This is a genomic window from Streptomyces sp. NBC_00425, from assembly GCF_036030735.1.
Taxonomy (GTDB): Bacteria; Actinomycetota; Actinomycetes; order Streptomycetales; family Streptomycetaceae; genus Streptomyces.
This window is the reverse complement of record NZ_CP107928.1, coordinates 3,732,622-3,961,002: the sequence shown is the minus strand read 5'-3', so window position 1 is coordinate 3,961,002 and position 228,381 is coordinate 3,732,622. Positions and strand designations below refer to the sequence as shown.

The 228,381-nt window shown below is 71.1% G+C and carries 209 protein-coding genes and 4 pseudogenes (2 of these 213 cut by a window edge); 130 read left to right on the top strand and 83 right to left on the bottom strand.

Annotated elements, in window-relative coordinates; translation table 11 throughout:
• From OHS82_RS16750 to OHS82_RS16735, 4 genes are all read left to right on the top strand, one after another.
• Positions 1-832, top strand: partial view of a L,D-transpeptidase gene (locus tag OHS82_RS16750; RefSeq protein WP_242433440.1) — the 3' portion only. 416 nt of this gene lie to the left of the window's left edge; only the last 832 of its 1,248 coding nucleotides appear in the window; its start codon lies off the left edge, out of view; its stop codon occupies positions 830-832.
• A gap of 146 nt (positions 833-978) precedes the next feature.
• Positions 979-2,430: an ABC transporter permease gene (locus tag OHS82_RS16745; RefSeq protein ID WP_328434093.1), complete on the top strand. Its 1,452-nt coding sequence runs from the start codon at positions 979-981 to the stop codon at positions 2,428-2,430.
• A 36-nt stretch (positions 2,431-2,466) separates the two neighbouring features.
• Complete coding sequence (locus OHS82_RS16740) at positions 2,467-3,153, top strand: ABC transporter ATP-binding protein (protein WP_057584501.1); 687 nt, start codon at positions 2,467-2,469, stop codon at positions 3,151-3,153.
• A 90-nt stretch (positions 3,154-3,243) separates the two neighbouring features.
• On the top strand, positions 3,244-4,044 hold the full coding sequence (locus OHS82_RS16735) for a group II truncated hemoglobin (protein WP_057584500.1): 801 nt from the start codon (positions 3,244-3,246) through the stop codon (positions 4,042-4,044).
• Positions 4,045-4,135: 91 nt separating this feature from the next.
• Here the strand turns inward: OHS82_RS16735 and OHS82_RS16730 are convergent, their stop codons facing one another.
• Positions 4,136-5,041, bottom strand: coding sequence for a helix-turn-helix domain-containing protein (locus OHS82_RS16730; RefSeq protein ID WP_057584499.1), 906 nt, complete (start codon positions 5,039-5,041; stop codon positions 4,136-4,138).
• 172 nt (positions 5,042-5,213) lie between these two features.
• Here OHS82_RS16730 and OHS82_RS16725 point away from each other — a divergent pair, with 172 nt between their 5' ends.
• Entirely contained in the window at positions 5,214-6,254 is a 1,041-nt protein-coding gene (locus tag OHS82_RS16725; RefSeq protein WP_057584498.1) for an NAD(P)-dependent alcohol dehydrogenase, read from the top strand.
• A gap of 134 nt (positions 6,255-6,388) precedes the next feature.
• Here the strand turns inward: OHS82_RS16725 and OHS82_RS16720 are convergent, their stop codons facing one another.
• The 3 genes from OHS82_RS16720 to OHS82_RS16710 all read right to left on the bottom strand — a co-directional run bounded on the left by OHS82_RS16720 (position 6,389) and on the right by OHS82_RS16710 (position 9,696).
• Positions 6,389-7,543, bottom strand: a complete 1,155-nt coding sequence (locus OHS82_RS16720; RefSeq protein ID WP_057584497.1) for a serine hydrolase domain-containing protein — start codon at positions 7,541-7,543, stop codon at positions 6,389-6,391.
• A gap of 87 nt (positions 7,544-7,630) precedes the next feature.
• Positions 7,631-8,356: a DUF4389 domain-containing protein gene (locus OHS82_RS16715; protein WP_328434092.1), complete on the bottom strand. Its 726-nt coding sequence runs from the start codon at positions 8,354-8,356 to the stop codon at positions 7,631-7,633.
• 221 nt (positions 8,357-8,577) lie between these two features.
• Positions 8,578-9,696 carry a hypothetical protein gene (locus OHS82_RS16710; RefSeq protein ID WP_057584495.1) on the bottom strand — a complete coding sequence of 373 codons (1,119 nt, stop codon included), beginning with the start codon at positions 9,694-9,696 and terminating at the stop codon, positions 8,578-8,580.
• A 231-nt stretch (positions 9,697-9,927) separates the two neighbouring features.
• Between OHS82_RS16710 and OHS82_RS16705 the strand changes: the two genes are divergently transcribed.
• Positions 9,928-11,082, top strand: a complete 1,155-nt coding sequence (locus OHS82_RS16705) for a cystathionine gamma-synthase (protein WP_057584494.1) — start codon at positions 9,928-9,930, stop codon at positions 11,080-11,082.
• Positions 11,083-11,127: 45 nt separating this feature from the next.
• Here OHS82_RS16705 and OHS82_RS16700 read toward each other — a convergent pair whose 3' ends face one another.
• The 3 genes from OHS82_RS16700 to OHS82_RS16690 all read right to left on the bottom strand — a co-directional run bounded on the left by OHS82_RS16700 (position 11,128) and on the right by OHS82_RS16690 (position 12,527).
• Positions 11,128-11,376, bottom strand: coding sequence for a hypothetical protein (locus tag OHS82_RS16700; protein ID WP_057584493.1), 249 nt, complete (start codon positions 11,374-11,376; stop codon positions 11,128-11,130).
• The gene (locus tag OHS82_RS16695) at positions 11,373-11,885 is read right to left on the bottom strand and encodes a sigma factor-like helix-turn-helix DNA-binding protein (RefSeq protein WP_328434091.1); all 513 of its coding nucleotides are present in this window, start codon (positions 11,883-11,885) and stop codon (positions 11,373-11,375) included. Before OHS82_RS16695 ends, OHS82_RS16700 begins: the two co-directional genes overlap by 4 nt.
• Positions 11,886-12,017: 132 nt before the next feature.
• A complete protein-coding gene (locus OHS82_RS16690; protein ID WP_199863990.1) occupies positions 12,018-12,527 on the bottom strand; it encodes a MarR family winged helix-turn-helix transcriptional regulator in 510 nt (169 codons plus the stop codon).
• Between the two features lie 163 nt (positions 12,528-12,690).
• Here OHS82_RS16690 and ilvA point away from each other — a divergent pair, with 163 nt between their 5' ends.
• The 3 genes from ilvA to OHS82_RS16675 all read left to right on the top strand — a co-directional run bounded on the left by ilvA (position 12,691) and on the right by OHS82_RS16675 (position 16,102).
• Positions 12,691-13,920 carry a threonine ammonia-lyase gene (gene ilvA, locus OHS82_RS16685; RefSeq protein ID WP_057584491.1) on the top strand — a complete coding sequence of 410 codons (1,230 nt, stop codon included), beginning with the start codon at positions 12,691-12,693 and terminating at the stop codon, positions 13,918-13,920.
• A gap of 326 nt (positions 13,921-14,246) precedes the next feature.
• A complete protein-coding gene (locus OHS82_RS16680) occupies positions 14,247-15,242 on the top strand; it encodes an ATP-binding cassette domain-containing protein (RefSeq protein ID WP_057584490.1) in 996 nt (331 codons plus the stop codon).
• A complete protein-coding gene (locus OHS82_RS16675) occupies positions 15,239-16,102 on the top strand; it encodes an ABC transporter permease (RefSeq protein WP_328434090.1) in 864 nt (287 codons plus the stop codon). The genes OHS82_RS16680 and OHS82_RS16675 overlap by 4 nt, the downstream gene beginning before the upstream one ends.
• 190 nt (positions 16,103-16,292) lie before the next feature.
• Here OHS82_RS16675 and greA read toward each other — a convergent pair whose 3' ends face one another.
• Entirely contained in the window at positions 16,293-16,793 is a 501-nt protein-coding gene (gene greA / locus OHS82_RS16670; RefSeq protein WP_266724089.1) for a transcription elongation factor GreA, read from the bottom strand.
• A 190-nt stretch (positions 16,794-16,983) separates the two neighbouring features.
• The gene (locus tag OHS82_RS16665) at positions 16,984-17,385 is read right to left on the bottom strand and encodes a DUF4307 domain-containing protein (RefSeq protein ID WP_057584487.1); all 402 of its coding nucleotides are present in this window, start codon (positions 17,383-17,385) and stop codon (positions 16,984-16,986) included.
• A gap of 125 nt (positions 17,386-17,510) precedes the next feature.
• Here OHS82_RS16665 and mca point away from each other — a divergent pair, with 125 nt between their 5' ends.
• A complete protein-coding gene (gene mca / locus OHS82_RS16660; RefSeq protein WP_057584486.1) occupies positions 17,511-18,371 on the top strand; it encodes a mycothiol conjugate amidase Mca in 861 nt (286 codons plus the stop codon).
• Positions 18,364-18,618: a hypothetical protein gene (locus OHS82_RS16655; RefSeq protein ID WP_079041633.1), complete on the top strand. Its 255-nt coding sequence runs from the start codon at positions 18,364-18,366 to the stop codon at positions 18,616-18,618. The genes mca and OHS82_RS16655 overlap by 8 nt, the downstream gene beginning before the upstream one ends.
• Before the next feature lie 49 nt (positions 18,619-18,667).
• On the opposite strand, the gene OHS82_RS16650 is transcribed toward OHS82_RS16655, so the two are convergent.
• The 4 genes from OHS82_RS16650 to OHS82_RS16635 all read right to left on the bottom strand — a co-directional run bounded on the left by OHS82_RS16650 (position 18,668) and on the right by OHS82_RS16635 (position 25,579).
• The gene (locus OHS82_RS16650) at positions 18,668-19,636 is read right to left on the bottom strand and encodes an alpha/beta hydrolase (protein ID WP_057584484.1); all 969 of its coding nucleotides are present in this window, start codon (positions 19,634-19,636) and stop codon (positions 18,668-18,670) included.
• Positions 19,636-20,928, bottom strand: coding sequence for a CHAT domain-containing protein (locus OHS82_RS16645; RefSeq protein ID WP_057584483.1), 1,293 nt, complete (start codon positions 20,926-20,928; stop codon positions 19,636-19,638). Before OHS82_RS16645 ends, OHS82_RS16650 begins: the two co-directional genes overlap by 1 nt.
• 4 nt (positions 20,929-20,932) lie before the next feature.
• On the bottom strand, positions 20,933-22,282 hold the full coding sequence (locus OHS82_RS16640) for a hypothetical protein (RefSeq protein ID WP_063894348.1): 1,350 nt from the start codon (positions 22,280-22,282) through the stop codon (positions 20,933-20,935).
• A gap of 90 nt (positions 22,283-22,372) precedes the next feature.
• Positions 22,373-25,579 (bottom strand): tetratricopeptide repeat protein, encoded by a 3,207-nt coding sequence (locus tag OHS82_RS16635; RefSeq protein ID WP_057584482.1) that lies wholly within the window; start codon positions 25,577-25,579, stop codon positions 22,373-22,375.
• A gap of 291 nt (positions 25,580-25,870) precedes the next feature.
• On the opposite strand from OHS82_RS16635, the gene OHS82_RS16630 reads away from it, so the two are divergent.
• Positions 25,871-26,431: a hypothetical protein gene (locus OHS82_RS16630; protein ID WP_057584481.1), complete on the top strand. Its 561-nt coding sequence runs from the start codon at positions 25,871-25,873 to the stop codon at positions 26,429-26,431.
• Positions 26,432-26,461: 30 nt separating this feature from the next.
• Positions 26,462-28,513 carry a thioredoxin domain-containing protein gene (locus tag OHS82_RS16625; RefSeq protein WP_057584480.1) on the top strand — a complete coding sequence of 684 codons (2,052 nt, stop codon included), beginning with the start codon at positions 26,462-26,464 and terminating at the stop codon, positions 28,511-28,513.
• 85 nt (positions 28,514-28,598) lie between these two features.
• Here the strand turns inward: OHS82_RS16625 and OHS82_RS16620 are convergent, their stop codons facing one another.
• Positions 28,599-29,324 carry a Mut7-C RNAse domain-containing protein gene (locus OHS82_RS16620; RefSeq protein WP_328434088.1) on the bottom strand — a complete coding sequence of 242 codons (726 nt, stop codon included), beginning with the start codon at positions 29,322-29,324 and terminating at the stop codon, positions 28,599-28,601.
• Between the two features lie 186 nt (positions 29,325-29,510).
• Positions 29,511-30,224: a PAQR family membrane homeostasis protein TrhA gene (gene trhA, locus OHS82_RS16615; RefSeq protein ID WP_057584478.1), complete on the bottom strand. Its 714-nt coding sequence runs from the start codon at positions 30,222-30,224 to the stop codon at positions 29,511-29,513.
• A 315-nt stretch (positions 30,225-30,539) separates the two neighbouring features.
• Between trhA and OHS82_RS16610 the strand changes: the two genes are divergently transcribed.
• The 6 genes from OHS82_RS16610 to rfbD all read left to right on the top strand — a co-directional run bounded on the left by OHS82_RS16610 (position 30,540) and on the right by rfbD (position 37,442).
• Positions 30,540-32,363 (top strand): phosphoenolpyruvate carboxykinase (GTP), encoded by a 1,824-nt coding sequence (locus OHS82_RS16610; protein WP_057584477.1) that lies wholly within the window; start codon positions 30,540-30,542, stop codon positions 32,361-32,363.
• A 174-nt stretch (positions 32,364-32,537) separates the two neighbouring features.
• Positions 32,538-33,485 carry a glucose-1-phosphate thymidylyltransferase RfbA gene (rfbA, locus tag OHS82_RS16605; RefSeq protein ID WP_079041632.1) on the top strand — a complete coding sequence of 316 codons (948 nt, stop codon included), beginning with the start codon at positions 32,538-32,540 and terminating at the stop codon, positions 33,483-33,485.
• Positions 33,482-34,081 carry a dTDP-4-dehydrorhamnose 3,5-epimerase family protein gene (locus tag OHS82_RS16600; RefSeq protein WP_057584476.1) on the top strand — a complete coding sequence of 200 codons (600 nt, stop codon included), beginning with the start codon at positions 33,482-33,484 and terminating at the stop codon, positions 34,079-34,081. The genes rfbA and OHS82_RS16600 overlap by 4 nt, the downstream gene beginning before the upstream one ends.
• 251 nt (positions 34,082-34,332) lie before the next feature.
• A complete protein-coding gene (locus OHS82_RS16595) occupies positions 34,333-35,397 on the top strand; it encodes a hypothetical protein (protein WP_328434087.1) in 1,065 nt (354 codons plus the stop codon).
• A 165-nt stretch (positions 35,398-35,562) separates the two neighbouring features.
• On the top strand, positions 35,563-36,537 hold the full coding sequence (gene rfbB / locus OHS82_RS16590) for a dTDP-glucose 4,6-dehydratase (protein WP_057584475.1): 975 nt from the start codon (positions 35,563-35,565) through the stop codon (positions 36,535-36,537).
• On the top strand, positions 36,534-37,442 hold the full coding sequence (gene rfbD / locus OHS82_RS16585; protein ID WP_057584474.1) for a dTDP-4-dehydrorhamnose reductase: 909 nt from the start codon (positions 36,534-36,536) through the stop codon (positions 37,440-37,442). The genes rfbB and rfbD overlap by 4 nt, the downstream gene beginning before the upstream one ends.
• A 77-nt stretch (positions 37,443-37,519) precedes the next feature.
• Here the strand turns inward: rfbD and OHS82_RS16580 are convergent, their stop codons facing one another.
• The 6 genes from OHS82_RS16580 to OHS82_RS16555 form a co-directional block, all read right to left on the bottom strand.
• A complete protein-coding gene (locus tag OHS82_RS16580; RefSeq protein ID WP_057584473.1) occupies positions 37,520-38,794 on the bottom strand; it encodes a glycosyltransferase in 1,275 nt (424 codons plus the stop codon).
• Positions 38,795-39,140: 346 nt separating this feature from the next.
• The gene (locus OHS82_RS16575; protein ID WP_057584472.1) at positions 39,141-39,584 is read right to left on the bottom strand and encodes an SCO4983 family protein; all 444 of its coding nucleotides are present in this window, start codon (positions 39,582-39,584) and stop codon (positions 39,141-39,143) included.
• A 90-nt stretch (positions 39,585-39,674) separates the two neighbouring features.
• On the bottom strand, positions 39,675-40,886 hold the full coding sequence (locus tag OHS82_RS16570; RefSeq protein ID WP_306949564.1) for a pyridoxal phosphate-dependent aminotransferase: 1,212 nt from the start codon (positions 40,884-40,886) through the stop codon (positions 39,675-39,677).
• A gap of 87 nt (positions 40,887-40,973) precedes the next feature.
• Positions 40,974-41,945: an antibiotic biosynthesis monooxygenase gene (locus OHS82_RS16565; protein WP_057584470.1), complete on the bottom strand. Its 972-nt coding sequence runs from the start codon at positions 41,943-41,945 to the stop codon at positions 40,974-40,976.
• Complete coding sequence (locus OHS82_RS16560; protein ID WP_328434086.1) at positions 41,942-44,668, bottom strand: molybdopterin-dependent oxidoreductase; 2,727 nt, start codon at positions 44,666-44,668, stop codon at positions 41,942-41,944. The genes OHS82_RS16565 and OHS82_RS16560 overlap by 4 nt, the downstream gene beginning before the upstream one ends.
• A gap of 1 nt (position 44,669) precedes the next feature.
• Complete coding sequence (locus OHS82_RS16555; RefSeq protein ID WP_266724641.1) at positions 44,670-45,491, bottom strand: FAD binding domain-containing protein; 822 nt, start codon at positions 45,489-45,491, stop codon at positions 44,670-44,672.
• 357 nt (positions 45,492-45,848) lie between these two features.
• On the opposite strand from OHS82_RS16555, the gene OHS82_RS16550 reads away from it, so the two are divergent.
• Positions 45,849-46,718: a S1 family peptidase gene (locus OHS82_RS16550; RefSeq protein ID WP_266724127.1), complete on the top strand. Its 870-nt coding sequence runs from the start codon at positions 45,849-45,851 to the stop codon at positions 46,716-46,718.
• Between the two features lie 22 nt (positions 46,719-46,740).
• On the opposite strand, the gene OHS82_RS16545 is transcribed toward OHS82_RS16550, so the two are convergent.
• Positions 46,741-48,366, bottom strand: coding sequence for an N-acyl-D-amino-acid deacylase family protein (locus tag OHS82_RS16545; RefSeq protein WP_328434085.1), 1,626 nt, complete (start codon positions 48,364-48,366; stop codon positions 46,741-46,743).
• 27 nt (positions 48,367-48,393) lie between these two features.
• Positions 48,394-49,668, bottom strand: coding sequence for an amino acid deaminase (locus tag OHS82_RS16540; protein WP_328434084.1), 1,275 nt, complete (start codon positions 49,666-49,668; stop codon positions 48,394-48,396).
• Positions 49,669-49,839: 171 nt separating this feature from the next.
• On the opposite strand from OHS82_RS16540, the gene OHS82_RS16535 reads away from it, so the two are divergent.
• The 4 genes from OHS82_RS16535 (at position 49,840) to OHS82_RS16520 (ending at position 53,015) form a co-directional block, all read left to right on the top strand.
• Positions 49,840-51,003, top strand: a complete 1,164-nt coding sequence (locus tag OHS82_RS16535) for a sugar kinase (RefSeq protein ID WP_443061783.1) — start codon at positions 49,840-49,842, stop codon at positions 51,001-51,003.
• On the top strand, positions 51,000-51,773 hold the full coding sequence (locus OHS82_RS16530) for an IclR family transcriptional regulator (RefSeq protein ID WP_057584464.1): 774 nt from the start codon (positions 51,000-51,002) through the stop codon (positions 51,771-51,773). Before OHS82_RS16535 ends, OHS82_RS16530 begins: the two co-directional genes overlap by 4 nt.
• Positions 51,770-52,180, top strand: coding sequence for a RidA family protein (locus OHS82_RS16525; protein WP_057584463.1), 411 nt, complete (start codon positions 51,770-51,772; stop codon positions 52,178-52,180). The genes OHS82_RS16530 and OHS82_RS16525 overlap by 4 nt, the downstream gene beginning before the upstream one ends.
• 136 nt (positions 52,181-52,316) lie before the next feature.
• Positions 52,317-53,015, top strand: coding sequence for a hypothetical protein (locus OHS82_RS16520; RefSeq protein ID WP_328434083.1), 699 nt, complete (start codon positions 52,317-52,319; stop codon positions 53,013-53,015).
• 18 nt (positions 53,016-53,033) lie between these two features.
• On the opposite strand, the gene OHS82_RS16515 is transcribed toward OHS82_RS16520, so the two are convergent.
• The gene (locus tag OHS82_RS16515) at positions 53,034-54,374 is read right to left on the bottom strand and encodes a M14 family metallopeptidase (RefSeq protein WP_328434082.1); all 1,341 of its coding nucleotides are present in this window, start codon (positions 54,372-54,374) and stop codon (positions 53,034-53,036) included.
• Positions 54,375-54,654: 280 nt separating this feature from the next.
• On the opposite strand from OHS82_RS16515, the gene OHS82_RS16510 reads away from it, so the two are divergent.
• Positions 54,655-55,989, top strand: a complete 1,335-nt coding sequence (locus OHS82_RS16510) for an Nramp family divalent metal transporter (protein ID WP_057584756.1) — start codon at positions 54,655-54,657, stop codon at positions 55,987-55,989.
• 118 nt (positions 55,990-56,107) lie between these two features.
• Here OHS82_RS16510 and OHS82_RS16505 read toward each other — a convergent pair whose 3' ends face one another.
• Positions 56,108-57,370 (bottom strand): hypothetical protein, encoded by a 1,263-nt coding sequence (locus tag OHS82_RS16505; RefSeq protein WP_328434081.1) that lies wholly within the window; start codon positions 57,368-57,370, stop codon positions 56,108-56,110.
• Positions 57,371-57,472: 102 nt separating this feature from the next.
• Complete coding sequence (locus tag OHS82_RS16500) at positions 57,473-57,982, bottom strand: SigE family RNA polymerase sigma factor (RefSeq protein ID WP_328434080.1); 510 nt, start codon at positions 57,980-57,982, stop codon at positions 57,473-57,475.
• A gap of 119 nt (positions 57,983-58,101) precedes the next feature.
• On the opposite strand from OHS82_RS16500, the gene OHS82_RS16495 reads away from it, so the two are divergent.
• Positions 58,102-58,467, top strand: a complete 366-nt coding sequence (locus OHS82_RS16495) for a hypothetical protein (RefSeq protein WP_328434079.1) — start codon at positions 58,102-58,104, stop codon at positions 58,465-58,467.
• 198 nt (positions 58,468-58,665) lie between these two features.
• Here OHS82_RS16495 and OHS82_RS16485 read toward each other — a convergent pair whose 3' ends face one another.
• Positions 58,666-59,163, bottom strand: a complete 498-nt coding sequence (locus OHS82_RS16485) for a hypothetical protein (protein WP_328434078.1) — start codon at positions 59,161-59,163, stop codon at positions 58,666-58,668.
• A gap of 180 nt (positions 59,164-59,343) precedes the next feature.
• Positions 59,344-59,559: an SCO4402 family protein gene (locus OHS82_RS16480; RefSeq protein ID WP_328434077.1), complete on the bottom strand. Its 216-nt coding sequence runs from the start codon at positions 59,557-59,559 to the stop codon at positions 59,344-59,346.
• Between the two features lie 557 nt (positions 59,560-60,116).
• On the opposite strand from OHS82_RS16480, the gene OHS82_RS16475 reads away from it, so the two are divergent.
• Positions 60,117-60,329 carry a hypothetical protein gene (locus OHS82_RS16475; protein WP_328434076.1) on the top strand — a complete coding sequence of 71 codons (213 nt, stop codon included), beginning with the start codon at positions 60,117-60,119 and terminating at the stop codon, positions 60,327-60,329.
• Between the two features lie 163 nt (positions 60,330-60,492).
• Here OHS82_RS16475 and OHS82_RS16470 read toward each other — a convergent pair whose 3' ends face one another.
• From OHS82_RS16470 to OHS82_RS16455, 4 genes are all read right to left on the bottom strand, one after another.
• A complete protein-coding gene (locus tag OHS82_RS16470; protein WP_328434075.1) occupies positions 60,493-60,924 on the bottom strand; it encodes a hypothetical protein in 432 nt (143 codons plus the stop codon).
• Between the two features lie 41 nt (positions 60,925-60,965).
• Positions 60,966-67,502: an RHS repeat-associated core domain-containing protein gene (locus tag OHS82_RS16465; protein WP_328436070.1), complete on the bottom strand. Its 6,537-nt coding sequence runs from the start codon at positions 67,500-67,502 to the stop codon at positions 60,966-60,968.
• Between the two features lie 174 nt (positions 67,503-67,676).
• Entirely contained in the window at positions 67,677-71,429 is a 3,753-nt protein-coding gene (locus OHS82_RS16460) for a LamG-like jellyroll fold domain-containing protein (RefSeq protein WP_266724152.1), read from the bottom strand.
• Between the two features lie 472 nt (positions 71,430-71,901).
• A complete protein-coding gene (locus OHS82_RS16455) occupies positions 71,902-73,593 on the bottom strand; it encodes a chitinase (RefSeq protein ID WP_107105388.1) in 1,692 nt (563 codons plus the stop codon).
• 250 nt (positions 73,594-73,843) lie between these two features.
• Here OHS82_RS16455 and OHS82_RS16450 point away from each other — a divergent pair, with 250 nt between their 5' ends.
• From OHS82_RS16450 to OHS82_RS16415, 8 genes are all read left to right on the top strand, one after another.
• The gene (locus tag OHS82_RS16450) at positions 73,844-74,713 is read left to right on the top strand and encodes a hypothetical protein (RefSeq protein ID WP_328434074.1); all 870 of its coding nucleotides are present in this window, start codon (positions 73,844-73,846) and stop codon (positions 74,711-74,713) included.
• A 158-nt stretch (positions 74,714-74,871) separates the two neighbouring features.
• Complete coding sequence (cpaB, locus tag OHS82_RS16445; protein ID WP_057584455.1) at positions 74,872-75,579, top strand: Flp pilus assembly protein CpaB; 708 nt, start codon at positions 74,872-74,874, stop codon at positions 75,577-75,579.
• A gap of 13 nt (positions 75,580-75,592) precedes the next feature.
• On the top strand, positions 75,593-76,849 hold the full coding sequence (locus OHS82_RS16440) for an AAA family ATPase (RefSeq protein WP_057584454.1): 1,257 nt from the start codon (positions 75,593-75,595) through the stop codon (positions 76,847-76,849).
• Position 76,850: 1 nt separating this feature from the next.
• Complete coding sequence (locus tag OHS82_RS16435) at positions 76,851-77,249, top strand: TadE/TadG family type IV pilus assembly protein (RefSeq protein WP_057584453.1); 399 nt, start codon at positions 76,851-76,853, stop codon at positions 77,247-77,249.
• A 124-nt stretch (positions 77,250-77,373) separates the two neighbouring features.
• Positions 77,374-77,730: a TadE/TadG family type IV pilus assembly protein gene (locus tag OHS82_RS16430; protein ID WP_057584754.1), complete on the top strand. Its 357-nt coding sequence runs from the start codon at positions 77,374-77,376 to the stop codon at positions 77,728-77,730.
• Between the two features lie 91 nt (positions 77,731-77,821).
• The gene (locus tag OHS82_RS16425) at positions 77,822-79,159 is read left to right on the top strand and encodes a CpaF family protein (RefSeq protein ID WP_057584452.1); all 1,338 of its coding nucleotides are present in this window, start codon (positions 77,822-77,824) and stop codon (positions 79,157-79,159) included.
• Between the two features lie 5 nt (positions 79,160-79,164).
• On the top strand, positions 79,165-80,106 hold the full coding sequence (locus tag OHS82_RS16420) for a type II secretion system F family protein (protein ID WP_057584451.1): 942 nt from the start codon (positions 79,165-79,167) through the stop codon (positions 80,104-80,106).
• 23 nt (positions 80,107-80,129) lie between these two features.
• On the top strand, positions 80,130-81,017 hold the full coding sequence (locus tag OHS82_RS16415) for a DUF5936 domain-containing protein (protein ID WP_057584450.1): 888 nt from the start codon (positions 80,130-80,132) through the stop codon (positions 81,015-81,017).
• On the opposite strand, the gene OHS82_RS16410 is transcribed toward OHS82_RS16415, so the two are convergent.
• Entirely contained in the window at positions 81,004-81,213 is a 210-nt protein-coding gene (locus tag OHS82_RS16410; RefSeq protein WP_328434073.1) for a hypothetical protein, read from the bottom strand. The two genes, OHS82_RS16415 and OHS82_RS16410, sit on opposite strands and share 14 nt — an antisense overlap.
• 100 nt (positions 81,214-81,313) lie before the next feature.
• Here OHS82_RS16410 and OHS82_RS16405 point away from each other — a divergent pair, with 100 nt between their 5' ends.
• The 6 genes from OHS82_RS16405 (at position 81,314) to OHS82_RS16380 (ending at position 85,566) form a co-directional block, all read left to right on the top strand.
• Positions 81,314-82,510 carry a sensor histidine kinase gene (locus OHS82_RS16405; protein ID WP_057584448.1) on the top strand — a complete coding sequence of 399 codons (1,197 nt, stop codon included), beginning with the start codon at positions 81,314-81,316 and terminating at the stop codon, positions 82,508-82,510.
• Positions 82,511-82,542: 32 nt separating this feature from the next.
• Complete coding sequence (locus OHS82_RS16400; protein WP_328436069.1) at positions 82,543-83,361, top strand: response regulator transcription factor; 819 nt, start codon at positions 82,543-82,545, stop codon at positions 83,359-83,361.
• A gap of 163 nt (positions 83,362-83,524) precedes the next feature.
• On the top strand, positions 83,525-83,722 hold the full coding sequence (locus OHS82_RS16395; protein ID WP_057584447.1) for a Flp family type IVb pilin: 198 nt from the start codon (positions 83,525-83,527) through the stop codon (positions 83,720-83,722).
• Positions 83,719-84,315 carry a pilus assembly protein TadG-related protein gene (locus tag OHS82_RS16390; protein ID WP_057584446.1) on the top strand — a complete coding sequence of 199 codons (597 nt, stop codon included), beginning with the start codon at positions 83,719-83,721 and terminating at the stop codon, positions 84,313-84,315. Before OHS82_RS16395 ends, OHS82_RS16390 begins: the two co-directional genes overlap by 4 nt.
• Before the next feature lie 34 nt (positions 84,316-84,349).
• Entirely contained in the window at positions 84,350-84,931 is a 582-nt protein-coding gene (locus OHS82_RS16385; RefSeq protein ID WP_057584445.1) for a hypothetical protein, read from the top strand.
• Positions 84,932-84,939: 8 nt separating this feature from the next.
• Positions 84,940-85,566, top strand: coding sequence for an OmpA family protein (locus tag OHS82_RS16380; protein ID WP_328434072.1), 627 nt, complete (start codon positions 84,940-84,942; stop codon positions 85,564-85,566).
• 174 nt (positions 85,567-85,740) lie between these two features.
• Here the strand turns inward: OHS82_RS16380 and OHS82_RS16375 are convergent, their stop codons facing one another.
• Positions 85,741-86,184 carry a hypothetical protein gene (locus tag OHS82_RS16375; RefSeq protein WP_057584444.1) on the bottom strand — a complete coding sequence of 148 codons (444 nt, stop codon included), beginning with the start codon at positions 86,182-86,184 and terminating at the stop codon, positions 85,741-85,743.
• Between the two features lie 380 nt (positions 86,185-86,564).
• Positions 86,565-87,173 (bottom strand): dihydrofolate reductase family protein, encoded by a 609-nt coding sequence (locus OHS82_RS16370; protein WP_057584443.1) that lies wholly within the window; start codon positions 87,171-87,173, stop codon positions 86,565-86,567.
• A gap of 77 nt (positions 87,174-87,250) precedes the next feature.
• Here OHS82_RS16370 and OHS82_RS16365 point away from each other — a divergent pair, with 77 nt between their 5' ends.
• From OHS82_RS16365 to OHS82_RS16335, 7 genes are all read left to right on the top strand, one after another.
• Positions 87,251-87,625, top strand: a complete 375-nt coding sequence (locus OHS82_RS16365) for a DUF192 domain-containing protein (protein WP_057584442.1) — start codon at positions 87,251-87,253, stop codon at positions 87,623-87,625.
• 89 nt (positions 87,626-87,714) lie between these two features.
• Positions 87,715-88,509: a methyltransferase domain-containing protein gene (locus tag OHS82_RS16360; protein WP_057584441.1), complete on the top strand. Its 795-nt coding sequence runs from the start codon at positions 87,715-87,717 to the stop codon at positions 88,507-88,509.
• 538 nt (positions 88,510-89,047) lie between these two features.
• Entirely contained in the window at positions 89,048-89,821 is a 774-nt protein-coding gene (locus OHS82_RS16355; RefSeq protein ID WP_057584440.1) for an isoprenyl transferase, read from the top strand.
• A 363-nt stretch (positions 89,822-90,184) separates the two neighbouring features.
• A complete protein-coding gene (locus OHS82_RS16350; protein ID WP_057584439.1) occupies positions 90,185-91,510 on the top strand; it encodes a PhoH family protein in 1,326 nt (441 codons plus the stop codon).
• A gap of 421 nt (positions 91,511-91,931) precedes the next feature.
• Complete coding sequence (locus OHS82_RS16345) at positions 91,932-92,606, top strand: transglycosylase SLT domain-containing protein (protein WP_057584438.1); 675 nt, start codon at positions 91,932-91,934, stop codon at positions 92,604-92,606.
• A 139-nt stretch (positions 92,607-92,745) separates the two neighbouring features.
• Positions 92,746-93,474 (top strand): transglycosylase SLT domain-containing protein, encoded by a 729-nt coding sequence (locus OHS82_RS16340; RefSeq protein ID WP_057584437.1) that lies wholly within the window; start codon positions 92,746-92,748, stop codon positions 93,472-93,474.
• Positions 93,475-93,675: 201 nt separating this feature from the next.
• A complete protein-coding gene (locus tag OHS82_RS16335) occupies positions 93,676-95,034 on the top strand; it encodes an AI-2E family transporter (protein ID WP_328434071.1) in 1,359 nt (452 codons plus the stop codon).
• Positions 95,035-95,136: 102 nt separating this feature from the next.
• On the opposite strand, the gene OHS82_RS16330 is transcribed toward OHS82_RS16335, so the two are convergent.
• Together OHS82_RS16330 and OHS82_RS16325 are read right to left on the bottom strand one after the other, a co-directional pair.
• Positions 95,137-95,673 (bottom strand): alkyl hydroperoxide reductase, encoded by a 537-nt coding sequence (locus tag OHS82_RS16330; protein WP_057584436.1) that lies wholly within the window; start codon positions 95,671-95,673, stop codon positions 95,137-95,139.
• A gap of 6 nt (positions 95,674-95,679) precedes the next feature.
• The gene (locus OHS82_RS16325; protein WP_057584435.1) at positions 95,680-96,234 is read right to left on the bottom strand and encodes a peroxiredoxin; all 555 of its coding nucleotides are present in this window, start codon (positions 96,232-96,234) and stop codon (positions 95,680-95,682) included.
• A 253-nt stretch (positions 96,235-96,487) separates the two neighbouring features.
• On the opposite strand from OHS82_RS16325, the gene OHS82_RS16320 reads away from it, so the two are divergent.
• The 4 genes from OHS82_RS16320 to OHS82_RS16305 all read left to right on the top strand — a co-directional run bounded on the left by OHS82_RS16320 (position 96,488) and on the right by OHS82_RS16305 (position 99,468).
• On the top strand, positions 96,488-97,432 hold the full coding sequence (locus tag OHS82_RS16320) for a LysR substrate-binding domain-containing protein (RefSeq protein ID WP_057584434.1): 945 nt from the start codon (positions 96,488-96,490) through the stop codon (positions 97,430-97,432).
• A 188-nt stretch (positions 97,433-97,620) separates the two neighbouring features.
• Complete coding sequence (locus OHS82_RS16315) at positions 97,621-98,505, top strand: MarR family transcriptional regulator (protein ID WP_328434070.1); 885 nt, start codon at positions 97,621-97,623, stop codon at positions 98,503-98,505.
• A 104-nt stretch (positions 98,506-98,609) separates the two neighbouring features.
• Positions 98,610-99,035, top strand: a complete 426-nt coding sequence (locus OHS82_RS16310; RefSeq protein ID WP_057584432.1) for a roadblock/LC7 domain-containing protein — start codon at positions 98,610-98,612, stop codon at positions 99,033-99,035.
• 4 nt (positions 99,036-99,039) lie between these two features.
• Complete coding sequence (locus OHS82_RS16305) at positions 99,040-99,468, top strand: hypothetical protein (RefSeq protein ID WP_054242616.1); 429 nt, start codon at positions 99,040-99,042, stop codon at positions 99,466-99,468.
• 83 nt (positions 99,469-99,551) lie between these two features.
• On the opposite strand, the gene OHS82_RS16300 is transcribed toward OHS82_RS16305, so the two are convergent.
• From OHS82_RS16300 to OHS82_RS16280, 5 genes are all read right to left on the bottom strand, one after another.
• Entirely contained in the window at positions 99,552-101,897 is a 2,346-nt protein-coding gene (locus OHS82_RS16300) for an ABC transporter permease (RefSeq protein ID WP_328434069.1), read from the bottom strand.
• A complete protein-coding gene (locus OHS82_RS16295) occupies positions 101,894-102,583 on the bottom strand; it encodes an ABC transporter ATP-binding protein (protein WP_057584430.1) in 690 nt (229 codons plus the stop codon). The genes OHS82_RS16300 and OHS82_RS16295 overlap by 4 nt, the downstream gene beginning before the upstream one ends.
• Entirely contained in the window at positions 102,580-103,104 is a 525-nt protein-coding gene (locus OHS82_RS16290) for a PadR family transcriptional regulator (protein ID WP_057584429.1), read from the bottom strand. Before OHS82_RS16290 ends, OHS82_RS16295 begins: the two co-directional genes overlap by 4 nt.
• A 145-nt stretch (positions 103,105-103,249) precedes the next feature.
• Complete coding sequence (locus tag OHS82_RS16285) at positions 103,250-103,564, bottom strand: hypothetical protein (RefSeq protein WP_328434068.1); 315 nt, start codon at positions 103,562-103,564, stop codon at positions 103,250-103,252.
• Entirely contained in the window at positions 103,561-104,523 is a 963-nt protein-coding gene (locus OHS82_RS16280; protein WP_057584427.1) for an SPFH domain-containing protein, read from the bottom strand. Before OHS82_RS16280 ends, OHS82_RS16285 begins: the two co-directional genes overlap by 4 nt.
• A 278-nt stretch (positions 104,524-104,801) precedes the next feature.
• Here OHS82_RS16280 and OHS82_RS16275 point away from each other — a divergent pair, with 278 nt between their 5' ends.
• Positions 104,802-107,222 (top strand): transglycosylase domain-containing protein, encoded by a 2,421-nt coding sequence (locus OHS82_RS16275; protein ID WP_057584426.1) that lies wholly within the window; start codon positions 104,802-104,804, stop codon positions 107,220-107,222.
• 108 nt (positions 107,223-107,330) lie between these two features.
• Here the strand turns inward: OHS82_RS16275 and OHS82_RS16270 are convergent, their stop codons facing one another.
• The 4 genes from OHS82_RS16270 to OHS82_RS16255 all read right to left on the bottom strand — a co-directional run bounded on the left by OHS82_RS16270 (position 107,331) and on the right by OHS82_RS16255 (position 113,706).
• Positions 107,331-109,442 carry an ATP-binding SpoIIE family protein phosphatase gene (locus OHS82_RS16270; protein WP_079041628.1) on the bottom strand — a complete coding sequence of 704 codons (2,112 nt, stop codon included), beginning with the start codon at positions 109,440-109,442 and terminating at the stop codon, positions 107,331-107,333.
• Between the two features lie 316 nt (positions 109,443-109,758).
• Positions 109,759-110,451 carry a cytidylyl-2-hydroxypropylphosphonate hydrolase gene (gene fomD / locus OHS82_RS16265; protein WP_079041627.1) on the bottom strand — a complete coding sequence of 231 codons (693 nt, stop codon included), beginning with the start codon at positions 110,449-110,451 and terminating at the stop codon, positions 109,759-109,761.
• Between the two features lie 73 nt (positions 110,452-110,524).
• The gene (locus OHS82_RS16260; RefSeq protein WP_328434067.1) at positions 110,525-111,910 is read right to left on the bottom strand and encodes a class II fumarate hydratase; all 1,386 of its coding nucleotides are present in this window, start codon (positions 111,908-111,910) and stop codon (positions 110,525-110,527) included.
• A 128-nt stretch (positions 111,911-112,038) separates the two neighbouring features.
• The gene (locus OHS82_RS16255) at positions 112,039-113,706 is read right to left on the bottom strand and encodes a fumarate hydratase (protein ID WP_328434066.1); all 1,668 of its coding nucleotides are present in this window, start codon (positions 113,704-113,706) and stop codon (positions 112,039-112,041) included.
• A gap of 164 nt (positions 113,707-113,870) precedes the next feature.
• Here OHS82_RS16255 and OHS82_RS16250 point away from each other — a divergent pair, with 164 nt between their 5' ends.
• Positions 113,871-114,569 (top strand): DUF1707 SHOCT-like domain-containing protein, encoded by a 699-nt coding sequence (locus OHS82_RS16250; RefSeq protein ID WP_057584421.1) that lies wholly within the window; start codon positions 113,871-113,873, stop codon positions 114,567-114,569.
• 125 nt (positions 114,570-114,694) lie between these two features.
• Positions 114,695-115,072, top strand: a complete 378-nt coding sequence (locus OHS82_RS16245; protein ID WP_057584420.1) for a WhiB family transcriptional regulator — start codon at positions 114,695-114,697, stop codon at positions 115,070-115,072.
• A gap of 73 nt (positions 115,073-115,145) precedes the next feature.
• Here OHS82_RS16245 and glpX read toward each other — a convergent pair whose 3' ends face one another.
• On the bottom strand, positions 115,146-116,180 hold the full coding sequence (gene glpX / locus OHS82_RS16240; RefSeq protein WP_057584419.1) for a class II fructose-bisphosphatase: 1,035 nt from the start codon (positions 116,178-116,180) through the stop codon (positions 115,146-115,148).
• Positions 116,181-116,310: 130 nt separating this feature from the next.
• Between glpX and OHS82_RS16235 the strand changes: the two genes are divergently transcribed.
• Positions 116,311-116,835, top strand: a complete 525-nt coding sequence (locus tag OHS82_RS16235; RefSeq protein ID WP_057584418.1) for a DUF4245 domain-containing protein — start codon at positions 116,311-116,313, stop codon at positions 116,833-116,835.
• Positions 116,836-116,896: 61 nt separating this feature from the next.
• Here OHS82_RS16235 and OHS82_RS16230 read toward each other — a convergent pair whose 3' ends face one another.
• The 3 genes from OHS82_RS16230 to xseA all read right to left on the bottom strand — a co-directional run bounded on the left by OHS82_RS16230 (position 116,897) and on the right by xseA (position 119,262).
• Positions 116,897-117,487: a malonic semialdehyde reductase gene (locus tag OHS82_RS16230; protein ID WP_057584417.1), complete on the bottom strand. Its 591-nt coding sequence runs from the start codon at positions 117,485-117,487 to the stop codon at positions 116,897-116,899.
• A gap of 326 nt (positions 117,488-117,813) precedes the next feature.
• On the bottom strand, positions 117,814-118,041 hold the full coding sequence (locus OHS82_RS16225) for an exodeoxyribonuclease VII small subunit (RefSeq protein ID WP_328434065.1): 228 nt from the start codon (positions 118,039-118,041) through the stop codon (positions 117,814-117,816).
• A 12-nt stretch (positions 118,042-118,053) separates the two neighbouring features.
• A complete protein-coding gene (gene xseA, locus OHS82_RS16220) occupies positions 118,054-119,262 on the bottom strand; it encodes an exodeoxyribonuclease VII large subunit (RefSeq protein ID WP_057584751.1) in 1,209 nt (402 codons plus the stop codon).
• Between the two features lie 105 nt (positions 119,263-119,367).
• Here xseA and OHS82_RS16215 point away from each other — a divergent pair, with 105 nt between their 5' ends.
• Positions 119,368-120,420: a 4-hydroxy-3-methylbut-2-enyl diphosphate reductase gene (locus OHS82_RS16215; protein WP_328434064.1), complete on the top strand. Its 1,053-nt coding sequence runs from the start codon at positions 119,368-119,370 to the stop codon at positions 120,418-120,420.
• A 29-nt stretch (positions 120,421-120,449) separates the two neighbouring features.
• A complete protein-coding gene (gene ppgK, locus OHS82_RS16210) occupies positions 120,450-121,196 on the top strand; it encodes a polyphosphate--glucose phosphotransferase (protein WP_057584415.1) in 747 nt (248 codons plus the stop codon).
• A 141-nt stretch (positions 121,197-121,337) separates the two neighbouring features.
• Here ppgK and OHS82_RS16205 read toward each other — a convergent pair whose 3' ends face one another.
• Positions 121,338-121,751, bottom strand: coding sequence for a DUF6542 domain-containing protein (locus OHS82_RS16205; protein ID WP_057584414.1), 414 nt, complete (start codon positions 121,749-121,751; stop codon positions 121,338-121,340).
• A gap of 389 nt (positions 121,752-122,140) precedes the next feature.
• Here OHS82_RS16205 and ychF point away from each other — a divergent pair, with 389 nt between their 5' ends.
• A complete protein-coding gene (gene ychF, locus OHS82_RS16200) occupies positions 122,141-123,229 on the top strand; it encodes a redox-regulated ATPase YchF (protein WP_057584413.1) in 1,089 nt (362 codons plus the stop codon).
• Between the two features lie 173 nt (positions 123,230-123,402).
• On the opposite strand, the gene OHS82_RS16195 is transcribed toward ychF, so the two are convergent.
• The gene (locus OHS82_RS16195; RefSeq protein WP_157876477.1) at positions 123,403-124,173 is read right to left on the bottom strand and encodes an AfsR/SARP family transcriptional regulator; all 771 of its coding nucleotides are present in this window, start codon (positions 124,171-124,173) and stop codon (positions 123,403-123,405) included.
• Between the two features lie 136 nt (positions 124,174-124,309).
• Between OHS82_RS16195 and OHS82_RS16190 the strand changes: the two genes are divergently transcribed.
• From OHS82_RS16190 to OHS82_RS16165, 6 genes are all read left to right on the top strand, one after another.
• Positions 124,310-124,843: a redoxin domain-containing protein gene (locus OHS82_RS16190; RefSeq protein ID WP_157876476.1), complete on the top strand. Its 534-nt coding sequence runs from the start codon at positions 124,310-124,312 to the stop codon at positions 124,841-124,843.
• A gap of 73 nt (positions 124,844-124,916) precedes the next feature.
• On the top strand, positions 124,917-125,096 hold the full coding sequence (locus OHS82_RS16185; protein WP_057584405.1) for a hypothetical protein: 180 nt from the start codon (positions 124,917-124,919) through the stop codon (positions 125,094-125,096).
• A 119-nt stretch (positions 125,097-125,215) separates the two neighbouring features.
• Positions 125,216-125,752, top strand: coding sequence for a MauE/DoxX family redox-associated membrane protein (locus tag OHS82_RS16180; protein ID WP_057584404.1), 537 nt, complete (start codon positions 125,216-125,218; stop codon positions 125,750-125,752).
• Positions 125,753-125,767: 15 nt separating this feature from the next.
• Positions 125,768-126,319: a TlpA family protein disulfide reductase gene (locus OHS82_RS16175; RefSeq protein WP_057584403.1), complete on the top strand. Its 552-nt coding sequence runs from the start codon at positions 125,768-125,770 to the stop codon at positions 126,317-126,319.
• Entirely contained in the window at positions 126,316-128,148 is a 1,833-nt protein-coding gene (locus tag OHS82_RS16170; protein ID WP_328434063.1) for an ABC transporter ATP-binding protein, read from the top strand. The genes OHS82_RS16175 and OHS82_RS16170 overlap by 4 nt, the downstream gene beginning before the upstream one ends.
• Positions 128,145-128,618, top strand: a complete 474-nt coding sequence (locus tag OHS82_RS16165) for a S26 family signal peptidase (RefSeq protein WP_057584401.1) — start codon at positions 128,145-128,147, stop codon at positions 128,616-128,618. Before OHS82_RS16170 ends, OHS82_RS16165 begins: the two co-directional genes overlap by 4 nt.
• Positions 128,619-128,631: 13 nt before the next feature.
• On the opposite strand, the gene OHS82_RS16160 is transcribed toward OHS82_RS16165, so the two are convergent.
• Complete coding sequence (locus tag OHS82_RS16160; RefSeq protein WP_328434062.1) at positions 128,632-129,213, bottom strand: Uma2 family endonuclease; 582 nt, start codon at positions 129,211-129,213, stop codon at positions 128,632-128,634.
• 231 nt (positions 129,214-129,444) lie between these two features.
• On the opposite strand from OHS82_RS16160, the gene OHS82_RS16155 reads away from it, so the two are divergent.
• The 7 genes and pseudogenes from OHS82_RS16155 (at position 129,445) to OHS82_RS16125 (ending at position 138,580) form a co-directional block, all read left to right on the top strand.
• Positions 129,445-131,565 carry a DEAD/DEAH box helicase gene (locus OHS82_RS16155; protein WP_328436068.1) on the top strand — a complete coding sequence of 707 codons (2,121 nt, stop codon included), beginning with the start codon at positions 129,445-129,447 and terminating at the stop codon, positions 131,563-131,565.
• Positions 131,566-131,749: 184 nt separating this feature from the next.
• Entirely contained in the window at positions 131,750-133,078 is a 1,329-nt protein-coding gene (locus OHS82_RS16150) for a DUF4190 domain-containing protein (RefSeq protein ID WP_328434061.1), read from the top strand.
• A 147-nt stretch (positions 133,079-133,225) separates the two neighbouring features.
• Entirely contained in the window at positions 133,226-133,978 is a 753-nt protein-coding gene (locus OHS82_RS16145) for a GntR family transcriptional regulator (protein WP_057584397.1), read from the top strand.
• 382 nt (positions 133,979-134,360) lie between these two features.
• A pseudogene (locus OHS82_RS16140) lies at positions 134,361-134,528 on the top strand (SPOR domain-containing protein); the annotation flags it as partial.
• Positions 134,529-134,743: 215 nt separating this feature from the next.
• On the top strand, positions 134,744-135,151 hold the full coding sequence (locus OHS82_RS16135; protein ID WP_328434060.1) for a (deoxy)nucleoside triphosphate pyrophosphohydrolase: 408 nt from the start codon (positions 134,744-134,746) through the stop codon (positions 135,149-135,151).
• Between the two features lie 112 nt (positions 135,152-135,263).
• The gene (locus OHS82_RS16130) at positions 135,264-135,692 is read left to right on the top strand and encodes an ATP-binding protein (protein WP_057584395.1); all 429 of its coding nucleotides are present in this window, start codon (positions 135,264-135,266) and stop codon (positions 135,690-135,692) included.
• A gap of 269 nt (positions 135,693-135,961) precedes the next feature.
• On the top strand, positions 135,962-138,580 hold the full coding sequence (locus tag OHS82_RS16125; protein ID WP_057584394.1) for a SpoIIE family protein phosphatase: 2,619 nt from the start codon (positions 135,962-135,964) through the stop codon (positions 138,578-138,580).
• A gap of 284 nt (positions 138,581-138,864) precedes the next feature.
• Here OHS82_RS16125 and OHS82_RS16120 read toward each other — a convergent pair whose 3' ends face one another.
• Positions 138,865-140,445: a hypothetical protein gene (locus OHS82_RS16120; protein WP_328434059.1), complete on the bottom strand. Its 1,581-nt coding sequence runs from the start codon at positions 140,443-140,445 to the stop codon at positions 138,865-138,867.
• Positions 140,446-140,662: 217 nt separating this feature from the next.
• On the opposite strand from OHS82_RS16120, the gene OHS82_RS16115 reads away from it, so the two are divergent.
• Positions 140,663-142,018 (top strand): hypothetical protein, encoded by a 1,356-nt coding sequence (locus OHS82_RS16115; protein ID WP_242433457.1) that lies wholly within the window; start codon positions 140,663-140,665, stop codon positions 142,016-142,018.
• 91 nt (positions 142,019-142,109) lie between these two features.
• Entirely contained in the window at positions 142,110-142,451 is a 342-nt protein-coding gene (locus OHS82_RS16110) for a hypothetical protein (RefSeq protein ID WP_057584392.1), read from the top strand.
• Here the strand turns inward: OHS82_RS16110 and OHS82_RS16105 are convergent.
• From OHS82_RS16105 to OHS82_RS16090, 4 genes are read right to left on the bottom strand one after another with little or no spacing between them, the layout of a single operon-like run.
• Positions 142,432-143,202, bottom strand: coding sequence for a succinate dehydrogenase/fumarate reductase iron-sulfur subunit (locus OHS82_RS16105; protein ID WP_057584391.1), 771 nt, complete (start codon positions 143,200-143,202; stop codon positions 142,432-142,434). The genes OHS82_RS16110 and OHS82_RS16105 overlap by 20 nt on opposite strands.
• Positions 143,199-145,151 carry a fumarate reductase/succinate dehydrogenase flavoprotein subunit gene (locus OHS82_RS16100; RefSeq protein ID WP_057584390.1) on the bottom strand — a complete coding sequence of 651 codons (1,953 nt, stop codon included), beginning with the start codon at positions 145,149-145,151 and terminating at the stop codon, positions 143,199-143,201. Before OHS82_RS16100 ends, OHS82_RS16105 begins: the two co-directional genes overlap by 4 nt.
• 41 nt (positions 145,152-145,192) lie before the next feature.
• On the bottom strand, positions 145,193-146,026 hold the full coding sequence (locus OHS82_RS16095) for a hypothetical protein (RefSeq protein WP_057584389.1): 834 nt from the start codon (positions 146,024-146,026) through the stop codon (positions 145,193-145,195).
• A gap of 47 nt (positions 146,027-146,073) precedes the next feature.
• Complete coding sequence (locus tag OHS82_RS16090; protein ID WP_057584388.1) at positions 146,074-146,364, bottom strand: hypothetical protein; 291 nt, start codon at positions 146,362-146,364, stop codon at positions 146,074-146,076.
• A 298-nt stretch (positions 146,365-146,662) separates the two neighbouring features.
• On the opposite strand from OHS82_RS16090, the gene OHS82_RS16085 reads away from it, so the two are divergent.
• The gene (locus OHS82_RS16085) at positions 146,663-149,125 is read left to right on the top strand and encodes an ABC transporter family substrate-binding protein (protein WP_328434057.1); all 2,463 of its coding nucleotides are present in this window, start codon (positions 146,663-146,665) and stop codon (positions 149,123-149,125) included.
• 160 nt (positions 149,126-149,285) lie between these two features.
• Entirely contained in the window at positions 149,286-151,193 is a 1,908-nt protein-coding gene (typA, locus tag OHS82_RS16080) for a translational GTPase TypA (protein ID WP_057584386.1), read from the top strand.
• A gap of 226 nt (positions 151,194-151,419) precedes the next feature.
• Here the strand turns inward: typA and OHS82_RS16075 are convergent, their stop codons facing one another.
• Positions 151,420-152,220, bottom strand: a complete 801-nt coding sequence (locus tag OHS82_RS16075) for a HEAT repeat domain-containing protein (protein ID WP_199863986.1) — start codon at positions 152,218-152,220, stop codon at positions 151,420-151,422.
• Between the two features lie 628 nt (positions 152,221-152,848).
• Here OHS82_RS16075 and OHS82_RS16070 point away from each other — a divergent pair.
• From OHS82_RS16070 to OHS82_RS16020, 11 genes are all read left to right on the top strand, one after another.
• A complete protein-coding gene (locus tag OHS82_RS16070; RefSeq protein ID WP_057584384.1) occupies positions 152,849-154,498 on the top strand; it encodes a peptide ABC transporter substrate-binding protein in 1,650 nt (549 codons plus the stop codon).
• A gap of 187 nt (positions 154,499-154,685) precedes the next feature.
• On the top strand, positions 154,686-155,612 hold the full coding sequence (locus OHS82_RS16065) for an ABC transporter permease (protein WP_063894346.1): 927 nt from the start codon (positions 154,686-154,688) through the stop codon (positions 155,610-155,612).
• A gap of 33 nt (positions 155,613-155,645) precedes the next feature.
• Entirely contained in the window at positions 155,646-156,569 is a 924-nt protein-coding gene (locus OHS82_RS16060; protein WP_057584382.1) for an ABC transporter permease, read from the top strand.
• Between the two features lie 51 nt (positions 156,570-156,620).
• Positions 156,621-157,667, top strand: a complete 1,047-nt coding sequence (locus OHS82_RS16055; protein ID WP_057584381.1) for an ABC transporter ATP-binding protein — start codon at positions 156,621-156,623, stop codon at positions 157,665-157,667.
• Positions 157,660-158,808 (top strand): ABC transporter ATP-binding protein, encoded by a 1,149-nt coding sequence (locus OHS82_RS16050; RefSeq protein WP_328434056.1) that lies wholly within the window; start codon positions 157,660-157,662, stop codon positions 158,806-158,808. The genes OHS82_RS16055 and OHS82_RS16050 overlap by 8 nt, the downstream gene beginning before the upstream one ends.
• 127 nt (positions 158,809-158,935) lie before the next feature.
• Positions 158,936-159,361, top strand: coding sequence for a VOC family protein (locus OHS82_RS16045; RefSeq protein ID WP_057584380.1), 426 nt, complete (start codon positions 158,936-158,938; stop codon positions 159,359-159,361).
• A gap of 184 nt (positions 159,362-159,545) precedes the next feature.
• Entirely contained in the window at positions 159,546-161,186 is a 1,641-nt protein-coding gene (locus OHS82_RS16040; protein WP_057584379.1) for a peptide ABC transporter substrate-binding protein, read from the top strand.
• Between the two features lie 6 nt (positions 161,187-161,192).
• Complete coding sequence (locus OHS82_RS16035) at positions 161,193-162,116, top strand: ABC transporter permease (RefSeq protein WP_057584378.1); 924 nt, start codon at positions 161,193-161,195, stop codon at positions 162,114-162,116.
• Entirely contained in the window at positions 162,109-163,122 is a 1,014-nt protein-coding gene (locus OHS82_RS16030; protein ID WP_328434055.1) for an ABC transporter permease, read from the top strand. Before OHS82_RS16035 ends, OHS82_RS16030 begins: the two co-directional genes overlap by 8 nt.
• A 7-nt stretch (positions 163,123-163,129) precedes the next feature.
• On the top strand, positions 163,130-164,113 hold the full coding sequence (locus OHS82_RS16025) for an ABC transporter ATP-binding protein (protein ID WP_057584376.1): 984 nt from the start codon (positions 163,130-163,132) through the stop codon (positions 164,111-164,113).
• Positions 164,106-165,146: an ABC transporter ATP-binding protein gene (locus OHS82_RS16020; RefSeq protein WP_328434054.1), complete on the top strand. Its 1,041-nt coding sequence runs from the start codon at positions 164,106-164,108 to the stop codon at positions 165,144-165,146. Before OHS82_RS16025 ends, OHS82_RS16020 begins: the two co-directional genes overlap by 8 nt.
• Before the next feature lie 272 nt (positions 165,147-165,418).
• Here the strand turns inward: OHS82_RS16020 and OHS82_RS16015 are convergent, their stop codons facing one another.
• Positions 165,419-167,536: a prolyl oligopeptidase family serine peptidase gene (locus OHS82_RS16015; RefSeq protein ID WP_328434053.1), complete on the bottom strand. Its 2,118-nt coding sequence runs from the start codon at positions 167,534-167,536 to the stop codon at positions 165,419-165,421.
• A 179-nt stretch (positions 167,537-167,715) separates the two neighbouring features.
• Here OHS82_RS16015 and OHS82_RS16010 point away from each other — a divergent pair, with 179 nt between their 5' ends.
• Positions 167,716-167,910 carry a hypothetical protein gene (locus OHS82_RS16010; RefSeq protein WP_057584374.1) on the top strand — a complete coding sequence of 65 codons (195 nt, stop codon included), beginning with the start codon at positions 167,716-167,718 and terminating at the stop codon, positions 167,908-167,910.
• A 5-nt stretch (positions 167,911-167,915) separates the two neighbouring features.
• Here the strand turns inward: OHS82_RS16010 and OHS82_RS16005 are convergent, their stop codons facing one another.
• Positions 167,916-168,125, bottom strand: a complete 210-nt coding sequence (locus OHS82_RS16005; protein WP_057584373.1) for a DUF397 domain-containing protein — start codon at positions 168,123-168,125, stop codon at positions 167,916-167,918.
• Positions 168,122-169,000, bottom strand: coding sequence for a helix-turn-helix domain-containing protein (locus OHS82_RS16000; protein ID WP_057584372.1), 879 nt, complete (start codon positions 168,998-169,000; stop codon positions 168,122-168,124). The genes OHS82_RS16005 and OHS82_RS16000 overlap by 4 nt, the downstream gene beginning before the upstream one ends.
• A 111-nt stretch (positions 169,001-169,111) precedes the next feature.
• On the opposite strand from OHS82_RS16000, the gene OHS82_RS15995 reads away from it, so the two are divergent.
• The 10 genes and pseudogenes from OHS82_RS15995 (at position 169,112) to OHS82_RS15950 (ending at position 179,213) form a co-directional block, all read left to right on the top strand.
• Entirely contained in the window at positions 169,112-169,603 is a 492-nt protein-coding gene (locus OHS82_RS15995; protein ID WP_079041622.1) for an ATP-binding protein, read from the top strand.
• Between the two features lie 326 nt (positions 169,604-169,929).
• Positions 169,930-170,793 carry a hypothetical protein gene (locus tag OHS82_RS15990; RefSeq protein ID WP_057584371.1) on the top strand — a complete coding sequence of 288 codons (864 nt, stop codon included), beginning with the start codon at positions 169,930-169,932 and terminating at the stop codon, positions 170,791-170,793.
• A 24-nt stretch (positions 170,794-170,817) separates the two neighbouring features.
• Positions 170,818-171,690: a hypothetical protein gene (locus OHS82_RS15985; protein WP_057584370.1), complete on the top strand. Its 873-nt coding sequence runs from the start codon at positions 170,818-170,820 to the stop codon at positions 171,688-171,690.
• 54 nt (positions 171,691-171,744) lie between these two features.
• A complete protein-coding gene (gene mshB, locus OHS82_RS15980) occupies positions 171,745-172,629 on the top strand; it encodes an N-acetyl-1-D-myo-inositol-2-amino-2-deoxy-alpha-D-glucopyranoside deacetylase (RefSeq protein WP_057584369.1) in 885 nt (294 codons plus the stop codon).
• Positions 172,629-173,039 carry a DUF6113 family protein gene (locus tag OHS82_RS15975; protein WP_057584368.1) on the top strand — a complete coding sequence of 137 codons (411 nt, stop codon included), beginning with the start codon at positions 172,629-172,631 and terminating at the stop codon, positions 173,037-173,039. Before mshB ends, OHS82_RS15975 begins: the two co-directional genes overlap by 1 nt.
• A 153-nt stretch (positions 173,040-173,192) precedes the next feature.
• Positions 173,193-175,640 carry a hypothetical protein gene (locus OHS82_RS15970; protein WP_328434052.1) on the top strand — a complete coding sequence of 816 codons (2,448 nt, stop codon included), beginning with the start codon at positions 173,193-173,195 and terminating at the stop codon, positions 175,638-175,640.
• A 156-nt stretch (positions 175,641-175,796) separates the two neighbouring features.
• A pseudogene (locus OHS82_RS15965) lies at positions 175,797-176,669 on the top strand (ABC transporter ATP-binding protein); the annotation flags it as partial.
• A complete protein-coding gene (locus tag OHS82_RS15960; RefSeq protein ID WP_057584365.1) occupies positions 176,666-177,406 on the top strand; it encodes an ABC transporter permease in 741 nt (246 codons plus the stop codon). The pseudogene OHS82_RS15965 and the gene OHS82_RS15960, both read left to right, overlap by 4 nt.
• A 5-nt stretch (positions 177,407-177,411) precedes the next feature.
• Positions 177,412-178,602 carry a sensor histidine kinase gene (locus OHS82_RS15955; protein WP_328436067.1) on the top strand — a complete coding sequence of 397 codons (1,191 nt, stop codon included), beginning with the start codon at positions 177,412-177,414 and terminating at the stop codon, positions 178,600-178,602.
• Positions 178,599-179,213, top strand: a complete 615-nt coding sequence (locus tag OHS82_RS15950; protein WP_057584364.1) for a response regulator transcription factor — start codon at positions 178,599-178,601, stop codon at positions 179,211-179,213. Before OHS82_RS15955 ends, OHS82_RS15950 begins: the two co-directional genes overlap by 4 nt.
• Before the next feature lie 388 nt (positions 179,214-179,601).
• On the opposite strand, the gene OHS82_RS15945 is transcribed toward OHS82_RS15950, so the two are convergent.
• Complete coding sequence (locus tag OHS82_RS15945) at positions 179,602-180,456, bottom strand: transglutaminase-like domain-containing protein (RefSeq protein WP_057584363.1); 855 nt, start codon at positions 180,454-180,456, stop codon at positions 179,602-179,604.
• On the bottom strand, positions 180,441-181,508 hold the full coding sequence (locus OHS82_RS15940) for a GNAT family N-acetyltransferase (protein ID WP_057584362.1): 1,068 nt from the start codon (positions 181,506-181,508) through the stop codon (positions 180,441-180,443). Before OHS82_RS15940 ends, OHS82_RS15945 begins: the two co-directional genes overlap by 16 nt.
• Before the next feature lie 141 nt (positions 181,509-181,649).
• Between OHS82_RS15940 and fdxA the strand changes: the two genes are divergently transcribed.
• Together fdxA and OHS82_RS15930 are read left to right on the top strand one after the other, a co-directional pair.
• A complete protein-coding gene (gene fdxA, locus OHS82_RS15935) occupies positions 181,650-181,970 on the top strand; it encodes a ferredoxin (RefSeq protein WP_007495984.1) in 321 nt (106 codons plus the stop codon).
• Between the two features lie 109 nt (positions 181,971-182,079).
• On the top strand, positions 182,080-183,174 hold the full coding sequence (locus tag OHS82_RS15930) for a bifunctional succinyldiaminopimelate transaminase/glutamate-prephenate aminotransferase (RefSeq protein WP_057584361.1): 1,095 nt from the start codon (positions 182,080-182,082) through the stop codon (positions 183,172-183,174).
• An 83-nt stretch (positions 183,175-183,257) separates the two neighbouring features.
• Here OHS82_RS15930 and OHS82_RS15925 read toward each other — a convergent pair whose 3' ends face one another.
• Together OHS82_RS15925 and OHS82_RS15920 are read right to left on the bottom strand one after the other, a co-directional pair.
• Complete coding sequence (locus OHS82_RS15925; RefSeq protein ID WP_057584360.1) at positions 183,258-183,662, bottom strand: hypothetical protein; 405 nt, start codon at positions 183,660-183,662, stop codon at positions 183,258-183,260.
• A 284-nt stretch (positions 183,663-183,946) separates the two neighbouring features.
• The gene (locus OHS82_RS15920; protein ID WP_057584359.1) at positions 183,947-184,975 is read right to left on the bottom strand and encodes a hypothetical protein; all 1,029 of its coding nucleotides are present in this window, start codon (positions 184,973-184,975) and stop codon (positions 183,947-183,949) included.
• Between the two features lie 95 nt (positions 184,976-185,070).
• Here OHS82_RS15920 and dapE point away from each other — a divergent pair, with 95 nt between their 5' ends.
• Entirely contained in the window at positions 185,071-186,150 is a 1,080-nt protein-coding gene (gene dapE / locus OHS82_RS15915; RefSeq protein ID WP_057584358.1) for a succinyl-diaminopimelate desuccinylase, read from the top strand.
• Positions 186,151-186,260: 110 nt separating this feature from the next.
• Positions 186,261-187,019 (top strand): TIGR00730 family Rossman fold protein, encoded by a 759-nt coding sequence (locus OHS82_RS15910; RefSeq protein WP_057584357.1) that lies wholly within the window; start codon positions 186,261-186,263, stop codon positions 187,017-187,019.
• An 88-nt stretch (positions 187,020-187,107) separates the two neighbouring features.
• On the opposite strand, the gene folP is transcribed toward OHS82_RS15910, so the two are convergent.
• A complete protein-coding gene (gene folP / locus OHS82_RS15905) occupies positions 187,108-187,968 on the bottom strand; it encodes a dihydropteroate synthase (RefSeq protein ID WP_057584356.1) in 861 nt (286 codons plus the stop codon).
• A gap of 123 nt (positions 187,969-188,091) precedes the next feature.
• Between folP and OHS82_RS15900 the strand changes: the two genes are divergently transcribed.
• Together OHS82_RS15900 and OHS82_RS15895 are read left to right on the top strand one after the other, a co-directional pair.
• Positions 188,092-188,454, top strand: a complete 363-nt coding sequence (locus tag OHS82_RS15900; protein WP_079041620.1) for a DivIVA domain-containing protein — start codon at positions 188,092-188,094, stop codon at positions 188,452-188,454.
• On the top strand, positions 188,451-189,035 hold the full coding sequence (locus tag OHS82_RS15895; protein WP_057584354.1) for a DNA-3-methyladenine glycosylase I: 585 nt from the start codon (positions 188,451-188,453) through the stop codon (positions 189,033-189,035). The genes OHS82_RS15900 and OHS82_RS15895 overlap by 4 nt, the downstream gene beginning before the upstream one ends.
• Before the next feature lie 24 nt (positions 189,036-189,059).
• On the opposite strand, the gene OHS82_RS15890 is transcribed toward OHS82_RS15895, so the two are convergent.
• Positions 189,060-189,851, bottom strand: a complete 792-nt coding sequence (locus tag OHS82_RS15890) for an enoyl-CoA hydratase/isomerase family protein (RefSeq protein WP_057584353.1) — start codon at positions 189,849-189,851, stop codon at positions 189,060-189,062.
• Here OHS82_RS15890 and OHS82_RS15885 point away from each other — a divergent pair.
• On the top strand, positions 189,850-190,083 hold the full coding sequence (locus tag OHS82_RS15885; RefSeq protein ID WP_157876475.1) for a hypothetical protein: 234 nt from the start codon (positions 189,850-189,852) through the stop codon (positions 190,081-190,083). The two genes, OHS82_RS15890 and OHS82_RS15885, sit on opposite strands and share 2 nt — an antisense overlap.
• 146 nt (positions 190,084-190,229) lie before the next feature.
• On the top strand, positions 190,230-190,397 hold the full coding sequence (locus OHS82_RS15880) for a DUF3117 domain-containing protein (protein ID WP_003966491.1): 168 nt from the start codon (positions 190,230-190,232) through the stop codon (positions 190,395-190,397).
• Positions 190,398-190,601: 204 nt separating this feature from the next.
• On the opposite strand, the gene OHS82_RS15875 is transcribed toward OHS82_RS15880, so the two are convergent.
• A complete protein-coding gene (locus OHS82_RS15875) occupies positions 190,602-191,300 on the bottom strand; it encodes an O-methyltransferase (protein ID WP_079041619.1) in 699 nt (232 codons plus the stop codon).
• A 235-nt stretch (positions 191,301-191,535) separates the two neighbouring features.
• Here OHS82_RS15875 and sigE point away from each other — a divergent pair, with 235 nt between their 5' ends.
• The 5 genes from sigE (at position 191,536) to OHS82_RS15850 (ending at position 197,011) form a co-directional block, all read left to right on the top strand.
• Positions 191,536-192,246: an RNA polymerase sigma factor SigE gene (gene sigE, locus OHS82_RS15870; RefSeq protein ID WP_079041618.1), complete on the top strand. Its 711-nt coding sequence runs from the start codon at positions 191,536-191,538 to the stop codon at positions 192,244-192,246.
• On the top strand, positions 192,243-193,223 hold the full coding sequence (locus OHS82_RS15865) for an anti-sigma factor family protein (RefSeq protein WP_328434050.1): 981 nt from the start codon (positions 192,243-192,245) through the stop codon (positions 193,221-193,223). The genes sigE and OHS82_RS15865 overlap by 4 nt, the downstream gene beginning before the upstream one ends.
• Before the next feature lie 102 nt (positions 193,224-193,325).
• Complete coding sequence (locus tag OHS82_RS15860) at positions 193,326-195,455, top strand: trypsin-like peptidase domain-containing protein (protein WP_057584349.1); 2,130 nt, start codon at positions 193,326-193,328, stop codon at positions 195,453-195,455.
• 255 nt (positions 195,456-195,710) lie between these two features.
• Positions 195,711-196,181 (top strand): sec-independent translocase, encoded by a 471-nt coding sequence (locus tag OHS82_RS15855; protein ID WP_057584348.1) that lies wholly within the window; start codon positions 195,711-195,713, stop codon positions 196,179-196,181.
• 170 nt (positions 196,182-196,351) lie between these two features.
• Positions 196,352-197,011 (top strand): hypothetical protein, encoded by a 660-nt coding sequence (locus OHS82_RS15850; RefSeq protein WP_057584347.1) that lies wholly within the window; start codon positions 196,352-196,354, stop codon positions 197,009-197,011.
• A 129-nt stretch (positions 197,012-197,140) separates the two neighbouring features.
• Here OHS82_RS15850 and OHS82_RS15845 read toward each other — a convergent pair whose 3' ends face one another.
• The 3 genes from OHS82_RS15845 to OHS82_RS15835 are packed head-to-tail and all read right to left on the bottom strand — an operon-like array spanning position 197,141 to position 200,202.
• Positions 197,141-198,274 carry an Mrp/NBP35 family ATP-binding protein gene (locus tag OHS82_RS15845; protein WP_057584346.1) on the bottom strand — a complete coding sequence of 378 codons (1,134 nt, stop codon included), beginning with the start codon at positions 198,272-198,274 and terminating at the stop codon, positions 197,141-197,143.
• Positions 198,275-198,317: 43 nt separating this feature from the next.
• Entirely contained in the window at positions 198,318-198,917 is a 600-nt protein-coding gene (locus OHS82_RS15840) for a DUF1003 domain-containing protein (protein ID WP_057584345.1), read from the bottom strand.
• Complete coding sequence (locus OHS82_RS15835; RefSeq protein ID WP_057584344.1) at positions 198,907-200,202, bottom strand: magnesium transporter MgtE N-terminal domain-containing protein; 1,296 nt, start codon at positions 200,200-200,202, stop codon at positions 198,907-198,909. The genes OHS82_RS15840 and OHS82_RS15835 overlap by 11 nt, the downstream gene beginning before the upstream one ends.
• 261 nt (positions 200,203-200,463) lie before the next feature.
• Here OHS82_RS15835 and OHS82_RS15830 point away from each other — a divergent pair, with 261 nt between their 5' ends.
• The gene (locus OHS82_RS15830; RefSeq protein WP_328434049.1) at positions 200,464-201,213 is read left to right on the top strand and encodes a hypothetical protein; all 750 of its coding nucleotides are present in this window, start codon (positions 200,464-200,466) and stop codon (positions 201,211-201,213) included.
• Positions 201,214-201,229: 16 nt separating this feature from the next.
• On the opposite strand, the gene OHS82_RS15825 is transcribed toward OHS82_RS15830, so the two are convergent.
• Positions 201,230-201,790 carry a hypothetical protein gene (locus OHS82_RS15825; RefSeq protein ID WP_079041617.1) on the bottom strand — a complete coding sequence of 187 codons (561 nt, stop codon included), beginning with the start codon at positions 201,788-201,790 and terminating at the stop codon, positions 201,230-201,232.
• A gap of 23 nt (positions 201,791-201,813) precedes the next feature.
• Positions 201,814-202,944 (bottom strand): magnesium and cobalt transport protein CorA, encoded by a 1,131-nt coding sequence (locus OHS82_RS15820; RefSeq protein WP_057584342.1) that lies wholly within the window; start codon positions 202,942-202,944, stop codon positions 201,814-201,816.
• A 490-nt stretch (positions 202,945-203,434) separates the two neighbouring features.
• On the opposite strand from OHS82_RS15820, the gene OHS82_RS15815 reads away from it, so the two are divergent.
• Positions 203,435-204,019 carry a suppressor of fused domain protein gene (locus OHS82_RS15815; RefSeq protein ID WP_057584341.1) on the top strand — a complete coding sequence of 195 codons (585 nt, stop codon included), beginning with the start codon at positions 203,435-203,437 and terminating at the stop codon, positions 204,017-204,019.
• A gap of 97 nt (positions 204,020-204,116) precedes the next feature.
• Here OHS82_RS15815 and OHS82_RS15810 read toward each other — a convergent pair whose 3' ends face one another.
• Complete coding sequence (locus OHS82_RS15810; RefSeq protein ID WP_328434048.1) at positions 204,117-205,340, bottom strand: MFS transporter; 1,224 nt, start codon at positions 205,338-205,340, stop codon at positions 204,117-204,119.
• Positions 205,341-205,499: 159 nt separating this feature from the next.
• Here OHS82_RS15810 and OHS82_RS15805 point away from each other — a divergent pair, with 159 nt between their 5' ends.
• The 3 genes from OHS82_RS15805 (at position 205,500) to OHS82_RS15795 (ending at position 207,798) form a co-directional block, all read left to right on the top strand.
• Complete coding sequence (locus OHS82_RS15805) at positions 205,500-206,141, top strand: DUF6758 family protein (RefSeq protein WP_057584339.1); 642 nt, start codon at positions 205,500-205,502, stop codon at positions 206,139-206,141.
• A gap of 112 nt (positions 206,142-206,253) precedes the next feature.
• Positions 206,254-207,111: a PHP domain-containing protein gene (locus OHS82_RS15800; protein WP_057584338.1), complete on the top strand. Its 858-nt coding sequence runs from the start codon at positions 206,254-206,256 to the stop codon at positions 207,109-207,111.
• A gap of 81 nt (positions 207,112-207,192) precedes the next feature.
• Positions 207,193-207,798 carry a MarC family protein gene (locus OHS82_RS15795; RefSeq protein WP_057584337.1) on the top strand — a complete coding sequence of 202 codons (606 nt, stop codon included), beginning with the start codon at positions 207,193-207,195 and terminating at the stop codon, positions 207,796-207,798.
• Positions 207,799-207,904: 106 nt separating this feature from the next.
• Here the strand turns inward: OHS82_RS15795 and OHS82_RS15790 are convergent, their stop codons facing one another.
• The gene (locus OHS82_RS15790) at positions 207,905-208,057 is read right to left on the bottom strand and encodes a hypothetical protein (protein WP_107105381.1); all 153 of its coding nucleotides are present in this window, start codon (positions 208,055-208,057) and stop codon (positions 207,905-207,907) included.
• 195 nt (positions 208,058-208,252) lie between these two features.
• Between OHS82_RS15790 and OHS82_RS15785 the strand changes: the two genes are divergently transcribed.
• The 3 genes and pseudogenes from OHS82_RS15785 to OHS82_RS15775 all read left to right on the top strand — a co-directional run bounded on the left by OHS82_RS15785 (position 208,253) and on the right by OHS82_RS15775 (position 210,113).
• Positions 208,253-209,149, top strand: a complete 897-nt coding sequence (locus OHS82_RS15785; protein ID WP_057584336.1) for an NYN domain-containing protein — start codon at positions 208,253-208,255, stop codon at positions 209,147-209,149.
• Positions 209,150-209,515 (top strand): annotated as a pseudogene (locus OHS82_RS15780) (transposase); the annotation flags it as partial.
• A 46-nt stretch (positions 209,516-209,561) separates the two neighbouring features.
• Entirely contained in the window at positions 209,562-210,113 is a 552-nt protein-coding gene (locus OHS82_RS15775) for a S1 RNA-binding domain-containing protein (RefSeq protein WP_060897217.1), read from the top strand.
• Between the two features lie 305 nt (positions 210,114-210,418).
• Here the strand turns inward: OHS82_RS15775 and OHS82_RS15770 are convergent, their stop codons facing one another.
• The gene (locus tag OHS82_RS15770; protein ID WP_057584333.1) at positions 210,419-211,147 is read right to left on the bottom strand and encodes a TetR/AcrR family transcriptional regulator; all 729 of its coding nucleotides are present in this window, start codon (positions 211,145-211,147) and stop codon (positions 210,419-210,421) included.
• 89 nt (positions 211,148-211,236) lie between these two features.
• Here OHS82_RS15770 and OHS82_RS15765 point away from each other — a divergent pair, with 89 nt between their 5' ends.
• From OHS82_RS15765 to OHS82_RS15760, 3 genes and pseudogenes are all read left to right on the top strand, one after another.
• The gene (locus OHS82_RS15765; RefSeq protein ID WP_057584332.1) at positions 211,237-212,097 is read left to right on the top strand and encodes an SDR family oxidoreductase; all 861 of its coding nucleotides are present in this window, start codon (positions 211,237-211,239) and stop codon (positions 212,095-212,097) included.
• 148 nt (positions 212,098-212,245) lie between these two features.
• Positions 212,246-212,341, top strand: a pseudogene (locus OHS82_RS43530) (IS481 family transposase); the annotation flags it as partial.
• A gap of 41 nt (positions 212,342-212,382) precedes the next feature.
• Entirely contained in the window at positions 212,383-212,808 is a 426-nt protein-coding gene (locus OHS82_RS15760) for a hypothetical protein (protein WP_328434047.1), read from the top strand.
• 267 nt (positions 212,809-213,075) lie between these two features.
• On the opposite strand, the gene OHS82_RS15755 is transcribed toward OHS82_RS15760, so the two are convergent.
• On the bottom strand, positions 213,076-213,942 hold the full coding sequence (locus tag OHS82_RS15755; RefSeq protein WP_328436066.1) for an alpha/beta fold hydrolase: 867 nt from the start codon (positions 213,940-213,942) through the stop codon (positions 213,076-213,078).
• Between the two features lie 198 nt (positions 213,943-214,140).
• Positions 214,141-216,792, bottom strand: coding sequence for a DEAD/DEAH box helicase (locus tag OHS82_RS15750; RefSeq protein WP_328434046.1), 2,652 nt, complete (start codon positions 216,790-216,792; stop codon positions 214,141-214,143).
• 507 nt (positions 216,793-217,299) lie between these two features.
• Here OHS82_RS15750 and OHS82_RS15745 point away from each other — a divergent pair.
• The gene (locus OHS82_RS15745; RefSeq protein ID WP_057584329.1) at positions 217,300-218,037 is read left to right on the top strand and encodes a ferritin-like fold-containing protein; all 738 of its coding nucleotides are present in this window, start codon (positions 217,300-217,302) and stop codon (positions 218,035-218,037) included.
• 129 nt (positions 218,038-218,166) lie between these two features.
• On the opposite strand, the gene OHS82_RS15740 is transcribed toward OHS82_RS15745, so the two are convergent.
• The 4 genes from OHS82_RS15740 to OHS82_RS15725 form a co-directional block, all read right to left on the bottom strand.
• On the bottom strand, positions 218,167-218,436 hold the full coding sequence (locus tag OHS82_RS15740; RefSeq protein ID WP_057584328.1) for a hypothetical protein: 270 nt from the start codon (positions 218,434-218,436) through the stop codon (positions 218,167-218,169).
• Positions 218,437-218,687: 251 nt separating this feature from the next.
• On the bottom strand, positions 218,688-218,915 hold the full coding sequence (locus OHS82_RS15735) for a DUF3107 domain-containing protein (protein ID WP_020130831.1): 228 nt from the start codon (positions 218,913-218,915) through the stop codon (positions 218,688-218,690).
• A gap of 143 nt (positions 218,916-219,058) precedes the next feature.
• Positions 219,059-219,700 (bottom strand): TetR/AcrR family transcriptional regulator, encoded by a 642-nt coding sequence (locus OHS82_RS15730; protein WP_057584327.1) that lies wholly within the window; start codon positions 219,698-219,700, stop codon positions 219,059-219,061.
• A gap of 181 nt (positions 219,701-219,881) precedes the next feature.
• Positions 219,882-220,100 (bottom strand): hypothetical protein, encoded by a 219-nt coding sequence (locus tag OHS82_RS15725; protein ID WP_057584326.1) that lies wholly within the window; start codon positions 220,098-220,100, stop codon positions 219,882-219,884.
• Positions 220,101-220,386: 286 nt separating this feature from the next.
• Here OHS82_RS15725 and OHS82_RS15720 point away from each other — a divergent pair, with 286 nt between their 5' ends.
• From OHS82_RS15720 to OHS82_RS15690, 7 genes are all read left to right on the top strand, one after another.
• Positions 220,387-221,364: an alpha/beta fold hydrolase gene (locus OHS82_RS15720; RefSeq protein WP_328434045.1), complete on the top strand. Its 978-nt coding sequence runs from the start codon at positions 220,387-220,389 to the stop codon at positions 221,362-221,364.
• A gap of 505 nt (positions 221,365-221,869) precedes the next feature.
• Positions 221,870-222,781, top strand: coding sequence for a DUF3152 domain-containing protein (locus OHS82_RS43525; protein WP_443061782.1), 912 nt, complete (start codon positions 221,870-221,872; stop codon positions 222,779-222,781).
• A 57-nt stretch (positions 222,782-222,838) separates the two neighbouring features.
• On the top strand, positions 222,839-222,931 hold the full coding sequence (locus tag OHS82_RS15710; protein WP_328434043.1) for an Ms4533A family Cys-rich leader peptide: 93 nt from the start codon (positions 222,839-222,841) through the stop codon (positions 222,929-222,931).
• 170 nt (positions 222,932-223,101) lie between these two features.
• Entirely contained in the window at positions 223,102-224,820 is a 1,719-nt protein-coding gene (locus tag OHS82_RS15705) for an ABC transporter substrate-binding protein (protein WP_057584324.1), read from the top strand.
• Between the two features lie 4 nt (positions 224,821-224,824).
• Entirely contained in the window at positions 224,825-225,868 is a 1,044-nt protein-coding gene (locus OHS82_RS15700) for an ABC transporter permease (protein WP_057584323.1), read from the top strand.
• Positions 225,869-225,966: 98 nt separating this feature from the next.
• The gene (locus OHS82_RS15695; protein WP_057584741.1) at positions 225,967-226,971 is read left to right on the top strand and encodes an ABC transporter permease; all 1,005 of its coding nucleotides are present in this window, start codon (positions 225,967-225,969) and stop codon (positions 226,969-226,971) included.
• Positions 226,968-228,381, top strand: partial view of a dipeptide ABC transporter ATP-binding protein gene (locus OHS82_RS15690; RefSeq protein WP_057584322.1) — the 5' portion only. 284 nt of this gene lie beyond the right edge of the window; 1,414 of the gene's 1,698 nt are visible here — the first part of the coding sequence; its start codon is at positions 226,968-226,970; its stop codon lies beyond the right edge, outside the window. Before OHS82_RS15695 ends, OHS82_RS15690 begins: the two co-directional genes overlap by 4 nt.

Below are 228,381 nucleotides of genomic sequence, written 5' to 3'. Positions count from 1 at the left end.
CTTCACCACGGTCTCCCCGGCCAACAGCTTCATAGGCAACTTCACGCCGGAGGACGGTTCGACCGTCGGCGTGGGCATGCCCGTGTCGATCACCTTCAACAAGCAGATCACCGACAAGGCGGCCGTCCAGAAGGGCGTCACGGTCACCTCCACCAGCGGTCAGGAGGTCGCCTGTCACTGGTTCTCCACCCAGCGGATGGACTGCCGTCCCGAGGACTACTGGAAGGAGAACTCCACCGTCACGCTGAAGCTCGCGCTCGACGGTGTGGAGGGCGCCAAGGGCGTCTTCGGCGTCCAGCAGAAGACGATCACCTTCAAGGTCGGCCGCAACCAGGTCTCCTACGTCGACGCCAAGACCAAGCAGATGAAGATCACGCACAACGGCACGGTCATCAAGACCATCCCGATCTCCGCCGGCTCGCCCGACAACAAGACGTACGAGGGCCAGATGGTGATGTCGGAGAAGTTCAAGGAGACGCGCATGAACGGCGCGACCGTGGGCTTCACCGACGACGACGGCAAGGGCGAGTACGACATCAAGGACGTGCCGCACGCCATCCGCCTCACCAACTCCGGCACGTTCGTGCACGGCAACTACTGGGGCGCGAAGTCCATCTTCGGCTCGGTGAACACCAGCCACGGCTGTGTGGGTCTGTCCGACACCAAGGGCGCCAACGACACCGGCACGGCCGGCTACTGGTTCTTCACCAACTCGATCGTCGGCGACGTCGTGGTGGTCAAGAACACCGGCGACAAGACCGTGGCGCCGGACAACGGCCTCAACGGCTGGAACATGGACTGGGCGCAGTGGAAGGCCGGTTCGGCTGCCTGACCCGACCCCCGCTCCCAGCCGGTCCACAGGCTCCCGATGCCGCCCCCAGGGGCGGCATCGGTGTTTCCGGGGTCCGCCACAGCCTTCTCATCGTTCTCTTATATCGGCCTTATGGCATCATCACGCGCCGTGCCTAGCTTGCGGCCATGTTCTTCACCTACCTGAGGCGCGAACTGCGCCGCCGCAGAAAAGCGGCACTCGTCGTCGCCTCCGGCCTCGCGCTCGGCATCGCGCTGGTCATCGTGGTCACCTCCGTGTCCGCCGGTATGGGGAAGGCCCAGGACAAGGTCCTGCAGTCCCTGTACGGCCTGGGTACGGACATGACGGTCACCAAGGCCGCCGCTCCCGCCGCGAGCTCCTCGGACCGCCCCCGCTTCCGGTTCGACGCGCAGGACAACGACTCCGACGCGGAGCAGAGCACCGACCGCGTCCTGGTCCAGGGCTTCCAGACCCTGTCGGCGGCGACCGTCGCCACGGTCGGCAAACAGAGCGGGGTCGCCGACGCGGTCGGCGGGCTGAGCCTCCAGGTCATCAAGATCGACGGACAGTTCACCCGCGGCCAGTTCCGGCAGAACGAGAGCTCCGGCGGCGGCCGGCAGGGCGGGGAGGCCGGAGGCAGCGCCCGGCCGCAGGGCGAAGTGCAGGGCGGCGGCGCGGACTTCGACGTCAACAACTACTCCGTCTACGGCGCCGACGTCACCGAACCCGAACTCGGCCCGCTGACCTCCTCCACCATCAGCAGCGGCCGCACCTTCAAGACCTCGGAGACCGACGCCGAGGTCGCCGTCGTGGACTCGGCGTACGCCAAGGAGAAGTCGCTCAAGGTCGGCTCCACGCTCACCATCAGCGGCGTCAAGTTCTCCGTGATCGGCATCGCCACGGCCGACAGCGGCGACGCCGCCGCCAACGTCTACATCCCGCTGACCCAGGCCCAGACCCTCGGCGACGCGAAGAGCAAGGTCACCACGATCTACGTCAAGGCGACCGACTCGCAGAAGATCGACAGCGTCAAGTCGACCATCCAGAAGAACGTCTCGGGCACGACGGTGACGACCTCCGCCGACCTCGCGGACACCGTCTCCGGCTCCCTCTCCACGGCCTCCTCGCTCGCCGCCAACGTCGGCAAGTGGCTGTCGATCGCGGTCCTGATCGCCGCCTTCCTGGTCGCCGGACTGCTCACCTCCTCGGCCGTCTCCCGGCGCGTGCGCGAGTTCGGCACCCTGAAGGCGCTGGGCTGGAAGTCCGGCCGGGTCACCCGGCAGGTCGTCGGCGAGGCCGTGGTCAACGGACTGCTGGGCGGCGCCCTCGGCATCGCGCTCGGCCTCGCCGGCGCCTACGCCGTGACCGCGATCAGCCCCACCCTCCAGGCCCAGTTGGGCGGCGGCGCAGGCGGCCAGGGCGGCCCCGGCGGTGGCGGCGGCTTCGGCCGCCGGACGGCCGCCAGGACCCTCGACGTCGCGCTGACGGCTCCGGTGAGCGTCGCGACGGTGGCCGTCGCGGTGGCGCTCGCCGTGGCCGGCGGCCTGATCGCGGGCGCGTTCGGCGGCTGGCGCGCCTCACGGCTGCGCCCGGCGGACGCGCTGCGCCGCGTCGAATAGCCAACCCACCCACCAGCTTGAGGAGTTGTTGTCCCCATGTACGAACTCAGAGGCGTCACCAAGCGCTACACCCGGGGCAAGGAGACCGTCCACGCTCTCGACGGCGTCGACCTGACCGTCCCCGACGGCGACCGGCTCGTCATCCAGGGGCCCACCGGCGGCGGCAAGTCCACCCTGCTGCAGATGATCGGCGCGCTCGACCGGCCCAGCGAGGGCGAGATCGTCCTCGACGGCGTCGACCTGGCCAAGCTCTCCGAGGCCCGGCTGACGAAGGTGCGCAGCGAGAACATCGGCTTCGTCTTCCAGTCCTTCAACCTGATCCCGACGCTCAACGCGCGGGAGAACGTCGAGACGGCCCTCGTCCCGCTCGGCGTGAAGGGCGGGGAGCGCCGTGAGCGGGCCGCCGAGGCGCTGAAGTCGGTGGGCCTCGGCGAACGCCTCGGGCATCTGCCGTCCGAGATGTCGGGCGGCCAGCAGCAGCGCGTCGCGATCGCCCGCGCGCTGGTCAAGCAGCCGAAGGTGCTCCTCGCCGACGAACCGACCGGCAACCTCGACGAGGGCATGCGGGACGAGATCATGGACGTGCTGCACACCCTGTGGAAGGAGCACGGACTGACCTTCATCATGGTCACCCACGACTCCGCCATAGCGAGGAAGGCCCCGCGCGTCGCGACGATCCGCAAGGGCCGGATCACGGTGAAGGAGAACGCGACGTCCGTCTGACACGCGTCACCCCCCGGCGAACGCTGAGCGCTGAGCGAACGCCCGCCGGAACAGCAGCCTCCGGCGGGCGGTTCGTGCTTGCGTGTCCCCATGACCGCAGCCGAGACAGCCACCACACCCACCGGCCCCACCACGGTCGAGTACATCCGCTACCGCATCCCGCAGGAGCGGTCGGCGGAGTTCCTCGCCGCCTACACCCGGGGCGCGCGTCAGCTCGCGGCCTCCCCGCACTGCGTCGACTACGAACTCGCCCGCTGCGAGGAGGACTTCGAGCACTTCGTCCTGCGCATCACCTGGACGTCGACCGAGGATCACCTGGAGGGCTTCAGGACCTCGGACCTGTTCCCCGCCTTCCTCGCCGAGATCCGCCCCTATGTCGGGCACATCGACGAGATGCGCCACTACAAGGCCACCTCGGTGCGCGGCTCCGGCTCCGCCGTGCCCACGCTGTACGAGTGGGCCGGCGGCGCGGAGGCCTTCACCCGGCTCACCGAGGTCTTCTACGCCAAGGTGCTCCAGGACGACCTCCTCGCCCCCGTCTTCGCCGGCCTCGCCCCCGAGCACGCCGAACACGTCGCGCTCTGGCTCGCGGAGGTCTTCGGCGGGCCCGAGACCTACTCGGCGACCCAGGGCGGCCACAGCCACATGGTCGCCAAGCATTTCGGCCGCGACATCACCGAGCCCCAGCGCCGCCGCTGGGTGAACCTGATCCAGGACGCCGCCGACGAGGCCGGTCTGCCGACCGACGCCGAGTTCCGGTCCGCGTTCCTCGCCTATGTGGAGTGGGGCACGCGGCTCGCCGTCCACTTCTCCGGTCCGGACGCCAAGCCGCCGGGCGAGCAGCCGGCGCCGAAGTGGGGATGGGGGGCGGCTCCGCCGTACCGGGGCTGAGCCCGTCCGGCGGGCGGCCGGGGGCTCGGAGCCCGGGGACGGTCGGCCGGGCGGGGTGGTCGGTCGGGCGGGGCGGCCGGCGCGGAGACGGTCAGGCGGACGGCGCCTGCGACTCGGCCCCCGCCCGCCGCGCGTCGGCGCCCCAGCTCGCCAGCAGCCGCAGCGCCTCCGCCGACGCCGACCCGGGCTCCGCGTGGTACGTCACCATCGTCTGCTCGCCGTCGCCGGTGAGCCGGAACCCCTCGAAGTTCAGGGAGAGTTCGCCGACCAGCGGATGCCTCAGCCGCTTCACGCCGTGGCTCTTCTCCTTGACGTCGTGGGTCGCCCACAGCCGCCTGAAGTCCTCGCTCTTCACCGACAGTTCCCCCACCAGGGCGGAGAGCCGCGGGTCGTCCGGATAGCAGCCCGCGTCCATCCGCAGCGCACAGACGATGTCGATCGCCTTCTGCTCCCAGTCCACGAACAGGTCCTGGTAGTCGGGGCGCAGGAAGACGAGCCGTGCCCAGTTGCGCTCCGCCGCCGGCAGCTCCGCCCAGTCGCCGAAGACCGCCGCGGCCATCCGGTTCCATCCCAGGATCTCGGTGCGCCGCCCGATGAGGTACGCCGGCACCGAGTCCATCGTGTCCAGCAGTTGCCGCAGCGACGACCGGACCTGCTGGGGCGGCCCGCTCTGCTTCTTCTTGTGCTTCGGCTTCGCGAGGTGGGTGAGGTGCGAGTGCTCGGCGTCCGTCAGCCGCAGGGCGCGGGCGATCGCGTCCAGCACCTCCGCCGACACGTTGCGGCCGTTGCCCTGTTCCAGACGCGTGTAGTACGCCACCGAGACCCCGGCCAGCTGCGCCAGCTCCTCGCGCCGCAGCCCGGGCACCCTGCGGTGCCGTCCGAAGTCCGGCAGCCCCACGTCCTGCGGCTTCAGCCGGGCCCGACGGGTGCGCAGGAACTCACTGAGCTCGGCACGCCGGTCCAGGGAGGCGCCGGGGGGTTCGGGGCGATCGTCCATGGCGTCCAGTATTCCCGGTCGTACGTCCACCAGCCTGACCCCGCCAGTGGTAGGCACGGCAGTCGTACGCAGAAGCGTGACCTGGGTGAACGCGGGGGAATGGGGGAACCTGTACGGCGTGCCCGGTCCGAAGGCAGGCCGGGACGAACCCCCTCGCTAGGAGAACCCCGGCATGACCACCGTTGCCGCGTACGCCGCATCCGCCGCCAAGGCTCCGCTGGAGCGCACGACGATCGAACGCCGCCCGGTGCGCGAGTTCGACGTCCTGATCGACATCGAGTTCGCCGGCATCTGTCACTCCGACATCCACCAGGCCAGGGAGGGCTGGGGCGAGGCCATCTTCCCGATGGTGCCCGGCCACGAGATCGCGGGCGTCGTCTCCGAGGTGGGCCCCGGCGTCACGAAGTTCGCCGTAGGCGACCGCGTGGGCGTCGGCTGCCTCGTCGACTCCTGCCGTGAGTGCGACAACTGCAAGGCAGGCCTCGAGCAGTACTGCACCGGCGGCGGCGTCGGCACGTACAACGCCGTCGGCAAGGACGGCGAGCCCACCTACGGCGGCTACTCGCAGAAGATCGTCGTCGACGAGAACTACGTCCTGCGCATCCCCGACGGACTGGGGCTCGACGAGGCCGCGCCGCTGCTCTGCGCGGGCATCACCACGTACTCCCCGCTCAGGCACTGGAACGCCGGCCCGGGCAAGAAGGTCGCGATCCTCGGCATGGGCGGTCTCGGCCACATGGGCGTCAAGATCGCGCACGCGCTCGGCGCCGAGGTGACCGTGCTGTCGCAGTCGCTGCGCAAGAAGGACGACGGCCTGAAGCTGGGCGCCGACCACTACTACGCCACCAGCGACGAGAAGACCTTCGAGGACCTGCGCGGCACCTTCGACCTCATCCTCTCCACGGTCTCCGCCCCGCTGAACCTGGACGCCTACCTGTCCCTGCTGCGGACGGACGGCGCCTTCGTGAACGTCGGCGCGCCCGAGGAGCCGGTCGAGCTCAACCTGTTCTCGGTGATCGGCGGCCGCAAGACCCTCGCCGGCTCCGGCATCGGCGGCATCCAGGAGACCCAGGAGATGCTGGACTTCTGCGCGGAGCACGGCTTCGGCGCGGAGATCGAGCTGATCAGCGCCGCCGAGATCAACGAGGCGTACGAGCGGGTGCTCGCCAGCGACGTCCGCTACCGCTTCGTCATCGACGCCTCGACGATCTGACGGTCCTCGGAACGGACAGCGCGGTCGCCGCGCCGGACGTCCGCCGCTCCCGGCCTAGGGAAGGGCCCCCGGCGCAGTCCGCCGGGGGCCCTTCCCGTTCCCGTTCCCGCTCCCGGGCGGCCGGGGTGTATCCCTCAGCCGCCGGTCCGGAGGCCCTGGAGGCCGTCGTAGGCGGCCATCACCAGGTCGAGTCCCCGGGTGTCCTGCGCCGGTTCGCGCATCTGATGGGTCACGTAGGCGACGACCATGCGGGCCTCCGGTTCGATCATGACGGTCGAGCCGCCCCAGCCGCCCCAGCCGTACGTGCCACCGAACCGCCCGTAACCCAGGCCCCAGCTGATCGGCATGCCGAGCCTGCGGTCCTCGCCGCTGAACTGCTCCTCCCACGCACGGTCACGGCCCGCCCGCGACAGCAGCCGCACCCCACGCACCGTGCCCCCGCAGGCCATCGCCGACTGGACCTGGGCGACCGAACGGGCGTTCCCGAAACCGCCGGCCGCCGGGATCTGCGCCCGGCGCCAGGCCACGCTGTTGCCGTCGCGCACCCGGAACGCGGTCGGCGTCGGGGCCGGCGCCGCGTTCGGGTCGGCGGCGGACTCCGGAGCGTCCGTCGCCGGGTCGCCGGCGGCCGCGCCCGCCGTGTAGTCCTCGTCCCGGGACGGCGGCGGGATCGTCGGCGCCACCCGGTGGTCGTGCTCGGCCGACAGCCCCATGTGGAAGTCCGCGTCCAGCGGTCCGGCGATCTCGTCGGCGAAGAACTCACCCGGCATCCGGCCGGTGATCCGGCGGACGACCTCGCCCACCAGGAACCCCTGGGTGAGCGAGTGGTACCCGGCCGCGCTGCCCGGCTCCCACAGCGGAGCCTGCGCCGCCAGTCGGGCCGTCGCGGCCGGCCAGTCGTACAACTCGGCGACGGGACCGACCCAGTCGGGCAGCCCCGCCGTATGCGAGAGCAGGTGCCGTACGAGCACCGCCTCCTTGCCCTCCGCGGCGAACTCCGGCCAGTAGCGGGCGACCGGCGCGTCCAGGTCGAGCTCGCCGCGGTCGGCCAGCACCAGCGCGCACAGCGCCGTCATGGTCTTCGTGACGGAGTAGACGTTGACGAGGGTGTCCCGCTGCCACGGCACCTCGCGAGCCGCGTCGGCGAACCCGCCCCAGACGTCCACCACCGGCTCACCGTCCACGAAGACGGCCACCGAGCCGCCCGCGTCGCCGCCGTCCAGGAGTGCGGCCAGAGCGGTGGGCACCGCGGTGAACAGATCGTCGTACGAGCCCTGAATATCAGCCATGACCGCCATTCAGCCCCCACCGAAGCGCGACGGGCAACCGAAATACCGCCCGCCCGCGCCGCCCGACCCGTCCGCGCCGGCCGGCTGTCACGGTCTGGAGCCGCCGGAGCCGGAGCCGGAGCCGTCGGAGCCGCTCGCCCAGGACTTCGTCAGCGGCGGAGAGGTCTCCTGCGGGCCCATGTCGAGCCGGAACGGCGGATACACGTCGGTCATCAGCGCCGCGTAGACCGCCACCCGCGCGACCCAGCGGGCCAGGCCGAGCAGGAGGTCGAAGAGGTGGACCGGATAGCGGCCGGTGAACGCCAGGATGACCACGGCGACGAACGAGAGGAAGTAGAGCAGGCCGCCGCCGTGCCACCGGTCCATCTCGCCCCAGCTCCACCCCCAGTCGCCGACGAACATCGCCACGACGATGTACTGCGGGATCACCAGCAGCCACCACTTCACCAGGACCAGGCCCCGGGACAGGCGCTCGGGGTAGGCGACGTCGAGATGCGCCGGGTAGTCGCTCACCTCGGCCAGGGTGAACGGCGGATACCGGTCGGTGCCGAGCGCGGCGTGGGCGTAGTAGCCGACACGCCAGTTCCAGCGCAGCACGCCGACATTGAAGTCGAAGAGCGACCGGGGATACCGGCCCGTGAACAGGATGGCGAAGAACGCCACGACGGTCACGAAGAAGAACGCGATCCACAGGAAGAACAGCACGATGTAGTGCGGGATGGCGAGAAGCCACTTCACCAGCCACAGCCATCTGGACAACCGAGGGTCGAGGAACGCCTCGATCCGCACAGGTGACCCGGCGACCGGATTCATGTCGATCAGCTCCTCTCGAGCGCCCCCGCCCCAGCGGCCACCGCCCCCGTCCCGGCCCGGACGGGCCGGCGGACAGGCGGTTCCTGATCATCAATTCAGGCTCGCACAGGAACACACGGGCTGCGACCGGGCCGATCCGACGACCGTCCAGGGGCAGCCGGGAAGGACCGCCCTTCGGGCGCCCCGAGCGGCGGCGCTCAGTGCGGCGGTCAGTGCGGCGCTCAGTGCGGCATGGTCGCCGGGCTGCCGCCGTTCGCCTCGTAGCCCGCGACGGCCAGCGCGCGGTACACCGCGAACTCCGCCGCCGGGTCCGGGGAGAGCGTCCAGGGGAGGGCGCCGACGTGACCGTCCACGTGGACCAGCTGGCTCATCGCCTCCGACCAGCGCTCGGAGCGGACCAGGAAGAAGACCAGCAGATGGCGGACGTGCGCCAGCATCGGGTCGTCGGGCCGGGCCGCGTGCACCGCGAACAGCGCACCGTGCACCGCCTTCGTCACGACCTCGCTCTGGTAGAAGCTCCTGACCAGGTTGACCTCGGGAAGGTGCTCGAAGACCGCGAAGAGGGGCATCGCCGCGAGCAGGGAGCCCCGCGGGGCTCTGGCCGCCGCCGCCTCAGCGAAGTCGTACGCCAGCTCGCGCGAACCGTGCCACTTCTCGCACCAGTAGTGCAGGGCCGCGAGATGCGCCCCCATGTGCGCCGGGGCGCGGTCAAGGATCTTCAGCCAGAGCTGCTCGAACTCGGCCTGCGAGTACCCCATGCCGCGGGCCACCGACAGCTCGACGATGTACGGGACCGGGTCACCGGGGGCCAGCAGGGCCGCCTGCCCGCAGGTGTCCTTCGCCTCCTCCATGATGATCCGGAAGTCGTCCGTGCCCGGCGTCGACGTGCGCCAGGCCTGCTGGACCAGGAACTCGGCGTGCACCGCCGCACCGCCCGCGTCCTTCGGCGCCTCCGTGCGCCACACCCGCAGCCACTGCCCGCCCGGCGCCTCGGCGACCCCGCCCGGCCGCTGCTGCAGCTCGAGAGCCGCCGCGCCCGCGAAGGCCTGGACGCGCTGCCAGCGCAGCTCGCCCTCCGTCTCGGTGCCGGCCAGCAGCTGCTGCGCGGCCCGGTAGTCCTGCGTGCGCTGCACCACGTCCAGCACGTTCAGCAGGTCCTGGTCGGGGCCGGGCATACGGATGTCCAGCTCCTCCGTGGTCAGGAAACCGTAGTTCGCCGGGTCCGCGGCGTCCGGATGATCCGCCGGGACCAGCCCGACCAGGCCGCGCCTGCGCCGCAGCAGCGCCAGCAGCACGAAGCCGATCATGATCACGGCCGTCAGGACCCAGAGAATCTCCATGCCACAAGCGAACCAGACCGCGCCGACAATTGGCCAACCCGCCCCCACGCCTGTGGAAAAACGTCCCGCCGACCGGCGCCCGGACCGGCGCCCGCCGTGCCTCGCTGCGCCCCGGCGCCCGTCCGCCCCGGCGACCGGGGTGACGGGCGACAGGCCCGTGACGGCGGAGCCGGACCGCCGGTGCGGCGGCCGGGCCGCACAGCGCCCGCGAGCGGACTACGCTCGGGGCCCATGAGCGACAGGCACATCAGTCAGCACTTCGAGACTCTCGCGATCCATGCGGGCAACACCGCGGACCCCCTCACCGGCGCGGTCGTCCCGCCGATCTACCAGGTCTCGACCTACAAGCAGGACGGCGTCGGCGGTCTGCGCGGCGGCTACGAGTACAGCCGCAGCGCCAACCCGACCAGGACCGCCCTCGAGGAGAACCTCGCCGCCCTAGAAGGCGGCCGCCGAGGTCTCGCGTTCGCTTCCGGACTGGCGGCCGAGGACTGCCTGTTGCGTACGCTGCTCAGCCCCGGCGACCACGTGGTCATCCCCAACGACGCCTACGGCGGCACGTTCCGGCTCTTCGCCAAGGTCGTGGCCCGCTGGGGCGTGGAATGGTCGGTCGCCGACACCGGCGACGCCGCCGCCGTCCGGGCCGCGATCACGCCGAAGACCAAGGCCGTGTGGGTGGAGACCCCCTCCAACCCGCTCCTCGGCATCACCGACATCGCCGCAGTGGCCCAGGTCGCCCGTGAGGCCGGCGCCCGGCTCGTCGTCGACAACACCTTCGCCACGCCGTACCTGCAGCAGCCGCTGTCCCTCGGCGCGGACGTCGTCGTGCACTCCCTGACCAAGTACATGGGCGGCCACTCGGACGTCGTCGGCGGCGCGCTGATCACCGGCGACGCGGAGCTCGGTGAGGAACTGGCGTACCACCAGAACGCGATGGGCGCGGTGGCCGGGCCCTTCGACTCCTGGCTGGTGCTGCGCGGCACGAAGACGCTGTCGGTGCGCATGGACCGGCACAGCGAGAACGCCACCAGGATCGCCGACATGCTGACCCGCCACGCGCGCGTGACGAGCGTGCTGTACCCGGGCCTGCCGGAGCACCCCGGTCACGAGGTCGCGGCCAAGCAGATGCGGGCCTTCGGCGGCATGATCTCCTTCCGCGTCGCAGGCGGCGAGGAGGCGGCCGTCGAGGTGTGCAACCGCGCCAAGGTGTTCACGCTCGGCGAGTCGCTGGGCGGCGTCGAGTCCCTCATCGAGCACCCGGGCCGGATGACGCACGCGTCCGTGGTCGGTTCCGCCCTCGAGGTGCCCGGCGACCTCGTCCGTCTCTCCGTCGGCATCGAGAACGTCGACGACCTCCTCGAGGACCTCCAGCAGGCCCTCGGCTAGGGCCGACGGCAGGCCTGGGCGTCGGAGGGCCGCCGGCGCGGGTCGTCACCAGCCGGTCAGCGGTGGAGTCGTCTGCGACGGCGGCTCCACCCACGGCTCGACGACCGCGGCCCACACGACGAACGCCACGGCCGCCGCGAGCAGCAGCAGCCACATCAGCCGCAGGGCGAGCGTCCGCCGGCGCAGCAACCGGCTGCCCCGGCGGACGACGTCCGGGTAGAGCTCCGCCGGCAGGGGCGGGGCCGTCCGCTCCATCATCTGCCGGACGGCGGCCTCCCGGGCGGCCCGGTTCACGACGCCGCCGCCTTCGCCCGGCGCACCACGGGGGCGGGTTCGCTCGGTGGATGCAGCAAGGTGGCCGTCGCCCTTTCACAGACCGCGCGGACCCGGTCCTCGGGCAGTCCCAGCAGCGCCCCCACCTGCTCCTCGGCGACGCCCTCGTACAGCCTGAGGACGAGGACGAGACGCTGCCGGGGGGTGAGGCCGGCCAGCGCGCCGACGGCCGAACGCTGGCGGGCACGGCCGAAGGGCAGTGTGCCGTACCGGTGCCAGGCGCCGTGCGCGAAGCGGACCGCGAGGCACTCACGGGCGTGGTCGTAGGGGTCCTCACCGCGCAGCCGGTCCCAGCACGCGTACGTGTGCGCGAGAGCCAGGGTCAGCAGACGACGTGCGCGCGGGTTGTCGTCCGGGGCCTCCGCGGTGAGAAGCGTGGCGGTGTGCAGCAGCCGCCCGCCCGCTCCGGCGACGAACGCCTCGAAGTCCCGGTTCCTGCGGTGTTCCTGGGTTGCACGCCTCTCCTGCACGCCGAGCCTCCCGCCTGACGGCGTCCTTCGGACGGCCATCTGCCCCGGTCTCATCTGAGGCCAGGGGCGGGCTGCCGGTCAAGAGCCGCGCACACACGCCGGAAAGTCGGGCACGCGCGCGTGCCCGGGGGGTCAGGAGGCGGCCGGCGACTGCTCCGCGCCCGGGACGCCCGAGGAGGCCATCCGGGAGGACAGCGCGGTGTTGAAGCGCGTGAGGAGCGCGCAGAACGCCTCGCGCTCCTCCGGTGCCCAGTCGTCCGTCAGTTCGGCCATCAACTGCCGTCGGGAGGACCGCACTTCCTCGAGGCGCGACGCCCCGCGCGGGGACAGCTGGAGCACCACGGCCCGTCCGTCCTCCGGGTGCGAGGTCCGCTTGACCAGGCCGGTGTCGACGAGCGGCGCCACCTGCCGGGTGACCGTCGAGGAGTCGATGCCCATGCTCGCGGCGAGCGCCTTGACGCCCATCGGACCTTCGTTGTCGAGACGGTTGAGCAGCAGGTACGCGGCGCGGTCCATGGAGTTGCGCACCTGTCCGACGCCGCCGAGCCGGGTCTGCTCGGCCCGGCGCGCGAACACCGCGACCTCGTGCTGCAGCGTGTCGAGAAGACCGGTGTCACCGACGGTCGTCATGTCCATCGACATTTCAGGTGTTGTGGGCATGGCCGGGGGCTCACTTCATGAAGGGGCTGCTGGAATGGGGGACAGAGTACGCGGCTGGAAGGCGGGTCGTACCGGCGCTGCGGAAACCGGTCTCGGAGATTGGTCACAGCGGTCGTTCCCGCCTGTGAACTGCGATGCTGGTGTCATGAGCTACAGCCCGGCTGACTCCTTGCGCGCCGTCACCCTCGACGATGTGCGCGGCGCCCAGAAGATGCTGTCGGGCGTGTCCCGGGCGACCGCGATGGAGGGCAGCAGGCACCTGTCCCAGCTGGTCGGTGCGCCGGTGCACCTCAAGTGCGAGAACCTCCAGCGGACGGGTTCGTTCAAGCTGCGCGGCGCCTACGTCCGGATCGCCGGGCTGCTGCCGGAGGAGCGGGCCGCCGGGGTCGTGGCGGCGAGCGCGGGCAACCACGCGCAGGGCGTGGCGCTGGCGTCGGCGCTGCTGGGTGTGCGCTCCACGGTGTTCATGCCCCGGGGCGCGCCACTGCCGAAGATCAGCGCGACCCGGGAGTACGGCGCGGAGGTGCGGCTGCACGGCCAGGTGGTCGACGAGACGCTGGCGGCGGCGCAGGAGTACGCGGCCGGGACGGGCGCGGTCTTCATCCACCCCTTCGACCACCCCGACGTCATCGCCGGGCAGGGCACGGTGGGCCTGGAGATCCTGGAGCAGTGCCCGCAGGTGCGCACGATCGTCGTCGGGATCGGCGGCGGGGGCCTGGCGGCGGGCATCGCGGTCGCCGTGAAGGCGCTGCGGCCGGACGTGCGGATCGTCGGCGTGCAGGCGGCGGGCGCGGCGGCCTACCCGGCCTCGCTCGCGGCCGGGCGCCCGGTGTCGATCGCCAACCCCACGACGATGGCGGACGGCATCAAGGTCGGCCGGCCCGGCGACGTGCCGTTCGGCATCGTGGGCGATCTGGTGGACGAGGTGCGCACGGTGTCGGAGGGCGAGCTGTCCACCGCGCTGCTGCTGTGCCTGGAGCGGGCCAAGCTGGTCGTCGAGCCGGCCGGGGCGAGTCCGGTGGCCGCGCTGCTGAGTGATCCGGGCGCCTTCGAGGGGCCGGTCGTCGCGGTGCTGTCGGGCGGCAACGTCGATCCGGTGCTGATGGAGCGGGTGCTGCGGCACGGGATGGCGGCGCAGGGCCGCTACCTGGCCGTTCGTCTGCGGCTGACGGACCGGCCGGGCGCCCTCGCGACGATGCTCGGGGCGTTGTCGGCGGTCGACGCCAATGTGCTGGACGTGGGTCATGTGCGGACAGATCCCCGGCTCGGGCTGACCGAGGCGGAGGTCGAACTGCATCTGGAGACGAAGGGGCCGGCGCACTGCGCCGAGGTCGGCCGAGCGCTGCGCGAGGCCGGCTACACCGTCATCGACTGAGGCCGCCGGAAAGGACCGCCCGGGGCGCCCCGGGCGCCGTCGGTGGTCGCCTTCCCGGCCCCCGCCGCGAGCGTCCAAAGACGGGCGCGGCGAGGTGTCGGCACAGGTCACAGCGGTCTTCATCACCCATACGTGAAAAGTCCGTTGTGAGACGCGATACATCGCGTTATGGTCGGTGTCACGCCGCCCGTCTCCGCTCCCCGCGGCAGGACGAAAGGCAAGGCGCAGTTCCGGGGTCCTCGAAGAATCCCGCACGAAGGATTCCGCTCGAAGAAGCCCACCTGAAGAATCCCGCACGAAGTATCCCCAACGACGTGGAGACTCATATGCCAGGCGCCATCTACGCCGAAGGCCTGGTGAAGACCTTCGGCGACGTAAAGGCTCTGGACGGCGTCGACCTCGACGTCCCGGAAGGCACCGTACTCGGCCTGCTCGGGCCGAACGGCGCGGGCAAGACCACCACGGTCCGCTGTCTGACCACCCTTCTGCGCCCCGACAGCGGCCGGGCCGTGGTCGCCGGCCTCGACGTGCTCAGACAGCCCAACGAGGTCCGCCGCTCGATCGGCCTGTCCGGCCAGTTCGCCGCGGTCGACGAGTACCTCACCGGCCGCGAGAACCTGCAGATGGTCGGGCAGCTGTACCAGATGAGGGCCGGTGCGGCGAAGGCCCGGGCCGCCGAGCTCCTCGAACAGTTCGACCTCGTGGACGCCGCCGACCGCACGGCCAAGACCTACTCCGGAGGCATGCGCCGCCGCCTCGACCTGGCCGCGGCACTGGTGGTCTCGCCGCCCGTGATGTTCATGGACGAGCCGACGACCGGCCTCGATCCCCGCAACCGGCAGCTGCTGTGGGAGGTCATCAAGCGTCTCGTCTCCGGCGGCACGACCCTGCTGCTGACCACTCAGTACCTGGAAGAGGCCGACCACCTCGCGCACGACATCGCGGTCGTCGACCACGGTCGTGTCATCGCCCGCGGCACCTCCGACGAACTCAAGGCCCGCACCGGCGGGGAGCGCGTGGAGGTCGTCGTGCACGACCGCGCACACATCGCCGTGGCGCAGGAGGTGCTGACCGGCTTCGGCAAGGGCGACACCACCGTCGAACAGCACACCCGCAAACTCACCGTGCCCGTGACCGGCGGCGCCAAGCTCCTCGCCGAGGTGATCCGCGAGCTCGACACCCGCGGCATCGAGATCGACGACATCGGCCTGCGCCGCCCCACCCTCGACGACGTCTTCCTGTCCCTGACCGGGCACGTGGCCGAGGAGCGGGCGGCGACCGACGACGACAACGGACCGAGCAAGAGGGAGACCGTCAAATGAGTGCCGTCACCGACGCCGTGCGCGGCGCGGCGCCCAAGCCCGCCCATCCGCTGGGCCAGTCCGTCCGCGACTCACTGGTCGTTGCGAAGCGCAACTTGATCCGGATGTCCCGCATCCCGGAAATGATCATTTTCGGGCTCATCCAGCCCATCATGTTCGTGGTGCTGTTCACCTACGTGTTCGGCGGCTCCATGCGGATCGGCGACAGCATCAGCGCCACCGCCTACAAGAACTTCCTCATGGCGGGCATCTTCGCGCAGACCGTCACCTTCGCCACCGCGGGCGCCGGCGCCGGCATCGCCGACGACATGCACAAGGGCCTCATCGACCGCTTCCGGTCCCTGCCCATGGCGCGCGGCGCGGTCCTCACCGGCCGCACCCTCGCCGACCTCGTGCAGACCGCGCTCACCCTGCTGGTGCTGGCGTTGGTCGCCCTCCTGGTGGGCTGGCGGGTCGGTTCCGACGGGGACACCAACGCCGCCCGGGTCCTGGCGGCCTTCGGGCTGCTGCTTCTGCTCGGCTACGCGTTCACCTGGATCGGCGCCCTGATCGGCCTGAGCGTGCGCACCCCCGAGGCGGCCACGTCCGGCGGGCTGATCTGGCTCTTCCCGGTGACCTTCATCTCCAACGCGTTCGTGGACACCAGCAACATGACGCCCTGGCTGCGTCATGTCGCCGAGTGGAACCCGTTCAGCGCCACCGTCCAGGCGTGCCGGGTGCTGTTCGCCAACCCGGGCCAGTCGCAGTCCGACGCCTGGCCGATGGAGCACCCGGTCTGGGCCTCGCTGATCTACTCGGTCCTGATCATCGTGCTGTTCAGAACGCTGGCCGTGCGCAAGTACCGCTCGGCCACCGCATGACGGCCACCGCCTGACGGTCACCGCGTGGCGGCCGGCGGTGACGGCCGACGGCCGTGAGTGCCGGCCGCGGCGGACGGACGCGGGGACGACGAAGCCCCCGGCGGCACGGGGCGCCGGGGGCTCGTCCGGAAAGATCCGGGACGCAGGGTCCGGGACGATACGTCCGGGAGGGGAAGGTCCGCGAAAGGGGTCAGCCGCTGTAGGGCTCGGCCTTGAGGATGCGCACGGAGGCCTTCTTGCCGTTGGGCAGCTCGTACTCCGCCTCCTCGCCGACCTTGTGACCGATCACGCCGGTGCCCAGCGGGGACTGCGGCGAGTAGGTCTCGATGTCGGAGCTCGCGTACTCGCGCGAGGCGAGCAGGAAGGTCATGGTGTCGTCCTCGTCGCCGTCGAAGGCGATGGTCACGACCATGCCGGGCGCCACCGTGCCGTCGGTGGAGGTGGGGGTCTCGCCCACCTTGGCGTTCTCCAGGAGCTGGGTCAGCTGGCGCACACGGAGCTCCTGCTTGCCCTGCTCCTCCTTGGCCGCGTGGTACCCACCGTTCTCGCGGAGGTCCCCCTCCTCGCGCGCGGCCGCGATCTTGGCGGCGATCTCCGTGCGCGCAGGACCAGTAAGGTACTCAAGCTCGACCTTGAGCTTGTTGTACGCCTCCTGGGTCAGCCAGGTGACGGACTCGCTGGTCTGGGTCACAGGTGCTCCTCGTCGGTACTGGGAAGTCAAAGCATCGCCCACCCAGAAGCATGTTCCTCAGGTGATGGGCGAAACCACGAGCCTAACAATTCAGTGGCCGAAGGGGGAGGACATAAGCCACCAGAATTGCGTCGGCGCAGGTCAACGAATGTGTATTGCCGTGGGTGCCACTCGCGTGGGGGCTTCCGGGTCAGTCGGCGTGACAGCCGAGCAGCTCCGCCGTCGTGCCCGTCGCGGTCGTACGCAGGGTGACCACCTTGTCGATGCGCGTGTCCGAGCCGGAGAACCGGAAGTCCGCCCGGCCCACCTCGGCGCCGTCGGCGGCCTGCGAGCGCACCGTGCAGTAGCCGCTCGTCCCCGAGTCCTTGCGGACCTCCAGGTGCACCCGCACCGCGGAGTCCGAGGTCGCCTCGAAGGCGATCACCTCGGCGCTGATCTTGTTCTGGCCGACGTAGTGATAGGCGAAGTAGCCCATCAGGGCCAGCAGCAGGGCGCCCAGCACCGCACCGGCGATCTTGAGCTTGCGGTCGGCGCGCTCGTCCGAGGAACGGCCGTACCGGCCCTCCGGAAGCCGCGTGCCGGCAGTGCTCATGATCGTCCTCTCGGCGCGGAATTATTCGCCCCCCGATTCGGTCACTATAGAAGCCTGCGATCGCGCCGGTGCACACCGGGCGCCGACTTACCGAGGATTGAGTCTTGACTGACCAGCTGCGACTGATGGCCGTGCACGCCCACCCCGACGACGAGTCGAGCAAGGGCGCGGCCACCATGGCGAAGTACGTGTCCGAGGGGGTGGACGTGCTGGTCGTGACCTGCACGGGCGGGGAGCGCGGCTCCATCCTCAACCCCAAGCTGCAGGGCGACACGTACATCGAGGAGCACATCCACGAGGTGCGCAAGAAGGAGATGGACGAGGCCCGCGAGATCCTCGGCGTCCGGCAGGAGTGGCTGGGCTTCGTCGACTCCGGCCTGCCCGAGGGCGACCCGCTGCCGCCGCTCCCCGAGGGCTGCTTCGCCCTGGAGGACGTCGACAAGGCGGCCGGCGAGCTGGTGAAGCAGATCCGCACCTTCCGTCCCCAGGTGATCACCACCTACGACGAGAACGGCGGCTACCCGCACCCCGACCACATCATGACCCACAAGATCTCCATGGTGGCGTTCGAGGGCGCGGACGACACCGAGAAGTACCCCGAGAGCGAGTTCGGCGCGGCCTACCGGCCGCTGAAGCTCTACTACAACCAGGGCTTCAACCGTCCGCGCACCATGGCGCTGCACCAGGCGATGCTCGACCGCGGCCTGGAGTCCCCCTACGGGGAGTGGCTCAAGCGCTGGGAGGAGTTCGGGCAGCGGGAGCGCACGCTCACCACGCACATCCCCTGCGACGACTTCTACGAGATCCGCGACAAGGCGCTGATCGCCCACGCCACCCAGATCGACCCCGACGGCGGCTGGTTCCGCGTGCCCATGGAGATCCAGCGGGAGGTGTGGCCCACGGAGGAGTACGAGCTCGCGAAGTCGCGCGTCGACACCGCCATCCCCGAGGACGACCTCTTCGCGGGCATCCGCGACAATGCCTGACATGAGCGCAAGCGTGAGCCTGGCAATGACGCATCTCGTCCCCCTCGCCAAGGAGGTCGACGAGAACAAGGTCACCCCCGGCGTCCTCGGCTTCATCGTCTTCGCGGCGATGGCGGTCGCGGTGTGGGGCCTGATGCGGTCCATGAGCAAGCACATGGGCAAGGTCGACTTCAAGGAGAGCGCGGGCGGCGCCGAGCAGACCTCCGGCGAAAATGCCGGCGGGGAGGCCTCGGCCGCGAAGAGCTGAGCTCGGCTCTCTCTTCGCGAGGCAAGAGGGGCGATCCGATGCCTGGCGACTACCGGGAGTGCTCGGCCAGCGACAGCAGGAGGTGCGCCGACTCCGGCCGCAAATGATCGGAGTGGGCGCCCGCCGGGCCGTTTCCCTGCGTGAACACGCTGCTTGCATCCACGCTGACGAAACGGTGGTCGAGGGTCTCGAGGGGGTACGGCTCGTCCGCCGTCCGCATGACGATCGTCGACACCGGCGCCGGTGCCGTGCCGATGCCGGCGTATCCGATGCCCACGCGCCGTTCGGCTCGCAGGTGCCAGAAGCCCGTGGCCCGGTCATGCTGCGAGTAGGTCGCGACGACCGGCCCGCGCAGGGGTGCCTTCCCGAGCGCGGTGAAGGTGACGGAGAACGCGTCGCGTGGCGCCGCCATCTGAAGCAGCAGCATCGAATCCACGGTGAACGGCCGGCCGCGCGGCCACGGTGTGCTCCAGCCCAGCGTGAGCGGCTGTTCGCCCGCGGCCCACTGCACCGCTTCGCACAGGAACCGGCAGCCGAAAGAATGACCGATCAGGTGCAGGTACTGGCCGCGCGGGCCGGCGAGTACGGGCGGGGCGGCGGGGTCCGCCCGGTGTGCGTGCAGATAGCCGAGGAGCCGGCCGATGATGCGGGCTGCCTGTCCCCTCGTGCCCATGTCGTGGGCCCGATCGCGGATCCGGCGGTATCCGCCGAGAGACGGCAGTGAACGCGACGGCCAGCGGATCAGGACCGTCCAGGGATGCCAGGGCCTCAACTTCCCGTACCGGCCGGACTCGTGCTGGTCAGCTGTCAGGGCGAGCAGGCGCTGGACGGAGGTGAGCGCGGACTCCGGCTTGGTCTGCCAGCCGTGGACGTAGACCAGTAGGTCCGTCGCCCAGGCGGGAGGGGTCAGCAGGGCGGCGAAGTGATCGTCCAGACGGTGCGGCGGGACCGGTCGCAGGCCGGTGGGCGTCTCCTGGACCACGCGACCGGAGACGTCGAGATCGATCACCACGGGCATCACGGAACACGCTCCAGACGACTGTCCATCCCACCGTGCAGGGTGTAGGCGAGGGCCAGCGGGTTTCGGTGGACGCCTGCGAAATGCCGGGCCAGGTCGTGGGCGATCGCGCCAGCGGTCTGATGCCCACCCAGATACCGTTCCACGTAGGTGAGCGCGTACTCGGCCGCGAAGATCTGGGGCATCTCGATCTGAGGTCCAAGGACCCCGGCGGCGCCGACCCGGATGAGTGCCCCGCCCAGATGCGCCAGATCGGCGCTGCCGGGCATGCCTGCGTAGCAGGCATTGAGCAGCACGAGGGGATGGCGGCGCAGCACGGTGCCCGAATCTGCCCCGCAACGCGCCAGCACGGTCTGCGCGTCGATGTCCCGGCCGTCGCTCAACCGCACCACGAGGAACGGCGAGTCGGCCCCATCTGTACGGAAAAGACCATGGCACCAGAAGTACATGAATTGCTCGTTCAGCCGTCCTGCGGCGATGTCGTCCACCAGGGCCTGACGGCTGCGGCGTTCGCGGAACGATGTGTCCTTGGCCAGCAGGGCCGCGACTTGCGCGGCTTTGGTCAGGCCCAGGACGTCGACCTCGGTGTCGTGGTTCAGACTCACGCTCGGAGAGGTCAGGGGCGGCGCGGGAGTCCGGGCGTCGGGCAGATCCGGGTAGTAGCCGCCCGTCTGCTCGATCTGATGGCGGTGCCCCAGAAAACGTCCGAAATGAGTGTCGAGTCCGTCACCCCCTGACGCGCCTTCGGGCAGGCAGAGCAGGGACCAGGGGAGGAAGAGCACATCGGAGTCGAAGCGTATGCGCAGGTTCTCGCGGCTCAAGACGTCGATCAACACCTGCCGCACCCGTGTGACAGGTGGTTCGCCGCCCTCGAGGAGCGCACCGAAGAGCAGGTAGGCGCCGTGCACGGCGAGCTCGTCGAGCACTGGGCCCAGCTCCTCCTCCGGTTCACCCGAGAGGTCGACCTGCGTGGCGTATGGGAACTCGTGACGGTCCGCGGTGAGTGTCATGTCCTCGGCTGACGACCGGGCGTCGACGAACTCGGCTTTCCAGCGCTGACGCAGACGTGAGGCCAACGCCCGCACCGCCGCAGGCCTCGTGTTCAGCACTGCGCAGGGATCGCCGTGCCGGGAAGGTGGTACGGCGGTGCCGTACAGACGGATGAAGATCCGGTCGCCGTCGTACCGGTTGAGAGCCACGACCAGGTCGGGGTGCAGCGCGGTCGGCATGGGCGAGCGCGTGAAGTCGTGGCTGGGGTTCTGCACGATGTGTACGTCGAGATCGCGGCCCATGCGGTCAATCCCCTTGCGCGCGCGGGTTGAGGGGGGCGAGAGCCGGTGCAAGCCCACCCGGTGCGGAGGCGACGTGCACCGTCGTCTCGACCTGCTGGAGGACGGTGCCGCTCGCCTGGTCGTGGACGGTGACGCGGAGCCGGTGTGCACCTGCCAGCTCCGGAGTGAAGAGGAACTCGGCCGTGTTGTCGTCACCCGCTCGAGAAGGCCGCGTCGAGACAGCAGCCGGCTGGATGCGTGCCGCGGAGAGAGGCGTCGCGGTGACGACGAGCAGGGGCAGGTGGGCGTCCGGCGCCGACCACGGGTGCCCGGGGCCTGCTTGGACCCGCAGGCGGATCCTCGCCGGAGCGCGCGGGACAGGGTGTTCGTCGAGCAAGGTCAGACGGAGCCGGCAGACATCCGAGGCCACCCCGCCGGGCAGCGCAGGAGGGATGCGCGGAAGAGCCGGTCGCCGTTTCATGGCCGATTCCCACAGCACGGTGAAGCCGGCGATCCGTGCCTGGACGTCCTCGCGTCCTGCCCTCAAGGTGGTCCTGGCGTGAGCCGACGGGCCCGGATGAATCTCGTAGCACAACTCCTCGTCGAAGACGACGAAGTCGTGACCAGGAGCCAACCGGGCCCGCGGCGGCAGCTCCGAAAGAGCGGCGATGCGGACGTCGACGCCCAACTCCCCCACGTCGTCGCACAGTCGCGTCAGGTCATCGGTGATCTCGTCGCTTCTCCCCACGAGGAACAGATGCTGGATCCGCACCCCCCGGCTCTCCAGTGCCTCTTTCTGGGCCCTGAGGTAGCGGTTCGCCCCCTCGCCGAGCCAGAAGTCCCGGTCGATGGACGTGCTGACGGCATGGATGGTTCGCGAGGCGCACTCCGTGAGGGAGACCAGCCACTCACGGTTCTCGCCGGCCAGGTCCGCGGACCCGTGACTCAGGTCTTCCATCAAAGAGGCGAGGCGGGCCAACTCCTCTTCGGCGAACACGTTGACGAGCCCCGATCCTCGCTCGCCGACCCGCGCGTACGTGCGGGCCAGCCGGGTCACCCCGTCGGACCGCAACACCGAGCGGTCCACCTGGCTGAACAGTTCGGTCGCGTCGCTGATCCTGGCGAAGCCCTCGTCGACCGCCGCACGCATCTCCGACCGGTGCGACGACAGACTGTCCCTCACCTCGCGGATGCGTCTCTCGTGGAGCAGGTCGGCGGCCCTCAGACGCCTTTCGAAGTCCACGAGGTACTGCAGGATCAGCACCCCACCGCTGAGGAAGCCGGACAAGGCCAACGGCCACGCCTGGCCCGAGCCCTGATGGAGGTGGCTTGTCACGAGGAACGCGCCCGTCCCCACCCACAGCGTCACCATCATCCTGAGTAGCAGTGCGCGTCCTTCGTGAGGCCGTCGCGCACTTCCTGCTTCCTCTGTCGTGGGTCCGTTCACATCGCTCACCGAGTCCTCTCACCGAGGCGAAGCCGCGATCACCACTCCCATGACCTCCCGCGCATGCCGGTCCGGCACCAGGCCCAACCGCCAAGCCTGCCACCCCGCTTCCAGCCGCACCCCCCTTTCCAGCAACAGGCCGTACGCCTCCACGCACTCGACCAGCTTGGTGTCGCGCAAGGCGTGTTCCGCCCGCCGCAGCTCCGCCAGGTCCTCCTGGGCCACCGCGGCGCCCACCTCCACGCCGCCCGGCGCCGCGTACGGCAGGAGCGTGCAGCGCAGGAAGCGGGCCCAGTCCTCGCCGCGCAGGTCGCCGTAGGACGTGAACAGGGCCGCCGCCTCCTCGCACAGCGCGAGGGCCGCCTGGGTTCGGGCGTTGCCCGCGTCCACGATCGCCAGCTCGAGGCACGTCCAGGCCTCGCCGTGGGCGACGCCGATGCGCTGGAAGTCGGCGCGGGCGTCGACCAGGAGCTGCCGGGCGAAGCCCGAGTTGCGCAGCGAGCCGGTCTGGGCGGCACGCTGGTCCCGGGTCACCCGGGCCGAGTGGTGCCGGGCGCAGGCCAGCCCGTAGACGTCCCGCATGCGGGAGAAGAGGGTGCGGGAGCGTTCCAGTTCGCGCACCGCGTGGTGCAGATCGCCCGTCTCCTCCAGGGCCAGGCCCAGGTAGTACACCGTCCACGCCTCGCCGCGCGCGTCCTCGTTGTCCCGGTGCCGGGCCGACGCCCGGCGCAGGTCCTCCGCCGCCGGACCCGGATCGCCGTCGATGAGACGGGCCCGCGCCAGCTGGGTCATGGCCCACGCCTCGCCGCGGGCGTCGCGGGTGCGGCCGTACAGGTCAAGAGCCTGCCGCAGCTCGGACTCGGCCTGCGGCACATCGCCCCGCCGCAGATGCAGCTGCCCCAGCTGGAAGTGCGCCCACGCCTCACCGTGCACGGAGCCGCCCTCGCGGTGCAGCAGCAGCGAACGGGTCAGCAGGTCCAGCGCCTCGGCGAGATGCGCCCGGTCCCGCTCCACCGCCGCCAGCGCGTGCATCGTCCAGGCGCGGTCGGTGGCCAGCTCGGGCGCCGCCTGCAGGGCCATCGCCTCCCGCAGTTTCGCCGACGCCTGCGTGAGCTGGCCCTGGTGGTGCAGGGTGATGCCCAGTGAGCACAGCGCCCGTGCGGCGCCCGCGTCGTGGTGGGCCTGCAGATAGAGGTCGACGACCGAGCTGAGCGTGGTGCGCGCCTTGTCGAGCTCGCCCAGCTGACGGGCGGCGATGCCGGTGCGCCACTGCACGGACCTGACCAGCAGATCCTGGCCGACCGACTGTGCCAGCTCGCTGATCTCGCCGAGCCGGTAGAGGTCGCCGCGCAGCAGGCAGTAGTCGCACAGCGCGCCCAGCAGACTCATCACCGCGTTCTGGTCGACGCCCTCGGTGTGCCGCAGCGTCGCCGTGATGAAGCTCGACTCGTCGTCCAGCCAGCGCAGCGCCTCGTCCAGCGAGGTGAAGCCGTGCGGGGTGAAACGGTCGGAGCGGGTCGACATGTTGCCGTCGACCAGCCGCAGCACGGAGTCGGCCAGCTCCGCGTAGCTGACCAGCAGCCGCTCCTGCGCCGCCGAACGCTCGCCGGGGTCCTCCTCGTCCAGCAGCCGGGCCTGCGCGAAACCGCGGACCAGGTCGTGCAGACGGTAGCGGTCGCCCCGGACCCGGTCGACGAGACCCGCGTCGGCGAGGGCCGCGAGGAGACGGGACGCCTCCGGGCGGTCCGTCGCGAGCAGCGCGGCGGCCGCGGCCGTACCCAGCGAGGCCCGTCCGGCGAGCGCCAGCCGGCGCAGCAGCCGGCGGGTCGTCTCCGGCTGGTCGGTGTAGCGCAGCCACAGCGCGCGCTCCACCGGCTCCACCGGGCCGTACGCCGCGAGATCCGCCGCGAGGGCGCGCGGCGAGCGCGGGCCCAGTGAGGAGCCCGCGACCCGCAGGGCGAGCGGCAGCCCGCCGCACAATTCGGTGATCCGGTCCGCGGCCTCGGCGTCGTACGGACCCGAGGCGTCCTGTGCCGTCGCGCCCAGCAGCTCCTCCGCGCCCGCGGCCGTCAGCGGACGGACCGCCAGCTCGTGCACCCACGCCGACAGTTCGGCCGGCAGGGCGAGCGCCGTCCGGGCCGTCACGAGGACCAGACTGTCGGAGCGTTCCGGGACGAGTGCGCGGACCTGCCCGGCATCCGAGGCGTCGTCCAGGATCACCGTCACCGGCAGGCCCGTCAGGTGCTGGTGGTACAGCTCGCCCAGCCGCTTCAGCTGCTGTTCCGCCGAGGAACGCTCACGGAAGAGAAGCTGCTCGCGGGGCGCGCCCAGCCGGTTCAGCAGATGCAGCAGGGCGTCCCGGGTGGGCAGCGGGGCCTCGCCCGTGCTGTCGCCGCGCAGATCCACCACGCAGGCGCCGCGGAACTGGTCCCGCAGATCGTGCGCGGCGCGCACCGCGAGCGCGGTACGGCCGCTGCCGGGGGCGCCGTGCAGCACGACCACGGTGGGACGGGTCTGCGTGCTGGCCCGAGCCGCCTGCACCCACTGCCGGATCTGCGCGAGTTCCGTGCGTCGGCCGGCGAACGGACCGACCGGCTGGGGAAGTTGAGCGAACGACTGCTGCAGCACCGTCCGCCCGCGTGCCGCCGCGCTCTTGTCCGCGCCGCGCAGCTGCGGTCCCGTCGCCTTCTTCGGACCGGTCGTCGCGCTCAGCACGCGCTGCTGGTCCAGGAACGGCCGGATGCCGCGCACCTCCAGCGCCGTGAGCCACTGCAACCTCAACTGCTCGGCTCCGCCCGGCTGTCCGGCCGCGCCGGCCCGGTGGTGCGCGGCCGGCAGATGCGACCCCGCCACCTTCACGACCGTCGCCGCCGCCCCGACGACCCCGACGGTCACCCCGGCGCCGAGCGCCGTGCCCGGGCCCGTGCCCAGCGCGAGGTCGGCGACCGCCGTCGTGAGGGCGGCGACGCCCGCCACCAGCAGCGGAGTCCGGCCGCCCTCACGCGCGTAGCGCTGTCCGAAACTGATCCGGGCGGACTCCGACTCCTCCAGGGCGCGGGCGTACGCCTCGTACTCCTCGGCGGCGGTCTGCGCCATCGCGTCCAGCGCGCCCCGCGCCCGCGTCAGCAGCGCCTGCCGGTCGGTACGCCCGCCGGACCGCCGTACCTCTTCCTCCACGGCCCGCGCCAACAACCGCTCGGCTTCCGCCCTATGGCCGTCCCGCATGTCCCGTCCCCCTCCGGCGGCACCAGTTGTGCTCGGTCAAGTGTGCGGCGGGCGGCTCCGCGGCGCGAGGGGGCAGAAGGCGTTGCGGCACGGGGCGTCCCCGCCACTATCGTGATCGCAGAGACCGATGAGGACGACGGGGGAAGTTGCATGAGCGCGTACAACGGGGGGCCGGCGGGCCCGCCGCAGGGACCCCACCAGCCCTATCCGCCCCAGCCGCCGCATCCCCAGCCGCCTCAGACGCCCCAACAGCCGCGGTGGGCCTGGTGGGTCGTCGGGATCGTCATTCCCGTGGTGGGCATTCTCATCACGGTGCTGGTGAGCCGGCCGGGCTCCTCGGACGGCGACGGCAAGGCGGCGCCTGCCACCGACGGGCGGCCGCCCGCCTCGACGTCGTCCTCCGCTCCGGCGCAGCCACCGGCGTCCGCCACGCCGGGCGCAGGGACGGGCGCCGGGGCGGCGCAGGTGCGGTACGGCCCCGCTGACCTGGCGGCCGACGTGACCGACTCCGGGTCCTACATCGAGCTGGACACGTCCCGTCCGGTCGTGTCGGGCAGCTCCGTCAAGGGCGCGGACGTGATCTTCGGGGCGTCCATCGGCGACCCGACGCTGTTCGTGCCGGAGTCCGCCTCCAGCCTGGCCCCGCTGCCCGCCACCGGTCCCGCCCCGAGCGCCGGGGAGTGCGCCGAGAGCGTGGACCGCAACGGCACGTACACGGCCGACGTGAAGCGGGGCGACCGCTTCTGCCTGCTGACCGACCAGGGGCACGTCGCCTACCTGCGCGTCGTCACCGCGCCGAGCACCGGCCAGGGCAGGCTCAACGTCACCGTCTGGGACATGCCTGCCGCCTGACCGGCCGGGACCTGCGGCAGGATGGGCGTCATGGCGAACCGACTGGCCCATGAGACGTCCCCGTACCTGCTCCAGCACGCCGACAACCCCGTCGACTGGTGGCCCTGGTCGGCGGAGGCCTTCGAAGAGGCGCGCAGGCGCGGCGTGCCGGTGCTGCTGAGCGTGGGATACAGCAGCTGCCACTGGTGCCATGTGATGGCGCACGAGTCCTTCGAGGACCAGGAGACCGCCGACCGCCTCAACGACCACTTCGTCAACATCAAGGTCGACCGGGAGGAGCGTCCGGACGTCGACGCCGTCTACATGGAAGCCGTGCAGGCGGCCACCGGGCAGGGCGGGTGGCCGATGACCGTGTTCCTGACGCCCGACGCCGAGCCGTTCTACTTCGGCACGTACTTCCCGCCCGCGCCCCGGCACGGCATGCCCTCCTTCCGGCAGGTGCTGGAGGGGGTGCACCAGGCGTGGACGGAGCGGCGCGACGAGGTGGCCGAGGTCGCCGGGAAGATCGTGCGGGACCTGGCCGGACGGGAGATCTCCTACGGGGACAGCCGCGCCCCCGGGGAGCAGGAGCTGTCGCAGGCGCTGCTCGGGCTGACCCGGGAGTACGACGCGCAGCGCGGCGGTTTCGGCGGCGCGCCGAAGTTCCCGCCGTCGATGGTGCTCGAGTTCCTGCTGCGGCACGCCGCGCGGACCGGCGCCGAGGGCGCCCTCCAGATGGCGCAGGACACCTGCGAGCGGATGGCGCGCGGCGGGATCTACGACCAGCTCGGCGGCGGGTTCGCCCGGTACTCCGTCGACCGTGACTGGGTGGTGCCCCACTTCGAGAAGATGCTGTACGACAACGCCCTGCTGTGCCGCGTCTACGCCCACCTCTGGCGGGCCACCGGGAGCGAACTGGCCCGCCGGGTCGCGCTGGAGACCGCCGACTTCATGGTGCGCGAACTGCGCACCGCCGAGGGCGGGTTCGCCTCGGCGCTCGACGCCGACAGCGACGACGGCGAAGGCAACCACGTCGAGGGCGCGTACTACGTGTGGACGCCCGCTCAGCTCGAGGCGGCGCTCGGCCCCGAGGACGCCGAACTCGCGGCACGCTGTTTCGGCGTGACCGAGGAGGGCACCTTCGAGCAGGGCGCCTCCGTCCTGCAACTGCCGCAACAGGAGGGCGTGTTCGACGCCGTCAGGATCGCGGGCGTCAAGGAGCGGCTGCTGCGTGCGCGCGCGCTGCGCCCGGCGCCCGGCCGGGACGACAAGGTCGTCGCCGCGTGGAACGGGCTCGCGATCGCCGCGCTCGCCGAGACCGGCGCCTACTTCGACCGTCCGGACCTGGTGGACGCGGCCGTCGCCGCCGCCGACCTCCTCGTCCGGCTGCACCTGGACGACCAGGCGCGACTGTCGCGGACCAGCAAGGACGGTCAGGTCGGGGCCAACGCGGGCGTCCTGGAGGACTATGCAGACGTGGCCGAGGGGTTCCTCGCGCTGGCCTCGGTCACCGGGGAGGGCGTCTGGCTGGAGTTCGCCGGGTTCCTGCTCGACCATGTCCTCGCCCGGTTCGCCGACCCGGAGTCCGGCGCGCTGTTCGACACCGCCGCCGACGCCGAGCGGCTCATCCGGCGTCCGCAGGACCCGACCGACAACGCCGTGCCCTCGGGCTGGACGGCGGCGGCCGGTGCGCTGCTGGGGTACGCGGCCCACACCGGTTCCGAGCCGCACCGCACGGCCGCGGAGCGGGCTTCGGGCGTGGTGAAGGCGCTCGGGCCGCGGGTTCCCCGGTTCATCGGGTGGGGGCTGGCCGTCGCCGAGGCGCTGCTCGACGGCCCGCGCGAGGTCGCCGTCGTCGGCCCCGCCACGGACGACTCGGCGTCGAAGGCCCTGCACCGCACGGCGCTGCTGGGCAACGCCCCGGGCGCGGTCGTCGCCTTCGGCGTCCCCGGCGGCGACGAGTTCCCGCTGCTGGCCGACCGGCCGCTGCGCGGCGGCGCACCGACCGCGTACGTCTGCCGCGACTTCACCTGCGACGCGCCCACCACCGACCCGGAGCAGCTGCGCATCGCGCTGGGCGGCCGGGAGCAGCCGGCGGGTTAGAGGGCGTCGGGTCGGCTGCCCGGGAGGGCGGCGGACCGGCAGGGCGGCGGGCCCGGAGGCTCGACGCGCCGGGAGGCTCGGCGGGTCAGCCGGGGAATTCGGCGAGGGCGCGTTCCACGATGGCCTCCAGCTGGTCGTGGTGCGCGCCCTTCCAGTACGCGCGTCCACAGGAGCGGCACTGGGCGAAGACGTCGTAGTTCTGCTGGGTGCCGTGTTCGAGCTGGTCGGCGACCTCGTCCTTGGTGGCCTGGCGCAGTTCGCCGTTGCAGGCGGTGCACCTGGTCCAGGGACGCAGTGCGGGCGCGAACCGGTCGAGGACGTCGCGCAGTTGCTCGGCGGGGTCGGTGCTGTACACGTAGCCGCCCGCCCACAGTTCGCGCCGGCGCAGCAGGCCCCGGTCGCGGCTGAGCATGACGCGCCGTTCGGCGGCCGAGCGGGCGGCGAGCGCCGGGTCGCCGATGTCGGTCGACTCGTACGCCGTGTCCACGCCGAGCAGACGCATCCGGCGGGCCAGGGTGCCGAGGTGGACGTCCAGGAGGAACCGCAGCGGGGCGCCGGGGACGCGCTGGGGGCGGCTGACCGGGCGGACGGTCACGGACTCGCCGTCGGCGGGGATGTGCGAGACCGGCGCCTCACGGCCGTCGACGACGAGGGCGCCGACCTCGGTGAGGGGCACCCCGAGGGACTCGACGACATGGCCGAGCGTCGACACGCCGTCGACGGCGAGTGCGGTGGCGCCGGCACGCCGGGCGTGCGGGACGAACAGGGCCAGCTCGGGGGCGACTTCGACGCGGATCTCGGGTGCGTTCACCGGGTCAGGATGGCATGGGGGAAGGGCGGTGGCTCAGGGGATTTCCCTGCCCGGAGCCTGCTCCCGGCGGGGAGATCCGCCCGGAGCCTGCTCCCGGCTGTGTTCCGGACCGTGTCGACGTGTTAAGGGGCAGGAAAAACGGCCATGGCGGGGACGCCATGGCCGGAAGAGGGTGCGCGGGAGCGGTCAGCCGTGCTGGTACGCCACCAGGGAGATGCCGACGTAGTGCACGACGAAGGCGGCGAGGGTGAGGGAGTGGAACACCTCGTGGAAGCCGAACCAGCGCGGTGACGGGTTGGGGCGCTTGATGCCGTAGATCACGCCGCCCGCGCTGTAGAGGAGTCCGCCGACGACGACCAGGACCAGGACCGCGATGCCGCCCGTGCGCATGAAGTCGGGCAGGAAGAACACGGCCGCCCAGCCCATCGCGATGTAGCAGGGGGTGTAGAGCCAGCGGGGAGCGCCGACCCAGAAGACCCGGAAGGCGATCCCGGCGAGCGCCGCGGCCCAGATGCTCCACAGCAGCCACCGCCCCTTGCTCCCGGGCAGGAGCAGCAGCGTGAGCGGCGTGTAGGTGCCCGCGATGATCAGGAAGATGTTCGCGTGGTCGAGTCTGCGCAGGACGCCGTCCATCCGCGGGCTCCAGTCGCCGCGGTGGTAGAGGGCGCTGACCCCGAACAGCAGGCAGGCCGTCAGGGCGAAGATTCCGCAGGCGACGCGGCCGCGGGTGGAGTCCGCGAGGGCGGTGAGGATCAGTCCGGAGACGAGGGCTGCCGGGAACATGCCGAGGTGCAGCCAGCCGCGGAGCTTGGGCTTGATCTCTTCCGACAGGGAGTGCGCGACGGGTGTGGTGCCGGCGGCCGGCGAGTCCGTGGGCGCGTCGGGGACGGGCGCAGTCATGGGGGGATCGTACCTACGCAACCGTAAGTTACGCGTCAGTACGACATGCCCGGCGGCGAAGAGTGGTCATCGTCTCACGGGGTCCGGGTCAACGGCCGACCGCGTGAACGTCATGGGAACGCAAAGTGACGTCGGTACACGTGGCCATCCTCACTCCGCTCACCTGTGAGGCCCTCTGGACATATGGGCATCACAGTCGGATGATCAAATGAGTGCGGTCGACACCGGATGAGCGCCAGGGTTCATCACCGTGAAGCATCCGGGTCGCAGCCCCCACGGGGCCTCCAACAAAAAATCCCTCTTTTAGGAGCAATCGTGGCGCGCGACATCGCGGCTTCCCCCGTCATTCCCACCCAGCACCAGGAACTCGTCTCCTGGGTGAACGAGATCGCCGAACTGACGCAGCCGGACAACGTGGTCTGGTGTGACGGATCCGAGGCCGAGTACGAGCGACTGTGCGAGGAGCTCGTCGAGCGGGGCACGTTCCGCAAACTCGACCCGGTCAAGCGCCCCAACTCCTACTACGCGGCCTCCGACCCGACCGACGTCGCCCGGGTCGAGGACCGCACCTTCATCTGCTCCGAGAAGGAGGAGGACGCGGGGCCCACGAACCACTGGAAGGCCCCCGCGGAGATGCGGGAGATCTTCTCCGGTGAGAAGGGCCTGTTCCGCGGCTCGATGCGCGGCCGCACGATGTACGTCGTCCCCTTCTGCATGGGCCCGCTCGGCTCGCCGCTGTCCGCGATCGGCGTGGAGATCACCGACTCCGCCTACGTCGCCGTGTCCATGCGCACCATGACCCGCATGGGGCAGCCGGTCCTGGACGAGCTCGGCTCCGACGGCTTCTTCGTGCGTGCCGTGCACACGCTCGGAGCGCCGCTGGCCGAGGGCGAGGCCGACGTGCCGTGGCCCTGCAACTCGACCAAGTACATCTCGCACTTCCCCGAGAGTCGCGAGATCTGGTCCTACGGCTCCGGCTACGGCGGCAACGCGCTGCTCGGCAAGAAGTGCTACGCCCTGCGCATCGCCTCCGTCATGGCCCGCGACGAGGGCTGGCTGGCCGAGCACATGCTGATCCTCAAGCTCACCCCGCCGCGGGGCGAGTCCAAGTACGTCGCCGCCGCCTTCCCGAGCGCCTGCGGCAAGACCAACCTCGCCATGCTGGAGCCCACCGTCTCCGGCTGGACGGTCGAGACGATCGGCGACGACATCGCCTGGATGCGCTTCGGCGAGGACGGCCGGCTGTACGCCATCAACCCCGAGGCCGGCTTCTTCGGCGTCGCGCCCGGCACCGGCGAGCACACCAACGCCAACGCGATGAAGACGCTGTGGGGCAACTCGGTCTTCACCAACGTCGCCCTCACCGAGGACGGCGACGTCTGGTGGGAGGGGATGACGGAGGAGACCCCGGAGCACCTCACCGACTGGAAGGGCAACGACTGGACCCCGCAGTCCGGCGTCCCGGCCGCCCACCCCAACGCCCGTTTCACCACGCCCGCCGCGCAGTGCCCGATCATCGCGCCCGAGTGGGAGGACCCGAGGGGCGTGCCGATCTCGGCGATCCTCTTCGGCGGCCGCCGCGCGAGCGCGGTCCCGCTGGTGACCGAGTCCTTCGACTGGAACCACGGTGTCTTCCTCGGCGCGAACGTGGCGAGCGAGAAGACCGCCGCCGCCGAGGGCAAGGTCGGCGAGCTGCGCCGGGACCCGTTCGCCATGCTCCCGTTCTGCGGCTACAACATGGGCGACTACATGGGCCACTGGGTCGACGTCGCCAAGGGCAAGGACCAGGCGAAACTCCCGAAGATCTACTACGTCAACTGGTTCCGCAAGAACGACGAGGGCCAGTTCGTCTGGCCCGGCTTCGGTGAGAACAGCCGCGTCCTGAAGTGGATCGTGGAGCGTCTGGACGGCCACGCCGAGGGCGTCGAGACCCCGATCGGCATCCTGCCGACGAAGGAGGCCCTCGACACCAAGGGCCTCGAACTCGACGACGAGGACCTCGACTTCCTGCTCACCGTCGACAAGGAGATCTGGCGCGAGGAGGCCGCCCTGGTCCCCGAGCACCTCAACACCTTCGGCGACCACACCCCGAAGGAACTGTGGGACGAGTACCGCGCGCTGGTGAAGCGCCTGGGCTGACCCGCCGACGACTCCGCGGCCGGTTTGGGGATGCCCTGACCAGCGATCGTCACGACCGGCCGCGGTGCTGCACCGGACACCCCCACGACAGTCCTGCGTCTGTCGTGGGGGTGTGGTGTCGTGGGGTGGTGTTTCTCCCCCGGTATTCCTGTCCGGTCGGCCTATGGTGATGCCGTGCGCGGAATCCTGTTGGCCGGAGGCACCGGCTCGCGACTTTGGCCGTTGACCCGCTCGGTGTCGAAGCAACTGCTGCCGGTCTTCGACAAACCGATGATTTACTATCCGCTTTCCACGCTCGTCATGGCAGGCGTCCAGGACATTCTCGTCATCACCACTCCCGAAGACCAGGGTCAGTTCAGCAGGTTGCTCGGCGACGGCAGTGAACTGGGTCTGCGGCTGCAATACACGGAACAGAAACGCCCGGAAGGCATCGCCCAGGCTTTCCTGCTCGGGGCCGACTTCATCGGCGAACAATCCGTCGCTCTGATTCTGGGCGACAACATCTTCCATGGAAGCGGCCTCGGTACCCGGCTGGCCCTGCACGGCGATCTGGAGGGCGGCCGGGTATTCGCCTACCAGGTCGCCGACCCCTCGGCGTACGGCGTCGTGGAGTTCGACGAAACGGGCAGGGCGGTGTCCATCGAGGAGAAGCCGGCCCGGCCGAGATCCCGGTACGCCGTGCCCGGACTGTACTTCTACGACAACCGTGCCGTGGACATCGCCCGTGGCCTGCGGCCCAGCGCCCGCGGCGAGTTGGAGATCACCGACCTCAACCGCGTCTATCTGGAGGCCGGGGCGCTGCAGGTCACCCGGCTCGACCGGGGCACGGCGTGGCTCGACACCGGGACCTTCAGCTCCATGGTCCAGGCCTCGGAGTTCGTCCGGGTGATCGAGGAGCGTCAGGGATTCAAGATCGGCTGTCTCGAGGAGGCGGTCTGGCGGGCCGGCCTGGTCGACGACGACCGGCTCCGCGAGCTGGCCCGGCCGCTCCTGAAGAGCGGATACGGCCAGTATCTGCTGGGCCTGCTGGAGGACTCCCGGCACGTCGTCACGCCTGCGCCGGGCGGACGTCCCCTGTGTGACGCGAACGGGCTGAGCGGCCGGAAGGAGGCGGTCGCGTGAGACCGCTCGGCATCGAAGGGGCGTGGGTGGACACGCCGACGGTGTTCACGGACGACCGGGGCCGGTTCCACGAGTGGTTCCAGGCCGGCGTGTTCCAGGACGTCGTCGGCCAGGGGCTCCGGCTCGAGCAGGCCAACTGCTCCCGCTCCGTGCGCGGGACGCTTCGCGGCATCCACTGCGCGGCGGTCCCGCCGGGGCAGGCGAAGTACGTCACCTGTGTCAGCGGCGCCGTCCTCGACGTGGTGGTCGACATCCGCGTCGGCTCCCCGGGCTTCGGGACGTGGGAGGCGGTCCGGCTCGACGACACGACGCACCGCTGCGTCTATCTCTCGGAAGGGCTGGGGCACGCCTTCATGGCGCTGGAGGACGACTCCACCGTCGTCTATCTGTGTTCGCGGGGATATGCGCCGAGGCGAGAGTTCGGAATCCATCCGCTGGACCCGGCACTGGCCATCGCCTGGCCCGACGATCTCGTGCCGCTCCTTTCGGACAAGGACGCGGCCGCGCCCACGCTGGAGCAGGCGGAGCGGCAGGGTCTGCTGCCGTCGTTCGAGGACTGCCTCGCGTTTCGCGGAATTCTCGGCAGCGACGCTTAGCAAGGCTGCCGTGGCGCTGTCGTTCGGTGAATTCCACCCTTTCGGCGGAATGGTGAGGCAGCGGCGAAGGCATGGGTGCCGTCCGGGTGATCTGAAGCCACAATATCGGACGATCATTCATAATTCTTTCACAAAAGGTGAAGAATGTGCTCGTTGTTCGTGACCGTAGGTGAAGTGGCATGCGAGCGGCATGGAACTCACTCAGTGCGCGCTTGCTGTCTGATCCCCTCCCCATCGTGAGGAAGGTTCACTTGAACCGTAGAACGATCCGAATCTCGCGCCTGAAATCCGCCACGCTCGTCTCGGCGGGCGCGGTCGCCGTGGCGCTCAGCGTCGTCCCGAGCGCCGTGGCCGTCGCCGACGCGGCGAGCCGGCCCGACGCCGACAGATCCGTGGTGCGGCTGCGCCCGATCGAGCACCCCTCCGTGGCCATCGCCGACGCGATCCGCAGGGCCGGCGCCGAGGGCCAGGCGGCGGTGGTGCCCGACCGTGCCACGAGGTCCGTCGCAGACAAGGACAAGGACAAGGACAAGCACCACAGCGGCCGTGACCACGCCGGCCCCAGGGGGCCGCGCGGCCCCCAGGGCCATGAGGGCAAGCCCGGTAAGCCGGGTAAGCCGGGTAAGCCGGGCAAGCCCGGGAAGCCCGGGAAGCCCGGCCCGCAGGGCCCGCAAGGACCGCAGGGCTTCCAGGGAGCCGACGGTGCTGACGGCGCCGACGGAGCCGACGGCGCGCAGGGCACCCAGGGGTTCCAGGGCACGCAGGGTACCCAGGGCGTCCAGGGCAATCAGGGTTTCCAGGGCGACGCCGGTGCTGACGGCACGCAGGGTACCCAGGGGTTCCAGGGCAATCAGGGTTTCCAGGGCAATCAGGGTTTCCAGGGCGACGCCGGTGCTGACGGCACGCAGGGTACCCAGGGGTTCCAGGGCAACCAGGGGTTCCAGGGCAACCAGGGTTTCCAGGGCAATCAGGGTTTCCAGGGTGACCCCGGTGCTGACGGCACGCAGGGTACCCAGGGGTTCCAGGGCAACCAGGGGTTCCAGGGCAACCAGGGCGCCCAGGGCGGCGTCGGCAGCAACCTGTACGTCAAGACCGTGACGAACCCGGGAACCCAGGGCGGAACGGCAGCGACCGTCGTCTGCGATCTCGGTGACGTGGCCACCGGCGGCGGAGTGGTGCTGCCCGGCCTCGGCAGCCTTCGGGACAACTCCCCGACCGGCGGCACGACCACGTCGCCCCCCACGGGATGGCAGGCCGGCGTCACCGGCAACAACCCCATCCAGGTCTTCGTGGTCTGCGCCGACGTAGCACCGTAGATCTCCGTGAGCGGCGGTGCGCTACCGGTACCGCACCGCCCGTCTCAACGGACCTGCGCGGCGCGCCCTTCGAGGCTTCGGCTTCGGAGGGCGCCGCCGCACGAAGACCCGTCCGACCGGCCGACCCGGTGCCGAGCACCGGGCAGCGAGAGAACTCGGAGAGCCATGCGCGTCCTGGTGACCGGCGGTGCCGGATTCATCGGTTCCGAATACGTCCGGCAGCGGTTGAGAGCGGATCCCGCGGCACGCGTCACCGTCCTCGACAAGCTCACCTACTCAGGGGTCGAGGCGAATCTGGCGTCGGTGGCGAAAGCCCCCGGCTACGCCTTCGTGCGGGGCGACATCTGCGACCCGGACGTGGTCGACCAGGTGATGGCGGGTCAGGACGCGGTGGTGCACTTCGCCGCCGAGTCGCACGTCGACCGGTCGATCGAGGGGGCCGGTCCGTTCGTCCGCACCAATGTGCTGGGCACACAGGTGCTGCTCGACGCGGCGCTCCGGCACGGCGTCGGCCGCTTCGTCCAGGTGTCCACGGACGAGGTGTACGGCTCGATCGGCGAAGGGTCGTGGACCGAGAGCCATCCTCTGGCCCCGAACTCCCCGTACTCCGCCTCGAAGGCCGGCGCGGACCTGCTGGCCCTCGCCCACCACCGCACCCACGGACTGGACGTCGTGGTCACCCGCTGCACCAACAACTACGGGCCGTACCAGTTCCCCGAGAAGGTCGTTCCGCTCTTCGTCACCCACCTGCTCGACGGGAAGCCGGTCCCCCTGTACGGGGACGGCCGCAACGTCCGCGACTGGCTGCACGTCTCCGACCACTGCCGGGGCATCGACCTGGTCCTGCGCGGCGGCCGGGCGGGGGAGGTCTACCACATCGGCGGAGGCGTCGAGCTGAGCAACCACAAGCTCACGGGTCTGCTGCTGGACGCCCTCGGCGCGGACTGGGACCGGGTCGAGCACGTACCCGACCGCAAGGGGCACGATCTGCGCTACTCGCTGGACGACAGCAGGATCCGCGAAGAACTCGGCTACGCCCCGCAGACGCCCTTGACGGAGGGGCTGGCGGACACGGTCGCCTGGTACCGCGCCCACCGCTCGTGGTGGGAGCCGCTGAAGGAGAGGGCCGCACCGCGATGACCACGAGGTGGCTGGTCACCGGCGCCCACGGGCTCCTCGGCCGGGACGTGCTGGCCGAGCTCGCCGCCGATCCGGACGCCGTGGTGACGGGCCTCGGCCGCGACCGGCTCGACATCACCGACCCGGACGCCGTGCGTGCGGCCGTCCCCGGCCACGCCGTGGTCGTGAACTGCGCCGCCTGGACGGACGTCGACGGCGCCGAGCGGTCCGAGGCGGCCGCCACCGCCGTGAACGGCACGGGCGTCCGCCACCTGGCCGGCGCCTGCGCGGACGGCGGCGCCATCCTGCTGCACCTGTCGACCGACTACGTCTTCCCGGGCGACGCCCGCGGCCCCTACCCCGAGGACGCGCCGACGGGCCCCGTCAACGCGTACGGGCGGAGCAAACTGGCGGGCGAGCGGGCCGTCGTCGAGCTGCTGCCGGACACCGGCTACGTCGTCCGCACCGCCTGGCTCTACGGCGAGCACGGTCCCAACTTCGTGGCCACCGTGCTCGGACTCGCCGCCCGCCGCGAGACCCTGGACGTGGTCGCCGACCAACACGGTCAGCCGACCTGGACCCGGGCGCTCGCCCGGCAGTTGGCCGCCCTCGGGCGCGCCGCGCTCACGGGCCGGGCCCCGGCGGGCATCTACCACGGCACGTCGGCGGGCCGCACCACCTGGTGCGGCCTGGCGCGCGACGCGTTCCGGCTCAGCGGTCTCGATCCCGAGCGGATCCGCCCCGTCGGCTCGGAGAAGTTCCCCCGGCCGGCCGCGCGCCCGGCGTTCGGCGTGCTCGGCCACGGCGGCTGGCTGCGGGCCGGTCTGGCGCCCCTTCCCCCGTGGGACGACCAGTTGGCCTCGGCCGTGAGGCTGCCCGCCTTCGCCGCACTGGCCGCCGCGGCCCGCACGACGCGACGGCCCTGAACCGACGCGAGACGCCCCGCGGGACCCGTGCGTCCCGCGGGGCGTCTCGCGCGCGGCGGCCCGAGGCCGCGCAGGACCTACACCAGCAGCGGGCCGCCGCACCGCTCGGCGCCGTCCTTCACCGAGATGAGGTTGGCGATCACGTAGGAGATGTTCTTCTCGGAGTGCCACTGGGACGGGAAACAGGTCGTCAGCCGGGAACTCTGGAACCTGGCCTCGATCTCGGGCACGAAGGCGCGGTACTGGTCGTCCGTGTAGTACCAGAAGGAGTTCTCGTTGTAGTACGCGACGTGGGTCGGGTCCTGGTACGCGCCACGGCCGTCGGAGCTGGGGGTCGTGCTGAGGAGCATGCCACCGGGCGCCAACAGCCGGTACAGCTCGTTGATCAGGGGAATCTTCGCCGGCACGTGCTCCAGGAAGTCCACGGCCCGCATCAGACCGACGGAGTCGTCGGGCAGGTCCAGCCTGCCGGGCAGGGTCGCGACGATGTCGACGCCCTCGCCCGGGTACTGGTCCACGCCCAGGTAACCGGGCGGCTTGCGGTGCGCCGCTCCGAGGTCGAGCGCGAGCAGTCCCCTGCGGTACGTCCAGGCGAGGGCGTTGGCCTCGATGTACTTGTCGTACAGGGCGACCGTCTCGCTCTGGATGTGCGCGTTGGTCTCCGGGTCGCGCTGGGTGTTCGCCGGGTGCATCCGCTGCAGGTACAGACAGCGGGGGATGTGGTGGAAGTCGCCGACGTGGAACAGACGGCACATCAGGTCCTGGTCGTCCAGGACCGAGCGGGAGGCGTCGTACCCGCCGGCCGTCACATAGGCGTCCCTGCGGAACGCCCGCACGTGGTTGGGCGCGTACCAGATGTACGCGATGTTGTGCGGGGTCGGCGCCATCGCCCTGACCTGCAGCAGGTTGCGGCCGTCGACGCGCACGTCCTCGTAGTGCCAGCCGTGCGACTCGTTGAAACGGCTGTCGTCCCGTTTCCCGTCCTCGGTGATCTGCGCGGTGTTGCTGTACACGAAGACGGCGTCGGGGTGCTCGTCGAAGGCCTTGCCGAGCTCCGCCAGGCACGCCTTCGCCAGCAGGTCGTCATGGTCGAGTTCCACCAGGATCTCGCCGCGGGCCAGTTCACAGGCCCTGCGCTTCGCCGCTCCGACGCCGGTGACGTGGTCCGCGATCTCGATCCGGACCCGGTCGTCGGGGCGCTCCGGCCGCCAGCGGGCGCCGTTGTTGAGCAGGACGATCCACTCCCAGTCCGGACAGGTCTGCGCCTGCAGGGTCGCCAGGCACTCGTCGAGGAATCGGGTTCGGTGGCTGGGGGTGAAGACGGAGAACCTCGGGGTGGCGGTCGACGTCATCTGGTGCTCCCTGCTCGGCTCGATGGTCGGGGGAGGCCGACTGCGAGCGGACCGCGGGCGTGCCGACGTGCCGGAGTCGACCACCGTCATGTGCGCCGACGTTACGAGCCCGCCGCGAGGACGCCGCAGTCCGGCAGGCGCTTGTGGTGTACAGATCACCCGAATGGGCGGACCGCGGCGGGGCGTCGCGGGAGGCGGCGTCCGTCGGGTGGGCGTGACGCGTTCGTGGGCGTGACGCGTTCGTGGGCGTGACGCGTTCATGGCGCCCGGTCCGCGCGTCGCTGCGGGTGCACGCGGACCGGGGCCGTTCGAGGTCCCCGATGGGGGAGCCCCCCGGGGAAGGGGGTCAGCCGGCGGCGCTCAGCTCCTGCTGCTCCGCCTGGCCGGCGGCGTGCGCGTCCATGCGCTGGGCCGCCAGGATCGCCACGGCGGTGTCCGCGCGGGACGCGGCGACGAGGAGGGCCCGGCCCGCGAGGGCGTGGGCCCGGTCGTGCAGTGCCACGAGGCGCGGCCCGGCGGCCGGAGCGGGGGAGACGTCGGAGCGGACTCGCGTCCGCCCGCCGTGCAGCCGGGTCACCTGCTGCGCGAGCCGGGTGGCGGCGGCGTCCAGGTCGGCGGACGGCGCCGTGGCGCGCAGCTCGTCGGTGACGGCGAGCAGCGCCGCGAGATGACCTGCGAGCTGGATGTCCAGCTCCTCCTCGCGGGAGCGGTGGGGGAAGTCCGAGGGCGTGCCGGCCATCGTGGTGTGGACGGACCTACGGGAAGAAGCTGCGTGGATCGGCTCGTACATGAGGATGGCCTCCCGTGCTGTCAGGAAACCATCCTAGCTTAGATTTCGTCTAAAGTTGAGGGATTCAAGAAGTCGCTGCCCGGATGATGTTTAAGGCTGGCTGTAGCCGTCCAGGAAGCGGGCGATCCGGCCCACCGCGTCCCGCAGGTCCGTCGCCGTCGGCAGGGTGACGACCCGGAAGTGGTCCGGCTCGGGCCAGTTGAAGCCGGTCCCCTGGACCACCATGATCTTCTCTCGGCGCAGCAGGTCGAGGACCATCTGCCGGTCGTCGCGGATCTTGAAGACGGCGGGGTCGAGGCGCGGGAAGAGATACAGCGCACCCTTCGGCCGTACACAGGTGACGCCCGGGATCTGCGTCAGCAGCTCGTACGCCGTGTCAACCTGCTCCTTGAGCCGCCCGCCCGGCAGCACCAGGTCGTTGATCGTCTGGCGTCCGCTGAGCGCGGCCACCACCCCGTGCTGCCCCGGCATGTTCGCGCACAGGCGCATGTTCGCCAGGATCGTCAGGCCCTCGATGTAGGAGTCGGCGTGCGCGCGCGGGCCGGAGATCGACATCCAGCCGACCCGGTATCCGGCCACCCGGTACGCCTTCGACATGCCGTTGAAGGTGAGGGTGAGCAGGTCGGGGGCGACCTTGGCGGTCGGGGTGTGCGTGGCGCCGTCGTAGAGGATCTTGTCGTAGATCTCGTCCGAGCAGATCAGCAGGTTGTGCCGGCGGGCGATGTCCGTCAGCCCCCGGATCATCGCCTCGTCGTAGACGGCCCCGGTCGGGTTGTTCGGGTTGATGATGACGAGCGCCTTGGTGCGGTCGGTCACCTTGCGCTCGATGTCGGCGAGGTCCGGCATCCAGTCCGCCTGCTCGTCGCAGCGGTAGTGCACGGCGGTGCCGCCGGAGAGCGAGACGGCGGCGGTCCACAGCGGGTAGTCCGGCGCCGGGACCAGCACCTCGTCGCCGTCGTCCAGCAGACCCTGCATCGCCATGACGATCAGCTCGGAGACGCCGTTGCCGATGAAGACGTGCTCGACGTCCGTCTCGATGCCGAGTGTCTGGTTGTGCATCACGACGGCCCGGCGCGCCGCCAGCAGGCCCTTGGCGTCGCCGTAGCCGTGCGCCGTGGAGACGTTGCGGAGGATGTCCTCCAGGATCTCCGGCGGGGCCTCGAAGCCGAATGCGGCCGGATTGCCGGTGTTCAGCTTGAGGATGCGGTGACCGGCCGCTTCCAGCCGCATCGCCTCCTCGAGAACCGGGCCCCGGATCTCGTAACAGACGTTGGCGAGCTTGGTCGACTGGATCACCTGCATGTCTGGGAGCTTACGGCCCGGTATCGCCTCCGGGGGCGTGTTTTCCGCCACGTGAGACGTGCATTTCGGGTGGTTTTCGGTGATCGCTCAGGGCAACGTCCAGATCTGGGTCGTGACGACGTAGAAGACCGCCACCCAGAACGCCGTCAGTGCGGCGATGATGCCGAGGCCGATGAGGTTGGTCCGCGTCGCCGGCTCGTCCGGGGCGGGCCTCAGCCACCGCTTGAGAAGCCGGTTCACGTAGTACGGCATGGTGAGGAAGCTCATCAGGAAGCTCGACAGCAGGTTGCCCACGAGCAGCCCGAGCCAGAACGGCATGCCCAGCGGCGACAGGGCGAGCGTCAGCAGCACCACGGTCGGATACAGGCCGACCCAGACCGCGAGGGCCGTCCGGGTCTCGGAGGGCGCCGCTGCGTCCTTGCCGTTCTCCTCGAAGGCGAACCAGCTGCCGAAGGAGTTGTCGATCGTGCGCAGCCGGAAGTCGTCGAACTTCGCCCCCTCGGCGAGGACCTGCTTGCGTCTGTTCGACGTCAGCCAGGCGTCGAGGTGCTCGGCGCTGTCGAACCGGTACAGGGTGGTCCAGTCGTCCTGCACCCCTTCGACCGGCTGGAAGATCTCCGTGCCGCGGAATCCCTCGAACCTCTCCTCCTCCTGGGTCAGACGGCGCTGCCAGGCGAGGAACTCGTCGACGTGAGCCGGGTCGACCCGGTGGGTGACCACCACGGTCACCAGCGGATCCGTCGGGCGGGAGCCGCCGCTGATCACCTGCTGGGTGCCGGGGCCGTCGAGGTACTTGTCGCCGACGGCCAGGAGGCGCTGTCTCGTGGTGCTGTTGATCCACGCCTTCAGGTGGGCCACGGAGTCGAACCGGTAGACGACGACCCACTCGGGCTGCACCGGGGTCGGCGGGGAGACCTCGACGCCCAGGTATCCGGCGTAGTCGGCGGCGGCGGCGTTGACGCCCTGCTGCCATGACTCGTACTCCTGTTCGAGTCCGGGCAGTACCTTCTGATTGATGATCGCGGTCGCTCCCGCGCTCCGGTGCTGGTCGGTGCTCATGAGCCCGGGCCCGTCGCCACCGACTGCCTTTCGGCGAGCCGGCTCCAGATCCGCTCCGGAGTCAGGGGCAGCGAGCGGAAGCGGACGCCGGTGGCGTCGTGGAGCGCGTTGGCCAGCGCGGGGGCCACCGGGTTGATGCAGCATTCCGCCATCCCCTTCGACCGCAGGGGACCGACGGAGTCCGTCGACGCCACCAGGAGCACGTCGGTGCGCGGGACGTCGGCGTAGGTGGGGATGCGGTAGTTGCGCAGATTCGGGTTCACCATGACGCCGTTCTCGTCGACGTGGTGGTTCTCGGTCAGCGCGAAGCCGATTCCCTGCGCCACCCCGCCCTCGACCTGCCCGCGGACCTGGGCGGGATTGACGACCACGGCGGCGTCGGCCGCCTGGACGCTGTACAGGATGCGGATCTCGCCCGTCACCGGGTGGACGGCGATGCGGAACCCCTGGGTGTTGGAGGTGACGCTGCGGGGCGAGCCGTAGGCCTTGCGGGCGGCGGTGAACCGGATGCCGCGGGCCCGTGCCGACGTGACGAGCTCGGCCAGCGGCACCCGCCGGTCGCCGCAGACGACCTCCTCGTCGGCCATCGAGCACAGCACGAGGTGCACGCCGGTGTACGCGGCGGCGTACTCCAGGATGCGGTCACGCACGGCGTCGGCCGCCCGGAGCACCGCGTTGCCCGCCACGAACAGTCCGGCACTGGCGAAGGCGCCGGTGTCGAATCCCGTGCGGTCCGTGTCCGACTGCACCAGACGGATCCGCGAGGGCGTCGTGCCCAGCTGACCGGCCGCGATCTGGACGTGCGCGGTCGATGTGCCCTCCCCGAACTCGACCGTGCCGACGGCCAGTTCGTAGACGAGATCGTCCCCCAGGGTGACCCAGGCCTCGGAGATGTGCTCGGTCGGGGGCGCGGTCTCGTGCAGGGAGCTCGCGACGCCGGCGCCCACCAGCCACCCGGGGCCGGGAGGCGGCCGGTCGGCGGCCTCGGCCAGGGCGCCCTCCACCAGGTCGATGCACTTGGCGAGGGAGTCCTCGCTGAACGCCACGTCGTCGGGGCCGTCGTGCAGGGCCACGAGCGGGTCGCCCGGCCGCACGATGTTGCGGCGGCGCAGGGCGAGCGGATCGAGGTGCAACGCGCGCGCCAGTTCGTCCATCGCCGACTCCACGGCGAACGCCGGCTGCGTCATCCCGTACCCGCGCAGCGCCCCGCTCGGCACGGTGTTGGTGTACACGGAGAAGGCGTCGTACCTCTTGTTGGGGCAGCGGTAGACCGCCACGGCGGCGCCGCCCGCGTACAGCGTCTCCCCGCCGTGGTTGCCGTAGGCGCCCGTGTTGGACACGTTGCGGACCTGGAACGCCGTGAGGGTGCCGTCCGCCTTCGCTCCGAGCCTGACCGTCAGCGTCATGGGATGCCGGGGCGAGGCCGTGGTGAACTCCTCCTCGCGGGTGAACTCGAAGCAGACGGGCCGTCCGGTGTCGAGGGCGGCGAGCGCCGCCAGGTCCTCGGAGATCACCTCCTGCTTGCCGCCGAAGCCGCCGCCGACGCGCTTGCAGAACACCCGGAGCTGGTCGGGGCGCAGCGCGAAGAGGTAGGCGAGTTTGACCTTCGCGATCGACGGCGACTGCGAGCTGGTGCGCACGTTCAGCCGCCCGTCCTCCATCCAGGCGATCGAGCCGTGGGTCTCGAGGTGCGCGTGCTGCACGCGCGGCGAGAAGTAGGTGCCCTCGTGGATCACGTCGGCCTCGGCGAACCCCGCGTCGACGTCGCCGATGTGCGTGTGGAGTTCGAGCAGGACGTTGTGCAGCGGATCGCGGACGAACGGGTCGTCCGAGCCGTGCAGTTGCGGCGCGCCCTCCGCCATCGCCTCCAGAGGGTCGAACACGGCCGGCAGCACCTCGTACTCCACTCGGACCCTGCGGCAGCCCTCCTCCGCCGCCGCGACGGTGTCGGCCAGCACCGCGACCACGCGCTGGCCCACGAAGCGGACGGTGTCGTCGAGGATGCGGGTGTCGTCCGGGTCGACCAGATGGTCGGTGTGGATCGCCGTGGTGAAGCGCCGGCGCGGCACGTCCCGCCAGGTGTATACCCGGTGCACGCCGGGGACCGCGAGGGCGGCGCTCTTGTCGATCGAGAGGATCCGGGCGTGTGCGTGCGGGGAGTGCAGCACCTTGAGGTGCAGCATGCCGTCGAGGCGGGTGTCCATCGTGAACTCGGCGCGACCGGTCACCACGTCCTCGGCGGCCGGCGCGCCGACGCTCCGGCCGACCGCCCTGCCCGGCGCGGCGCTCTCCACGCCCACCACGCCGTTCACCGCGTCCTCGATGCCCCGGTAGCCGGTGCAGCGGCAGAGGTTGCCCTTCAGCGCCCGGGGCAGGTCGGCCTTCTGGGCGTCGGTGAACGTCGCGGAGGTCATGATCATCCCGGCGGTGCAGAAGCCGCACTGGAATCCCGGGGCGTCGCGGAAGCGCCGTTGCACCGGGTGCAGGTCGCCGGGTGAACCCAGGCCCTCGATCGTGGTCACCTCGCGGCCGTCCGCGCGGAAGGCGGGGGTGATGCAGCTGTGCACCGGATCACCGTCCAGCCAGACCGTGCAGGCGCCGCAGTCGCCCGCGTCGCAGCCCTTCTTGACGCCGTGACGGCCGAGCGAGCGCAGGAACGTGCGCAGGCACTGGCCGGGTTCGGGCTCCTCCGGGAAGCTCCTGCCGTTCACGAGGTAGGTCATGTCAGGTTCCAGCCATGAGTTCGCGTCGGATCTCCTCGGCGAAGTGCCGTGTCAGATGGCGCCGATGGCCGGGGGTCCCGTTGGGATCGGCGAACCAGACGTCGGCGGGGACGGCGTCGATGCTCTGCCGCAGGGTCAGGGCGTCGGGAAAGCCGTCGAACGCCATGCGCACCGGCCGTGTGGTGCCCGCCGTGACGGTGAGCAGCAGGTCGCCCGTCCCCGGGGCCAGCGTGCCGATCAGGAACACGGTCGAACGGCCGAGGCGGGTCAGGGTGAAGCGGCGGTGCGCGGCGCGCTTGCGCAGGGCGTGCGCCGGAACGGCGACGCGCCGCAGGATCTCGCCCGGAGCCAGCACGTTGCGGTGGTCCCCGGTCACGAACCCGAGGGCGTCGACCACGCGCGTGGACCCGTCGGGAGCCCACAGTTCGTACCGTGCCTCGAGCGCGACCGTCAGCGTGATCATCGGCCCGGCGGGCAGGGACAGGCAGATGTTCCCGCCGACGGTCGCCGAGTTCCAGACCTTGAACGAGGACAGGAAGGCCTCGCAGCTGAGTCCGAGGAGGGGGCCTGCGATCCAGTCGTCGGGCGGCGTGAACGCGTACAGGTCCCGGATGGTGCACGTCGCGGCGATCTCGAGGCCCGCGTCGCTCTGTGTCAGCGGTTCCCAGTGCAGCGCCGTCAGGTCGACCAGGCGGCGCAGATCCGGCTGTTCGGCGGAGAACAGCCAGGTTCCGCCGGCGAGCCAGGCGTCGCCTTCACGCCAGTCCGCGCCGGGCCGGCCCGCCGGTCGACGGACGACTTCGGTGATGGTGTTGAGGTCCATGGGGTCGATCTCCCTCACGGCGACGAGCGTGCAAGGGCCACTGTCGACGGGGCGCGATGGGCGCGGAGAGTCCCTCCAAGGATATCCCCGGGCGGACCGGACCCGCCATGTCGGCATATGGGGGCGGTGACGGAGGACCGCGCCGCTCACCGGGGCCGACGAGGCGCCGCTGCCTGTCGGCTGCGTCCCCGCGACCTGGTCCGCCGGACGGCTCCCGGATGCGAGAGCGCCGCCCTTCGCCCCCTGGCCGAAAGCCGACCCTTGATCTCCTCCCCTCTGGAACCAACAATGCGCATGACAAAAACAGCGGGCGGCCGGAAGATCTCCGGTCGCCCTGTCGTAAGAGGGGACCCCCACATGAGAAAGCCTCTCGTCGCCGCCTGCTTCGCCCTGGCCATCGCCGGGGCGGGCGCGGCGCCCGCGGTCGCCGCACCGGCCGCGGCCGGGACCGGGGCGGCCGCGCCCGTGCTCAAGGCCGCCACGCCCACGCTCAAGGCCGTCAACCTCGCCGGGACCGTCGCGCTCAGCAACTGCTCCGGCTCGGTCGTCCGCTTCCCCAGCTCCCTGGACACCGACCCCGCGCTGGTGCTCTCCAACGGCCACTGCCTGTCGACCGGGTTCCCGGAGCCGGGCGAGGTGCTCGTCAACCAGGCCTCCAGCCGCACCTTCGGCCTGCTCAACTCCGCCGGCACCCGGGTCGCGACCCTGCGCGCCAGCAAGCTCGCGTACGGGACGATGACCGACACCGACGTCTCGATCTACCAGCTCACCAGCACCTACGCGTCGATCAGGAACTCGTACGGGATCTCGGCCCTGACCGTGCAGGACACGCACCCGGTCGCCGGCACCGCCATCACCGTGGCGTCCGGCTACTGGAAGCGGCTCTACAGCTGCAACGTCGACGGGTTCGTCTACCGGATGAAGGAGGGCGACTGGACCTGGAAGGACTCGGTCCGTTACACCTCCGCCTGCCAGACCATCGGCGGCACCTCCGGCTCGCCGGTGATCGACCAGTCCACCGGCAAGGTCGTCGCCGTCAACAACACCGGCAACGAGGACGGCGAGCGCTGCACCGAGAACAACCCGTGTGAGGTCGACGCGAACGGCAACGTCACCGTCCGCAAGGGCATCAACTACGCCCAGGAGACCTACCTGATCCCGGCCTGCTTCAAGGCCGGCAACCAGATCGACCTGAACAAGAGCGGGTGCACCCTGCCCAAGCCGTAGGGCGAGGCGGCGGGGCGTTCCGTCACGTGGGACCGCGACGGACCGCCCGCCCCGCCAGCACGTCCGTGCGCCGGCCGTCCTCGACGACGAAGCGGCCGTCGATCAGGACGTGCGGGATGCCCGTGGGGAGTGTGCGCGGGGACTCGTACGTCGAGCCCGCCGCGACCGTCGCCGGGTCGAAGAGCACCAGGTCGGCGCGGTACCCCTCACGGATCACGCCCCGGTCCGGCAGACGCAGGCGGGCCGCCGGACGGCCGGTCAGGTGGGCGACGCACTCCTCCAGGGAGAGGATCCCGGACTCCCTTACGTAGTGGCCGAGGTAGCGCGGGAACGTGCCGTACGCGCGCGGGTGCGGGCGGGCGCCGGTCAGGACGCCGTCCGAGCCGCCCGTGTGGACGCGATGGCGCATGATCGCGCGGACGTTCTCCTCGTGGCCCACATGCTGAAGGATCGTCGGCCCGAGTCCGTCCTCGAGCAGCAGCCGGCGTGCCGTCGCCCACGGAGTCCAGCCCAGACGAGCGGCCGAAGCGCCGACCGTGCTGCCGACGAAGTCGCCCAGCGCCTGGTTCGTCACCCCGGAGATCTCGATCGTCTCCCAGTCCACCGGCACCCCGTGGCAGCCGTCCGCGCCGGTCACCTCCAGGTCGTGGCGGATGCGTTCGGCGCTCTCGTCGTCGGCGAGGCGGCGCAGGACCTCCGAGGGGCCGCCCTCACTCGCCCAACTGGGCAGCAGGGCCGCGAGCGTGGTGCAGCCGGGCGTGTAGGGATAGGTGTCGAGGGTGATGTCGGCGCCCGCGTCGAGCGCATCGTCCAGCAGGGCCAGCAACTCGGGCGCACGCCCCTCGTTCACGCCGAAGTTCATGGTGGCGTGGGCCAGATGGAGGCCGCAGCCGGCCTTGCCGGCCAGCTCCACCATCTCCGCGTACGCCTCCAGCGCACCGGCTCCGTAACTGCGGTGGTGGGGGCAGTAGTAGCCGCCGTAGCGCGCCACCACCCGGCACAGTTCCTCCAGTTCGGCGTTCCCCGCGTACATCCCGGGCGTGTACGTCAGCCCGGACGACAGGCCGACCGCCCCCTGCTCCAGGCCCTCCGCCACCAGCCGCCGCATCCGGTCCAGCTCCCGCGCCGTGGCCGGGCGGTCCTCCCAGCCGACGACGAGGGCCCGGACCGTGCCCTGCGGGACGAGATAGGCCGCGTTGACGGCGATGCCCCGCCCCTCGGCGCCGCGGTCCAGCCGGTCCAGGTACTCGCCCACCGACCGCCAGTCGAAGTCGACGTCGTCGCCGGGGCCGTTCCAGCCGGTGATGGCGCGGCGCACCTCGTCGAGGGTGCGGTCGTCGACCGGGGCGTACGACAGACCGTCCTGGCCCAGGACTTCGAGCGTCACGCCCTGGGCCGCCTTGGCGCTGTGGTCCGGGTCGCGCAGCAGCGCCAGGTCGCTGTGGGCGTGCATGTCGATGAAGCCGGGGGAGAGGACCAGCCCTTCCGCGTCCAGCTCCCGCACGGCCTTCGGGCGCTGACAGCCCGCGGCCGCCGCCTCCTTGACGATCGAGACGATCCTGCCGTCGTCGATCACCACGTCCGCGCGGTAGGAGTCCGCGCCCGTGCCGTCGACGACGTCGGCGTCCCGGATCACGAGGTCTTCCATGTCGGCCTCCGGCTCGGCTCGGACGGGTCAGAAGTAGGTGCGGATGTAGTCGACCACCGTGCCGTCCGCCTCGGCCAGCGGGATCAGCGGCCACTTGTCGAAGGACGTGCACGGGTGCGACAGGCCGAGGCCCACCCAGTCGCCGACCTCGAGGTCCGCCTCGTCCGTCGTGCGCAGCCAGGCGTGCTGGTCGGAGAGGGCGGTCACCGAGACGCCGGTCGCGGGGCGTTCACGGCCGTCGCGGCGGATCACCTGCGCGAAGGGCAGGTCGAGGTCGTAGGCGGCATCGCGCTTGCCCGCGTTGACGAACGCCTGGTCGGGGGTGGGACGGGAGACGACCTGGGTCCACAGCCGGAACGCGGGCTCCAGCGCGCCCTCCCCGGGGACCCGGTTGAACGGCGTGAGCTTGCGGTAGTGGCCGTCGTCGTGCGAGACGTACGCTCCCGAGCGCAGCAACTTCAGCACGGGGAGCGAGAGTTCGGGGATGGCGGCGAAGACGTCGGCGACCGCGTCGAACCAGGCGCTGCCGCCGGCGCTGACGACGATCTCCTCGACGTCCGCGAACCGCCCCGCCGCGTCGAAGCCGACGGCCAGGGCCACCAGCCGGCGCAGCCAGGCGTGCACCCGCTGGGGGTCGGCCCCCGGCACCTCACCCTCGTAGCCCGCGACCCCGACCAGCCGCAGCGTCGGGACGGCCGCCACCGCGTCCGCGACCGCCGCGCACTCCTCCTCCGTGCGCACGCCGGTGCGGGCGCCCTCGCCGGCGGCCAGCTCGACCACGACGTCGACGGGGCGGGCGGCGCCGCGCAGGGCCGCGTCCATCAGCTCGACGCCGCGCACGGAGTCGACGTAACAGACCAGGTGGAATCCGGGGTCGGCGTCGAGTTCGGCGGAGATCCAGCGCAGGGCCGACGGGTCGACCAGTTCGTTGGCGAGGAACACGCGCCGGACGCCGAACGCCCGGGCCACCCGCACCTGGTGCGGGACCGCGAGGGTGATGCCCCAGGCGCCCCGGTCGATCTGGCGCCGGAAGAGCTGCGGGGCCATGGAGGTCTTGCCGTGCGGCGCGAAGGCGAGGCCGTGCCGGGTCGCGTACGTCTCCATGAGCGTGAGGTTGTGCTCCAGGCGTTCCGCGGAGAGGGCCAGCACCGGTGTCGCGAAGCCTCCGGTGAAGAGGTTGCGGCGCTGGGCGGCCAGCTCGCCGACGGTGAGGCCTTCGGCGTCCGGCGGGAGGCCCTTGAAGCGGTGGTCGACACGTTCCTCGGCCAGTCGGGCGAGCGCCGCGAACGCCTCGGTACTCATGGAACCTCCCTGATCAGGTACGTTGCGCAAGCTGCAACGCCCGTTGCGTATGTCGCTGACCGCTGTCTAACATCTCCGCCAGCGCGGGGTCAACGGATCCTCCCCCAGCCTTCGGCCGGGGACCTCCATCCCGCTTCGCTCGCCCACACCAGCACGGGAGCCACGACGATCGTGACCGCCACCGGACCCCGCAACGCCCCCGACGCCCCCGACGCCACGCACGTCGTGAACGTCGTCGACGTCGTGGATGTCACCGACGTCGTGGATGTCGTCGACGTCGTCACGCTCGGCGAGTCCATGGTCGCGTTCCAGCCCTCCCGTCCGGGTCGCCTCGCCGACGTGCCGTCCTTCGACCGGGGCATCGGCGGCGCGGAGTCCAACGTGGCCTGCGCACTGGCGGCGGCCGGGCACACGGCGCGCTGGATCGGCCGGGTCGGGGCGGACGGTTTCGGCGACCACCTCGTCGAGACCATCGGCTCCTACGGCGTCGACGTCAGCCGCGTACGACGCGACCCGGACCGCCCGACCGGCGTCTACTTCCGCACCGCCGGCGACCGGTCGGGCGACGCCCACGAGGTCGCCTACTACCGGGCCGGCTCCGCAGCCTCCGCGATGTCCGTCGACACCGTCGGCCTCGACGCGGTACGGGCCGGCCGGGTCCTGCACCTCACCGGGATCACCGCGGCCCTCTCCGCGGACTGCCTCGGTCTGCTGTGCGAACTGACCGCCGCACGGCCCGGCCGGCCGCTCGTCTCCTTCGACGTCAACCACCGGCCCCGGCTGTGGACGGACGGCGACGGCCCCCGGATCCTGCGGGAACTGGCCCGCGGCGCCGACCTGGTGTTCGTCGGCGAGGACGAGGCCGCCGACGTGTGGGGCCTGGACGGCGTCCACGCCGTGCGGGCCGCGATCCCCGAACCCGAGGTGCTCGTCGTCAAACAGGGCGCACACGGGGCAACCCTCTTCCACAGGGACCGCGTCCACGGGGACCGCGTTCACGGGGACCGCGTTCACGGGGACCGCGTCCAGGAGGACAGCGTCCTGCACGTCCCGGCCCCGCGGGTCGACGTCGTCGCCGCCGTCGGCGCCGGGGACGCCTTCGCCGCCGGGTTCCTCTCCGCCACCCTGCGCGGGCTGCCCGCCCGCGACCGGCTGCGGCACGGGCATCTGACGGCCGCCGCCGCCCTCACCGTCCCCGGCGACCTCGCCGTCCCCCCGACCCGCGACCACGCCGACCGGCTCGCCGCCCTCGACGACACCGCGTGGGGGAGACTGCGACTCGGCCCGGGCTGGACGCAGGCCCCGGCCGCCCCCGAGGAGGTACGCACCCCATGAGCCAGACCGTCGACCGCGCCCTCAGCATCCTCCCGCTGCTCGCCGAGGGCCCCGCCGACCTCGGACAGGTCGCGGACCGCCTCGACGTGCACAAGTCGACCGCCCTGCGGCTGCTGCGCACCCTCCACGAGCACGGCCTCGTCTACCGTCAGGCCGACCAGCGCTACCGCCTCGGCGCCCGCCTGTTCGCCCTCGCCCAGGAGGCGATGGAGAACCTCGACGTCCGCGAGATCGCCCACCCCCACCTGACCCGACTGGGCGAGACCTGCGGACACACCGTCCACCTCGCCGTGTACGAGGACGGCGAGGTCCTCTACATCGACAAGGTGGAGAGCCGCTACCCGGTCCGCATGTACTCGCGCATCGGCAGGCCCGTCGCCATCACGGTCGCCGCCGTCGCCAAGCTGCTCCTCGCCGATCTGCCCGAACCCGAGCGGCGCGCCGTCGCCGAGAGCCTCGACTACCCCCTCTACACGGCTCGTTCGACGTCCGGTGCCCCCGCCTTCCTGCGTGAGCTGCAGAAGGTGCGCGAACAGGGCTGGGCCACCGACCTCGGCGGCCACGAGGAGTCCATCAACTGCGTCGCCGCGCCCGTCCGGGGCGCCGACGGCCGGGTGGTCGCCGCACTGTCGGTCTCCGCGCCGAACGTCGTCGTCACCGCCGAAGAACTCCTCGCCCTGCTTCCTCTGGTGCGCCGCACGGCGGACGCCGTCAGCGCCGAGTACTCCGGCAGGACGCCCGTATCAGCTCCCGACAAGGACGCCGTATGACCGAGAAGACCGCGCTCACCCCCGGCACCCACACCACCCCGCCCGCGAAGTTCTCGCACGGCGTGAAGAAGGGGAACATCCTCCAGGTGGCGGGCCAGGTCGGCTTCCTGCCCGCCGAGCCGGGCCGGCCCCCGACGCCGGCCGGTCCCGGCCTGCGCGAGCAGACCCTGCAGACCCTCGCCAACGTCAGGTCGATCCTGGAGGAGGGCGGCGCGGGCTGGGACGACGTGATGATGATCCGCGTCTACCTGACCGACACCGGGCACTTCGCCGAGTTCAAAGAGTTGTACGACGCGTACTTCGACGAGCAGGACCTCACCGGTCCGCCCGCGGCCCGCACGACGGTCTACGTCGGCCTGCCGGCGGGCCTGCTCGTCGAGATCGACGCGCTCGCCGTCCTCGGCTGACCCCGGCCCCGGACCCGAGGGGGCGGCCGTATTGAGCGTCTTCGTCTGGGTCTCTGACGGATCGCCGTGCGGAACTCCCGTAACGAAGTAGGGGCTGGCTGTGTCCGGCACAGGATCTTCGACCATACTGCCCGCTGTGGAGCAGCGCATAGGTTCGAGCAGCCAGCCCCTGGAGGGCGCCGGATTCGACCCGGCATTCGTCCCCGGGCTCACGTCGCCCGTGACCGCGGAGCCGGCCGACGCGAAGCCGGCCGAGGCCGACGACGCCGCGGCGGTCGTCGACTCCGAGGAGGTGGAGAAGAGCGGCCCCGACGTCGGGACCGACGCGGAGGCGGAGAGCGACGCGGACGCCGAAGGCGTCGCCGAGAGCGACGCCGGGGCCGGGGAGGCGGAGGAGTCGGACGCGTCCGCCGCGGGTCCCGTCTTCGAGGCCTCGGACCGCCGGGCGCGGATCGCCGCCGACGCCAGGGGCGTCCGGCTCCGCCTCGACGAGGAGGAGTGCGAGTTCCGCTGGGACGAGATCGGCGCCGTCGAGACCGAGACGCCGCGTTTCGGCAAGCGGTACACCGTCACCGTGCACACCCCCGACCGCCGCTGGTACCCGATCGAGATCGAGGCGACGGCCAGGGCGCGCTTCGCGGAGTGGGACGACCAGCTGGACGCGGTCCTCGACGCCTACTTCGAGGAGGGCGAGGCCTCGGGCGCCGTGGACCCCGGGGATGCCGGGGACGACGACGCCGAAGCGACCGAGGCCAAGGCCTATGCCAAGGCCGAGGCCAAGAACGATGCCAAGGCCAAGAACGATGCCAAGGCCAAGACCGAGGGCGCCGACTAGCCGGTTCCCGGCACGGCGCTAGCTGCAGTACTGCGCCTGCTTGCCGATCGACCGGTACATACAGTCCGCGTTCTCCAGCAGTTGCAGCACCGCGTCCCGGTTACGGGAGGTCTCCCGCTCGATGACCTCGTCGGGCGGGTAGAAACCGCCTCCCGAACCGGACGACGGGTACATCTCGAAGGTGTACGAGAAGATCTTCTGCGTGCCCCAGAGATAGTCGTCGATCGAGCCGTCGGTGATGTAGAGGTCGCTGGACTGCTCGGCGGTGTACCCGTTGCTCGCGGCCATCTTCTGCCCGACGGCCTTGAACGCGGCGTTGTCGTCCGCGCTCATCCCGGTCGCCGTGTCGGAGTACGTGTAGCCGAACGGCCACAGCACCAGCTCGCTGTAGGTGTGGAAGTCGATGCCGGCGGTGATCTGCTGCCGGCCGCCCACGACCCGGCTGCGCACGAAGTCCGCGACGACCTTCACCTCGGGCGCGGACTCGGCGGACGCGCCCCGGTAGGTCTCGGAGGACTTGCTGCCGGAAGAGCCGCCGCAGCACCCCCACTTGAAGTCCCAGTTCCGGTTGAGGTCCGTCCCGACGTACGAGGAACCGGAGTTGGGCTGCCGGTTCTTGCGCCACGACCGGTAGGAGCCGGTGGCGATGTCGTACTCGCCGCCGTCCGGGTTGAGGTCGGGGACGATCCAGATCTCGCGCCCGTTGACCATGTCGGTGATCCGGGAGTCGGTGCCGTACCCGGCGCTCAGCTCGCGCATCAGATACAGGGCCATCTCCACGGTGAGGTGCTCGCGGGCGTGCTGGTGGTGGGTGAACAGCACCTCCGGCTCGGCCTCGTCGACGGCCACGTTGTCGCTGATCTTGACGGCCACGATGTCCCGGCCCTGGTACGACCTGCCGATGACGCGCTTGCTCATGATGTCCGGGCGGGCGGCGACGCGCTGGTCGATCTCCGCCGTCATCTCGGCGTAGTTGTGGTACTTCGAGTCGGCGGACGGGAAGTCGAAGAGCCGTACCTCGTCCTCGGCGACCCGGTCCGGCGCCGCGCCCAGAGGCGAGACCGTGTACCCCTGGGCCCGCAGCCTCCCGATCTGCTCGGCCCGGCCGGAGACCACGACGGTCTCCTCGTCGGCCTCGTCCACGCTCACCCCGGAGGCGGCGATCGCGGTGCGCAGCTGCGGGGTGCTGTGGTGGACGTGGATCTCGTACTGGCGGATGTCGTCGGCGGACGGCGCCGGTTTTCGGGCGCCGCCCGCCGACGCGTCGGTGACGGCCGAGAACGGCGCGGCCAGGGCGAGGGCCAGCAGGGCGGCGAGGACGGTGCTTCTCGCACCGCTCCTGCGGATGCGCAGTCGCATGAACGCTCCTAGTGGGGAGTCGGAGTGTGTGGGGGTGCGGTGGTGCGGTGGTGCGACTGCCGCACATCGTCGGTGCATGGCATGGACAGGTCAATAGGTCAAGGGGCGACAAAGGGGTGATGGCCGGAACCATGCGAAAAACGGCGCATGACCGGCCGCGAAGTGTAATTGGGAACGCACCCGCCGAAAGTGATCACACGCGAGGGCGGGCCGAGGACATCGGGTGGAGATCGGGCAGGCCCTCTTGCCGGGCCGGCCGCTTTGGGCTTTCTTGACCTTCATGGCGGACACCACGGGACCCCCCACGGGCCACACCACGGACACCGAGGCACCGACCGGCACCGACCGGACCCCCAGAAAGTCCAGTTGGAAGTACATCGGACCCGGCATCGTGGTCGCGGCGACCGGCGTCGGCGCCGGCGACCTCGTGGCCACCCTCATCGCGGGCAGCAACTTCGGCTACACCCTGCTCTGGGCGGCCGTCGTCGGCTGCCTGGTCAAGATCTCCCTCGCCGAGGCGGCCGGCCGCTGGCACCTGTCCACCGGCCGCACCCTCTTCGACGGCTGGGCCGGGCTCGGCCGTTGGACGACCTGGTTCTTCGGCGTCTACCTGGTCGTCTGGGGCTTCGTCTACGGCGCGGCGGCGATGTCGTCGAGCGCGTTGCCGCTGCAGGCGCTGTTCCCGGACGTGATGGGCCTCAAGTCGTGGGCCGTCGCCTGTGGCCTGATCGGCCTGGTGTTCGTCTGGTTCAACAAGTACGCCGTCTTCGAGAAGGTCATGACGGTCCTGGTGGGCGTCATGTTCGTGGTCACGGTGTACCTGGCGGTCCGCGTCACCCCGAACCTCGGCGACGCCTTCGCCGGCCTGCTGCCGGTCCTGCCGGACGAAAAGGACTCCGTCCTCAACACCCTCGGCCTGATCGGCGGCGTGGGCGGCACCATCACGCTGGCCGCGTACGGCTACTGGGTGAACGCCAAGGGCTGGACCAACACGGGCTGGATGAAGGTCATGCGGCTGGACAACCGCGTCGCGTACCTCACGACCGGTGTCTTCGTCGTCGCCATGCTCTTCGTCGGCGCGGAGCTGCTGCACTCGGCGAACGTGTCGATCGCGAGCGGCGACAAGGGGCTCGTCCAGCTCAGCGACATCCTGGAGGCGAAGTACGGCGCGGCGACCGCCGAGTTCTTCCTCATCGGCTTCTTCGCGACGTCCTTCACCTCCCTGATCGGCGTCTGGCACGGGGTGAGCCTGATGTTCGCCGACTTCTACGCCCGCCTGCGCGGCGGCAGCGACACGACCGGCACGGAGGTCGCCTCCGGCGAGCGGGAACGCTCCTGGCCCTTCCGGGCGTACCTGCTCTGGCTGACGTTCCCGCCGATCGTGCTGCTCTTCCAGGGCCAGCCGTTCCGCCTGGTCATCCTCTACGGCGTGCTGGGCGCAGCCTTCCTGCCGTTCCTCGCGGGCACCCTGCTGTGGCTGCTCAACTCCTCGCGCACGCCCAGCGAATGGCGCAACGGGCTGCTGAGCAACGCGATGCTGGTGTTGGCGGGACTGCTGTTCCTGGTGCTGTGCGTCAAGCAGATCTGGGACCAGCCCTGGTCGGAGTTCTTCTGACCCGACCGGGCCCCGCGGAGCCCCCGTTGAACCCCGCGGAGCCACGGCCGGGCCCCCGGCCCGCCACGCCCTGCCGGGACGTGATCGGCCGGGGCACGTGACGGCCCGTGGCGGCCCGTCAGTCCTCGGTGCTCCGCCAGCGCGGGCTGAGCGCGATCGTCCGCAGCTGCTTGACGGTGAGGGCCGGCTCGGCGCGCGTCGCCGCCTTGTTCTGCGCGGCGGCGTTGAAGGCGCTGACGACGACCCGCAGACCGTCCTTGCGCAGGGTGTCGACGGTCCACATCACGACCCCGGCCCCGCCCTTCTCGCCCGGCCCCTGGTGGACGGCGACCCGGGTGCCGTCCTTCAGGGTCTCGGAGCCCTCGCCGAACAGCTCGTCGGCGGCGTCGGACATGCCCGGCTGCACGTTGACCTGGACCAGGCTCCTGCCCTTGCCGTCGTCGACGACCATGTATCCGAACCCGGTCTCCTGGCTGCCGTACGAGACGCGCTTCAGTTCGTCCGGCAGCAGGAGACTGAGCTTGCGCAGGATGACCCAGCCGGCCATCTCCGCGGGCCGGGTGGGCGCGCTCGCGGCGGCGGACGGCTTCTGCTGCTCCCGGGGGATCGCGTCCACGATCCGGCGCCACTCCGGGGCCGCGGCGAGCGTCCTCAACCGGGACGTCGACAGCGGGGGTTCGGGGCGGGTGACCGGCTTGCCCTTCTCCGCCGCGGCGTTCCACTCGATGACGCTGACATGCTGCCCGGCCCGGGTGACCAGGTCGGCCCCCCACGCCTTGGTGTCCTCACGGCGGTCGGGATACTCGTAACCCTGGTAGACGGTGACCGCCGACCCGTCGGGCAGGACGTCCGTCCTGCAGCTGTCGAACCCCGACTGCCCGCCGTCCGAGCAGGGCATCACGGCGGTGACGGGATCGAACTTCCCCGGGGTGTCGGTCCGGACGCGGTCCAGGCCGACGGAAATGGCCCCCTCGCCCTTGCCGTCGTCGAACACGCCCAGCGCGAGCGGCGGCAGCTCCCCCTTCGTGCCGCGCGCCTCCGTCTTGGTCAGCTTCCCCTTCGGCAGCAACTTCTTGAGCGTGCGGAACACGTCGTCCCCGGAGTACGCGGCCGGCTTGGCGCTGCCGCTCGCGGCGACGGAGGCGGGGTTCGCAGTGGGCGCGCCGCCGCGCGGTACGAGCAGCGTCCCGCCGACGCCCACGAGGGCCAGGCCGGCCACGCCGCCCGCGACGGCGGCCCTGCGCCGCAGCCGCAGCCGGCGCCCGCGGGCCTCACCTGCGGCGGCGAGCGCGCCGCCCGGCCGGTCGAAGGCGCCGCCGGCCTCGTGCAGGGCGGCGGAGAACCGCTCCTCGAAGGGATCGCTGTGCTGGTCTACGGGCATGGGGAACCACCGTCTTCCGCGTGGGATGGAGTGAAGTCGTTCTGAAGTGCGGCGGGCCGGCGGCCCGGAGCCGGACATTCGAGGCGTCGCGGGCCGGACGGCTCAGGGCCGGGCGTACTCGCTCATGTCCTCGCCGAGCAGCTGCCGCAGCCGTCCGAGGGCACGCGAGCAGCGCGTGCGCACGGCCGCCGAGCTGGCGTTCATGGCGTCGGCGGTCTCCTCGATCGAGCGGTCCTCCCAGTACCGCAGCACCACGACGGCCCGGTCCTTGGCGGGCAGCCGCCCGAGGGCCTGCACCAGCGTCAGCCGCAGCGAGGCGTCGGCGCCCCTGCCGTCGGGCAGGTCGGGGAACACGTCCACGGCCTGCTCGCGGTTGCTTCGCTTGCGCTGGTGCGCGAGGAAGGTGCGGGTGAGGACGGTCTGCGCATACCCGGCCGGGTTGTCGACCCGGGACACCCGCCCCCAGCGGACGTACAGCCTGCCGAGGGTCTCCTGAACCAGATCCTCGGCGAGGTGTGTGTCCCCGGCGGTGAGCAGACACGCCGACCGGTACAGATGCCGGGCCCGCGCCGCCGCGAACTCGGCGTACTCGTCCGCGCGGACCTGCCCCATGTACTGCCCCCTGTGTCGGTTGCCGTGCCGCCCCTCACCTCATTGATGCGGTGGGGCACGGTAAATGTTTCAGGGGGACCGAAAGTGGTCTCAGAGACCCTGCCCGGTAGGTTGCCGCTGTGACAGAGCAGCCGCCGCCTCCTCCTCCCTCCACACCGCCGGGGTTCGGGCCGCCCCCGCCGCAGTACGCCCCGCAGCAGCCGGCCGGCCCGGACTTCACGGCCGTCGACAAGCACAACGCGGTCGTCGTGGACGCGGCGGGCGTCGCCTTCGAGATGTACGACATCACCGTCGACTTCCCCTGGCCCGAGATCCGCAGCGTCCACTACAAGGCGAGCCCCAACGGCAAGGCGCTCATGGTCGCCGTGGTCCACGTCGACGGCCGGGTCTACGAATGCGTGGTCACGGCGAAGCCGAAAGACCGCCTCCACACCTGGCTCCCCCAACTGGCCTGGGTCCTTGCCCACTACCGGCCTGCGGGCTGACCAGCCGCTGGCCCCGAAGCCCTACGCCGCAACGCGCTGACAGGCTTGCTGAACTGACGCAGGCTCCACCCAGTGAACAGGCGTATCCAGGAGGGTTCCCACGCCGTGATCACACCCGTCACGGCGAGATCATTTCAGCAGCTCTGCACAGAGAAGGACGTCGACCTCCTCTTCGGCTGATGAGCCGGCGCCACCGGCTCACTGTGACCAGCAGTCACGGGACGACGCTTGGCAGCCGCAACTCAGGGCGGCTTGCATCTTCTGCAGCTTCGAAAAGAAGGGGTTTCCCTGGAATGCCGGGTACTTTCGAACCGTGTCATCGATGAGATCTTTGCAAAACTCACACGAAGCGGCTACGAGGTCATCGACCGAGCAGGTTGCGGCCGCTGGGTCCCAGGATCGCGTCACCGTCACCTCGGTGCCATCGGGAACCAGACTGATCAGGAGATCGTTTTCCGTGAAAGAGATCTGCCCGGGAATGCCTCGGTGCGCGTTCTCGGCGGCGGCCAGGACGCGGTAGACGAAGTCCAAAGCGGGAGTTCCGGGAAAATTCTCTCTCCCGAACTCGCGCATGCTCAAGCTGATATTGACGAAGAAGTAGTCGTACCGGAGATCCATTGCACTTGCTCGGTCGAGGCATGCAAGCTGCTGCTCCGTGGGCCGTTTCATCGAAGCTGGGACGAAGTGAATCTCCATGACTGACCCTCCGAAGGCTCTGGATTAACGATTCATTGCAGCAAGCGCGATCGAAGCCGCACTCACCACGGCACCCCAGAGGGGGGAATTGATGTAGTCGACGTCTTCTCGATCTCCCCCTTCCCGGGCGAGCAGACTGTCGATGGCCACAGCCAGTCCCTTCAAGGCCCCCGCCTCATCTCAACTTCTCAGAATCATCCCGACCGACGATTCAGGGTCATCGAGCACCGGGGTGTCATCGAAAAGGATGTGAAGGTTCGTTTCGAAGTCATCATAGTAACCTTCATCGGGATACTCCTTGCGAATCCACACCCGCCGCTGGTAGCCCTCATCTGATAGAGCATGGACGGCGGAGAGTACACTCTTCCGCATTTCCGGCAGTTCGACATCGTTCACGTTGCGCGATCTCCATGCCTTCTATTTCAGTCAGTCACCGGTCCTTTCCCGGTAAACGCCCGTTGATCGCTGTGATCGCTGTGATCGCTGTGATCGCTGTGATCGCTGTGATCGCGGTGCGTGCGTCGCGGGCTGTGAGGTGCCTGGGTCCGGGTGGGGCGTGAAGCCCCTGGTGGGAACGATCTCGGATCGCTCTCACCGAGGGGCGTCACGTGGCGTCCAGTGTCGCAGTGCGCAGTGGTGCTCGGTGTGGCGTGGTCGCGGAAGGGTTACGGCAGGGCGTGTACGTGGGGGCCGACCGTCGACGACCAGGCGTTGCCGGCGGTCGCGTCCCAGTGGGTCGACCAGGTCATCGCGCCGCGCAGGGCGGGGTAGGTCTTCGACGGTTTGAAGGAACCGCAGCCAGCGCCCTTCTTTATAGGCAGTCGAGGGCGTTTCGGAATTAATTGGTGACAGAGCAGCAGCCGCCGCCTCCTCCTCCGTAAACACCGCCGGGGTTCGGGCCGCCCCCGCCGCAGTACGCCCCGCAGCAGTCGGCCGGCCCGGACTTCACGGCCGTGGACAAGCACAACGCGGTCGTCGTGGACGCGGCGGGCGTCGCCTTCGAGATGTACGACATCACCGTCGACTTCCCCTGGCCCGAGATCCGCAGCGTCCACTACAAGCCGAGCCCCAACGGCAAGGCCCTCATGGTCGCCGTCGTCCACGTTGACGGCCGGGTCTACGAATGCGTAGTCACGGCCAAGCCGAAAGACCGCCTCCACGCCTGACTCCCCCAACTCGCCTGGGTCCTCAGCCACTACCGGCCTGCGGGTGGCGTACGTGGCGGCGTACCCGTAACCGCCGCCCTCCTCGCATGCGTCCGCCGCCGGGGATCTCTCCCCGGCGGCGGACGGTCTCACGAACTCGAAGGAAAAGGCCACAGCCGCATCCCTACGGCGCGTCCCGGGCTTCAATCTCCGCCAGTCCCAGCGGCTCGAGTGCGGGAACCAACCGCGCCAGGTACCAACCCAGGTCGCAGAAACGGGAGGAATCCGGCAGGTACCTGGGGTGGACGGCGACCACGAACGATACCGAGGTTCGCCCCGGATGGAACAGGAGATCACCGCCGTGGGGCCCGTCGGGAAGAAGCAGGGTCATGCCGACGGCCCTGTCCTCCCACCGCTTGTCCGCCAGCCGGGAGATGACGTCGTCCACGTCGGAAGCGGCCGCCTTCTGCCACTCGAACATGCCGTCCTCGTCGACGAGATACGGCACCTCGGTGTCCGACGGCATACGCAGTCCGGCACCGAGCAGGGCATGCAGTACCTCCGAGACCGAAATGGCCTCCCCGAAGGTGAAGTCGATGTCTACAGTTCTGGACACAAATCCGTCCTTTCCATTTGCACTGCCTCGACTCAAAGCGGCTATTGCGGCATCACGGTCCACGGAATTCCCTTCTTCTGTAGCCAGTTGGCGATCTGATCCGGAATCGGATTTTCGGTGATGATCTGGTAGGGAATTCCGCGATCCCGGGCGATCCCCGCCTTCTGCCCTTCCGTGGAGTAGAACTTGCTCAGTCGCTTGGGGTCCTTGAGCGTATCCTCGAAGAACCTTCCGGACTTTGCCTCGTACCAGGTGCCGCGGCCGGTGACCGAGTCGATGTACGCGCCGTCGAACTGGCGGCCGTTCTCCATGAACTCTCCGCCACCGCCCAGCTTCTCCTCGAGGAACCGCTCGTAGGCCTTGCCATTCTTCTCGGCGATGGCTCCGCCGCTCCCACCGCCGCCGGACGCAGCGCCGTCGGCCTCCCTGAACGCCTGACCCAGCTTGTCCGACCCCGAGTCGATGAGTGGCTTGCCGGCCACGACAAGGGAGGCTCCTCCGGCCATGGACGGAGCACCGGCCGCGCACAGGACACCCGTTCCGCACTCGACGACACCGGAGGCGAAGAGGAACATCCCGCCGCCTTCGGCGAAGGCGCCGCCAACCGTCTCGATCAGCCCGGACCAGAAGTCCCCGTTATGGACGAGGCTCGACAGGTAGTTGCCGGCGTTCGTGCTGGAGTCGTCCGACCCCGTGACGAGCTGGCATCGTTCGGCGGGGCCCACTCCACTGCAGGAGTAGCGCGGACCGCTGTTCGTGTTGCCGGAGCTGTTTGTGTGCGACGTGCCGCTGCTGGTCTCGTTGTAGTGGACTGGGCCACAGCTACCGTGGTGGCAGCTGCCGGCACCCGGGTGTCCCGGGTCGATAGGGCCGTCCGTGATGATATTCCCGGAACCGTCACCCTTGGGGGTACCGACGCCACAGACGTCTGCAAAGCAGAGGCCACTTGGGTCGGACTGAGTGACCGGGGCGTTGCCGGCATAGCTGTACCCGTTGAGTGACTGGTGTTGTTCCAGCGCAAGGATCGGGTCGACGCTGATGAACTGGCCGATGGTGGTGTCGTACTCGCGGGCGCCGACGTGAGTGAGGCCGGTTGTGTCGTCGGCCGGCTTGCCGAGGAATGCTTTGTCGTCCGGCCACGATGCCTTGCTGCCGCGTGGTGCGCCGAACGGGGTGCTGTAGCGCTTGGTGGCCGCGTAGGTGGCGGCGTCGAGGGTGATGCTGGAGGTGCCGTGGTGGTCGGAGGCGAGGAAGCTGAGCTTTGTGCCGGAGACCCCGGAGGTGGCGGTGCGGACGGCGATGGTCTGGCCGTTGGCCGTGTAGTAGCGGGTGCCGGAGGCGGTCTTCGTGGTCCCCTTGGCGGTCAGGCGGAGTTCCGTGCCGCCGCCCAGGTAGAGGATGGTGTCGCCGTCACCCTTGGCGCGGCGGATGAGGAGTTCGCCGCCGGCGTCGTAGAGGTAGCTGGTCTCCTTGGTTTTCTCGGTGAGCTTGGTCAGATTGCCCTCGATGTTCCAGTCAAGGGTCTGCTGGTTGGAGGAGCCGGGGCGCGATGTGGTGTTGCCGCTGTTGTCGTAGCGGTAGGCGCCGGAGCGGTCGCCGGTCGTCTTGTCGAGGGTGTGAGGTCTGTTGTCGGCTGTGGAGTCGTCGTAGACGTACGTGGTGGTCTTGTCACCGGCCGGGGCGTGCTGGGTTTCCGTCTGGCGCTGGCCCGCGGTGTTGAACGTGTACGACGTCCAGTACGGGGCGGCGCCGTCGAGGTTGGCAGTGGTTCGACCGGACGTTGCGCAGTCGGCGGCTTTGGGTGTCCAGGCTTCGGTCATGCGGCGGTTGCCGTCGTAGGCGAAGCACTGGTAGTCGGCCTTGGCGGTGCCGCCCTGGGTGGTGGCGTCGAAGATGGAAGTGACGTTGCCCGCGTCGTCCTGGGTGAACTTCAGCTCCTGCGGCATATAGCCGTGGACGTCGTCGGTGACGTAGGAACGGGTCAGGCGGCGAGTTCCGTCCTCGTAGTCCCAGTTGAGGTAGGCCTTCTTCGCCGAGGACGTGGGGTCCTTGCCCAGCGTGAGCTGGCGCAGGTCGCCCTGCGGGGAGAAGGCGGCACCCTGCAGGTAGCCGGTGGTGCCCTTCGCGGTGAGCTGCATCCCCAGCGCGTTGGAGGTGTAGGAGACGGTTTCGGCGGCAAGGCCGCCGGCGGCGGGTGCGGAGTACTGGCTGATGGTGCCGTCGAGGTTGTAGCCCGTGGTGAACGACAGCGTCTTGTTTATGTACCCGCCGGAGACGAGGGGTTCGGTGTCGGGCAGAAGCAGCTGGCTGTTGGTCACCCGGTACATCGAGTCGTAGGCGGTGACCTTCTGGGTGTAAGCCTTGCCGCTCACGCCTCCGTCGTAGCGGGTGGCGGTGTCCTGCTGTCCCTTGGCCACCTCGTCGAAGCCCCAGGCGGCGAGCTTGTTGGCATCACTCTTGTCGGCCTGCCACATACCGGTCTTGCGGCCAAGGACGTCGTACTCGAAAAGCAGCTTCTTCGAGGCATCGTCGTTGGGGGTGGTGCTGACGATCTGGTCGAGTTCGTTGTACTCGGCGCTGGACTTGCCCTTGTCGGGGTCTGTCGTGGTGACCTGGCGGCCGAAAAGGTCGTAGGTGTAGGACCACTTGGTCTGGTCGGGGCCGGTGACCGTCTCCTGCTGGCCTGCCGGGGTGTAGGTGTAATCGGTCGTGGTGTAGTCCGTGCCGGTCGGGTTCGGACCTGCGTACTCGCGGCGCTGGCTGGTCTGACCGAGTGCGTTGGTGACCACGGCGGTGGCCTGTCCGCCGGTCGGGGCGGTGGTGGAGACGGTGTCGCCTGCGTAGGTGGTGTCCGTCGTCCAGCGGGTGACGCCGTGGACCTTCGTCACCGCCTTCGTGGCCCGGCCCGCCCCGTCGTACGTCGTATCGGTCTCGATGGGGGCCTGACCGCCGTCTATCTGAGCGGGCTTGGCGCTGGGCAGTGAGGTGTTGTCCCAGATGTCGGACTGCTGGCTGACCGCGAGACCGCGTGCGTCGTAGAGGGTCTGGGAGATGAGTCGGCCACCCTGAGGGGTCGGCGTCTGGACCTGGCGTGAGCGCAGAAGGGAGTCGTAAAGCTCGTAGGCGGTGTTGTAACCGGACCCGTCGTACTTGAGGGCCGCGGTGGAGGTCCAGGACAGGCCGGAACTGGTGACCTGGTAGCCGTAGACGTAGTTCGGAGTCCTTCCGATCGCCTTGGAGCGGTTGGGCAGCCAGAGTCTGGTGATGCGGCCGAGGCTGTCGTACTCGCTTTCTGTGACCTTGTTGTTGGAATCGGTGACGTTGAGGGTCGCACCGGTCGCGAAGTCCAGGACCGTGCTCGTCGTGTAATCCTTCACGTCGGTGACCACCGTCGACGTGAGTGGGCCGGCCGATGCGGGCGTGTAGGTGGTGAAGGAGACCTTCTGACCGTTGGTGTTCTTGACGAGCTGAAGGCGGCCGAGCGTGTCGTAGGTCGTCGTCGCGATCTTCTGCCAGATGGGAGTGTCGTCGCTGCCGTAGCCCCTCACCCGGCCGGTCCAGGTGGCTTCGCCTTTGACGGGCGTCTGTGACGCCGCCCAGGTGGTGGCCGTGCTGTCGTCGTAGACGGTTGCGCTGTCGGAGATGAGCTGACCAGCCCGCTTGGAGTCGGCCGGCAGGTCGAGTGACGCATCCGTGGTCGCGCAAAGAGCAGCTACCGTACGGACGCGGGAGACGAGGGAGTTGATGCCCTTGTCGTCGTTACGGGCATACCAGGTGCGGGTGCATTTCTCGTCATCCTTGACGGCGTCGTCGCCTTGGTCCTCGACGGTTTGGGCCATGCCGTAGTCGTCGTAGGTCGTCTTGACCGTATGCACCCGGTCGTACGGGGTGAGCTTGCTGGTGATGTTGGTGCGGGTGTGGGTGGCTGCTGTGCGGATGTAGTACGCCTCGGTGTCGGCGTATGACTTGTGCTGGGTCGCAGTCCTCTTCGACCAGGGATCGTTGACGGTGCCGGCCACTTCAGTGGTGCCGTTGTAGGTGACGGACTCACGGGTGAAGCCCGCGTACTGCTCCGAGTCGATGATCCCGCCCGCCTTGACGGCGGAGACGGTGACGGTTTTGCGCTTGTCCGGGTCGAGGGTTTTGCCGTCCGAGTCGAGTACGCGGTCGCCGTTCATGCCGCGCAGGTAGACCGTGGTCTGCTTGCTCTGTGTCTGTCCGGTGACGCCGGTGAGATGGGTGACCTGCTGGAATCCGCGCCAGATGGACCAGGTGCGTTCCTTGGCGGGCGTGAACGGGTTTTCGTCGTAATGCCAGGCTCCGCCGCCGGTGTACTGGTAGCTGTGCTGGACGGCTTCGGAGCCGCCCTGGGGGTCGGTGGTGGAGACGGCGCTGACCGGGTACTTCTGGAACCAGTCGAGAATCGGGGACTTCTCGCCGTTGGGCGACCAGTAGACCGGGTAGCAGCGCTTGGAGTTCTCGTCCAGCTTGGGCTTGGCACCGGAGGCGGTGCAGTCGGCGTCCAGGTAGGTGACGATCGTCTGCGCGCCGGTCTCCGAGGTGACGGTTTTCAGGCGGGGCTTGTTCAGCGGGAGGATGTTGTCGGTGCCGTCGACGCGGTTGGACATCATGACGTGGCTGAACCGGACGGGGTCCAGGGACAGGTCGGTGCCGCGTTTGCCGGTGTGCTTGATCTCGTCGAGCCACAGCGACTCGTCCGTGGAGTCACCTGTGTCGCCCGGGTCGAGGTAGAGGTGCTTGAGCGACCATGCGTCCACGGCCTCGAAGGCGGGGGTGGATGCTGCCGCGTTCCACGCGTAGGTGGTGATCGCGGTCATGCGCTTGCGGGTGAAGAACGTCGGGCCGGTGTTACCGGTGCACTTGTCGCCGTCCTTGCAGATCGCGTCGAACGGCACGTCCGGCCAGTTGTCGCGGGTGTCTTTGGTCAGCGAGTCACAGCCACTGCCCGAGGCAAGACAGCGTTCGCCGTAGCTGAAGACCACCTTGTCCGAGGCTGCGGGTGAGCCCGAGAACAGAGTGTCTGCGCGCTGGCCGTAGCGGATCTCTCTGAGGTACCCGCCGCGGACGTAGTCGGTGCCGGCATTGTCGTCGCCGAGCTTGTCGTAGCTGTTGTGCTCGGCGGCATACCAGTAGGACATGGCGTTGCCGTGGGTGTCCTCGACGTAGTCGAGGTTCCAGCGCCAGGCCTGGGTCTTGTCGCGGTCGGAGAAGGAACTGCCTTCCGAGTACCCCGGCTCGCCGGTGTCGTCTCCGAAAACCGGTACGGTCCACACCGAGTTGGTGCGGTCGCCGGCACCGGCGCCGGAGAGCTTGTTCAGGCCGAAGACGTACTTCGTGCCGTTGCCCGTGACGACCGTCCAGTATTCGCCCTTGTCAGCGCCGTTGTCGGCGCCGGTGGAGTGGATGACGGTGGACGCGTCGTCGTCCTTGAGTCGCCACCTGCCCGTGATGTCGTCCTTGACGAGTTCGGTGGACTTGCCGTTGAGGACGAGCGAGGCGTTGTCGTACTTCCAGCACAGGTCGTTCTTGTCGTCCTGGCCGTCGTCGTCGCAGGAGCCGTACTTGCGCTCGACATAGGAGGAGGTCAGTTCAAAGCCGGTGCCTACCTGGCTGCCCTGGTTGTTCGAGTTCGCAGTCTGGCCGTCGACAGCGCCGGAGTCGTAGGAGATCGACAGGTCCGGGGCCGGGCCGGCTGCGGCGGGCGGCACTCTGAGGGGATAGGACCACGTAAACGTGCCGGATGAGCCGCCGGCCTCCCAGGTGGAGGAGGCAGACAGTGAGGTCGCCTTGTAGCTGCCGGCTCCGGACTTCGCGCCCGCTGCGACGGCGACCAGCATCGTCTGGCCACCGGTGGCGAAGCTCACCGGTGCCGCGATCCTGTTCTTGGCACGATTGTTCACCGAGTTCAGGTCAGCTCGCTTGTGGCACCGAGCTGCCGTCGGATTCTGGAGAGCGCAGTCGGGCAGGCGCTGGACCTGGAGGCGGCCGGCCCAGTCACCGCCGTAGGCGGAAGCGAAAGACGAGTAATCGATGTCGAGGCGTGTGCTGCCGCCGGTTTCGGGGCCGGTGAGCTTGAGGGCGACTCCGTCTACGCCGAGTGCGGCGGTGGCCTTCTGGTCGAGAACCTCTACGCCGATGGAGGAGGCATTGTTGCCCGTGCCGGCAGCCGCAGCGCTGACTGGCAGTGAGCCGGGGGTTGCCTCGGCGGCACCCTTGGCGGGGACGGTCAGTGACGCCTTTCCGGCTGTCGGCCAGATGACCTTGCGCTGCTGATCGTGCCGCGCCCTGGCGGCTGCCGCTCGGTCGGCCTTTTCGGCGTTGCGTACTTCGGCGGCAGCCTTTTGGTTCACCTTTGCGGTGAACGCAGTGACCTTGGTGGCGTGCGGGGCTTCCAGGTGTGGCCGGCCCAGCGGGTCGTTGCCCGCGGCGAAGGCGACAGGGGTCAGCAGTCCCGGCAGCAGGGCCAGGCCGGTTGCGGCGGCGATACGCCGGGACCACTGCTTCCCGGTCCTGCGCCCGTGACCTGTGGGAGGTCTGGGTATGCCAAAGGGATTCATCAAGTCTCTTCCTGCGAGACGCCCGCGGTCTGACGGGCGCATGCCATGAGGGAGAAAGGGCCGTACGAGGCCGGCAAGCATGAGCGGGGCTACCCCCTGCGACGTGCCTCGGGGCACCCGAGTGTGTGGGGCCAGGGCAGGAAGGCGGTTCTGCCCTGGCGGGTGGATTGAGGGTCAGCCGCCGAAGATCTGACTGGAAATCTGGTCGGCGGTCATCGCACCGGTCCACATCCGCAGGTCCTGCAGCGAACCAGGCAGGTAGTGGCCAGTCGTGCCGCCTTGGCTGCCTCGGCCGACGGTGAGGGCTCCGGTGCCGTACTGGGCGGCGGCGAAACCGGCTGCGTCATCGGAGGGCGGGTTGGACTCGTTGACGAACAGGTGCAGTCTGCCGTGACGGGTCTCCGTCTTCGTGGCATCGGCCGGGTCTGTCCACTGCCATGCCTCCTGAGCGTCGAAGACGCCGGTGACCTGCACCCACGTGTCGGTCTGAGCGTCGTCGCCCAGCACCTCGGCGCTCTGGCTGACCTTGCCGTCGGCGCCGACGGCCGTGCGGGTGAACTTCCACTGGTAGACGCCGACTGCGGGCTTGACCACCCACAGCGCCCACGAAGACTCGCCCGCACTTGCCTGCTGCGCGGCCACCTGCGCCTGGTAGCCGACCGGCTTCTTGGCCAGTGCTTCAGAATCCAACCGGGTCCTGGCCGAGACGGTGAATGAGCCGCTCTCGTCGACGACCGTACCGGCCAGGGTGGCGTAGCCGGAAACGCCGTCCATCACCAGAGCGTTGCCGCCCGTGGCCCCATCCGCGTCCACCCTCGCGCCGCTGCCGGAAACCGTCAGGTTCGGGAGGCGGTAGCCGGAGGTTTCCTGGATCTGGGTGCCCACCGAGGATTCCGTGTTCCAGTGGGCGACGAGTTCGGTGGCCGGCACGCCGTCCTGCAGGAGCTGGGACTCGTCGGCGATCTCGTCCGAGGTCAGCACACGCTGCCAGACGTTGATCTCGTCGAGGCCGCCGCGGAAGTTTCCGCCGTAGAGCCCGCCGGACAGGGAACGACCGAACATCAGGCCGCCATTGGCGAACCAGGGCTGATAGGCGCCGGAGACCGCGCTCAGTACGACGGGTTTGCCCTGCGGGCGGCCGTTGACGAACACCTGGATGGTGTCGTTCGTCTTGTCCATGTCCTTCTTGGTGTCGAACACAGCGGCCAGATGCGTCCACACCTTCGTCGGCGGGTTTGGCGCATCAGAGAGCGAGCGCACGTAGACCGGGGTGTCCTTGACGTCGGCTGCCGTACGTTGGAACACCCACTTCTTGTCGGTGGCCGAGTAGTACAGGGTGAAGGCCGACGCGTTGGTGCCAGGCGCTGCCATCACGACCTGGTCCTTCGTGGTGTCGACAAGATTCACCCAGGCGGAGAGCGTGAAGGAGTCCTGACTGTTCACAGCCGGGGTATCGGTGGCGGCATAGCCGGCGCGTGCTGTCGTGTCCGAAGTGTCGTTGAGCCACAGGGAGTAATCGTTCGGGCCGCGGCGTCCGCGGTTGGACCATTCGACCCCTGAGGTGTAGAGAGTGGCGTCATGCCGGATGCCTTCGGTCGCGGTGTCCCGGGCAGTCCTTACATCCGGCTTGGACAGGACATCGTCGAAGTGCCAGGTGCCCGTGGGACCCATGGCCGGGGCGACCTTGAACAGGAACTCCGCAGGTGTGCCCCACCGGTTTCGGACGTCTTTGGCTTCGACGGAGAGGACCTGCGTGCCCGCCAACGACGGGGTGACGTCCGTGACGGCGGCGGTGGGCCCGGTGACCTCTTTGGTGTCCTTGGCAGACGTGGTCAGCAGCCGCCAGCGGTACCCGGTGATGTCCTTGTCGGCCGTGTTGGGTGTGAAGGTGAAACTGCCCGGCACACCCGGCCCACCCTGACCGTCACACAGATTCGCCGTGCACTGGGTGTACGGGGTGCCGGTGCTGACGGTGGGAGCCTTCGGCGCGGTTGAGTCGATCTTGAAGTAACACCAGGAGGAATACGGGGAGTACAGGTCTCCGGGCTTACCGCCCCACGTCCAGTGGGACCGAGTGCGCGAACGCAGTCGGTACAGGCCGCCATCGGCCCCCTTTGACAGGCGCAGCTTCTCCAGGGTCTCGTCCGGGTCCCAGCCCGCATCCGGGCGATTGCCGGTCCACACCTGATGCCAAGCCGCGTCGTCACCGCGCTCGACGGCGAACTGCGCCTGGAGCGAACCCTTTTCGTCGGTGGTGCGCGGCGTGACCCTGGCCTGTGTGCGCGCCTGGAGCATCGGGTCGAGGCGGGTGACGATCAAGGGGTCGGAGGAGGACGTCTTGCAGTATGCGGTGGTCCCGTCACCGGGGATCACACCGACGGAGGTCGGCACGCCGGGCTGGACTGTGTAGATGACCTGGAGGACGGCGTTGTCGTCGAAGCGCTTCCACGCGTCGGGGTCGGACTCGTCCTTGGCCTTGAGCGCCAGCGTCAGCCGGGAGATCTTGCCGTCGGCGTAGCTGCGCACCGTAGAAGTGAGGTTCTCGTCGCTCTCGGCGGAGTTGTCGTTGAACTCGACCCACCGGTCGGGCTGGTCGGGGTTGCACTGGTTGCCACGACCCGCGGAGATGTTCTGGTCGCCCATCAAATCCAGCAGTTTCGGGCCAGGCCACCTGGTGCCCTCGGAGATGTTGTCGGTGCGCACCAGATCAACCCAATGGGGAGAGCAGGAGAACGACCATGTCTCATACGCGCGGAAGGTGGCATCCAGCACGTTCTTGCCGGACAGTTTGGAGGGGGCGAACTGGAAGTACATGCGGTTGGTGTAGTTGTTGCCGCAGTAGTACGGGCCCGAGACGCTACAACGGCCGACGCCGTAGTCACCGTTGAACTGCCAGAACTTGTCGCCGTCCGAAGAGAGCACGGTCCGCTCGGACACGCTCAGACCCACCGAGGGGTCGATGCGTACCGGGTAGACAGTGTCCTTGCCGCGCAGCAGGGCGAGGTCGGGCTTGACCGCGACGGCATCGTCCGTGACTGTCACCGGCATCACCGTGCTGACGTCACCGGACCGCGGCTGAGTGCCGTACTCCACCGGGTCGGGCATTTCCGCGGTGGACAGTGCGGTGTCGGTGACCTTCGCGGTCCGGGTACCGGAGCCGAGCCGGGTGACCGCCGTGAGCTGCGTACTGGTGCCGTCGCCGGACTTGTTGCTTGCGCTGCTCATGCCCTTCTCGGCGGTTTCGCCAGAGGAGTCCCACATCTGGCCGGCCGGGCCGTGGAAGACGGTGTTGCCGTTCCCGTCCACTGCGCGCACGCCACCCCCCGCGCCTGGCAGCACCTGCAGGTCCGGGGACGACACCGGTAGCTGAATGCGTTCCAGTGCCGAATCGGCAGCGGCTTCGGCCGACTTCACGACGAGAACCTCACGATAGCCCTCGGCCGTCGCAGTCAACTCCAGATCCACGCCTTCGATGACCTCGGCATAGACGGCCTTCGCGCCGTCGAGGCGCGGCTCGGGCAGCCTGCCCGGCCAGTTCAGGCGTAGCGTTCCTCGCTCGCTGCCCAACTTCACCATGGCATCGTTCCCGCCGCCCGAGAACGACAGGTTCACCACAGTTGACTTGGGCCCGACAGTGCCATCCGGGCGACGCACCAGGGTGGTGTCAACCGGATCCCATGAACCGTCATCGGCGTGCACACGCTGCGGTGACGCCGATTGCGTCAGTGTGAAGGTGCCGTCCGGATTCGCCTTCGTAATCGAGTACTCGGTTCGATCCGCTGTTACTTCCACCGGCTCACCCGACGCCTGAGCCCGCGCCGATGCGGTCGCCCCACCGACTGCATCGGCCGATGTCTTATTTGCCGCGGCAGACGCCGGGACCGCCATCGGCAGAACAGGCAGTGCCGACACCATCAGCGCAGCCATGATTCCCCCAGCGGCCGTGCGTCTCGGTCGCCGTGGCCTGCACACGGGCACCGCAAACCCCCACTCCGACTTCACGGAGTCCCCCCATGTATGAAATTTGCAAAAAGGTCCCGCACGGTAAACGATCGCCCACCTGTACATGTCAACCGGAATTGGGGTGGCTCACACCCCAAGTGCCGTTGCTTCTTCTGTCCGCACTTCAGGCTTTAATCAGCCATCGAGTGGAGGCGTCGTCGACTGCAGCGGAATAGGGCGTAAGGTGCGGAATCTGGTGAGGGGCCCCGCCGTAAGCCGCCCGTGATACCTATTCATTCTTCAAGGTGTCGAAGGGTGATTCGGCCGTGGTGTCGTCTGCGTGGCGAAGGGCACAGGACGTCCATCGGCTCTGCCGCGTCGCCCTCCGCACTCATGTTCCCCAAGATCACATGGGGTGGTCACGGAAGGCAACGCGGCATTGCGCCAGGTCGGCCGATTACGGCAGGGCGTGGACGTGGGGGCCGACCGTCGACGACCAGGCGTTGCCGGCGGTCGCGTCCCAGTTGGTCGACCAGGTCATCGCGCCGCGCAGGGCGGGGTAGGTCTTCGACGGTCTGAAGGAACCGCAGCCGGTGCCCTTCGTCAGGCAGTCGAGGGCGTTGTCGACCACGGCCGGGGAGACGTAGCCGCTGCCCGCGCCGCGGGTGGAGGCCGGTACGCCCAGGCCCACCTGGGACGGGGACAGGCCGCCCTCCAGCTGGATGCAGGCGAGGGCGGTGAGGAAGTCCACCGAGCCCTGCGCGTACACCTTGCCGTCGCAGCCCAGCATGGAACCGCTGTTGTAGTACTGCATGTTGACGACCGTGAGGATGTCCTTCACGTTCAGCGCCGTCTGGAAGTAGGCGTTCGACGTCGACTGCATGTCGATCGTCTGCGGCGCCATCGTGAGGATCATCGACGGGCCCGCCTTCGCGGACAGGGAGCGCAGCGCCTGTGACATGTACGTCGCATTGAGGCCGTTCTCCAGGTCGATGTCGACGCCGTCGAAGCCGTACGTCTGCATCAGCGCGTACACCGAGTTCGCGAAGTTCGCGGCGGAGGCGGAGTCGTTCACCGAGACGGAGCCGCGCTCACCGCCCACCGAGACGATGACCTTCTTGCCGGCGTTCTGCTTCGCGCGGACGTCCGCCTTGAACTGGTCGACGGTGTAACCGTTCAGTCCGGCGGAGTCCAGGGTGAAGGTCACCGCGCCCGGCGTCGTCGTCGCGTCCGCGAAGGCCACGGCGATGATGTCGTACTGGGCCGGGACGTCCGAGATCCGCTGGACCGCCGCGCCGTTGTTGAAATTCTGCCAGTATCCGGTCACGGCGTGCCTGGGCAGGGCGCCACCCCCGGTGTCGCCGCCCGGGGCGGTCGTGCCGGTGGCCGTCGCCGATCTCGCCGACTCGCCCGCCGCGTTGACCGCCGTGACCTGGAAGCCGTACGACGTCGACGCCGCGAGCCCGGTCACCGTCGCGGACGTGCCCGTCACCGCCGTCACCTTCGTGCCCGCGCGGTAGACGTTGTACCCGGTCGCGCCGGAGACGGCGTTCCAGGCCAGGGAGACCGACGACGACGTCGTCCCCGTGACGGTCAGGCCCGCCGGTGCGGACGGGACCGTGGGCGTGGGGTCGCCGCCCCCGCCGCCGTCCGGGCCCTGCACCGAGACGTCGTCGGCGTAGTAGGCCGCCTGGCCGTACCAGCCGTGCGTGTAGACCGTCACGGACGTCGTCGCCGAGCCCGTGGTGAAGGTCGTCGTCAGCTGCTTCCAGGACGACGAGTCGGGCGTCCAGGTCGAGACGTCCGTGGTGCCTGTGCCGGTCACGCCGAGGTAGGTGTAGCCGCCCTGCACCCAGGCGCCGAGCGAGTACGTCGAGTTGGGCTTCACGGCCACGGTCTGGGAGCACCGGGCGTTGTCCTGGCCGGCCGGCGTCGCCTTCAGCGCGGCCGCGCCGCCGTGCACGGGCGAGGAGACGGTGGCGCCGCTGCCCGCGGAACAGCTCCAGCCGGTCAGGCCGGACTCGAAGCCGGCGTTCTTCGCGTTGTTGACGTCCGCGGCGGACGCCTGAGCCGCGCCCGCCAGGGTGAGGGTCAGCGCGGCGGTCACCGCGCCCGACCAGAGTCGTGTCGATCTTTTATGTGGGGACATGACAACAAGTTGGTCCAGACCAATTCCGTTGTCAAGGGGTCGTCGCCGGGTCCGCTTGTGGAGGACCGGTGTGCGTAACCTGCCCCGGTTTGGCGGGACTTGCGCGAGGAAGACTTGCCCGGCAGCTACGGAAAGCTGTTCTCCGGCCACAGGGGCGTGGATACAGTGCTGAGGTAGTCACGCAATGAAGTCACCCCGGTGCACCGGAGTAGCGCCGGTGGACCGGACCGCGGGAATCGGGGAGCTGCGCGTGCCAACAGCCATTGCCGTGACCGGCGCCGACCTGGCGCTGTCGCCGCAGGACGAACGCACCCTGCCCGCCGCCGTGCTGGACGGCCTCGACCAACAGCCGCTGGAGGACGCCCTCGCCGCTGTCCAGTCGCTCGTCGACCAGCACGGACATCTGATCGTCGTGTACTCGCGGGCCGTGCCCATCGCCGTGGAGCAGCGGCTGCACACCATCCGCTCCCTCCTCGAGAGCGACCGCATCGCCCTCTTCCGCCCCGACCTCCCGCCGCTCGCCGTCGCCGTCCTGGTCCGCCAGTTGCGTCAGCTCGCCTCCTGCGATCTCGGGCCCGGCGTGCTCGCCTCCGCGGGCCGGCTGCTCACCCACTACCTCCACGCGGGCGCCCTCCTCGGCTCGGTCGCCCGGCTCGACCGGGTGCCCGGCGTCGGCCTGAAGTCGCACGCCCGGTCATGGGTGCCCGGCAGCCAGTTCGGCGTGCTGGCCCACCCCAAGCCGGAACTCGTGAAGGCCACCCCCGAAACGGTGCTGCCGGGACCCGAGTTCGGCACCTGGCTGCTCGTCGCCCGCGGACACCTGCAGTCCGACTGGGTCACGGACGTGCTCGCCCCCGCCTGGCGGGTGCAGGGGCTGCGGGAGACGGAGCTGCCCGCCGAGTCCGCCGACTGGTGGGGCACCGGCAAGGCGATCGAGTTCTGCGCCTACCTGCCCGACCTGTCCGTCCTCTACCAGCTGGTCGCCTCGGTCCGCCAGGGCGTGTGCCACTGGTGCGGCATCGACGTCATCGGCGACCGCTGCGTCTTCTGCTCCGCCACCCCGCCGTCCGCCTCCGAACTCGCCGTCCGCTCCGCCCGCGAGCTCACCGCGGGCGGCTGAGACGGCACGGCCCGCCCACCGCCCGCTTTCCACCGCCCCTTTCCCTCAGCTCCTTCCGGTTCCCTCAGCTCCCTCCGCTTCGCTCCTCCGCTCCGCCCGATCGTTCCCGTCCGTCCGTCCGTCCGCCCGACCCGACTCCCGACGAGGTTGTACGGCTCATGAACTCCCGTCAGCGCCGCGGCGTGATCCTGCTCATCCTGTCGATCGTGTGCGCCCTCGGCGCCTTCGCCGGCGTGCTCTCCGTCATCGACGACGTGAAGTCCAAGGTCGGCCCCGAGGTCAGCGCGTACGAGCTGCGCTCCGACGTCGCGCCCTACACGGCCCTGAGCGCGGGCCAGTTCAAGAAGATAGCGATGCCGGAGCGCTGGCTGTCCGAGAACGCCGTCACCGACCTCGCCACCATCCGCGGGAAGATCGCCGTGACGACGCTGCGTAAGGGCTCCCTGCTGCAGAGCGACATGATCGTCGACCAGCCCGCCCTGCAGCCGGGTCAGCAGGAGGTCGCCATCATGATCGACGCGGCGACCGGCGTGGCCGGCAAGATCACCGCGGGTTCGTCCGTCAACGTCTACGCCACCTTCGAGGGCGCCCGCGACAGCGACCCCGACCAGTCGAAGATCATCGTCACCAACGCCCGGGTCCTCGACGTCGGCGAGCTGACCGCCCTCGAGCCGGACGAGAAGAACCGCAGCCAGTCGCCCAAGGACGCGGTGCCCATCACCTTCGCGCTGTCGACCCTTGACGCCCAGCGCATCACGTACGCCGAGTCGTTCGCCAAGCGCGTCCGCCTCGCCCTCGTCGCGCCAGGCGGCAGCGCCACGATCCCCGACAAGGACCGTACGTACGAACTCGCCACGGACAAGTGAGAGGCCGCCGCCCATGCCCACGAGGATCCTCCCGGCCGTCGGCGACGCGGACGCGGTCCGTTCCCTCACGACCCTGCTCAGCCAGCTCCCCGACGCCGAGCCGGTCGCCCCGGTCGCCGACTCCACCCAGCTGGTGGACACCCTCGCCCGGCTCGCCGCCGAGTCGGTCGACGAGCTCCCCGAGGTCGTCGTCGTCCACGAGCGCATCGGCCCGGTGCCGGCGCTGGAACTCGTCCGCGAGGTCGCCCTGCGCTTCCCGGCGGTCGGCGTCATCCTCGTCACCACCGACGTGGGTCCCGGCCTCTTCGCCGCCGCCATGGACGCCGGCGCGCGCGGCCTGGTCACCCTGCCGCTGAACTACGAGGACCTCGCGAACCGCGTGCAGGCCGTCGCCACCTGGTCGGTCGGGGTACGACGCCATCTCGGTCACGGCGGCGACGTGTTCACCGGCGTGGGCGGCACCGTCGTCACCGTGAGCGGCGCGAAGGGAGGGGTCGGCGCGACCCTCACGGCCGTCCAGCTCGCCCTCGCCGCCCAGGCGTCCGGCCGTCCCACCGCCCTGGTCGACCTCGACCTCCAGGCCGGCGACGTCGCCTCCTACCTGGACGTGCAGTTCCGCCGTTCGGTCGTCGACCTCGCCGCCATCGCCGACATCTCGCCGCGCATCCTCGCCGAGGCCGTCTTCCGCCACGACAGCGGCGTGGCGCTCCTGCTCGCCCCCGGCGAGGGCGAACGCGGCGAGGAGGTCACCGACCGCGCCGCCCGGCAGATCCTCGGCGCGCTGCGCTCCCGGTACGAGGTCGTCGTCGTCGACTGCGGCGCCCAGTTGGCCGGGGCCGGCGCGGCCGCCGTCGAACTCGCCGACCGCGCCCTGCTCGTCACCACCCCCGACGTGGTCGCCGTGCGCGGCGCCAAGCGCACCGTGCGCATGTGGGACCGGCTGCAGATCCGCAAGGCAGAGGAGACGACCGTCGTCGTCAACCGGCACACCCGCGGGACGGAGATCCAGCCGCCGCTCATCCAGAAGATCACCGGCACGGCCGTCGCCGCGACCACCGTGCCCGCCAACTTCCGCGAGCTGCAGGCCGCGGTCGACGCCGGCCGGGTGGACACCCTCGACGCCAAGGGCGCCGTCAGGCAGGCCCTCTGGGCGCTCGCGGGGGAGCTCGCACTGGTCAAGGCGACGGAGACGGCCCTGGTGCGCCGCGGCGGCGGACGCGCACGCGGAGCGGACCGGGGACCGGCCGGGTTCCGGCGGCGGAGGGAGTGAGATGAGCGCACGGCGGACGAGGGTGCTCCTCACGGGCGACCGGGGCCAGGTCACCGTCGAGTTCCTCGGCATGCTCCCGACGATCATCGTGACCCTGGTGGTGGTGTGGCAGTTCGTCCTCCTGGGATACACGTACACGCTCGCGGGGAATGCTGCCGACGAGGCGGTGCGGGCGGGCACGGCGGCGCATCCGGGGGCGCGGTCGGCGGCCTGCGAGCAGGCGGGCAGGGACAAGCTGGGGGACGCGTGGCAGAGCGGCGCCGAGGTGAGCTGCGGGGGCAGCGGCTTCGTGACGGCCGAGGTCACGCTGCACGTCCCCGTCCTGGTCCCGGGCCTGATCGACTTCCCGTTCCCGGTGCGCGCCCACGCGGGCGCGGTCGAGGAAGAGGACGGCGACTGAGATGGCGTACCTGGCGTACCGAAGGCGCGGACGGCGGCGGGACCCCTCGCGGGACGGGCGACGAGAACGGGACCTCGCGAGAGCGAGGGAGCGGGGCCGGGACCGGGGGAGAGCGGGGGAGTGGATCCGGGACCGGTGGCGCGGAAGCGGGCGGGACCGGGGACAGGCGGCCGTCGAGTACCTCGGCTTCCTGCCCGTCCTCCTCGCCGTCGCCCTGGCCGCCGTCCAGCTCGGGCTGGTCGCGTACGCGGCGCAGCAGGCCGGGACCGCGGCGCGCACGGGGGCGCGCAGCGCGTCCCTGCGCGAGGACTACGCCGGGGACTGCGCTCGGGCGGTCAGTAGCTGGCTGAACGCCAGTTGCGTGCCCGCGTACTCCGACAAGGAGGTCCAGGTCACCTCCACCGTCTACATCCCGTCCGTCATCCCCGGCATCGGATTCGGCGAGGCCCACAGGACGGCCACGATGCCGCTCGACCACTGACCGACGCCGGTGCGGACGCCGCCGGCCACCCGGACCCCGCCGTCCACGCAGCCCACGAGACCGAAACGAAGTCCACGAGGAGGAACCGGAGATGAGCCTGCGGGCGCGCATCACCTCCCCCGACGAGCACGGCGGGCGCGGCGAGGACGGCCACATGGTCACGTCCTACCGGGCCAAGCTGCTGGAGGAGATCGACCTCGCCGAGATGAGCGCGCTGGCGGCGGCCGAACGCCGGGCGCGGCTGGAGCGGGTCCTCGGGCACATCATCAGCCGCGAGGGGCCGGTGCTGTCCACCGGGGAACGCGCGCAGCTGATCCGCCGGGTCGTCGACGAGGCGCTCGGCCTCGGCATCCTGGAACCACTGCTCGAGGACGCGTCGATCACCGAGATCATGGTCAACGGACCGGACGCGATCTTCGTCGAACGCAGCGGACGGGTGGAGCAGCTTCCCCTGCGCTTCGCGTCGAACGACCAGCTGATGCAGACGATCGAACGCATCGTCTCCACCGTCAACCGGCGGGTGGACGAGACGAACCCGATGGTCGACGCCCGCCTCCCGTCCGGCGAACGCGTCAACGTGATCATCCCCCCGCTGTCGCTCACCGGCCCCATCCTGACCATCCGCCGCTTCCCGCGCTCCTTCACCCTGCACGAACTGGTCGGCTTCGGTTCGCTGGACGAGCAGATGCTGTACCTGCTCGCCGGGCTGGTGCAGGCGAAGTTCAACGTGATCGTCTCGGGCGCGACCGGCACCGGCAAGACGACGCTGCTGAACGCGCTCTCCGGCCTGATCCCGGACGGCGAACGCATCATCACCATCGAGGACTCGGCGGAACTGCAGCTCCAGCAGTCCCATGTGATCCGGCTGGAGTCCCGCCCGCCGAACGTGGAGGGCAACGGGCGCATCACCATCCGCGACCTGGTCCGCAACTCCCTGCGGATGCGCCCCGACCGGATCGTCGTCGGCGAGGTCCGCGGCGGCGAGTCCCTCGACATGCTCCAGGCGATGTCGACGGGCCATGACGGCTCCCTCGCCACGGTCCACGCCAACAGCGCGGAGGACGCGCTGATGCGGCTGCAGACCCTCGCCTCGATGTCGGACGTCGAGATCCCCTTCGTCGCGCTGCACGACCAGATCAACAGCGCGGTGGACGTCGTCGTCCAGCTCACCCGCTTCGCCGACGGCGCCCGCCGCGTCACAGAGATCGCCCTGCTGGACAGCCACGGCGGAGAGCCGTACCGGCTGGCGACGATCGCCCGTTTCAACGCCCGGCCGATGAGCGCCGACGGCCGAATCGACGGCGCCTTCGAGTACTTCCCCCTTCCGCGCCGCACCGCGGACCGGCTCTACATGGCGAGCCAGCCGATCCCGCAGGCGTTCGGGGTCGCGCGTGACGCACTCGAACTGACCACAAGGGAAGCCCGGTAACGCTGATGGACCTCGACACCCGCATCACCCTCACCACCGGTGTGGCCCTGCTGACCTGCGCCCTGGCCGTCGCCGGCCTGCACGCCTACGCCCGGGGCCGGGCCCAGCGCGCCGAACTGGTGGAACGCCTGACCTCCGCCGGGCAGGTGCACGGAAGCAGCCGACGGCGCTTTCACACCCTGGACCGGCGGCTGCGTCGCACCGGGACCGGCCGCAGGCTGGAACTGAAGCTCGCGGCGACGGGCCTGGACGTGACACCGGGCGAGTTCTCCGTCTACCTGCTGGCCGCGGTGGCCGGCCTGTGGCTCGTCGGCCAGGCCACCCTCGCCCCCTTCTTCGGGCCGATCGCCGGCCTGCTGGGCGTGTGGGCGGCCTGGCAGTTCCTGAGCTGGCAGCGTCAGAAGCGCATCGAGAAGTTCATCAACCAACTTCCCGAACTGGCCCGCATCCTGGCCAACGCGACCCATGCCGGACTGGCGCTGCGCACCGCGATCGGCATGGCGGCGGAGGAGCTGGAGGCGCCGGCCGGTGAGGAACTGGCCAGGGTCGCCAACCAGTTGGCCGTCGGCCACTCCATGGACGACGCCCTCGGCGAACTCGCCGAGCGCCTGCCCTCCCGTGAACTGGTCGTCCTCGTCACCACCCTGGTCCTCTCCAACCGGGCCGGCGGCCAGGTCGTCGGCGCGCTGCGCAACCTGACGGAGACGCTGGAGGAACGCAAGGAGACCCGGCGCGAGGTGCGCACCCAACTGTCGCAGGTGAACATGACGGCGTACGCGGTGCCGGTGCTGGGGGTGGGCTCCCTCTTCCTCATGAACGGCGTCAAGGACGGCGCCCTGGAGCGCATGACCGGCTCCCCGGTCGGCCAGGGCGCCGTCGTCATCGCCTTCGCCCTGTACGCGGTCGGTTTCGTCCTCATCCGCCGCATGTCCCGCATCGACGTCTGAGCGGCCGGGAAGGAACGCGCGTCATGGAACTACTGCTCGCACTCGTCATGGGCCTCGCCGTCTGGGGCGCCTTCGCCGGCATCCGCATGTACCGGGCGGACGCCAAGCTTCCGCCGGACCTGGCCCTGGCCCTCGAGGTCGGCGCGACCCGCACCGGCGCGGTCGACTCGGTCGTGGACCGGCTCGGCATGCGGTACGCCCCGGCCGTGCTGCGTCTGATGGGCCCCAAGCAGGTCGCCCGGTACCGCCGCAAGATCGATCTGGCGGGCAACCCGGGCGGTCTGACCATCGACCGCTATGCGGCGCGCCGCGCGGTGTACGGCGCTCTCGGCGGCTTCGGCGGGCTCGTGTTCCTGCTGCAGGGCAGGATCGTCGTGGCCCTGCTGCTCTTCGCGTTCGCCGTGTTCTGGACCGAGGTCGGCATCTGGGCGGCGATCCGGATCCGCAAGGACGTGATCGAGCGGACGCTGCCCGACTTCCTGGACGTCCTCGCCGTCGTGGTGAGCGCCGGGCTGGGCTTCCGCCAGGCCCTCGACCGCGTCGCGTCGAAGTACGAAGGGCCCTGGGCGGACGAGATCCGCATCACCCTGCGGCAGATGGACCTCGGGGTGAGCCGGCGGCAGGCCTTCGCCGAACTGCGCCTTCGCAACGACTCCGAGCAGGTGGCCATGTTCGTCACCGCGCTCCAGCAGGGCGAGGAACTGGGTGCGCCGATCGTGGACACGCTCGTGTCGATCGCCAAGGACATGCGCCGCACGGACGCCCAGAACGCCCGCCGCAAGGCCGCCCGGGCGGTCCCGAGGGCCACGTTGATGATCACCACGTTCATGGTCCCGGCGACGATGCTCCTCCTCGGCGCCGGCCTGCTCCTCGGCTCCGGCACGGACTTCAGCCCGCTCACGGGCGACTAGGCGGGTGGGTGACCGCGATGACGGCGACGACGACCACGGCAGCGACGACCCCGGCGACGGCCCGCGCAGCGACGACCCCGGCGACAGCCACGGCACCGGCGGCGATCACGGCGTCGGCAACGGCGGCGAACACGGCGGCGGCGAAGTCCCCGGCAGCGGCGAGGGCGTTCACGAAGGCGTTCACGAGGGCGTTCACGAGGGCGTTCACCAAGGCGCGCGGCAGGCTGCCGAGGGGGCGGGTGAAGCCGACGGCGGATCCGCCCCCCATCCCGATCCAGGTCAACGCGCTGCAGGCGATGTCCCGCCAGGTCTTCGGCTTCCGGCTGGCCGTGATCGCCGTCGCGTCCCCGACGGCCCTCCTCAACGCGGCCCCGGGAATGGGCGTGCGACTGGTGGGGGCCGCGGTGGTCGTCACCTTCATGGGCTCGTACGTCCTCTTCCGCGACTGGGAACGCTTCGGCCCCCTCCTGCTGAGACACCCCTCGCTGCTCGTCGCGGACACCCTCCTCGGCGCTCTGCTGCTGGTCTCCGCGGGCCCGGGCACGACGCTCGCCTATGTCAGCGTCTGCACCCCTTTGCTGGCAGGCATCGTCTACGGCTGGCGGGGCGCCGCCGGCTTCGCCTCCCTCCAGTCGCTGATCCTGCTGCTCGTCCACGCGGCGCTGCGGCACGGGCCGGACGTGAGCGTGGCGGAACGGCTGCTGCTGCCCGGTCTCTGCGTCATCACGGGCGCGATGGGCTCCACGCTGCGAGGGCTCATGCTCCGCTTCGGCGCGGCGACGCACGCCCTGACCGACGTCAAGGCGCGCCTCGCCGTCACCGAGGCGGTGGCCGCGGAACGCGCCCGGCTGGCCCGGGAGATGCACGACTCGGTGGCCAAGACGCTGCACGGCGTGGCCCTCGCCGCGGACGCCCTGGCCCGCTCGGCGGGCTCGCCCGACATGGACCCGGCCCGGGTGCGCCGGCACGCCGAACTGATCGCGGGCGCCGCACGTCAGGCCGCCGCGGAGTCCCGCGAACTCCTTACCGACCTGCGTCGTGAGGAGCCGCAGGACACCGCTCGGGGCGGCATCGACGTACTGCCCGAACTGGCGGCCCGCACACGGGACTTCGCCGCCCGCACCGGCCTGGCGGCCAGCTACCACGCCACCGGCGACCGGGCGACGCTCCCCGTGCCGCCCGCCGTGGCCCGCCATCTCCTCACGATCACCTCGGAGGCCATGGACAACGTCCGGCGCCACGCCGACCCGACCCGCGTCGCCGTGCACGCGGGCGTCCACGACGACCGCCTGTGCATCAGCGTCTACGACGACGGCCGCGGCCTGCCCGACGGCACCACGCTCGAAGAACTGCGCCGATCCGGTCACTTCGGTCTGGTCGGAATGGTGGAGCGGGCCGCCGCCATCGGCGCCCGCATCCACATCGGCCGCGGCGCCCACCCCGGGGGCACCGAAGTCCGCCTCGAACTTCCCCTGACGGCGTCCCGCCCATGAACGACTTCCCGCACCCGAAGGACAACCACGTCATGCCGGACCCACCCGTACCCCCCGCCGCGGTGCAGCCGCTCTTCCCGCCGCCTCCCCGTCCCGCCCCCGTGCGCGTCGTCGTGGCCGACGACAACCCGGTGGTCCGCGCGGGTCTGACCGCTCTCCTCTCCGGCCGGGAGGACATCACGGTCGTCGCGGAGGCTGCGGACGGCCGCGAGGCCTACGAGGCCGCCGTACGGCACCGCCCCGACGTCGTCCTCCTGGACGTCCGCATGCCCGGCGTCGACGGTCTCGCCGCCCTCCCGCACCTGGCGCGGATCGCACAGGTCGTGATGCTGACGTACAGCCACGAGGCCGAGATCGTCCGGGCGGCCCTGCGGGGCGGAGCCGGCGGATACCTGGTCCACGGGGAGTTCACCGCCGAGGAACTGGCTTCGGCGGTACGGGACATCACCCGTGGCCGCGCCCATCTCACTCCCACGGCGGCGACGGTGGTGATGGCGCACCTCTACACCGATGCGACTGCACACGCAGAAACGGACCCAACATCCCTATTTCCTGCGACTTCTGTGAATCTGCTTTCGCAGATGCAACCGCCTGTGGGACAGTCGACGCGGGAACGGGAACGGGACGCCGGCACGAGAAGCCGGCTCAGCGCGAGGGAGGCGGAGATCATGGACCTCATCGCGTCGGGCATGAACAACCAGCAGATCGCCGCCACTTGTTTCATCAGCGAGAAGACGGTCAAGAACCACATCAACCGCATCTTCGCGAAGCTCCACAGCGCCAGCCGCTCCGAAGCCACGGCCACGTGGCTCGGCACGACTCCCGGCGCCGCACACCGAGGGGTGGGGTGACGGGTGACGAGCGGGCGACGGAACGGCCGCGCGGTCCGGAAATGGGCCCGGGATTGGGCCCGCAGGCCCTCTACCGGAACCGGTGTCGAGGCCTACGCTCAGGGTGCCGACAGCGGCACCGGCACCCAGCGAGCCGGTCACGCGACACCCGGAGGGGAACAGCATGACCCAGTGGATCAGCACGGTCGTCGCCCGTGTCCAGTCCCGAGCATTCCGCAACGACAGCGGCCAGACCGCGGTGGAGTACCTGGGCATCATCGCCGTGGTCGTGGCGATCGTCCTGGCGATCACGGGCACGGACATCGGCCAGTCCATCTACGACGCGATCACGGCGAAGATCGCCGAGGTCACCGGCGGTTGACGCCGCCGCGTGGGCGCGGTGACGCAGGGCAGGCTTTCCCCATCTACATCACGGTGGTGGCGGGCCTGCTCTTTCTCGCGTTCGCCTACCTCGCGGTCGGCCAGGCCGCGGCGAACCGCAACGGTGCGCAGACGGCGGCCGACGCGGCGGCGCTCGCGGCGGCCCAGGACACCAGGGACCAACTCGCCGAACTGTGGAAGCTGGACGTCAAGGATCCGGCGAAGTGGTGGGACATCTTCCACGGCATCGCCGCGGGGCTCACCCCCTCGTGCTGGCGGGCGTACGACCTGGCAGCGCAGAACGACGCGAGCGTGGACAGCTGTCAGCAGGACGGACTGAGGTTCACCGTCGGTGTGCGGACCGACAAGACCGTCGGGGATTCCATCGTGCCCGGTACGGAGAACGTGCGGTCCAAGGCCACCGCCTCCGCCGAGATCGACCCCCTCTGCACCTTCGAACCGCCCGGCGAGGACGCGGAGGACGACGTGCTGCCACAACTCAGCTGCGACGACGGGAACTGGACGCCGGATCCGGATCACCCCGCGGACCTGCCGAAAGCTCAGGACCTCTTCCGTGTCCATCTGGTCGACTGACAAGCGAACGCCGAGCGACGAAGGAAGCACAGACATGGGCATGCGGTTCACGACGAAGGCCCGCAGGGGGATGGTCGCGGTGACCGTGGCGGCCGGTCTCGCACTCGGGGCGGCCGGTTGCGGCGGTGGTGGCGACGACGACAAGCGGCCCGAGAGCTCCTCGTCGCCCTCCCGCGCCGGCAACTCCAAACCGAGCGCCCAGGAAGGGCAGGCGGACACGCCTCTGGCCGAGGTGAAGGGGTCCAACGGGCTGATCCTCGACATCACCTCCGCCGAGCGCGACTCCGGAGGATTCGTCACGCTGAACGGCTCGCTGAAGAACGACGGCGCGAAGAGCGTCGTGGTCCCGTCCTCGCTGAGCGGCAACGAGACCGAGATCATCCGCAACGGCCGGTCGCTCGGCGGAGCCACTCTCGTCGATCCCAAGGGCAAGAAGCGGTACTACGTCCTGCGTGACACGGACGGGCGGCCCCTGACGACGTCCGGATTCTCGACGATCAGGGCGGGGGAAAGCCTCGCCGTCTTCATGCAGTTCCCGGCGCCCCCTGCGGGAACCGCCGACGTCATGTTCCAGCTGCCGACGTTCGCCTCGGCCTCGATCACCATCTCCGGGTGAGGCCCCCCATGCCCCGCACCCGCCCCGTCCCGTTCCGTCTCGCCCTCGCCGGCCTCGCCGTCGCCGCCGTGCTCGTCGTCCCTGCTCCCGCGGAGGCCGACACCCCCAGCGTGCCGCCCGGCACCGAACCCACCGCGTCCGCGCCCGTGGACGTCGACCCCAACGACCCCGATCTCAAACTCCCCGAGGGCGGAACGCTCGCCGAGCCCAAGGTGCTCGACATCAAGCAGGTCGTCGAGGACGAGACGGGCGACGAACGCCGGGAGGACACCAACGCCGACGTGACCTTCGCGCTCCAGGCGGAAGTCCTCTTCGGCAAGGACAGCGCGAAGCTCGGCGCGGAGGCGAAGGCGCGCATCACGACGATCGCCGCCGAGATCAAGAAGCAGAACACCACCCTGGTCCGCGTCTTCGGGTTCACCGACAACCTGGGTTCCTCCGCGCACGGCGACGTTCTGTCGAAGCAGCGGGCGGACGCCGTCCAGGCGGAACTCGCGGGCGAGTTGAACGACCCGAAGATCACCTTCGAGGTGCGCGGCTACGGCGAGCAGTACCCCATCTCCGACAACTCGACCGAGGCGGGCCGCAAGAAGAACCGCCGAGTGGAGGTCACGTTCCCGCGCACGGCGAGCTGACCGGCGAAGGCGCCGCGGCCGCGCACGTTCTCCCGGCGGTGCGCGGCAGGGACCCCGGCGACCGCGCCGACGGTCCCGGGGCTGCTGATTCGCACCCGTGCCGTGGGTGCCGGCGGCGCTCCGGGCCGACGGGACGCCGCAGCCGCGTCAGGCGCGCCTCGTCGAAGGTTCTCGTCAGGTGAGGTTGCTGACCCAGCCGGAGCAGGTGCCCGCGGTGATCAGCTTGGTGTTCCAGTGGCCGAGGCAGACGCGGAAGCGGATGGTGACGCTCTCGGTGAAGTCCTTGTTCTTGTAGCGGTCCGTGCTGGCCCCGTCAGCGTTGAAGATGGAGCCGAACCGGTTTCCCACTTCCCAGTCCACGACGGCGGAGGAGCCGTCCGCCTTCCCGTCGTAGACCGAGAACCAGTCGCCGGGGGGCGAGAAGCAGGCGCGGTAGATGATGCCGCCGTCCTCCTGCTTGGTGGCGCACTTCACCCACTCGACCTCGTTGGCGTAGTCGGTGGCGGTCGCACGCTCGACTTCGCCGGCGGCGCTCGCCTGGGTGACGGTGAGAAGAAGGGTGGCCGAGAGGGTGCCTGCGACGGTGCCTATTCGCTTGAGCCGGCGGTTCTTGAGCACGCGATTCCTTTTGTGGGTGGTGTCCAACAAGGCGTTGGCGAACTCGCAAGGTTAGCCATGAGCGCCCAGTCGATCAAGCGTTTGTTCGATATGGTCGCTTTGTTGGGAGGACAAACGTCACTTGGCGGACGCATCCCCACACCCGCTCGGCGGCGGCGAGCAGGGCGGCCGCAAGTCCCTTGGGTCCACGCCTTGTTGGGTGCTGGCGGCCACGCACCGCCGGACAGGACCCGGTCGCGCTGTTTCGCCGGCGGCGGTTTCCGGATCGCGAGTGGGAAAGCGAGAGTACGGAAAGGCGGAACCGAAGCCGGCCGTCCTGGTGACGAATTCCCGGGTCATCGCGGAATTGGCGCCCGTCCGCCGGGCGGTGGTGTTCGGCTTTATCCGTTCGCGGATTCCCCGTCGGTCTGCATGCCCTCTTCCCGCGCCCGCTGGTAGTGCAGCAGGACGACTCCGCCTCCGAATGTGTGGGACTCGACAAGGGCGAGTGGGGCCAGGGTGTCGGACCGGGGGAAAAGGGGTTTGCCGCGGCCGATGAGGACGGGGTGGACGTACAGGCGGATCTCGTCGACGAGGCCGTGGCGCAGGAAGGCCGCGGCGAGGTCGGCCCCGCCGAGCCCCAGGTCCCCGCCGGGCTGCCGGGTGAGGGCGCGGACCTCGTCGGGCACGACTTCCCGGACGATCACCGTGTTCCAGTCGGCGTGCTGCAGGGACCGGGAGTACACGTACTTCGGGATCGCCCGCCAGATGCCGGCGAACTCGGCCATGGCCCCGTCGGGGTCGACGTCGGGGCCGGAGTCGAACGTGGGCCAGAAGCCGGCCATCAGCTCGTGCGTGACCCGTCCGGAGAGCAGGCCGCCCAGCCCTCGGACGACGTCGTTCATGTGCCGGTGGAGTTCCTCGTCGACGCGATGCCAGGAGATGTCACGGTCCGGGCCCTCGATGTACCCGTCGAGGGACACCGACATCATCAGGACGATCTTGCGCATCACGCACCTCGCTGGACCATGGACGGACTCGGCGGACGGTCGGAAGGGTAGGCCTTGGAGGACGCGAAAGGTGGGACATGAGGCGCTGGCGTGACGGGCGGGGCCGGCTGACGGTGCACGGGGACGGCGGGGCCGTCGCGATCGTCCCGCTGGAGGTCGCCGCCTCCTACCGGGCGCGCACCAAAGGCCTGCTGGGGAGGGACGCCGTCGACGGCGCGCTGCTGCTCTCCCCGGCCTCCGGCATCCACACGTTCCGTATGCGCATCCCCATCGACGTGGCCTACCTGAGCGGAGACCTCACCGTCCTCGCCGTCCGCACCATGCGCCCCGGCCGCCTCGGCCTGCCGCGGCTGCGCGCCCGGCACGTGCTGGAGGCGGAGGCGGGGACCATGGCGGGGTGGGGCGTAGAGGCGGGCGCGCGGGTCACGGTCGAGGTGGACGGAACGAGCTGAGGGGGGCTCTCCGGGGTCGGAATCCGGGGACCCGGTCCGTGGGGGAAAATCGCACGCGCTCGGTTCCGGCCCTCTGCGACGATCCCCCTATGAAGCAGGACGACCGCGGCGAGCGTGCCGCCTTCGAGGACCTGGTGGCCGAGGGCGCAGCCGTCCCCACCGACGGCTGGGACTTCTCCTGGTTCGAGGGGCGGGCGACCGAGGCGCGGCCCTCCTGGGGGTACGCGCTGTCGCTGGCCGGGCGGTTGGCGGGCGCGCATGCCGCGCTCGACGTGCAGACCGGGGGCGGGGAGGTGCTGGACTTCGCTCTCGAACGGGCCGCGCCCAAGGCCCCCGTCCTCACCGTCGCGACAGAGGGGTGGCCGGCGAACGTCGCCAAGGCGACCACGCTGCTGCGACCGCGCGGCATCGCGGTCGTCGCGTCCCCGGAGGACGCCCCGCTGCCCTTCGCGGACGCCGCCTTCGACCTCGTCAGCAGCAGGCATCCGGTGCGGCCCCCCTGGCGCGAGATCACCCGTGTGCTGCAGCCCGGCGGGACCTACTTCGCCCAACACGTCGGCCCCCGCAGCGTCTTCGAGCTCGTCGAGTACTTCCTCGGGCCGCAGCCGCAGGAGGTGAGCGGCAACCGGCACCCCGAACGTGAGCGCGCCGACGCGGAGGCGGCGGGACTTCAGATCGTCGACCTGCGGGCGGAACGGCTGCGCGTCGAGTTCCACGACATCGCCGCCGTCGTGCACTTCCTGCGCAAGGTCGTGTGGATGGTTCCCGGCTTCACGGTGGCGGCCTACCGGCCCCGGCTCCGCGCCCTGCACGAGCAGATCGAGGCCGACGGCCCGTTCGTCGCGCACAGCACCCGCCACCTCGTGGAAGCCCGCCGGCCGTAGCCCCGTCACCACCCGACCGCGGCCTTCACGGAGTTTCCACATCGTTATCGCGATCGGTTCCTGTCACCCGTCGCCCTCACGTAGGTTCTAGCGGAGGCAATTCGCGTGAGCAAAGCTGCGTGGACGTCACCGCGCAGCGGAGGGGGCTGCGCGGTGACGCCCTCGTCAAGGTGGGGTTCTCCTCGGGTTAGCCCGTCGGGGGGATGCTCGGGCGGAGGGGCGGACGGTGGTGGATGCGCCCCGGACCCGGGACTTCCGTCGGCGAACGGCTGACTTTCCCTGGGAATCAGATGCGTTCCGGCCATGAACCACCCATGATCGACGATCGAAACGGTCACCGCCGCGTCGTCGATCGACTGCGGAGAGTAGTTGTGGCGCGCCGATGCGCGCATCAGCACTCACGAAGGGTTATGGTGGAAACCCCCCCTCGGGCCGGTCCGTCTCCCCCCCACGGACCGGCCCGTTTTTTTGCCCAAGTCCGCACAGGGGTAGGCTGCGCCCCGCGGGGACCGCACCGTTCGGAGGGGCTGACAATCACGTGAACCTGCGCGACAAGCTGCGCGGCCTTCTGGTCAGGCTGTACGCACGCCGGGTGGAAGGCCACCTGGACCACGCTCAGGTGCCCAAGCACATCGGCGTCATCATGGACGGCAACCGACGCTGGGCGAAGGCCTCGGGTTCCACGACCGAGCACGGCCACCGGGCCGGTGCGGACAAGATCGAGGAGTTCCTCGGCTGGTGCACCGAGACGGACGTCGAGGTCGTCACCCTCTGGCTGCTCTCGACGGACAACCTCGACCGCCCCCAGGAAGAACTCGTCCCGCTCCTCGGCATCATCGAGGACGTCGTGCGCACGCTCGCCGCCGACGGCCGCTGGCGCGTCCATCACGTCGGCACGGCCGACATCCTCCCCTCCCATGTGCAGACCGCGCTGAAGGAGGCCGAGGAGTCCACCGCCCACGTCGACGGGATACTGGTCAACGTCGCGATCGGCTACGGCGGCCGCCAGGAGATCGCCGACGCCGTGCGCTCGATGATCGTGGACGCGGCGGACCGGGGCACTTCGATGGAGGACCTCGCGGACTCCGTCAGCGTCGACCTGATCAGCCGCCACCTCTACACCGGCGCCCAGCCCGACCCCGACCTCGTGATCCGCACCAGCGGCGAGCAGCGGCTGTCCGGGTTCATGCTGTGGCAGACGGCCCATGCGGAGTACTACTTCTGCGAGGTCTTCTGGCCGGCCTTCCGCAAGGTGGACTTCCTGCGCGCCCTGCGCGACTACGCGGCCCGCCACCGCCGCTACGGCGGCTGAACCGCCGCACACGTGCGCCCTTCCGGGGCGCCCCGTCTACCCCTTTCCGGGGCGGAAGTAACGCGGAGTTCACCGGCGCGCCGTCATATGCCGTGGCATGACGGCGCGTTTTCGAGGGCATAAGCCAAGCAGGTCGACGCCCGAACCACGGGTGTCGGATCTCAGCGGACGGCACGGGGCCGTCCGCCCGGGAGGCCCTTTGCACCAGCCCGACCGTGCGGTCACGGCACGGAAGAAGCAGCGGGGGGCCGGTACTCGGCCCGTGCACAGCGGCGGCCGACGACCGGCCTGGTTCTTCCCGCCCTCCCGGCCCTGCTTCCACTCCGTCGCTCCCCGACCTCATCCGAGGGGGTACGTCCTTCCGTGGTGACCAGCACAAAGCGCCGTATGCCAGACCGGCGCACCTATGTTCTCGACACCAGCGTCCTGCTGGCCGACCCGAACGCCCTGACCCGATTCGACGAGCACGAGGTCGTGCTTCCCATCGTCGTGGTCACGGAGCTGGAGGCCAAGCGGCACCATCCGGAGCTCGGCTACTTCGCCCGGCAGGCGCTCCGCCTGCTGGACGACTACCGGGTGAAGTTCGGTCGCCTCGACGCCCCCATCCCGATCGGGGAACTCGGCGGCACCGTCCGTGTCGAGCTCAACCACTCGGACCCCAGTGTGCTGCCGACCGGCTACCGCCTGGGGGACAACGACTCCCGCATCCTCGCGGTCGCCCGCAATCTGCAGGCCGAGGGATTCGACGTCACCGTCGTGTCGAAGGACCTGCCGCTCAGGATCAAGGCGTCCTCGGTCGGTCTCCTCGCCGAGGAGTACCGCGCCGAACTCGCCATCACGGGTTCCTCCGGCTGGACCGGAATGTCCGAACTGACCCTGTCCGGCGAGCAGGTGGACATCCTCTTCGACGTCGGGCACATCCACGTGCCCGAGGCCGCGGGCCTGCCCGTGCACACCGGTCTGACCATCCAGTCGGAGCGCGGCAAGGCCCTGGGCCGGGTCACCGCCGACGGAGACGTCCGCCTCGTGCGCGGCGACCGCGAGGCCTTCGGCATCAAGGGCCGCAGCGCCGAGCAGCGCATCGCCCTCGATCTGCTGCTCGACCCGGACGTCGGGATCCTGTCCATGGGCGGCCGGGCCGGCACCGGCAAGTCCGCGCTCGCGCTCTGCGCGGGTCTCGAGGCGGTCCTGGAGCGCCGTCAGCACCAGAAGGTGATGGTCTTCCGGCCGCTGTACGCGGTGGGCGGGCAGGAGCTGGGCTATCTGCCCGGGTCCGAGGCCGACAAGATGGGTCCCTGGGCGCAGGCGGTCTTCGACACGCTGTCCGCGGTCACCAGCCGCGAGGTCATCGAGGAGGTCACCGCACGCGGGATGCTGGAGGTCCTGCCCCTGACCCACATCCGGGGACGCTCCCTCCACGACGCCTTCGTGATCGTCGACGAGGCGCAGTCGCTCGAACGGAATGTGCTGCTCACCGTTCTGTCCCGGATCGGCGCGAATTCCCGGGTGGTTCTGACCCACGATGTGGCGCAAAGGGACAATCTGCGGGTCGGCCGTTATGACGGCGTGGTCGCCGTCGTCGAGAAACTGAAGGGGCATCCGCTCTTCGCCCACGTGACGCTGAACCGGTCCGAGAGGTCCCAGATCGCGGCACTAGTGACCGAAATGCTGGAGGATGGGCAGATCTGAAGTAGCTGCCCCAAGTAATCGGGGTAATGCGACGGTTGGCGCCGTCCGGCAAAGGCAGTGAGCCTAGCCGGGCGGCGCCGGCGTATGTGGGGGTTTCGAGAAATCCCCAGGGTCCCGGAGGGTGTGAGCTTTCACACGTAACTCGGAATTGCCTCACGCAGTCCGGTTACGGCAAAGTCTCAGTCCTGTCAGGCCCCGCATGCGACACACCTGTGCCCCCAGCAGTACGGCACCGCTTGAGCATCACCGTCAACTCCATATCGACCGTCGTATGCCGCCCGTGCACCACGCGGCGCTCCCGCACCGGGAGTTGCCCACCGGGCCCGTGTCTCCTGTGACCCCGCAGTTCGGAGACCAGCGACAAGGGCACGATTGCGTCCGCCAGGGTCACCGAAGCGGGCGACGCTGGAAGGAAAACCGTGTGAGCCGGATCTCGGTCCGGGGACTCGCAGTGGCCTCGGCCACGGCGGTCACCGCTGTCGGAAGCGTCGTCGGCGTTGCCTCGGGCAGCGTCGCGCAGGCCAACGACGCAGATGCGACGGCAAGCGACGCGACGCTCCTCGCCGACATCCCTGTAGGCCAGCAGGCCCAGGTGCAGACGGCGTCCCTCACGCAGCAGGCCAGCTACCAGGCCATCGCCGCTGACGAGGGCGCGAAGAAGGATGCCGAGGAAGCCGCGCGCAAGGCCGCGGCCGAGACGGCTGTCGCGAAGAAGAAGGCCGCCGAGAAGGCCGCCAAGGACCGCGCGGAGGCCAAGGCCAAGGCCAGCCGCAGCGCCGGCGACTTCCCGATCCAGGGCTCGTACAGCATCGGGCAGATCCAGGCGATGGCGGCGCAGATGGTGCCGAGCGGCCAGTTCCAGTGCTTCAGCAACATCGTGGACCACGAGTCCAGCTGGAACTACCACGCGGTCAACGCCTCCTCCGGCGCCTACGGCCTCTTCCAGGCGCTGCCCGCCGGCAAATACGCGTCCGCCGGCGCCGACTGGCAGAGCAACCCGGCCACCCAGATCAAGTGGGGCCTGAACTACATGGACAGCCGGTACGGCAGTCCCTGTGAGGCGTGGTCGTTCTGGCAGGCCAACCACTGGTACTAGGCAGCCCGATGGGCAGCCGACGCCGCTGCGCGGTGACGACCTGGGCCGGCGACCGGTACCGAACGACTGAGCCGAGGGCCCGCGCGGCCCTCGGCCGTTCGTCGTCCCTTCACCCGATGACACTGCAGAAGGAATTCGTGTGAACCGGATATCGGTCAGGGGCTTCGCCGTGGCATCGGCGACCGCCGTCACCACCGTCGGAGCCGTCGTGGGGGTCGCCCAGGGCAGCGCCGCGCAGCCCGCCGACGACGCCCAGGCGGTGGGCGACTCCACGCTGCTCGCCGATTTACCGGCCGGACAGCTCGCCCAGGTGCAGACCGACTCGATGACGCACCAGGCGACCGTCCAGGCCATTGCGGCGGACACCACCGCACGCAAGGCGGCGGAGGAGACGGCCCGCAAGCAGGCCGCCAAGGACGCGGTGGCCAAGCAGAAGGCCGCCGAGAAAGCCGAAGAGAAGGCCGAGGCCCGGGCGAAGGCCGCGCAGGAGGCCAAGGACCGTGCGGCCGCACGGACCCAGAGCGCGTCGGCCGGTCCCACCGGTGACGCCGGCGACTTCCCGCAGCAGGCCTCGTACACGGTCGGCGAGGTCAAGGCCATCGCCCAGCAGATGGTGCCGAGCGGCCAGTTCCAGTGCTTCAGCAACATCGTGAACCACGAGTCCACGTGGAACTACCGGGCCGTCAACCCCTCTTCGGGCGCGTACGGCCTCGTCCAGGCCTACCCCGGGTCGAAGATGTCGTCCGCCGGCTCCGACTGGCGGACCAATCCGGCCACTCAGATCAAGTGGGGCCTGAACTACATGAACGAGCGGTACGGCAGCCCCTGCGACGCCTGGGCCTTCTGGCAGGCCAACGGCTCGTACTGACGGACTGTTCCGCTCCGCGCCGACGGCCCGTCCCCTCCGTGCTGACGGCCCGCCCGGTCCGGCGTGACGCTCCGGCCGCTCCCGTCCCCCACAGCCCCTCCCCGTGCACCGGGGGAGGGGCTGTCGCCCTGTACGGTCGTACGACCGGGACCGACGACTCCAGGGGGAGTGGTGGGGAGAGACGGGGGAAGAGGACGGATCATGTCGAGAGTGCCACGGTGGCTCGGCCGGCTCGGCGCCGGTCTCAGCGAGATGAGCGAGCGGCTCGACGAGCGGCGCGCCGAGGTCGAGCGGGAGGGCGCGGCCGAGCCGGAGACGACACCGCCCGACGCGACGTCGTCCCCCGAGGAGTACCCGGAGCCGCTCGAGCCCGCCCCGCGTCCTGATCCCGCGCAGGCCGTCCCGTGGGGGGTCCGGGTGGCCGCCGAGGCCGGCTGGCGGCTGCTGGTGCTCGCGGGGACCGTCTGGGTGCTGATGAAGGTCATCACCGCGATCCAGCTGGTCGTGATGGCCTTCGTGGTCTCCCTGCTCCTCACGGCGCTGCTGCAGCCCACCGTGGCCCGGTTGAAGCGGGCAGGGGTCCCCGGGGGCGCCGCCACCGCACTGACGGCGATCCTCGGGTTCGTCGTCATCGGCCTGATGGGCTGGTTCGTGACCTGGCAGGTCATGGCGAACATCGACAACCTCTCCGACCAGGTCCAGGACGGCATCGACGATCTGCGCCGCTGGCTGCTCAACAGCCCCTTCCACGTCACCGACAAGCAGATCAACGGCATCGCGAAGAACCTGCGGGACGCGATCGGCGACAACACGGACTCGATCACCTCGGCGGGCCTGGAGGGCGTCACCGTCGTGGTCGAGGCGCTGACCGGCATCCTGCTGGCGTTCTTCTCGACGCTCTTCCTGCTCTACGACGGCAAGCGCATCTGGGAGTGGACCCTCAAACTGGTTCCGGCGGCGGCCCGGCCGGGCGTCGCGGGCGCCGGACCGCGGGCCTGGGCGACGCTCACGGCGTATGTGCGCGGCACGGTGATCGTCGCGTTGATCGACGCCATCTTCATCGGCCTCGGCATCTACTTCCTCGACGTGCCGATGGCCGTCCCGCTCGCCGTCTTCATCTTCCTGTTCTCGTTCATCCCGCTCGTCGGCGCGGTCGCGTCCGGCGCGCTGGCGGTCGTGGTCGCGCTGGTCACCCAGGGCGTGTTCACGGCGGTGATGACCCTGGCCGTCGTGCTCGCGGTCCAGCAGATCGAGGGACACATCCTCCAGCCGTTCATCCTCGGGCGGGCGGTGCGCGTCCACCCGCTGGCGGTGGTCCTGTCGGTCGCGGCCGGCGGCATGGTCGCGGGCATCGGCGGCGCGATCGTGGCCGTGCCCCTGGTGGCGGTCACCAACACGGTGGTGGGCTATCTGCACGCCTACTCCAGGGAGCAGGCCCTGCGGCACGCTCCGCGGCCGAGAGGGGCGACGGCCTCGGGGGTGGCGCCCGTGACGGCCGCGCGGCAGAGCCGGGAACCGGAACCTCCGGCCGACGAGGGCCAGGACACACCGCCCGGGTAGGCGCCGCACCAGGTGGACTGCCGAACGCGGCAGGGCCCGTCGGAGACCGACGGGCCCTGCCGCGTCGCGGTGAGGCGGAGCGGGGGAGCGGGGGCGTGCGGATCAGACGTCCGCGAGGACCGCTTCCGCGTCCAGCGTCACGCCGACCGCCTGGATCACCGAGGCGATCTTGAAGGCCTCCTGGACGACCTCCCGCTCGACGCCCGCCTTGCGCAGCACCTGTTCGTGGGAGTCGAGGCACATCCCGCAGCCGTTGATCGCGGAGACGGCGAACGACCACAGCTCGAAGTCGACCTTGTCGACGCCGGGGTTGCCGATGACGTTCATCCGCAGGCCGGCCCGCAGGTTGCCGTACTCGTGGTCCGACAGCAGGTGGCGGGTGCGGTAGAACACGTTGTTCATCGCCATGACGGCCGCGGCCGAGCGTGCCGCGGTGTAGGCCTGCGGCGACAGGTTCGCCTTCGCCTCCGGGGCGAGCTCGCGCAGCACGATCGGGGAGCGGGAGGCGATCGCGGTCGCCAGGACCGTGCCCCACAACTGCTGTGCGGGGAGGTCGGAGTTGCCGATGACCGAGCCCAGGTTGAGCTTCAGGTCCTTGGCGTAGTCCGGTATCGCGGACTTCAGGGCGTCGAGGGACATCTCAGCTCACTCCCCGGCCAGCAGCTTGACCGGGTCGAGGGTGTTCTCGCCCTTGGTCCAGTTGCAGGGGCACAGCTCGTCGGTCTGCAGGGCGTCCAGGACCCGCAGGACCTCCTTGGGGTTGCGGCCCACGGAGCCCGCGGTGACCATCGTGAACTGGATCTCGCGGTTCGGGTCGACGACGAACACGGCGCGCTGGGCGAAGCCGTCCTCGCCCTCGATGCCGAGGTCGCGCATCAGCTCGTGCCGCGAGTCGGCCATCATCGGGAACGGCAGGTCGGTCAGGTCCGGGTGGTCCTTGCGCCAGGCGTGGTGGACGAACTCGGAGTCGCCGGAGAAGCCCAGGATCTGCGCGTCACGGTCGGCGAACTCGTCGTTCAGCTTGCCGAACGCGGCGATCTCGGTCGGGCAGACGAAGGTGAAGTCCTTGGGCCACGCGAAGACCACGAGCCACTTGCCCTCGTAGGACTTGTGGTGGATCTGCTCGAACTCCGCGCCCTTCTCCAGCGAGACGCAGGCGGTCAGTTCGAACTCGGGGAACTTGTCACCGACAGTGAGCACACGCTCTCCTTGCAGCGAAGGGGTGTCCGGATCGCGGACACTCCCCGTGGGTTGGACGGCCTCGATCGTGGCACAGGGTGCATTGATTCAGGAAATGGCTACACTCGATAGGGTTGATCGAAGATATCTATCAGTGACTGAGGGTAATGTGGATGCCAGGGGTGTGGGCGGCAGGGCGAGGGGCGGCCGAGCGGTGGGCGCCGGGGCGGCCGCCGGTCGAGCGGCGGCCGGTCGAGCGGCGGCCGGCAGGGCCGTGCACGCCACGCGTCGGCCGCCCAGCCCGGCCCAGCTGCGGGCCTTCGTGGCCGTCGCGGAGCACCTGCACTTCCGGGACGCGGCCGCCGCGATCGGCATGAGCCAGCCCGCCCTGTCCGGCGCCGTCTCGGCCCTGGAGGAGTCGCTCGGGGTCACCCTCCTCGAGCGTACGACGCGCAAGGTCCTGCTCTCGCCGGCCGGCGAACGGCTCGTCGTCCGGGCCAGGGCGGTGCTGGGCGAGATCGAGGCGCTGATGGACGAGGCCGAGGCGGTGCGGGCCCCCTTCACCGGGACGCTGCGCCTCGGCGTCATCCCGACCGTCGCGCCCTACCTGTTGCCGACCGTGCTGCACCTGGTCCACGAGCGCTATCCGCACCTCGACCTCCAGGTCCACGAGGAGCAGACCGCCGGCCTCCTCGACGGCCTGCACACCGGCCGTCTGGAACTCCTGCTGCTGGCCGTGCCCCTCGGCGTCCCCGGGGTGCGGGAACTGCCCCTGTTCGACGAGGACTTCGTACTCGTGACGCCGCTCGGCCATGAGCTCGGCGGACAGCAGGGCATCCCGCGCGAGGCGCTCAGGGAGCTCAACCTGCTGCTCCTGGACGAGGGGCACTGCCTGCGCGACCAGGCCCTCGACATCTGCCGGGAGGCGGGCCGCGGCGACGCGCCGGTGACCACCACGGCCGCCGGCCTGTCGACCCTCGTCCAGCTGGTCGCCGGCGGACTGGGCTGCACGTTGCTGCCGCGCACCGCCGTCACCGTCGAGACCAGCCGCAGCACGCGCCTGCTCACCGGCTCCTTCGCCGCCCCCGCGCCCGCCCGCCGGATCGCCCTCGCGATGCGCACCGGCGCGGCGCGCGGGGCGGAGTACGAAGAGCTGGCGGGCGCGCTGCGCAGGGCGCTGCGACCCCTGCCGGTCCGGGTGCTCGGCGGCGACGACTGAGGTCGGTCAAGCGGTCAAATGAGCCCCGAACAAAGAGATTTGGGTCCATCCAGAGAACAACTTCCGTCAGCTGGGGGCAGGTCGGGAATCCCGCGCTGGAATATGCGCCCTGACTGATACACCTTCCCTCCTCAGCGCTACGCGTCAGGCGTATGTGCGAGAGGCCGCCGGGGAGTGATGTCGGGCTGATGTCGGGTTACGAGCTGCTGGCACGCGACCTCGCCGCGTGCGGCCGGGACGGCTTCACCGGAGAACTGTGCGTGACCGGCTCGCCCGGCGGCGTCTTCCATCTGGACGGCGGCCTGGTCGTCGCCGTCGAGTCGCCGGGCGCGCCCGCCCCCGAGGCGCTGCTGCTGCGCTCCGGCCGGATCGGCGGCGAGGAGTGGACCGCGCTGGTGCGCGAGTCGGGCGGCGCGCGCTGGCCGGCCGCCGGGCTGGTCGCCCACGGCTACACGGGCGCGGCCCAGCTCCGGGTCGTATGCGCGATGGCCCTCCAGGACGCGGCGTTCGCGGTCGTCGCGGGCAGCGTCGACGGCTGCGAACGCGGTCCGGCGACGGGTCTCACACCGGCCTCGGTCGCCGTCGGCGAACCACCCACCCGGCTGCTCCAGGTCGCCTCGCGCAAACTGGCCGCGCTGCTCGCGATGCCGTGCCCCGTGCGCCCGGACCGGGAGCGTCCCGTGCCCGCGCCGCTCTCCCTGGCGGCGGCCCGCCTCGGCGTCCTGCAGCGCGAGCTGCTCGCCCACGCGGACGGCCGGCGCACGGCCCGCGACCTCGCCTTCCGCACCGGCCGCGGGGTGTACACCGTCACCGTCGAGGTGGCCCGGATGCTGGGCGAGGGGCTCCTGGAGTGCGTGGATTCCCCCCACCCGATCCCCGTCCGGCTGCCGCCCGACGGACACGGGGTGCGCCCCCGCGAGCCGGCGCCGCCCCAGCCGCCGCCGGCCCCGGAGGCGGCCGCCCTGCCCCGCCGCAGGCCCGGCGCCAGCGGCATCCACGAGGCCCTCACGCCGGAACGCAACGGCCCCGGCTGGAAGGAGTTCTTCCGCCTGCGCAACCCGACGGCGAAATGACGGCCCGCCAGAACCCCCACGGCCACGCGGGACACCACGGCACGCGGAAACCCCCCACAGAGAACAGACGGTCACATGCCATCAGAATCAGGGGAGTTGCACTCATGGACCACCAAGCCCTCGCGCGGGAGATGCGCGGCCTGCGCGAGCAGGTGACCGGGATCACCGACACGGCGGTCGCGGCGGCCGACGGACTGCTCATCGCCGCCGACACGGCCGACTCGATCGACCCCGAGGGCCTCGCCGCCCTCGCCGCGGCCGGCCTCGGCCTGGCCCGCCGCACCGCCGAGGCGACCGCCCGCGGCGCCCTGCACCGCACGGTGGCCTACGGCAGCCACGGCTGCGCCGCGTTCTACGCGGTGGGAGACACCGCGCTGATGGTCGTGCTCGGCGACGAGGGCATGGACGTGGAACGCCTGCACCGGGCGACCCAGCCGGCCCTGCGCCGCATCGACCTGATCCTCACCGACCGGACGACCGCGCGGACCGCGGCGGACGGGACGACCGTGAAGACCGCCGAAGGAGTCTGAAGGGATGGCGACGAAACGTATGACCCCGGGTTTCTCCGACCAGGTGATGGGCCTGGTCAAGTCACTGCGCACGGATGCCCCCGACTGCGTCGCCTCCGGCGTCGTCGACATGTCCACCGGCATGCTCCTGTCCTACGAGACCGTCGACAACCACCCGCCGGAGGTACTGGACCTCTTGGCCGGGGCGACGCTCGACCTGTTCCAGGGACGCACGGTCGTGATGATCGAGGACGTCTTCAAGGAGCGTCGCGGGGTGCAGAGCGACAACCACTTCTTCCAGGAGATCCTCGTCAACAGTGAGAACCTCACTCACCTGTTCGTGCGGATGACCGAGCAGCAGGACGTGGTCGCGGTGGTCGTCTGCCGCAAGTCCGTGAACGTCGGCATGCTGTTCGCGCAGGTGCGAAGGGTGGTACGGGAGTACCAGCTGTGAACGCGGACGGTCCCTCCCCGGGCGGGGAGGGACCGTCGTCTCCACGGCTCATACCGTGCGCACGCGGTACGTCACGCGGTACGTCATTCCGTGCGCAGGCCGTCCGGCCGCATCAGCCGCAGCAGCGGCGGGAGGCTCACAAGCGTCACCATCAGGACGACCGCCGCGCCGAAGCCGGTCATCGCCAGCACGCTGCCCCAGTCGACGCGGACCGTCGTGCGCGTCATCTTCAGCAGGACGGTGCCCAGCGTGAGACCCACGGCCATGGCCAGCAGCAGTCCCAGCGCGATCGGGACGGCCGTCTGCCACAGCACCGACAGACCCAGCGTGCGCCGCCGGGTGCCGAAGGCGACCAGGGCCGACAGCAGCTTCTTGCGCTCGCGCAGCTGCTCCAGCTGCGAGACCAGCAGACTCGCCCCGATCAGCAGCAGCACACACGCCGACCCGACGAGCAGTCCGGTGCGGATGGAGGAGAACTTCAGGTCCTGCCGGGTGGCCGACCAGTTCATCGGCTGGGACAGCGGATCCAGCCGCGCCGCCGTGTTGCGTGCGCGGTCGTAGGCGTCCGGCACCGACTCGTCGAACGAGAGGTACAGCTGACCGCGGAGCGCCGTCGCGGCCTCCTTGGGCAGCGCGCCGGGCGTCAGCAGGAAGCCGCCGCGCCGCTGACCGGTCATGTCCTCGATCGCCTGCGCCTTCCGCACGCCCGCGGGCACGGTCCAGACAATCTCCGTGGTCCTCCCGGGGAAGGAGCCGTCCGTCTCCATGTACAGCTTCTTGCCGGGCACGTTCAGCTTCGGTGCATAGCTGGGGTACTCGCTGCCCTCGAGGGCGAAACGGTCGCCGTCCCTGCACGACGGCAGCTTCGCCAGCTCCCGCAGGGCCGTGCAGTCGCCGACGATCAGCTCGGTGGAGAGGTCCGGGCCGTTCTGCGACTTCCAGGACTTGTCGCCCAGGTACTGCTCCCACAGGGCGGTGACCTTGCTGACGCCGGCGGTGTCGGCGAACGCCTGTCTGGTGTGCGTCAGCGACGGGCCGCGCGGCACGGTCACCTGCATCTGGGCGAGATGCACGTCCTTGCCCGTGGCCGCCGTGTAGTCGCTCTCGACCCCGGCGAACAGCATCTGCAGGGCGATGGCCCCGGCCACCGCGACCGCGATGCCGTTGACCATGCGGGCCGCCGTACCGCTGCTCAACTGGAGCCTTCGTACGGCCAGTTGCCAGGCGACGCCGCCCGAGCCGAGCCGGGCGACGACCTTCTCGACGAGCCACGGGAGCAGGGCGGTGATCCCGACGAGGAGCAGCAGGACGCCGCCGATCACCTGGTACTCGTTGAACTCGCCGTTGCCGCGGCCCTGTCCGATCATGGGATAGAGCAGCGCGAGGCCGGCCACCGGCAGCAGCAGCCGCCACCACAGCCGGCGGCGCGACGGCTTCGTCGAGCGGACCACGCCGAGGGGTTCGATGACCACGCCGCGCAACGCGAACAGGGTGACCAGCACCGCGGCCGAGGGCACCGCCAGCGCGACCAGTGCGGCCAGCACGGGCGACGGGTTGAGGTAGCTGGGCCACACGCTGACGTTCATCACTTCGACGGTGCCGGCCACCTGGCGGCCGAACAGGAAGAACACCGTGCCGAGGACCAGGCCGAGCAGCGCGCCCGCCAGTGCCTCGCCGGCCGCGATGCGCCGGGTCATCCCGCCGTCGGAGCCGATCAGCCGGAGCGCGGCGAGCCTGCGGTCGCGCCGTTCGCCGCCGAACCGCACGGCGGCGGCGATGAACACGGCGACGGGCATCAGCAGCACCACGATGACCACGAGGATCAGCAGGAGCAGCACCGGGTCGGTCTTCTCGCTGGTGCGCTGCGGGTTGCCGAACGTCTTCAGCCGGGTCGCCCCGTAGCCCTCGACGTGCGAGGCGAGCCCGGAGGCCCCCGCGTAGTAGGCGAGTTCCTGCGAACCGACCAGCCCGCTCTCGCCGATGGTCCCGACGACGCGGTACGCCAGCCGTTCCCGCAGCAGCGCCGAGCCGTCCGCGGCGAGCAGCTTCTTCAGGGCGGGCGAGACCAGCATGTCGCCCTTGGCCGGGAACCGGCTCACGCCGGGCGGCAGCGGCGAGCGCGGCCCCTCCGGCTCCACCAGCCGGCCGCGGACGTCCTTCTCGTGGAACGTGGTGTCGACCTGTGCGATGAGCAGGGTGTCGTCGGCCTTGGCCGGCGGCGGGTCGACGAACGACCAGTCCAGCCGGGCCTCTTCGCGCTCGTGCCGCACCGAGATCACGTTCGGCACCGCCGTCGTCAGCAGCAGCACGGCGACGCCGAGCCCGACGCCGACGGCCGTCAGGACGGCCCGGATCCACCCCTCCCGTCCGCCGGAGAAGGCGAACCGGATTCCCAGGCCCAGATCCCTGGACCACTGACCCGGACTCATATCACGCGCTCCATGTCACGCGACCTGCCGTCCCGGACGACGATCTCGCGGTCCGAGTAGGCGGCGACCCTGGCCTCGTGCGTGACGAGGACGACGGCCGCGTTGGCCGTCCGGGCGGCCTCGGTGAACAGCTCCATCACCCGCTCGCCGTTGAGCGAGTCCAGCGCGCCGGTCGGTTCGTCGGCGAACAGCACGCGGGGGCTGGTGACGAGCGAGCGCGCCACGGCGACCCGCTGCCCCTGCCCGCCGGATACCTCTCCGGGCCGCTTCCTGCCGAGGTCGTCGACCTCCAGCCGTTCCATCCAGCTCAGGGCGGTGCGCTCGGCCTGCCTGCGCGGGGTGCCGTTCAGCCGCAGCGGCAGCGCCACGTTCTCCACGCAGGTCAGCTCGGGCACGAGCTGGCCGAACTGGAACACGAACCCGAACTCCGTGCGCCGCAGCCGGCTGCGCTGCGCGTCGTTCATCGTGGCGAGGTCGTGGCCGTCGTACATGATCGATCCGGAGTCGGGCGTCACGATGCCGGCGAGGCAGTGCAGCAGGGTCGACTTCCCGGAGCCGGACGGGCCCATCACCGCGACGACCTCGCCGGGGTGGATGGAGAAGTCGGCGCCGTCCAGCGCCATCGTCGGGCCGTAGGCCTTGCGCAGGCTCTCGGCGACGAGCAGGGATCCCCCGGGGGCGTTCATGCGGTCACCGTGGCCTTCAGTCTGTCGAGGCGCGCGGCGGTCAGTTCCAGCCAGCGCAGGTCGGCCTCGAGATGGAACAGGGCGTGGTCGCAGATCAGCTGGTCGGCCAGGTCGCCGCTGCGCTTGCGGTCGGTGAGGATGCGCATGCTGCGCAGGTGCTCCGCACGCTGCTCGTCGAGGATGTCGGCGGCGTCGCGGCCGGTGAGCAGCGCGAGGACGATCTTCGTGTAGAGCGTGGACTGCAGATACGGCTCGGGCTTCTCGGGCGTGGCGAGCCACCGCGCGACGTCGGTGATCCCGGCGTCGGTGATCGCGTACCGCTTGCGCTCGGGTCCGCCGCCGGCCTCGATGCCGTCGACCTCGACGAGCCCGTTCTTCAGCAGGCGCGACATCGTCGAATAGACCTGGCCGTAGTGCAGCGGCCGGTCATGACCGAACTTCTCGTCGAAGGCCCGCTTGAGGTCGTAGCCGTGGCGGGGTCCGGACTCCAGGAGTCCCAGAAGGGTGTGACCGATGGACATGGCAAGGACTGTACATGCGGTGTATACCCCGTGTGTATACGCGGAGTGCGCAGGTGGCAGCGGGGGGTGGGGGTACGCAGGTGGGAGGCGGTTGTCACCGTTCTGCAACAGCCGCGCCCACTCTCCGGGCGACCGGGCGGGGCGATCAGGCCGACGGCGGCCCGGGCGGGGCCCCGCCCGCAGGGCTTCCCCCGGACGAGCTTCCTCCGGGCGGGCTTCCTCCGGGCGGGCTTCCTCCGGGGGGCCGGCCACGGCGGGGCATGGGGCCGGCGTCGCCGGGGAGGCGCCCCGCCTCCCGCAGCGCCCGCCGCAGCAGGAACTCGATCTGGGCGTTGGCGGACCGCAGGTCCTCCCCGGCCCACCGGGCCAGCGCCTCGTACACCGCGGGGTCCAGCCGCAGCAGCACCTGCTTGCGCTGCGGCCGGCCCTGAGGGGCCGTCCCCCCGGAGGGGACCGTCACTGGTAGAGGGTTCCGGTGTTCAGCACCGGCTGGGGCGCCCGGTCCCCGCACAGCACCACCATCAGATTGGACACCATCGCCGCCTTCCGCTCCTCGTCCAGTTCCACGATGCCCTGCTCGGCGATCCGGCCGAGCGCGGCCTCGACCATCCCCACCGCCCCGTCCACGATCTCCCGCCGGGCCGCGACCACCGCGCCCGCCTGCTGGCGCTGGAGCATCGCCGAGGCGATCTCGGGAGCGTAGGCGAGGTGGGTGAAGCGGGACTCGATGATCCGCACGCCGGCCGCCTCCACGCGCGCGTGGAGCTCCACGGCCAGCTTCTCGGTGATCTCCTCGGCGTTGCCGCGCAGCGAGAGCCCGTTCTCGTCGTGCGAGTCGTAGGGGTACTCGATGGCGATGTGCCGCACGGCCGCCTCGGTCTGGGTGGAGACGAACTCCAGGAAGTCGTCGACCTCGAAGGAGGCCTGCGCGGTGTCCTTCACGTTCCACACCACGACCGCGGCGAGCTCGATCGGGTTGCCGTAGGCGTCGTTGACCTTGAGCACGGCCGTCTCGTGGTTGCGGACCCGGGTGGAGATCTTCTCGCGCGAGGTGAACGGGTTCACCCAGCGCAGTCCGTCCTCGCGGATGGTGCCGCGGTAGCGGCCGAAGAGCTGCACCACGCGCGCCTCGCCCGGCGCCACCGTGTTCAGTCCGCACATGGCGAGGAACGCGGCCACGGCGACCAGCACGCCGGCGACGATGAGCGCCGCCTTGAGACCGGCCGCGGTCACCACGGCGCCGGCGGCGATCAGCCCGCCGCCGGCCAGCAGTCCGAGCAGTCCGAGCAGCAGCGCGACCCCGCCCCCCACGCTGTGCGCGGGGAACTCGTGCACGCGCGGGGCGGGCATGTCGGGCGCGTCGGCGGTGTCGACGGCGTGGATGTGCTCGGCGGTGGCCGAAGGATCGTGTGCGGACATGGTGGTCCCCCGTCTCTCGTCAGCAGCTGATTCAGCGATCGGCTGTCTAGCTAAGTGATATCACTTTACCCCGGGATGGCAACCCTGTGCCCGTCTCGCACGTCGAATCGGTGGGGACGCTCTACGGTTTCCGTCGTGCGGGGTGCGCATTCTCACGCCCCGCGAAGACCGGATCGGGAGCACGCCGTCATGGCGAGCGGTGTTAGCTTTCTGAGCTGACCTGGCCCTGCCCCGGGCACGGGTGTGACTGCCGAGTAGGAAGCGGAGCGAGCGGACTCATGGGACGAGCGGAAGAGAGACGAGCGCGACAGCGCGGTGGCCGCCGCGCGGCGCCCAGGAACCGCTCGACGGAGACGGAGTCGGTGGCGCCCCCCGCCCCCGGGGCCACCGGCGCGGCCGCGGCCGCGACCGGCGGTCGCGCGGCCGCCCGCCGAGGCGCGAAGAAGAGCGCCAAGGGCGGCAGGGGGAAGGCCGGCAAGAAGGACAAGAGCCTCATACGCCGGATCTTCACCTGGAAGAAGATACTGGGCACGTTCCTCGGTCTGACCGTCGCCGTGATCGGCGCCTTCGTCTGGCTGTACGTGAGCACGCCGATCCCCAAGGGCAACCCCGACGCCGACCTGCAGAGCAACGTCTACAAGTACGGCAACGGCGCCATCCTCGCCCGCGACGGCGAACTCAACCGCGAGAACGTCGACCTCGCCCAGGTGCCCAAGCCCGTCCAGCACACCTTCGTCGCCGCCGAGAACAAGTCCTTCTACACCGACGCCGGCGTCGACCTGAAGGGCACCACCCGCGGTGTCCTCAACACGCTCATGGGCAAGGGCGCGCAGGGCGGTTCGACGATCACCCAGCAGTACGTCAAGAACTACTACCTGAGCCAGGAACAGACCGTCACGCGCAAGCTGAAGGAACTGGTCATCTCCCTCAAGCTGGACCGGGAGGAGTCCAAGGACTACATCCTGGCCGGCTACATCAACACCAGCTACTACGGCCGCGGCGCCTACGGCATCCAGGCCGCCGCCCAGGCCTACTACGGCGTCGACGCCGGCAAGCTGAGCGTCGCACAGGGCGCCTACCTCGCAGCCCTCCTGCAGGCCCCCAGCCAGTACGACTGGTCCTCCGCCTCCGCCACGGGCCAACGCCTGGTCACGGCACGCTGGAACTACGTCCTGGACAACATGGTCGAGCAGGACTGGCTGAAGAAGTCGGAACGCGACGCCATGACGTTCCCGAAGCCCAAGGAGCCCAAGGCCGCCCCCGGCAAGGAGGGCCAGGTCGGCTACCTGGTGGACGCGGCCAACGCCGAGCTCGCCCGCCAGCTCGTGGCCCAGGGCGCCGCCGACGATCTCGAGTCCGCCAACGCCCTGGTCAGGAAGGGCGGCTGGAACATCGAGCTGAACATCGACAAGGCCAAGCAGAAGAAGCTCGAAGAGACGGTCAAGGAACAGCTGACCAGCAAGCTCGACAAGAAGAAGCGCAAGGTCGACGGCGACGTCCAGGCCGGCGCGGTGTCCGTGAACCCGAAGACGGGCGCGGTCGAGGCGATGTACGGCGGCGTCGGCTACACCGAACACTTCGTCAACAACGCCACCCGCACCGACTACCAGCCGGCCTCCACCTTCAAGCCCGTGATCCTCGCCGCGGCCTTCGACGAGAACGCCAAGACGCAGAAGGGCGAGCAGATCACCGCCGACACCCTCTACGACGGCACCAGCAAGCGCCCCGTCGTCGGCAGCGACATCGGCTTCGCCCCGGAGAACGAGGACGACCAGGACTACGGCGACGTCACCGTCCAGACGGCGCTGAACCAGTCGATCAACTCCGTCTTCGCACAGATGGGCGTCGACGTCGGCATGCCCGAGGTGCTGAAGGTCGCCGGCAACCTCGGCATGGACACCAAGGGCCTGAAGGCCGTGCCCGCCCAGACCCTGGGCACCATGAGCGCGAGTCCCCTGCAGATGGCCGGTGTCTACGCCACCCTCGACAACCACGGCAAGAAGGTCACCCCGGCGATCATCAAGTCGGCGCAGAACAGCGCCCACCCGTCGTTCCAGCTCGCCAAGGCCGTCGGCGGCCAGGTGATCGACAGGGAGGCCGCCGACTCCGTCACCTCGGTCCTCACCGGCGTGGTCGACGACGGCACGGCCAAGAAGTCCGTGCGCGACAACCCGCTGCGCAAGGGCCAGAAGGTGGCCGGCAAGACGGGCACCTCCGACAACAACAAGTCCGCCTGGTTCACCGGCTACACCCCCGACCTGGTGACCTCGGTCGGCCTGTTCGGCGAGGACGCCAAGACCCACGCGCAGGTGCCGCTGACCGGCGCGACGACGGGCCTGACCTCGACCAAGGGCCGCATCAACGGCGGTGGCTTCCCGGCGCAGATCTGGGCGACCTACACCTTCGGCGTCTCGACCAAGGTCAGCAAGTTCGATCTGGAGACCGACCAGGGCGCGGCCGTCCGCACGTCGTCGCCGTCCCCGTCCACCTCGCCGTCGCCCAGTGCCTCGCCGTCGTCCTCGCCCAAGCCGAGCACGTCGCCGTCGTCGTCGCCGAAGCCGTCCTCGTCGCCGTCCTCGTCCCCGTCGTCGTCGCCGAAGCCGTCCTCGTCGCCGTCCTCGTCGCCGTCCCCGTCGCCGAAGCCGGACGATCCGCCCGGCCAAGGCGACGATCCCGCGAACCCGCTCCTCGGCCAGTAGCGCAACGGCGCGAGAACACCACAGAGGGGCGCCCGGAGATCTCCGGGCGCCCCTCTCGTCGTCACACCTGGGCGGAGCCTCTCGAACCGGCGAGAGGCCCTTCGCGCCCTACACCCGGTTCAGCTCGAACCAGACCACCTTGCCGGTGCTGAGCCGCGTGGCACCCCAGCGCCGGGCCAGCCGGTTGACCAGGTACAGGCCGCGACCGCCCTCGTCGGTCGCCCGGGCCTGCCGCAGCCGGGGCAGCTGCGGCACGTCGTCCCCGACCTCGCAGCGCAGCACGTCGGTGCGCAGCAGCCGCAGCGTCACCGGCCGCGAGGCGTACCGCACCGCATTGGTGACGACCTCGCTGACCAGCAGCTCCACCGAGTCGGACATGTCCTCCAGGCCCCATCGGGACAGCGCCCGCCGGGCCAGCCGACGGGCCCGGCCCGGCGCCGCGTCCTCCGGTTCCAGGAGCCAGTACGCCACGTCACTCGGCGCGATCCCGTCGAAGCGGGCGGCGAGCAGCGCGATGTCGTCGTCCCGGTCGCCCGGGCCGAGCATGTCGAGCACCTCGTCGCACAGCGCCTCCAGCGGCGGCGGGTGATCCGGCCCGGTGAGCTGCGCGGTGGCCGCGAGCTTCTCCCGCAGCTGTTCTATGCCGGTCGCCACGTCCCGCAGCCGGGACTCCACCAGGCCGTCGGTGTACAGCAGCAGCGTCGCCCCGGCCGGCGCGTCCAGCTCCACCGCCTCGAAGTCGACCCCGCCCACGCCGATCGGCGCGCCCGGCGGCACCCGCAGCACCTCCGCCCGGCCGCCCAGATGCAACAGGATGGGCGGCGGATGGCCGGCGTTGGCGATGGTGATGCGGTGCGCGACCGGGTCGTACACGGCGTACAGGCACGTCGCCATACGGTCGGTGCCCAGCCGCTGGGCCTGCTCGTCGAGATGGTGCAGGACCTCCTGCGGCGGCAGGTCGAGACCGGCGAGCGTCTGCGCCGTGGTGCGCAGCTGACCCATGATGGCCGCCGACGTCATGGAGTGCCCCATGACGTCGCCCACCACCAGCGCCACCCGGCTGCCGGGCAGCGGGATGGCGTCGTACCAGTCGCCGCCGACCCGCGCGGTCTCCGCCGCGGGCAGGTACCGGGAGGCCAGCCGCACACCCGTGGGACGCGGCAGGGTCTCCGGCAGCATCGTGCGCTGCAGCTCGTCGGCGATGTACGCCTCACGGTCGTACAGCACCGCCTTGTCGATGCCGAGGGCGCTGTGGGTGGCGAGCTGGGCGGCGACCAGCAGGTCGTCGTTCTCGAACGGGATGCGCTCCGGACGCCGCAGGAACACGGCGGCGCCGATCACCCGGCGACGGCCCCGCAACGGGGCCAGGATCGCCCGCTGACCGCCCGGGACCGCCAGGGTGCTGTCCGTGCCCAGGAGTTCGGGCAGCGCGGCGCGAGCGGCCGGGTGGTCGGCGAACACCGGACGCACCCCGCGCAGCACCTCCGCGAGCGCCCCGCCGGGCCGCACCTCGCACATGTCGCCGACCGAGGCCGACAGTTCCGCGGTCAGTTCCGCCGGCTCCGGGAGCGGCAGGGCCAGCGCCGCGAAGCCGGTCTCGGTGTCCCGCTCCTCCGGGATCCGGTCGGTGCGGCGCAGCCGCAGCATGATGCGGTCCGCCGCGGGCCGCTCGTCGCCGACCGGCAGCGGGTCGCGCAGATAGACGAGGATCGCGTCGGAGAAGGTCGGCACGGTGGCCCGGCACAGCCCCATCACGATCTCGTCGAGGTCCAGACCGCGGGCGATCCGCCGGGTGGCGGCGCCCACGAAGCGCAGCCGGTCGCCCTCCCGCCGCATGGGCGTGGGCCGGCCGGGCGTCACCCCGGCGCCGGCGCGCCGCTCCTGCCCGCCGGGACCGCGTTCCTGGTGTCCGTCACCGCCCGGCTGGGCCGGGATGGACTCGGGCGCCGGACGCGGCCGGTGCGTGTCGGACTCCGCGGTCGCCGAAGGCTGGGAGTGCTCGGCGCCCGCACCCGCCTCCGCGCCGGCCGCGTCCTTACCCGTGGCTCCCTGGCCGCCCATGTCGCCCTTTCCGCCCTTGCCGCACGTCGTCGTACCCGAGGCGTCGGGCGGTAAGGCGGACGGGCCCGGCGCGGGGGCCGGAGTATGCAGGAGTGCCCCACGGGGGTCCGTGGGGTCGACGCCCTGGGGGCGTTCGTAGGAGGTGGGCTGCTCCGTCACGCGTGTCGAATCCGTCCGTCCGGGGCTGCGCGCCGCGCGCGCAGTTGGTCCCGCAGGAAACCCGATACCCGGAATACGTGTGCCCGGAACGGAATTCCCGCGTGGTCAGAGGTTGTCTGTGTGTCGCCGGTGGACCGCTCGCGGCCCAGGTGGCCGGCGTCGAGCGTGCCGCCGGTGTTGCCCTCGTACCCCTCGCTCACGTCCTGCCGCCCCTCGGTGACGTTCGGTCAGACCCGGCGACTGCTCCGGGAGTTACTGCCAGCGTGCCTTGCGGAGGACGATCCTACGTTTGTTGCCCGGGGGCGCATCAAGGGTCTCATGTGGACATGTGCGCGGGCGTACGGTCCCAGTCCTCCGGCAGCAACGGTACGGCCCAGGACGGATCCGGGCGCCAGTGCTGCCAGCCCTCGTCGAACGGCGGCCCCCAGGCACGGATCGTTTCCAGCGCCCTGCGGCCCGCCAGCAGCACCTGCTCGGCGACCGTCCGGTCCATCAGTCCGTCCTGCTGGGCCTGCGCGAACTCGTCCTCGTCGCGCCAGCCCCAACTGTGATCGGGGTAGACGCAGATGTCCAGAAAGTGGTCCTCGGAGTCCACTCCGCCGCCCCAACGGACAAGCGGCTCCTCCAGGTTGACGTACCAGTTCTTGAACTGCCAGCCCGGCTCCCAGAAGAGCCACACCGACCACGGCTCGCCCGGCCGGGCCAGCTTCAGCACGCCGGTGCCGAACCAGCGGTCGCGCTGCACCGTGCGCGGCTTGGTGTAACGGGTGCGCAGCGGCTCCCGGTGCGGCGGCGTGCCGTCCGCGAGCACCGGCTTGACGCACTCGGTACCCGGCGCGAGCCAGACCGCCAGCACCTCCGCGTCGTCGCGCACCACGGTGACCGGGCGGGCGATGTGGAAGCCCGCGCCGCCGTTCTCCCGGTAGCGCCACAGGATCCGGTCCCCGGGCTCCCAGAAGGCCGCCGCATCGCCCGATCCCACGCGTCTCACCGCTTCACCGTCTGCCATGGAGAGATATTAGGTGCCATGGCCATATGACGCTGCGGCGCGTGACACGGTTCTCACCCCGGGGAGCGAAAGGTCACGGGCGCGTCATCCGCAGGACATCCAGGGCCTCGTCGAGCTGCTGGACCGTCAGGTCGCCGCGCTCCACGTATCCGCCCGCGAGGACCGTCTCACGGATCGTCCTGCGCTCCGCCAGCGCCTTCTTGGCCACCTTCGCGGCCTCCTCGTACCCGATGTACTTGTTCAGCGGTGTGACGACGGAGGGCGAGGACTCGGCGTACTCACGGGCGCGTTCGCGGTGGGCGACGATCCCGTCGACGGTCCGGTCGGCGAGCAGCCGCGACACGTTGGCGAGCAGCCGGATCGACTCCAGCACGTTCTTCGCGATGACCGGCAGCATGACGTTCAGCTCGAAGTTGCCCGCAGCGCCCGCCGTCGCCACCGTCGCGTCGTTGCCGACGACCTGTGCGGCCACCATGAGGACGGCCTCCGGGATCACCGGGTTGACCTTGCCGGGCATGATCGAGGACCCGGGCTGGAGGTCGGGGAGGCTGATCTCGGCCAGTCCGGTGCGCGGCCCGGAGGCCATCCACCGCAGATCGTTGGCGATCTTCGTGAGGCCGACCGCGACGGTCCGAAGCTGCCCGCTGGTCTCGACGATCCCGTCCCGCGCGCCCTGCGCCTCGAAGTGGTCGCGCGCCTCGGTCAGCGGCAGCCCGGTGCTCCGGGCGACCTCCTCGATGACGGCGGCGGAGAAACCGGGCGGCGTGTTGATGCCGGTGCCGACGGCCGTGCCGCCCAGCGGGAGCTCGGCGAGCCGGGGGAGGGAGGCGGTGAGCCGCTCGACGCCGTACCGCACCTGGGCGGCGTACCCGCCGAACTCCTGGCCGAGGGTGACGGGCGTGGCGTCCATGAGATGGGTCCGCCCCGACTTCACGACGTCGGCGAACTCCTGCGCCTTGCGGCCGAGGGCGTCGGCCAGGTGCTCCAGGGCGGGGATCAGGTCACGTGTGACGGCGGCGGTGGCGGCGATGTGGATCGAGGAGGGGAAGACGTCGTTGGAGGACTGCGAGGCGTTGACGTGGTCGTTGGGGTGCACCTCCTGGCCCAGCCGCTCGCCGGCCAGGGTGGCGAGCACCTCGTTGGCGTTCATGTTGGACGAGGTGCCGGAGCCGGTCTGGAACACGTCCACGGGGAAGTGCTCGTCCCACTTCCCGTCGGCCACCTCGCGGGCCGCCTCCTGGATCGCCTCGGCGATGTCCTTGTCGAGCACTCCGAGCCCGGCGTTGACCTTCGCCGCGGCACCCTTGATCCGGGCGAGCGCCTCGATGTGCGCCCGCTCGAGGCGCTGCCCGGAGACGGGGAAGTTCTCGACGGCACGCTGGGTCTGCGCCCGCCACTTGGCCTCGGCGGGCACCCGGACCTCGCCCATGGAGTCGTGCTCGATGCGGTAGTCGCTCATGACCGGTACAGCGTGCGGGGCGCCCCGCTTGTTCCTGGCGCAGGGCCGTTCGGGCCACTGCGCCGGGCGGGGCGCGCCGGTGTGCGTGTGTACGCCGGTGTGCGGGTGCTGCTGCGTACCGGGGAGCGTCAGCCCAGTCCCGGTCCCCGCACCGGGATCGACGTGAACGTCGGCGCGGGGGCAGGGTCCTTGAAGAAGTCGTTGCCCTTGTCGTCGACGACGACGAACGCCGGGAAGTCCTCGACCTCGATCTTCCAGACGGCCTCCATGCCGAGCTCCTCGTACTCGACGACCTCGACCTTCTTGATGCAGTCCTGCGCGAGGCGCGCGGCCGGGCCGCCGATCGAGCCGAGGTAGAAGCCGCCGTGGCTGCCGCAGGCGTCGGTGACCTGCTGCGAGCGGTTGCCCTTGGCGAGCATCACCTTGGAGCCGCCCGCCGCCTGGAACTGCTCGACGTAGGAGTCCATGCGGCCGGCCGTGGTCGGGCCGAACGAGCCGGACGCGTACCCCTCGGGGGTCTTCGCAGGGCCGGCGTAGTACACCGGGTGGTCCTTGAGGTACTGCGGCATCTCCTCGCCCGCGTCCAGCCGCTCCTTGATCTTGGCGTGCGCGATGTCGCGGGCCACCACCAGCGGACCGGACAGCGACAGACGGGTCTTGACCGGGTACTTCGTCAGCTCGGCCAGGATGGCGTCCATCGGCTGGTTCAGGTCGATCCGCACGACGTCGGAGGACTCGTCGAGGTGCTCGTCCGTGGTGTCGGGCAGGAAGCGCGCCGGGTCGGTCTCGAGCTGCTCGAGGAAGACGCCCTCGGCGGTGATCTTCGCGACGGCCTGGCGGTCGGCCGAGCAGGACACGGCGATCGCGACGGGGCAGGAGGCGCCGTGCCGCGGCAGACGGACCACGCGCACGTCGTGGCAGAAGTACTTGCCGCCGAACTGCGCGCCGATCCCGATCCGCTGCGTCAGCTCGAAGACCTTCTCCTCCAGGTCCTTGTCCCGGAAGCCGTGGCCGAGCGCGGAGCCCTCGGCCGGGATCTCGTCCAGGTAGTGCGCGGAGGCGTACTTGGCGGTCTTCAGCGCGTACTCGGCGGACGTGCCGCCGACGACGATCGCCAGGTGGTACGGCGGGCAGGCGGCCGTGCCCAGCGAACGGATCTTCTCCTCCAGGAACTTCATCATGGAGGCCTCGTTCAGGACGGCCTTGGTCTCCTGGTACAGGAAGCTCTTGTTGGCGGAGCCGCCGCCCTTGGCCATGAACAGGAACTTGTACGCGCCGCCGTCGGTGGCGTACAGCTCGATCTGGGCCGGGAGGTTGGAGCCGGTGTTCTTCTCCTCCCACATGGTGAGCGGAGCCATCTGCGAGTAGCGCAGGTTCAGGTTCAGGTAGGCGTCGTAGATGCCGCGGCTCAGCGCCGCCTCGTCGCCGCCCTCGGTGAGGACGTTCTGCCCGCGCTTGCCCATGACGATCGCGGTGCCGGTGTCCTGGCACATCGGCAGTACGCCGGCGGCCGCGATGTTCGCGTTCTTCAGCAGGTCCAGCGCGACGAACTTGTCGTTGGCGGAGGCCTCGGGGTCGTCGATGATCCGGCGCAGCTGGGCGAGGTGCGCGGGACGCAGATAGTGCTGGATGTCGTGGATCGCCTCGGCGGCGAGCTTGCGCAGCGCCTCCGGCTCGACCTTGAGGAACGTCCGCCCGTCGGCCTCGAAGGTGGAGACACCCTCGGAGGTCACCAGCCGATAGGGGGTGGTGTCCTCTCCCCGGGGGAGCAGATCGGTGTACGCGAACTCAGGCATCTCGCCCATTCCTCACTCGGCAGACGGCGACCGCCTCCATCGGCGGGCGTCCACCAGCGTAGAACCTGCCCGCGAGGGCGAGCCTGTGAGGTAAGGCTCAGTGCTCGCGGGACCGGCGAGGGCCGGGGGTATCGCGATCTATCGTGTGTCGGTACGCTGCTGTCGTGGACCTTCAGAAGCAGACCGCCGCACCCGCGCAGACCCCCACGCCGGCCGCCGAACTGCGCGCCTCGGACGCGGACCGGGACCGTATCGCCGACATGCTCCGCGAGGCCCTCGCGGAAGGCCGGCTGACCGCCGACGAGCACGCCGAGCGCGTCGAGGGCGTGCTGGCCGCCAAGACGGTCGGCGAGCTGCAGGCGTTCGTCCGGGACCTGCCCGCCGCGCACGAGCGGCGCGCCGCCCCCGCCGCCGCCCCCGGCCGGCCGGCGCCGGGTGCGATCCCCGCCGACCCCGACGACAACGTGGTCGCGGTCTTCAGCAGCGCCGTCCGCCGGGGCCGCTGGCGCGCCGGCCGTCGCATCCACGCGTACGCGGTCTTCGGCACCGTCGAGATCGACCTCACCGAGGCGCTCTTCGAGTACCAGCAGGTGGTGATCAAGGCGTTCTCGGTCTTCGGCAACGTGGAGGTCCGCGTCCCGGAGAACGTCTCGCTGCGCGGCACCGGCGGCGCGGTCCTCGGCAACTTCGAGGTGGACGCGCTCGACTCCCCGCAGTCCGACGCCCCGGTGGTCTACGTCGACGGCTGGGCGGTGCTGGGAAACATCGAGGGCAGGCCGAAGCGGGGCAAACTCGTGGCGGACATCCTCGACCGGGTTCAGGACAAGGTCGACCGGAGTCTGCGCAGACACCTGGACCGCTGACGGTCGTCGGGCGGCACGAGCGGTCCCGGCGGCGGCGGTCCGGAACTCAGTGCATAGGCGCGCGCACAGCGGGTAGGCCTGCTGCATCGTCTCTCGCTCGCGAAGCCGTCGTCAGGAGAAGACCCGTGCTGCAACCGCCGCATTCGCCCCTGCAGGTCGCCGCCGTCCCGGCCCCGCGGGTGCCAGGGCGCGACAGGGATCAGGACGACCCCTGGCACACCGACGCGGTGTGCCGACGCGACGAGGCGGGCCTGTTCTTCGCCCCTTCCAAGGAGCCCACGGCCGCCCGGCTGTCCCGGGAGGAAGCGGCCAAGCGGGTCTGTGCGCGCTGTCCCGTCATGGTCGAGTGCCGCGAGCACGCGCTGCTGCAGCCCGAGCCCTACGGCGTCTGGGGCGGTCTGACCGCCGCCGAGCGCCGGGTGGTCCTCGCGCGGCGCCGCCGCCGTGACGTGGAACTGCAGAAGACGGTGCGCTCGGCGGACCGCATAGCCCAGGCGGGCTGAACGAACGAAGGGCGCCCCCTCCGCACCGGGGGCGCCCTCCTCTGCCGCTTTCCGGCCCTGACGGGCCGGAGGCCTACTTGGCCCGGTCGAAGTCGACCGCGCTGTAGGCCCGCAGCTTGCTCAGCCGGTGCTCGGAGTCGATCCGCCGGACCGTCCCGGACTTCGACCGCATCACGATCGAGTCGGTGGTCGCGGTCTCCGACCGGTACCGGACACCCCGCAGCAGTTCGCCGTCGGTGATGCCGGTGGCGACGAAGAACACGTTCTCGCCGGTCACCAGGTCCTCGGTGGTCAGCACCCGGTCGAGGTCGTGCCCGGCGTCGATCGCGCGCTGCCGCTCCTCGTCGTCCTTGGGCCACAGCTTGCCCTGGATGACGCCGCCCAGGCACTTCACGGCGCAGGCCGAGATGATGCCCTCGGGAGTGCCGCCGATGCCGAGCAGCAGGTCGACGCCGGTGCCCTCGCGCAGCGCGAGGATCGAGCCGGCCACGTCGCCGTCGGAGATCAGCTTGATGCGCGCCCCGGTGGCCCGGATCTCCTCGATGATGCCCGCGTGGCGCGGCCGGTCCAGGATGACGACGGTGACGTCCTCCGGCGTGGCCCGCTTGGCCTTGGCGACCCGGCGGATGTTGACCTCGACGGGCGCGTCGATGTCGACGAACTCGGCGGCCTCGGGGCCGGTGACCAGCTTGTCCATGTAGAAGACGGCGGACGGGTCGAACATCGCGCCGCGCTCGGTGGCCGCGAGGACGGCGATCGCGTTCGGCATGCCCTTGGCGGTCAGGGTGGTGCCGTCGATGGGGTCGACCGCGATGTCGACCTCGGGACCGGTCTGGTCGCCGACGCGCTCGCCGTTGAAGAGCATCGGGGCTTCGTCCTTCTCGCCCTCGCCGATGACGACCACGCCGTTCATCGACACGGTGGAGACGAGGGTCCGCATGGCGCGCACCGCGGCGCCGTCGGCGCCGTTCTTGTCGCCGCGTCCCACCCAGCGGCCGGCGGCCATCGCGGCCGCTTCGGTCACCCGGACGAGCTCCAGGGCGAGGTTGCGGTCCGGGGCCTCGGAGGGGACATCGAGTTCGGACGGCAAGTGATGATGCTCGGTCATCGGAGCGCACCTTTCTGACTGATACGACGACGGCCGGATGAGGGTTCGATCCCGACTCTATCGTCAGTCCGACAAAATGAGCAGGGGACCCCACGGATGAGCGCACCGGGCACCTGCGACGATAGGGGGCGTGGCAGGTTCGAACGGCAGACAGAAGACGGCCCGGGACATGATCCTCTCCCTGGGGCTCATCATGATCGCGGCGTGGGTGATCTATCTCTTCATTCCCCACGACGACCGCGCACCCGACGTCAAGCGGGTCGACTACCGCGTCGAACTCCTCACGGCGCGCCGCGCGGCGTCCTACCCGGTGGCCGCACCCGAGGGCCTGCCGAGCACCTGGAAGGCCACCTCGGTGCGTTTCCGGGGCGACGAGTTCGACGCCTGGCACCTTGGTTTCCACACCCCCGACGGGGAGTACGTGACCATCGAGCAGTCCACCCAGCGGCGCTCGCAGTTCATCGAGGAGGCCAGCCAGGGGGCGTCCGAGACCAAGGTGACCGAGCAGATCGGCGGTCGCACCTGGGTGCGCTACACCGGCGGCCGCTACGACGCGCTCGTGCTGAAGGACGCCGGCGGCTCCACCACGGTGGTCGCGGGCACGGCGGGCTTCGGCCGGCTCTCGACGATGGCCGGCGCGCTGAAGCTGGCGTGAGCGCCCCGCACGTGCGAGGAGGCCCCCGGCATGCCGGGGGCCTCCTCGCACGTCAGCGGTCTCAGACGGTGGTGACGACCTCGTCGTAGGCCAGACGCGGGGAGCGCGGGTACCAGGCGCCCTCGCCCGGCTTGCCGATGTTGACGACCATCAGGGGGGTGTGGTCGTCGTCGAGGAACTCCTTGCGGACGCCCTCGAGGTCGACGCCGGTCATCGGGCCGGCGGCGAGGCCGGCGGCGCGGACGCCGATGATGAAGTAGGCGGCCTGGAGGGCGGCGTTCAGGGCGGCGGCGCCCTCACGGGCCGGGCGCTCGCTGAAGAACAGTTCCTTGGCCTGCGGGAAGGCCGGGAACAGGGTGGGCAGCTCCTCGTGGAACTCGTTGTCCGCGGAGAGGATCGCGACCAGCGGGGCGGTGGAGGTCTTGGCCTGGTTGCCCTCGGCCATGTGCTGCACCAGGCGCTCGCGGGCCTCGGGGGAGCGGACCAGGGTGACGCGCAGCGGGGTCTGGTTGAACGCGGTCGGGCCGTACTTGACGAGGTCGTAGATCGCCTGGACCTGCTCGTCGGTCACCGGCTCGTCGGTGAAGGTGTTCGCGGTGCGAGCCTCGCGGAACAGCAGGTCCTGGGCGGCGGCGTCAAGAACGAGAGACATGCGTGGACTTCCTTCGGGTGGCGTCCGGATCCGGTACCGGACCGTGGTCCGGATCGGCTGACGGTACCGACAGTACGCGAAAGATGTTCAACCTTCAACAAAGGTGGGGCCGGCGGCCGGGTGATCCGCTTCACACCCGTCCCGGACCACCCCCGGTCCCGGACCACCCCCGGTCCCGGACCACCCCCGGTCCCGGACCACCCCCGGTCCCGGACCACCCCCGGTCCCGGGCCACCTCCGGTCCCCGGGCCACCCCCGGTCCCGGGCCACCTCCGGTCCCCGGGCCACCCCCGGTCCCGGGCCACCCCCGGTCCCCGGGGTCCGGTTCACTCCTCCTCGGGGGTCCCCTCCTCCTCCTCTGCGAGCGCCGCGTCCAGCCGCTCACGGGCGCCCTCCAGCCAACGCCGGCAGACCTTGGCCAGCTCCTCACCGCGCTCCCACAGGGCGAGGGACTCCTCCAGCGTCGTGCCCCCCGCCTCCAGACGCCGTACGACCTCGATCAGCTCGTCGCGGGCCTGCTCGTACCCGAGCGCCTCGTCCGTCCTGCTCGTCATGTCCCTGTGTTCCTACTCGTCGACTCGAACGGTGAACTCGCCCCCGGCCACCCGCGCGCGCAACGCCTCGCCCGCCGCCGCCTCGCCCGGGTCCCGCACCACGTGCCCGTCGGCCTTCTGCAGCACCGCGTACCCGCGCTGCAGTGTCGCGGCCGGCGAGAGGGCCACCACGCGCGCGTGCGTGTGACCCAGCTCGGAGTCCGCGCGGTCGAGGAGATGGCCGAGCGTGCGCCGGGCCCGGTCGGCGAGCGCGGCCACGTGATCGGCCCGCTCGTCGATCATCCGGTGCGGATCCTGTATCGCGGGCCGCGCCAGCGCGTGGGCCAGCCCGCGCTCCTCCCGCTCCACATACCCCTCCACGCACCTGCGGGCCCGCCCGCGCAGCATCCGCACCCGCTCCAGCTCCTCGCCGACGTCCGGCACGACCTTCTTCGCGGCGTCGGTGGGCGTCGAGGCGCGCAGGTCGGCCACATGGTCCAGCAGCGGGTTGTCCGGCTCGTGCCCGATCGCCGAGACGACCGGTGTCCGGCAGGCGGCGACCGCCCGGACCAACTGCTCGTCGGAGAACGGCAGCAGGTCCTCCACGCTGCCGCCGCCCCGCGCGACGACGATCACGTCCACCTCCTCCAGCGCGTCCAGCTCCTTCACGGCCTGGACGACCTGCGTCACCGCGTGCACGCCCTGGACGGCGACGTTGCGCACCTCGAAGCGGACCGCGGGCCAGCGGTGCCGGGCGTTCTCCAGGACGTCCCGCTCGGCTGCGGAGGCCCGCCCGCACACGAGGCCGACCAGTTGCGGCAGGAACGGCAGCGGTTTCTTCCGCCCGGGGGCGAACAGCCCCTCCGCCGCCAGGGACCGCTTCAGCTGCTCCAGGCGCGCCAGCAGCTCCCCGACGCCGACCGGTTTGATCTCCACGGCCCGCAGCGACAACTGCCCGCGCGGCGCGTACCACTCCGGCTTCGCGTGGACGACGACCCGCGCGCCCTCGCCGACGACGTCCGCGACCGCGTCGAAGACCTGTCGGTAGCAGGTCACGCCCACCGAGATGTCGTGCGACGGGTCCCGCAGCGTCAGGAAGACGACGCCGGCGCCCGGGCGCCGGGACAGCTGGGTGATCTGCCCCTCGACCCACACCGCGCCGAGCCGGTCGATCCAGCCTCCGATGAGCCGGGACACCTGACCGACGGGCAGCGGGGCGTCCGCGGACGTGTTCACAGCCATGCCGACGAGAGTATCGGCCACGACCGACAACCCCGGTCCGAGCGCCGGGGCGCGGAAGGCGGCGGCCCCCCGCGCACGCCGGCGGCGGCCGGACACGGCCTTACGATGGGACGCATGACTGCTTCGCCTGGCCGCCGCCGTGTCCTGCTCGCCGCTCCCCGGGGCTACTGCGCGGGCGTCGACCGCGCCGTGATCGCCGTGGAGAAGGCCCTGGAGCAGTACGGGGCCCCGGTCTACGTCCGGCACGAGATCGTCCACAACAAGTACGTCGTGCAGACCCTGGAGAAGAAGGGCGCGATCTTCGTCGAGCGGACGGAGGAGGTGCCGCCGGGCAACATCGTGATGTTCTCGGCCCACGGCGTCGCCCCCGTCGTCCACGAGGAGGCCGCGCGCGGGCGCCTCGCCACCATCGACGCGACCTGCCCGCTGGTCACCAAGGTCCACAAGGAGGCGGTCCGCTTCGCCCAGGAGGACTACGACATCCTCCTGATCGGGCACGAGGGCCACGAGGAGGTCATCGGCACCTCAGGTGAGGCCCCGGACCACATCCAGCTGGTCGACGGCCCCGCGGACGTCGCCAAGGTCGAGGTCCGCGACCCGTCGAAGATCGTGTGGCTCTCCCAGACCACCCTCTCCGTCGACGAGACGATGGAGACGGTCGACGCGCTGAAGGAGAAGTTCCCGCAGCTCATCTCCCCGCCGAGCGACGACATCTGCTACGCCACGCAGAACCGTCAGCTCGCGGTGAAGCAGATGGGCGCGGAGGCGGAGCTGGTCATCGTGGTCGGCTCCCGCAACTCCTCCAACTCCAAGCGCCTGGTCGAGGTCGCCAAGCTCGCCGGCTCCCGCGAGGCCTACCTGGTGGACTTCGCGAGCGAGATCGACGAGGCCTGGCTGGACGGCGTGACGACGGTCGGCGTCACCTCCGGCGCCTCCGTCCCGGAGGTCCTCGTCGAGGAGGTGCTGGCCTGGCTCACCGAGCGCGGCTACGGGGACGTCGAGCTCGTCAAGGCCGCCGAGGAGCACATCACCTTCTCGCTGCCCAAGGAACTCCGCCGTGACCTGCGCGAGGAGGCGGCGGCACTGGCGGCCGGGCGCGGCGGGAGCGGCGCGGCGTCCGGTGCGGCGTCCGGTGCGGCGGGTACCTCGGCCGAGTGACGGTCCGTCGGCCGTCGTAACGTAGGGCCATGCAGATCTTCGGCGTGGACATCGGCGGATCCGGGATCAAGGGCGCCCCGGTGGACCTCGACAAGGGCGACCTGGCCCAGGAACGGCTCAAAGTGCTCACCCCGCACCCGGCGACGCCCGAGAGCGTCGCCGACGGCGTGCAGGAGGTCGTGGAGCACTTCGGGTGGACGGGGCCCGTGGGACTGACCTTCCCGGGCGTCGTCACCGGCGGCGCCACGATCCGTACCGCGGCCAATGTCGACAAGGGCTGGATCGACACCGACGCGCGCGCCCTGTTCGGCGAGCGGCTGGGCGGCCTGCCGGTCACCGTGGTCAACGACGCGGACGCGGCGGGCGTCGCCGAGATGTCCTTCGGCGCCGGGCGCGGCCGCGGCGGCACGGTGATCCTGCTGACGTTCGGCACGGGCATCGGCAGTGCCCTGTTCGTGGACGGCGCGCTGGTCCCCAACACCGAGCTCGGCCATCTGGAGCTGCACGGGCACGACGCCGAGAAGCGCGCCAGCAGCAAGGCCAGGGAGGACCACGAGCTGACGTGGGAGCACTGGGCGCACCGCGTCCAGAAGTACCTCGCCCACGTCGAGATGCTCTTCTCGCCGGAGCTGTTCATCATCGGCGGCGGCGTCAGCCGCAAGGCCGACAAGTTCCTGCACTTCATCGAGGGCGTCAAGGCGGAGATCGTCCCGGCCCAGCTGCAGAACAACGCGGGCATCGTGGGCGCGGCGATGCACGCGGCGAAGAGCGACTGAGCCGCGGCGGCCGCGGCCGTGCCGCCGTGAGGGTCGGCCGTCACGGCCGCGGACGGCGCCACGAGCCGTGCCACACGTCGTGCGGCGCCACGAGCCGTGCCACACGTCGTGCCACGAGCCGTGACACGAGCCGCGCCACGACTACGACGGGTCCCGGCGGGACGGCGGGCGGCGGGCCGGGTTCCTGCGGCCGGCCGCCGCCCGGCGCAGGCCGCGCGCCAGGACGGTCAGCGCCGCCAGCAGCGTCCCGCCGTACAGCCAGCCGACCTGGGTGGCCAGTGCGGTGACCAGCCCCATCAGCCGCGCCCCGATCCCGTTGCCGCCGCCGGCCACGGGCAGCAGCCCGACGGAGAAGGCGATCGGCGCGACCACCGGAGCGGACAGCAGATCGGCGGCGCGCACCCAGAGCGCGGTCAGCAGGCACACGGGCAGGAACAGCACGCCGTACGCCGTGAGCGAGGCGCCGAACAGCAGCTGGTCCAGGCCGCCCAGCAGGAACATCAGCACCGAGCCGAACAGCCCCGCGCCGAGCCCGGTCAGCCGGGGGTTCGGCACCCTCCACCGCGACAGCGGCAGCGGCAGCGGCGCCGGCCCGCGTGCGGCCGGGCCGGGGCGGGGCTCGTGGCGGCTCCGGTCCGGGCCCGGCCGGGGCGGCAGGGGAGGCAGGGGAGGCGTGTCCCGTCGGGCGTCACGTCGGGCGTCTCGGTGGGAGTCCCGGTCAGGGGCCCGTGTCCTGTATTGCTCCACCGGACCAACTCTGGTCTGTTTATGTGCCGAATCGGGTGTCGGACACGCCGTGCGGCGCAGCTTGGCCAAGCGTTCGACCGGCCAGCGGGGCCGCGCCGGGACACGCCGTAAACTGGTGGACCGGTCAGCTCTCTGGCCCCTGGCCCTCTCACTCCGGGAACTGGCCCCTTGGCCCTCTCACCACGGGAAGTCGCAACGTGTCGCTCACGATCGGAATCGTCGGTCTGCCGAATGTCGGCAAGTCGACCCTGTTCAACGCCCTGACCAAGAACGACGTGCTGGCGGCCAACTACCCGTTCGCCACGATCGAGCCCAACGTCGGAGTCGTCGGCGTCCCCGACGCCCGGCTCACGAAACTGGCGGAGATCTTCTCCTCCCAGCGTGTCCTCCCGGCGACGGTCGACTTCGTCGACATCGCGGGCATCGTGCGCGGCGCGAGCGAGGGTGAGGGCCTGGGCAACAAGTTCCTCGCGAACATCCGCGAGTCCGACGCGATCTGCCAGGTCATCCGTGCCTTCAAGGACGAGAACGTGGTCCACGTCGACGGCAAGGTCTCGCCCAAGGACGACATCGAGACGATCAACACCGAGCTGATCCTCGCCGACCTGCAGACCATCGAGAAGGTCCTGCCGCGGCTGCAGAAGGAGTCGCGGATCAAGAAGGACGTCGCCCCGAAGGTGAAGGCCGTCGAGGAGGCGAAGGAGATCCTGGAGAAGGGTGACACGCTCTTCTCGCAGGGCGTCCTCCAGGGCAGCGCACGGGCCGAGCTCCTGCACGACCTGCACCTGCTCACCACCAAGCCCTTCCTCTACGTCTTCAACGTCGACGAGGACGAGCTGACCGACGACGCCTTCAAGGACGAGCAGCGCGCCCTCGTCGCCCCCGCCGAGGCGATCTTCCTCAACGCCAAGCTGGAGCAGGACCTCGCCGAGCTGGACGAGGACGACGCGATGGAGCTCCTGGAGTCCGTGGGCGCCGAGGAGCCCGGCCTCGCGACCCTCGCCCGCGTCGGCTTCGACACCCTCGGCCTGCAGACGTACCTCACGGCCGGCCCCAAGGAATCCCGCGCCTGGACCATCAAGAAGGGCGCGACCGCCCCCGAGGCGGCCGGCGTCATCCACACCGACTTCCAGAAGGGCTTCATCAAGGCGGAGGTCATCTCCTTCGCCGACCTGGTGGAGACCGGCTCGGTCGCCGAGGCCCGCGCGAAGGGCAAGGCCCGCATGGAGGGCAAGGAATACGTGATGCAGGACGGCGACGTGGTGGAGTTCCGCTTCAACGTGTGAGCGGTGGCTGACGACGTCCCGCCGATGTGGTGGGCACGCAGGTCGGAAGGGGTCGGGCTCGTGGGAGCCCGACCCCTTCGTCGATCCCGTGGTGGATCTGTGCGGGATGCACTAGTCGGGAGGCGCCTCTTCGACGGTGGGAGCGTCGTGGTGGACGTTCCGCGGCCGACGCGTCAGGCGGCGCCCAGGGCGCCGCAGCGGAAGATGTGGTGGTCCACGGGATCGTCCCGCAGGATCGCCCCGCGCAGGTCCTGGAGCCCGCGGCTCAGGTCCAGCCCCAGCCGCGCGGCCATGCGCGCTCGCGCCGAGGACAGCACGCGCAGCGCGTCCGCGCGGCGGCCGCATTCGTAGAGCGTGGCGGCGCGGAAGGCCAGGAGCATCTCGTGCTCGGGATGCTCCGCGGTGAGCCGCGCGAGCTCCGCGGCGAGCGACGAGTAGTTGCGCAGCTTGAACTCCGCCGCGACACGCAGCAGTTGCGCCGAGATCAGCAGCTCGTCGAAGGCGGTGGCGACACCTCGGCGGGTCCGCTCGGACGCGACGTCCTCCAGTACCGCACCCCGCCACTCGGCCAGCGCGGACGAGGCGAGGCGCGACACCTCCTGGGGCTCGGTGCCCCGCTGGGCCCGGTCCACCAGCTGGGTGAAGCGGTGCAGGTCCACCAGCTGCGGATCGCCGGTCAGCGTGTACGTCGAACCGCTCCGCACCAGCCGCACCGACCCGTCGGCCCCGCCCCGGCGAAGACTCGCCCGCAGCCGGCAGACGTTCACATACAGGTCGGCCCGGGACCGCGGTCGTTCGTCCTCGTCGGACAGCAGATCGATCAGGCGGTCCATCGGGAGCGGCCGGCCCATCTCCAGCAGAAGTAAGCCCAGCAGCAGACGTTCGCGGCGGCGCCCGATGGTCCTGGGGTGTCCGTCGACGGTCCATTCAACTCTGCCGAGCACTCGAAAATATGACCCCGTGGCATGCATGCGGTCATGGTGCTCAGCCCGTCATGTTCCTGGCAAGGTCTTGGCATCCTCCTGGCAGGCCCCACCTCTCACACTGCTCCCAAGTGCAACCCGCCCAGGGGGTCGAAACGTGCCATACGTCCTAGCCGGTCTCGTGCTCGTCGGAGCCGTCGCCCTGCTCAACCTCGTCCTGCTCCTGGTCATCCTGCGCCGCTGGCAGGAGCTCGAAGCCGTCCGCCGACGCGCCGACTTCGCGGCCCAGGGGCCCCAACCCGGGGACGCACTACCGGACTTCACCGCCACCGCGCTCAGCGGGCGGACGCTGACCCAGGACGACTTCCGCTCCGGGGAGCTGCTGCTGGGCGTCTTCTCCCACGACTGCCCGTCCTGCACCGACGCCCTCCCCGACTTCGCCGAACGGGCCGACCGGACCCGTGCGGCGGGCGGCCGGGTCCTGGCCCTGGTGATCGGCGCCGAAGCCGTCGAGAGCAGTCTGACCGCCCGACTCGTCGGGCCGGCGGACGAGGTGGTGCCCGGGCCCGAGGCGGCACCGCTGTTCGGCGCCCTGCGGGTCCCCGCCTTCCCCACGATTCTCGGCTACCGGGACGGCGTCGTCGCCGCCCCTTCCGCCGCCGACCGCGAACCGGTACCGGCGGCCTCCTGAGCCCCGGTGCGGCCGCGGACCGTGGCCGCACCGCGGAGTACGCACATCCCATCCCCACAGGAAGAGGAGAACCATGCGCACACTGAAGGCCGGTGCGGGCCGTCTGATCGAGCGGATTCTGCCCAAGGCCGTGGCGGACGCGGGCTGCCCGCCGGACTGCTACACCGAGTGGAGCACCAGCGCCCAGCGCTGCCGTCGCTGCTGTTACACCGGCGCCTGCAAGATCAGCTGCGGAAGCTGGGACTACTGCTGAACCACCTCGGGGCGGGCCGCGTGCGGCCCGCCCCGAGCTCATCCTGTGCCCGCCCTGTGCCCGCCCTGTGCCCGCCCCGTGCCCACGCCGGCCCAGCATCCCTCTCTCCGGAGTCACCCTTGTCCGACCTGCTGCTCGTCTGCCGCCTGACCCTGATCTGCGTGCTGGCCGTGGCCGGCCTCGCCAAGCTGCGCGACCGCCGCCGGTTCGCCACGGCGCTGGGCGACCTCACGCGCGTGCCCGCCGCCGCCCGGCCGGCCCTGGCCGTCCTGGTGCCCGCGGCCGAACTCCTCGCCGCCGTGCTCCTCGCCGTGCCCCGGACGCTCACCGCGGGGCTGGCCGTCGCCGCCGCCCTGTGCGCCGCGTTCAGCGTCGTCGCCGTCACCACCATGCGGCGTCGCAGCCCGGCCGGCTGCCCCTGCTTCGGCAGCAGGACCACCGTGCCCATGGGCCCCTGGCACGTCGCACGGAACGCCGCCCTGACGGTGCTCGCGCTCCTCGGCGGCGTCATCGCCCTCACCCAGGGCGCCGGCGCCCCCTACGACGGGCCGGCACTGGTGCTCGCCGTCGCGGTCGCCGGCTATCTCACCACGCTCGCCGTCTTCACCGACGACCTCGCCTTGTTCTTCTCCGCCGCCCGCACCGGCCAACGCTGAAAGGACGATCACAGAGTGAATTACGCCATCGCCGGCCTCGCCCTTCTCGCCGCGGTCACCCTCGTCAACGCCCTCCTGACCGTCGCGGTCAGCAAACGCTGGCGCAGCATGATGGCCCCCGCCCCGGCCGCCGCAGCCCCGGGGCCGCCGGCCCTCGCCGTCCAGGAGGGCGACCGCGCCCCCGCGTTCACCCTGCACACCGCCGGGGGCGAAGTCAGCGCCGCCACCCTGGCCGGCCACCCCGCCCTCATCTGTTTCCTCCGCCCCGACTGCGGGCCCACCAGGGAAAGCCTTCCCGGAATCCAACGCTGGGCCGAGGCGAACACCCCGTCGGGCGCCCGTCTCGTCGCCGTCGTCAGCGGGCCGCCCGCCGAAGCCGGCCCCCTGCTCGAAGCGGTCGGCCCGTTCACCGAACTCACCGCCACCGAACCGCCGAACGGACCCGCCGCCGGTGTCTTCGGCGTCCGCCACCACCCCTCGTTCGTCCTCCTCGACGCCGACGGGACCGTCACCGGGACGGGCATCGGCCAAGGCTCCCTGCCCGCGCTCGACCTCCTCACCGCATGAGCGGGCGGTCCGCCTCCCGCCCCGTCGATTTCGTGCGGGGCCTCAGCGCCGTCCTCGCCCTCACGGTGCGGTCCTGCCCCGGGGCCCTCGCCGCCCGCGTCGCCACCGTCGTCATCGCGGGCGCAGCCCCCGTGGCGGCTTCCTGGCTGCTCAAGTACGTGGTCGACAGCCTCACCGCGGAGGGGTTCCGCGCCTCGGACCTCAACTGGGCGGCGGCCGGCATCGGTCTGCTCACGGTCCTCCTCGCCGCAGCCTCGGCCGTCTCCTCCTACGCCGACGGCCGCATCCGCCGCGCCACCTCCACCCGGGCGCAGAGCGAGCTGCTCACGGCCGTCAACCGGCTCAGCGGTCTGTCGAAGCTCGAGCAGCCCGCCTTCCACGACCGCGTCCAACTCGCCGTCCAGAGTGCGCAGGGGGCCGAACGACTGGTCGGCGCGACCTTCCAGGGCGTCCAGAGCGTTCTCACCCTGGCGGGTTTCCTGACGAGTCTCCTGCTCGTCAGCCCCACCCTGGCCGCCGTCCTCGTCGTCGCGGCCGTGCCGGCCCTGTTCGCGCATCTGGCCAACAGCCGGCATCGCGCCGACATGTTCTGGCGCACCAGCAACCTCGCCCGCCGTCAGATCTTCTACCGAGGGCTCCTCACGGACTCCCAAGCGGCGAAGGAGATCCGCCTCTACGGCCTCGGCGGCTACTTCGCGCAGCGCATGCGCACCGACCTCGACAGCATCAACCGGCAGGAGGAACGTCTCGACCGACGCCTCGTCACCTACGAGACGGCCCTCGCCGTCCTCGGAGCCGGAGTCTCCACCGCCGCACTCGTCTGGGGCGTGCACCAGGCGGCCGTCCACGTCCTCACCGCCGGTGACGTGTCCCTCCTCGTGGCGGCCCTCGCCGGCATGCAGACGGCACTCATCAGCCTCGTGGGGTGCATCGCCCAGAGCCACCAGACGGCCCTGATGTTCAGCCACTACCTGCATGTCGTCCAGGTCCGCGACGACCTCCCCGTCCCGGCCGCCCCGATCGCCCCGCCGCCCCTGAGCCAGGGCCTCGAACTCCGGGACGTCTGGTTCCGCTACAGCGACGACGGACCGTGGGTCCTCCGCGGAATCAGCCTGTTCGTCCCGCACGGCACCAGCCTGGCCGTCGTCGGACTCAACGGGGCCGGCAAGAGCACCCTCGTCAAACTGCTGTGCCGCCTCTACGACCCGCAGCGGGGCAGCATCCGCTGGGACGGCATCGACATCAGGGACTTCCCCGCTGACCAGCTGCGCGAGCGGGTCAGCGTCGTCTTCCAGGACCCGATGGAGTACGACCTCACCGCCGGCGAGAACATCGGCCTGGGCGACCTCGGCTCCCTCCACGACCACGGGCGCATCCGTGCCGCCGCCGACGACGCGGACATCCACACCGCCCTCACCCGCCTCCCCCACGGGTACGACACCATGCTCAGCCGGATGTTCTTCCCCGACGACACGGAAGACAGCAGCCCCGGCGTCCAGTTGTCGGGCGGCCAGTGGCAGCGCCTCGCGCTCGCCCGGGCCCTGATGCGCTCCGAACGCGATCTCATGATCCTCGACGAACCCGGCACCGGCCTCGACGCGGTCGCCGAACGTCACGTCCACGACCGTCTCACCTCGCTCCGTCAGGGCGCGACGAGCATCCTCGTCTCCCACCGTCTGGGCACCGTCCGCGCCGCGGACGCCATCGTCGTCATCGCCGACGGAACCGTGCGGGAGGCGGGCACCCATGAACAGCTCATGACCGCTCAGGGCGCCTATGCCGAGCTCTTCACCACGCAGGCCCGGGGCTACGAGGAGACCGTCCGGTGACGGCGGCGGCCCCGCTGCTCCTCGCCACGGCGGCGCTCCTCGTCCTCGCCGCGGCCCTGTTCCTGGCGCGTGGGAGGCTGGTGGCCGTGACCGTCCGCGGGTACAGCATGTCGCCGACCCTCATGCCCGGCGACCGGCTCCTGCTGCTCCGCGGCAGACGCCGGGTCGCCACGGGCCGGGTGGCCGTCGTCGTCGCACCCCATCCCGAGCACGGCTGGCACACCGTCACGGGCCCGGCGCCGGACCTGCGCGACGCGTGGTACGTCAAACGCATCGTGGCCGTCGCCGGAGAGCCCGTGCCGCGCTGGGCCGGCCGGTGCCCCGGCACGCACGTGCCGCCGGGGATGCTCGTCCTCCTGGGCGAGCAGCCGGGCTCCCGGGACTCCAAGCAGCTGGGCTACTGCCCCGAGGACAAGCTCGTCGGAACCGTCCTGTTCCGCCTGCGGGCCGCCGCGGCTCAACACACCTAGTCAGGACACCTGGTCAGGTGCGCCGGGGCGGGGTGAGCTTGTCGAGGTCGAGGCTGATCTCGAAGGGCACCGGTCGTGTGAGGGAGCCCCGGAAGATGCCCGCCGGCGCGTAGGAACCGGTCGGCTCGTCGAGTTCGTAGACGTGGACGACGGGATCCCCGTCCTCGTCCTCGATGCACCAGTAGTGCGCGATGCCCGCTTCCGCGTACTTGCGGAGCTTGACCGTGCGGTCCCGGTGCGCGGACTCGGGTGAGACGACCTCGATGACGAGTTTCACGTCCTCCGGGGCGCACCAGGTGCGGTCGGGGTCGTAGGGCAGGTTCGTCAGCAAGAGGTCCGGCTCGGGGCGGTTTCGGGCATCGAGGCGGATCGTCATCTCCCGCTCGACCTCGACGCCGGGCGGTGCCTGTGCCATGAGCGTGGTGGTCAGGGCCGTGACGAGGCGGCCGTGCCAGGCTCGCTGCGGCGACATCATGAAGACGAGGGCTCCGTCGATGAGCTCGGTGTGGCGTGGCGCCTCGGGGAGGCGGTCCAGGTCCTCCGCGAACCAGCCTTCCGCACGCGGTGGGCGCATCCAGTCGGGCAGTGCGGTCATGGCTCAACGGTAGCGACTCGGTGCGGCGCGGGCCACGAGATCGTCACCGGATGCGGACCGGCCTCTTCCGGCGGCCGTCGGTGCGGACATGCGGATATGCCGGGCGTGTGTCGTCCGCTGCCGTACCCCCGCCGGGTCCGGGACGTCCCGTTCGATGCGAGCATGGGAGGCGTTCGGGGGCGCGGGTGAGGGGGCGGCGTGACGCGGGTGGGGGAGCTGTATGCGGACGGTATGCGGTTGCACGACGCCGCTTTCGCGCTGCGGACCGACCACGCCCGTGCCGTGGACGCCGTCCGCGCCGCCCACACGCCGCTCAGGGACGCGCTCGTCGCCGAGGAACTCGGGTCCATCGCACTCACCCGGCTGAAGGACGTCACCGAGGGACGGCTGCGGCTCGCGGCGGTCGAGGGGGCCGGCTTCGGCTCGGTACGGGAGGTGTACGAGGCCGGCCGGCACCAGCTCCGGCTGATCCCCGGCGTCGGCGCGCAGACCGCCGACCAGGTCCTCGCCGCCGCCCGGCAGATCGCCCGCGCGGTCGAGGAGACCGTCTCCGTCAGGATCGACGTCGACCACCCCGAGCCCGCTGCCTCGGCCCTGGTCGGCGCGTTGTACCGGCTCGTCGCGGCCGGCCCCGAACTGCCCCGCGCGGTGGCCGCCGCCGAGCGGTACGAGAAGCGGCTCGGCGAACTGCTGCCCGCGGTCCGCCCGGCCACCGGCCGGTTGCGGCTTGCCCTCGCCGGACGGCCCCGCCGGGAGGCCGCGCGCACCGCGGTCACCGAACTGACCGCGCTGACGGCCGAGGCCGCCGAGGCCGGCGTGGCGCTGCACCTCGCGCAGGCCACCGCCGACCTGCTGCGCGAACCTGCCTCCGAGCTCGAGCCGTGGGTCGACTTCGAGGTGCGCTCGGCCGAGTACTACAGCCTGCTGGCGGAGATCTGCGCCCACCCGTCGGACACCGCGGCCGCCGAGGGTTTCGTACCGTCCGACGTGGCCGAACAGGTGCACGCGCAGCCGCTCGACGACACCCACCGCCGGGTCTCCCTGCGCGGCTACCAGGCCTTCGGGGCGCGGTTCGCGCTGGCCCGGCGCCGGGTCGTCCTCGGGGACGAGATGGGACTCGGCAAGACGGTCCAGGCGATCGCCGTGCTCGCCCACCTGGCGGCCGAGGGCCACGCCCACTTCCTGGTGGTGTGCCCGGCCGGCGTGCTCATCAACTGGACCCGGGAGATCCGCGCCCGCAGCACGCTCCGGGCGGTGCCGGTGCACGGCCCGGACCGGTGGGACGCGTACGCCGAGTGGCGCGAGCGCGGCGGGGTCGCCGTCACCACCTTCGACGTGCTGCACACCCTGCCCGAGCCGGACGGCGGACCGCCGCCCGGACTCCTCGTCGTCGACGAGGCGCACTACGTCAAGAACCCCGGGACCCGGCGCGCCCGTTCGGTCGCGGTGTGGACCGGGCTGTGCGACCGCGTCCTGTTCCTCACCGGCACCCCGATGGAGAACCGTGTCGAGGAGTTCCGCGCCCTGGTGCGCTGCCTCCAGCCCGACCTCGTCCCCGCGATCCACGACAGCTACGCGGCCGCCGGCCCGCAGGTGTTCCGCAAGGCGGTCGCCCCCGCCTATCTGCGCCGCAACCAGAAGGACGTGCTCACCGAACTCCCCGCGCTGATCCACGTCGACGAGTGGGAGGAGTTCAGCGCCGCCGACGAGGGCGCCTACCGGGCGGCGGTCGCGGCGGGGAACTTCATGGCGATGCGTCGGGCCGCCTACGCCGACCCCGAGAGGTCCGCGAAGCTCCAGCGGCTGCGCGAACTGGTCGGGGAGGCCACGGAGAACGGCCTGAAGACCGTCGTGTTCTCCTATTTCCGCGACGTCCTCACCGCGGTCCGGGGCGTGGTGGGCGACACCGTGTTCGGGCCCATCGCCGGCGATGTCCCGGCCGTGCGGCGGCAGCGGCTCGTGGACGACTTCACGGCCGCCGAGGGACCCGCGGTGCTGCTCTGCCAGATCGAGTCGGGCGGCGTCGGGCTCAACCTCCAGGCCGCGTCCGTGGTCGTCCTGTGCGAGCCGCAGGTCAAGCCGACCCTGGAGCACCAGGCCGTGGCCCGGGCGCACCGCATGGGCCAGGTGCGGGCGGTCCAGGTGCACCGCCTGCTGGTCACGGACAGCGTGGACGAGCGGCTGCTGCGCATCCTCGAGAACAAGACCCGGCTCTTCGACGCCTACGCCCGCCGCAGCGACACGGCGGAGGCGACGCCGGACGCGGTCGACGTCTCCGACGACGGCCTCGCCCGCCGCATCGTTGAGGAGGAGCAGCGCAGGCTCGCCGGCCGGCCGCAGGACGCCGGGTAGCGCGGACTCGTCCCGGGCTTACGATGCGCCCAGCCGTATGCCGGTCGCAGCTTGTCGCACGTCGGTCCCGCTCCCGGCGGCCGTCCCCGGCGACCGCGACACCGCCTGCGTGCCGCCCCACCGCACGACCCGCCCGACCCATCGCCCGACAGCCCGACCCGTCTGAACCAGGAGCACGGTACCCGTGTCCATACCTCCGCCCCCGGGGCCCCACCAGCCCCAGGACCCGTACCAGCCTCCGCCCCAGCCGGGCCCCTACCCGCAAGGCCCCTACCCGCAAGGCCCCTACCCGCAGGGCTCCGACCCGCAGGGCCCGTCTCCCCGGGACCCGTTCGCCCCGCCGCAGCAGCCCTATGCGCACGACCCGTACGCCCAGGGTCCGTACCCGCAGGCCCCCTACGGGGCCGCGCCCTACCCGGTGTGGGGGCAGGGGTACAACCCCTACGGGCGGTCCTCGGTCATCAACGGCGTGGCCATCGCCGCCCTCGTGCTCGGCATCCTCTGTTTCCTGCCGGGCGTGGGTCTGGTGCTCGGGATCGTCGCGCTGGCGCAGATCAGGAGGCGCGGGGAGCGCGGCAGGGGAATGGCGATCGCCGGCGCCGTCCTGTCCTCCGTCGGTCTCGCGCTGTGGATCCTGATGCTGGCCACCGGCGGAGCCTCCGACTTCTGGCAGGGCTTCAAGGAAGGCGCGAGCGCGGGCCCCGGCTCGAGCTTCTCGCTCGCCGAGGGCGACTGCTTCGACGTTCCCGGTGACACCTTCGGCACGGACGTCTACGACGTCGACGAGGTGCCCTGCTCCGGCGAGCACGACGCCGAGGTGTTCGCCACGATCCCGTTGCCCGGCAGCGACTACCCGGGCGAGGACAAGGTCGTGGACGTGGCCGACGACAAGTGCTTCACGCTCCAGCGCGCCTACGCGATGGATTCCTGGGCGCTGACCGAGGAGGTCGACGTCTACTACCTCACGCCCACCTCCGAGAGCTGGAGCTGGGGTGACCGCGAGATCACCTGCGTCTTCGGCAACGTGGACGAGACGGGCACCCTCACCGGCTCGCTGCGTGCCGACGAGACCACCCTCGACGCCGACCAACTGGCCTTCCTGAAGGCCATGGACACCGTCGACGAGACGCTCTCCGAGGAGCCGGAGGACCTCCCCGAGGAGGATCTGGCGGCCAACCGGACCTGGGCAGGCGACACCGGGGACGTCACCGCCGCGCAGGCCGCCGTGCTGGGCGGTCACACCTGGTCCGCGACGGCCCGGGCGCCGATGGCCGCTCTGGTGAAGGACATGCAGCGAGCCGGCAAGGAGTGGGCGGCGGCGGAGAAGGCCTCCGACGTGGACGCCTTCTACCGGCACTACGAGAGCGCCTACGGGGTCGTGGACGGCGACACGACTGTCACCGCCCGCAAGGCTCTGGGCCTGGCCACCACCCCGCCCGACTACGACGACGACAGCGGCGACCCGGCGGACGGCACGGGTGGGGGCGGCGGCGACAGCGGCCTGGATGTGTGATCACGCCCTCAGCGGGGAGAAAGTGCCTGGGTGAAGCGTTTCACCGACAGATGTCATCACATCGAGTGATTCTCTGGCCTTTACTTGCACGGCTCAACCCACGGTTGCCAGGCTGTAGCTGTCTGTACAACCTGATGGGAGTGGCCAGTGACATTCGGTGAGCAGCCGGCGTATCTGCGCGTCGCGGGTGATCTTCGCAAGAAGATCACCGACGGGTCGCTGCCACCGCACACCCGGCTCCCCTCCCAGGCGAGAATCCGCGAGGAGTACGGCGTCTCCGACACCGTCGCCCTCGAGGCGCGCAAGGTGCTGATGGCCGAGGGGCTGGTCGAGGGCCGTTCCGGTTCGGGCACGTATGTGCGTGAGCGGCCCGTGCCCCGCCGGATCGCCCGCTCCGGCTACCGGCCGGTCAGCGGCGCGACGCCCTTCCGGCAGGAGCAGGCCGAGGCGCACACGCGCGGCACGTGGGAGTCCAGCAGCGAGCAGACCGAGGCGGGCGTCGCCGTCGCGGAGCGGCTCGGCATCCAGGCCGGCGACCGCGTGATGCGCACCCGGTACGTCTTCCGCGAGGCCGGCGAGGCGATGATGCTCTCCACCTCGTGGGAGCCTCTCGCGGTCACCGGCCGCACGCCCGTCATGCTGCCCGAGGAGGGGCCGCTCGGCGGCATGGGCGTCGTGGAGCGCATGCGCGCGATCGACGTCATCGTCGACAACGTCGCGGAGGAGGTGGGCGCGCGACCCGGCCTCGCCGAGGAGCTGCTCGCCCTCGGTGGCGTCCCCGGACATGTCGTCCTGGTCGTGCAGCGCACGTACTACGCCTCGGGTCGACCGGTCGAGACGGCCGACGTGGTGATCCCCGCCGACCGGTACCGGGTGGCCTACCACCTGCCGGTGAAGTAGCCGCCGCGGTAGGCGGTGCGGTAGCGCATGCGCACCGACGGCGCACACCCTTCCGGCAGTTGCCTCCGGAAACCCCACGCTCCGGGCCTGCCCGCGCGCCGTCGGAATCCGGTCGTTTCCGGACGTTCCCGCAGGTCGCCCCCTAGGTGCCCAGACCCCCGCCGACCGGACACATCGCGGCGCGCGTACGGCGCGTCCGGCCTCGTGCGCCCCCTGCGTCCTGGCTGGTTGCGTACCTCTTTGTGTAAATCCGTGTTCGCTGCGTAAAGGTAAGGCGTACGCTCGGGCATATGCGGATTGCGGTTTCCTTGGAAGGCGGGGCGCGCGGCGTGCCGTGGACGGGATCCGGGCGGTCGGGGGCGGGAAGGGGGCGTGCGGCGCGATGAACGACAGCACCATCTCTCTGCCTTGGCACGTGATACGGCAGGACGACAACGGCAATCGCTACCGCGTGGGCCGTTACGCGACCAGGGCCGAGGCCCAGAAGATCGCGGACAGCCTCGACGGCCGCGGCCACAAGCAGCTGTACTGGGTCGAGCGCGTCGGCCAGGGGCAGAGCCACGGGCAAACCCAGGCGCAGGGCCACGGACAGAGTCAGGGTCAGGTCCCGGCGCAGCCCCAGGGGCCGGGCCAGGTGCAGACGCAGGTGCAGGCGCACAACGGAGACAGCACCCGCAACTGATCCCCTCCGACGCGGACCGGCCCCCTGCGGAACCCGGCCGCCCTCCGGTCGAGTTGCCCGGCTCCTCCCGTAGGCTCCGGCGCATGACGGAACGGATCGTGGTGGTGGGAGCCGCCCTGTTCGACGGCGGCCGCCTGCTCGCCGCCCGCCGCAGCGCGCCGCCGGAGCTCGCCGGGCGCTGGGAGCTGCCCGGCGGCAAGGTCGAGGAGGGCGAGACGCCCGAGGCGGCCCTCACACGTGAGCTGCGCGAGGAACTCGGCGTCGCCGCGGAGGTCGTCGAGCGCGTCCCGGGGGAGTGGCCCCTGAAGCCGCCCTATGTGCTCCAGGTGTGGAGCGCCCGGCTGCGCCCCGGCTCCGCCGCCCCCCGCCCCCTCCAGGACCACGACGCGCTGCGCTGGCTCACCCCGGACGAGATCTGGCACGTCGACTGGCTCGACCAGGACGTTCCCGCGGTCCGCGAGACGCTCTCGAGGGTTCCCGGGGCTCGCTGACCGGCAGCCGGGTCAGGGTCGTACGCCGTTCGTGCCACAGCAGGCCCCGTGCGGCGGTACTGCCTCCCGGATATCGGGTATGTGCCCCTTAACCCCATGAAATCGGACAGGGGTGTACTCGCTGGCCCGGGAAGTGATCGGCGTGATCGACACCGAAGGCGACCGCGCCGAGTGGACGTTCCCCGCGGACCCCGGCGCGGTGCGCACCGCGCGCCTCGCCGTGCGTGAGCAGCTGCGCGACTGGGGCCTCGACAGCGTGGGCGACCTCACCGCGCTGTTGGTCAGCGAACTGGTCACCAACGCCCTGCGGCACGCCACCGGTCCCATCGGCGTCCGCCTGGTCCTCCCCGCGCGACTGGAGGGCGTGCTCCTGGTGGAGGTCTCCGACCCGCTGCCCGACCCGCCCCGCGAGCGGATCGCCCGGCCCGAGGACGAGAGCGGGCGCGGACTGCAGCTGGTCGCCTCCTCCTCACGCCGCTGGGGTACCCGTCCGGGGGACACCGGCAAGACGGTGTGGTTCGAGCTCGCCGTGCCGGATTGACGCGCCCCGGTGTGGGGATGAGCCGGTGTACAGCGGGGCCGAGGCTGTCGCCGTCGGGTTCCGGTCGCCGACCGGTGCCGGAAGGTGTGGTTCGACGACGTGTCCGCTGGTTAGAAGACGGGAAGTGTCGTCGCAGCACGGGCCGGAAAAAGCCTGGACCGTGCTGTGATCGTGAACACCGTGTCGTGCGGCCCCGTAGTGCTGGATACTGCGGGCAGCCGCCGCCGGTGACCGGTGCCGGGCGCGGTGAGCTGGAGGGGACGGTTCGCGTGAGCGAGATACCAGCGAAGGCCACGGAGTCCGAGGACCCGTCGGGCGACGCGAGGGCCGAGGCCGCCGTGCCCGGCGCTTTCCCGGACGGCGAGGCGCCCGGCGACGCCATATGGCAGAGCAGCCCGCCCGGCTCGATCTACGACTACATCAAGGTCGCCTCGTTCTCCATCGGCCCCGACGGTCTCGTCGACCAGTGGAGCCTGCGCGCCGAGCAGATCTTCGGCATCCCCGCCGACCGGGCCGTGGGCATGGACCCCATCGACGCGTTCATCGACCCGGACCTGCGTGAGCGCGGCCAGCGCAAGATGGCCGAGATCCTGGACGGGCGCGAGTGGACCGGCGTGGTCCCGTTCCGGATGCCGGACCCGGTGCCCGGCGGCGGGCGCGGCGAGCAGGGCCTCGCCGAGGTGTACGTCATGCCGACGCGCAGCCTGGACGGCGAGAAGGCCGCCGTGTGCATCGTCGTCGACGTCCGCACGCTCCGCAGCATCGAGACGGACCTCGCCGCCTCGCAGGCCATTTTCGGCCAATCCCCGTTCGGGTTCCTGCTGATCGACCCCGACCTGCGGGTCCGCCGCGCCAACCAGCGGTTCGCGTCCATCTTCGGCGGCACCCCCGACGACCACCGCGGCAAGGGCGTCCACGACTACCTGCCCCGGTCCGAGGCCGACCGGGTCAGCGCGACCCTGCGCCGGGTCCTGCAGACCGGCGACTCCATCACGGACATGCACGTCACCGGCTTCGTGCCGGGCTCCGACGAGCGCCGGCACTGGTCGATCAACCTCTACCGCGTGCACAGCGGCAGCGGCCGCCCGATCGGCGTCGCCTGGCTCGGCACCGACATCACCGCCCGCCGCGCCGCCGCCCGCGAGGCCGCCGCAGCGCGGCGCAATCTCGCCCTTCTGAACGACGCGGGAGCCCGCATCGGGAACTCCCTCGACCTGGAGACGACCGCGCGCGAACTCCTCGACGTCGTCGTGCCCGGCTTCTGCGACCTTGCCACCGTCGACCTCTACCAGGGGCTCCTGGCCGGCGACGAGACCCCGCCCGGCCTCGCCGACGGCAGCGCGGAACTGCGCCGGGTCGCCTTCTCGTCCGCCGTCTCCGACGCGCCCTTCCCCGGGGCGGGCGCGCCCGTCGCCGTCGGCGCGGTTCACCACTTCCCGTTCAACTCGCCCTGCGCCGACGCCTTGCGCACCGCCCGTCCGCAGACCGTCCCCGGCGACGAGGGCGGCCTCGTCCAGGGCACGATCGCCGTTCCGATGGTCGCCCACGACACCGTCGTCGGCCTCGCGCAGTTCTCACGGACGAAGGGCAGCGAACCGTTCGGGGACCGGGACCGTGATCTGGCGGTGGAACTCGCGGCGCGGGCGGCGGTCTGCATCGACAACGCCCGTCTGTACCGGCGTGAGCACGAGCGGGCGCTGATACTGCAGCGGTCGCTGCTGCCGCCCGGCGACCCGGTGGCGTCCGGCCTGGACATCGCCTGTCGCTACCTGCCCGGCAACGTCTCCACCGGCCGTCCCAGCGAGGTCGGCGGCGACTGGTTCGACGTCATCGAACTGCCCGGTCACCGCACCGCGTTGGTGGTGGGGGACGTGATGGGCCGCGGTCTGCGGGCCGCGGTCGCGATGGGCGAACTGCGCACGGCCGTCCGCACGCTGGCCCTGCTGGACCTCGAACCGGCGGAGGTGCTCTCCGCGCTGGACGAGATCGCGCGCGGCCTCGGCACCCCCGGCGGCGTCCAGCAGGCGACGAGGGCCGCCCGCCGCCCCCGGGAGGCCGACCTGTCCGAGGTGTATCTCGCGACCTGCGTCTACGCGGTCTACGACTCGGTGACCCGCCGCTGCACCTTCGCCAACGCGGGCCATCTCCCTCCGGTCCTCGTCGAGCCCGGTGAACCCGCGCTGATGCTCGACGTGCCGCCCGGCATGCCGCTCGGCGTGGGCGGCGAGCCCTTCGAGGAGGTCGAGGTCGAACTCCCCGAGGGCGCGCTGCTGGCGCTCTACACGGACGGCCTGGTCGAATCCCGCGACCATCCGCTGGACGAGGGCCTCAACGCTTTCGTCGGAGCCCTCACCGATCCCTCCGCGCCCCTCGAGGACGTCTGCGACCACGTCCTCAGCACCCTCGACTCGCACCACGGCGAGGACGACATCGCGCTGCTGATGGCCCGGGTGCAGGGCCTGCCCGCCGACTCGGTCGGCGACTGGACCCTGCCTCGCGAGCCGCGCAGCGTGGGCCGGGCCCGGGAGCACGCACGCGGCCGGCTGCTCGCCTGGGGCCTCGAACCCCTCGTCGACACGACGGAACTGCTGGTCAGCGAACTCGTCACCAACGCACTGCGGTACGGCGAGGGGGAGATCAGACTGCGGCTGCTGCTGGACCGGACCCTGGTGTGCGAGGTCTGGGACGCCGGTCTCGTCCAGCCGCGCCGGCGCCGCGCCCGGGACACCGACGAGGGCGGCCGCGGTCTCCAGCTCGTCGGCCTCCTGGCGGCGGCCTGGGGCTCACGCCGGACACCGCGCGGGAAGACGGTGTGGTTCGAACTGCCGCTGCCGGACGGCGAGACGGGCCTGACGGACCCGGCGGAGGCGTTGCTGAGCCTGTTCTGACCCCCACTCGGGCGCGGCGGGCCCGGGGGCGGACGGCAGGACGACCGACGCACGTCGGCGCCCCCGCCGCAGGCGCCTGCCCACTCCGGGCACGACCCGGCCGCCTCCCCGGCCGACGGTGTGCCCCGCCCGCCCCCCTGGACGACGGCGGGCTGACGTGCCGACGGCTGGCTCACGCGGCCGGGGGACGGGTCGGCGCGGTCTGCGTCGGCGCCGTCGTCCCTGCGCCCTCTGCACGACCTGTGCGGCGCCCGCCCGGCTCGGTTCCCTGGCTGCCGGCCGGCTCACGCGTCGGCGGAGGGCGGGGTGGCGGGGTCTGTGGGCGGGGCGCCGGCGGGGGGCTCGGGCGGGACGATGCCGCCCAGCACGGCACCGGCCGCACCGATCTCACCGGCCGTGCCCTCCGGCGCGGGGCCGGGGTTGCCGTGCGTTCTCACGTCCTGCTCGGCCAGCTCCAGCGACTCCAGGGCGAGGTCGTCGGCGGCCAGGCGGTCGGCCGGATCGTCCGCGGCGAGCAGACGTTCCGCCTCGGCCAGCCGGGTGCGGGCGGCGGCGCCGACCGCGCCGCGGTGCGTCTCGACGAAGTCCGACGCCGCGCCCGTGGCGGTGCGGGCGGTGATCAGTGCGGCGGCCGGCAGTACCCCACCCCGCCCCGGGGCGAACGGCTCCGTGGCCCGCACGATCCGGCGGAGCATGCCGACCGGGTCGGCGGGCCGGCCTGCCGTCAGCTCGTGCCGCACGGAGGCCAGGACGACGTCCGCGTGCCGCAGCAGGGCGTGCGGTGTGCCGGAGGGCCCGGCCGCCTCGTCCGCCCGTGCCGCGGACAGCTCCGCCTCCGCGCCGGTCAGGGCGGCCGGCACCGTCTGCTCGGCCGTCTTCAGCAGCGTGGCGAGCCGGTCGACCCCGTCGAGCAGGACCGCGGCCTGGGCGACGGCTGCCTCGGCGGCCCGCAGGTGCGTCGCCGCCGGGCCGGCCCGTCCCGAATCGGCGGCCTGACGGGCCTCGTTCAGCCGGACGGTGGCGAACAGCAGCCGGTCCTTGGCCTGTTCGACGTTGCCGATGACGGTGGCGGTGGCGGTGGGCGCGTACCGCGCCCGCAGGCCCGCGAGGACGGTCTCCGAGGCCGCCACGAGCCCGGTCAGCTCCCGGAACCGGCCCTCGGCGACGCCCAGCGCCGCCCCCGGCCCGTCGTCGCGGTCGCGCAGCCGCGCCAGCGCGTCGGCCACCGAGTCCAGCCGCCGCGTCGTCTCCTCGCAGCGTCCGACGATCCCCGCGAGCGCGTGCGCCCGGGCCGCATCCTCGGCCGGCGTGCCCTCGTCGTAACGCCGGCGCATCCGGAACGCGGCGGCGAGTTCGGTCCCGGCCTCCTGGACGGCCCGGCGCAGGGGCGTCACGGGGTGACTGCCGAACAGGGTCTCGGCGTAGTCGAGTTCGGTGCGGGCCGCGCGGATACGGTCGTCCGCCTCGACCAGCGCGGCGCAGGCCCGCCCGTCGAGGGCCGTGAGAGGCGGCGCGGACCCCGGCGGCGGGGGACCGCCCGACCCGCCGGGGGTGGTCCGGCTGCGGGCCCGCCGGACCCGGCGCACATACCCGTAACCGGCGATCGCACCGACCGCGGCGACGGCCACGAGCGGCAGCACCAGGTCGGCGGTGGACGTCTCGTCCTCTTTCTCCCCGGCGGCTGCGACGGTACCCGCCGCGGACGCCGGCTCCTTGATCGCAACCGGAGCGTCGTCGCCCGACGTCATCCCTGGCAACACCAGCCACACGAGCCCGATCGCACAGCCCAGCACGGCGTGCGCCACCCGCACGGATATGTGCGGCCCGGGACGCCGCGGTCGGCCTCGATGCAGGGAAGAGGTCACATTTGGGAGCGTATGGCCGCGAATCCGGTCACGCGAGCGGGATACACCCGGGCTGGGGGCGGTGGGGCGCGACGACACGGGAGGGGTGACCGGGATGGACCGATCGCCGGAACGCACGGAGCCGAAGCCGACGCCGAAGCCGGACTCCACAACGAAGCCGGACTCCACAACGAAGCCGGAGTCTGAGCCGAAGCCGGAGCCGACGGAGGACCGGGCCCTGCGGGCTGAACCGACGCCCAGGCAACGGCCCGGTCCGGCCCCCGCCGACACGGAAACCGACGCGGGCACTTGCACAGGAACGGACACCGGCACCGGCTCTGCCGCCGTCGCACCGGACGCCGCCCCCGGCACGGGCGTCGCCGCCGCCGACGCACACGCCACGGACGCTACTGCCCCCGTCGCGGAGGCCGCGGAGCCGGCCCCCGCCTCCGCCCGCGTCCCCGCCCCCGCCCCCGCGCCCGGTGACGCCCCGCCCGAGCCGCCCGCGACCGATGCCGAGGGTGGTGGCGGCGGTGTCGGCGACCCCGGTGACGACCCCGAGGCTTTCGGGGGCCGGCGGCCGGGCCGACGTCGCCTGCGCCGGGTCCGCCGCGCCGCCCTCGTCCTCGTCCTGCTGCTCCTGGTGCCGATCCTCGTCGCCGAGGCCGCACTGCGCGTGAACTACCTGGGCGATCCGGCCGACGGCACGTACACCCGCGGCAAGGACGCCATCTGGCTGGGCCACGCCTGGGTGGACGGCCGCAAGACCGACGCCGACGTCGACACCCTGGCCCGCCGCCTCGCCGACACCGGCATGCGGGACCTCTACGTGCACGCCGGGCCCCTGGAGCACGACGGCACGCTGCCGAAGTCCGCCTACGCGAACGCGCGGTGGTTCATAGCCGCCGTGCACCGGGAGGCGCCGAAGCTGCGCGTCCAGGCCTGGCTCGGCGACGTGCTCGCCACGGAGACCCCGGACGGCATGCGGCTGGAGCGGCCGGAGACCCGCGCCGCCGTGGTGCGGTCCACCCGCGAGATCCTGGCGGCCGGCTTCGAGGGCGCCCACTTCGACCTCGAACCCCTCCACTCCGACGACGCCGACTACCTCACCCTGCTCGACTCCCTGCGCGCCGTCACCCGCGCGCATCACGCCCAGCTCTCCGTCGCGGCCCACCAGATCGACCCGGTGCCCGGGTTCCACTCCTTCTGGGGCGCGACCACCGGGCACCCCAAGTGGTGGTCGCAGAAGTTCTTCGGCCAGGTCGCCCGCCGCGTCGACCAGATCGCCGTGATGTCGTACGACACCATGCAGCCGCTGCAGAGCACGTACGGCGGATACGTCGCCCAGCAGACGTCCCTCGCCCTGGAGGTCACCCCGCGCTCCACGGACCTGCTGATGGGCCTGCCCTTCTACCGGGAGAACCGCTTCGGCCACTGGGCGCACGCGGAGACGGTCGCCGCCGCCGTCCGGGGCGTCCGGCTGGGCCTGTCCCGCACCGACGCCGACCGCGAGAACTTCGGCGTGGCGGCGTACGTGGACTTCGCGGCGACGGAGACCGACTGGACGTCGTACCAGGACGGTTGGGTCCGGTAGACGCTGTGCGGGGCGGCGATATCCCAAGCCCGGGCCTCGGGCGGCCCTTCATCGGGTCAAGGCTCTCGCGGGCGCCGGAGATCCTGCGAACATGAGCGCCATGCACGGGATTCTGGTGGGGGTGGCCGCACTCGCCGTCACGGTTCTGGTCGTGGGCGGTGCGGCCGGAGTCGCGACCGGCCGGGTCCCGCCGTGGGCCCGGTCCAGGGTGCTCAGGCCGCGGCTGTGGGGCTGGGGCTCGCTGGTCACCGGCGCCGGAGCGACGGTGTGGATGTTCGTGGGCCCGCTGAACGGTCCGCCGCACGGCGCGTCGGCCTACGTCGCCTGGGCCGGCTGGGGCGTGTTGATGGCGGGACTGGTGATCCAGCTCCGTGCCCGACGCCCCGGCCGCACGCCCCGGCTGCCCCCGGCGCCTACGACGACCGTCTCCTGATCTTCGAGCCCAGCCACACCAGCGGGTCGTACTTGCGGTCGACCGCGCGTTCCTTCAGCGGGATCAGCGCGTTGTCGGTGATCTTGATGCCCTCGGGGCAGACCTCCGTGCAGCACTTGGTGATGTTGCAGTAGCCGAGGCCGTGCTCGTCCTGGGCCGTGCGTTTGCGGTCCAGGCCGCTCGCCTCGGCCCCGTCCAGCGGGTGCATGTCCAGTTCGGCGACCCGCATGAGGAAGCGGGGGCCGGCGAACGCCGCCTTGTTCTCCTCGTGGTCGCGCACGACGTGGCAGGTGTCCTGGCACAGGAAGCACTCGATGCACTTGCGGAACTCCTGCGAACGGTCCACGTCCTCCTGGAACATCCGGTACTCGCCCGGCCCGACCCCCTCGGGCGGCACGAACGCCGGAACCTCCCTCGCCTTGCGGTAGTTGAACCCGACGTCCGTGACCAGGTCGCGGATCACCGGGAAGGCGCGCAGCGGGGTCACGGTGATCGTCTCGTCCGGGGTGAACACCGACATGCGCGTCATGCACATCAGCCGGGGCCGCCCGTTGATCTCCGCGGAGCACGAACCGCACTTGCCCGCCTTGCAGTTCCAGCGCACGGCGAGGTCGGGAGCCTGCGTGGACTGCAGCCGGTGGATGATGTCCAGCACGACCTCGCCGTCGTTGACCTCGACCGCGAAGTCCTCGAGACCGCCGCCCTCCGTGTCACCGCGCCAGACCCGGAACCGTGCCTCGTAGCCGCTCATTCGTACAGCTCCTCTTCGGTGAGGTACTTGGCCAGCTCCTCCTTCTCGAAGAGGGCGAGCAGGTCGGGGCGGACGGGGTCGGTGGTCTCGCGGACGAGCTGGATCCGGCCGGGCTGCGGGTCGTCGGCGGCCGCGCCCTCGGCGGGATCGGCGAGCCGGCAGATCAGGTTGACGTTGCGCCAGGTCCGCTCCATCGCCGGACAGTCCTCGCGGGTGTGGCCGCCGCGCGACTCGGTGCGTTCCAGCGCCGCCCGCGCCACGCACTCGCTGACCAGCAGCATGTTGCGCAGGTCGAGCGCCAGGTGCCAGCCGGGGTTGAACTGGCGGTGGCCCTCGACGCCGGCGCGCCGGGCCCGGGCCCGCAGCTGCGCCAGCCGGTGCAGGGCCTCCTGCATCTCGGGCTCCCGGCGGATGATGCCCACCAGGTCGTTCATGGTCTGCTGGAGTTCCTGATGGAGGGTGTAGGGGTTCTCGGCGGGGCCGGTCGCGGAGCCGCTCGCGGACCCCTCGCCGGCCGCCTCGGCGGAGAAGGGACGCAGCGCCTCGGCGGCCGCCGCGTCCACCTGCGCCTCGTCCACCGGCGGGAGCTCGTACGTCGTCGCCGCCGCGTACTCGGCCGCGTGCAGGCCCGCCCGCCGGCCGAACACCAGCAGGTCGGAGAGGGAGTTGCCGCCCAGCCGGTTGGAGCCGTGCATGCCGCCGGCCACCTCGCCCGACGCGAAGAGCCCCGGCACCCCGCGCGCCGCCGCCGTGTCGGAGTCGACCGCGATGCCGCCCATCACGTAGTGGCAGGTCGGCCCGACCTCCATGGCCTCGGCGGTGATGTCGACGTCCGCGAGCTCCTTGAACTGGTGGTACATCGAGGGCAGCCGGCGCTTGATGACCTCGGCGGGCATCCGCGTCGACACGTCCAGGAAGACCCCGCCGTGCGGGGAGCCGCGGCCCGCCTTCACCTCGGAATTGATGGCGCGGGCCACCTCGTCACGGGGGAGCAGTTCCGGCGGACGCCGGTTGTGGTCCGGGTCCTCGTACCAGCGGTCGCCCTCCTCCTCCGACTCGGCGTACTTCTCCTTGAAGACGTCGGGAACGTAGTCGAACATGAACCGTCTGCCCTCGGAGTTGCGCAGCACCCCGCCGTCTCCGCGGACGGATTCCGTGACGAGGATGCCCTTCACCGACGGCGGCCAGACCATGCCCGTCGGGTGGAACTGCACGAACTCCATGTTGAGCAGGGGCGCTCCGGCGAGCAGGGCCAGCGCGTGGCCGTCGCCGGTGTACTCCCACGAGTTCGACGTCACCTTGAAGGACTTGCCGATGCCGCCGGTCGCGATGACCACGGCGGGCGCCTTCAGGACGAAGAAGCGGCCGGTCTCGCGCTCGTAGGCGAAGACGCCGCTCACCCTCGAGCCGTCCTTCAGGATCCGGGTGACCGTGCACTCCTGGAAGACCTTCAGCCGTGCCTCGTAGTCGCCGGTCTCCTTGTGATCCTCCTGCTGCAGCGAGACGATCTTCTGCTGGAGGGTGCGGATCAGCTCCAGGCCCGTCCGGTCGCCGACGTGGGCGAGGCGCGGGTACTCGTGGCCGCCGAAGTTGCGCTGGGAGATCCGGCCGTCCTCGGTGCGGTCGAAGAGGGCGCCCCAGGTCTCCAGCTCCCAGACCCGGTCCGGTGCCTCCTGGGCGTGCAGTTCGGCCATCCGCCACTGGTTGAGGAACTTGCCGCCGCGCAGGGTGTCGCGGAAGTGGACCTGCCAGTTGTCGTGCTCGTTGGCGTTGGCCATCGCCGCCGCGATGCCGCCCTCGGCCATCACCGTGTGCGCCTTGCCGAACAGCGACTTGCAGATGACGGCGGTGCGGGCGCCCCGCTCACGGGCCTCGATGGCGGCGCGCAGTCCGGCGCCTCCCGCGCCGACCACGACGACGTCCCACTCCTGGCGGTCGACCACGGACATCAGCAGACCCCACTCATCGGGCTCATCGGGTTCGGCAGCATCTAGAAAAACCTCGGATCGTCGAAGACACCGGACGCGACGAGATAGACGTAGAAGTCGGCGAGCGCCACGCTCACCAGCGAGGCCCAGGCCAGCTGCATGTGACGGGCGTTGAGCCTGCCGACGAACTGCCATGCCCGGTAGCGCACGGGGTGCCTGGAGAAGTGCTTCAGCTTGCCGCCGACGATGTGCCGGCAGGAGTGGCAGGAGATCGTGTACGCCCAGATCAGCCCGATGTTCAGCAGGAAGACGAGGGTGCCGAGCCCCATGTGCCCCCACGCGTAGTGCTCGTCGCGGAAGGCGAGCACGGTGTCGTAGGTGAGGATCCCGGCGACGACGATCGCGGCGTAGAAGAAGTACCGGTGGATGTTCTGCAGGATCAGCGGGAATCGGGTCTCGCCGGTGTACTTCCTGTGCGGCTCGGCCACCGCGCAGGCCGGGGGCGAGGCCCAGAAGCCCCGGTAGTAGGCCTTGCGGTAGTAGTAGCAGGTCAGCCGGAAGCCGAGCGGGAAGATCAGGATGATGATCGCGGGGGAGATCCCCCACCAGGCGCCGAAGAGCTCCGCGTTGGGGCCGTGCCGCATCGTGTCGCAGTTCTCCGCCAGGCACGGGGAGTAGAACGGCGAGACGTAGGGGGCCGCGTAGTAGTCGGCGTTCGCGAAGGCCCGCCAGGTCGAGTAGACGACGAACGCCAGCAGACCGGCGGCGGTGGCGGCGGGCGCCAGCCACCAGCGGTCGGTCCGCAGATGGGACGCGGCGATCGCGGCGCGGCCGGCGCCGCGTACGCCGCTCGGGGGATGGGGGTCGGTGGGGGCGGGTTCCGTACCAGTGGCCAACGCAGGACTCCGGTCGGGTCGGGGAGGCTCGGGTCGGGAGGCTCGGATCAGGGGGCGTGTCGGTCCCGGGCGCCGAGTCCCTCGTCGTCCGTGTCGATCCACAGGGAGTCGTCGTAGGGGGTGTCGGGGATGGTGACCAGTTCGGGCTTGCGCGGCGCACCGGGATGCGCGGCGGCCTCGCGCAGCAGCGCGACGCTCTCCCGCAGGTGGTCCGCGTCGGTGCGGACGCGGCGCATCTCCAGGCCGCCGCTGCCGATCTGCTGTTCCAGGCGGCCGACGGACCGGGAGAGGTCGTCGAGGCAACGCTGGACGGTTGTCAGGTCGTCGTGCACGGACATGACATGACCTCGCTTCCGTGGGCAGGCCCGGGACGGCAACGTTCATGCGCCTGCGAGTGTTGCGCCTCACACCGGTGGATGTGAAGGCGTGTGCAGTGATTGGCGGATACGGAGGGGTGTGGAGGGAGTGCGGAGGGAGTGCGTTGCTCCGCACGAGTGGGGTTGCGGGGCCCTGCCGCCGTGTCGCTCCCGGCAGGCGAACCCTTTCCTCTTCAGTACGTCGTAGATCTGATCAACTCCAAAATACCGCCAAATGTGATCAGAACGCACTGCCAGCGGCTCCCCGGAGGTACCAGAGATGTCGAAGTCCTACGACAGCGTCGGACTGCGTTCGGTCATGCGCTCGGTCGCCTTCCTGTCCGCGGGCGTGCTCGCGGCGCCCCTGCTGACCGGCTGCGGGTCCACGGACGAGGCGGGCCGCCCGCCGGCCCGCCAGGACATCGCCCGCACCGCCCGCGCCCAGGTCGCCGACGGCGGGACGCTGCGCTGGGCCGTGGACGCGCTGCCCGAGACGCTCAACACCTTCCAGGCGGACGCCGACACCGCCACGACCCGGGTCGCCCAGGCCGTGCTGCCGTCGATGTTCCGGATCGACGCGCAGGGCCGGCCGCAGCGCGACGCGGACTATCTGGAGTCCGCGAAGGTCGTCGACACCGAGCCCAAGCAGGTCGTCCTGTACAAGCTCAGCCAGCAGGCCGTCTGGAGCGACGGCCGGGAGATCGGCGCCGCCGACTTCGCCGCCCAGTGGCGCGCCCTGTCCGGCAAGGACAGCGCCTACTGGACCGCCCGCAACGCGGGTTACGAGCGCATCGAGAAGATCGAGCGCGGGGCTGACGACCTGGAGGTCAGGGTCACCTTCAGCCGCCCCTACGCCGACTGGCGCTCGCTCTTCTCCCCGCTGTACCCGAAGGACGTCATGGGCACGCCGGACGCCTTCAACGACGGGGCGCGGCGCAAGCTGAAGGTGACCGCCGGACCGTTCCTCGTCCAGAAGGTCGACACCAAGAACCACCAGGTGCACCTCGCCCGCAACCCGCGCTGGTGGGGCAAGCCGGCCAAGCTCTCCGAGATCACGCTGACGGCCGTCGAGCGCGACGAACGCGCCTCCGCGCTGGCCGCCGGGAAGATCGACGTGGCCGAGGTGGACCCGGCCACGGCGCACCGCGTGGACGGCGCGGCGGGCGGCGCGGCCGGACCGCCGGCCGGCGCTCTCACCGGCTCCGGGCCGGCCGCCGAGCAGGCCCTGCGGGCGTGGGCCCGGGCCCACGGCCTGACCGAGGACACGGCCGACGACGAAGACAAGAGCACGGACAAGAGCAAGAGCACGGACAAGAGCAAGACCAAGAAGGACGAGGACACCGACACCGACACCGACACCGACAACGACAAGGGCAAGGGCAGGGGCAAGGAGTCGGCCGGGGACGCCACGAAGGCCATCGCCGACCTGCGCAAGGCGGTCGCGACGTTCGAGCAGCAGCAGAAGGCGCTGCGCGCTGTCGAGGTGCGCAGATCGCTCGAGCCCGCCTACACCCAGCTGGCCCTGAACGGCGAGACCGGGCCGCTCGCGGACGAGCGGGTGCGGCGAGCCGTGGCCCGGGCCCTGGACCGCAAGGAACTGGCCGAGCTCGTGCTGAAGCCGCTGGGGCTGCCGGCGAAGCCCGTCGGCAGTCACCTGGCCCTCGCCGGACAGGACGTCTACGCCGACAACAGCGGAGCGCTCGGCGACCAGGACGCCGCCGAGGCGCGGGCCCTGCTCGCGGACGCCGGCTGGGTGCTCGGCGGCCCGGTCAAGGAGAAGGGCGAGAAGGCGGCCGGCTCGGCGGGGAAGAAGGCGGACGCTTCGGCGGGGAAGAAGGCGGACGGTTCGGCGGGGGAGAAGGGCGGCGGCGACTCCGAGGACGAGGACGGCGCCTACGTCGTCGGCGAGGACGACAAGGCGCCCGCCGTGACCGGCCGCGGGGAGACGACCCGCGCGGCGGGCAGCGAGAACGCGAGGAACAGCGCCAGGGGCGCGGACGGCGGCCACAGGCTCGCCCAGGACGGCACGCAGTACCGGCAGGCGCACCCGGGCGGCTTCCCCGGCGCCTACGCCCCGAAGGGCACCGCCGCCCCCAAGAGCTCCGGCGAGCCGACGGGCACCGCCGCCCCGGCCGGCACCGCGGGCAAGGCGCTCGCCAAGGACGGCAAGGCGCTCAGCCTGCGGTTCGTGCTGCCGTCCGGGCCCGGATCCGAGTCGCTGGAGACGGTCGCGGGGCGGATCACGAAGATGCTGGCGAAGGTCGGCATCCGCACGGAGATCACCAAGGTCCCGGACGAGAGCTACTTCAAGGACCACATCGCGTCCGGCCAGTACGACCTCGCCCTGTACTCCTGGCCGGCGTCCGCCTTCCCCGCCACCGACGCCCGGCCGATCTACGCCAAGCCGCAGCCGGCCGCCGACGGCTCGCTGAGCGTCGAGCAGAACTACACGCGGGTCGGCACCGACCAGGTCGACCAGTTGTTCGACCAGGCGCTCGCGACCCTGGACGAGGGCCGGAGCCGGTCCCTGCTCCGCAAGGCGGACTCGCGGATCTGGGCGGCTGCCGGATCGATTCCTCTCTACCAGCGTCCCCAGCTCACGGCGGTCCGCAAGAACGTGGTGAACGTGGGCGCCTTCGGATTCCAGACCCCCGTCTACGAGGACATGGGCTTCCTGGAGAAGAGCGTGAAGACCCCCTCCGGCCAGGCAGGGAGCCCCTCCGCGAGTGCCTCCCGCAAGTGATCGGAACGTGAGCGGCCGCTGAGCCCGGTGGCCCTGCGGAGGCCTTCCCCCGCAGGGCCACGTACCATGGGGTGAGGCCGTGGCGTGTCAAGCCCGGCAGGGCCCGCGTAATAGACGTACGCAGCAGGGTCGCCCTCACACTCCGGGAGAACGCCGCTTTATGGCCACGCGCCACGACATTCGCAACGTAGCCATCGTCGCCCACGTCGACCACGGCAAGACGACTCTGGTCGACGCCATGCTCAAGCAGGCGGGCGCCTTCGCCGCGCACGCCGCCGAGTCGCTCGACGACCGCATGATGGACTCGAACGACCTGGAGCGTGAGAAGGGCATCACGATCCTCGCCAAGAACACGGCGGTGAAGTACCACCCCAAGGACGGGGGGGACGTCGTCACCATCAACATCATCGACACCCCCGGCCACGCCGACTTCGGCGGTGAGGTCGAGCGCGGCCTGTCGATGGTGGACGCCGTCGTGCTGCTGGTGGACGCCTCCGAGGGTCCGCTGCCCCAGACCCGCTTCGTGCTGCGCAAGGCGCTGCAGGCCCGCCTGCCCGTCATCCTGTGCATCAACAAGACGGACCGCCCCGACTCGCGCATCGACGAGGTCGTCAACGAGGCCTACGACCTCTTCCTCGACCTCGACGCGGACGAGGACCAGATCGAGTTCCCGATCGTCTACGCCTGCGCCCGCGACGGCGTCGCCTCGCTGACCAAGCCGGAGGACGGCACGGTCCCGAAGGACAGCGACAGCCTGGAGCCCTTCTTCTCCACGATCCTGTCGCACGTCCCGGCCCCCGAGTACGACGAGGAGGCCCCGCTCCAGGCGCACGTCACCAACCTGGACGCCGACAACTTCCTCGGCCGTATCGCGCTGCTGCGCGTCGAGGAGGGCGAGCTGCGCAAGGGCCAGACCGTCACGTGGATCAAGCGTGACGGCTCGATGTCCAACGTGCGCATCACCGAGCTGCTGATGACCGAGGCGCTCACCCGCAAGCCCGCCGAGAAGGCCGGCCCGGGCGACATCTGCGCCGTCGCCGGCATCCCGGAGATCATGATCGGCGAGACCCTCGCCGACCCCGAGAACCCGATCGCGCTGCCGCTCATCACGGTCGACGAGCCGGCCATCTCGATGACCATCGGCACCAACACCTCGCCGCTGGTCGGCCGTGGCGGCACCGGAAAGGGCGCCGACAACAAGGCCGCCGTCAAGGACCGCAAGGTCACGGCCCGTCAGGTCAAGGACCGCCTCGACCGCGAGCTGGTCGGCAACGTCTCGCTGCGCGTCCTGGACACCGAGCGTCCCGACGCCTGGGAGGTGCAGGGCCGCGGCGAGCTGGCGCTGGCCATCCTGGTCGAGCAGATGCGCCGTGAGGGCTTCGAGCTGACCATCGGCAAGCCGCAGGTCGTCACCAAGGACGTCGACGGCAAGGTCTACGAGCCCGTCGAGCGCATGACGATCGACGTGCCCGAGGAGCACATGGGCGCCGTCACGCAGCTCATGGGCGTCCGCAAGGGCCGGATGGACAACATGTCCAACCACGGCTCGGGCTGGGTCCGCATGGAGTTCGTCGTTCCCTCCCGCGGTCTCATCGGCTTCCGTACCGAGTTCCTGACCGGTACGCGCGGCACGGGTATCGCGCACTCCATCCACGAGGGCCACGAGCCGTGGTTCGGCACGTTGACGACCCGTAACAACGGCTCGCTTGTCGCCGACCGCGCCGGCGCCGTCACCGCGTTCGCGATGACGAACCTGCAGGAGCGCGGTGTGCTGTTCACCGACCCCGGCACCGAGGTGTACGAGGGCATGATCGTCGGCGAGAACTCGCGCTCCGACGACATGGACGTGAACATCACCAAGGAGAAGAAGCTCACGAACATGCGGTCGTCCTCGGCCGACTCGTTCGAGGCGATCGTGCCGCCGCGCAAGCTGTCGCTCGAGCAGTCGCTGGAGTTCTGCCGCGACGACGAGTGCGTCGAGGTGACCCCGGAGGCGGTTCGCATCCGCAAGGTCGTACTCGACCAGCGCGACCGCGCCCGCACCGCCAGCCGCGCCAAGCACGGCTGATCGGCGCCGGTCACTGCCGGCTGATCGGCGCCGAGCTCGGCTGATCGGCGCCAAGGCCGGCTGATCGGCGGGCGGTTCACCGCCGCAGCACGCTCCGCAGCCCGGGTTCCCCCGCCATGGGGGCGCCCGGGTTCTGTGCGTGCCGCCGCGTGCCGTCGCGGGCGGGGGAGGACGGGGCGGCCGCGACGTGCGGGCCGCGGGCGAGGTCGCGGCCGTACGGCCGGCGTCAGGGTTCGCGGACGGCGAGCACCGCCTCCCGGACGTCCGGGTCCGGGTCCGCGGCGAGGCGGTCCAGCAGGCCGGCGACTCCGGGAGTGCTCCAACCGGCCACGGCCCACACCAGTGCCTCCCGCACCGACGGGTCGGGATGAGCCTGGAGCGGGGCCAGTTCGGCGAGCGGGCCGCGCCTGCGCATGCCGAACCAGTGCAGCGCCTCCCGCAGCACGGCCGGATCTCCGGGCTCGCCGGCTGCCGCCACCCGGGCGAGCAGCACCCGGGGCGGCGGGGGCGGACCGTCCAGGGGATGCGGCAGCCGTTCGCGCAGCCGCCGGGCCCCGTGGCCGCCGCGCACCCGGCAGCCGAAACAGGTGCAGGGCCTGGTGCCGTGCGCGTCCGGGAGATACCGCCAGCCGACCGTCTGCGGGGCCCTGCGGATCCGGTGCACCTCGCGCGGGGCGATCGCCCGGGGTACGAACACCTCATGCCCGCGCGGGTCTTCGAGCGCCGCGATCCGCCGTACCGCCTCGGCGGCCGTGACCGTCGCCTGCGCGCCCCGGGCGGCGTCCCGGTAGTGGCCGGTGAGCACCGGCTCGGCGTCGTCCAGCCGCACATGGACGGCGACCAGGCCGCCCCGGCTGCCGAACCGGGCCAGCTCGCGCAGCCATTGATGGGTGAGGGTGTGCGACGGCAGCACAGGGAAGCAGTGCACCCCGCGAGCGCCTTCCTGTCCGCGGCCGGCCGCGCGGACGCCGGAGCGCCGGATGCGCGGCGCGTCGGCCGCCGAGGTCAGATGCACGAACATCGCCATGGTCCCGCATGGTAGGCGTGCCCGGGACGCGGCGTCCGCGCCGGTCGGGCCGGGCGCAGGCACGGGCGACGACGGCCGGAAGGCCGCCGGAACCAGCAGGGGGCTGTGCGGCCGGTGTTAAGGAACACGTAGGGAAAACCCTTCGTTCTGGGCCCGGAGTCCGCTTCGAGCGACTTTCCCTACTAGCCTGCTGTGTGAACGGATGGTCCGCGCGGCTTCGGCGCGCCTCCGTGAGCCGCCGGGCGTCCCGTGAGGGACCCGAGCCGGCCGATACGCCCGGGTACGGGCGCAAGTGATTTTCCTTCTGTGGCGTCCGGAATACGGACAGTGAGCCCCGATAGATGTGTAACAAGTCCGTTTCGCAGGGATCTTTCTGCTAACTGTTTGTCCGGATTTTGGAAGAAGTACACGCCAGGTGTGATCGAACCGAGACCTCGTGGGTGTGGTTCGGTCAGATTCCATGCCAGATAGTTAGGCGCGTAGAGCTCGGGGTTGACGGGTCATGCGCTGCAGGGGGCGGCGACTCACGAGCCTGCGGGGGTACTCCACCTTCTCCGTCCTTGTCGACCGGTTGAGTGCTGTGTGCTCCCTATTGCGGTGAAAACCAGGACTCACGAGGAGGAACCCCATGCGTGGTGCCAACAGCGCCAAGTGGGTGGCGGGGGCGATTGTCATTGCTCTCGCCGCGACTGCCTGTGGTGGCAGTGACGACGACAGCAGCAGCGGCAAGGGCTCGGGCAAGGCCGGGGGCACCTTCCGGATGGGCATCACGGAGCCGGTCGCCATCGACCCGTACAACTCCCAGGAGTCCGAGGGCATCCTGGTCACGGACAACCTCTTCACGGGGCTGTACGAGCCGACCGCCGACGGCAAGGTCATTCCGGCCCTCGCCACCTCCAAGGAGGTCAGCGCGGACGGCAAGACCTGGACCTTCAAGATCAAGCCGGGCACGAAGTTCTCCAACGGCGAAGCGGTGGACGCCGAGTCGTTCATCCGCGGCTGGAACCGTGTGGTGCAGAAGACGGCGGCTTCCGACGTCGCCTACCACCTGGCCGGCATCGCGGGCTTCGCCGACGTCCAGGCGGGCAAGGCGACCACCATGTCCGGCCTCAGCGCCCCGGACGCCAACACCCTCCAGGTGAAGCTCTCCGCCGCCGACTTCGAGTTCTACGTCAAGACCACGCACACGGTCTTCAGCCCGGTTCCCAAGGTCGCGGGCGACGCCAAGAACAAGACGTACAACGAGGCGCCGATCGGCAACGGCCCCTTCAAGATGCAGGGCTCCTGGCAGCACAACAAGTCGATCACGCTCGTCCGCAACGACGGCTACGGTCTGACCAAGGCCAAGCTCGACGAGGTCAAGATCGACATCCTCAACTCCAACAACGGCGTCACGCTGGAGTACCAGGGCTTCGAGGCCGGCACGTACGACTGGGCCCGTATGCCCACCCCGCAGCAGCCGGCCGCCAAGGCCAAGTACGACGCGCAGGGTGAGTGGATCGACGAGAACACGAACGGGATGAACTACCTTCTCCCGATCTCCGAGAGCGGTCCGATGAAGGACAAGAAGGCGCGCGAAGCCGTCTCCTACGCGATCGACCGGGACGCCATCATCAAGGGCGTCTTCCAGGGCATGCAGACCAAGTCGACGACGATCCTGCCGCCCGCCTTCGCCAGCGTGTACCAGAAGGACCTGTGCCAGTCCTGCGTCAAGCAGGACCCGGCCAAGGCCAAGCAGCTCGCGAAGGAGGCCGGTCTCACCCCCGGCACCACGATCGACCTCGGCTACAACACGGGCGCGGGCCACGAAGAGTGGATCCAGGCCGTCAAGCAGCAGCTGGAGAAGGTCCTCGGCCTCAAGGTGAAGACCACCGGCAAGCCGTTCGCCGAGCTCCTCGCCGACCAGCAGAAGCCGGGCGCGACGGGCCTGTACCGCTTCGCGTGGGGCGCGGACTACCCGACGCCGGACAACTTCCTCTTCCCGCTGCTCGACACCGCGTCCATCAACAAGGACGCGTCGGGCAAGGTCACCGGTGACAACCGCGGCCGTTACAGCAACCCGGCGTTCGACGCCCTGCTCGCCAAGGCTCGCGCCACCGAGAGCGAGGCCGGCCGCAACGACCTGTACAAGCAGGCGGAGAAGATCGCCATGGACGACATGGCCCTGATCCCGCTGTGGAACCGCACCCAGCTGCGTCTCGCCAACACCAAGAAGTTCGCCGACATCAAGATGGACTTCCACGAGGACCCGAACCTCGCCGAGATCAGCCTGAAGTAACCGGGCGCCGCGCGACGCGGCGTCTGGAGACGGGGGCCGTGGGAACCGAGACGCACTCTCGGATGCCACGGCCCTCGACGACCGTCGGGAGCGGTGTGATCCACTCTCCCGCCCCTTACCCCTACCGCCCCACCAACCTGGGGGGAGGGAGCTGCCACGAAGCGGCAGCGAGGCAGAGAGGCAAGTCATGGGAAGGTATGTGGTCCGCAGGCTGGGCCAGTTGGTCGTCGTCGTGCTCGGAGCGACGATGATCCTGTTCGCCTGCCTGTTCGTGCTCCCGGGTGACCCCGTCGGGCAGATCGCGGGCAGCGACAAGGCACGCGACCCCGCGGTGATCGCGCAGTTGCACAAGCAGTACGGACTCGACGACCCGCTGATCGTGCAGTACGGCAACTACGTGGGCAAACTCGTCCAGGGAGACCTCGGCGAGGACTACACGCAGAGCCGGCCGGTCTCCGAGATCCTCGGCCCGAAGCTGGCCAACACGGCCAAGCTGGCCACCGCCGCGATCGTGCTCGACATCATCATCGGCATCTCCGTCGGTGTGCTGGCGGCGATGCGCAGGTACTCGATCTGGGACGTGTCGGCGACCTTCGTCACCACGCTGGCGATCGGCGTCCCCTCCATCGTGCTCGGCATGATCATGCAGCGCGTCTTCGTCATCGAGCTGGGCTGGTTCCCGCTGATCGCCGACGACAGCTTCAACTCGATCGTCCTGCCGGCCGTGACGCTGGCGATCATCGACGCGGCGCTCGTCGCCCAGCTGGCCCGCAGCACGATGCTCGAAGTCCTGGGGGCCGACTACGTCAAGACGGCCGTCGCCAAGGGACTTCCCCGGCGCACGGTGCTCTCGCGGCACATCCTGCGCAACTCGGTCATCCCCGTGATCACCTATCTGGGCATCTCCTTCGGTGGTCTCCTCGGCGGAGCGATCATCACCGAGACGATCTTCAACTGGAACGGCATCGGTCTCGCGCTGATCCAGGCGATCCAGCAGAACAACAACCCCGTCATCGTGGGCGTGGTGACCATCAGCGTGGCGGTCTTCGTCGTGCTGAACCTGGTCGTCGACCTGCTGTACGCCGCTCTGGACCCGCGTATCCGACTGGCCTGACCCGTAGGGCCGCCCCCATCTAGGAGTCACACCATGACCGAACTCGCCACAGGCGCGGGCGAGCCGAAGACGGCCGACCCCGTCTCGGCCTCCAAGGACGCCGAACCCAGCGTCGTCAGGGTCAGCCAGTGGTCCGACATCCGGCACCGCTTCGTGCAGAACAAGCTCGCCGTGCTCGGCCTGGCCATCATCGTCGTCCTCATCCTCGCCGCGATATTCGCGCCCCTGCTCGCGCCGCACGACCCCCTCGAGCAGGACCTGAACGCGACGCTGCAGTCCCCGGGCGCGGGACACTGGCTCGGCACCGACTCGCTCGGCCGCGACCAGCTCTCCCGCCTCATCTACGGCAGCCGCATCGCCATGATCGTCGGTCTCGCCTCGATCCTCGTCGCGATGACCCTCGGCATCCTCTTCGGCGCGCTGGCCGGTTACTACGGCCGCTGGCTGGACACCGTGATCATGCGCGTGGCGGACATCTTCTTCGCCTTCCCGCTGCTGATCGGCGCCATCGTCATCATCCTGCTCATGGGCCGTGGCGTGATGCCGGTGGTCCTGTCGCTGGGCATCTTCTCCTGGGCGACGTTCGCCCGGCTGCTGCGCAGCCAGATCCTGTCGGTGCGCGAGATGGACTACGTGCACGCGGCGAAGGCGCTGGGCGCGAGTCAGAGCCGGATCATCCGCAAGCACATCCTGCCCAACTCGCTGACCTCCGTCCTGGTGTACGGCACCAGCAACGTCGGCATCGCGATCGTGGCCGAGGCGTCGCTGTCCTACCTGGGCGTCGGTGTCGACCCCGAGGTCGCGGAGTGGGGCAACATGATCGCCGCCGGTCGCGGGTTCATGGGAGTCAAGGACTACATGTGGACCTACCCCAGCATCGCGATCGTCATCACCGCGCTGGGCTTCATCCTGCTGGGCAACGGTCTTCGCGACGCGCTCGACCCGAAGCTCCGGTGATCCGCAGCCATGAGTCGAACCCCCTTGAGCAAGCAAGACGAAGGTGATGGCATGACCAGCCTGGAGCAGGCTCCCTCGAACGCCGGGCCGGACGGGTCCGCACCCCTTCTCGAAGTCCGCGACCTGCACGTGGAGTTCAAGATCCGTGACTCCGTGACCAAGGCGGTCAACGGTGTCAACTACAGCGTCAACGCGGGCGAGACGCTCGCCGTGCTGGGCGAGTCGGGCTCCGGCAAGTCCGTCACGGCGCAGGCCATCATGGGCATCCTGGACAGCCCTCCCGGGCGGATCAGCAAGGGCGAGATCTTCTTCCAGGGCCAGGACATCCTGAGCCTGCCGGAGAGCGAGCGGCGCAAGCTGCGCGGCGCCAAGATGGCGATGATCTTCCAGGACGCGCTGTCGTCCCTCAACCCCGTGCTCTCCGTCGGCTTCCAGCTGGGCGAGATGTTCCGGGCCCACCAGGGGCTGTCCCGCAAGGACGCCAAGGCCAAGGCCATCGACCTGATGGACCGGGTGCGCATACCCGCCGCGCGTCAGCGCGTCGGCGACTACCCGCACCAGTTCTCCGGCGGTATGCGCCAGCGCATCATGATCGCCATGGCGCTGGCGATGGAACCGGACCTGATCATCGCCGACGAGCCGACCACCGCGCTCGACGTGACGGTGCAGGCCCAGGTCATGGACCTGCTCGCGGAGTTGCAGCGCGAGTACCAGATGGGTCTGATCCTCATCACCCACGACCTCGGCGTGGTCGCTGACGTGGCCGACAAGATCGCGGTCATGTACGCCGGCCGCATCGTCGAGACCGCGCCGGTGCACGAGCTGTACAAGCGGCCCGCGCACCCGTACACCCGCGGCCTGCTGGACTCGATCCCGCGCCTGGACCAGAAGGGCCAGGAGCTGTACGCGATCAAGGGTCTGCCGCCCAACCTGCTGAACATCCCCGCCGGTTGCGCCTTCAACCCGCGCTGCCCCAAAGCACAGGACATCTGCCGTACGGAGGTCCCGGCGTTGCTTCCGGTGACCGAGCAGGACGGCACCGAGCTGGTCGGCCGAGGTTCGGCATGCCACTTCTGGAAGGAGACGATCCATGGCTGAGCTCAGCAAGAACGACGAGCGCCAGGACGCCACACCGAACGTCTCCGAAGTGGAGGCCGTCGACGTGCAGTCGGAGACGGAGGCCGTCGCCGCGATCGACGCCCCCGTCGAGCGCGGCGAGCCCATCCTCCAGGTGCGCAACCTGGTCAAGCACTTCCCGCTGACCCAGGGCATCCTGTTCAAGCGCCAGGTCGGCGCGGTCAAGGCCGTCGACGGCGTCTCGTTCGACCTGCACCAGGGCGAGACCCTGGGCATCGTCGGCGAGTCGGGCTGCGGCAAGTCGACCGTCGCCAAGCTCCTGATGAACCTGGAGCAGGCCACCGCCGGCGAGATCTTCTACAAGGGCCAGGACATCACCAAGCTGTCCGGGCGCGCTCTGAAGGCCGTCCGGCGCAACATCCAGATGGTGTTCCAGGACCCGTACACCTCCCTCAACCCCCGGATGACGGTGGGCGACATCATCGGGGAGCCGTACGACATCCACCCCGAGGTGGCCCCCAAGGGCGACCGGCGGCGCAAGGTCCAGGAGCTCCTGGACGTCGTCGGCCTCAACCCGGAGTACATCAACCGGTACCCGCACCAGTTCTCCGGCGGCCAGCGCCAGCGCATCGGCATCGCGCGCGGCCTCGCGCTCAACCCGGAGATCATCATCTGCGACGAGCCGGTCTCGGCTCTGGACGTGTCGGTCCAGGCGCAGGTCATCAACCTGATGGAGCGACTGCAGGAGGAGTTCAACCTCTCCTACCTCTTCATCGCGCACGACCTGTCGATCGTCCGGCACATCTCGGACCGCGTCGGCGTGATGTATCTCGGCAAGATCGCCGAGATCGGCTCCGACGAGCAGATCTACGATCACCCGACGCACCCCTACACGCAGGCGCTGCTGTCGGCCGTGCCGGTGCCGGACCCGGCGGCCCGCGAGCACCGCGAGCGGATCATCCTGGCCGGTGACGTCCCCTCCCCGGCCAACCCGCCCTCGGGCTGCCGCTTCCGCACCCGCTGCTGGAAGGCCGAGGACAAGTGCGCGCAGGAGGCCCCGCTGCTCGCGATCCCGGAGCGGTTCAAGGGCTCCGACTCGCCGGCCGCCCATGAGTCGGCCTGTCACTTCGCCGAGGAGAAGGACGTCGTCCACGCGGCCTGACGTCGAGCCGAGGGCTCACACCCGACAGCGGCCTCCGGCAGCCAGTGCTGCCGGAGGCCGCTGTCGTAGGCACCCGTTCCCCGCCCGCGCCGACCGGGCATCGACACGTAAGACCAAGGACGACACGATGCTGCACCACGTCGAGCTGTGGGTCCCGGATCTGCCCCGGGCGTCCAGGGAGTGGGGCTGGCTGCTGGGCGGCCTCGGGTACGAGCTGTACCAGGACTGGGACCGGGGCCGCAGCTGGCGGCTCGGTCCGACCTACCTCGTCGTCGAGCAGTCCCCGGCGATGAAGGACGACGGCGGCGGCCACGACCGGCTGCGCCCCGGCCTCAACCATCTCGCCTTCCACGCCGCGAGCCCGTCGGCTCTCGACGCCCTCGTGGCGCAGGCGCCCGCGCACGGCTGGACGCCCCTGTTCGCCGAGCGGTACCCGCACGCGGGCGGCCCGAAGCACTACGCGGCCTATCTGGAGAACTCCGACGGCTTCGAGGTCGAGCTGGTGGCCCAACCGCCCGCAGCCCCCGACGAGCACCCTCCGTCCCTCGCGTAACAGCCCCGCCCGCTCCCCCTTCGTGTGGCCGTATCCGTGCGCCCGTTCGGGCGTCGGGCGTCCGGTGCGTCCGGTGCACCCGTACGGACGGGTGAAAGTGCGTCGAATCGCTTATGTACTGATATCGCCTGGTAAAGGATCAGGTGACAGGGCGACAGGCGCGCAGTCAACGAGGAGGCATCCCATGCGTGGAGCCACGCACGCCAAGTGGGTCGCATGCGCGGCCGCGGCAGCGCTCACGGCGACGGCCTGCGGCAGCGGGGGGAGCGACAGCGGGGGCGGCAGCGGCGACGCCGGCGCCGTCCTCAGCTCCTCCTGGGGTGACCCGCAGAACCCGCTGGAGCCCGCCAACACCAACGAGGTGCAGGGCGGCAAGGTCCTCGACATGATCTTCCGGAGCCTGAAGCGGTACAACCCGGAGACCGGCGCGGCCGAGGACATGCTGGCCGAGAAGATCGCCACCACGGACTCGCAGAACTTCACCATCACCGTCAAGAACGGCTGGACGTTCAGCAACGGCGAGAAGGTGACGGCGAAGTCGTTCGTCGACGCCTGGAACTACGGCGCGAGCCTGAAGAACAACCAGAAGAACGCGTACTTCTTCGAGTACATCGACGGCTACGCCCAGACGCACCCCGCCGAGGGCGGCAAGCAGACCGCCGACACCCTCTCGGGGCTCAAGGTCGTGGGCGACCAGACCTTCACGGTCAAGCTCACGCAGAAGTTCTCGACCTTCCCCGACACGCTGGGCTACCCCGCCTTCGCCCCGCTGCCGCAGAGCTTCTTCAGCGACCATGCCGGCTGGCTGAAGAAGCCGGTCGGCAACGGGCCCTACACGATCGCGTCCTACACCAAGGGCTCCCAGATGGAGCTGAAGAAGTGGGCCGACTACCCGGGCGAGGACAAGGCGCAGAACGGCGGGGTGACCCTCAAGGTCTACACCGACAACAACACCGCCTACACCGACCTGCTGGCCGGCAACCTCGACCTGGTCGACGACGTGCCCGCGGCCCAGCTCAAGAACGTCAAGGCCGACCTCGGCGACCGCTACCTCAACACCCCGGCCGGCATCATCCAGACCCTCGCCTTCCCGTTCTACGACCCGAAGTGGAACACCGCCGGCTCGGCCAAGGTCCGCACCGGCCTGTCCCGCGCGATCGACCGTGAGCAGATCACCGAGACGATCTTCCAGAAGACCCGCACCCCGGCCACCGACTGGACCTCCCCGGTGCTCGGCAAGGAGGGCGGCTTCCAGGACGGCCTCTGCGGGGACGCCTGCGACTACGACCCCGAGGCCGCGAAGAAGCTCATCGAGGAGGGCGGCGGACTCCCCGGCGGCCAGGTGAAGATCAGCTACAACGCGGACACCGGGTCCCACAAGCAGTGGGTCGACGCCGTCTGCAACTCGATCAACAACGCGCTCGACAACGACAAGGCCTGCGTCGGCAACCCGGTCGGCACCTTCGCCGACTTCCGCAACCAGATCACCGACCGGAAGATGAGCGGCCCGTTCCGGGCGGGGTGGCAGATGGACTACCCGCTCATCCAGAACTTCCTCCAGCCGCTCTACTACACGAACGCCTCCTCCAACGACGGCAAGTGGTCGAACAAGGACTTCGACTCGCTCGTCAACCAGGCGAACGCCGAGACCGACACCGCGAAGGCCGTGCAGACGTTCCAGAAGGCGGAGGGGGTCGTCCGCGACAACATGGCCGCCATCCCGCTCTGGTACCAGAACGGCAGCGCCGGCTACTCGGAGCGGCTCTCCAACGTCAAGCTCAACCCGTTCTCCGTCCCGGTCTACAACGAGATCAAGGTCAGCTGACCCGCCGTGGGCCGGTATGTGATCCGGCGTCTGCTCCAGATGATCCCCGTGTTCATCGGGGCGACGCTGCTGATCTTCCTGATGGTGAACGTGATGGGCGACCCCATCGCGGGTCTGTGCGGTGACCGGCAGTGCGACCCGGCCACCGCCGCCCAGCTGAAGAAGGAGTTCGGGCTCGACAAGCCGGTGTGGCAGCAGTACCTGACCTACATGGGGAACGTCTTCACCGGAGACTTCGGTACGGCGTTCAACGGTCAGCCGGTCACCGAGCTGATGTCGACGGCGTTCCCGGTCACCATCAGGCTGACCGTCGTCGCGATCCTCTTCGAGATCGTCATCGGCATCACCCTGGGCGTCGTGACGGGCCTGCGCCGGGGCCGGCCCGTCGACACCGGGGTCCTGTTGCTGACCCTCGTGGTGATCTCCGTCCCCACCTTCGTCACCGGTCTGCTGCTGCAGCTGCTGCTCGGCGTGGAGTGGGGCTGGATCAAGCCGTCGGTCTCCTCGGACGCCGAGTTCGGCGAACTGATCGTGCCGGGGCTGGTGCTGGCGTCCGTGTCGCTGGCGTACGTCACCCGGCTGACCCGCACCTCGATCGCGGAGAACAAGCGGTCCGACTACGTCCGCACGGCCGTCGCCAAGGGGCTGCCGCACCGCAGGGTCGTCACCCGGCATCTGCTGCGCAACTCCCTCATCCCGGTGGTCACCTTCATCGGCACCGACATCGGGGCCCTGATGGGCGGCGCGATCGTCACCGAGCGCATCTTCAACATCCACGGCGTGGGCTTCCAGCTCTACCAGGGGATCCTCCGTCAGAACACCCAGACCGTCGTCGGTTTCGTGACCGTCCTCGTCCTGGTGTTCCTGGTGGCCAATCTGCTCGTCGACCTCCTGTACGCCGTACTCGACCCGAGGATCCGCTATGCCTGAGCCGACGCCGCCGGAGCATCATCTGCCGGGCGCGGGCCGCACGCCGGAGGACGGCGCCATCGCCGACACCGGCATGGGCGGTGCGATGGACCTCGCCACGGCGGAGGGGGAGACGCTGGAGAAGACCCCGGGCGGGCCGCAGGGCTCCGGCCCGTCCGAGAAGCCCCGCTCCCTGTGGTCCGACGCCTGGCGGGACCTGCGCCGCAACCCCGTCTTCATCATCTCCGGGCTGGTCATCCTGTTCCTGGTGTTCATCTCCCTGTGGCCGGGATCCATCACCTGGCTGAGCCCCCTCAAGTGCAACCTGTCCAAGGCCCAGGAGGGCTCCCAGCCCGGCCATCCCTTCGGCTTCGACGGTCAGGGCTGCGACGTCTACACACGCGTCGTCTACGGCGCCCGTACGTCCGTGACGGTCGGCGTCCTCGCCACGCTCGGCGTCGCGCTCTTCGGCAGTGTGCTCGGCGGCCTCGCCGGCTTCTTCGGCGGTTCCTGGGACGCGATCCTGTCCCGGATCACCGACGTCTTCTTCGCCATCCCCGTCGTCCTCGGCGGCCTCGTCCTGCTCTCCGTGGTGACCAGCAACACCGTCTGGCCCGTCATCGGGTTCATGGTGCTGCTCGGCTGGCCGCAGATCTCCCGTATCGCCCGCGGCTCGGTGATCACCGCCAAGCAGAACGACTACGTCCAGGCGGCCCGCGCCCTCGGCGCCTCCCACTCCCGGCTGCTGCTGCGGCACATCACGCCCAACGCGGTCGCCCCGGTGATCGTCGTGGCCACCATCGCGCTCGGCACGTACATCGCGCTGGAGGCGACCCTGTCCTACCTCGGCGTCGGTCTGAAACCGCCGACCGTCTCCTGGGGCATCGGCATCTCCGCCGCCTCCCCGTACATCCGCAACGCCCCGCACGCCCTGCTGTGGCCCTCGGGCGCCCTGGCCCTCACGGTCCTGGCCTTCATCATGCTCGGCGACGCGGTCCGCGACGCCCTCGACCCGAAGCTGAGGTGACGGGCGGATGCTGCTCGAAGTGCGTGACCTGCACGTGGAGTTCCGCACCCGGGACGGGATCGCCCGGGCCGTCAACGGCGTCAGCTACGGCGTGGACGCGGGGGAGACGCTCGCGGTGCTCGGCGAGTCCGGGTCCGGCAAGTCCGTCACCGCACAGGCGATCATGGGCATCCTCGACATGCCGCCCGGCCGGATCACCTCCGGCGAGATCCTCTTCCAGGGCAGGGACCTGCTGAAGCTCAGGGAGGACGAGCGCCGCAAGGTGCGGGGGGCCGAGATGGCCATGATCTTCCAGGACGCCCTGTCGTCCCTGAACCCGGTGCTGTCGGTCGGCGACCAGCTCGGCGAGATGTTCGTCGTGCACCGCGGGATGTCGAGGAAGGACGCGCGGGCCAAGGCCGTCGAGCTGATGGACCGCGTCCGCATCCCGGGCGCCCGGGAACGGGTCAAGGACTACCCGCACCAGTTCTCGGGCGGCATGCGCCAGCGCATCATGATCGCGATGGCGATGGCCCTGGAACCGGCGCTCATCATCGCCGACGAGCCCACCACCGCCCTGGACGTCACCGTCCAGGCCCAGGTCATGGACCTGCTCGCGGAGTTGCAGCGCGAGTACCACATGGGCCTCATCCTCATCACCCACGACCTCGGCGTGGTCGCGGACGTCGCCGACCGCATCGCCGTCATGTACGCGGGCCGGATCGTCGAGTCGGCCCCCGTCCACGACATCTACAAGGCGCCGGCCCACCCCTACACCCGCGGCCTGCTGGACTCGATCCCGCGCCTGGACCAGAAGGGCCAGGAGCTCTACGCCATCAAGGGCCTGCCGCCCAACCTCATGCACATCCCGCCCGGCTGCGCCTTCAACCCGCGCTGCCCCATGGCCCGGGAGGTGTGCCGCCGGGACGTCCCGCCGCTGTACGACGTCGAGGACTCCGACGCGGACCGCGCCAGCGCCTGCCACTTCTGGAGGGAGTGCCTGCATGACTGAGCCGATTCTGGAGGTCAGCGGGCTGGTCAAGCACTTCCCGCTGACCCGGGGCATCCTCTTCAAGAAGCAGGTCGGCGCGGTGAAGGCCGTCGACGGGGTCGACCTGACCCTGCACCGCGGCGAGACCCTGGGCATCGTCGGCGAGTCGGGCTGCGGCAAGTCGACAGTCGCCAAGATGCTGGTCAACCTGGAGAAGCCGACGGCCGGCGAGATCCGCTACCGGGGCGAGGACATCACCAAGCTGTCCGGGCGCGCCCTCAAGGCCGTCCGGCGCAACATCCAGATGGTGTTCCAGGACCCGTACACCTCCCTCAACCCCCGGATGACCGTGGGCGACATCATCGGGGAGCCGTACGAGATCCACCCCGAGGTGGCCCCGAAGGGCGACCGGCGCCGCAAGGTCCAGGACCTGCTGGACGTCGTCGGCCTCAACCCGGAGTACATCAACCGGTACCCCCACCAGTTCTCCGGCGGCCAGCGCCAGCGCATCGGCATCGCCCGTGGGCTGGCCCTGCGCCCCGAGGTGATCGTCGCCGACGAGCCGGTGTCCGCGCTGGACGTGTCGGTCCAGGCGCAGGTGATCAACCTGCTGGACCGGCTGCAGAGCGAGTTCGACCTGTCCTACCTGTTCATCGCCCACGACCTGTCGATCGTCCGGCACATCTCCGACCGGGTCGGGGTCATGTACCTCGGGCGGATCGTGGAGATCGGCCGCGACGCCGAGATCTACGACCACCCCACGCACCCGTACACCCAGGCCCTGCTGTCCGCGGTGCCCCTGCCTGACCCGGAGGCGCGCGAGCACCGGGAGCGGATCATCCTGGTGGGCGACGTGCCGTCCCCGACGAACGTCCCCTCCGGCTGCCGCTTCCGCACCCGCTGCTGGAAGGCGCAGGAGCGCTGCGCGCTGGAGGTGCCGGAGCTGGCCGTCCCGGCGGTGTTCCGCCATGCGACGGGGCCCGAGGCCCACGCCTCGGCGTGTCACTTCGCCGAGCAGAAACAGGTCGTGCCACCGGAGGAGCCGCAGGCCTGACGGAGACCGGGCCGAGACCGGATGGTTCGACACAACCGCACATTTGCGCAGCAACCGCGTTAACACGCAGGCAACTTGGCCGACCCGATTCCGATATACGGACGCGTCAGGCTGAACAGCGTACGGCCGTGCGGGTGCCGTAAACGGGCCGGGGCGCATGTCGCCCCGGCCCGTTTTTCTGCGCCTGAGCCGGCGCCGCTCTCGCGGACGCGGCGGGTGCTTCGTCGTGGTTCCTCGATCGATGGTTGCGCTGCTCTGCGGAGTGTCGCTGCTCAGGCGAGTCCGAGAGCGCGGCGGAGGAAGTCCACCTGGAGCAGGAGAAGGTTCTCCGCGACCTGTTCCTGCGGGGTCATGTGGGTGACGCCCGACAGGGGGAGCACCTCGTGCGGGCGGCCGTCGGCCAGCAGGGCCGAGGACAGGCGCAGGGCGTGCGCGACGACCACGTTGTCGTCGGCCAGTCCGTGGACGATCATCAGCGGCCGGTGGGGTTCGGCGGGCCCGGCGAGGCCCTCGTCGGCGACCAGCGAACTCTTGGTGTACGCCGCCGGCTGCGTCGTCGGATCGCCGAGGTACCGCTCGGTGTAGTGGGTGTCGTAGAGCCGCCAGTCGGTCACCGGGGCGCCGGCGATGCCCGCGTGGAAGACGTCGGGGCGGCGCAGCACCGCGAGGGCCGCGAGCCAGCCGCCGAACGACCAGCCGCGGATCGCCACCCGGGAGAGGTCGAGGGGATGGCTCTTCGCCAGATCCTCCAGGGCCTCGATCTGGTCGTCGAGGGCGACGGTGAAGTCGTGGTGGATCGCCTTCTCCCAGCCGGGCGAGCGGCCCGGCGTGCCCCGGCCGTCGGCGACGATCACCGCGAAGCCCTGGTCGGCGAACCACTGCGAGGTGAGGTGCGCGTTGTGCGCGGCCACCACCCGCTGGCCGTGCGGACCGCCGTAGGGGTCCATGAGGACGGGCAGAGGGGCGTCACCGCGGTGGTCCGCAGGCATCAGCACGGCGCACGGAATGCGGCGTGCGCCCCCCTCGACGAGCTTCACGCGGGGGGTCAGGCCCGGATCCGCCGCACAGGAGCCGACGGTCGCGGCGGGCTTCCCGTCCCGCAGCACCCGCGCCACTGTGCCCGGCCGGTCCAGTACCGCCGACGTCAGCACGGTCACGTTCCCGGCGCGGACCGCCCCGTGTACGCCGGGCTCCTGGGAGAGACGCTCGACGCCGAGCTCGTTCACCCGGTAGACGTGCACCTCGCCGACCTCGGGCGCCGCCGCGCCCGCCCCGGCGGAGGCGGCGACCAGCACGTCGTCGGCTGTGACGTCCAGGACCGCCCGTACATGCAACTGGTCCCCGGTCAAAGGGCGTTCACCGACCGTGAGGACCCGCGCGCCGCCCTCGTCGGCGATCCGGACCAGCTGCCCCGAAGGGCTCCAGCAGGGCACCCCAGGGAACAGTTCCAGCCAAATCCGATCTTCGTCGGCGTGCACCATCCGGGTCGCTCCGGAGTCGGTGTCCACCGCCAGGAACAGCTGACTTCGCTGGTCGCGCGCCTGTACGAGCAGCAGCGGCGCCCCCGCCCCTGACCAGTGCACTCGCGCCAGATACGGATAACGCGCACGATCCCAGACGACCTCCGTGCGCACCCCGTCGAGACCGAACACGAACAGCCGTACGTCAGCGTTGGGCGTCCCGGCCGCCGGATAGCGCACGTGTCGTGGGTCACGTTTCGGCTGGGCCGGATCGGAGATCCACCACTGCTCCACCGGAGTGTCGTCCACCCGGGCGACCAGCAGCCGGTCCGATTCCGGAGCCCACCAGAACCCGCGCGAGCGGGCCATCTCCTCGGCCGCGATGAACTCGGCCAATCCATAGGAAACCGGCTCCGATTCCGGCTCCGCCACCGCCCGGTCGCCTTCGCCCTCCGCGCCCACCACCCGCAGGGCGCCTCCGGCGACATAGGCGACGAGTCGCCCGTCAGGGGACGGGCGGGGGTCGATCACCGGTCCGGCGACCGGCAGTTCCCGGGCCGTCCCCGCCCGCAGCTCCGCCGTGAAAAGCCGTCCTGACAAGGCGAAAGAGGCCAGCTCCACACCCGCGTCAGTGGCGTAGCCGACGATGCCCGCACCCGCCTCGCGGCTGCGTTCGCGGCGCGCCCGCTCCTGTGGCGAGAGGTCCTCCGAGACGCCCCCGAGGAGGGTGCGCGGGTCGGCGGCCAGGCGTTCCGTGCCGTCCGCCGGATCGAGGACCCAGAGCGCGCCCGCGCGGTCCGTGCCGGAACCGGAGCGCAGGAACACGACGCGGGAGCCGTCGGGAGCCACCGTGAACGAGCGCGGCGCGCCGAGAGTGAACCGCTGGGTGCGGGCGTGCCTGCGGGGAAAGGAGTCGGACTCGGTCGTCATCCCCCGACCATATTGGCCATGCGACCCCCTTGTGCGGCTGTGCGCCGAGAGATGCGCGCCCACAGGTAGTTATGATCACTAGCGCTGAGTGGGTATGAACCTGCTGGCGGTCGTATGGATTTACGTGTTCCCTCGCTCTGTTTCCTTCACGTTTCCCGGGTCCTTGGAGGTGAGCCGCCGTGGCACTCTCGATTTCGGCGGTGGTGCTGCTGGCGATCGTCGTCTTCTTGTTGATCAAGAAGTCGGGACTGAAGGGCGGTCACGCTGTCGTCTGCATCCTGCTCGGCTTCTATCTGGCCTCCTCGACGATCGCTCCCACCATCAGCGATCTGACGACGAGCGTGGCGAGCATGATCGGCAGCATCAAGTTCTGACGCCGTCAGCTCTCCGACGCGTACGGCACGAAGTCGGCCCAGGCTTCCGGCGAGAGCCGGAGGCGGGGCCCGTCGGCGTGCTTGGAGTCACGGACGTGGACGGTGCCAGGGGCGGTGGCGATCTCGACGCAGGAGTCGCCCTCGGTGCCATCGCTGTAGCTGCTCTTGAACCAGGCCAGTTCCGGATGGGCTCCGGTGGGGTGCTTGCGGATCATGTTTCTCCCAGCAACTGCTCGATGAAGACGAGTGACTCCCCGGGCGTGAGTGCCTCGGCCCGGATGGTGCTGTAGCGCAGTTCCAGGATGCGGAGTTCCCTCGGCTCCGTCGTTGGGCGGCCGTTGAACGCGCCGTCGGAACGCCCTACAGCCGTACCGTCTGCGAACTTCAGCAACTCGATCTTGCCATCCACTCCGGGGTGAGCGCCGCTCTCCGTCGGCATGACCTGGAACGTCACGTTGCGCAACCCTGCCACCTCCAGCAAGTGTTCGAGCTGTCGGCGTCGCACCATTGTGCCTCCGATGCGACGACGCAGGGCCGCCTCTTCCTGGACGAAGCTCAGAGCAGGCACGGGTGACTTGTCGAAGACCGTCTTCCGCGCCATGCGGGCGGCGACCAGACGTTCCACCTCTTCCTCCGAGTAGGGAGGCTGCCGGGCCTCGAACAGAGCCCGAGCGTGCTCAGGCGTCTGCAGCAACCCGTGCAGGCTGAGCCCGACGTACACCCCGAGCTCGACCGCCTGCGCCTCCAGCTTGGCGATCTCGCGGACGTTCTTCGGGTACCGGACCTTCTTCACGTCCTCCTTCATGGCCGAGAGCAGCCCGCCCGCTCCCAACACCTTGTCGGCCTTGTCCAGGTACTCGGGGCGGGGGATCCGCTTCCCGCTCTCGATCTTGTAGACGAGGTCCTCGCCGTACCCGACCGCCAGCCCGAAGTCGGCCGCGCGCATCCCCACGGCCTCGCGGCGCAGTTTCAACTGCCGCCCCACCGTCTCCACGACGGCGACGCCCCAGTCGTCGTCCGGGTCCACCTCCCAACCCGGCTCGTCCGCCTCCTCCTTGAGCTGGACCGGCCTGCCGTTCACCTGCTCCATTCCGCACCCTCCGTCACCCGGGCCGACAGTTCGGACACGCCCGGACAACGCCCGGACAGTCACCGTACGCAACGGCTCCATCACTGTTCACGGTATGCGTGACTGGCCACTCTGAGTCACGTGATTCAGGAATCCGTCTCCTTCGGGACCCGACCTCCCGGTCAGCACTTCCGCAACTTCAGCGTGCGGTTGTCCCCGACACCCCGCGGAGCGCGCCTCGCCCGCCTGCTCACCGTCGAGCAACTGCACTGCTGGGGCGTGCCGGTGGACCCGGCCGGCCAGATCGTCGCCGAACTCGCGGCGAACGCGGTGACCCACGGACGCGTACCGGGCCGGGACTTCAGACTCTCGCTCTACGTCATCGCGCACACGCTGCGCATCGAGGTGACCGACACGGCAGGAGACCGCCCGCCCCGGCCACCGCATCCCGGCTCCGGCTCCGGCCCAGGCGCCGACACCGAATCCGAGTCGGGCCGTGGGCTGCTCCTGGTCGAGGCGCTCGCCGACCGGTGGGGCTGGGCTCCGGAGTTGCGCCCGCGCAAGACGGTCTGGGCCGAACTCGTACTCCCGCCGGACGACGTTCAGGGTCGCCGCCTCTCCTGACCGCCGCAAGCCCTGGACGAGGCGATGTGCGTCCGTCACCGGAACCCGGATTCTCGAGCTTCGGGGCAAGGGGCGCTCATTCCAAAGACCCACGACGGCGGCGAAAGAACCCGACCAAGCCCCACCCCTCCCGCCCGCCGGTCAAACTCACTCCCGCGAGTGAATATGCCCAACTCGACTGGATTCGTGACGGGTTGCCTGCCTTACGCTCAGCGCAACGCAGCGCAGAGCCACAGTGCTGCACCTCCACCCCAGACATGCGACGGCCCCCGCCGGGACGGCAATCCCAGTGCGAGGGCCTGACCACCGAGGAAGGCCACTTCCCGATGGACACGGAAAACCCTAGCGCGCCCCCATGCGCTGAGTCCCGTAACGCGGGCAAAAACCACACCCGCGTGGGCGGACTGACCCACGAGAACGTCCGTCACACCACCCGCTTCACGGTGATCGGCAACCACCTCGCGCAGCACCGCGAGCTGTCGCTCCTGGCGATCGGGCTGGGCGTGCACATCCAGTCGCTGCCCAAGGGCGCCCGCGTCGACATCAAGGCCCTCACCGCCCGCTTCCCCGAGGGATCCACCCGTATCGCCGCCGGGCTGCGCGAACTGGAGGCCCACGGCTATCTGCGCCGGGAGCGCTCCCGAGTCCGGGGCGGCCGGATGGTCACCCGCACGGTCTCCTGCAACCAGCCCGGCCGCCACGGCCCCCGCCCGGCAGCCGACGAACACGCGGCGACCCCGGCCAAGCCGAAGAAGGCGCGCGGACCCCGCAAGCCACTCCCCGCCGTCCCGCGCCCCGGCTACCCCGCCCCCGCCCTCCTCCAGGCGGCCACCGACCTCCTCGCGGGCCTGCGCCGTTACGACTCGACCCTCCTCCTCTCCGCCTGCGACACCGCCCACCTCGCCCCCGGCGTCGCCGCCTGGCTGGAGCGGGACGTCAGCCCCGCCGTCGTACGCCAGGCCCTCACCGCCGACCTTCCGCCCGAAGGCGTCCGCCGCCCCGCCGCCCTTCTGGCCCACCGGCTCACGGCCCTGCTGCCACCGCCGCCGTCGTTCCGTGCGCCCGCGGCTCCGCCGCCGCCCGCCCCGCACGAGATGCGGAACTGCGACGGGTGCGACCGCGGCATCCGCTCACCCGAACCGGGCGCCCGCTGCCGCGACTGCAAAGAGCAGTCGGCGTCGGCTCCCTGAAGACCCCACGAGTAAAGGAAACGCATGGTCAGCGCGTCCCATGAGGCGATGCACCGAATTTTCCAGGAGTATCCGGGCCTTTTCGCCGGGGTCTCCAAGGTGCTCGGTCTCCCGTTCATCCCACCCGAGCGCGTGACGGTTCTACCGACCGATCTCACCGAGACCCAGCCCGTCGAACGCCGTGTCGACACACTGCTGCGCTTCGACGGCGACGAGTCGTTCTTGCTGGCTGTTGAAGCACAGAGCGCAAAGGACCCGGACAAGCCCGCCAGCTGGGCCTACTACCTGTCCTTCCTGTACACGAAGTACAAGGTCCCACCTCTGCTGCTGGTCGTCTGCCAGGACCGGACCACCGCGGAGTGGGCCGCACGGCCCATGATCCTCGGGCCAGAGCAGTGGCCCTCCCTCACCCTGCGTCCGCTGGTGGTCGGCCCGCACAACATGCCCTTGATCACCGACCCGGACGACGCTCGGGCTGACTTGGCGCTGGCCGCGCTGTCCGCCATCACGCACGCGAAGGAAACGGACGTCAGTGGGATACTGAGATCCCTGTCCAACGCATTGCGCGACGCTCCCGAGGCGGTCGTCGTCACGATCATTGAATTCATCGCTCAAGGCCTCGGTAGCAATCGTCGGGCCGCGGAACTCTGGAGGAACCTGGTGGCTGTGGACCTTTCCCCGTACAAGTCGTACATCTTCGAAGAGTTCCGCGACGAGGGGCGTGCGCAGCGGGGTGCCGAGGACATCCTGCTCGTTCTGGATGCCCGCGGTCTCGACGTCTCCGACGAAGTGCGCGAGCGCGTCACCGATTGTGACGACCCCGATCTCCTGCGGGAATGGCTCACCCGGGCCGTCACCGCGTCGTCCGCGGAAGCGCTCTTCGTCGAGAAGGAGTGACGGACCGGCGGGGAGGTGGCGGGGGGAGACGGGGCGCCTCGTAGGGTTGGGCCCATGACGGAACTGCCCTCACGGCGTCTGTTGCTGGTGCACGCGCACCCGGACGACGAGTCGATCAACAACGGCGCGACCATGGCCAGGTACGCGGCCGAGGGCGTCCACGTGACCCTGGTCACCTGCACGCTCGGTGAACGCGGCGAGGTCATCCCGCCGGAGCTGCGGCATCTGACCGGCGCCGCGCTGGGCGAGCACCGCAGGGGGGAACTCGCGGCGGCCATGGCCGAGCTCGGTGTGGACGACTTCCGCCTGCTCGGCGGCGCGGGCCGCTACGGGGACTCCGGGATGATGGGCCTCGCCGACAACGACGACCCGGCCGCCTTCTGGCAGGCCGACGTCGACGACGCGGCCGCGCACCTCGTCGAGGTGATCCTCGAGGTGCGACCCCAGGTCCTCGTCACCTACGACGAGGACGGCGGCTACGGCCACCCCGACCACATCCAGGCCCACCGGGTCGCCATGCGCGCCGCCGAGCTGGCCGAGGCCGCCGGATGGCGCATTCCGAAGGTGTACTGGAACCGCGTCCCACGCTCCGTCGCCGAGGCCGCCTTCGCGAAGCTCCGGGAGGAGCTGCCGGCCCTCCCGTTCCCGAGCGCCGCCGCCGTATCCGACGTGCCGGGCGTCGTGGACGACGACCGCGTCACCGCCGAGATCGACGCGCACGCCGGGCACGCCGCCGCCAAGGCCGCCGCGATGCGGGCGCACGCCACCCAGGTCGCCGTCGCCGCGGGGGAGCGGTGCTTCGCCCTCTCCAACGACCTCGCCCAGCCCCTCTTCACGACCGAGTACTACGAACTCGTCCGCGGCGAGGCAGCCGTGCACGGCGGGAACAGGGAGAGCGACCTGTTCGCCGGAACGACCGACGCGGGAGAGGCGGCCTGATGTCCGACCGGGGTTCGATGCTCGCCCAGCCGCTGCGGATGCCGCCCGCCGGGCGGGCCGCCGCCTATGCCGGGCTGCTGCTGCTCGGCGCGCTCACCGGTCTCGCCGGAGCGCTCGTCCAGGCCGGCTGGTTCCCGGGCGGACTGCTTCTCGCGCTCGTGGGCGCCGCCGGGCTGTTCGTCGGCGGCGCGCGGGCCGTCGGCAGCCGCGCCGGGGCGGTCGCGCCGGCCGCCGGCTGGATGATCTCCGTCATCCTCTCCACCGCCGGCCGCCCGGAGGGCGACTTCCTGTTCGGCGCGGGCGGCGGCTCGTATCTGTTCCTGCTCGGCGGAATGGCCCTTGCTGTGATCTGTGCCACCCTCGGTGGAGGGCGGCAACCGGTCGGCGAAGACGTCCGACTTGGCAAGTGACGTACCACTTCACCCCGGCGTGACCGTGCGAGTCCCGTGTGGGTCTTCCGGCGGTCGTGGGATACGGGCCAGAAGTGGCCAGTATGGTGGTGCGCGCCGCCGAGCAGCCCGTGAGGTCGTGGCGAGCGGCGGAGCCAACCTGGAGAACCTGCCTTGAGTCGTGAAACTGACAGTCCGTCCTCCGGGCCCAACGGGCGCGGCGGAGCCGCATACCCCTCGGGTACGCCGCCGTACGGCACCCCCGTGGTGTCCGACGGCGGTGCGGACGCGGGCCGTTCGGCCGCGCAGCCGGAGGAACGCAAGACCGAGACCACGCTGACCACCCGGATCCGCATCAACATCCCGGGATCGCGGCCCATTCCGCCGGTCGTCGTGCGCACACCCGTCGCCGACGCCGAGAGCGCGGGCGACGACAGCGGCCCGGTCGGCAAGGCCGACGCCGTCGTCGACGCGCAGCCGACGGCCCCCACGGGCGCCGTCGGCTCGACCTCGTCCGACACCGGCTCGTTCGAGCTGCCCGGCGATCCCGCGTCCGGCGCCGAGGACAAGACGAGCGACTGGTTCGCGCCACGCAAGTCCGCGCCGGGCAAGCCCGGTCAGAGCGGCGGCGGCACCAACGGAGCCGGACTGCCGGGCGGTTCGGCCGCCGGGGCCGGAGCGTCCGCGAGCGCCCCCGCCCCCGCGGCCGCAGGCCCGACCCCCGGTGCCGGTGCCGGTGCGCCCGGCGGCGCGCGGCCCGGTGCGGGGCGTCCCGGCGGGGTGGTCGGCTCCATGAGCGTGCCGGGCGGCGCCCGCTCCGGCGGCACCAACGGCGCCGGGTTCTCCGGTGCGACCGGCGGCCCCGTGGCGCCGGGACACGGCGGCGGCACGGGATCCTTCGACGTGACCGAGGCGCTGGCCGGCGGTCCGCTCGGCAACGGCCCGCGCACCGGCCAGGGCCGGACGCCGGGTCAGGGTCAGGGTCAGGGCCAGGGACCGCAGCCGGGGCAGCCGCAGGGACAGGCACAGGCACAGGGCGGCGCCGAGTCGCGCCGTGACGACCTGCCGTACTTCTCCGGCACCGGCCAGAACGGTCTCCCGGCCCCCAACGGCGTGAACGGCGTCGGCGGCAGGCCCGACGGCCAGGGCGGCCTCCCGGCCGGACCCGGCGGACCCGGCGGTTCCTACGACTTCAACGGCCCCGACGGACCGGGCGGTCCCGACGGCCGCGGCGGCCTCCAGGGCGGCCCCGCGGGCCCGACCGGCGGCCCGGTCACCGGCGACGGCCCGATCGTGCCCCCGATGCACGGCGGCGTCCCCGGTACGCCGTCCGGCCCCGGCGGCCCGCGTTCCGCCGCCCTCGCCCCCGGCGTCGGAGCGGGCACCGGATCCGGCCGGCTCCCCGGCGGCGGCCTGAGCGACGACACCGCGATCCTCACCCCGCAGAAGCCCGCCCCCGGACCGGGCGCGGGCGGCTACGGCGGCCGACCGGCCGACAACGTCTCCGGGCACACCGTCACCAGCGGCATCCCCGTCGTGCCCGCAGGCGGCCAGGGCGGGTCCGGAGGTCCCTTCACGGGCGGCACGCCGTCCGAGGGGCCGCTGCCGCACACCCCGCCCAAGGGGCCGGCGCAGGGCGCGCAGAGCACGTCCGCGGGCGACGCCAAGAAGAAAAAGAAGAAGGGCCGCAGCAAACTCCCGCTGCTGGGCGGCCTGGTGGTGGTCGCGGGCGTCGGCGTCTACGGCGCGGGCCTGCTGATGAACCACTCCGACGTGCCCAAGGGCACCACCGTGCTCGGCGTCGACATCGGCGGCGGCACCCGCGACGACGCCGTCAAGACGCTCGACGACGCGTTCGAGAAGCGGGCCGCGCAGACGCTGAAGCTGTCCGTCGGCGGCGACACGGTCACCCTCAAGCCGGACCAGGCGGGCCTGCAGTTCGACATGCAGGCCACCGTCGACGCCGCCGCCAGGAGCGACTACAACCCGGTCTCCGTGATCGGCTCGCTGTTCGGGCAGCACCGTGAGGTCGAGCCCGCGATGCCGGTGGACGAGGAGAAGCTGCAGGCGGCCCTGAAGAACGCCGCGGGCGGCTCCGGCTCGGCCCAGGACGGCACCATCAAGTTCACGTCGGGCAAGGCCGTCCCCGTCTACGGCAAGGCGGGCAAGGGCATCGACGCGGCGAAGGCCGAGTCGGCCGTGGTGGACGCCTACCGCAGCCAGGTGGAGACCGGCACCGCCGCCGCGGTCACGGTGCCGACGACCACCAAGCAGCCGACCGTCTCGAACGCCGAGGTCGACCGCATGATGAAGGAGTTCGCCGAACCGGCGATGTCCGGCAAGGTCACCGTGCAGACCGACGCGGCGCACGCCGTCCCGATGAGCCCGAAGAACTCCCTGTGGAAGTTCCTCGGCGTCAAGGCGATCGACGGCAAGCTGGTGGAGAGCTACGACAAGGCCGCGCTGAAGGAGCTCTACGGCGGCGCGTTCAACGGCGTGCTGATCACCCGCGGCACCGGCCAGAAGACGCCGGTCACGGTGGAGGACGTGATCAGTGCCCTGCGCCCGGCCCTGATCAGCAGGACGAACCGGGTCGGGATCATCGACACCGACCCCAGCTGACGCGAGCGGGGTGCCGCGTGACATCTGTCATGCGGCACCCCGGACGTCCGACACTGCCGCGCCGGGGGCCGTCGCGGCGACGATGACGTCATGACGACGCAGACAGCACCGGTGGTCGGGTTCGACCAGGTGACCAAGAGCTTCGGCGACGTACGGGCCGTGGACGGCCTGACGCTCGACATCCGGCCGGGGGAGACCGTGGCGCTCCTCGGCCCCAACGGCGCCGGCAAGTCCACCTCCCTCGACCTGCTGCTCGGCCTCAAGCACCCCGACAGCGGCGCCGTCCGGCTCTTCGGCGCCACCCCGCGCGAGGCGATCGTCGCCGGGCGGGTCGGCGCGATGCTGCAGAGCGGCGGCCTGATGGACGAGGTGACGGTCGCCGAACTGGTCGGCCTCGCCTGCCGGCTGCACCCGAAGCCGTACCGGCCCGCCGACGTGCTGGCCCGCGCCGGCATCGCCCAGATCGCCGACCGCAAGGTCGACAAGCTCTCCGGCGGCCAGGCCCAGCGCGTCCGGTTCGCCCTCGCCACCGCCGGCGACAGCGACCTCATCGTCCTGGACGAGCCCACCACCGGCATGGACGTCACCACCCGGCAGGCGTTCTGGGCCACCATGCGCGAACAGGCGGACCAGGGCCGCACGGTCCTGTTCGCCACCCACTACCTCGAAGAGGCCGACGCCATCGCCGACCGGGTGCTGGTCCTGCACCGCGGCCGGCTGCTCGCCGACGGCACGGCCGCCGAGATCAAGGCCAAGGCCGGCGCCCGCCGCATCGCCTTCGACCTGGAGGGCGAGATGGACGAGGCCGCCCTGCGCGCCCTGCCGTTCCTCACCTCCCTGACCGTGTCCCACAGCGGCTCCGCCGCCGGGTCGGGCCGGACCGTGCGCATCCAGTCCGCCGACGCCGACGCCACCGTCCATGCGGTCTACGGCCTCGGCCTCTACCCGCACAATCTCGAAGTCGCAGGGCTCGGCCTGGAGCAGGCCTTCGTCGCCCTCACCACCGCCGAGGAGGCGAAGACCCGGTGAACGGCCTGATCAAGCTGGAACTCACCCGCGCCCTGCGCAACCGCAAGTTCCTGTTCTTCTCGGTGATCTACCCGTCCGTGCTGTTCCTGCTGATCGCGGGCAGTTCCGACAGCAAGGAGAAGATCGACGGCACGGGCCTCACGCTCCCGACGTACATGATGGTCTCGATGGCCTCCTTCGGCGCCCTCACGGCGGTCCTGATGGGCAACAGCGAGCGCATCGCCAAGGAACGGCAGAGCGGCTGGGTACGGCAGCTGCGGCTGACCACGCTCCCGGGCCGCGGCTACGTCCTGGCCAAGACGGCGAGCGCCGCCGTGGTCAGCCTGCCCTCCATCGTCGTCGTCTTCGCTGTCGCGGCCATCGTGAAGGACGTACGGCTGGACGCCTGGCAGTGGGTCGCGCTCACCGGCGCGATCTGGGCCGGCAGCCTCGTCTTCGCCGCCCTGGGCGTCGCGATCGGCTACCTCGCGACCGGGGACGCCGTCCGCCCCATCACGATGATCACCTACTTCGGCCTGTCGATCCTCGGCGGCCTGTGGATGCCCACGACGACCTTCCCGGGCTGGCTGCAGGACATCGCCAGGTGGGTGCCCACGCACGCGTACGCTGCCCTGGGGCAGGCGATCGAGCAGAGCCGGGCCCCGCATGCCGAGGACATCGTGATCCTGGCCGTCTTCTTCGCCCTGTTCACGGGCGGCGCGGCCTGGCTGTACCGGAAGGACACCCTGAAGGCGTGAGCGCCATGACGGACGACCCGCGCAGCCTGGAGGGCGCCCGGTTCCTGCCGGGCCGGCCCGCCCGCAACCGGCGGGAACTGTGGCGGCGCAAGCTGCTCTGGATCGGGGTCTGGCTGGTCTTCCTCAGCTCGCCCGTGCACGACCTGGTCTCGGGGAAGCACACCACGTCCGGGACGGCGGCCGGCTGGCTCGGACTCACGGTGTTCGTCGCGCTCTACCTCGCGCTGCTGTTCCGGAACATGGGGGACACGCCGTACCCCACGAAGGCGGTCGGCGCCCTCATCGGCTCCATGGCCGTGGTGGCCACCGTCCTCTCCCTGACCCTCGGCTCCGCCTGGCTCGGCCTGTACTGCTACGTCTCCGTCGCCTGCGGAAGCGTGCTGCCGATGCGGCTGGCGCTCTGGACGATCCCGGGCACGGGCGCCGTGCTCCTCGCCGTCGGACTGCGCACCGACGAGGAGGAGGCCCTGAACCTGCTCCTGCTGGTCCTGCTCATCGGTTTCGCGATGACGGGCGTGAGCCAGCTGGTGCGCACCACGGTCGAGTTGCGCAAGGCGCGGGCCACGGTCGCCCAACTGGCCGCGAACGAGGAACGGTTGCGTCTGGCCAGGGACCTGCACGACCTGCTGGGACACTCGTTGTCCCTCATCACGCTCAAGAGCGAGCTGGCCGGCCGGATGCTCCCCGACCACCCCGACAAGGCGGCCCGGCAGGTCGCCGACATCGAACAGGTCAGCCGACAGGCCCTGGTCGACGTCCGTGAGGCGGTCACCGGCTACCGCCGCCCCCGGCTGGCCGCCGAACTCGCCGGCGCTCAGGTCGCGTTGACGGCGGCCGGCATCGTCGCCTCACTGCCCGCCGAACCCGACGTGGACGGCGTCCCCGAGGACAGTGAGTCCGCCCTCGCCTGGACCCTGCGCGAGGCGATCACCAACGTCGTCCGGCACAGCGGCGCCGCCCGCTGCACGGTGGACGTCGTGCGCCGCCAGACCCTCGACGGCCCCGTCCTCGAACTCTCCGTCGAGGACGACGGCTCCGGCGGCTCGGGCAAAGGCCCCGGCAATGGACTGACCGGCCTGACGGAGCGTCTGGAGAAGGCGGGCGGCGTGCTGGAGACGGAGCGCCTCAAGCGCGGCTTCCGCCTGGTCGCCCGGGTCCCGGCCGGCGACCTGCCGGACGTAGGATCCCGCTCATGAGTGGCACGATCAAGGTTCTGCTGGCGGAGGACCAGTCGATGGTCCGCGAGGCCCTGGCGGCCCTGCTCGGCCTCGAGGACGACATCGAGGTGGTCGCCCAGGTGGCGCGCGGCGACGAGGTCCTCGCCGCCGCCCGCGCCCACGACGTCGACGTCGCCCTCCTCGACATCGAGATGCCGGGTGCGACGGGCATCGAGGCGGCCGCGGAACTCCACAAGGAGCTGCCGGGGTTGAAGCTGGTCGTGCTGACGACCTTCGGCCGCCCCGGCTATCTGCGCAGTGCCATGGAGGCCGGCGCCGACGCCTTCCTCGTCAAGGACGCGCCCGCGGCGCAACTCGCGGAGGCGGTGCGCAGGGTGCTGGCGGGCGAGCGGGTCATCGACCCCACGCTGGCGGCAGCGGCCCTGGCGGGCGGCGCCAACCCGCTCACCGACCGGGAACGGGAGGTCCTGCGGGCGGCGGCCGACGGCTCGACCAACGCCGAACTGGCGGCGGCCCTGCACCTCTCCCAGGGGACGGTCCGCAACTACCTGTCGACGGCGATACAGAAACTGGCGGTGCGCAACCGCGCGGAGGCGGTACGGATCGCGCGGGAGAAGGGCTGGCTCTGACCGAGCGCCGCACAGCCACAACCACACCCCCGCCCCTGCCTCCGGCCTCGGCGAACTCCCCGGCCCCGGCCCTGCCCCGCACGCGCCGGACCTGACCGAGGCAAGCGCTGGCCGGACGTCACCGCGCCCCGCGCGCTCACCGCACGTGACGGCGGGCCGTGCACTCGCCCGCCCGCGACCGCGGCCCGCTCGCCCGGACGCGACCGCGGCCCGCGCATGGCATGAACGGGACCACGGCCCGCGCGCTCGCCCGCACGGCACTGTGGCCCGCGCGCTTCCCGCGCGTGACGGTGGGCCGTGCGCTCCCTGGACGCGACCGCGGCCCATGCCACCTGGACGTGACCGCAGCCGCTGGTACTCGCCGGGGAGGCGACCGCGGGCCGCGCGTTCAGTTCAGCAGCGCCCGGGCGGCGAACGCCTCGCCGCGCACCCGCTCCGCCGTGCCCTCGTCCACGACCTCCACCAGCCCCGCGTACTCCTCCAACTCGGCGGCCCCGCCGAGGAAATCCCCCCGTCGCACCAGCAACTGCCCGCGCTCGTAGCGCAGCCGGGCCGGATGCGACGGCACGGCCAACGCCAACTCCACGGCCCACAGGGCGACATCCGACCGCTCGGGCCGGGCGGCGGCCCACGACCGGATGTTGTTCAGGATCCGCATCACGACGTCCAGCGGTTCCGCGGGCGTCAGCATCGACGGCTCCAGCGGCGCGCCCGTCGCACCGGTGACCAGCAGGCCGGCGTCCTCGCCGGTCAGCAGCCGTCCCCCGTCGAAGGGGTCGACGAGCACCTGCCGTCCGAGGTCCTCCGGCGGTCCGAAGCCGGCCACGAAGTGGCCCGGCAGCGCCACCCCGTACACCGGCGCCCCGGCCCGCCGCGCCACCTCCACCCACACCACGGACAGCAGGATCGGCAGCCCCCGCCGCCGCACCAGCACCCGGTCCAGCAGCGACGAGTCCAGCCGGTCGTAGTCCGCCGCGGACCCACGGAACCCGCACCGCTCGCCGAGCAGCTCGCGCAACGCCTCCGCCCACGCCGCCGGCCCGCCGGGCCGGTAGGGGACCTGCCCCGCCAGCCGGTCCAGCTCGATCTGCCCGGCGTCCAGGCCGTCCTCGCCCGCGGCCGGGTCCGCCGCCGCTCCGACCAGCAGGCACAGCAGTGCCAGATCGGGCCGCTCGGACCGCGCCTCGGCCGCGAACCGCTCCCGCACCTGCGCCCACTCGAACCCGCTCACGACGCCTGCCACGACGGGCTCGGCGTGGACTCCCCGGACGGCTCCCGGTAGTGGTGGTAGGCGTGGTGGGCCGCGAAGCCCATCCCGGCGTAGAGCGCCCGCGCCCCCGCGTTGTCCTCCTCCACCTGCAGCCAGGCCGCCGACGCGCCCTCGTCCAGCGCCTTGCGGGCCAGCGCGGCCATCACCGTCGTGGCGAGTCCCCGGCGGCGGTGCTCCGCAGCCACCTCGACGGCGGCGAAGCCGGCCCAGCGGCCGTCCACGACACACCGTCCGATCGCGGCCGGGGCGCCGCCCTCCGGCGCGGGCACCGACGCGAACCACACCGACGGCCCTGCCCCGCTCGCCGCTTCGCCGGAGGGGGAGGACGTCCCTGCCAGCACCCGCAGGGCCACCTCGCTCACCCCCTTGCGCCCGTAGCGCGCCAGCCACGCCTCGTCGGCGTCCCGGGCCAGGACCACGCCCTCGGCCTCGGCCCGGTCGGCGACCGGCGCCAGTGCGCCGACCCACAGCTCCGCCGTCACCTCACGCACCCACCCGCGCCGCTCCAGCTCCGCGCAGAGCAGCTCCTCGGTCCCCTCGGCGCCCGTCGCCGTCTGCACGTAGGCGGGCAGCCCGCGTGCGCCGTACCAGGCCCGTACGGCGTCCAGGGCGGCGTCGAGGGGCATGCCGGGGTCGCCGAGCGGCAGCACCGAGTTGGCCCGGCGGGTGAACCCGGCTGCCGCCCGCAGCTCCCACGCGCCGAGCCGCGCGCTCTCCACCGGCCGCCAGGCCCGCGCGGCGACGCCGGCCAGCTCCCGGTAGCCCGCGGCCGGCCCCCGGCGGCGGGCCGGGGCGGCGGGCACGACCTTCCCCGCGACCAGCGAGGACGCGTCAATACGGACGCTCTCCCCACTCTTCCGTGTGATCGCGAGCACACCGTCGTCCCATGATGTGAGAACCCCGACCGTGTCGGTGAATTTCCCGTCGACGGCTCCAGCGTCGGTCAAGCACCGCACGGAGACGCGTTTTCCCACGTCAGCAGCGGTGATGCGGACCTCGAGACGTCCGGCGGCCGAGATTTCCACAGGTCGGTTCACCCCTCCTGTTCGGATCATGCCCAAGAACGGAGATACTAGGTGGCGGGCATCGACGACGCCGCGCTCCCGCGCGCCAGGCGGCGGAGCCTGAGGAGGCCCGCCAGCGCCCTATCGAGGAGGAACGACAGCGTGACCTACGTCATCGCGCAGCCTTGTGTCGACGTGAAGGACAAGGCCTGCATCGAAGAGTGCCCGGTCGACTGTATCTACGAGGGCCAGCGGTCCTTGTACATCCACCCGGACGAATGCGTCGACTGCGGCGCCTGCGAGCCGGTCTGCCCGGTCGAGGCGATCTTCTACGAGGACGACACTCCGGAGGAGTGGAAGGACTACTACAAGGCGAACGTCGAGTTCTTCGACGAGCTCGGCTCGCCCGGCGGAGCCAGCAAGCTGGGGCTGATCGAGCGCGACCACCCCTTCGTGGCCGCGCTGCCGCCGCAGGCCGAGTAAACCGCAGCGGCCCGCCACCGTGCCGCCTCGGTCCCGTACGGCCTGATCAGGTCTGATCACCGTACGGGGCCGAGGCGTTTGCCGTACGTACGAAAGTGAGCCAGTCACCGTGTCCTCCGCAGTCTCCGACCGACTTCCCACCTTCCCCTGGGACAAGCTGGAGCCGTACAAGAAGACGGCCGCAGCCCACCCGGACGGCATCGTCGACCTCTCGGTCGGCACCCCGGTCGACCCGGTCCCCGACCTGGTCCAGAAGGCCCTGATCGACGCGGCGGACTCCCCGGGCTACCCGACGGTGTGGGGCACCCCGGCCCTGCGGGACGCGATCACCGGCTGGCTGGAGCGCCGCCTGGGCGCCCGCGAGGTCACCCACCGGCACGTCCTGCCGATCGTCGGCTCCAAGGAGCTCGTGGCCTGGCTCCCGACCCAGCTGGGCCTCGGCCCCGGCGACAGGGTGGCCCACCCGCGGCTGGCCTACCCGACGTACGAGGTGGGCGCGCGCCTGGCCCGCGCGCAGTACGAGGTCTACGACGACCCGACGGAGCTCGACCCCACGAACCTCCGGCTGCTCTGGCTGAACTCCCCGTCCAACCCCACCGGCAGGGTGCTGTCCAAGGCGGAGCTCACCCGTGTGGTGGCCTGGGCGAGGCGGCACGGGGTGCTGCTCTTCTCCGACGAGTGCTACCTGGAGCTGGGCTGGGAGGCCGACCCGGTCTCCGTCCTCCACCCGGACGTCAACGGCGGCTCGTACGAGGGCATCGTCTCGGTGCACTCGCTTTCCAAGCGGTCGAACCTGGCCGGGTACCGGGCGGCCTTCCTGGCGGGCGACCCCGCCGTCCTCGGCCCCCTGCTGGAGATCCGCAAGCACGGCGGCATGATGACCTCGGCGCCCACCCAGGCGGCCGTCGTGGCCGCCCTCGGCGACGACACCCATGTCCGGGAGCAGCGCGAACGCTACGCAGCCCGGCGCGCCCTGCTGCGTGAGGCGCTGCTGTCGCACGGCTTCCGCATCGAGCACAGCGAGGCCAGCCTCTACCTCTGGGCCACTCGCGACGAGTCCTGCTGGAGCACGGTCGCGCACCTGGCGGACCGGGGCATCCTGGTGGCTCCCGGCGACTTCTACGGCGAGGCGGGCGAGAAGTTCGTCCGCGTGGCGCTGACGGCGACGGACGAACGCGTGCGCGCGGCGGCGGCGCGCCTGTAGCGGCGGCGTCGCGGCACCCGGTCCGGCGGGCGCACGGGGCGACGGGGCCCGGGGAGCGGACTCCCAGGGCCCCGTCGTCGGTGTCAGCCGAGCGGCAGGCTCTTCACCGGCAGGGTCTGGGCGCCGGGCAGCCCGCCCTTGGTGAGGGAGTCCGTCGGCAGTCCGCCCTTGGTGGCGGTCGACGCGGTGTCCCCGAGGAGACCGCCGGCGGAGCCCGCCGCCTCGCCCGCCGTCTTCTGCGCCACCGGCGCCGCCTTCTGCACGGTCTTGCCGCCGGCCTTGTCCGCGAGCCCGGTGACGTGGTGCGTCGCGCCGTCGACCGTGCTGCCGACGTTCGCCGTGTCCAGGGCGGTCAGTCCGCCGAGGTTCGCAGTGGCGGGCAGGGCGGGGGCCGCGCCGGCGGAGCCGGCCGCACCGACTCCGGCGGCCGCTCCCGCAGCGACGAGCAGCGCGGCACGGGCGATCCGGCGGGTCAGGGGGAGAGACATGATGCTCCTTCGACGGGAGAGAACAAGGACTGTCCGGGCCCGGACGCAGTGACTACCGCTCGAGAACCGCGAAGGTTGCGCACCGCCGATGCAAAGAGTTGGTAATGCGTCGCATTATCGGCTGCGTATAAAAACGGGCAAAAGCTGCCCGATGTGAAATTCCGGCAAAGCGCGGACCCCTTTGCCCGCAAGGGATTCCGTGCGCAGGAGGGTGACGGCGCGAAAACCTGCGCACCCCGCCGAACGGGGCATCCGTACATGACCCGGCCGGGTGACGTCCCGCACTACTGAGCGGTGACGATCCGTACGCCGCCGCCGCCGGCCGCCGCAGCGGCCCCGACGCCCTCCGCGCTGGTCGAACCGGTCGTCCGCCACCGCCTGTCGGAGGTCCCCGAGACCCACTCCCGGCCCGCGTACGAGACGCGCTCGATACGCAGCGCCGAAGCGTTCGCCACCGCCCAGTGCGCCAGCTGCCAGCCGCGCTCGTCGACGCTGCGGCCGCCGGCGGCGGTGTCCTCGGACACCGGCAGCATCATGGTCCGCTCCCCGCTCTCGACGGCCGGCACATCGGCCGGCGGCGACGACGACGAGGAGGACGAGGACGACGAGGTGTCCTTGTCGTCCGTCTGCAGACGCGCCGCCCGCCCGAAGTCCCGTTGCAGCGCCGTCCGGACCGCCGCCGGCCCGGTGGCCGTCGTGGTCGTCGCGCCCGCCGCCGTCGCCGTCGTGGCGACCGAGCGGCCGTCGCAGGTCAGCGTCGCCTGCGAGGTGCCGGTGAGGGCGGCGGCCAGCAGCACGGCGTCCCCCTCGTGCTTGGCGTACGCCTCCGGGTAGCCGCTGCGCTGCACCCGCTGGGCGGCGACGGTGAGCGGCAACTCGGTGTAGTTCCGCACCTTCTCCAGGTGCTTGTAGAAGACGTCCGCCGCGTAGGCGGGGTCGGTGACCTGCTCCTCGGTGCCCCAGCCCTGCGAGGGCCGCTGCTGGAACAGACCGAGCGAGTCCCGGTCGCCGTGGGCGAGGTTGCGCAGCGCGGACTCCTGGATGGCGGTCGCGAGCGCGATGGCCACGGCCCGCTCGGGCAGGGCCCGGTCGGTGCCGACCGCGGCGATCGTGGCCGCGTTCACCGCCTGCTCCGGCGTGAACTCGTACGCCGCCGTCCCGTCGGCGGAAACGACTCTGCAGCCCGGATCGCCGGTGCCGCCGGCGACGTACTGCACCACGACATAACCCGCGACGGCGGACAGGACCACGCAGGCCGCCCCGAAACGGAGCAGGCGGCCGCGACGCTTGGAGGAGGGTGACTGCTTCGGCACGCGTCCAAGGTACTGGAGAGTAGTGAAAAGGAGGAGGCGGATGTGCAGAGGTGGGGAAGAGCAGGGCCGACGACCGGCGCGTTAGGGTCGACGGCATGGCCGACACCCCGCTTGACCTCACTCTGGACGCCGCCGCACTGACCGCGAGGCTCGTCGACTTCCGTTCGGAGAGCGGCGCCGAGAAGCCGCTCGCGGACGCGATCGAGATCGCCCTGCGCGCGCTGCCCCACCTCACGGTGGACCGGCTCGGCAACAACATCGTCGCCCGCACGCACCTCGGCCGTGCGCAGCGCGTGGTCCTCGCCGGTCACATCGACACGGTGCCGATCGCCGGCAACGTGCCGTCGCGGCTGGACGAGGACGGGGTGCTCTGGGGCTGCGGGACCTGCGACATGAAGTCGGGGGTGGCGGTCCAGCTGCGCATCGCGGCGACGGTGCCGGCCCCCAACCGCGACCTGACGTTCGTCTTCTACGACAACGAGGAGGTCGCCGCCGAGCTCAACGGCCTCAAGCACGTCGCCGAGGCCCGCCCGGAGTGGCTGGCGGGCGACTTCGCGGTGCTGCTGGAACCCTCCGACGGCCAGGTCGAGGGCGGCTGCCAGGGCACCCTGCGGGTGCTGCTGAGGACGCGGGGCGAGCGGGCCCACTCGGCGCGCGGCTGGATGGGCTCCAACGCGATCCACGCGGCCGCCCCGATCCTGGCCCGCCTGGCCGCCTACGAGGCGCGCCGGCCCGTCATCGACGGACTGGAGTACCGCGAGGGCCTCAACGCGGTCGGCATCACTGGCGGTGTGGCCGGCAACGTCATCCCCGACGAGTGCGTCGTCACCGTCAACTTCCGCTACGCGCCGGACCGCAGCGAGGAGGAGGCGCTCGCCCACGTCCGCGAGGTCTTCGCCGACTGCGGGGTGGCGGAGTTCACGGTCGACGACCACAGCGCCGCCGCGCTGCCCGGCCTCTCCCACCCGGCCGCCGCGGCCTTCATCGAGGCGGTGGGCGGCACCCCGCTGCCCAAGTTCGGCTGGACGGACGTGAGCCGCTTCTCCTCCCTCGGCGTGCCCGCCGTCAACTACGGCCCCGGCAACCCGCACTTGGCGCACAAGCGGGACGAACGCGTGGAGACGGCCAAGATCCTGGCGGGCGAGGAGCGGCTGCGGGCCTGGCTGACGGCCTGAGGGAAGCTCCGGCGCGTCGGCGCTGCACGGCGGACACGCCGACGTCCCGCGTCCGTAACCCGGGTGGATCTAGGCTGAGGTGGAACCGACGCAAGCGGAGGGAGCTCACCATGGCTACAGGGAACCCCGAGGGCAAGAAGCAGCCACCGGACGAACAGCGCCTGGGACCGGTCCTCCGCAGGCGGGACCAGGTGCAGACGAGCACGACGGACCAACGGCTGCTGGACGAACGGGCCCCCTCGGACTGGGTGCACACCGACCCCTGGCGGGTCCTGCGCATCCAGTCGGAGTTCATCGAGGGCTTCGGCACCCTCGCCGAACTCCCCGCGGCGATCAGCGTGTTCGGTTCCGCCCGGACGCCCGTGGGCTCACCGGAGTACGAGGTCGGGGTACGGCTGGGCGGCGCCCTCGTCGACGCCGGGTGGGCCGTGATCACGGGCGGCGGCCCGGGCGCGATGGAGGCGGCCAACAAGGGCGCGAGCGAGGCGGGCGGCGTCTCCGTGGGCCTCGGCATCGAGCTGCCCTTCGAGCAGGGGCTCAACCCGTACGTCGACATCGGCCTGAACTTCCGTTACTTCTTCGTGCGGAAGATGATGTTCGTGAAGTACGCGCAGGGCTTCGTGGTCCTGCCCGGCGGTCTCGGCACGCTGGACGAGCTGTTCGAGGCCCTCACCCTCGTCCAGACCCAGAAGGTCACCCGCTTCCCGATCGTCCTGTTCGGCACGGAGTACTGGGGCGGTCTGATCGACTGGCTGAAGAACACCCTGATCGCGCAGGGCAAGGCCGCCGAGAAGGACCTCCTCCTCTTCCACGTCACGGACGACGTCGAGGAGGCGGTGGCCCTGGTGTCGAAGGAAGCGGGCCGCTGACGTTCAGCCCGTCCGGGGGCGCGGCTCCCGGACGGGTGAGGGGCGCTCAGCTCCCCGGACCGGGGGAGAGGCGGCGGAGCGAGGAGGACTACGCGAGCCCCCGCCGCGCCACCGCCGGCGCCCGATGCCCCGCGATCGCGGCGACCATGTCCAGCACCTGGCGTGTCTCCGCCACCTCGTGCACCCGGTACACCTGCGCCCCCAGCCACGCCGACACGGCCGTCGTCGCCAGGGTGCCCACCACCCGCTCCTTCACCGGCCGGTCCAGCGTCTCCCCGACGAAGTCCTTGTTGGACAGCGAGACCAGCACCGGCCAGCCCGTCTCCACCATCTCGCCGAGCCGGCGGGTCGCCTCCAGGCTGTGCCGGGTGTTCTTCCCGAAGTCGTGCCCGGGATCGATCATGATCGACTCCCGCGGCACCCCGAGCCCCGCGGCCCGCTCCGCCAGCCCCAGCGTCACCCGCAGGATGTCGGCCATCACGTCGTCGTACGTCACCCGGTGCGGACGCGTCCGCGGCTCCGCACCGCCCGCGTGCGTGCAGACCAGCCCCGCCCCGTAGCGCGCCGCGACCTCCGCCAGCCCCGGATCCACGCCGCCCCACGCGTCGTTCAGGACGTCCGCGCCCGCCTCGCACACCGCCTCGCCGACCTCGGCCCGCCAGGTGTCCACGCTGATCACCACGTCCGGGAAGCGCCGCCGCACCTCGGCCACGAAGCCGACGGTCCGCCGGACCTCCTCCCGCGCCGTCACCTCTTCGCCCGGGCCGGCCTTCACCCCGCCGACGTCGATGATGGCCGCCCCCTCGGACACCGCCTGCTCCACGCGCGCGAGGGCCGGCTCGTCGAGGAAGGTCGCGCCCTGGTCGTAGAAGGAGTCCGGGGTCCGGTTCACGATCGCCATGATCACCGGCTCGTGCGCGCCGAATTCACGCCTGCCCAGCCTGAGCATCCCCTGTGACCTCTCCTCGAACGTCCTGCACAACCACCGGCTGCGACCCTAGCCGCCACACCCGCATGGCACGATCGGACCCGCACACATCACTCCGAGCACACCGAGCGTGGGGGCCCACCGATGGTTATGTTCTTGTTCCTGGTCATCGCGCTCGCCGTGGTGGTCGCCGCGGTGACCCTCGCCGTGCTGGGCGGCGGCGAGGGCACCGGCCCGCTGCCGGAGGTCGCCGCCGAGCGGCTGCACGACCCGCTGCCCCCCGACCGCCCGCTCGACCGGTCCGACGTCGACCGCCTGCGCTTCCCCCTCGCCGCCCGCGGGTACCGCATGACGGACGTGGACGACGCCCTCAACCGCCTCGCGGCCGAGCTCGCCGAGCGGGACGCCCGCATCGCCGACCTCGAGTCCGCGCTGGCCGGCGCGCAGGCCCGCCCGGCCGCCTCCCACGTCTCGATGGAGAAGCAGGCCCCGGAGGACCAGAGGTGAGCGACGGCGGCGCCCGCGCGGGCGCGGACGGGGCGCTGCGTTGCCCCTGGGCCCTGTCCACGCCGGACTACGTGACGTACCACGACGAGGAGTGGGGCCGACCGGTCCACGGCGACGACGCGCTGTTCGAACGCCTCAGCCTGGAGGCCTTCCAGTCCGGCCTGTCCTGGATCACGATCCTGCGCCGCCGCCCGGGCTTCCGCACCGCCTTCGCCGGTTTCGAGATCGCCTCGGTCGCCGTCTTCACCGACGAGGACCGTGCCCGCCTCCTCGCCGACCCCGGCATCATCCGCAACCGCGCGAAGATCGACGCCACGGTCGCCAACGCGCGCGTGCTCGCCGACTGGGCGCCCGGCGACCTGGACGAGCTGATCTGGTCCCACGCCCCGGACCGGTCCGGCCGCCCGGCCCCCAGGACCCTCGCGGACGTCCCCGCGGTCACCGACGAGTCGACGGCCCTGTCCAAGGCCCTCAAGAAGCGCGGCCTGCGGTTCGTCGGGCCCACGACGGCGTACGCCCTGATGCAGGCGTGCGGCCTGGTGGACGACCACCTCGAGAGCTGCGTGAGCCGGGCCGGCTGAGGCCCGCGGGGCCGCCCCCGGGGCTCACCGGCCCAGGTACTTCGGCGTTCCCTTCTCGACGAACGCCCGCACCGCGATGGTGTGGTCCTCGGACGCCCCCGCCCGGGTCTGCAGCTCGTCCTCTTTGTCCAGCGTCTCGGCAAGCGAGTGCGAGAACCCGAAGGCCATCGCCTCCTTGATCGCCGCGTACGCCACCGTCGGACCCTCGGCCAGCATCCGCGCCAGCTGCTCGGCCGCGGTGCGCAGCGAGGCCGCCGGGACGATCCGGTTGGCGATGCCCAGCTCGTACGCCTCCTTCGCCGTGATGCTGCGCGGGAAGAGCAGCAGGTCGGCCGCCCGGCCCGGACCGATGACCCGGGGCAGCGTCCACGACACGCCGGAGTCGGCGGTCAGCGCCACCCCGGCGAACGAGGTGTTGAAGGACGCGGTGTCGGCCACGATGCGGTAGTCCGCGGCCAGCGCGAACCCGAGGCCGGCGCCCGCGGCGACCCCGTTCACGGCGGCGACCACCGGCTTCGGGGCCTCCGTCAGGGCCCGCACGATCGGGTTGTAGTGCTCCTTGACGGTGCTCATGACCTCGCCCGAGCCCGCGGCCAGCAGCCCGATGTGCTCCTTGAGGTCCTGCCCCACGCAGAAGGCCCGCTCGCCCGCGGCGGTCAGCAGGACGGCCCGTACGGCGTCGTCGGCCGCCGCGTCCCGGACCGCGTCCCGGAGCGCGACCTTCGCCTCGACGTTCAGCGCGTTCATCGCCTCGGGGCGGTTCAGCGTGATCGTCGCGAGCCCGTCGCTCACCTCGTAGAGCACGGTGTCGGCCATGGAGTTTCCCCTCCGCGTCGCGGCTTCGACGCATTACTCGTCAGTACGTCCGGTGTACGAGGACAGCATGGCGGAGATCACCGTCCGCGGACCGGACGCGACGTGTGACCTGCGTCAAAGAATTCGGGACGATTTCCGGTGCGCGGAAGTCCGTGCGGTGGCGCAGTATCGCAGTCACATCGCCGAATTGAGTGGTTTTGCTCGCGCGCGTTGCCCAAGCGATGCCGACTGATGTTGGTCATCGGGTCCTGAGATGCGGGATAATGGCTGGGAAGCAATGTGTTCGATGCCGGTGTCGCGTGTCCCACGCTGGATCGCGGCTGCCCTCCACGGGCCGTCGGCTTTGGCGATGAGCTGGTTTCAGGAAGGGGAACGAGCATGGCGGCCATGAAGCCGCGAACGGGTGATGGCCCGCTCGAGGTGACCAAGGAGGGGCGGGGCATCGTCATGCGCGTTCCGCTCGAAGGCGGCGGGCGGCTCGTCGTCGAGCTGACCCCTGACGAGGCCGACGCGCTCGGCGACGCCCTGAAGAAGGTCGTCGGCTGACGCGCAAGCGACCCTGTTCTCTTCGACTGCTCCGGCGTCCTTCTGGGCGCCGGAGCAGTCGTCTTCGCACGCCTCCCGCGATCCCCGGCAAACGTCCGGGAGAGGGCCACGGACCCTGACGGCCCAACGGCCGCCCGGGGGCCCGACGGCCGCCGCCGGACCTCCGTCAGCGGGGCGGACGGGGCGCGCGGGCCGTCGACGCCGTCAGCGCTTGACCGCGCACAGCAGCCCGTCGCCGACCGGCAGCAGCGAGGGCACGAGCTCCTGGCTCTCCCGCACCGCCCGCAGCAGCTCCCGGATGCGTATGACCTCCGTGGGCTGCGGCCCCGAGTCGACCGTGCGCCCGTTGGCGAAGACGCCCTCGAAGGCCACCAGGCCGCCCGGGCGCAGCAGGCGCAACGATTCAGCGAGATACTCCTGCAGCTCCAGACGGTCGCCGTCGCAGAAGACGAGGTCGTAGCCGGCGTCCGCGAGGCGGGGCAGCACATCGAGCGCGCGGCCCGGGATGAAGCGGGCCCGGTTGCTGGCGAAGCCGCAGGCGCGGAAGGCCTGCCGGGCGAACTGCTGGTGCTCCGGCTCGGGGTCGACGGTCGTCAGGACGCCGTCCGGACGCATCCCGTACAGCAGGTGGATCCCGGAGACGCCGGTACCGGTGCCGATCTCGGCGACCGCTTTCGCGTCCACGGCGGCGGCGAGCATCCGCAGCGCGGCGCCCGTGCTGGGCGACACCGAGCGCAGCCCTGCGTCGCGGGCCCGGTCGCGGGCCCAGCGCAGCGCTTCGTCCTCGGCGGCATAGGCGTCGGCGAACGCCCAGCTTGCCTGCCGGTTGCCGGTAATGACCCTCTCCTGTCCCCGTGGTTGCCTCGGCGTGACTGTATCCGTTGCCGCCGGGAACCCGCAGATGGGACCGGACGTTTGAAGGGGTGGGAACGACGACGGGGGGACACAGTTGGATCACGATGGTGGACCGGGCGCCGACCAGGCGCTGATGCAGCCGTGCGAGCCCGGTCGGAGCACATCAATCTCTCGTAAAACCGCTTATCCGGAGCTAACGGGCGAGGTGGCTATGGTAGGGGCTCCACTGGACACCACCAGAGCCGACAGGGGAGGTGCGGCCGTACCTGTGGATCGGGGAGGAGTGCTGCGGCGCTTTCTCGGGTCGGCGGGCAGGCCGAAATCCGTGAACGACACCGCTGCTGACCACAGCCACGCCGGCGCCGCCGCCGGACAAGCCCAGACCGCGACCTTCACCACCGACGCGGACGGGCAGGCGTGGACTCCGCCCACGTGGGAGGAGATCGTCAGCATGCACAGCGGCCGGGTCTACCGGCTCGCCTACCGGCTGACCGGCAACCAGCACGACGCCGAGGATCTCACCCAGGAAGTCTTCGTCCGCGTCTTCCGCTCCCTGTCGACGTACACGCCGGGCACCTTCGAGGGCTGGCTGCACCGCATCACGACCAACCTCTTCCTCGACATGGTCCGCCGCAAGCAGCGCATCCGTTTCGACGCGCTGGGCGACGACGCGGCCGAGCGGCTGCCCAGCAAAGAGCCCACCCCTCAGCAGCTCTTCAACGACGCCCACTTCGACGCGGACGTCCAGCAGGCCCTCGACACCCTCGCGCCGGAGTTCCGCGCCGCCGTCGTCCTCTGCGACATCGAGGGCCTCTCCTACGAGGAGATCGCCGCGACCCTGGGCGTCAAGCTGGGAACCGTCCGCTCGCGCATCCACCGCGGCCGGTCCCAGCTGCGCAAGGCCCTCGCGCACCGCGCGCCCGAGGCGCGCGCCGGACGCCGCTCCCTCATGGCGCGTGTGCCCGCTCTGGGAGGAGGGGGCGCGACCGCGTGAGTGGATCCCGACACAACGCAGCCGAGAGGCTCCTCGCGGAGCAGCATCTCGGAGACCGGCTCTCGGCCCTGGTGGACGGCGAGCTCGGTCACGACACCCGTGAGCGCGTGCTGGCGCACGTGGCGACCTGTCCCAAGTGCAAGTCGGAGGTCGACGCGCAGCGCCGGCTGAAGAACGTCTTCGCGGAAGTCGCACCGCCCGCACCCTCCGAAAGCTTTCTGGCCCGGCTCCAGGGCCTCCCCGGGGGAGGCGATCCAGGCCCCGGCGGCACCCCGCAGGGCGGCGGCGGCTTCGGCGACGGAGTCTTCGGAGTGAGAGGCCCGCGACGGGACGAGCCGTTCGAGTTCGGCTATGTGCCGACCCGCGACCACGGCTCCGTGCTCTCCCCCACGTCGGACCGGAGCTTCCGCATCCACCCTCTGGGCCGTGGCGGCGAACGCCATGACTCCGAGCGCTCCCGCAGCATGCGGTTCGCGTTCGTCGCCGCCGGCGCGGTGTCGCTGGCCGCGATCGCGCTCGGCGGGATGACCACCGTCGCCCCGGTCGACACGACCGCGGACGGTCGGGCGGGAGCGGGCGCCGGAAGCAATGTGACACCGGCCCGCACCACGGGCACGGGCTCCTCGGCGACATCGGAGAACCAGCGTCGCCGCGCCGCGGGCCCCCTGCTCTCCCAGGGCGGTCAGCTCGGCGACACCCCGGCCGCCCCGACCGAGGTCTCCGCCCCGCTGCTGCCCGGCGTCCCCGCACCCGCCGACGGCCGGAGCGACCAGGTCCTGCACCGGCTCACCACGCCCATGGTGGCCGGCGCCGCGGCGATGTCCCCGCTGATACGTCCGCTCGGCACGACCCCGCCGATCTCGCTGACCGCCTGGAGCGCCTCGCCTCAGGTCACCGGCATCGGTCTGCTCGCCGCACCCGTCCCCGACACCACCTCCGCCCCCTCCTCCTCCCCCTTCCTCCGCAACGCTCGCTGAGCAGGGCCCGCGCCACTCCGCCGCGAACCTGGTTGAATCCAGGGACGACCGCGTCCGGCCAGGCAGCCGGACGCGAAAGCGGAGTGCGCGGGTGGGGAGAGCATGGACGAGGGGAAGCCCACGAAGGCGAAGTGGTGGAGCCGGCCTCGACCACAGGAACCCACGGGAGACCGGCACACCGCGGACGGCGACTTCGAACTGGCCCGGCCCGCCGGCCCGGTGGACGAAGCCGGTCCGACGCATGTGACCCGGCCTGAGGGCCCGACGTCCAGCGAGGCACACGCCGCCGACACCGGACCGGTCGAGGCCGGCTTCGCCGACGCGCCCCCCGACGCGCCCAGCACGGCCGACGGCGCCCAACGTGACGCCGTCTCCGATGCCTCCGGCAGGGCAGACGCGTCCGGCACGGCCGACGCCGTCCACGGTGGCGTCGGTCCCGACGATGAGGTCTTCGGCGGGCCTGGCTCGCCGGCACCGCCCGCCGACCCCGACTCCGGCGTCGCCCGCGTCGACGCCGTTCCCGCTGTCGCCCCCGCCCCCACCCCCGGTCCCGCCGCCGTAGTACCCGTCGCGCCGGAGTCGGTCGCCGTCGAGCGCCCCAAGCCGTTGCACGACCCCGACCCGTACGGCACCCCGCCGTACGGCCAGCCGGGTCCCTGGGCACCCGCACCTCCCGTCCAGCACCCGGCCGTCGCCTCCGCCCCCGGCCCCGCGACGGCTCCCGGCGCGACCGTCCCCGCGTCGGTCCCGCCGGTCCCGCAGCAGGCGGCTCCGTTTCCGGCCGGTCCCGGGCCGTGTCCGGTGCCCGCTGATGCGGCGCCGGACACCGCCGCTGCTCCCGGCGCCGTGCAGGGGCCGGATTCGGCTGCGGCGCCCGCGCCGGAGCCCGCTCACGGCACGGTGCCCGCCGCGCTCGCCGACTCCGGGCACCTCCTCGCCTCGTCGGCCGGATCATCCGGATCATCCGGAGCGGTACCGTCCGGCCCGTCCGTGGGTGGCGCGGGCTTCGACCCCTGGCAGCGTTACGACCCGTGGGCCGCCGCGTCGCGGCGGGAGACGCATGAGCACGGCGGGCCCTGGCAGCACAGCGGGGCCGAGGCCCTGGCCGCCGGAGAGCGACGGCGACGGGTGCGCCGGCAGCTGGTCGCCGGCGCCCTGGCCGTCGCGCTGGTGTCCGGCGTGCTGGGCGGAGCCGTGGGCGTGTATCTCGAGCGCAACGGCGGGCTCGACCCGGTCAGGCTGCCGCAGGCGTCCGCCGAGCCCGCAGGGCGGGACGCGGACAGCGTGGCCGGGATCGCCGCCCGGGCCCTGCCCAGCGTCGTCACCCTGCACGTCAGCGGCAAGGACGAGGGCGGCACCGGCACCGGGTTCGTGCTCGACTCCCTCGGCTACATCCTCACCAACAACCACGTCGTCGAGCCGGCCGGGAGCGACGGCGGGATAACCGTCGTCTTCAACGGCGGGCAGACCGCGAAGGCCGAGGTCGTCGGCCGGGACAGCGGATACGACCTCGCCGTGGTGCGGGTGACCGGTGTGAAGGGGCTGAAGCCCCTGTACCTCGGCAACTCCGACAACGTGCGGGTCGGCGACCCGGTCGTCGCGATCGGCGCCCCCTTCGACCTCGAGGGCACCGTCACCTCCGGCATCATCAGCGCCAAGGAACGGCCCATCACGGCCGGGGGCGGCGGCGCGGACGCCGACGACGTGTCGTACGTCGACGCCCTGCAGACCGACGCGCCGATCAACCCCGGCAACTCGGGCGGGCCGCTCCTCGACGCGCAGGGCCACGTCATCGGCATCAACTCCGCGATCCGTTCCGCCGACGAGGGCGTGGGCGCCGGCGACGCGCAGTCCGGTTCGATCGGCCTCGGCTTCGCCATCCCCATCAACCAGGGCAAGCGGGTCGCCGAGGAGCTGATCAACAACGGCAGGGCGACCCACCCGGTCATCGGCGTCACCCTCGACCTGCAGTACGCCGGCGACGGCGCCCGGATCAGCGCGAAGGCCGGTGACGGCGGCCCCCCGGTCACCGCGGGCGGCCCCGGCGCCAGGGCCGGTCTGCGGGCCGGGGACGTCGTCACCCAGGTCGACGGACAGCGCGTCCACTCCGGCGAGGAGCTGATCGTCAGAACCCGCGCCCACCGCCCCGGCGACCGTCTGCGGCTGACGATCCTGCGCGACGGCGCCGAGCGCAGCCTCACGCTGGTCCTCGGCTCGTCCGGGGGCGGCTGACGCGCCGCGCTCCGGGCCACGTGCGGCCCGCTCGCCCGGCGTTTGACAGAAACGTCACAGGTCGGACCGTGAAAGTCGGTCCGACATGGCAAACATCGCGGAAAACCGGCCGCGTACACGCACTCGGAGGGCCCTGGACAGTACCGGTGCGACAGGTGCGACAGGTACCGTGGACCCGGCCCGGACCACGGAAGACCCGAACTGACCACTGAGGGCCCGAGGACCGAGGACCGCGGACATCGCAAGGAGCTTCAGGTGTTCAATGACATAGGACCGCTCGAGCTGGTGACGATCATCGTCCTGGCCGTGCTCGTCTTCGGTCCGGACAAGCTCCCGAAGGTGATCCAGGACGTGATGCGCACCGTCCGGAAGATCCGCGAGTTCTCCGAGAGCGCCAAGGCGGACATCCGCAGCGAGCTGGGGCCGGAGTTCAAGGACTTCGAGTTCGAGGACCTCAACCCCAAGACGTTCATCCGCAAGCAGCTGGACAACGACGAGCTGGGGCTCAAGGAGATCCGCAACGGCTTCGACCTGAAGAAGGAGATGGCCGAGGTCACGGACGCGGTCCACAGCCGCGACACGGACGCCGCAGGCTCCGGTTCGACCTCCTCGTCCTCTTCCTCCTCCTCGCCGTCCTCGTCCGGCGGCGGTCGCGTCGACATGACCAAGAAGCCCGATGAGCCGGGCGGGGACGACCGTCCGCCCTTCGACGCGGACGCCACCTGAGTCACCCGCGCCCCCCTGGTGTGAGGGGGCGCACGCCGCACGCGCCGGGTGGATTCCCGGCAGCCGGGAGCAGGGTGGCTATGCTGCCTGGTTGTTGTGCGGAGCGGACGAGTACGCCCGAAGGGGGGCGGGCCGGTCGTTCCGTCGAGAACGAGGAGGCGTCCGGGCAGATGGAGACGACGAGTCGGGCAGTCGCGCAGACGCCGGCCGCGGAGGACGGACCGCAGGTCCCCTCCGTCCGGCGTACGGTCGACGGCTATCTGGAGGCACCCTTTCCCTGGTACGGCCTCGACGAGGCCTTCACGGGGCCGCGCTGGCTGATGCAGGTGGGCACGGCGGCCGACGGGGCCGTCGAGCACGGTTGCGTCGGACACGGCGACGAGCCCTCCGTGCGGCACGAGACGGCGGGCGAGGACCGCGGGAAGTTCGCGGTCGTCGTGACCGTCGCCGCGAACCCGGTCCGGCGCAGCCCGGACGGCACCGGTCTGCTGGAGGCCACCTCCGTGTCCTCGGCGGCCTGGCTGGCGGGCGTGGGCCTGCTGTCCTTCACCTGGCCCGGCCAGATGGACCACAGCCTGCGCGACGACTGGCTGGACCAGCAGACCGAGACGGCGTGGGTCCTCGCCGACGACCTCGCGGGGCCGGACTGGTCGACGCTGTCCCTGCCGGTCGACGGCGTGCCGACCCCGTTCCACTACCGCGAGTCCGAGTTCGGCTGGGTGCTGGCCGGTTCCACCGAGGGCGGGGTGCATCTGGGGGCGTACGGACGCGGCATGAGCGCGTACGGCCTCGGCTTCTCCGCCATCAAGGACATCGCCGAGTACGCCTAGACACGACGCGGCCGAGTACGCCTGGACACGACGGAAAGGGTGCCCCCCGAGCGGAGGGCACCCTCATGGTCGTGACACCCCTGAGCGCACGGCTCACGGGCGGGCGAACGTCTCTGGGGCGGAACCGCCCTAGAACTTGTTCCTCGGGGTGATCCCCAGCGACAGTCCCGACAGGCCGCGCTGCCTGCCGCCCAGCTTGCCCGCGATGGCCCGCAGCGCGGAACCCGCCGGTGACTCGGGGTCGGTCAGGACGACCGGCTTGCCCTCGTCGCCGCCCTCGCGCAGCCGGACGTCGATCGGGATGGAACCGAGGACCGGGACGTTGGCGCCGGTCGTGCGGGTGAGGCCCTCGGCCACCGACTGTCCGCCGCCCGTGCCGAAGACGTCGACCATCTCCCCGCAGTGCGGGCAGGGCAGGCCGGACATGTTCTCCACCACGCCGACGATCTTCTGATGGGTCTGGACGGCGATCGAGCCCGCCCGCTCGGCGACCTCGGCCGCCGCCTGCTGCGGGGTCGTCACGACCAGGATCTCGGCGTTCGGGACCAGCTGGGCCACCGAGATCGCGATGTCGCCGGTGCCCGGCGGGAGGTCGAGCAGCAGCACGTCCAGGTCGCCCCAGTAGACGTCCGCCAGGAACTGCTGGAGCGCGCGGTGGAGCATCGGGCCGCGCCAGACGACCGGGGCGTTGCCCGGGGTGAACATGCCGATGGAGATGACCTTCACGCCGTTCGCGGACGGCGGCATGATCATGTTCTCGACCTGGGTGGGACGGCCGTCCGCGCCCAGCATGCGCGGCACGCTGTGGCCGTAGATGTCGGCGTCGACCACGCCCACCTTCAGGCCGTCGGCCGCCATCGCCGCCGCCAGGTTCACCGTCACCGACGACTTGCCGACGCCGCCCTTGCCCGACGCCACCGCGTACACGCGGGTCAGCGAGCCCGGCTTGGCGAACGGGACCTCGCGCTCGGTCTGGCCGCCGCGCAGGGCGTTCGCCAGCTCCTTGCGCTGCTCGTCGCTCATCACGTCCAGGACGACGTCGACGCCGGTCACGCCCTCCACGGCGGAGACCGCGTCCGTGACGCGTTGCGTGATCGTCTCGCGCATCGGGCAGCCGGAGACCGTCAGGTACACGGTGACCGCGACCGCCCCGTCCGCACCGATCTCCACCGACTTCACCATCCCGAGCTCGGTGATGGGCCGGTTGATCTCGGGGTCGTTCACCGTCGCCAGTGCCTCGCGCACCGCGTCTTCGCTAGCCATAAACACGATGGTACGGCGCGCCGCGGTGGCCCCGGTAAGCCCGTCACCGGTCGTCTACGTCACGTCCCCGCGACCGTTCTGCCGGGAATACGGCGTGTTCGTGCCGCCCGTCGCGCCGATCCTCCAGTTCCTTGACCATGTCCTGGAGCTCGGAGCGGATCCAGTCCCGGGTGGCGACCTCGCCGAGACCGATCCGCAGGGCGGCGATCTCCCGGGTCAGGTACTCGGTGTCGGCGATGGACCGCTCGTTCTGCTTGCGGTCCTGTTCCAGGTTGACCCGGTCGCGGTCGTCCTGCCGGTTCTGCGCGAGCAGGATCAGCGGGGCCGCGTAGGAGGCCTGGAGCGAGAGCATCAGGGTCAGGAAGATGAACGGGTAGTTGTCGAAGCGCAGGTCACGCGGGGCGAAGATGTTCCACAGGACCCAGACGATGATGACGATCGTCATCCAGACGATGAACCGTCCGGTGCCCAGGAACCGCGCGATGCGTTCCGACAGCCGTCCGAAGGCCTCCGGGTCCCACTCGGGCAGGATCCGGTGCCGGGGCGGCCGCGGCTGGTCCAGCCGGGCCCGGTGCCGGCTGGACGCCGTGGCGCCGGCCGGGGTGCGCTCGGCGCGCCCGCCGCTCTCGCGCTCAGGAGTCATGCGAGGCCACCTCCTCGGTCGCGGCCTCGTCGAGGTGGAACTCCGTCTCCCGCCAGTCCTCGGGCAGCATGTGGTCCAGGACGTCGTCCACGGTCACCGCGCCCAGCAGTGAGCCCGCCTCGTCGACGACGGGGGCGGCGACCATGTCGTACGTCGCGAAGAACCCGGCGACGACCGGCAGCGCCGCGTCCGGCGCCAGGGCCTGCAGATCGTCGTCGAGGATCGAGCTGACCAGGGTGTACGGAGGGTCGCGCAGCAGCCGCTGGAAGTGGACCGTGCCGAGGTACTTGCCGGTCGGCGTGTCGTCGGGCGGGCGGCAGACGTAGACCTGCGCGGCGAGGGCGGGGGAGAGGTCGCGGTTGCGCACGCGCGCGAGGGCGTCGGCGACGGTGGCGTCCGGCCGCAGGACGATCGGCTCGGTGGTCATCAGGCCGCCCGCGGTGTGCTCCTCGTAGGCCATCAGGCGCCGCATGTCGGCCGCGTCCGCCGGCTCCATCAGACTCAGCAGCCGTTCCTGGTCCTGCTCCGGGAGCTCGGACAGCAGGTCGGCCGCGTCGTCGGGGTCCATGGCCTCCAGGACGTCCGCCGCGCGCTCCTCCTTCAGCTTGCCGAGGATCTCGATCTGGTCGTCCTCCGGGAGCTCCTCGAGGACGTCGGCCAGGCGGTCGTCGTCGAGGGCCGCGGCCACCTCGGCGCGCCGCTTCGGCGACAGGTGGTGCAGGACGTTGGCGAGGTCGGCGGGGCGCAGCTGCTCGAAGGTGGCCAGCAGGCTCTCCGCGCCCTGCCCGTGCTCCTCCAGGGAGAACCCGGTGACCGCCGACCACTCCACGGTCAGCGTCTCGCCCTTCGCCCGCCGGAACGCACTCGCCTTCTTGCCCTTGCGGACGAAGACCCGGTCGATCTCCCAGTCCCGGCGGGCCGGCAGCTGCTGCACCGACACGTCCAGGACGCTGACCTCCTCGCCGGTCTCGACGAGCGTGACACGCCGGTCGAGCAACTCGCCGAAGGCCAGCCGCTCGGTCGGCCGCTGCTCGAAGCGCCGGACGTTGAGCACGCCGGTGGTGATGACCTGCCCGGACTCGATGCCGGTGACCCGGGTCATCGGCAGGAAGATGCGCCGCCGCGTGGACAGTTCCACGACCAGCCCGAGCACCCGGGGCGGCCGCCGGCCCACGCGCAGCACCACGACGAGGTCGCGCACCCGGCCCACCTGGTCGCCGTTCGGATCGAAGACGGGGATGCCGGAGAGGTGCGAGACGAAGATCCGCGGGGCGCCCGCTGCCATCACCGCACCTCCTTCTCTGCAGACTTCTCCACGGACTTCTCCGTGGACCACTTCACGGACCTCTCCACGGAGCGACCGTTCGCGTGGTCACGGGTGACGTACTTCTCCCGAATGCCCGCTCGTGCGGGCTTAAGGCTAGCCCGTCCCGATCGGATACGCCCTGGTGGGCGGTCCGGACGGACTGGCTCCGCCGGTGCTCCGCGACCCCGGTACGCTGCCGTACGCCACTCGGCACACCCCCGCAGAAAGGCGAATCCCCCCGTGACTGCGATTCCCCAGAACCGTACGCGCCGGGTCCCGCTGGTGAGCGCGCTGTGCGCGCTGGTCGTGGGTCTGGGACTGACGGGATGCAGTGAGGATCCGGACGCGGGCACGAACGGGGTGGGCAGACTCCCCGCCCAGGAGATCCAGGCGAAGACGAAGACGGCCGCGGGCTCGGTCGACGCGGTGCGCCTGTCGGGGAACGTGGTCACCAGCGGGCGCACGTACAAGCTCGACATGCGCCTCAAGGCGGACGGCGCCACCGGCTCGGTCACCGCCGAGGGGGCCACCTTCCACCTGCTGCGGGTCGGCGAGCAGCTGTTCCTGAAGGCCGACGCGGCGTTCTGGAAGCACGAGGACGCCGAGTCCGACGACGGCAAGGACACCGCGGCCGGGGACAAGCTCGACGGCAAGTATGTGAAGGTGCCGACGGGCGACCCGTCGTACAAGAAGTTCAGCGGCTTCACGGACAAGGATCTCCTGCTCGACGGTCTGCTGACGCTGCACGGCACGCTGGACACCGACGGCCACCACGAGCAGTCCGGCGTCCGCACGGTCCGCATCACCGGCGACAGCGGCTCAGGCGGCACGCTGGACGTGTCGCTGGAGGGCAGGCCGTACCCGCTGCGCCTGGAACGCGCCGGTGGGGCGGGCACGCTGAGCTTCTCGGCCTGGGGCAAGGACTTCGCCCTCGAGGAGCCGGCGAAGGGCGAGACGGTGGACTACGGCAAGCAGCTCCCGACGTCGTAGCCCGGTCGCCTGGCGCCTACTTCCGTCTGCGCTTCCTCAGCAGCAGCTTCGGGAGCGCGGCCGGCGCCGCCTCGCGTGTCGTGGCCGGGGTGGGCACGGGCGCCGCGGCGAGGTCCCCGTCGGGCAGCGGCGACGTGTCGCCGGTCGGCTCCAGCCGGAGCACCCGGCACTCCCGGGCCCAACGCTCCGTCATGGCCTCGCCGTCGGGCGCGTTCAGCCGTTTCCCCCTGAGCTCGGCGACGGCCGCATCCCACGCCTCGGAGCCGGGCGCGAGCCCGACGATCCGCGCCGTCCACGAGACCAGCCGGCCGCCCTTGTCCTTGCTGCGGACGATGACCTCGGCCGAGCCGCCCTCGACGAGTCCCGGCAGCGGCTGCTCGCCCGGCCCGTCGCCGACCAGGCAGGCCGCGCCCTCGTGCCACACGTGCCACAGCGCACGCGCCGCCGTCTCGCCGGCGCCCCGGACCCAGACGAGGCCGGACTTCTTGGTGGCCTCCTCGACGAGTGCCCGCTCGACGAGGGCCCGGTCCCCGTGGTCTCCGTCACCGTGGGCCCGGCCGATCAGCTCGCTTGTCATGGCGCCAGCCTAGCCGGGCGTCCTCAGAGCCAGCCGTTGCGCTTCAGCGTGCGGTGGATGCCCACACACAGGGCGACCATGGCCGACATGACCACGGGGTAGCCGTACTTCCAGTGCAGTTCCGGCATGTAGTCGAAGTTCATGCCGTACACCCCGCAGACCATCGTCGGCACGGCGATGATGGCGGCCCAGGAGGTGATCTTGCGCATGTCCTCGTTCTGCGCGACGGACGCCTGCGCGAGGTTGGCCTGGAGGATCGAGTTGAGCAGTTCGTCGAAGCCGATGACCTGCTCCTGGACCCGGGCCAGGTGGTCGGCGACGTCACGGAAGTACTTCTGGATGTCGGGGTCGACCAGCCGCATCGGCCGCTCGCTCAGCAGCTGCATGGGCCGCAGCAGCGGCGACACCGCTCGCTTGAACTCCAGCACCTCACGCTTGAGTTGGTAGATCCGGCCGGCGTCCGTGCCGCGCGGGGCGCCCTTGCGGCCGGGCGAGAACACCTCCGTCTCGACCTCGTCGATGTCGTCCTGCACGGCGTCCGCGACCGCGATGTAGCCGTCGACCACGTGGTCGGCGATGGCGTGCAGCACCGCCGAGGGGCCCTTGGCGAGCAGCTCGGGGTCGTCCTGGAGGCGGTGGCGCAGTGCGCGCAGGGAGCCCTGGCCGCCGTGCCGGACGGTGATGAAGAAGTCCTTGCCGGTGAAGCACATGACCTCACCGGTCTCGACGACCTCGCTGTTGGCCGTCAGCCGGTCGTGCTCGATGTAGTGGATGGTCTTGAAGACGGTGAAGAGGGAGTCGTCGTAACGCTCCAGCTTGGGCCGCTGGTGGGCCTGCACCGCGTCCTCAACGGCCAGCGGGTGCAGCCCGAACTCCGCGGCGATACCGGCGAATTCGGCCTCGGTCGGCTCGTGCAGCCCGATCCACACGAAGCCTCCGTCGCGCCGCACCTGACGCATGGCCTCCTGCGGGTTCGGCGCCTGGGCGAAGGTGACGCGGGCGCCGTCGCGGTAGACGGCGCAGTCGACGACGGCCGACGGCGTGCCGGGGTCGCGGGTGGTGTCGTAGGCGCCGCTGTCCGTACGCCCGCCCCCCTTGCGCAGGGAGGGGCGGGCGGGGCGGACGACGGCACGGAGGTCGCGGATCATCGACATGGCAGGCTCCTTCGCGACGAGCAAAGAAAGACCGCCACGACGGGTGGAACTGCCCGGAATGGGGACGTCCTGACTTGGCGTCTCCCCGGCCATCGAGGCGGGGGAAAAGGTTTGGCACGTCCACAAAGCGGGGAGCACCGCTCCGTCGCGGTGGCGAGCTTCGCTACTGATTCAGATCAGACAGATCAGGCAAAACGAAACGAAGTGCTCTTCCGCATGGAGATGAGCGCGAGAGTCGGCGACCAGCCGGAGGCGAAGAGGCCAGAGCAGTTGCGTCAGTGGTTGGAAGAGCGAGTGGTACTGCACGGGTGACTTCGATCCATGACAGCCCCACCTCCTCCAGCCGGTCCCTCGTAAGGGAGTCTCGTCTGCGTCGGGGCTAGACCGCGACGCTTCAGCGTGCTGCCCCGAACCACCGGGCCAGAGTAGCAGTCGACCGAAGTGTCAAGGTGCTGCTTTGCCGCGCACTGACGAGTTCTATGCTCGCCGCATGGCTGATGTTCTTCCTCTGGTCGACGCCCGTCTGCGCACGGCGCTGGGCGAGCCGGACGCCCGCGCGGCGGTCACCTTCCTCGGCGCCGACCGCGTCGAGGTGCTGCGTTTCCGTGAGGGCGACGTCGTCCGCTACGCCACGCTCGGCATGTCCGCGCAGCCGATGAGCGACCCCACGGCGATGCTCGCGGACCCGGTGAAGGGCCCGCGAGCCGAACTGCTCCTGTCCGTCCGTCCGGGTGACGCCGACACGGACAAGGTGCTCCGTCCGCTCGCCGTGCTCGCCGCGTCCCCGCAGGTCGAGGGTGTGGTCGTGGCTCCGGGCGCATCGCTCGACGTGGGCGGACCGCTGTGGCCGGGCGCTCCGTTCACCTCGGTCCTGGTCGCCGAGCCGGGCGGTCTGGTGGAGGACCTCGACCTCGACGAGCCCCTCGACCCGGTCCGCTTCCTGCCGCTGCTGCCCATGACCCCGAACGAGGCCGCCTGGAAGCGCGTGCACGGCGCCCAGGCCCTCCAGGAGCGCTGGCTGACGAACGGGACGGACCTGCGGGATCCGTCCCGCAGGTCCGTCCCGCTCGACTGACGCTTCGTGAGGAAGGTCACCAACGCGGCGTCGTCGGCAGCCGGTTGGCGGTGCCGGTGTCTGTGCCGGTGCCGGTGTCTGTGCCTGTGTCTGTGCCTCAGCCGGCGAAGACCGCGACGCCGTCCTGCGTCGCGTGCCGCGGCTCGAGTTCACGCGCCTCTGCCGTGAGCGCCCTGCGCCGGACGACGACCACGACCGCGCCGAGCACCGCCGTCACCGCCGCCACCACGAACGGCACGTGGATGTCGGTCCACTCCTCGATCTTCGGCGCGAAGTAGGGCGCCGCCGCGGCCGCGAACCACCGCACGAAGTTGTACCCGGCGCTCGCCACCGGGCGCGGGGCGTCCGACACGCCGAGGGCCAACTCCGTGTAGACGGTGTTGTTCACGCCGATGAACGCACCCGACATGATCGTGCAGACGACCGCCGTGGTGTGGTCGCCGTAGCCGAGTACGAGCACGTCGGCGGCGAGCAGCAGCAGCGAGCCGCCGAGCACCTTCAGCGAGCCGAACCGCTTCTGCAGTCGCGGGGCCACGAGGACCGAGAAGACCGCGAGCAGCACACCCCAGGCGAAGAACACCGCTCCCGACTTGTAGGGGGTCATGTTCAGCACGAAGGGGGTGAAGGCCAGCACGGTGAAGAACGTGTAGTTGTAGAAGAAGGCCGATGCGGCGGCGGAGGCGAGACCGCCGTGGCCGAGCGCCCTGAGCGGGTCCAGCAGCGAGGTCTTGCGGGCCGGCTTCGGCTGTTCCCTCAGGAACACCGTGATGCACAGGAAGCCGATCGCCATCAGGAACGCGGTGCCGAAGAACGGGTAGCGCCAGCTGGCGTCGCCGAGCAGCGCGCCGAGCAGTGGTCCGCAGGCCATGCCGAGGCCGAGCGCGGACTCGTACAGCAGGATGGCGGCCGCGCTGCCGCCGGCCGCCGCGCCGACGATGACGGCGAGCGCGGTGGAGACGAAGAGGGCGTTGCCCAGTCCCCAGCCGGCGCGGTAGCCGACCAGCTGCGCGACCGAGTCCGAGGTGCCCGCGAGGCCCGCGAAGACGACGACCAGGGCGAGGCCGGACAGCAGCGTCCGACGGCCGCCGATGCGGCTGGAGACGAAGCCGGTGACCAGCATCGCGATCGCGGTGATCAGGAAGTACGAGGTGAAGAGCAGGGAGACCTGCCCGGCCGTGGCGTCCAGCCCCTGGGCGATGGACGGCAGGATCGGGTCGACCAGGCCGATGCCCATGAAGGCGACGACGGATGCGCCGGCCGTCGCCCACACCGCCTTCGGCTGTCGCAGGATGCTTCCGGCCCCCGCGTCGAATGGGTCCATGGTGCGTCTCACCCTTCCGAGATGGTTGGTATATGCACATAGTAAGTTAGCTCGGCTAATTAATGCAAGTTACACGTACATCGCCGGAGGGCAACCGGTTCGGTCCGGACGGGTGATCGTCCTTGACGTGGACGTGCTCGGGTAGGACCGTGGGGCTCTATGAGGGGCGAACCCAGTTGCCCGAAGTGTGGTGGCCGGGTCAGGGCTCCCGGACTCTTCGCCGATTCCTGGCAGTGCGATGTGCACGGGACGGTCCATCCGCTGCAGCCTGTGATCCCGCCCAGCGTCGAGGCGCTCAGTGTCGTCGTGCACCGCACCCAGGTGCCGGTGTGGATGCCGTGGCCGCTGCCGGTCGGCTGGCTCTTCACGGGCGTGACCTACGCGGGCGACGACCGCAGCGGCGGCCGTGCCACCGCGGTGGCCTGCTCCGGGCCCGCACCGCTCGGCGGCATGGGTGAGCTGATCCTGGTCGCCGAGGAGCTCGGCGTCGGTCTCGGCGCACGCTACGCCGGCGTCGACGGGCCGGACCCGGGGCCGTACATGAGCGTCGAGAAACCTCCGCAGGCCAAGCTCCTCGCCGCAGGCCGGCCCACACCGCTGTGGCACGTCTCGGCCACTCCCGACGATCGCGCGGTCTTCGCGGGCGAGGCGCGGGGGCTGTGGCTCTGGGCGGTGGTGTGGCCCGAGCAGTCCGGCCTGCTCATGTACGACGAGCTGGTGCTGACGGATCTGCGGGACGCGGGGGCGGAGGTGGATCTGGTGCCCTGCGGGGCGCTGTCGCCGCGCCTCCTCGAGCCGTAGCTGCCTCCGCGTGTAGGGGGTGCAAGGGGGTTTCGGGTGTGACAGAGGCGGTCTGATTTCCGGCTATGCTGGAGCGTCCCCATCCGCCCGTCCCCCGACTGGAGTCCGCGTCGTGCGCATCGATCTGCACTGCCACTCCACGGCCTCGGACGGTACGGACACCCCGGCCGAGCTGGTGCGCAACGCCGCCGCCGCCGGACTGGACGTCGTCGCGCTGACCGACCACGACACCACGCGTGGACACGCCGAGGCCGTCGCCGCGCTGCCCGAGGGGCTGACCCTCGTCACCGGCGCGGAGCTGTCCTGTCGTGTCGACGGGATCAGCATGCACATGCTGGCCTACCTCTTCGATCCCGAGGAGCCCGCTCTGCTCGCCGAACGCGAGCTGGTGCGGGACGACCGGGTGCCCCGGGCGCGCGCGATGATCGCCCGGCTGAACGACCTGGGCGTGCCCGTCACCTGGGAGCAGGTGGCGCGGATCGCGGGTGAGGGTTCCGTCGGACGTCCGCATGTCGCCACCGCCCTGGTCGAGCTCGGCGTCGTGCCGACCGTGAACGACGCCTTCACCGGGGACTGGCTGGCCGACGGCGGCCGGGCCCACGTCGGAAAGCACGAGACCGACCCCTTCGAGGCGATCCGGCTGGTCAAGGGGGCCGGCGGGGTCACCGTCTTCGCGCACCCGGGCGCGAGCAAGCGGGGGCGCACGGTGCCGGAGGCGGTCATCGGCGAGCTGGCGGCCGCCGGTCTCGACGGCATCGAGGTCGACCACATGGACCACGACGCGGACACCCGCGCCAGGTTGCGCGGGCTGGCCCGCGACCTCGGGCTGCTGGTCACCGGCTCCTCGGACTACCACGGCAGCCGCAAGACGTGCGTGCTCGGCGAGTACACCACCGACCCCGAGGTGTACGGGGAGATCACCCGGCGGGCGACGGGCGCGTTCCCGGTGCCGGGCGCCGGCGGAGCCTGACCGGGCCGACGCGCCCGGCCCGCTCCCGACCTCCCTCTCCCGTCCGCCCGCCCTCCCTCCCTCCCGCAAGGCTTCGCACTGATGTTCGACGTTGCCGTTTTCGGCTCCCTCTTCCTCACTCTCTTCGTCATCATGGATCCCCCCGGGATCACCCCGATCTTCCTCGCGCTCACCGCCGGACGGCCCGGCAAGGTGCAGAAGCGGATGGCCTTCCAGGCCGTCTGCGTGGCGGGCGGCGTGATCGCCGTCTTCGGACTGCTCGGGCACCAGATCCTCGACTACCTGCACGTCTCCGTGCCCGCGCTGATGATCGCGGGCGGGCTGCTGCTCCTGCTGATCGCGCTCGACCTGCTCACCGGCAAGACCGACGAGCCGAAGCAGACCAAGGACGTCAACGTCGCGCTCGTCCCGCTGGGCATGCCGTTGCTGGCGGGCCCCGGCGCCATCGTGTCGGTCATCCTCGCCGTGCAGAAGGCGGACGGGATCGCGGCTCAGGCGTCGGTCTGGGCGGCCATCCTCGCCATCCATGTCGTGCTGTGGCTCGTGATGCGGTACTCGCTGCTGATCATCCGGGTCATCAAGGACGGCGGCGTGGTCCTGGTGACCCGGCTGGCGGGCATGATGCTCTCCGCGATCGCGGTGCAGCAGATCATCAACGGTGTCACCCAGGTCGTCCGGTCGAGCTGACCGGCCCTCGCGGCCGGCGACCCGCAACGCGCAGGCGCGTGGACACGCGGAGCCCCCTACGGCGGTGCCGTAGGGGGCTCGCAAACCTGTATGGGGACCCGCGCTGTTACGAGGCCGTGGGGTCGGCCGGACGGATCCACAACCGCTGCCCGATGGCGGCGGCCTGCTGAACGATCCGGTTGACGGAGGCGGCGTCCACGACGGTGCTGTCCACGGGGGTTCCGTCGACGTCGTCGAGTCGCATGATTTCGAAGCGCATGGCTTCTCCCTTCGTCTGGTCATCCTCCTGAGGAGAACTACTCGGTTACATAGGGAGTCAACGGCATGCGTGTTACAAACATTCCCTACGCTAAAGAAATTTTTCGAACGACTAATTACTAGCGAGTAAGGGAGCTTGGGTCGACTGAACGGGACCGGTTGTGTTCGCAGCGTGACCACCGGGACAATGGAGGCGATGAACGACGACCTCCCGGCCCTCGCCGCCCGCATCGACCGCACGAACGAGCTGCTGACCCGCATGCTCGCCGAGGTGGCCAAGACGCCCTCGACCCACGCGATCTTCGTCGACGCGGGGTACCTGTACGCGGCGGCGGGGCGTCTGGTGGCCGGGACCGAGGACCGCCGGGCCTTCGACCTCGACGCCGAGGGCCTGATCGAGGCGCTCATCGACCGCGCCCGCTCGATCTTCGCCGACAGTCGGCTGCTGCGGGTCTACTGGTACGACGGCGCCCGGCGGCGCATCCACACCGCCGAGCAACAGTCCATCGCCGAACTGCCGGACGTGAAGGTGCGGTTGGGCAACCTCAACGCCAACAACCAGCAGAAGGGCGTCGATTCGCTGATCCGCACGGACCTCGAGTCACTGGCCCGGCACCGGGCCATCAGCGACGCGGCCCTGCTGGGCGGCGACGAGGACCTCGTCTCGGCGGTGGAGGCCGCGCAGGGCTACGGGGCCCGCGTCCATCTGTGGGGCATCGAGGCGCCGGAAGGCCGCAACCAGGCCGACCCGCTGCTCTGGGAGGTCGACAGTCAGCGCACCCTCGACCTCGACTTCTTCAAGCCCTACGTCTCCCGGCGCACCGCCGCGGCCTACGAGGCGGCCGGCGCGAGCCGGCCCACCCGCGAGGCCGTCCGCTTCGCCGGCGCGCAGATCGCGGCCAAGTGGCTGGGCGCGCGGGGCAGGGAGAGCCTGGCCGAACTGCTGCCGGGCCACCCCTACCTCCCCGGCTCCGTCGACCAGGACCTCCTCGTGGAGGCCGAGGGCATCCTGCAGTACTCGCTGCGCGGTCAGGCGGACCTGCGGCGCGCACTGCGGGACGGCTTCTGGGAGCACGTACAGACCCAGTACTAGCTCCGCGCCGCCCGGCCCGACGGTGCACCGATCTACGTGATCATGGACAACTCGTCCGCCCACAAGGGCACGGACACCCGTCGTTGGGCGAGGAAACACAAGGTCGAGCTGTGCTTCACCCCGACCTACGCCTCGTGGGCGAACCCGATCGAGGCCCACTTCGGACCGCTGCGGCAGTTCACCATCGCCAACTCCCATCATCCAAATCACACCGTCCAGACAAGGGCGCTGCACGCCTACCTGCGCTGGCGCAACGCCAACGCCCGCCACCGTGACGTCCTGGCCGCCGAGCGCAAGGAACGCGCCCGCATCCGCAGTGAGAAGGGCATCCGCTGGGGCGGACGCCCCCTCAAAACTGCAGCGTGATCGCCCTTCCCGCCGAGTGCGCAGCTCCTTGTGAAAGGCTGAGAGCATGATGGGCGGACGGTCCGAAAACCCAGAACTCTGGGCGTTCCTAGAATCACTGCACTACGGCGACATCCTTTCCGGCACCGTCACAGCGATCGAACGGTTCGGCGTGTTCGTGGCACTGGACGACGGCCCCGACCACCCGGTCTTCCCCGGCGTCGGGTTCATCACGATCCCCGAACTGTCCTGGCGCCGCATCGAAACCACCTTCGACGTGGTACAGGTCGGACAGCACGTCTCAGCCGAGTTCCTCCAGTTCGACACATGGAACCTGGAGGCCAGACTGTCCTTGCGGGCGACACAGCCGGACCCCTTCCAAACATTCGCCGACCGCACCGCGGTGGGGCAGAAACTGCACGGACGGGTCACCAAACTGATTCCGTTCGGCGTCTTCGTCCAGGTCGCCGACGGGATCGAGGGACTGGTCCACCTGCGAGAGCTCGCATCGACGCCTGTGGAAAGTCCGTCAGATGTCGTCCAGGCCGGCGACGAGGTCACGGTCGTCGTCACAGAAATCGACCGGGAGCGACGCAGGCTGGTTCTCTCTCGACGATAAAGCTCCTCCGACCACTCGTGGCTCCCGCACGTTCCCGCGACGGTCCTCGCACCAGCGTTCCTGAGCATCTGAGCGCCCGCTCGGCGCAAGGAAGACCCCGCTCCAACCCGGTGGACCTAGGTGTATTGACCACGAGCGTTGTTGACAGTGGGTGGCGGAGACGTGATCAAGGCTGGAGGCGCGTTACGGGCAAGGGGGAGCCAGCCGGAGCCGTGTGGTCGCCCACTGTCTCGTCCGGTGGACGCCGCTTCATCGCACGATCTCTCCTCGGAAGGTTCAACCTGCACGAGGGCGCCTGAGCGCGATCAGGCATGCGGCGCGCCACCGTCCGCCGCCAGGCGCGTGAGCCACTCACGCAGCAGGCGCTGCTCGGCGTCGCTCAGGACATCGGCGTCGTCGGGGAGAGCGGCGCGCAGCGCGCGGGCCGCTGCGGCGGGACCGGACTCCGCGGTGGGGACCGCCGGCTCGGCGCGGGTGACGGCCGCGACCATGGACTCGCGCAGGACGGTCAACAGCGCCGGATTGCGGCGGTCCGCGGGGGTGGAGTGCCAGGTGGTGACCGCGCCCTGGCCGGTGGCCTGGATGATCTGGGCGGCCAGCTCCTCGTCGACCCGCAGCCACCCCCCGGCCGCCAGCCGACGCACCCGCCCATGGAGGATCTCCAGGCCCGCGCGGTGTGCTGCGTCCGATCCCCGGCCGGTGGCCCTGTTCATCACCGCGAACAACTCGGGGCGACAGACCCCGAACTCGACCACCATGTCCCAGCCGCGGCGCAGCTCCTCCACCGGGTCCTGCGGAGCGGGGTCGAGCTGCGCGCGCTTTCTCTCCAGGAACTGCGCGTAGCCGTGCTCGGCGACGGCCTCAAGGAGCCCGTCCTTGTCGCCGAAGAGGCGGTAGATCGCCGGCGGCTGCACTCCGGCCGCGGCGGCGACCGCGCGAGTGCTCGCCGCGTCAGGGCCGCCGTTCTCCAGCAGCTCGACGGCCGCCTCGACGATGCGGCGCCGAAGGCTGTCGGTGGAGTCGCGCGTAGCCATGAACCGATGGTACCGAAAATTTGGTTCCACCGGAATTTCCAGTGTTACCGTTGAAGTGATTCCACTGGAAATAGTGTCGGGAGAACCCAATGATCATCGTGACCGGAGCCACCGGAAAGCTCGGCCGCGCCACCGTCGAGCGCCTCCTGGAGCGTGTCCCCGCCGACCGCGTCGGCGTCAGCGTCCGCGACCCCCGCAAGGCCCAGGACCTCGCCGACCGCGGCGTACGCGTCCGGCAGGGCAGCTTCGACGATCCCGCCTCGCTCGTGCACTCCTTCGAGGGCGCCGAACAACTGCTCCTCGTCTCCCTCGACCGCACGGGCCAGGAGTGCGTCACCGGCCACCGCGCCGCCATCGACGCCGCCGTGAAGGCCGGCGTCGGCCGCATCCTCTACACCAGCCAGATGGGCGCCGCCCACGACTCCCGGTTCCAGGCATGCCGCGACCACGCCCAGACCGAGGACCTGCTGCGCGCCACCGGCCTGCCCTGGACCGCGCTGCGCAACGGCTTCTACGCCTCCAGCGCCCTGCAGTTCCTGGAGTCCGCCCGCCACACCGGCGACATCTCCCTCCCCGCCGACGGCCCTGTCGCCTGGACCGGCCACGACGACCTCGCCGAGGCCACCGCGGTGATACTCGCCGAGGAGGCCCGCTTCGAGGGGGCCACCCCGCCACTCACAGGCCCGGCGGCGCTCGACTTCGACACCATCGCCGAGAGCGCGTCCCAGACCACCGGACGGCCCTTCACCCGCACCGTCGTCCCCGACGACGTCTTCCGAGAGCAGGTCCTGGCGCACGGCGCCCCGGCCCCGATCGCCGACCTGATGCTGAGCATCTTCGCCGCGGCGCGGAATGGCGAGTTCACCGCTGTCGACTCGACGCTGGGTGAGCTGATCGGCCGAAAGCCCGCTACCTTTCGTACCCAGTTGGAGCATGCCTGGGCCGAATAGATCCAGTGGGGCGCGCAGACGGCTCCGGCCTGACTCTCCGCCCACAAAAGGCTCGCCCTCTATCGCCCGAGGACGTCGATCACCAGATCGGCGGCCTCGGGCACAAACTCAGTCCGCATCAGATTCCGCACCATCCCAGAGGTTCCCCGTGCCCCACCCCCATGCCCGGCTGACCATCCACGGCAGACGACTCCTCGTCGACCGGGTCCGCGCCGGCAGGCCCATCGCCCATGTCGCCGAAGAAACCAGGCGCTCCGCTTCACTCTCGACCGTGAGGACCCTGTAATGACCAGCTCGATCAACCGTCGCTTGCTTGTGGCCGGTGCGACCGCCACGGCGCTGCTGACCCTCAGCGTCTTCTGCGGCAGCGCCAACGCGTCAGCCGCCCCCGCCACCTCTGCGGCTGCCGCCGGCCCGTGCAGAGACACTCTCACCAGCCACAACTTCGCGGTGTACCTCGACAACAACTGCGTCGAGTTCATTTTGGAGGTCTCGGGCATGACCGGGAACACGGTGACCCTGGTGCGAGGGGCGGCCCATAGCCAGGCCTTCACCGACTTCATTCTTTCGAGCCGACGCAAGAACTTCAGCGTTGCGTTGCTTGATTCCCAGAACAGAACGATCAAGCAGTACAACTTCCGCAATGCGCAGGCTATCCGCTACGGCGGTGGAAGTGTCACGTTCCAATTCCAAGAGATCGTCATATCGTAGGGCAGTTCGCTGCGAGTCTTGCTGCGGATCTCCGGCACCGTCCTCAGCTGCAGGGCGAAGTCGCAGTCGAAGTGACCTTGTGAGTGCGCCGGTTGCCGAAGCGTAACGAGTTGTGCCGGGTGGGCGGCCTGTCCGTCGCCGCCTGCCTGGCCAGGTCGCCCGCTCGTTCCCGCGACGGTCCTCGCACCAGCGTTCCTGAGCATCTGAGCGCCCGCTCGGCGCAAGGAAGACCCCGCTCCAACCCGGTGGACCTAGGCGGTCACAGCACTAGCTCCGTGGGGTGTTCGCGAGGCCGTCCCAGAAGTCGGCGAGACCGGCGGCCGTCAGCAGCGGCTGGTCCTGGTTGGGGGAGTGGTCGGCGTCCGGCACGACCGTCCGGTGCGCCCGCAGTTGCGCGGCCATCGCGTCGAGGAGCGGCACCGGCCAGGTGTCGTCCGATGCGCCCGACAGGACGTGGAACGGCAGCGGGACGGCGGCGAGCTCCGCGACCCGGTTCGGTTCGACGCACAACCGGCGTCCCGTGACGAGGAGTTGGGCCGGCTTGTGGTTGATCCAGCGCTGCCGCATCCGGGCCGGTCCGGCGAAACCGCGGGCCGGTCCGCCGATCTCCTCCGGCGCGCCCATCGCCAGGATGGTCTGCCAGACCTCGGCCATGGTCATCACCGCGAGCGCGTCGTGCAGCAGCTTCACGCGCTGCTTCTGGGACTCCGAGATCTCCGCCGGGCCGGAGGAGACGAGCGTGAGCGAGACGAACGGGGAGTGGTCCAGGAGGACCGCGGCGCGGGCGATCTGCCCGCCCAGGGAGTGGCCGACGAGATGCACGGGCGTGCCGAGAGCAGACGCCTGCGCGAGTACGTCACGGGCCAACTCGCCCTGGGCGTAAGGTGCTTCGTCGTCGGCGGGGCCGTCGGACTCGTTCTGTCCCCGGCCGTCCACGGCGACGGTCCGGTAGCCGCGGGCGGCGAGCGGTCCGTGCAGCCGGTGGAAGTCCTCCTTGCTCCCGGTGAACCCCGGCAGCAGCAGCGCGACACCCCGCTGCTCCACACCGGCGGCCACGGGCGCGTCGACCACGGCGAACGCCCCGCGCGAGGTCCGCAGCGGGTACGCGCGGGCGCCGGGCGGCGGTGGGAACACGGTCTGCGCGGCGGGCGCGCCGGGCGCCGCGGAGCGGGTGGGCACGACGTCGCCGGGCCCGGCGGGGCTGACGGGCGGCTCGGCGGAGAGGGCGGGCTCGCTGGGGTCGGTCACGGGGGGAGAGTACCGGGGGCCGGGAAACGCCGAGGGCCCGGTCCACAGGGTGTGGACCGGGCCCTCGCGCGCGAACTCGCCGGCTCAGCCGTCCGTCGGCTCCGCGACGGCCTTGGCGGCAGCCGTCTTGCGGGTGCGGCGCGGCTTGACGGCCTCCGTCTCCTGCGTGGCCTGGACCGGGATGTCGGCCGTGGCCTTGCGGACCGCACGGCGGCGGGGCCCCGGCTCCGCGCCTTCGGCCGTCTCGACCGCTGCCTCGGCCGGGGCCGCGTCGGCGGCGGCCACCTTGCGGGTGCGCCGCGGCCTCGCGACGGCGGCCTCCGCGACCGGCTCCGCCTCGGTGACCTGGGCGACCTCGGCGGCCTTGGCGGCGGCCGTCTTGCGGGTGCGGCGCGGCTTGACCTCGATGCCCTCGACGCCCTCGGCGGTGTCGACCGCGGCCACGGCGGGAGCCGCCGTCTTGCGGGTGCGGCGCGGCTTGACCTCGGCCTCGGGAACCGCCGGGGCCTCGACGGCGGTGACGGCAGCGGCGGTCTTGGCGGCCGCCGTCTTGCGCGTGCGGCGGGGCTTGGCCTCGGTGGCCTCGGCCGTGTCCACGGCGGCCTCAGCCGCGGCCGGGGCCGTCGCCGTGGCCTTGGCGGCCGTCTTGCGGGTGCGGCGCGGCTTGGCCTCGGTCGCCTCGGCCGTGTCGACCGCGGCGCTCGCCTCGGCCGTGGCCGGGGTGGACGCGGCGGTCTTGCGGGTGCGGCGCGGCTTGACGGCTTCCGCCTCCTGCGCGACCTGGGCCGGGATGTCGGCCGTGGCCTTGCGGGCGGTGCGGGTGCGCGGCGCGGTCTCGGCCGCCTCGGCGGTGTCCACCGCGGTCTCGGCGGCGGCGGCCGTCTTGCGGGTGCGGCGCGGCTTGACCGCGGGCTCCACGGCCGCGGCGGCCTCCGGGGCCACCTCGACGCTCGTGACGGTGTCGACCGCTGCTTCGGCCGGGGCCGTCGCCTTGCGGGTACGGCGGCGCGGCGCGGCAGCCACCACGGGCTCGGCCGGCTCGGCCGCTTCGGCCGTGACGGTCGGCTCCGCCGTGTCGGCGACGGGCTCCGCCGTCCTGCGGGTACGGCGGCGGCGCGGCTTGGCCGCCTCGGCCGTGGTCTCCGGCGTGTCGAGGGCGGGGCCCTCCGCCGTCGTCACGGCCGTCTCCGCCGCCTCGGCGGCGGGCTCGACGGCCGTCACGGGGGCGACGGCCTCCGGCGCGGACCCGTTGCGGGTGCGGCGGCGACGGCGCGGGGTGCGCGGGCCGGCGGCCTCCTCGGCCACGGGCGTCCGCTCGGCGACGGGCGCCTGCTCCAGTGCGGTCCCGGCGGGCGCCGCAGCCGCGTCGATGGGCGAGCCGTTGCGGGTACGACGACGGCGACGCGGCGTACGGGCTGCCCCCTCGCGGTCGTCGGAACGGTCCGCCGAGCGCTCTGCGGAGCGTCCGCCGGAACGGGAGTCGCCGCGGCCGCCGCGGCCGCCGCGGTCACTGCGGTCACCGCGACCGCGTGCACCACGGCCGCCCGGCTCGCCCAGGTCCTCGAGCTCCTCCGCGTCGAGCCCGGCACGGGTGCGCTCCGAGCGCGGCAGGACGCCCTTGGTGCCGGCGGGAATGCCGAGTTCCTCGAAGAAGTGCGGAGAGGTGGAGTACGTCTCCGGCGGGTCGCTGAACTCGAGCTCCAGCGCCTTGTTGATGAGCTGCCAGCGCGGGATGTCGTCCCAGTCGACGAGCGTGATCGCGATGCCCTTGGCGCCCGCGCGGCCGGTACGGCCGATGCGGTGCAGGTACGTCTTCTCGTCCTCGGGGGACTGGTAGTTGATGACGTGGGTGACGCCTTCGACGTCGATGCCGCGGGCGGCGACGTCGGTGCAGACGAGCACGTCGACCTTGCCGTTGCGGAAGGCGCGCAGGGCCTGCTCGCGGGCGCCCTGGCCGAGGTCGCCGTGGACCGCGCCGGAGGCGAAACCGCGCTGCTGGAGCTGGTCGGCCAGGTCGGCCGCCGTGCGCTTGGTACGGCAGAACACCATGACCAGGCCGCGGCCGTCGGCCTGCAGGATGCGGGCGACCATCTCGGGCTTGTCCATGTTGTGCGCGCGGTACACGTGCTGCTTGGTGTTCGCGACGGTGCGGCCCGCGTCGTCCGGCGAGGTGGCGTTGATGTGCGTGGGCTGCGACATGTAGCGGCGTGCGAGACCGATGACCGCGCCCGGCATGGTCGCCGAGAACAGCATGGTCTGGCGCTTCGCCGGAAGCATGTTGATGATCTTCTCGACGTCGGGCAGGAAGCCCAGGTCGAGCATCTCGTCGGCCTCGTCGAGGACGAGCGACCGGATGTGCTTGAGGTCGAGCTTCTTCTGGCCCGCGAGGTCCAGCAGTCGGCCCGGGGTGCCGACGACGACGTCGACGCCCTTCTTCAGGGCCTCGACCTGGGGCTCGTAGGCGCGGCCGCCGTAGATGGCGAGGACGCGCACGTTGCGCACCTTGCCCGCGGTCAGCAGGTCGTTGGTGACCTGCGTGCACAGCTCACGCGTGGGGACGACGATGAGCGCCTGCGGGGCGTCGGTGAGGTCCTCGGGGCGGGCGCGGCCGGCCTCGACGTCGGCGGGGACGGTCACCCGCTCGAGGAGCGGGAGGCCGAAGCCGAGCGTCTTGCCGGTGCCCGTCTTGGCCTGTCCGATGACGTCGGTGCCCGTCAGGGCGACCGGGAGCGTCATCTCCTGGATGGGGAAGGGGGTGGTGATGCCGACGGCCTCGAGGGCTTCGGCGGTCTCGGAAAGGATTCCGAGCTCTCGGAACGTAGTCAGGGTGCTGCCTCTTCTGTGTACGCGGTGCGAGGCGAGCGCGGGGGTCGTGACGGACCGTGCCGGGGACGTCGGATGCCTTACGGGCGAACCGCTCACGGCAAGCCGTATGGCACGGGACCTCTGCCGACGCTCTAGCGCTCGTACCGCTGAGGGTGTCCCTCTGGCCGGCGTACGCGATGTGCCGTACGAGCCATGAGGGCTGTCGGGTCGGAGCCGATCGGGCCACCGACCGGGCATCCTCATACGTGCGGCCCGTCGAATATTCGGCAGGCGCATTACCACCATACCCCGGAATCGCGCACATGCGATGGCCGATTCGGTCACGTTGTGGTTGTCACAGTGCCTGGACCGGTCCGTCGCGTCTTCGTCGTCACACTGACTGACCAGGGACTTCCACCCCGCGACGAGCGGGCTATTGTGCGCTTCATGACGACCTCTGACAAGCCCGAGATCACCGCCACCGGAATCGCGGCCCAGGACTGGACGACGGCCTCCGCCGATCCGCAGTACCGTGCCGCGGTCGTGGACCTGTTGGGCGCGTTGGCGTACGGCGAGCTGGCGGCGTTCGAGCGGCTCGCGGAGGACGCCAAGCTGGCGCCCACCCTGGCGGACAAGGCGGAGCTGGCGAAGATGGCGTCGGCGGAGTTCCACCACTTCGAGCGGCTGCGGGACCGGCTCACGGAGATCGGTGAGGAGCCGACGCTGGCCATGGAGCCGTTCGTGGCCGCGCTCGACGGCTTCCACCGGCAGACGGCCCCCTCGGACTGGCTGGAGGGTCTGGTCAAGGCGTACGTCGGCGACTCGATCGCGAGCGACTTCTACCGTGAGGTCGCGGTGCGCCTGGACACCGACAGCCGCGCTCTGGTGCTGGCGGTGCTCGACGACACCGGGCACGCCGGTTTCGCCGTGGACCGGGTGCGCTCGGCCATCGACGCGGAGCCGCGGGTGGGCGGCCGGCTCGCGCTGTGGGCCCGGCGGCTGATGGGCGAGGCCCTGTCGCAGTCCCAGCGGGTGGTCGCGGACCGCGACGCGCTGTCGACGATGCTGGTGGGCGGGGTCGCGGACGGCTTCGACCTCGCCGAGGTGGGCCGGATGTTCTCCCGGATCACCGAGGCGCACACCAAGCGGATGGCCGCGCTGGGCCTCGCCGCCTAGGGCGCCCTGGGAGCCGCCGGCGGCGGACCTCGGGCGGGTCGGTGGCGTCGGGTGGGCCGCTGACGTCCGGTGCAGGACGGGCCGGGTGCCTCGGCCCGGCGGCCCCGGCGGCTCGGCGGCCCCTGGGGGTTACGCCGGCGCGGATCGTCGGCGCAGTCCCCCGGCGGGGCGCAGCAGCAGGGAGAGCGAGGCGGCGGAGATGATCGCCGCGCCGAGGAGGCTCGGCAGGAAGGTGCCGGGGCCCAGCGCGCTGTGGGTGACGAAGTCACCGAACAGGGCTCCGGCGATGCCCGTCGCGAAGACGAGCGTGCGGACCGGCAGGCGGTGGGAGAGGCGGGTGACCGCCGCCCACGCGAGCACGAGACCGAGCACAGCGGAGCCGAGCGCTTCCAAGATCATTTGGGTCCCTCCCAGGCGGCGGGGCTGTGCACCAACGTCGTAGCGCGTCATACCCGTGACCTGCGGAATGCAATCCTCCTGCGTGGGCGCGTCGTGCTCCTTCCGTGGAAAGGGACGGACGGGGAGAACGGGGCGCGATGACAGTGGTGGGACGAGCCGCCGCGAGGCGGCGGCGGGCCCGGGGACGCACGCAAAGGGGAGGGGCCCGGCGACCGTGTCGGTCGCCGGGCCCCTCCCGCGGATCGCTGCGCCTACAGTGCGCCGAAGCCCACCTTGCGCGGGGCGGGCTCGCCCAGCTCGACGTAGGCCAGACGGTCGGCCGGGACCAGGACCTTGCGGCCGTGCTGGTCCACGAGGCTGAGCAGCTGCGACTTCCCGGCCAGGGCCTCGGCCACCACGCGCTCGACCTCCTCGGGAGTCTGACCGCTCTCCAGAACGATCTCGCGAGGCGCGTGCAGCACGCCGATCTTGACCTCCACGGCTATGTCCCTCCGACGGTCATGAGATGCGCGGGCGTCCGCGCCGTACGCTGCACACATTAGCCCGGTGAGGGGACGTACACGGTGCGCCCGTCCACGCCAGGAGCGAACAGCGGGCGGGAACAAACGCCCGCCCCGCCCGCTCAGTGCTGATCGATGCCGTGCAGCGGGAACCCCGCGATGCCCCGCCAGGCCAGCGAGGCCAGCAGCTGCACCGCCTGGTCGCGCGGCACGCTGCGGTCGCTGTGCAGCCAGGAACGTGCCACGACCTGCGCCAGACCGCCGAGGCCGGAGGCGAGCAGCATCGACTCCGCGCGGGAGAGGCCGGTGTCCTCGGCGATGACCTCGCAGATCGCCTCGGCGCACTCGCCCGTGACCTTGTCGACGCGCTCGCGCACCGCGGGCTCGTTCGTCAGGTCCGACTCGAAGACCAGGCGGAAGGCGCCGCCGTCGTCCTCGACGTACGCGAAGTAGGCGTCCATGGTCGCCCGGACGCGCTGCTTGTTGTCGGTCGTCGACGCGAGCGCGCCGCGCACGGCCTGGATCAGCGACTCGCAGTGCTGGTCCAGGAGGGCGAGATAGAGATCGAGCTTGCCCGGGAAGTGCTGGTAGAGCACCGGCTTGCTGACGCCGGCCCGCTCGGCGATGTCGTCCATCGCGGCCGAGTGGTAGCCCTGTGCGACGAAGACTTCCTGGGCGGCGCCCAGCAGCTGGTTCCGCCGGGCACGGCGCGGCAGGCGTGTGCCCCGCGGGCGCGCCGCCTCTGTCTGCTCGATGGCTGTCACGCCGCCTCCCAAAGTCGTCCTCTTGCGGTGAGCGCCGCGTCGCCATCGTACTTTTCGGTAACCCCGGTGTGCGCGGTGCGAACGCAGAATTTCACGGACTGGACGAGGACAGAAGTGGTCGAGATGGTTTCGAAACGGTAGGTTCCGGGCATACTCGCCCCCCGGTCCAGCTCAGCGCCCTTCAGCGGTAGTCGTCCTCGTCGATCGAGACGACGCGCGCCTGTTCGGCGAGATCGGCCTCGTTGGCCCGAGCGGGATCGGCGTCCTCCAAGGGGTCGTCGCGCTCCTGCGTGACGTCCGCGTACTGCTCTGCGGCGTCCTCCTCGGGCGCCTCCACGTCGATCTCCCCGAAGTCGTCGTCCTCGTCGAAGGCTTCCGGGTCGGTGGGGTCAACGGTCATGGCGGGCTCCCTTCCTACGAACGCCCCTGCTAACTGCGGGGGCCACCAGCGGGTGCCCTCGATACGAGCCTAGGAGACACCCGTTTCGGACGCTATGCGATCGCTGTGCGCAGTGCCCCCGATTCCCGCAGGTATGACCCCTGGGGGCGGATCTGCCCGGCCCCGGTCCGGTGACCGCGTGCCCGCGGCTCGCGCAGGCGTGCGGACCGCCCCATCGGGCACACCGCCCACGCGTGTGACGGCGAACACACAAGACCGCGCGTGATCGTCTCGTAACATTGCCCGCATGTCTTCGACCGAGCTCCCCTCCGTGCCGCCCACCAGCGTGCTGCCGAAGGCGGCCGCCGTACGGGTCGCGGAGGGCGAGCGGCTGCGGACCGTGGGCCTGCCCGGCGTCACGCTGACGGTCCGCTCGCGGCCCCCCGCGCGCGCGGGACTGCAGCCGGCGCTGTACGTGCACGGCCTCGGCGGCTCCTCGCAGAACTGGTCCGCGCTGATGGCCGTGCTCGACGGGGTGGTGGCCAGCGAGGCCGTCGATCTCCCCGGCTTCGGCGACTCCCCGCCACCGGACGACGGCGACTACTCCATCACGGCACACGCGCGTGCCGTCATCCGCTACCTCGACGCGGCCGAACGCGGCCCCGTGCATCTCCTCGGCAACTCCCTCGGCGGCGCGGTGGCCACGCGGGTCGCCGCGGTCCGCCCGGATCTCGTGCGCACCCTGACGCTGGTCTCGCCCGCGCTCCCGGAGCTGCGGGTGCAGCGCACCGCGGTCCCCACGGGCCTGGTCGGCCTGCCCGGCGTCGCCGCGCTCTTCAGCCGGCTCACCCGTGAGTGGACGGCCGAGCAGCGCGTCCGCGGCGTGATGGGCCTCTGTTACGGCGATCCCGGGCGGGTCAGTCCGGAAGCGTTCCGGGACGCGGTGCAGGAGCTGGAGCGCCGGCTGCAACTGCCGTACTTCTGGGACGCGCTGACGCGTTCGACGCGCGGACTGCTGAGCGCCTACACGCTGGGCGGGCAGCACGGGCTGTGGCGCCAGGCCGAGCGGGTCCTCGCCCCCACGCTCCTCGTCTACGGCGGCCGTGACCAGCTCGTCGGCTACCGCATGGCGCAGCGCTCCGCCCGCGCCTTCCGCGGCTCCCGTCTGCTGACGCTGCCCGACGCCGGTCACGTGGCGATGATGGAGTACCCCGAGACGGTGGCGAGAGCCTTCCGGGAGCTGCTGGCCGACACCGCGGCCGCGACCGAGACCCCCGGGGGCTGAGGCCGACGTGGGACGTCACAGCCGGCGTGGACCCGCGCCCAAGCGTGCGGGGGACGGCGCCCCCCGGGGCGCGTCATCGGCGGCCCCTCAGGGGGGTCCCGCAGGACCGGTCCAGGGAGACGTGCGCGGCGGCCGCACCCAGGCTCCGCCCCTCGGCCTCGACGGCACCCCCGGGCACGGCGTGCCCCGCTTCGCCGACGGGACGCCCGCGCACGGGTTTCCGCAGGCCCGCGGCTCTCACCCCGAGCAGCGTGAGACCGGAGGCGGCTGGGGTGACTTGAGAGCGCGCCAGCCGGGTACCGGGCAGCCCGTGATACCGCGTCAGCGACCAGTTCCCCCGAGCGGCCCGGGCCAGGCCCCCCGTCCTTCCGGTCGTGGGGCTCGCCAGGGGCCACGCCAGGACTACCTCGACGCCTTCGGCGCCGACGAGGAAGACGACGTCTTCACGCGCGCGAGACCGACGTACGCGCCGCCGCGCCCCCGGGAGCGAGCCCCGCACGCCCCCGTGCCCGCAGCGGACGCCGTCTCCCGCGAGAGCGCCCCGGTCGCCGCCGACGGCCGGGGCGACGGCATGCCGCCCGCCGGCCGGTCCGTGTCCGCCGCCAGGAGCGGCAAGGGGCGGGCGTTCACCGGCATCGCGGCCGCCGCCGTCACCACGGTGCTGGCCGTGGTGGTGGCCGGACAGGTCACCGACGGGCGGGACGACGAGGCCGTCCGGTCCCAGTCCGCGACAGAGCGGGCCGAACGGGGCTTCGCCGACGACGCCACGCGCGGGGACGACCGGCCGAGCCCCTCGGTGTCGCCCGGCGTCGTCACGCTGACCTACGCGCAGAAGATGTCCGCCAAGTACCCCCTGGCCGCCGGGCTCAAGGGGTCGGGGAGGTTCGACGCGATCGCGGGCGTCGCCAAGGCGCCCGGCAAGGGGCGGAAGTACACCTACCGCGTCGACGTCGAGCAGGGGCTCGGGCTCGACGGCGAACTCTTCGCCCAGGCCGTGCAGAAGACGCTCAACGACGACCGCAGCTGGGCCCACGGCGGCGCCCGCACCTTCGAGCGCATCCACTCGGGCAAACCCGACTTCGTCATCACGCTCGCCAGCCCGGGCACCACCGCCGAGTGGTGCGCCAAGTCGGGTCTGGACACCACCGAGGACAACGTCTCCTGCGACTCGGCCGCCACCGAGCGCGTGATGATCAACGCGTACCGGTGGGCGCAGGGCTCGTCGACCTTCGGCGACGCGATGTACGCCTACCGGCAGATGCTGATCAACCACGAGGTCGGCCACCGGCTCGGCTTCGGCCATGTCACCTGCGACAAGGACGGCGAACTCGCGCCGGTCATGCAGCAGCAGACCAAGTTCCTCGACCACGACGGGATCCACTGCCGACCCAACCCCTGGGCCTTTCCCGGTAGTTGACGCGGGGCAACGGAGATCACATTGACATGCCCGGAAAGGTCGGCCATATTTCTGGGCATGTCGCCCCGTCCCACCTCTGCGCGCGCCGCCATCGAGCTGGCGCTCATCGGTGTGACCACCCTCTGCGTGGCCGACATTCTCTGTAGCTGACGCCCGCCTCTGGCGTTCGCGTCGCGACCCCTGCTTCTCGTCCGTGCCGCCTCATGCCCGCGCATGAGGCGTCCACGGCTCTCTCGACGACCTGACGCCCGGGCGGACGTCCGCTTCCGCATGTCTCATCCCTTGTCAGTTCGTCTCATCATTCGAGAGGTCGTATTTCGATGCGTCAACCGTCCCGCACAACGCGCCGCGTGGCCGCGGCATCCGTCAGCCTGGTCGTGGCAGCGGGCGCCGCCGCCTGCGGGCCGGCTGACAACGATGCCAAGGCCTCCGCGGGCGACGCCACGCCCCACCGGGGCGGCACCCTCACGATCCTCAACCGCAACCCGCAGCAGGACTTCGACCCGGCGCGTCTCTACACCTCCGGCGGCGGCAAGGTGCCCTCCCTGGTCTTCCGCACCCTCACCACCCGCAACCGCGAGAACGGCGCCGCCGGCGCGAAGGTCGTACCCGACCTCGCCACCGACACCGGGCGCCCCAACGCGGACGCCACCGTGTGGACGTACACCCTCAAGGAGGGCCTGAAGTACGAGGACGGGACCGCGATCACCTCGGCCGACGTCAAGTACGGCATCGAGCGGTCCTTCGCACCCGAGCTGTCCGGCGGCGCCCCCTACCTGAGGGACTGGCTGGTCGGCGCGGCCGGATACCAGGGGCCGTACAAGGACCCCGAGGGGCTCGCCTCCATCGAGACGCCGGACAGCCGCACGATCGTCTTCCACCTGAACAAGCCCGAGGGCGAGTTCCCCTACCTGGCCACCCAGACCCAGTTCGCGCCGGTGCCGAAGGCCAAGGACACCGGCACCAAGTACGAGGAGCACCCGGTCTCGTCCGGCCCCTACAAGGTCGTCAGGAACGAGAACGACGGCGAGCGGCTCACCCTGGAGCGCAACACCCACTGGTCCGCGAAGACGGACGCCGAGCGCAAGGCGTACCCCGACAGGATCGACGTACGGTCCGGGCTCGACTCCTCCGTGATCAACCAGCGGCTGTCCGCGTCCCAGGGGGCGGACGCCGCCGCCATCACCACGGACACCAACCTCGGCCCGGCCGAGCTCGCGAAGGTCAGCGGCGACGGCAAGCTCGCCGCGCGGGTCGGCACCGGCCGCTTCGGCTACACCAATTACCTCGCGTTCAACCCCAAGGTGAAGCCCTTCGACGACATCCGCGTCCGGCAGGCGATCGCGTACGCCGTCGACCGTTCGTCGGTGGTCAACGCGGCCGGCGGGTCCTCGCTCGCCGAGGCCGCCACCACCTTCCTGCCGAACCAGAAGTCCTTCGGCTACCGGCCCTACGACCTGTTCCCGGCCGGGAAGACCGGCGACGCGGCCAAGGCGAGGGAACTGCTGAAGGCGGCCGGCCACCCGAACGGACTGACCATCACGCTCACCCATTCCAACAACCAGGACTTCGAGACCAGCCCCGAGATCGCGACCGCGGTGCAGGACGCGCTCAAGAAGGCCGGCATCACCGTCGAACTGAAGGGTCTCGAGGACAACGACTACTCCGACACGATCCACGACGTGAAGACCGAGCCCGGCTTCTTCCTCGCCCACTGGGGCGCCGACTGGCCGTCCGGCGGTCCGTTCCTCGCCCCGATCTTCGACGGCCGGCAGATCGTCGAGGACGGCGCGAACTTCAACACGGGCCTCCTCGACGACAAGGCGGTCAACGCCGAGATCGACGCGATCAACAAGCTGACCGACCTCCAGGCCGCCGCCAAGAGGTGGGGCGCCCTGGACGAGAAGATCGGCGGACAGGCCCTGACCGTCCCGCTGTTCCACCCCGTCTACAAGCGGCTCTACGGCGAGGACGTCCGCGGCATCGTCATCAGCGACTGGGACGGCGTCCTGGACCCCTCGCAGGTCGCGGTGAAGTAGCACCGTGAGCGAGACAGCCACCCAGGCGGCCGTCGAGGCCGTCGCCGTCCGGGCTCCCGGGACGGACCCCGCGTCCGTCCCCGGAGCCTCGGGGGCCCGCCAGTTCTGGCGGCGCCTGCGGGCGCAGCGCGCCGCCCTCGTCGCGGCGGTCGTCGTCGCGCTGCTCGTCCTGGTCGCGCTCGCCGCGCCGCTGCTCACCGCCCTCGAGGGCCAGGACCCGACCACCTACCACCCCTCCCTGATCGACTCCGCGCGCGGGGGCGTGCCCATCGGTCCGCTCGGCGGCGTCAGCGGCGAGCACTGGCTCGGCGTGGAACCGCAGACCGGCCGCGACCTGTTCGCCCGGCTCGTGCACGGCGCGCGGGTCTCGCTGGGCGTCGCGCTGGCCGCGACGGTCATCCAGGTCGCCATCGGCGTCACCCTGGGCATCGCCTCCGCGCTCGGCAACCGATGGGTCGACCAACTGCTGAGCCGGATCACGGACGTCTTCGTCGCGCTGCCGCTGATGATCATGTCGTTGGCGCTGCTCGCGATCGTCCCGGCGAGCTTCCCGCGGCCCCTGCTGGTCACCCTGGTGATCGGCCTGATCTCCTGGGGCAACATCGCCAAGGTCGTGCGCGCCCAGACGCTCACCCTCAAGAACCTCGATCATGTGTCCGCGGCCCGCCTCAGCGGCTGGGGCTCGTGGCGGATCGCCCGCCGCGAGCTGCTGCCGGGCCTCGCCGGTCCCGTCATCACCTACGCGGCCCTGCTCGTGCCGCAGAACATCACCGTCGAGGCCGCCCTGTCCTTCCTCGGTGTCGGAGTGAAGCCGCCCACGCCGTCCTGGGGGCAGATGCTCACCGCCGCCGACGTCTGGTACCAGGCCGCACCGCAGTACCTGCTGCTGCCCGCCGGCGCACTCTTCGTGACCGTCCTCGCCCTCACCGTCCTCGGCGACGGCGTGCGGACGGCCCTCGACCCGCGCGCGGCCTCCCGACTCCGCGTGGGGACGGGACGCCGCCGGGAGAACAGGGCGGCCGCCGCCCGGAAGGAGGCGTCGTCGTGAACGGCTCCAAAGGCCTCGACCGCTCCCGGAGCGTCGACCGCTCCTACGGCTTCAACCGCTTCAAGAGCCCCAACCGCCTCAAGGGACTCGGCAGGTCCGTGGGCACGGCCGGTCTGGGCGGCTTCGTGCTCCGCCGGACCGTCGGCACGGTGCTCACCCTGCTCGCCATCTCGGTGATCGTCTACGTCGTCTTCTACGTCACTCCCGGCGACGTCGCCCAGATCACCTGCGGCCCGCGCTGCTCGCCGGAGCAGGTGCACCAGGTGGCGCTGCAACTGCACCTCGACGACCCGCTGTACGTGCGCTACGGGCACTTCCTGGAGGGCCTGGTCGCCGGCCAGGACTACTCCACGGGCACCTCGGCGGAGCACTGCGCGGCGCCCTGCCTCGGGCTGTCGTACCAGAGCGACCAGCAGGTCACGCAGCTGATCCTGGCCAAACTGCCGGTGAGTCTCTCGCTCGTGTCCGGGGCGATGGTGCTGTGGCTCGTCCTCGGCGTGGGCGCCGGGGTGCTGTCGGCCTGGCGACGCGGCCGCTTCACCGAGCGCGCGCTGACCGCCGTCACCCTGGCCGGCACCGCCACGCCCGTCTTCGTGATCGGCCTCATCCTGATGATCGTCGTCTGCGGCGAACTGCGCCTGCTGCCGTTCCCGCAGTACGTGAACCTCGCCGACGATCCCGAACAGTGGGCCTGGAACCTGCTCCTGCCCTGGCTCTCGCTCGCCCTCATCGAGGCCGCGTCGTTCGCCCGGCTGACCCGCTCGTCGATGCTGGAGACCCTCGCCGAGGACCACATCCGCACCTTCCGCGCGTACGGCGTCGGCGAGCGTTCGATCATCGGGCGACACGCGCTGCGCGGGGCCGTCGCGCCGGTCATCGCGCTGAACGCCAACAACTTCGGCTCCGCGGTCGGCGGCGCGGTGCTCACCGAGACCCTGTTCGGGCTCCCCGGCATCGGACAGGAGCTGGTGCACGCGGTCACCGTCGTCGACCTGCCGGTGGTCGTCGGGATGGTCCTGGTCATCGGCTTCTTCGTGGTCCTCGCCAACGCCGTCGCGGACGTCCTGTACGCGGTGGCCGACCGACGGGTGGTGCTGGCATGAGCCTGGTGGAAGTCACGGACCTGACGGTCGGATTCGGCGCCCTTCGCGCCGTCGACGGCCTCTCCTTCCGGCTGGCGCAGGGCGCCGCCCTCGGCCTGGTCGGCGAGTCCGGTTCCGGCAAGTCCACGGTCGCCTCGGCGCTGCTGGGGCTGCACCGGGGCACGGGCGCCGCCGTCGGCGGCTCGGTACGCGTCGCAGGGACCGACGTCCTGACCGCGTCCGACGAGGAACTGCGGCGGCTGCGCGGCGGTGGCGCGGCGATGGTCTTCCAGGACCCGCTGTCCTCCCTCGACCCCTACCACGCGATCGGCGACCAGATCGCCGAGGTGCATCGCGTGCACGCGCGTGTGTCGCGCCGCGCGGCACGCGCGCGTGCGGTGGAGGTGCTGGACCGGGTCGGCATCGCGGACGCGGCCCGCCGGTCCAGGTCGCGTCCGCACGAGTTCAGCGGCGGGATGCGCCAGCGCGCCCTCATCGCCATGGCGCTGGCCTGCGAGCCCGACCTGCTGATCGCCGACGAGCCGACCACCGCGCTGGACGTGACCGTCCAGGCCCAGATCCTCGACCTGCTGCACACGCTGCGCGAGGAGACCGGCATGGGGCTGCTGCTGGTCACGCACGACGTGGGCGTGGCCGCGGAGAGCGTCGACGAGGTCCTGGTCATGCGCCATGGACGGGTCGTCGAGCAGGGACCGGCGGGATCCGTGCTGGCCGCGCCGACGGAGGCGTACACCCGCGCCCTGCTGCGGGCCGTGCCGCGCGTGGACGTGCCCCGCGCGGCGGTGTCCCGCGTGGGCACGCCCGGTGCGGACGGGTCCGGTGCGGAGGTGGACGTGCCCCCTGGCGAGGACGTGCCCCCGGACGTGGACGCGCCCGCGGGGGACGTCGTTCTGGAGGCGACGGGGCTGCGGCGCGCGTTCGGGCGCGGGAAGCGGTCGATCGCGGCGGTGGACGGCGTGTCGCTGACGGTCCGCCGCGGCGAGACCCTCGGCGTGGTGGGGGAGAGCGGCAGCGGCAAGACGACGCTCGGCCGGATGCTGGTCGGCCTGCTGGAGCCGACGGAGGGCGAGGTCCGGTACGAGGGGAAGGCGTCGTCGGGGGTGAACCCGGCCGTCCAGATGGTCTTCCAGGACCCCGTTTCCTCCCTCAATCCCCGCCGCAGCGTGGGGGAGTCCATCGCCGACCCGCTGCGCGCGCGGGGCGATCGCGACGAGACGCTGATCAGGGGGCGCGTGGCGGAACTGCTGGAGCGCGTGGGGCTCGAGGCGGCGCACCACGACCGCTACCCGCACGAGTTCAGCGGCGGTCAGCGTCAGCGCGTGGGCATCGCCCGGGCGCTCGCGGCCGACCCGCGCGTCATCGTCTGCGACGAACCGGTCTCCGCGCTCGACGTGACGACGCAGGCCCAGG

Excerpts from the sequence above, each read along its gene's own strand:
- OHS82_RS16525 (WP_057584463.1), top strand. The coding sequence starts at position 51,770 with ATGACCGAGAAGACCGCGCTCACCCCCGGCACCCACACCACCCCGCCC.
- OHS82_RS15985 (WP_057584370.1), top strand. The coding sequence starts at position 170,818 with ATGGTCAGCGCGTCCCATGAGGCGATGCACCGAATTTTCCAGGAGTAT.
- mshB (WP_057584369.1), top strand. The coding sequence starts at position 171,745 with ATGACGGAACTGCCCTCACGGCGTCTGTTGCTGGTGCACGCGCACCCG.
- OHS82_RS16260 (WP_328434067.1), bottom strand. The coding sequence starts at position 111,910 with ATGAGCGACTACCGCATCGAGCACGACTCCATGGGCGAGGTCCGGGTG.
- OHS82_RS15720 (WP_328434045.1), top strand. The coding sequence starts at position 220,387 with ATGTCTTCGACCGAGCTCCCCTCCGTGCCGCCCACCAGCGTGCTGCCG.
- OHS82_RS16015 (WP_328434053.1), bottom strand. The coding sequence starts at position 167,536 with ATGACGACCGAGTCCGACTCCTTTCCCCGCAGGCACGCCCGCACCCAG.
- OHS82_RS15955 (WP_328436067.1), top strand. The coding sequence starts at position 177,412 with ATGACGGACGACCCGCGCAGCCTGGAGGGCGCCCGGTTCCTGCCGGGC.
- OHS82_RS16500 (WP_328434080.1), bottom strand. The coding sequence starts at position 57,982 with ATGGGGCAGGTCCGCGCGGACGAGTACGCCGAGTTCGCGGCGGCGCGG.
- OHS82_RS15840 (WP_057584345.1), bottom strand. The coding sequence starts at position 198,917 with ATGACTCCTGAGCGCGAGAGCGGCGGGCGCGCCGAGCGCACCCCGGCC.
- OHS82_RS16705 (WP_057584494.1), top strand. The coding sequence starts at position 9,928 with ATGAGCGACAGGCACATCAGTCAGCACTTCGAGACTCTCGCGATCCAT.
- OHS82_RS16040 (WP_057584379.1), top strand. The coding sequence starts at position 159,546 with ATGCGTGGAGCCACGCACGCCAAGTGGGTCGCATGCGCGGCCGCGGCA.
- OHS82_RS16055 (WP_057584381.1), top strand. The coding sequence starts at position 156,621 with ATGACCAGCCTGGAGCAGGCTCCCTCGAACGCCGGGCCGGACGGGTCC.
- OHS82_RS16420 (WP_057584451.1), top strand. The coding sequence starts at position 79,165 with ATGGACCTCGACACCCGCATCACCCTCACCACCGGTGTGGCCCTGCTG.
- OHS82_RS16370 (WP_057584443.1), bottom strand. The coding sequence starts at position 87,173 with ATGCGCAAGATCGTCCTGATGATGTCGGTGTCCCTCGACGGGTACATC.
- OHS82_RS15825 (WP_079041617.1), bottom strand. The coding sequence starts at position 201,790 with ATGACAAGCGAGCTGATCGGCCGGGCCCACGGTGACGGAGACCACGGG.
- OHS82_RS15990 (WP_057584371.1), top strand. The coding sequence starts at position 169,930 with ATGGACACGGAAAACCCTAGCGCGCCCCCATGCGCTGAGTCCCGTAAC.
- OHS82_RS16295 (WP_057584430.1), bottom strand. The coding sequence starts at position 102,583 with ATGAACGCCCCCGGGGGATCCCTGCTCGTCGCCGAGAGCCTGCGCAAG.
- typA (WP_057584386.1), top strand. The coding sequence starts at position 149,286 with ATGGCCACGCGCCACGACATTCGCAACGTAGCCATCGTCGCCCACGTC.
- OHS82_RS15880 (WP_003966491.1), top strand. The coding sequence starts at position 190,230 with ATGGCGGCCATGAAGCCGCGAACGGGTGATGGCCCGCTCGAGGTGACC.
- rfbB (WP_057584475.1), top strand. The coding sequence starts at position 35,563 with ATGCGCGTCCTGGTGACCGGCGGTGCCGGATTCATCGGTTCCGAATAC.
- OHS82_RS15795 (WP_057584337.1), top strand. The coding sequence starts at position 207,193 with ATGTTCGACGTTGCCGTTTTCGGCTCCCTCTTCCTCACTCTCTTCGTC.
- OHS82_RS16405 (WP_057584448.1), top strand. The coding sequence starts at position 81,314 with ATGTCCCGCCAGGTCTTCGGCTTCCGGCTGGCCGTGATCGCCGTCGCG.
- OHS82_RS16425 (WP_057584452.1), top strand. The coding sequence starts at position 77,822 with ATGAGCCTGCGGGCGCGCATCACCTCCCCCGACGAGCACGGCGGGCGC.
- mca (WP_057584486.1), top strand. The coding sequence starts at position 17,511 with ATGGCCGTGCACGCCCACCCCGACGACGAGTCGAGCAAGGGCGCGGCC.
- OHS82_RS15860 (WP_057584349.1), top strand. The coding sequence starts at position 193,326 with ATGGACGAGGGGAAGCCCACGAAGGCGAAGTGGTGGAGCCGGCCTCGA.
- trhA (WP_057584478.1), bottom strand. The coding sequence starts at position 30,224 with ATGACTGCGCCCGTCCCCGACGCGCCCACGGACTCGCCGGCCGCCGGC.
- OHS82_RS16050 (WP_328434056.1), top strand. The coding sequence starts at position 157,660 with ATGGCTGAGCTCAGCAAGAACGACGAGCGCCAGGACGCCACACCGAAC.
- OHS82_RS16185 (WP_057584405.1), top strand. The coding sequence starts at position 124,917 with ATGCGCACACTGAAGGCCGGTGCGGGCCGTCTGATCGAGCGGATTCTG.
- OHS82_RS16515 (WP_328434082.1), bottom strand. The coding sequence starts at position 54,374 with ATGCGACTGCGCATCCGCAGGAGCGGTGCGAGAAGCACCGTCCTCGCC.
- OHS82_RS16155 (WP_328436068.1), top strand. The coding sequence starts at position 129,445 with ATGCGGTTGCACGACGCCGCTTTCGCGCTGCGGACCGACCACGCCCGT.
- OHS82_RS16550 (WP_266724127.1), top strand. The coding sequence starts at position 45,849 with ATGAGAAAGCCTCTCGTCGCCGCCTGCTTCGCCCTGGCCATCGCCGGG.
- OHS82_RS16665 (WP_057584487.1), bottom strand. The coding sequence starts at position 17,385 with ATGAGCACTGCCGGCACGCGGCTTCCGGAGGGCCGGTACGGCCGTTCC.
- OHS82_RS16635 (WP_057584482.1), bottom strand. The coding sequence starts at position 25,579 with ATGCGGGACGGCCATAGGGCGGAAGCCGAGCGGTTGTTGGCGCGGGCC.
- OHS82_RS15775 (WP_060897217.1), top strand. The coding sequence starts at position 209,562 with ATGATGGGCGGACGGTCCGAAAACCCAGAACTCTGGGCGTTCCTAGAA.
- OHS82_RS16395 (WP_057584447.1), top strand. The coding sequence starts at position 83,525 with ATGACCCAGTGGATCAGCACGGTCGTCGCCCGTGTCCAGTCCCGAGCA.
- OHS82_RS16555 (WP_266724641.1), bottom strand. The coding sequence starts at position 45,491 with ATGGACCTCAACACCATCACCGAAGTCGTCCGTCGACCGGCGGGCCGG.
- OHS82_RS16290 (WP_057584429.1), bottom strand. The coding sequence starts at position 103,104 with ATGTCCATCGGTCACACCCTTCTGGGACTCCTGGAGTCCGGACCCCGC.
- OHS82_RS16255 (WP_328434066.1), bottom strand. The coding sequence starts at position 113,706 with ATGCCTGAGTTCGCGTACACCGATCTGCTCCCCCGGGGAGAGGACACC.
- OHS82_RS16505 (WP_328434081.1), bottom strand. The coding sequence starts at position 57,370 with ATGCCCGTAGACCAGCACAGCGATCCCTTCGAGGAGCGGTTCTCCGCC.
- OHS82_RS16460 (WP_266724152.1), bottom strand. The coding sequence starts at position 71,429 with ATGGCTGCGCTGATGGTGTCGGCACTGCCTGTTCTGCCGATGGCGGTC.
- OHS82_RS16110 (WP_057584392.1), top strand. The coding sequence starts at position 142,110 with ATGAGCGCCATGCACGGGATTCTGGTGGGGGTGGCCGCACTCGCCGTC.
- ilvA (WP_057584491.1), top strand. The coding sequence starts at position 12,691 with ATGAGCTACAGCCCGGCTGACTCCTTGCGCGCCGTCACCCTCGACGAT.
- OHS82_RS16415 (WP_057584450.1), top strand. The coding sequence starts at position 80,130 with ATGGAACTACTGCTCGCACTCGTCATGGGCCTCGCCGTCTGGGGCGCC.
- OHS82_RS15705 (WP_057584324.1), top strand. The coding sequence starts at position 223,102 with ATGCGTCAACCGTCCCGCACAACGCGCCGCGTGGCCGCGGCATCCGTC.
- OHS82_RS15710 (WP_328434043.1), top strand. The coding sequence starts at position 222,839 with ATGTCGCCCCGTCCCACCTCTGCGCGCGCCGCCATCGAGCTGGCGCTC.
- OHS82_RS16655 (WP_079041633.1), top strand. The coding sequence starts at position 18,364 with ATGCCTGACATGAGCGCAAGCGTGAGCCTGGCAATGACGCATCTCGTC.
- OHS82_RS16045 (WP_057584380.1), top strand. The coding sequence starts at position 158,936 with ATGCTGCACCACGTCGAGCTGTGGGTCCCGGATCTGCCCCGGGCGTCC.
- xseA (WP_057584751.1), bottom strand. The coding sequence starts at position 119,262 with ATGGCTGTGAACACGTCCGCGGACGCCCCGCTGCCCGTCGGTCAGGTG.
- rfbD (WP_057584474.1), top strand. The coding sequence starts at position 36,534 with ATGACCACGAGGTGGCTGGTCACCGGCGCCCACGGGCTCCTCGGCCGG.
- OHS82_RS16105 (WP_057584391.1), bottom strand. The coding sequence starts at position 143,202 with ATGAGCGGCTACGAGGCACGGTTCCGGGTCTGGCGCGGTGACACGGAG.
- OHS82_RS16025 (WP_057584376.1), top strand. The coding sequence starts at position 163,130 with ATGCTGCTCGAAGTGCGTGACCTGCACGTGGAGTTCCGCACCCGGGAC.
- OHS82_RS16465 (WP_328436070.1), bottom strand. The coding sequence starts at position 67,502 with ATGAATCCCTTTGGCATACCCAGACCTCCCACAGGTCACGGGCGCAGG.
- OHS82_RS16725 (WP_057584498.1), top strand. The coding sequence starts at position 5,214 with ATGACCACCGTTGCCGCGTACGCCGCATCCGCCGCCAAGGCTCCGCTG.
- OHS82_RS16545 (WP_328434085.1), bottom strand. The coding sequence starts at position 48,366 with ATGGAAGACCTCGTGATCCGGGACGCCGACGTCGTCGACGGCACGGGC.
- OHS82_RS16005 (WP_057584373.1), bottom strand. The coding sequence starts at position 168,125 with ATGATCCGCAAGCACCCCACCGGAGCCCATCCGGAACTGGCCTGGTTC.
- OHS82_RS15845 (WP_057584346.1), bottom strand. The coding sequence starts at position 198,274 with ATGGCTAGCGAAGACGCGGTGCGCGAGGCACTGGCGACGGTGAACGAC.
- OHS82_RS16560 (WP_328434086.1), bottom strand. The coding sequence starts at position 44,668 with ATGACCTACCTCGTGAACGGCAGGAGCTTCCCGGAGGAGCCCGAACCC.
- OHS82_RS15750 (WP_328434046.1), bottom strand. The coding sequence starts at position 216,792 with ATGACGCTCCCGGTCGCCCTGACGGGCACCGACGTCATCGGACAGGCC.
- OHS82_RS16565 (WP_057584470.1), bottom strand. The coding sequence starts at position 41,945 with ATGAGCACCGACCAGCACCGGAGCGCGGGAGCGACCGCGATCATCAAT.
- OHS82_RS16335 (WP_328434071.1), top strand. The coding sequence starts at position 93,676 with ATGTCGAGAGTGCCACGGTGGCTCGGCCGGCTCGGCGCCGGTCTCAGC.
- OHS82_RS15815 (WP_057584341.1), top strand. The coding sequence starts at position 203,435 with ATGGCTGATGTTCTTCCTCTGGTCGACGCCCGTCTGCGCACGGCGCTG.
- OHS82_RS15725 (WP_057584326.1), bottom strand. The coding sequence starts at position 220,100 with ATGACCGTTGACCCCACCGACCCGGAAGCCTTCGACGAGGACGACGAC.
- OHS82_RS15740 (WP_057584328.1), bottom strand. The coding sequence starts at position 218,436 with ATGATCTTGGAAGCGCTCGGCTCCGCTGTGCTCGGTCTCGTGCTCGCG.
- OHS82_RS16640 (WP_063894348.1), bottom strand. The coding sequence starts at position 22,282 with ATGATGGTGACGCTGTGGGTGGGGACGGGCGCGTTCCTCGTGACAAGC.
- OHS82_RS16230 (WP_057584417.1), bottom strand. The coding sequence starts at position 117,487 with ATGTCTCTCGTTCTTGACGCCGCCGCCCAGGACCTGCTGTTCCGCGAG.
- OHS82_RS15790 (WP_107105381.1), bottom strand. The coding sequence starts at position 208,057 with ATGCGCTTCGAAATCATGCGACTCGACGACGTCGACGGAACCCCCGTG.
- OHS82_RS16300 (WP_328434069.1), bottom strand. The coding sequence starts at position 101,897 with ATGAGTCCGGGTCAGTGGTCCAGGGATCTGGGCCTGGGAATCCGGTTC.
- OHS82_RS16275 (WP_057584426.1), top strand. The coding sequence starts at position 104,802 with ATGGGACGAGCGGAAGAGAGACGAGCGCGACAGCGCGGTGGCCGCCGC.
- OHS82_RS16160 (WP_328434062.1), bottom strand. The coding sequence starts at position 129,213 with ATGACCGCACTGCCCGACTGGATGCGCCCACCGCGTGCGGAAGGCTGG.
- OHS82_RS16435 (WP_057584453.1), top strand. The coding sequence starts at position 76,851 with ATGAGCGCACGGCGGACGAGGGTGCTCCTCACGGGCGACCGGGGCCAG.
- OHS82_RS16510 (WP_057584756.1), top strand. The coding sequence starts at position 54,655 with ATGGCGGACACCACGGGACCCCCCACGGGCCACACCACGGACACCGAG.
- OHS82_RS16740 (WP_057584501.1), top strand. The coding sequence starts at position 2,467 with ATGTACGAACTCAGAGGCGTCACCAAGCGCTACACCCGGGGCAAGGAG.
- dapE (WP_057584358.1), top strand. The coding sequence starts at position 185,071 with ATGGCCGACACCCCGCTTGACCTCACTCTGGACGCCGCCGCACTGACC.
- OHS82_RS15910 (WP_057584357.1), top strand. The coding sequence starts at position 186,261 with ATGGCTACAGGGAACCCCGAGGGCAAGAAGCAGCCACCGGACGAACAG.
- OHS82_RS16090 (WP_057584388.1), bottom strand. The coding sequence starts at position 146,364 with ATGTCCGTGCACGACGACCTGACAACCGTCCAGCGTTGCCTCGACGAC.
- folP (WP_057584356.1), bottom strand. The coding sequence starts at position 187,968 with ATGCTCAGGCTGGGCAGGCGTGAATTCGGCGCGCACGAGCCGGTGATC.
- OHS82_RS15820 (WP_057584342.1), bottom strand. The coding sequence starts at position 202,944 with ATGTCGATGATCCGCGACCTCCGTGCCGTCGTCCGCCCCGCCCGCCCC.
- cpaB (WP_057584455.1), top strand. The coding sequence starts at position 74,872 with ATGAACTCCCGTCAGCGCCGCGGCGTGATCCTGCTCATCCTGTCGATC.
- OHS82_RS16385 (WP_057584445.1), top strand. The coding sequence starts at position 84,350 with ATGGGCATGCGGTTCACGACGAAGGCCCGCAGGGGGATGGTCGCGGTG.
- OHS82_RS16075 (WP_199863986.1), bottom strand. The coding sequence starts at position 152,220 with ATGGCGATGTTCGTGCATCTGACCTCGGCGGCCGACGCGCCGCGCATC.
- fomD (WP_079041627.1), bottom strand. The coding sequence starts at position 110,451 with ATGGCAGACGGTGAAGCGGTGAGACGCGTGGGATCGGGCGATGCGGCG.
- OHS82_RS16440 (WP_057584454.1), top strand. The coding sequence starts at position 75,593 with ATGCCCACGAGGATCCTCCCGGCCGTCGGCGACGCGGACGCGGTCCGT.
- OHS82_RS16710 (WP_057584495.1), bottom strand. The coding sequence starts at position 9,696 with ATGGAGATTCTCTGGGTCCTGACGGCCGTGATCATGATCGGCTTCGTG.
- OHS82_RS15885 (WP_157876475.1), top strand. The coding sequence starts at position 189,850 with ATGGAGTTTCCCCTCCGCGTCGCGGCTTCGACGCATTACTCGTCAGTA.
- OHS82_RS16540 (WP_328434084.1), bottom strand. The coding sequence starts at position 49,668 with ATGAGTACCGAGGCGTTCGCGGCGCTCGCCCGACTGGCCGAGGAACGT.
- OHS82_RS16730 (WP_057584499.1), bottom strand. The coding sequence starts at position 5,041 with ATGGACGATCGCCCCGAACCCCCCGGCGCCTCCCTGGACCGGCGTGCC.
- OHS82_RS15975 (WP_057584368.1), top strand. The coding sequence starts at position 172,629 with ATGTCCGACCGGGGTTCGATGCTCGCCCAGCCGCTGCGGATGCCGCCC.
- OHS82_RS16650 (WP_057584484.1), bottom strand. The coding sequence starts at position 19,636 with ATGCCCGTGGTGATCGATCTCGACGTCTCCGGTCGCGTGGTCCAGGAG.
- OHS82_RS15890 (WP_057584353.1), bottom strand. The coding sequence starts at position 189,851 with ATGGCCGACACCGTGCTCTACGAGGTGAGCGACGGGCTCGCGACGATC.
- OHS82_RS16030 (WP_328434055.1), top strand. The coding sequence starts at position 162,109 with ATGCCTGAGCCGACGCCGCCGGAGCATCATCTGCCGGGCGCGGGCCGC.
- OHS82_RS15765 (WP_057584332.1), top strand. The coding sequence starts at position 211,237 with ATGATCATCGTGACCGGAGCCACCGGAAAGCTCGGCCGCGCCACCGTC.
- OHS82_RS15900 (WP_079041620.1), top strand. The coding sequence starts at position 188,092 with ATGGTTATGTTCTTGTTCCTGGTCATCGCGCTCGCCGTGGTGGTCGCC.
- OHS82_RS16280 (WP_057584427.1), bottom strand. The coding sequence starts at position 104,523 with ATGTCCGCACACGATCCTTCGGCCACCGCCGAGCACATCCACGCCGTC.
- OHS82_RS16530 (WP_057584464.1), top strand. The coding sequence starts at position 51,000 with ATGAGCCAGACCGTCGACCGCGCCCTCAGCATCCTCCCGCTGCTCGCC.
- OHS82_RS16570 (WP_306949564.1), bottom strand. The coding sequence starts at position 40,886 with ATGCAGGTGATCCAGTCGACCAAGCTCGCCAACGTCTGTTACGAGATC.
- OHS82_RS16720 (WP_057584497.1), bottom strand. The coding sequence starts at position 7,543 with ATGGCTGATATTCAGGGCTCGTACGACGATCTGTTCACCGCGGTGCCC.
- OHS82_RS16715 (WP_328434092.1), bottom strand. The coding sequence starts at position 8,356 with ATGAATCCGGTCGCCGGGTCACCTGTGCGGATCGAGGCGTTCCTCGAC.
- glpX (WP_057584419.1), bottom strand. The coding sequence starts at position 116,180 with ATGACCGAGCATCATCACTTGCCGTCCGAACTCGATGTCCCCTCCGAG.
- OHS82_RS15760 (WP_328434047.1), top strand. The coding sequence starts at position 212,383 with ATGACCAGCTCGATCAACCGTCGCTTGCTTGTGGCCGGTGCGACCGCC.
- OHS82_RS16215 (WP_328434064.1), top strand. The coding sequence starts at position 119,368 with ATGGGACGCATGACTGCTTCGCCTGGCCGCCGCCGTGTCCTGCTCGCC.
- OHS82_RS16225 (WP_328434065.1), bottom strand. The coding sequence starts at position 118,041 with ATGACGAGCAGGACGGACGAGGCGCTCGGGTACGAGCAGGCCCGCGAC.
- OHS82_RS16100 (WP_057584390.1), bottom strand. The coding sequence starts at position 145,151 with ATGTCCGTGGTCGACCGCCAGGAGTGGGACGTCGTCGTGGTCGGCGCG.
- ppgK (WP_057584415.1), top strand. The coding sequence starts at position 120,450 with ATGCAGATCTTCGGCGTGGACATCGGCGGATCCGGGATCAAGGGCGCC.
- OHS82_RS16070 (WP_057584384.1), top strand. The coding sequence starts at position 152,849 with ATGCGTGGTGCCAACAGCGCCAAGTGGGTGGCGGGGGCGATTGTCATT.
- OHS82_RS15770 (WP_057584333.1), bottom strand. The coding sequence starts at position 211,147 with ATGGCTACGCGCGACTCCACCGACAGCCTTCGGCGCCGCATCGTCGAG.
- OHS82_RS16305 (WP_054242616.1), top strand. The coding sequence starts at position 99,040 with ATGGCGACGAAACGTATGACCCCGGGTTTCTCCGACCAGGTGATGGGC.
- OHS82_RS15850 (WP_057584347.1), top strand. The coding sequence starts at position 196,352 with ATGGAGACGACGAGTCGGGCAGTCGCGCAGACGCCGGCCGCGGAGGAC.
- OHS82_RS16310 (WP_057584432.1), top strand. The coding sequence starts at position 98,610 with ATGGACCACCAAGCCCTCGCGCGGGAGATGCGCGGCCTGCGCGAGCAG.
- OHS82_RS15785 (WP_057584336.1), top strand. The coding sequence starts at position 208,253 with ATGAACGACGACCTCCCGGCCCTCGCCGCCCGCATCGACCGCACGAAC.
- OHS82_RS16020 (WP_328434054.1), top strand. The coding sequence starts at position 164,106 with ATGACTGAGCCGATTCTGGAGGTCAGCGGGCTGGTCAAGCACTTCCCG.
- OHS82_RS16365 (WP_057584442.1), top strand. The coding sequence starts at position 87,251 with ATGAGGCGCTGGCGTGACGGGCGGGGCCGGCTGACGGTGCACGGGGAC.
- OHS82_RS15805 (WP_057584339.1), top strand. The coding sequence starts at position 205,500 with ATGAGGGGCGAACCCAGTTGCCCGAAGTGTGGTGGCCGGGTCAGGGCT.
- OHS82_RS16625 (WP_057584480.1), top strand. The coding sequence starts at position 26,462 with ATGGCGAACCGACTGGCCCATGAGACGTCCCCGTACCTGCTCCAGCAC.
- OHS82_RS16330 (WP_057584436.1), bottom strand. The coding sequence starts at position 95,673 with ATGTCCCTCGACGCCCTGAAGTCCGCGATACCGGACTACGCCAAGGAC.
- OHS82_RS16575 (WP_057584472.1), bottom strand. The coding sequence starts at position 39,584 with ATGTACGAGCCGATCCACGCAGCTTCTTCCCGTAGGTCCGTCCACACC.
- OHS82_RS16745 (WP_328434093.1), top strand. The coding sequence starts at position 979 with ATGTTCTTCACCTACCTGAGGCGCGAACTGCGCCGCCGCAGAAAAGCG.
- OHS82_RS16580 (WP_057584473.1), bottom strand. The coding sequence starts at position 38,794 with ATGACGTCGACCGCCACCCCGAGGTTCTCCGTCTTCACCCCCAGCCAC.
- OHS82_RS16645 (WP_057584483.1), bottom strand. The coding sequence starts at position 20,928 with ATGGGCCGCGATCTCGACGTACACATCGTGCAGAACCCCAGCCACGAC.
- OHS82_RS16170 (WP_328434063.1), top strand. The coding sequence starts at position 126,316 with ATGAGCGGGCGGTCCGCCTCCCGCCCCGTCGATTTCGTGCGGGGCCTC.
- OHS82_RS16135 (WP_328434060.1), top strand. The coding sequence starts at position 134,744 with ATGACGGAACGGATCGTGGTGGTGGGAGCCGCCCTGTTCGACGGCGGC.
- OHS82_RS16400 (WP_328436069.1), top strand. The coding sequence starts at position 82,543 with ATGCCGGACCCACCCGTACCCCCCGCCGCGGTGCAGCCGCTCTTCCCG.
- OHS82_RS16690 (WP_199863990.1), bottom strand. The coding sequence starts at position 12,527 with ATGTCGATGGACATGACGACCGTCGGTGACACCGGTCTTCTCGACACG.
- OHS82_RS16675 (WP_328434090.1), top strand. The coding sequence starts at position 15,239 with ATGAGTGCCGTCACCGACGCCGTGCGCGGCGCGGCGCCCAAGCCCGCC.
- OHS82_RS16380 (WP_328434072.1), top strand. The coding sequence starts at position 84,940 with ATGCCCCGCACCCGCCCCGTCCCGTTCCGTCTCGCCCTCGCCGGCCTC.
- OHS82_RS15925 (WP_057584360.1), bottom strand. The coding sequence starts at position 183,662 with ATGTCTCTCCCCCTGACCCGCCGGATCGCCCGTGCCGCGCTGCTCGTC.
- OHS82_RS16680 (WP_057584490.1), top strand. The coding sequence starts at position 14,247 with ATGCCAGGCGCCATCTACGCCGAAGGCCTGGTGAAGACCTTCGGCGAC.
- OHS82_RS16085 (WP_328434057.1), top strand. The coding sequence starts at position 146,663 with ATGTCGAAGTCCTACGACAGCGTCGGACTGCGTTCGGTCATGCGCTCG.
- OHS82_RS15835 (WP_057584344.1), bottom strand. The coding sequence starts at position 200,202 with ATGGCAGCGGGCGCCCCGCGGATCTTCGTCTCGCACCTCTCCGGCATC.
- OHS82_RS16060 (WP_057584382.1), top strand. The coding sequence starts at position 155,646 with ATGACCGAACTCGCCACAGGCGCGGGCGAGCCGAAGACGGCCGACCCC.
- OHS82_RS16315 (WP_328434070.1), top strand. The coding sequence starts at position 97,621 with ATGTCGGGTTACGAGCTGCTGGCACGCGACCTCGCCGCGTGCGGCCGG.
- OHS82_RS16000 (WP_057584372.1), bottom strand. The coding sequence starts at position 169,000 with ATGGAGCAGGTGAACGGCAGGCCGGTCCAGCTCAAGGAGGAGGCGGAC.
- OHS82_RS15950 (WP_057584364.1), top strand. The coding sequence starts at position 178,599 with ATGAGTGGCACGATCAAGGTTCTGCTGGCGGAGGACCAGTCGATGGTC.
- OHS82_RS16735 (WP_057584500.1), top strand. The coding sequence starts at position 3,244 with ATGACCGCAGCCGAGACAGCCACCACACCCACCGGCCCCACCACGGTC.
- OHS82_RS15810 (WP_328434048.1), bottom strand. The coding sequence starts at position 205,340 with ATGGACCCATTCGACGCGGGGGCCGGAAGCATCCTGCGACAGCCGAAG.
- OHS82_RS16455 (WP_107105388.1), bottom strand. The coding sequence starts at position 73,593 with ATGTCCCCACATAAAAGATCGACACGACTCTGGTCGGGCGCGGTGACC.
- OHS82_RS16065 (WP_063894346.1), top strand. The coding sequence starts at position 154,686 with ATGGGAAGGTATGTGGTCCGCAGGCTGGGCCAGTTGGTCGTCGTCGTG.
- OHS82_RS16360 (WP_057584441.1), top strand. The coding sequence starts at position 87,715 with ATGAAGCAGGACGACCGCGGCGAGCGTGCCGCCTTCGAGGACCTGGTG.
- OHS82_RS16485 (WP_328434078.1), bottom strand. The coding sequence starts at position 59,163 with ATGGAGATTCACTTCGTCCCAGCTTCGATGAAACGGCCCACGGAGCAG.